Origin of the sequence: Agrobacterium fabrum str. C58 (assembly GCF_000092025.1) — a bacterium.
Taxonomy (GTDB): domain Bacteria; phylum Pseudomonadota; class Alphaproteobacteria; order Rhizobiales; family Rhizobiaceae; genus Agrobacterium; species Agrobacterium fabrum.
In genome coordinates this window covers 1,813,440-2,036,543 of record NC_003062.2, presented here as the reverse complement: position 1 = coordinate 2,036,543, position 223,104 = coordinate 1,813,440, and the positions used below count along the sequence as shown (strand labels likewise).

The 223,104-nt window shown below is 59.2% G+C and carries 231 protein-coding genes, 4 tRNA genes, 1 other RNA gene and 1 riboswitch (2 of these 237 running past the window's edge); of the genes, 137 read left to right on the top strand and 99 right to left on the bottom strand.

The annotated features are described in order from the left end of the window. On the top strand, positions 1 to 104 hold the end of the coding sequence (locus ATU_RS10140) for a 3'-5' exonuclease (protein ID WP_006310428.1). 505 nt of this gene lie to the left of the window's left edge; only the last 104 of its 609 coding nucleotides appear in the window; its start codon lies beyond the left edge, outside the window; it ends in the stop codon at positions 102 to 104. A gap of 47 nt (positions 105 to 151) precedes the next feature. After that, positions 152 to 643: a CreA family protein gene (locus ATU_RS10135; RefSeq protein WP_006310427.1), complete on the top strand. Its 492-nt coding sequence runs from the start codon at positions 152 to 154 to the stop codon at positions 641 to 643. A 207-nt stretch (positions 644 to 850) separates the two neighbouring features. On the opposite strand, the gene ATU_RS10130 is transcribed toward ATU_RS10135, so the two are convergent. Beyond that, complete coding sequence (locus tag ATU_RS10130) at positions 851 to 1,318, bottom strand: chemotaxis protein CheW (protein ID WP_004430791.1); 468 nt, start codon at positions 1,316 to 1,318, stop codon at positions 851 to 853. 68 nt (positions 1,319 to 1,386) lie between these two features. On the opposite strand from ATU_RS10130, the gene ATU_RS26660 reads away from it, so the two are divergent. From ATU_RS26660 to ATU_RS10115, 3 genes are all read left to right on the top strand, one after another. Beyond that, entirely contained in the window at positions 1,387 to 1,701 is a 315-nt protein-coding gene (locus tag ATU_RS26660) for a hypothetical protein (protein ID WP_010972038.1), read from the top strand. A gap of 141 nt (positions 1,702 to 1,842) precedes the next feature. After that, positions 1,843 to 2,451 (top strand): cytochrome oxidase assembly protein Sco, encoded by a 609-nt coding sequence (gene sco / locus ATU_RS10120; protein ID WP_006310425.1) that lies wholly within the window; start codon positions 1,843 to 1,845, stop codon positions 2,449 to 2,451. Between the two features lie 79 nt (positions 2,452 to 2,530). Continuing rightward, a complete protein-coding gene (locus ATU_RS10115; RefSeq protein ID WP_010972037.1) occupies positions 2,531 to 3,409 on the top strand; it encodes a 50S ribosomal protein L11 methyltransferase in 879 nt (292 codons plus the stop codon). Between the two features lie 147 nt (positions 3,410 to 3,556). Here ATU_RS10115 and ATU_RS26555 read toward each other — a convergent pair whose 3' ends face one another. Continuing rightward, on the bottom strand, positions 3,557 to 3,730 hold the full coding sequence (locus ATU_RS26555) for a hypothetical protein (protein WP_006310423.1): 174 nt from the start codon (positions 3,728 to 3,730) through the stop codon (positions 3,557 to 3,559). A 292-nt stretch (positions 3,731 to 4,022) separates the two neighbouring features. On the opposite strand from ATU_RS26555, the gene ATU_RS10110 reads away from it, so the two are divergent. Continuing rightward, on the top strand, positions 4,023 to 5,864 hold the full coding sequence (locus ATU_RS10110) for an aminopeptidase P family protein (protein ID WP_010972035.1): 1,842 nt from the start codon (positions 4,023 to 4,025) through the stop codon (positions 5,862 to 5,864). Here the strand turns inward: ATU_RS10110 and ATU_RS10105 are convergent. Together ATU_RS10105 and ATU_RS10100 are read right to left on the bottom strand one after the other, a co-directional pair. Further along, positions 5,861 to 6,175: an AzlD family protein gene (locus ATU_RS10105; protein WP_010972034.1), complete on the bottom strand. Its 315-nt coding sequence runs from the start codon at positions 6,173 to 6,175 to the stop codon at positions 5,861 to 5,863. The genes ATU_RS10110 and ATU_RS10105 overlap by 4 nt on opposite strands. Then, on the bottom strand, positions 6,172 to 6,894 hold the full coding sequence (locus tag ATU_RS10100; protein ID WP_006310420.1) for an AzlC family ABC transporter permease: 723 nt from the start codon (positions 6,892 to 6,894) through the stop codon (positions 6,172 to 6,174). Before ATU_RS10100 ends, ATU_RS10105 begins: the two co-directional genes overlap by 4 nt. 185 nt (positions 6,895 to 7,079) lie before the next feature. On the opposite strand from ATU_RS10100, the gene ATU_RS10095 reads away from it, so the two are divergent. After that, entirely contained in the window at positions 7,080 to 7,316 is a 237-nt protein-coding gene (locus ATU_RS10095) for a DUF2164 domain-containing protein (RefSeq protein ID WP_006310419.1), read from the top strand. Positions 7,317 to 7,326: 10 nt separating this feature from the next. On the opposite strand, the gene pncA is transcribed toward ATU_RS10095, so the two are convergent. After that, positions 7,327 to 7,953 carry a bifunctional nicotinamidase/pyrazinamidase gene (pncA, locus tag ATU_RS10090; RefSeq protein ID WP_010972033.1) on the bottom strand — a complete coding sequence of 209 codons (627 nt, stop codon included), beginning with the start codon at positions 7,951 to 7,953 and terminating at the stop codon, positions 7,327 to 7,329. Positions 7,954 to 8,410: 457 nt separating this feature from the next. On the opposite strand from pncA, the gene ATU_RS10085 reads away from it, so the two are divergent. Further along, the gene (locus ATU_RS10085; protein WP_010972032.1) at positions 8,411 to 9,697 is read left to right on the top strand and encodes a DUF2778 domain-containing protein; all 1,287 of its coding nucleotides are present in this window, start codon (positions 8,411 to 8,413) and stop codon (positions 9,695 to 9,697) included. A 26-nt stretch (positions 9,698 to 9,723) separates the two neighbouring features. Here the strand turns inward: ATU_RS10085 and ATU_RS10080 are convergent, their stop codons facing one another. The 4 genes from ATU_RS10080 to ATU_RS10065 form a co-directional block, all read right to left on the bottom strand. Continuing rightward, positions 9,724 to 10,149, bottom strand: coding sequence for a DMT family transporter (locus ATU_RS10080; protein ID WP_006310415.1), 426 nt, complete (start codon positions 10,147 to 10,149; stop codon positions 9,724 to 9,726). Then, on the bottom strand, positions 10,146 to 10,628 hold the full coding sequence (locus ATU_RS10075; protein ID WP_035258513.1) for a DMT family transporter: 483 nt from the start codon (positions 10,626 to 10,628) through the stop codon (positions 10,146 to 10,148). Before ATU_RS10075 ends, ATU_RS10080 begins: the two co-directional genes overlap by 4 nt. A 95-nt stretch (positions 10,629 to 10,723) precedes the next feature. Beyond that, positions 10,724 to 11,584, bottom strand: a complete 861-nt coding sequence (locus tag ATU_RS10070; protein ID WP_010972030.1) for an alpha/beta fold hydrolase — start codon at positions 11,582 to 11,584, stop codon at positions 10,724 to 10,726. Continuing rightward, on the bottom strand, positions 11,581 to 12,507 hold the full coding sequence (locus ATU_RS10065) for a choline ABC transporter substrate-binding protein (RefSeq protein ID WP_010972029.1): 927 nt from the start codon (positions 12,505 to 12,507) through the stop codon (positions 11,581 to 11,583). Before ATU_RS10065 ends, ATU_RS10070 begins: the two co-directional genes overlap by 4 nt. 110 nt (positions 12,508 to 12,617) lie before the next feature. Between ATU_RS10065 and betI the strand changes: the two genes are divergently transcribed. Beyond that, complete coding sequence (gene betI / locus ATU_RS10060; protein ID WP_010972028.1) at positions 12,618 to 13,211, top strand: choline-binding transcriptional repressor BetI; 594 nt, start codon at positions 12,618 to 12,620, stop codon at positions 13,209 to 13,211. 196 nt (positions 13,212 to 13,407) lie between these two features. Here betI and ATU_RS10055 read toward each other — a convergent pair whose 3' ends face one another. The 3 genes from ATU_RS10055 to ATU_RS10045 all read right to left on the bottom strand — a co-directional run bounded on the left by ATU_RS10055 (position 13,408) and on the right by ATU_RS10045 (position 17,312). After that, entirely contained in the window at positions 13,408 to 14,220 is an 813-nt protein-coding gene (locus tag ATU_RS10055) for a glycosyltransferase family 25 protein (RefSeq protein ID WP_006310409.1), read from the bottom strand. A gap of 104 nt (positions 14,221 to 14,324) precedes the next feature. After that, on the bottom strand, positions 14,325 to 16,799 hold the full coding sequence (locus tag ATU_RS10050) for an ATP-dependent helicase (protein ID WP_010972026.1): 2,475 nt from the start codon (positions 16,797 to 16,799) through the stop codon (positions 14,325 to 14,327). Between the two features lie 102 nt (positions 16,800 to 16,901). Further along, entirely contained in the window at positions 16,902 to 17,312 is a 411-nt protein-coding gene (locus tag ATU_RS10045; protein WP_010972025.1) for a carboxymuconolactone decarboxylase family protein, read from the bottom strand. Between the two features lie 224 nt (positions 17,313 to 17,536). On the opposite strand from ATU_RS10045, the gene ATU_RS10040 reads away from it, so the two are divergent. From ATU_RS10040 to ATU_RS10025, 4 genes are all read left to right on the top strand, one after another. Next, positions 17,537 to 18,688 carry an efflux RND transporter periplasmic adaptor subunit gene (locus ATU_RS10040; protein WP_010972024.1) on the top strand — a complete coding sequence of 384 codons (1,152 nt, stop codon included), beginning with the start codon at positions 17,537 to 17,539 and terminating at the stop codon, positions 18,686 to 18,688. Beyond that, positions 18,685 to 21,831 (top strand): efflux RND transporter permease subunit, encoded by a 3,147-nt coding sequence (locus ATU_RS10035; protein WP_010972023.1) that lies wholly within the window; start codon positions 18,685 to 18,687, stop codon positions 21,829 to 21,831. Before ATU_RS10040 ends, ATU_RS10035 begins: the two co-directional genes overlap by 4 nt. Positions 21,832 to 21,960: 129 nt before the next feature. Continuing rightward, positions 21,961 to 23,373, top strand: a complete 1,413-nt coding sequence (locus tag ATU_RS10030) for an FAD-binding oxidoreductase (protein WP_006310399.1) — start codon at positions 21,961 to 21,963, stop codon at positions 23,371 to 23,373. A 91-nt stretch (positions 23,374 to 23,464) separates the two neighbouring features. Then, positions 23,465 to 27,169 carry an AsmA family protein gene (locus ATU_RS10025; protein ID WP_010972022.1) on the top strand — a complete coding sequence of 1,235 codons (3,705 nt, stop codon included), beginning with the start codon at positions 23,465 to 23,467 and terminating at the stop codon, positions 27,167 to 27,169. 490 nt (positions 27,170 to 27,659) lie between these two features. On the opposite strand, the gene ATU_RS10020 is transcribed toward ATU_RS10025, so the two are convergent. From ATU_RS10020 to ssrA, 4 genes are all read right to left on the bottom strand, one after another. Further along, on the bottom strand, positions 27,660 to 27,869 hold the full coding sequence (locus ATU_RS10020) for a ribbon-helix-helix domain-containing protein (RefSeq protein WP_006311773.1): 210 nt from the start codon (positions 27,867 to 27,869) through the stop codon (positions 27,660 to 27,662). Between the two features lie 112 nt (positions 27,870 to 27,981). Continuing rightward, complete coding sequence (locus ATU_RS10015) at positions 27,982 to 28,185, bottom strand: DUF4169 family protein (RefSeq protein WP_035258521.1); 204 nt, start codon at positions 28,183 to 28,185, stop codon at positions 27,982 to 27,984. Between the two features lie 60 nt (positions 28,186 to 28,245). After that, entirely contained in the window at positions 28,246 to 28,752 is a 507-nt protein-coding gene (locus ATU_RS10010) for an SspB family protein (RefSeq protein WP_006311775.1), read from the bottom strand. Positions 28,753 to 28,981: 229 nt separating this feature from the next. Further along, positions 28,982 to 29,352, bottom strand: a transfer-messenger RNA (tmRNA) gene (gene ssrA / locus ATU_RS10005). A gap of 141 nt (positions 29,353 to 29,493) precedes the next feature. Here ssrA and ATU_RS10000 point away from each other — a divergent pair. From ATU_RS10000 to ATU_RS09970, 7 genes are all read left to right on the top strand, one after another. After that, positions 29,494 to 29,802, top strand: coding sequence for a DUF2853 family protein (locus ATU_RS10000; protein ID WP_006311776.1), 309 nt, complete (start codon positions 29,494 to 29,496; stop codon positions 29,800 to 29,802). A 92-nt stretch (positions 29,803 to 29,894) separates the two neighbouring features. After that, on the top strand, positions 29,895 to 30,689 hold the full coding sequence (locus tag ATU_RS09995) for a thymidylate synthase (protein ID WP_010972021.1): 795 nt from the start codon (positions 29,895 to 29,897) through the stop codon (positions 30,687 to 30,689). Then, on the top strand, positions 30,686 to 31,213 hold the full coding sequence (locus ATU_RS09990; protein WP_010972020.1) for a dihydrofolate reductase: 528 nt from the start codon (positions 30,686 to 30,688) through the stop codon (positions 31,211 to 31,213). The genes ATU_RS09995 and ATU_RS09990 overlap by 4 nt, the downstream gene beginning before the upstream one ends. Before the next feature lie 143 nt (positions 31,214 to 31,356). After that, entirely contained in the window at positions 31,357 to 32,475 is a 1,119-nt protein-coding gene (gene hflK, locus ATU_RS09985) for an FtsH protease activity modulator HflK (RefSeq protein ID WP_006311785.1), read from the top strand. Between the two features lies 1 nt (position 32,476). Continuing rightward, positions 32,477 to 33,400 (top strand): protease modulator HflC, encoded by a 924-nt coding sequence (hflC, locus tag ATU_RS09980; protein WP_006311787.1) that lies wholly within the window; start codon positions 32,477 to 32,479, stop codon positions 33,398 to 33,400. Positions 33,401 to 33,592: 192 nt separating this feature from the next. Then, positions 33,593 to 35,137 carry a Do family serine endopeptidase gene (locus ATU_RS09975; protein ID WP_010972019.1) on the top strand — a complete coding sequence of 515 codons (1,545 nt, stop codon included), beginning with the start codon at positions 33,593 to 33,595 and terminating at the stop codon, positions 35,135 to 35,137. Positions 35,138 to 35,226: 89 nt separating this feature from the next. After that, positions 35,227 to 35,976 carry an SDR family oxidoreductase gene (locus ATU_RS09970; protein ID WP_010972018.1) on the top strand — a complete coding sequence of 250 codons (750 nt, stop codon included), beginning with the start codon at positions 35,227 to 35,229 and terminating at the stop codon, positions 35,974 to 35,976. 25 nt (positions 35,977 to 36,001) lie between these two features. Here ATU_RS09970 and ATU_RS09965 read toward each other — a convergent pair whose 3' ends face one another. Together ATU_RS09965 and serB are read right to left on the bottom strand one after the other, a co-directional pair. Then, positions 36,002 to 36,565: a GNAT family N-acetyltransferase gene (locus ATU_RS09965; RefSeq protein ID WP_006311791.1), complete on the bottom strand. Its 564-nt coding sequence runs from the start codon at positions 36,563 to 36,565 to the stop codon at positions 36,002 to 36,004. Then, entirely contained in the window at positions 36,562 to 37,452 is an 891-nt protein-coding gene (serB, locus tag ATU_RS09960) for a phosphoserine phosphatase SerB (RefSeq protein ID WP_010972017.1), read from the bottom strand. Before serB ends, ATU_RS09965 begins: the two co-directional genes overlap by 4 nt. Here serB and miaA point away from each other — a divergent pair. Beyond that, the gene (gene miaA / locus ATU_RS09955) at positions 37,451 to 38,347 is read left to right on the top strand and encodes a tRNA (adenosine(37)-N6)-dimethylallyltransferase MiaA (RefSeq protein ID WP_010972016.1); all 897 of its coding nucleotides are present in this window, start codon (positions 37,451 to 37,453) and stop codon (positions 38,345 to 38,347) included. The two genes, serB and miaA, sit on opposite strands and share 2 nt — an antisense overlap. A gap of 7 nt (positions 38,348 to 38,354) precedes the next feature. Here the strand turns inward: miaA and ATU_RS09950 are convergent, their stop codons facing one another. Next, on the bottom strand, positions 38,355 to 40,361 hold the full coding sequence (locus ATU_RS09950) for an ATP-binding protein (RefSeq protein WP_010972015.1): 2,007 nt from the start codon (positions 40,359 to 40,361) through the stop codon (positions 38,355 to 38,357). Positions 40,362 to 40,743: 382 nt separating this feature from the next. Here ATU_RS09950 and ATU_RS09945 point away from each other — a divergent pair, with 382 nt between their 5' ends. The 4 genes from ATU_RS09945 to ATU_RS09930 all read left to right on the top strand — a co-directional run bounded on the left by ATU_RS09945 (position 40,744) and on the right by ATU_RS09930 (position 44,149). Then, entirely contained in the window at positions 40,744 to 42,537 is a 1,794-nt protein-coding gene (locus ATU_RS09945) for an acetolactate synthase 3 large subunit (RefSeq protein WP_010972014.1), read from the top strand. A 19-nt stretch (positions 42,538 to 42,556) separates the two neighbouring features. After that, positions 42,557 to 43,129 (top strand): acetolactate synthase small subunit, encoded by a 573-nt coding sequence (gene ilvN / locus ATU_RS09940; protein ID WP_003507555.1) that lies wholly within the window; start codon positions 42,557 to 42,559, stop codon positions 43,127 to 43,129. Between the two features lie 125 nt (positions 43,130 to 43,254). Then, positions 43,255 to 43,623, top strand: a complete 369-nt coding sequence (locus ATU_RS09935) for an ArsR/SmtB family transcription factor (RefSeq protein WP_010972013.1) — start codon at positions 43,255 to 43,257, stop codon at positions 43,621 to 43,623. Then, complete coding sequence (locus tag ATU_RS09930) at positions 43,616 to 44,149, top strand: SRPBCC family protein (RefSeq protein ID WP_010972012.1); 534 nt, start codon at positions 43,616 to 43,618, stop codon at positions 44,147 to 44,149. Before ATU_RS09935 ends, ATU_RS09930 begins: the two co-directional genes overlap by 8 nt. A gap of 139 nt (positions 44,150 to 44,288) precedes the next feature. On the opposite strand, the gene ATU_RS09925 is transcribed toward ATU_RS09930, so the two are convergent. From ATU_RS09925 to ATU_RS09910, 4 genes are all read right to left on the bottom strand, one after another. Further along, positions 44,289 to 45,134, bottom strand: coding sequence for an aldo/keto reductase (locus tag ATU_RS09925; RefSeq protein ID WP_010972011.1), 846 nt, complete (start codon positions 45,132 to 45,134; stop codon positions 44,289 to 44,291). A 179-nt stretch (positions 45,135 to 45,313) separates the two neighbouring features. After that, positions 45,314 to 46,102: an anti-sigma factor family protein gene (locus ATU_RS09920; RefSeq protein WP_010972010.1), complete on the bottom strand. Its 789-nt coding sequence runs from the start codon at positions 46,100 to 46,102 to the stop codon at positions 45,314 to 45,316. Continuing rightward, positions 46,099 to 46,656, bottom strand: a complete 558-nt coding sequence (locus ATU_RS09915; RefSeq protein WP_035258530.1) for an RNA polymerase sigma factor — start codon at positions 46,654 to 46,656, stop codon at positions 46,099 to 46,101. The genes ATU_RS09920 and ATU_RS09915 overlap by 4 nt, the downstream gene beginning before the upstream one ends. Beyond that, positions 46,640 to 47,020: a COG4315 family predicted lipoprotein gene (locus ATU_RS09910; RefSeq protein ID WP_006311809.1), complete on the bottom strand. Its 381-nt coding sequence runs from the start codon at positions 47,018 to 47,020 to the stop codon at positions 46,640 to 46,642. The genes ATU_RS09915 and ATU_RS09910 overlap by 17 nt, the downstream gene beginning before the upstream one ends. A 134-nt stretch (positions 47,021 to 47,154) precedes the next feature. Here ATU_RS09910 and ATU_RS09905 point away from each other — a divergent pair, with 134 nt between their 5' ends. From ATU_RS09905 to ATU_RS09895, 3 genes are all read left to right on the top strand, one after another. Continuing rightward, entirely contained in the window at positions 47,155 to 47,514 is a 360-nt protein-coding gene (locus tag ATU_RS09905) for an ArsR/SmtB family transcription factor (RefSeq protein WP_035258532.1), read from the top strand. Continuing rightward, positions 47,511 to 47,993, top strand: a complete 483-nt coding sequence (locus ATU_RS09900) for an SRPBCC family protein (protein WP_010972665.1) — start codon at positions 47,511 to 47,513, stop codon at positions 47,991 to 47,993. Before ATU_RS09905 ends, ATU_RS09900 begins: the two co-directional genes overlap by 4 nt. 79 nt (positions 47,994 to 48,072) lie before the next feature. After that, on the top strand, positions 48,073 to 49,200 hold the full coding sequence (locus ATU_RS09895; protein ID WP_006311823.1) for an ATP-dependent DNA helicase: 1,128 nt from the start codon (positions 48,073 to 48,075) through the stop codon (positions 49,198 to 49,200). On the opposite strand, the gene ATU_RS09890 is transcribed toward ATU_RS09895, so the two are convergent. Next, positions 49,201 to 49,896, bottom strand: a complete 696-nt coding sequence (locus ATU_RS09890) for a MerR family transcriptional regulator (protein WP_006311825.1) — start codon at positions 49,894 to 49,896, stop codon at positions 49,201 to 49,203. A gap of 234 nt (positions 49,897 to 50,130) precedes the next feature. Here ATU_RS09890 and ATU_RS09885 point away from each other — a divergent pair, with 234 nt between their 5' ends. Together ATU_RS09885 and ATU_RS09880 are read left to right on the top strand one after the other, a co-directional pair. Continuing rightward, on the top strand, positions 50,131 to 50,886 hold the full coding sequence (locus tag ATU_RS09885; RefSeq protein WP_010972007.1) for a pyridoxine 5'-phosphate synthase: 756 nt from the start codon (positions 50,131 to 50,133) through the stop codon (positions 50,884 to 50,886). 72 nt (positions 50,887 to 50,958) lie between these two features. Continuing rightward, on the top strand, positions 50,959 to 52,224 hold the full coding sequence (locus tag ATU_RS09880; RefSeq protein ID WP_010972006.1) for an NAD(P)/FAD-dependent oxidoreductase: 1,266 nt from the start codon (positions 50,959 to 50,961) through the stop codon (positions 52,222 to 52,224). 66 nt (positions 52,225 to 52,290) lie between these two features. Here the strand turns inward: ATU_RS09880 and ATU_RS09875 are convergent, their stop codons facing one another. After that, positions 52,291 to 53,337, bottom strand: coding sequence for an NAD(P)-dependent alcohol dehydrogenase (locus tag ATU_RS09875; protein WP_006311839.1), 1,047 nt, complete (start codon positions 53,335 to 53,337; stop codon positions 52,291 to 52,293). Between the two features lie 189 nt (positions 53,338 to 53,526). On the opposite strand from ATU_RS09875, the gene ATU_RS09870 reads away from it, so the two are divergent. The 5 genes from ATU_RS09870 (at position 53,527) to ATU_RS09850 (ending at position 57,211) form a co-directional block, all read left to right on the top strand. Continuing rightward, entirely contained in the window at positions 53,527 to 54,432 is a 906-nt protein-coding gene (locus ATU_RS09870; protein ID WP_010972005.1) for an AraC family transcriptional regulator, read from the top strand. A 399-nt stretch (positions 54,433 to 54,831) separates the two neighbouring features. Then, entirely contained in the window at positions 54,832 to 55,485 is a 654-nt protein-coding gene (locus ATU_RS09865) for a TetR/AcrR family transcriptional regulator (RefSeq protein ID WP_006311841.1), read from the top strand. Between the two features lie 47 nt (positions 55,486 to 55,532). Next, positions 55,533 to 56,552, top strand: coding sequence for a ketol-acid reductoisomerase (gene ilvC, locus ATU_RS09860; protein WP_010972004.1), 1,020 nt, complete (start codon positions 55,533 to 55,535; stop codon positions 56,550 to 56,552). A 138-nt stretch (positions 56,553 to 56,690) separates the two neighbouring features. Then, positions 56,691 to 56,945 carry a type II toxin-antitoxin system Phd/YefM family antitoxin gene (locus ATU_RS09855; protein WP_010972003.1) on the top strand — a complete coding sequence of 85 codons (255 nt, stop codon included), beginning with the start codon at positions 56,691 to 56,693 and terminating at the stop codon, positions 56,943 to 56,945. Next, on the top strand, positions 56,942 to 57,211 hold the full coding sequence (locus ATU_RS09850) for a Txe/YoeB family addiction module toxin (protein ID WP_010972002.1): 270 nt from the start codon (positions 56,942 to 56,944) through the stop codon (positions 57,209 to 57,211). Before ATU_RS09855 ends, ATU_RS09850 begins: the two co-directional genes overlap by 4 nt. Positions 57,212 to 57,215: 4 nt before the next feature. Here the strand turns inward: ATU_RS09850 and ATU_RS09845 are convergent, their stop codons facing one another. Continuing rightward, on the bottom strand, positions 57,216 to 57,665 hold the full coding sequence (locus tag ATU_RS09845) for an RbsD/FucU family protein (protein ID WP_010972001.1): 450 nt from the start codon (positions 57,663 to 57,665) through the stop codon (positions 57,216 to 57,218). Between the two features lie 274 nt (positions 57,666 to 57,939). On the opposite strand from ATU_RS09845, the gene ATU_RS09840 reads away from it, so the two are divergent. The 5 genes from ATU_RS09840 (at position 57,940) to ATU_RS09820 (ending at position 64,365) form a co-directional block, all read left to right on the top strand. Next, on the top strand, positions 57,940 to 59,184 hold the full coding sequence (locus ATU_RS09840) for an aminotransferase-like domain-containing protein (protein ID WP_010972000.1): 1,245 nt from the start codon (positions 57,940 to 57,942) through the stop codon (positions 59,182 to 59,184). Between the two features lie 308 nt (positions 59,185 to 59,492). Beyond that, on the top strand, positions 59,493 to 60,476 hold the full coding sequence (locus ATU_RS09835) for an ABC transporter substrate-binding protein (RefSeq protein WP_010971999.1): 984 nt from the start codon (positions 59,493 to 59,495) through the stop codon (positions 60,474 to 60,476). Between the two features lie 9 nt (positions 60,477 to 60,485). Beyond that, positions 60,486 to 62,180: an ABC transporter permease gene (locus ATU_RS09830; protein ID WP_010971998.1), complete on the top strand. Its 1,695-nt coding sequence runs from the start codon at positions 60,486 to 60,488 to the stop codon at positions 62,178 to 62,180. Further along, positions 62,168 to 63,196 carry an ABC transporter ATP-binding protein gene (locus ATU_RS09825; RefSeq protein WP_010971997.1) on the top strand — a complete coding sequence of 343 codons (1,029 nt, stop codon included), beginning with the start codon at positions 62,168 to 62,170 and terminating at the stop codon, positions 63,194 to 63,196. Before ATU_RS09830 ends, ATU_RS09825 begins: the two co-directional genes overlap by 13 nt. 59 nt (positions 63,197 to 63,255) lie before the next feature. After that, positions 63,256 to 64,365: an endonuclease/exonuclease/phosphatase family protein gene (locus tag ATU_RS09820; RefSeq protein ID WP_035258536.1), complete on the top strand. Its 1,110-nt coding sequence runs from the start codon at positions 63,256 to 63,258 to the stop codon at positions 64,363 to 64,365. Positions 64,366 to 64,396: 31 nt separating this feature from the next. On the opposite strand, the gene ATU_RS09815 is transcribed toward ATU_RS09820, so the two are convergent. Continuing rightward, complete coding sequence (locus tag ATU_RS09815) at positions 64,397 to 66,136, bottom strand: GGDEF domain-containing protein (protein ID WP_010971995.1); 1,740 nt, start codon at positions 66,134 to 66,136, stop codon at positions 64,397 to 64,399. 215 nt (positions 66,137 to 66,351) lie between these two features. Between ATU_RS09815 and ATU_RS09810 the strand changes: the two genes are divergently transcribed. Further along, a tRNA-Thr gene (locus tag ATU_RS09810) sits at positions 66,352 to 66,427 on the top strand. 57 nt (positions 66,428 to 66,484) lie between these two features. Here ATU_RS09810 and ATU_RS09805 read toward each other — a convergent pair. After that, complete coding sequence (locus tag ATU_RS09805; RefSeq protein WP_010972664.1) at positions 66,485 to 66,838, bottom strand: nuclear transport factor 2 family protein; 354 nt, start codon at positions 66,836 to 66,838, stop codon at positions 66,485 to 66,487. Between the two features lie 384 nt (positions 66,839 to 67,222). On the opposite strand from ATU_RS09805, the gene ATU_RS09800 reads away from it, so the two are divergent. Beyond that, the gene (locus ATU_RS09800; RefSeq protein WP_006310627.1) at positions 67,223 to 67,825 is read left to right on the top strand and encodes a J domain-containing protein; all 603 of its coding nucleotides are present in this window, start codon (positions 67,223 to 67,225) and stop codon (positions 67,823 to 67,825) included. A gap of 10 nt (positions 67,826 to 67,835) precedes the next feature. Here the strand turns inward: ATU_RS09800 and ATU_RS09795 are convergent, their stop codons facing one another. Further along, positions 67,836 to 68,444: a DUF922 domain-containing Zn-dependent protease gene (locus ATU_RS09795; protein ID WP_010971994.1), complete on the bottom strand. Its 609-nt coding sequence runs from the start codon at positions 68,442 to 68,444 to the stop codon at positions 67,836 to 67,838. Between the two features lie 188 nt (positions 68,445 to 68,632). Next, positions 68,633 to 69,088, bottom strand: coding sequence for a PRC-barrel domain-containing protein (locus ATU_RS09790; RefSeq protein WP_010971993.1), 456 nt, complete (start codon positions 69,086 to 69,088; stop codon positions 68,633 to 68,635). Between the two features lie 141 nt (positions 69,089 to 69,229). Here ATU_RS09790 and ATU_RS09785 point away from each other — a divergent pair, with 141 nt between their 5' ends. After that, entirely contained in the window at positions 69,230 to 69,655 is a 426-nt protein-coding gene (locus tag ATU_RS09785) for a DUF1801 domain-containing protein (protein ID WP_010971992.1), read from the top strand. Between the two features lie 33 nt (positions 69,656 to 69,688). Here ATU_RS09785 and ATU_RS09780 read toward each other — a convergent pair whose 3' ends face one another. The 3 genes from ATU_RS09780 to ATU_RS09770 form a co-directional block, all read right to left on the bottom strand. Further along, a complete protein-coding gene (locus ATU_RS09780; protein ID WP_010971991.1) occupies positions 69,689 to 70,657 on the bottom strand; it encodes an alpha/beta hydrolase in 969 nt (322 codons plus the stop codon). Between the two features lie 78 nt (positions 70,658 to 70,735). Continuing rightward, positions 70,736 to 73,702: an excinuclease ABC subunit UvrB gene (gene uvrB, locus ATU_RS09775; RefSeq protein WP_010971990.1), complete on the bottom strand. Its 2,967-nt coding sequence runs from the start codon at positions 73,700 to 73,702 to the stop codon at positions 70,736 to 70,738. A gap of 125 nt (positions 73,703 to 73,827) precedes the next feature. After that, on the bottom strand, positions 73,828 to 74,211 hold the full coding sequence (locus ATU_RS09770; RefSeq protein WP_006316392.1) for a winged helix-turn-helix transcriptional regulator: 384 nt from the start codon (positions 74,209 to 74,211) through the stop codon (positions 73,828 to 73,830). A 157-nt stretch (positions 74,212 to 74,368) separates the two neighbouring features. On the opposite strand from ATU_RS09770, the gene ATU_RS09765 reads away from it, so the two are divergent. Together ATU_RS09765 and ATU_RS09760 are read left to right on the top strand one after the other, a co-directional pair. Next, positions 74,369 to 74,980, top strand: coding sequence for an NAD(P)-dependent oxidoreductase (locus ATU_RS09765; protein WP_006316393.1), 612 nt, complete (start codon positions 74,369 to 74,371; stop codon positions 74,978 to 74,980). A gap of 11 nt (positions 74,981 to 74,991) precedes the next feature. Continuing rightward, on the top strand, positions 74,992 to 75,468 hold the full coding sequence (locus ATU_RS09760; protein WP_010971989.1) for a nuclear transport factor 2 family protein: 477 nt from the start codon (positions 74,992 to 74,994) through the stop codon (positions 75,466 to 75,468). A gap of 71 nt (positions 75,469 to 75,539) precedes the next feature. On the opposite strand, the gene ATU_RS09755 is transcribed toward ATU_RS09760, so the two are convergent. From ATU_RS09755 to rlmB, 5 genes are all read right to left on the bottom strand, one after another. Then, positions 75,540 to 76,904, bottom strand: coding sequence for a PepSY-associated TM helix domain-containing protein (locus tag ATU_RS09755; protein ID WP_010971988.1), 1,365 nt, complete (start codon positions 76,902 to 76,904; stop codon positions 75,540 to 75,542). Between the two features lie 44 nt (positions 76,905 to 76,948). Beyond that, a complete protein-coding gene (locus tag ATU_RS09750) occupies positions 76,949 to 77,353 on the bottom strand; it encodes a DUF2946 family protein (RefSeq protein ID WP_035258538.1) in 405 nt (134 codons plus the stop codon). Positions 77,354 to 77,422: 69 nt separating this feature from the next. Continuing rightward, positions 77,423 to 78,016: a hypothetical protein gene (locus ATU_RS09745; protein ID WP_010971986.1), complete on the bottom strand. Its 594-nt coding sequence runs from the start codon at positions 78,014 to 78,016 to the stop codon at positions 77,423 to 77,425. A 5-nt stretch (positions 78,017 to 78,021) separates the two neighbouring features. After that, positions 78,022 to 78,414: an acyl-CoA thioesterase gene (locus ATU_RS09740; RefSeq protein WP_006316399.1), complete on the bottom strand. Its 393-nt coding sequence runs from the start codon at positions 78,412 to 78,414 to the stop codon at positions 78,022 to 78,024. A 76-nt stretch (positions 78,415 to 78,490) separates the two neighbouring features. Further along, on the bottom strand, positions 78,491 to 79,378 hold the full coding sequence (gene rlmB / locus ATU_RS09735; RefSeq protein WP_010971985.1) for a 23S rRNA (guanosine(2251)-2'-O)-methyltransferase RlmB: 888 nt from the start codon (positions 79,376 to 79,378) through the stop codon (positions 78,491 to 78,493). A 209-nt stretch (positions 79,379 to 79,587) separates the two neighbouring features. Here rlmB and ATU_RS09730 point away from each other — a divergent pair. The 5 genes from ATU_RS09730 (at position 79,588) to ATU_RS09710 (ending at position 83,706) form a co-directional block, all read left to right on the top strand. Then, positions 79,588 to 79,672 (top strand) — tRNA-Tyr (locus ATU_RS09730). A 25-nt stretch (positions 79,673 to 79,697) separates the two neighbouring features. Further along, positions 79,698 to 79,771: transfer RNA gene (locus ATU_RS09725), tRNA-Gly, on the top strand. A gap of 270 nt (positions 79,772 to 80,041) precedes the next feature. Further along, positions 80,042 to 82,252, top strand: a complete 2,211-nt coding sequence (locus ATU_RS09720) for a sensor histidine kinase (protein WP_010971984.1) — start codon at positions 80,042 to 80,044, stop codon at positions 82,250 to 82,252. Further along, positions 82,245 to 82,700, top strand: a complete 456-nt coding sequence (locus tag ATU_RS09715) for a response regulator (RefSeq protein ID WP_006316403.1) — start codon at positions 82,245 to 82,247, stop codon at positions 82,698 to 82,700. Before ATU_RS09720 ends, ATU_RS09715 begins: the two co-directional genes overlap by 8 nt. Beyond that, entirely contained in the window at positions 82,690 to 83,706 is a 1,017-nt protein-coding gene (locus ATU_RS09710) for a sensor histidine kinase (protein ID WP_006316404.1), read from the top strand. Before ATU_RS09715 ends, ATU_RS09710 begins: the two co-directional genes overlap by 11 nt. Before the next feature lie 53 nt (positions 83,707 to 83,759). On the opposite strand, the gene ATU_RS09705 is transcribed toward ATU_RS09710, so the two are convergent. Beyond that, positions 83,760 to 84,134 carry a response regulator gene (locus ATU_RS09705; RefSeq protein ID WP_006316405.1) on the bottom strand — a complete coding sequence of 125 codons (375 nt, stop codon included), beginning with the start codon at positions 84,132 to 84,134 and terminating at the stop codon, positions 83,760 to 83,762. Positions 84,135 to 84,343: 209 nt separating this feature from the next. Between ATU_RS09705 and ATU_RS09700 the strand changes: the two genes are divergently transcribed. Genes ATU_RS09700 through ATU_RS09690 form a run of 3 tightly spaced genes read left to right on the top strand, consistent with a single transcriptional unit; the run spans position 84,344 to position 87,277 of the window. Next, positions 84,344 to 85,798 (top strand): sensor histidine kinase, encoded by a 1,455-nt coding sequence (locus tag ATU_RS09700; RefSeq protein ID WP_006316406.1) that lies wholly within the window; start codon positions 84,344 to 84,346, stop codon positions 85,796 to 85,798. Continuing rightward, positions 85,795 to 86,232 (top strand): response regulator, encoded by a 438-nt coding sequence (locus ATU_RS09695; RefSeq protein ID WP_006316407.1) that lies wholly within the window; start codon positions 85,795 to 85,797, stop codon positions 86,230 to 86,232. Before ATU_RS09700 ends, ATU_RS09695 begins: the two co-directional genes overlap by 4 nt. A 4-nt stretch (positions 86,233 to 86,236) precedes the next feature. Continuing rightward, the gene (locus ATU_RS09690) at positions 86,237 to 87,277 is read left to right on the top strand and encodes a sensor histidine kinase (protein WP_010971982.1); all 1,041 of its coding nucleotides are present in this window, start codon (positions 86,237 to 86,239) and stop codon (positions 87,275 to 87,277) included. Positions 87,278 to 87,361: 84 nt separating this feature from the next. On the opposite strand, the gene ATU_RS09685 is transcribed toward ATU_RS09690, so the two are convergent. The 7 genes from ATU_RS09685 to ATU_RS09655 all read right to left on the bottom strand — a co-directional run bounded on the left by ATU_RS09685 (position 87,362) and on the right by ATU_RS09655 (position 93,021). Beyond that, positions 87,362 to 88,072 carry an anti-sigma factor gene (locus ATU_RS09685; protein WP_010971981.1) on the bottom strand — a complete coding sequence of 237 codons (711 nt, stop codon included), beginning with the start codon at positions 88,070 to 88,072 and terminating at the stop codon, positions 87,362 to 87,364. Next, the gene (locus tag ATU_RS09680) at positions 88,069 to 88,611 is read right to left on the bottom strand and encodes a sigma-70 family RNA polymerase sigma factor (RefSeq protein WP_006316410.1); all 543 of its coding nucleotides are present in this window, start codon (positions 88,609 to 88,611) and stop codon (positions 88,069 to 88,071) included. Before ATU_RS09680 ends, ATU_RS09685 begins: the two co-directional genes overlap by 4 nt. A 125-nt stretch (positions 88,612 to 88,736) precedes the next feature. Then, complete coding sequence (locus ATU_RS09675; RefSeq protein ID WP_006316411.1) at positions 88,737 to 89,168, bottom strand: DUF2177 family protein; 432 nt, start codon at positions 89,166 to 89,168, stop codon at positions 88,737 to 88,739. A gap of 40 nt (positions 89,169 to 89,208) precedes the next feature. Then, on the bottom strand, positions 89,209 to 89,586 hold the full coding sequence (locus tag ATU_RS09670) for a DUF2147 domain-containing protein (protein WP_010971980.1): 378 nt from the start codon (positions 89,584 to 89,586) through the stop codon (positions 89,209 to 89,211). A gap of 27 nt (positions 89,587 to 89,613) precedes the next feature. Beyond that, positions 89,614 to 90,846 (bottom strand): SAM-dependent methyltransferase, encoded by a 1,233-nt coding sequence (locus ATU_RS09665; RefSeq protein WP_010971979.1) that lies wholly within the window; start codon positions 90,844 to 90,846, stop codon positions 89,614 to 89,616. Then, the gene (locus ATU_RS09660; RefSeq protein ID WP_010971978.1) at positions 90,833 to 91,651 is read right to left on the bottom strand and encodes a DUF1365 domain-containing protein; all 819 of its coding nucleotides are present in this window, start codon (positions 91,649 to 91,651) and stop codon (positions 90,833 to 90,835) included. The genes ATU_RS09665 and ATU_RS09660 overlap by 14 nt, the downstream gene beginning before the upstream one ends. Next, positions 91,648 to 93,021, bottom strand: coding sequence for an NAD(P)/FAD-dependent oxidoreductase (locus ATU_RS09655; RefSeq protein ID WP_010971977.1), 1,374 nt, complete (start codon positions 93,019 to 93,021; stop codon positions 91,648 to 91,650). The genes ATU_RS09660 and ATU_RS09655 overlap by 4 nt, the downstream gene beginning before the upstream one ends. A gap of 188 nt (positions 93,022 to 93,209) precedes the next feature. Here ATU_RS09655 and ATU_RS09650 point away from each other — a divergent pair, with 188 nt between their 5' ends. Further along, on the top strand, positions 93,210 to 93,998 hold the full coding sequence (locus ATU_RS09650) for a DUF1295 domain-containing protein (protein ID WP_010971976.1): 789 nt from the start codon (positions 93,210 to 93,212) through the stop codon (positions 93,996 to 93,998). Further along, the gene (locus tag ATU_RS09645) at positions 93,995 to 95,020 is read left to right on the top strand and encodes an SAM-dependent methyltransferase (RefSeq protein WP_010971975.1); all 1,026 of its coding nucleotides are present in this window, start codon (positions 93,995 to 93,997) and stop codon (positions 95,018 to 95,020) included. The genes ATU_RS09650 and ATU_RS09645 overlap by 4 nt, the downstream gene beginning before the upstream one ends. A 49-nt stretch (positions 95,021 to 95,069) precedes the next feature. Here ATU_RS09645 and ATU_RS09640 read toward each other — a convergent pair whose 3' ends face one another. Together ATU_RS09640 and ATU_RS09635 are read right to left on the bottom strand one after the other, a co-directional pair. Then, positions 95,070 to 95,264 carry a hypothetical protein gene (locus ATU_RS09640; RefSeq protein ID WP_035216845.1) on the bottom strand — a complete coding sequence of 65 codons (195 nt, stop codon included), beginning with the start codon at positions 95,262 to 95,264 and terminating at the stop codon, positions 95,070 to 95,072. A gap of 129 nt (positions 95,265 to 95,393) precedes the next feature. Further along, positions 95,394 to 95,720 carry a BA14K family protein gene (locus ATU_RS09635; RefSeq protein WP_010971973.1) on the bottom strand — a complete coding sequence of 109 codons (327 nt, stop codon included), beginning with the start codon at positions 95,718 to 95,720 and terminating at the stop codon, positions 95,394 to 95,396. 321 nt (positions 95,721 to 96,041) lie between these two features. Between ATU_RS09635 and ATU_RS09630 the strand changes: the two genes are divergently transcribed. Further along, positions 96,042 to 96,491, top strand: coding sequence for a hypothetical protein (locus ATU_RS09630; RefSeq protein ID WP_006316427.1), 450 nt, complete (start codon positions 96,042 to 96,044; stop codon positions 96,489 to 96,491). 622 nt (positions 96,492 to 97,113) lie between these two features. Then, positions 97,114 to 97,482, top strand: a complete 369-nt coding sequence (locus tag ATU_RS09625) for an MliC family protein (protein ID WP_010971971.1) — start codon at positions 97,114 to 97,116, stop codon at positions 97,480 to 97,482. Between the two features lie 468 nt (positions 97,483 to 97,950). On the opposite strand, the gene ATU_RS09615 is transcribed toward ATU_RS09625, so the two are convergent. Further along, positions 97,951 to 98,583, bottom strand: coding sequence for a TerC family protein (locus ATU_RS09615; RefSeq protein WP_010971969.1), 633 nt, complete (start codon positions 98,581 to 98,583; stop codon positions 97,951 to 97,953). A 403-nt stretch (positions 98,584 to 98,986) separates the two neighbouring features. Here ATU_RS09615 and tuf (ATU_RS09610) point away from each other — a divergent pair, with 403 nt between their 5' ends. From tuf (ATU_RS09610) to rpoC, 11 genes are all read left to right on the top strand, one after another. Continuing rightward, entirely contained in the window at positions 98,987 to 100,162 is a 1,176-nt protein-coding gene (gene tuf, locus ATU_RS09610; protein ID WP_010971964.1) for an elongation factor Tu, read from the top strand. 142 nt (positions 100,163 to 100,304) lie between these two features. Further along, a complete protein-coding gene (locus tag ATU_RS09605) occupies positions 100,305 to 101,198 on the top strand; it encodes an NAD-dependent epimerase/dehydratase family protein (RefSeq protein WP_010971968.1) in 894 nt (297 codons plus the stop codon). A gap of 127 nt (positions 101,199 to 101,325) precedes the next feature. Continuing rightward, a tRNA-Trp gene (locus tag ATU_RS09600) sits at positions 101,326 to 101,401 on the top strand. Positions 101,402 to 101,583: 182 nt separating this feature from the next. Next, entirely contained in the window at positions 101,584 to 101,784 is a 201-nt protein-coding gene (gene secE / locus ATU_RS09595) for a preprotein translocase subunit SecE (protein ID WP_003523719.1), read from the top strand. A gap of 44 nt (positions 101,785 to 101,828) precedes the next feature. Then, a complete protein-coding gene (nusG, locus tag ATU_RS09590) occupies positions 101,829 to 102,359 on the top strand; it encodes a transcription termination/antitermination protein NusG (RefSeq protein ID WP_006316434.1) in 531 nt (176 codons plus the stop codon). Between the two features lie 145 nt (positions 102,360 to 102,504). Continuing rightward, on the top strand, positions 102,505 to 102,936 hold the full coding sequence (rplK, locus tag ATU_RS09585; RefSeq protein WP_006316435.1) for a 50S ribosomal protein L11: 432 nt from the start codon (positions 102,505 to 102,507) through the stop codon (positions 102,934 to 102,936). 2 nt (positions 102,937 to 102,938) lie between these two features. Then, complete coding sequence (gene rplA, locus ATU_RS09580; RefSeq protein ID WP_010971967.1) at positions 102,939 to 103,634, top strand: 50S ribosomal protein L1; 696 nt, start codon at positions 102,939 to 102,941, stop codon at positions 103,632 to 103,634. Between the two features lie 356 nt (positions 103,635 to 103,990). Beyond that, on the top strand, positions 103,991 to 104,509 hold the full coding sequence (gene rplJ / locus ATU_RS09575; RefSeq protein WP_003507705.1) for a 50S ribosomal protein L10: 519 nt from the start codon (positions 103,991 to 103,993) through the stop codon (positions 104,507 to 104,509). A gap of 59 nt (positions 104,510 to 104,568) precedes the next feature. Further along, positions 104,569 to 104,946 (top strand): 50S ribosomal protein L7/L12, encoded by a 378-nt coding sequence (rplL, locus tag ATU_RS09570; protein WP_006316437.1) that lies wholly within the window; start codon positions 104,569 to 104,571, stop codon positions 104,944 to 104,946. Positions 104,947 to 105,209: 263 nt separating this feature from the next. Beyond that, positions 105,210 to 109,346: a DNA-directed RNA polymerase subunit beta gene (gene rpoB, locus ATU_RS09565; RefSeq protein ID WP_006316439.1), complete on the top strand. Its 4,137-nt coding sequence runs from the start codon at positions 105,210 to 105,212 to the stop codon at positions 109,344 to 109,346. Positions 109,347 to 109,527: 181 nt separating this feature from the next. Continuing rightward, the gene (gene rpoC / locus ATU_RS09560) at positions 109,528 to 113,736 is read left to right on the top strand and encodes a DNA-directed RNA polymerase subunit beta' (protein WP_006316440.1); all 4,209 of its coding nucleotides are present in this window, start codon (positions 109,528 to 109,530) and stop codon (positions 113,734 to 113,736) included. A gap of 116 nt (positions 113,737 to 113,852) precedes the next feature. Here rpoC and ATU_RS09555 read toward each other — a convergent pair whose 3' ends face one another. The 3 genes from ATU_RS09555 to ATU_RS09545 all read right to left on the bottom strand — a co-directional run bounded on the left by ATU_RS09555 (position 113,853) and on the right by ATU_RS09545 (position 115,692). Further along, complete coding sequence (locus tag ATU_RS09555) at positions 113,853 to 114,938, bottom strand: helix-turn-helix transcriptional regulator (RefSeq protein WP_010971966.1); 1,086 nt, start codon at positions 114,936 to 114,938, stop codon at positions 113,853 to 113,855. A 98-nt stretch (positions 114,939 to 115,036) separates the two neighbouring features. Beyond that, positions 115,037 to 115,387 (bottom strand): VOC family protein, encoded by a 351-nt coding sequence (locus ATU_RS09550; protein ID WP_010971965.1) that lies wholly within the window; start codon positions 115,385 to 115,387, stop codon positions 115,037 to 115,039. 11 nt (positions 115,388 to 115,398) lie between these two features. Further along, complete coding sequence (locus ATU_RS09545; protein WP_003523731.1) at positions 115,399 to 115,692, bottom strand: hypothetical protein; 294 nt, start codon at positions 115,690 to 115,692, stop codon at positions 115,399 to 115,401. 527 nt (positions 115,693 to 116,219) lie between these two features. On the opposite strand from ATU_RS09545, the gene rpsL reads away from it, so the two are divergent. The 31 genes from rpsL (at position 116,220) to rplQ (ending at position 135,864) form a co-directional block, all read left to right on the top strand. Next, positions 116,220 to 116,591, top strand: a complete 372-nt coding sequence (gene rpsL, locus ATU_RS09540) for a 30S ribosomal protein S12 (protein WP_003507760.1) — start codon at positions 116,220 to 116,222, stop codon at positions 116,589 to 116,591. A 77-nt stretch (positions 116,592 to 116,668) separates the two neighbouring features. Beyond that, complete coding sequence (rpsG, locus tag ATU_RS09535) at positions 116,669 to 117,139, top strand: 30S ribosomal protein S7 (RefSeq protein WP_003507761.1); 471 nt, start codon at positions 116,669 to 116,671, stop codon at positions 117,137 to 117,139. Positions 117,140 to 117,173: 34 nt separating this feature from the next. Further along, a complete protein-coding gene (gene fusA / locus ATU_RS09530; RefSeq protein ID WP_006316468.1) occupies positions 117,174 to 119,273 on the top strand; it encodes an elongation factor G in 2,100 nt (699 codons plus the stop codon). A gap of 66 nt (positions 119,274 to 119,339) precedes the next feature. Then, positions 119,340 to 120,515 carry an elongation factor Tu gene (gene tuf, locus ATU_RS09525; RefSeq protein ID WP_010971964.1) on the top strand — a complete coding sequence of 392 codons (1,176 nt, stop codon included), beginning with the start codon at positions 119,340 to 119,342 and terminating at the stop codon, positions 120,513 to 120,515. A gap of 310 nt (positions 120,516 to 120,825) precedes the next feature. Beyond that, complete coding sequence (rpsJ, locus tag ATU_RS09520; RefSeq protein WP_003495158.1) at positions 120,826 to 121,134, top strand: 30S ribosomal protein S10; 309 nt, start codon at positions 120,826 to 120,828, stop codon at positions 121,132 to 121,134. Between the two features lie 168 nt (positions 121,135 to 121,302). Beyond that, positions 121,303 to 121,944 carry a 50S ribosomal protein L3 gene (gene rplC, locus ATU_RS09515; protein ID WP_003507769.1) on the top strand — a complete coding sequence of 214 codons (642 nt, stop codon included), beginning with the start codon at positions 121,303 to 121,305 and terminating at the stop codon, positions 121,942 to 121,944. Between the two features lie 12 nt (positions 121,945 to 121,956). Then, on the top strand, positions 121,957 to 122,577 hold the full coding sequence (gene rplD / locus ATU_RS09510) for a 50S ribosomal protein L4 (RefSeq protein WP_010971963.1): 621 nt from the start codon (positions 121,957 to 121,959) through the stop codon (positions 122,575 to 122,577). After that, positions 122,574 to 122,867 carry a 50S ribosomal protein L23 gene (locus tag ATU_RS09505; protein ID WP_006313971.1) on the top strand — a complete coding sequence of 98 codons (294 nt, stop codon included), beginning with the start codon at positions 122,574 to 122,576 and terminating at the stop codon, positions 122,865 to 122,867. The genes rplD and ATU_RS09505 overlap by 4 nt, the downstream gene beginning before the upstream one ends. A gap of 43 nt (positions 122,868 to 122,910) precedes the next feature. After that, the gene (gene rplB / locus ATU_RS09500; RefSeq protein ID WP_003507771.1) at positions 122,911 to 123,747 is read left to right on the top strand and encodes a 50S ribosomal protein L2; all 837 of its coding nucleotides are present in this window, start codon (positions 122,911 to 122,913) and stop codon (positions 123,745 to 123,747) included. A gap of 15 nt (positions 123,748 to 123,762) precedes the next feature. Continuing rightward, entirely contained in the window at positions 123,763 to 124,041 is a 279-nt protein-coding gene (gene rpsS / locus ATU_RS09495) for a 30S ribosomal protein S19 (RefSeq protein ID WP_003507772.1), read from the top strand. A gap of 2 nt (positions 124,042 to 124,043) precedes the next feature. Next, positions 124,044 to 124,433: a 50S ribosomal protein L22 gene (gene rplV / locus ATU_RS09490; protein WP_006313972.1), complete on the top strand. Its 390-nt coding sequence runs from the start codon at positions 124,044 to 124,046 to the stop codon at positions 124,431 to 124,433. After that, on the top strand, positions 124,433 to 125,164 hold the full coding sequence (rpsC, locus tag ATU_RS09485; protein ID WP_003495188.1) for a 30S ribosomal protein S3: 732 nt from the start codon (positions 124,433 to 124,435) through the stop codon (positions 125,162 to 125,164). Before rplV ends, rpsC begins: the two co-directional genes overlap by 1 nt. A gap of 38 nt (positions 125,165 to 125,202) precedes the next feature. Then, positions 125,203 to 125,616, top strand: coding sequence for a 50S ribosomal protein L16 (gene rplP, locus ATU_RS09480; RefSeq protein WP_006313973.1), 414 nt, complete (start codon positions 125,203 to 125,205; stop codon positions 125,614 to 125,616). A gap of 12 nt (positions 125,617 to 125,628) precedes the next feature. Beyond that, positions 125,629 to 125,829, top strand: a complete 201-nt coding sequence (gene rpmC / locus ATU_RS09475; RefSeq protein WP_003495193.1) for a 50S ribosomal protein L29 — start codon at positions 125,629 to 125,631, stop codon at positions 125,827 to 125,829. An 11-nt stretch (positions 125,830 to 125,840) separates the two neighbouring features. Beyond that, positions 125,841 to 126,077 carry a 30S ribosomal protein S17 gene (gene rpsQ, locus ATU_RS09470; protein WP_006313974.1) on the top strand — a complete coding sequence of 79 codons (237 nt, stop codon included), beginning with the start codon at positions 125,841 to 125,843 and terminating at the stop codon, positions 126,075 to 126,077. Between the two features lie 234 nt (positions 126,078 to 126,311). After that, entirely contained in the window at positions 126,312 to 126,680 is a 369-nt protein-coding gene (gene rplN, locus ATU_RS09465) for a 50S ribosomal protein L14 (RefSeq protein WP_003495199.1), read from the top strand. Between the two features lie 12 nt (positions 126,681 to 126,692). Next, positions 126,693 to 127,001: a 50S ribosomal protein L24 gene (gene rplX, locus ATU_RS09460; protein WP_006313975.1), complete on the top strand. Its 309-nt coding sequence runs from the start codon at positions 126,693 to 126,695 to the stop codon at positions 126,999 to 127,001. Continuing rightward, on the top strand, positions 126,994 to 127,548 hold the full coding sequence (gene rplE / locus ATU_RS09455; RefSeq protein WP_006313976.1) for a 50S ribosomal protein L5: 555 nt from the start codon (positions 126,994 to 126,996) through the stop codon (positions 127,546 to 127,548). Before rplX ends, rplE begins: the two co-directional genes overlap by 8 nt. A gap of 33 nt (positions 127,549 to 127,581) precedes the next feature. Next, complete coding sequence (rpsN, locus tag ATU_RS09450) at positions 127,582 to 127,887, top strand: 30S ribosomal protein S14 (RefSeq protein WP_003495202.1); 306 nt, start codon at positions 127,582 to 127,584, stop codon at positions 127,885 to 127,887. Positions 127,888 to 127,899: 12 nt separating this feature from the next. Continuing rightward, entirely contained in the window at positions 127,900 to 128,298 is a 399-nt protein-coding gene (gene rpsH, locus ATU_RS09445; RefSeq protein WP_006313978.1) for a 30S ribosomal protein S8, read from the top strand. A 43-nt stretch (positions 128,299 to 128,341) separates the two neighbouring features. Next, positions 128,342 to 128,875, top strand: coding sequence for a 50S ribosomal protein L6 (gene rplF / locus ATU_RS09440; protein ID WP_006313979.1), 534 nt, complete (start codon positions 128,342 to 128,344; stop codon positions 128,873 to 128,875). A gap of 12 nt (positions 128,876 to 128,887) precedes the next feature. After that, entirely contained in the window at positions 128,888 to 129,250 is a 363-nt protein-coding gene (gene rplR / locus ATU_RS09435; protein WP_006313980.1) for a 50S ribosomal protein L18, read from the top strand. 119 nt (positions 129,251 to 129,369) lie between these two features. Next, a complete protein-coding gene (rpsE, locus tag ATU_RS09430; protein ID WP_003495208.1) occupies positions 129,370 to 129,939 on the top strand; it encodes a 30S ribosomal protein S5 in 570 nt (189 codons plus the stop codon). An 11-nt stretch (positions 129,940 to 129,950) separates the two neighbouring features. Then, entirely contained in the window at positions 129,951 to 130,157 is a 207-nt protein-coding gene (gene rpmD, locus ATU_RS09425; RefSeq protein WP_003495212.1) for a 50S ribosomal protein L30, read from the top strand. Between the two features lie 16 nt (positions 130,158 to 130,173). Beyond that, on the top strand, positions 130,174 to 130,653 hold the full coding sequence (rplO, locus tag ATU_RS09420) for a 50S ribosomal protein L15 (RefSeq protein ID WP_006313981.1): 480 nt from the start codon (positions 130,174 to 130,176) through the stop codon (positions 130,651 to 130,653). Between the two features lie 333 nt (positions 130,654 to 130,986). Further along, positions 130,987 to 132,327 (top strand): preprotein translocase subunit SecY, encoded by a 1,341-nt coding sequence (gene secY, locus ATU_RS09415; protein WP_006313982.1) that lies wholly within the window; start codon positions 130,987 to 130,989, stop codon positions 132,325 to 132,327. Then, a complete protein-coding gene (locus ATU_RS09410; protein ID WP_006313983.1) occupies positions 132,324 to 132,914 on the top strand; it encodes an adenylate kinase in 591 nt (196 codons plus the stop codon). The genes secY and ATU_RS09410 overlap by 4 nt, the downstream gene beginning before the upstream one ends. 303 nt (positions 132,915 to 133,217) lie before the next feature. Further along, complete coding sequence (gene rpsM, locus ATU_RS09405; RefSeq protein WP_006313984.1) at positions 133,218 to 133,586, top strand: 30S ribosomal protein S13; 369 nt, start codon at positions 133,218 to 133,220, stop codon at positions 133,584 to 133,586. 138 nt (positions 133,587 to 133,724) lie between these two features. Next, positions 133,725 to 134,114, top strand: a complete 390-nt coding sequence (gene rpsK, locus ATU_RS09400; protein ID WP_003495225.1) for a 30S ribosomal protein S11 — start codon at positions 133,725 to 133,727, stop codon at positions 134,112 to 134,114. A 195-nt stretch (positions 134,115 to 134,309) separates the two neighbouring features. Then, positions 134,310 to 135,320, top strand: coding sequence for a DNA-directed RNA polymerase subunit alpha (locus tag ATU_RS09395; protein WP_003516121.1), 1,011 nt, complete (start codon positions 134,310 to 134,312; stop codon positions 135,318 to 135,320). Positions 135,321 to 135,438: 118 nt separating this feature from the next. Then, positions 135,439 to 135,864 (top strand): 50S ribosomal protein L17, encoded by a 426-nt coding sequence (rplQ, locus tag ATU_RS09390; protein ID WP_006313985.1) that lies wholly within the window; start codon positions 135,439 to 135,441, stop codon positions 135,862 to 135,864. Between the two features lie 155 nt (positions 135,865 to 136,019). On the opposite strand, the gene ATU_RS09385 is transcribed toward rplQ, so the two are convergent. Further along, on the bottom strand, positions 136,020 to 136,892 hold the full coding sequence (locus ATU_RS09385) for a DUF817 domain-containing protein (RefSeq protein WP_010971962.1): 873 nt from the start codon (positions 136,890 to 136,892) through the stop codon (positions 136,020 to 136,022). 57 nt (positions 136,893 to 136,949) lie between these two features. Between ATU_RS09385 and ATU_RS09380 the strand changes: the two genes are divergently transcribed. Beyond that, entirely contained in the window at positions 136,950 to 137,378 is a 429-nt protein-coding gene (locus ATU_RS09380) for a ribosomal maturation YjgA family protein (protein WP_035258406.1), read from the top strand. On the opposite strand, the gene msrQ is transcribed toward ATU_RS09380, so the two are convergent. Both msrQ and msrP read right to left on the bottom strand, forming a co-directional pair. Then, complete coding sequence (msrQ, locus tag ATU_RS09375; RefSeq protein ID WP_010971961.1) at positions 137,332 to 137,979, bottom strand: protein-methionine-sulfoxide reductase heme-binding subunit MsrQ; 648 nt, start codon at positions 137,977 to 137,979, stop codon at positions 137,332 to 137,334. The genes ATU_RS09380 and msrQ overlap by 47 nt on opposite strands. A gap of 2 nt (positions 137,980 to 137,981) precedes the next feature. Then, positions 137,982 to 138,923: a protein-methionine-sulfoxide reductase catalytic subunit MsrP gene (gene msrP / locus ATU_RS09370; RefSeq protein WP_010971960.1), complete on the bottom strand. Its 942-nt coding sequence runs from the start codon at positions 138,921 to 138,923 to the stop codon at positions 137,982 to 137,984. A 308-nt stretch (positions 138,924 to 139,231) separates the two neighbouring features. Here msrP and ilvD point away from each other — a divergent pair, with 308 nt between their 5' ends. Continuing rightward, positions 139,232 to 141,067, top strand: coding sequence for a dihydroxy-acid dehydratase (gene ilvD / locus ATU_RS09365; RefSeq protein ID WP_010971959.1), 1,836 nt, complete (start codon positions 139,232 to 139,234; stop codon positions 141,065 to 141,067). A 430-nt stretch (positions 141,068 to 141,497) separates the two neighbouring features. Further along, a complete protein-coding gene (locus ATU_RS09360; protein WP_035258413.1) occupies positions 141,498 to 142,499 on the top strand; it encodes a serine hydrolase domain-containing protein in 1,002 nt (333 codons plus the stop codon). A 15-nt stretch (positions 142,500 to 142,514) separates the two neighbouring features. Here the strand turns inward: ATU_RS09360 and ATU_RS09355 are convergent, their stop codons facing one another. Further along, entirely contained in the window at positions 142,515 to 142,865 is a 351-nt protein-coding gene (locus ATU_RS09355; RefSeq protein ID WP_010971957.1) for a lysozyme inhibitor LprI family protein, read from the bottom strand. Positions 142,866 to 143,037: 172 nt separating this feature from the next. On the opposite strand from ATU_RS09355, the gene ATU_RS09350 reads away from it, so the two are divergent. Together ATU_RS09350 and ATU_RS09345 are read left to right on the top strand one after the other, a co-directional pair. Beyond that, positions 143,038 to 144,444: a DegQ family serine endoprotease gene (locus tag ATU_RS09350; protein WP_010971956.1), complete on the top strand. Its 1,407-nt coding sequence runs from the start codon at positions 143,038 to 143,040 to the stop codon at positions 144,442 to 144,444. Beyond that, the gene (locus ATU_RS09345) at positions 144,441 to 145,757 is read left to right on the top strand and encodes a replication-associated recombination protein A (protein ID WP_010971955.1); all 1,317 of its coding nucleotides are present in this window, start codon (positions 144,441 to 144,443) and stop codon (positions 145,755 to 145,757) included. Before ATU_RS09350 ends, ATU_RS09345 begins: the two co-directional genes overlap by 4 nt. A 106-nt stretch (positions 145,758 to 145,863) precedes the next feature. Here the strand turns inward: ATU_RS09345 and ATU_RS09340 are convergent, their stop codons facing one another. After that, on the bottom strand, positions 145,864 to 146,178 hold the full coding sequence (locus ATU_RS09340) for a DUF1883 domain-containing protein (RefSeq protein WP_006313995.1): 315 nt from the start codon (positions 146,176 to 146,178) through the stop codon (positions 145,864 to 145,866). Positions 146,179 to 146,420: 242 nt separating this feature from the next. Between ATU_RS09340 and ATU_RS09335 the strand changes: the two genes are divergently transcribed. The 5 genes from ATU_RS09335 to ATU_RS09315 all read left to right on the top strand — a co-directional run bounded on the left by ATU_RS09335 (position 146,421) and on the right by ATU_RS09315 (position 152,922). After that, positions 146,421 to 148,235, top strand: a complete 1,815-nt coding sequence (locus ATU_RS09335; RefSeq protein WP_010971954.1) for a methyl-accepting chemotaxis protein — start codon at positions 146,421 to 146,423, stop codon at positions 148,233 to 148,235. Positions 148,236 to 148,584: 349 nt separating this feature from the next. After that, a complete protein-coding gene (locus ATU_RS09330; RefSeq protein WP_035258402.1) occupies positions 148,585 to 149,913 on the top strand; it encodes an extensin-like domain-containing protein in 1,329 nt (442 codons plus the stop codon). Positions 149,914 to 150,311: 398 nt separating this feature from the next. Further along, complete coding sequence (locus tag ATU_RS09325; RefSeq protein WP_010971950.1) at positions 150,312 to 151,133, top strand: sulfite exporter TauE/SafE family protein; 822 nt, start codon at positions 150,312 to 150,314, stop codon at positions 151,131 to 151,133. Positions 151,134 to 151,237: 104 nt separating this feature from the next. Next, entirely contained in the window at positions 151,238 to 152,164 is a 927-nt protein-coding gene (locus ATU_RS09320; RefSeq protein ID WP_010971949.1) for an ABC transporter ATP-binding protein, read from the top strand. Beyond that, positions 152,161 to 152,922: an ABC transporter permease gene (locus ATU_RS09315; RefSeq protein ID WP_010971948.1), complete on the top strand. Its 762-nt coding sequence runs from the start codon at positions 152,161 to 152,163 to the stop codon at positions 152,920 to 152,922. The genes ATU_RS09320 and ATU_RS09315 overlap by 4 nt, the downstream gene beginning before the upstream one ends. A gap of 169 nt (positions 152,923 to 153,091) precedes the next feature. Here ATU_RS09315 and ATU_RS09310 read toward each other — a convergent pair whose 3' ends face one another. From ATU_RS09310 to ATU_RS09290, 5 genes are all read right to left on the bottom strand, one after another. After that, the gene (locus ATU_RS09310) at positions 153,092 to 153,877 is read right to left on the bottom strand and encodes an SDR family oxidoreductase (protein WP_010971947.1); all 786 of its coding nucleotides are present in this window, start codon (positions 153,875 to 153,877) and stop codon (positions 153,092 to 153,094) included. 24 nt (positions 153,878 to 153,901) lie between these two features. Further along, complete coding sequence (locus ATU_RS09305; protein ID WP_035258399.1) at positions 153,902 to 154,861, bottom strand: sugar-binding transcriptional regulator; 960 nt, start codon at positions 154,859 to 154,861, stop codon at positions 153,902 to 153,904. 20 nt (positions 154,862 to 154,881) lie between these two features. After that, on the bottom strand, positions 154,882 to 156,351 hold the full coding sequence (locus ATU_RS09300) for an FGGY family carbohydrate kinase (RefSeq protein WP_010971945.1): 1,470 nt from the start codon (positions 156,349 to 156,351) through the stop codon (positions 154,882 to 154,884). 121 nt (positions 156,352 to 156,472) lie between these two features. Continuing rightward, entirely contained in the window at positions 156,473 to 157,429 is a 957-nt protein-coding gene (locus ATU_RS09295; RefSeq protein WP_006314007.1) for a transketolase family protein, read from the bottom strand. Then, positions 157,429 to 158,238, bottom strand: a complete 810-nt coding sequence (locus tag ATU_RS09290) for a transketolase (RefSeq protein WP_010971943.1) — start codon at positions 158,236 to 158,238, stop codon at positions 157,429 to 157,431. Before ATU_RS09290 ends, ATU_RS09295 begins: the two co-directional genes overlap by 1 nt. 438 nt (positions 158,239 to 158,676) lie before the next feature. Here ATU_RS09290 and ATU_RS09285 point away from each other — a divergent pair, with 438 nt between their 5' ends. The 4 genes from ATU_RS09285 (at position 158,677) to ATU_RS09270 (ending at position 163,120) form a co-directional block, all read left to right on the top strand. Beyond that, a complete protein-coding gene (locus ATU_RS09285; protein ID WP_010971942.1) occupies positions 158,677 to 159,657 on the top strand; it encodes an ABC transporter permease in 981 nt (326 codons plus the stop codon). A 132-nt stretch (positions 159,658 to 159,789) separates the two neighbouring features. Continuing rightward, complete coding sequence (locus ATU_RS09280) at positions 159,790 to 160,719, top strand: sugar ABC transporter substrate-binding protein (protein ID WP_010971941.1); 930 nt, start codon at positions 159,790 to 159,792, stop codon at positions 160,717 to 160,719. Positions 160,720 to 160,838: 119 nt separating this feature from the next. Further along, positions 160,839 to 162,317 carry a sugar ABC transporter ATP-binding protein gene (locus ATU_RS09275; RefSeq protein ID WP_010971940.1) on the top strand — a complete coding sequence of 493 codons (1,479 nt, stop codon included), beginning with the start codon at positions 160,839 to 160,841 and terminating at the stop codon, positions 162,315 to 162,317. Between the two features lie 14 nt (positions 162,318 to 162,331). Continuing rightward, a complete protein-coding gene (locus ATU_RS09270) occupies positions 162,332 to 163,120 on the top strand; it encodes an SDR family oxidoreductase (RefSeq protein ID WP_006314013.1) in 789 nt (262 codons plus the stop codon). A 313-nt stretch (positions 163,121 to 163,433) separates the two neighbouring features. Here the strand turns inward: ATU_RS09270 and ribB are convergent, their stop codons facing one another. The 4 genes from ribB to ATU_RS09245 all read right to left on the bottom strand — a co-directional run bounded on the left by ribB (position 163,434) and on the right by ATU_RS09245 (position 166,208). Next, the gene (gene ribB, locus ATU_RS09260; protein ID WP_006314017.1) at positions 163,434 to 164,075 is read right to left on the bottom strand and encodes a 3,4-dihydroxy-2-butanone-4-phosphate synthase; all 642 of its coding nucleotides are present in this window, start codon (positions 164,073 to 164,075) and stop codon (positions 163,434 to 163,436) included. A 120-nt stretch (positions 164,076 to 164,195) separates the two neighbouring features. Further along, positions 164,196 to 164,346, bottom strand: a riboswitch (FMN riboswitch). 161 nt (positions 164,347 to 164,507) lie between these two features. Next, positions 164,508 to 165,215 (bottom strand): TIGR02281 family clan AA aspartic protease, encoded by a 708-nt coding sequence (locus tag ATU_RS09255; RefSeq protein ID WP_006314021.1) that lies wholly within the window; start codon positions 165,213 to 165,215, stop codon positions 164,508 to 164,510. Beyond that, positions 165,212 to 165,403, bottom strand: coding sequence for a DUF1289 domain-containing protein (locus ATU_RS09250; protein ID WP_006314023.1), 192 nt, complete (start codon positions 165,401 to 165,403; stop codon positions 165,212 to 165,214). Before ATU_RS09250 ends, ATU_RS09255 begins: the two co-directional genes overlap by 4 nt. A gap of 19 nt (positions 165,404 to 165,422) precedes the next feature. Continuing rightward, positions 165,423 to 166,208: an adenosylcobinamide-GDP ribazoletransferase gene (locus ATU_RS09245; RefSeq protein WP_010971939.1), complete on the bottom strand. Its 786-nt coding sequence runs from the start codon at positions 166,206 to 166,208 to the stop codon at positions 165,423 to 165,425. 152 nt (positions 166,209 to 166,360) lie between these two features. On the opposite strand from ATU_RS09245, the gene cobT reads away from it, so the two are divergent. After that, positions 166,361 to 167,395 carry a nicotinate-nucleotide--dimethylbenzimidazole phosphoribosyltransferase gene (gene cobT, locus ATU_RS09240; RefSeq protein ID WP_006314026.1) on the top strand — a complete coding sequence of 345 codons (1,035 nt, stop codon included), beginning with the start codon at positions 166,361 to 166,363 and terminating at the stop codon, positions 167,393 to 167,395. 8 nt (positions 167,396 to 167,403) lie between these two features. Continuing rightward, a complete protein-coding gene (locus tag ATU_RS09235; RefSeq protein ID WP_006314027.1) occupies positions 167,404 to 167,808 on the top strand; it encodes a diacylglycerol kinase in 405 nt (134 codons plus the stop codon). Between the two features lie 13 nt (positions 167,809 to 167,821). Here the strand turns inward: ATU_RS09235 and pdhS2 are convergent, their stop codons facing one another. Further along, on the bottom strand, positions 167,822 to 169,357 hold the full coding sequence (gene pdhS2, locus ATU_RS09230; protein ID WP_006314029.1) for a two-component system sensor histidine kinase PdhS2: 1,536 nt from the start codon (positions 169,355 to 169,357) through the stop codon (positions 167,822 to 167,824). Between the two features lie 107 nt (positions 169,358 to 169,464). Between pdhS2 and ATU_RS09225 the strand changes: the two genes are divergently transcribed. The 4 genes from ATU_RS09225 (at position 169,465) to ATU_RS09210 (ending at position 172,517) form a co-directional block, all read left to right on the top strand. Then, complete coding sequence (locus ATU_RS09225) at positions 169,465 to 170,058, top strand: thermonuclease family protein (RefSeq protein WP_035258395.1); 594 nt, start codon at positions 169,465 to 169,467, stop codon at positions 170,056 to 170,058. After that, positions 170,051 to 170,704, top strand: a complete 654-nt coding sequence (locus ATU_RS09220; RefSeq protein WP_162180360.1) for a uracil-DNA glycosylase family protein — start codon at positions 170,051 to 170,053, stop codon at positions 170,702 to 170,704. Before ATU_RS09225 ends, ATU_RS09220 begins: the two co-directional genes overlap by 8 nt. 70 nt (positions 170,705 to 170,774) lie before the next feature. After that, positions 170,775 to 171,263: an Lrp/AsnC family transcriptional regulator gene (locus tag ATU_RS09215; protein WP_003507846.1), complete on the top strand. Its 489-nt coding sequence runs from the start codon at positions 170,775 to 170,777 to the stop codon at positions 171,261 to 171,263. A gap of 288 nt (positions 171,264 to 171,551) precedes the next feature. Next, a complete protein-coding gene (locus tag ATU_RS09210; protein WP_010971936.1) occupies positions 171,552 to 172,517 on the top strand; it encodes an aliphatic sulfonate ABC transporter substrate-binding protein in 966 nt (321 codons plus the stop codon). Between the two features lie 139 nt (positions 172,518 to 172,656). Here the strand turns inward: ATU_RS09210 and ATU_RS09205 are convergent, their stop codons facing one another. The 5 genes from ATU_RS09205 to ATU_RS09185 all read right to left on the bottom strand — a co-directional run bounded on the left by ATU_RS09205 (position 172,657) and on the right by ATU_RS09185 (position 176,517). Continuing rightward, on the bottom strand, positions 172,657 to 173,481 hold the full coding sequence (locus tag ATU_RS09205; protein WP_010971935.1) for a class I SAM-dependent methyltransferase: 825 nt from the start codon (positions 173,479 to 173,481) through the stop codon (positions 172,657 to 172,659). 84 nt (positions 173,482 to 173,565) lie between these two features. Further along, a complete protein-coding gene (locus tag ATU_RS09200; protein WP_003516070.1) occupies positions 173,566 to 173,832 on the bottom strand; it encodes an usg protein in 267 nt (88 codons plus the stop codon). A gap of 168 nt (positions 173,833 to 174,000) precedes the next feature. Next, complete coding sequence (locus ATU_RS09195) at positions 174,001 to 174,831, bottom strand: ABC transporter permease (protein WP_010971934.1); 831 nt, start codon at positions 174,829 to 174,831, stop codon at positions 174,001 to 174,003. Beyond that, a complete protein-coding gene (locus tag ATU_RS09190; RefSeq protein ID WP_010971933.1) occupies positions 174,828 to 175,631 on the bottom strand; it encodes an ABC transporter permease in 804 nt (267 codons plus the stop codon). The genes ATU_RS09195 and ATU_RS09190 overlap by 4 nt, the downstream gene beginning before the upstream one ends. Positions 175,632 to 175,743: 112 nt before the next feature. After that, positions 175,744 to 176,517 carry an ABC transporter substrate-binding protein gene (locus ATU_RS09185; RefSeq protein ID WP_006314058.1) on the bottom strand — a complete coding sequence of 258 codons (774 nt, stop codon included), beginning with the start codon at positions 176,515 to 176,517 and terminating at the stop codon, positions 175,744 to 175,746. Positions 176,518 to 176,862: 345 nt separating this feature from the next. Between ATU_RS09185 and ATU_RS09180 the strand changes: the two genes are divergently transcribed. Further along, positions 176,863 to 179,103 carry an OmpA family protein gene (locus tag ATU_RS09180; RefSeq protein ID WP_010971931.1) on the top strand — a complete coding sequence of 747 codons (2,241 nt, stop codon included), beginning with the start codon at positions 176,863 to 176,865 and terminating at the stop codon, positions 179,101 to 179,103. Between the two features lie 283 nt (positions 179,104 to 179,386). Here ATU_RS09180 and ATU_RS09175 read toward each other — a convergent pair whose 3' ends face one another. Together ATU_RS09175 and ATU_RS09170 are read right to left on the bottom strand one after the other, a co-directional pair. Continuing rightward, complete coding sequence (locus ATU_RS09175; protein ID WP_006314061.1) at positions 179,387 to 180,310, bottom strand: pseudouridine-5'-phosphate glycosidase; 924 nt, start codon at positions 180,308 to 180,310, stop codon at positions 179,387 to 179,389. A 28-nt stretch (positions 180,311 to 180,338) separates the two neighbouring features. Beyond that, entirely contained in the window at positions 180,339 to 181,280 is a 942-nt protein-coding gene (locus ATU_RS09170; RefSeq protein WP_035258391.1) for a carbohydrate kinase family protein, read from the bottom strand. Positions 181,281 to 181,526: 246 nt separating this feature from the next. On the opposite strand from ATU_RS09170, the gene recA reads away from it, so the two are divergent. The 3 genes from recA (at position 181,527) to ATU_RS09155 (ending at position 186,008) form a co-directional block, all read left to right on the top strand. Beyond that, complete coding sequence (gene recA, locus ATU_RS09165; RefSeq protein WP_006314063.1) at positions 181,527 to 182,618, top strand: recombinase RecA; 1,092 nt, start codon at positions 181,527 to 181,529, stop codon at positions 182,616 to 182,618. 230 nt (positions 182,619 to 182,848) lie between these two features. Continuing rightward, positions 182,849 to 185,512: an alanine--tRNA ligase gene (alaS, locus tag ATU_RS09160; RefSeq protein ID WP_010971929.1), complete on the top strand. Its 2,664-nt coding sequence runs from the start codon at positions 182,849 to 182,851 to the stop codon at positions 185,510 to 185,512. A gap of 112 nt (positions 185,513 to 185,624) precedes the next feature. Then, the gene (locus ATU_RS09155) at positions 185,625 to 186,008 is read left to right on the top strand and encodes a VOC family protein (RefSeq protein ID WP_010971928.1); all 384 of its coding nucleotides are present in this window, start codon (positions 185,625 to 185,627) and stop codon (positions 186,006 to 186,008) included. Positions 186,009 to 186,083: 75 nt separating this feature from the next. Here ATU_RS09155 and ATU_RS09150 read toward each other — a convergent pair whose 3' ends face one another. Both ATU_RS09150 and ATU_RS09145 read right to left on the bottom strand, forming a co-directional pair. After that, on the bottom strand, positions 186,084 to 186,710 hold the full coding sequence (locus tag ATU_RS09150; RefSeq protein WP_006314066.1) for a glutathione S-transferase family protein: 627 nt from the start codon (positions 186,708 to 186,710) through the stop codon (positions 186,084 to 186,086). A gap of 335 nt (positions 186,711 to 187,045) precedes the next feature. Next, the gene (locus ATU_RS09145) at positions 187,046 to 188,260 is read right to left on the bottom strand and encodes an NADP-dependent isocitrate dehydrogenase (protein ID WP_010971927.1); all 1,215 of its coding nucleotides are present in this window, start codon (positions 188,258 to 188,260) and stop codon (positions 187,046 to 187,048) included. A gap of 215 nt (positions 188,261 to 188,475) precedes the next feature. Between ATU_RS09145 and ATU_RS09140 the strand changes: the two genes are divergently transcribed. The 7 genes from ATU_RS09140 to ATU_RS09110 all read left to right on the top strand — a co-directional run bounded on the left by ATU_RS09140 (position 188,476) and on the right by ATU_RS09110 (position 194,762). Further along, positions 188,476 to 189,006, top strand: coding sequence for a hypothetical protein (locus ATU_RS09140; protein WP_035215943.1), 531 nt, complete (start codon positions 188,476 to 188,478; stop codon positions 189,004 to 189,006). A gap of 114 nt (positions 189,007 to 189,120) precedes the next feature. Beyond that, the gene (locus ATU_RS09135; protein WP_010971925.1) at positions 189,121 to 189,954 is read left to right on the top strand and encodes an RNA methyltransferase; all 834 of its coding nucleotides are present in this window, start codon (positions 189,121 to 189,123) and stop codon (positions 189,952 to 189,954) included. Continuing rightward, entirely contained in the window at positions 189,938 to 190,759 is an 822-nt protein-coding gene (murI, locus tag ATU_RS09130) for a glutamate racemase (protein ID WP_006314071.1), read from the top strand. Before ATU_RS09135 ends, murI begins: the two co-directional genes overlap by 17 nt. A gap of 392 nt (positions 190,760 to 191,151) precedes the next feature. Beyond that, complete coding sequence (locus ATU_RS09125) at positions 191,152 to 191,388, top strand: hypothetical protein (RefSeq protein WP_010971923.1); 237 nt, start codon at positions 191,152 to 191,154, stop codon at positions 191,386 to 191,388. Between the two features lie 164 nt (positions 191,389 to 191,552). Beyond that, positions 191,553 to 192,191 (top strand): LysE family translocator, encoded by a 639-nt coding sequence (locus ATU_RS09120; protein WP_010971922.1) that lies wholly within the window; start codon positions 191,553 to 191,555, stop codon positions 192,189 to 192,191. 37 nt (positions 192,192 to 192,228) lie between these two features. Then, on the top strand, positions 192,229 to 193,122 hold the full coding sequence (locus ATU_RS09115; RefSeq protein WP_010971921.1) for an O-acetylserine/cysteine exporter: 894 nt from the start codon (positions 192,229 to 192,231) through the stop codon (positions 193,120 to 193,122). A gap of 122 nt (positions 193,123 to 193,244) precedes the next feature. Then, the gene (locus ATU_RS09110) at positions 193,245 to 194,762 is read left to right on the top strand and encodes a helicase HerA domain-containing protein (RefSeq protein ID WP_035258381.1); all 1,518 of its coding nucleotides are present in this window, start codon (positions 193,245 to 193,247) and stop codon (positions 194,760 to 194,762) included. Positions 194,763 to 194,801: 39 nt separating this feature from the next. Here ATU_RS09110 and ATU_RS09105 read toward each other — a convergent pair whose 3' ends face one another. Continuing rightward, on the bottom strand, positions 194,802 to 195,785 hold the full coding sequence (locus ATU_RS09105; protein ID WP_010971919.1) for a TerC family protein: 984 nt from the start codon (positions 195,783 to 195,785) through the stop codon (positions 194,802 to 194,804). 451 nt (positions 195,786 to 196,236) lie between these two features. Here ATU_RS09105 and rpsD point away from each other — a divergent pair, with 451 nt between their 5' ends. The 5 genes from rpsD (at position 196,237) to ATU_RS09080 (ending at position 200,555) form a co-directional block, all read left to right on the top strand. Next, positions 196,237 to 196,854 carry a 30S ribosomal protein S4 gene (rpsD, locus tag ATU_RS09100; protein WP_010971918.1) on the top strand — a complete coding sequence of 206 codons (618 nt, stop codon included), beginning with the start codon at positions 196,237 to 196,239 and terminating at the stop codon, positions 196,852 to 196,854. 69 nt (positions 196,855 to 196,923) lie between these two features. Next, positions 196,924 to 197,853, top strand: a complete 930-nt coding sequence (locus tag ATU_RS09095) for a glutaminase (protein ID WP_006314081.1) — start codon at positions 196,924 to 196,926, stop codon at positions 197,851 to 197,853. A 61-nt stretch (positions 197,854 to 197,914) separates the two neighbouring features. Continuing rightward, positions 197,915 to 198,853, top strand: coding sequence for a tRNA 2-thiocytidine(32) synthetase TtcA (gene ttcA / locus ATU_RS09090; protein ID WP_035258378.1), 939 nt, complete (start codon positions 197,915 to 197,917; stop codon positions 198,851 to 198,853). Between the two features lie 19 nt (positions 198,854 to 198,872). After that, positions 198,873 to 199,700 carry an inositol monophosphatase family protein gene (locus ATU_RS09085; RefSeq protein ID WP_010971916.1) on the top strand — a complete coding sequence of 276 codons (828 nt, stop codon included), beginning with the start codon at positions 198,873 to 198,875 and terminating at the stop codon, positions 199,698 to 199,700. 30 nt (positions 199,701 to 199,730) lie between these two features. Beyond that, positions 199,731 to 200,555, top strand: a complete 825-nt coding sequence (locus ATU_RS09080; RefSeq protein ID WP_006314084.1) for an inositol monophosphatase family protein — start codon at positions 199,731 to 199,733, stop codon at positions 200,553 to 200,555. A 73-nt stretch (positions 200,556 to 200,628) separates the two neighbouring features. Here ATU_RS09080 and ATU_RS09075 read toward each other — a convergent pair whose 3' ends face one another. From ATU_RS09075 to ATU_RS09065, 3 genes are all read right to left on the bottom strand, one after another. After that, the gene (locus ATU_RS09075; RefSeq protein ID WP_010971915.1) at positions 200,629 to 201,837 is read right to left on the bottom strand and encodes a multidrug effflux MFS transporter; all 1,209 of its coding nucleotides are present in this window, start codon (positions 201,835 to 201,837) and stop codon (positions 200,629 to 200,631) included. 137 nt (positions 201,838 to 201,974) lie between these two features. Continuing rightward, on the bottom strand, positions 201,975 to 202,310 hold the full coding sequence (grxD, locus tag ATU_RS09070; protein ID WP_010971914.1) for a Grx4 family monothiol glutaredoxin: 336 nt from the start codon (positions 202,308 to 202,310) through the stop codon (positions 201,975 to 201,977). 144 nt (positions 202,311 to 202,454) lie between these two features. Beyond that, a complete protein-coding gene (locus ATU_RS09065) occupies positions 202,455 to 202,703 on the bottom strand; it encodes a hypothetical protein (RefSeq protein WP_006314087.1) in 249 nt (82 codons plus the stop codon). 110 nt (positions 202,704 to 202,813) lie between these two features. Between ATU_RS09065 and ATU_RS09060 the strand changes: the two genes are divergently transcribed. Continuing rightward, a complete protein-coding gene (locus ATU_RS09060; RefSeq protein ID WP_010971913.1) occupies positions 202,814 to 203,962 on the top strand; it encodes a hypothetical protein in 1,149 nt (382 codons plus the stop codon). Between the two features lie 131 nt (positions 203,963 to 204,093). Here ATU_RS09060 and ATU_RS09055 read toward each other — a convergent pair whose 3' ends face one another. From ATU_RS09055 to ATU_RS09040, 4 genes are all read right to left on the bottom strand, one after another. Further along, complete coding sequence (locus tag ATU_RS09055) at positions 204,094 to 204,327, bottom strand: BolA/IbaG family iron-sulfur metabolism protein (protein WP_003507909.1); 234 nt, start codon at positions 204,325 to 204,327, stop codon at positions 204,094 to 204,096. A 16-nt stretch (positions 204,328 to 204,343) separates the two neighbouring features. Continuing rightward, positions 204,344 to 206,578 carry a phosphoribosylformylglycinamidine synthase subunit PurL gene (gene purL / locus ATU_RS09050; protein WP_010971912.1) on the bottom strand — a complete coding sequence of 745 codons (2,235 nt, stop codon included), beginning with the start codon at positions 206,576 to 206,578 and terminating at the stop codon, positions 204,344 to 204,346. Between the two features lie 114 nt (positions 206,579 to 206,692). Next, positions 206,693 to 207,283: an acyloxyacyl hydrolase gene (locus ATU_RS09045; RefSeq protein ID WP_010971911.1), complete on the bottom strand. Its 591-nt coding sequence runs from the start codon at positions 207,281 to 207,283 to the stop codon at positions 206,693 to 206,695. A gap of 112 nt (positions 207,284 to 207,395) precedes the next feature. Continuing rightward, positions 207,396 to 208,814, bottom strand: a complete 1,419-nt coding sequence (locus tag ATU_RS09040; protein ID WP_010971910.1) for an aminotransferase-like domain-containing protein — start codon at positions 208,812 to 208,814, stop codon at positions 207,396 to 207,398. Between the two features lie 93 nt (positions 208,815 to 208,907). Between ATU_RS09040 and ATU_RS09035 the strand changes: the two genes are divergently transcribed. Next, positions 208,908 to 209,213, top strand: coding sequence for a DUF1127 domain-containing protein (locus tag ATU_RS09035; RefSeq protein ID WP_010971909.1), 306 nt, complete (start codon positions 208,908 to 208,910; stop codon positions 209,211 to 209,213). A 232-nt stretch (positions 209,214 to 209,445) separates the two neighbouring features. Here the strand turns inward: ATU_RS09035 and ATU_RS09030 are convergent, their stop codons facing one another. The 15 genes from ATU_RS09030 to bcp all read right to left on the bottom strand — a co-directional run. After that, a complete protein-coding gene (locus ATU_RS09030; RefSeq protein ID WP_006314093.1) occupies positions 209,446 to 209,850 on the bottom strand; it encodes a hypothetical protein in 405 nt (134 codons plus the stop codon). Positions 209,851 to 209,929: 79 nt separating this feature from the next. Then, positions 209,930 to 210,601 (bottom strand): phosphoribosylformylglycinamidine synthase subunit PurQ, encoded by a 672-nt coding sequence (gene purQ, locus ATU_RS09025; RefSeq protein WP_035258376.1) that lies wholly within the window; start codon positions 210,599 to 210,601, stop codon positions 209,930 to 209,932. A gap of 19 nt (positions 210,602 to 210,620) precedes the next feature. Then, positions 210,621 to 210,863, bottom strand: coding sequence for a phosphoribosylformylglycinamidine synthase subunit PurS (purS, locus tag ATU_RS09020; RefSeq protein WP_006314096.1), 243 nt, complete (start codon positions 210,861 to 210,863; stop codon positions 210,621 to 210,623). A gap of 54 nt (positions 210,864 to 210,917) precedes the next feature. Beyond that, positions 210,918 to 211,682, bottom strand: a complete 765-nt coding sequence (purC, locus tag ATU_RS09015; protein WP_006314097.1) for a phosphoribosylaminoimidazolesuccinocarboxamide synthase — start codon at positions 211,680 to 211,682, stop codon at positions 210,918 to 210,920. Between the two features lie 194 nt (positions 211,683 to 211,876). Continuing rightward, positions 211,877 to 212,440 (bottom strand): alpha/beta hydrolase, encoded by a 564-nt coding sequence (locus ATU_RS09010; RefSeq protein ID WP_010971907.1) that lies wholly within the window; start codon positions 212,438 to 212,440, stop codon positions 211,877 to 211,879. Between the two features lie 70 nt (positions 212,441 to 212,510). Next, positions 212,511 to 213,818: an adenylosuccinate lyase gene (purB, locus tag ATU_RS09005; protein WP_010971906.1), complete on the bottom strand. Its 1,308-nt coding sequence runs from the start codon at positions 213,816 to 213,818 to the stop codon at positions 212,511 to 212,513. Between the two features lie 81 nt (positions 213,819 to 213,899). Next, the gene (locus ATU_RS09000) at positions 213,900 to 214,406 is read right to left on the bottom strand and encodes a hypothetical protein (RefSeq protein WP_010971905.1); all 507 of its coding nucleotides are present in this window, start codon (positions 214,404 to 214,406) and stop codon (positions 213,900 to 213,902) included. Positions 214,407 to 214,476: 70 nt separating this feature from the next. Then, a complete protein-coding gene (rpe, locus tag ATU_RS08995; RefSeq protein ID WP_010971904.1) occupies positions 214,477 to 215,154 on the bottom strand; it encodes a ribulose-phosphate 3-epimerase in 678 nt (225 codons plus the stop codon). Between the two features lie 131 nt (positions 215,155 to 215,285). Continuing rightward, the gene (locus ATU_RS08990; RefSeq protein ID WP_010971903.1) at positions 215,286 to 216,365 is read right to left on the bottom strand and encodes an ABC transporter substrate-binding protein; all 1,080 of its coding nucleotides are present in this window, start codon (positions 216,363 to 216,365) and stop codon (positions 215,286 to 215,288) included. A 136-nt stretch (positions 216,366 to 216,501) separates the two neighbouring features. Then, the gene (locus ATU_RS08985) at positions 216,502 to 217,032 is read right to left on the bottom strand and encodes a helix-turn-helix domain-containing protein (RefSeq protein ID WP_010971902.1); all 531 of its coding nucleotides are present in this window, start codon (positions 217,030 to 217,032) and stop codon (positions 216,502 to 216,504) included. A 1,484-nt stretch (positions 217,033 to 218,516) separates the two neighbouring features. Continuing rightward, positions 218,517 to 218,960: an NUDIX domain-containing protein gene (locus tag ATU_RS08980; protein ID WP_010971899.1), complete on the bottom strand. Its 444-nt coding sequence runs from the start codon at positions 218,958 to 218,960 to the stop codon at positions 218,517 to 218,519. An 8-nt stretch (positions 218,961 to 218,968) separates the two neighbouring features. Continuing rightward, a complete protein-coding gene (locus ATU_RS08975) occupies positions 218,969 to 220,480 on the bottom strand; it encodes a DEAD/DEAH box helicase (protein WP_006314108.1) in 1,512 nt (503 codons plus the stop codon). 219 nt (positions 220,481 to 220,699) lie between these two features. Continuing rightward, entirely contained in the window at positions 220,700 to 221,998 is a 1,299-nt protein-coding gene (locus tag ATU_RS08970; RefSeq protein WP_010971898.1) for a M23 family metallopeptidase, read from the bottom strand. Between the two features lie 89 nt (positions 221,999 to 222,087). Beyond that, positions 222,088 to 222,912: a ferritin-like domain-containing protein gene (locus ATU_RS08965; protein WP_010971897.1), complete on the bottom strand. Its 825-nt coding sequence runs from the start codon at positions 222,910 to 222,912 to the stop codon at positions 222,088 to 222,090. A 17-nt stretch (positions 222,913 to 222,929) separates the two neighbouring features. After that, on the bottom strand, positions 222,930 to 223,104 hold the end of the coding sequence (gene bcp / locus ATU_RS08960) for a thioredoxin-dependent thiol peroxidase (RefSeq protein ID WP_010971896.1). It continues 293 nt past the right edge of the window; the window shows 175 of its 468 coding nt (coding positions 294-468); the start codon falls outside the window, past its right edge; its stop codon occupies positions 222,930 to 222,932.

Genomic DNA, 223,104 nt, shown 5'->3' with positions numbered 1-223,104 from the left:
TTCGCGATCTGCCGGAAAAGATCGGTATGGTCGCTGGCCGTCTGACGTCCACGGGTTATCAGCCCTGCAGCATGAAAAAACGGACCGTCGCACGGGTTGCCTGAGCGGGTTTTCCACCTATGTCTTATGCAAGCGTAACGGAGAAGATGCGATGAGGATGAAAACTCTGTCGGGTTTGTTTGCGGGCCTTCTGGCATTGCTGCCGGTAACAGCGGCGCATTCCGAGGTCGTTGGCAAGGTTGGCGTCGACTGGATCGGCAATGACATCGTCATCGAGGCGATCGCCGATCCGAAGATCAAGGGTGTGACCTGCCACGTTACCTATTTCGACCGCGGCGTGATCGACCGGCTGAAGAACGGCAACTGGTTCGAAGACCCTTCCAATAACGCCATTTCCTGCAGCCAGACGGGGCCGGTGGAGATCGGCGATATCGATCTCTCCAAGGGCGGGGAAGAGGTGTTCCGGCAGGGCATGTCGCTGATCTGGAAAAAGCTCGTCGTCAGCCGCGTCTATGACAAGGCGAATGATACGCTGATCTACCTCGTGCACGCGCGCGAGCTGAAGGACGGATCGGCCAAGATGGCGATTTCGACGGTGCCGCTTTATAACCAGCAGGTAACGTGGGAAAAGGGCAAGCCGTGAGGTTTGCCATCGGCGCTGCTGCGCATAATCCACCCGCGACGTCATCCTCGGGCTTGTCCCGAGGATCCAATCACGTATCGTAAATCGTTAGGTTGCAGATGCTCGGGACAGGCCCGAGCATGACGGAGGAGGGGTTTGCGACGTTGGCGCGTCCCTCAGGTCGAGCCGCAGAACCTGCCCGTTAATTTTGAAAACTCGGTGACATGATCAGGCCGCTTCGCGCGCCAACTCGTCCGCAATGACGGTGTCGAGGTTGAGGAAGCAGACCATGCTCTTTTCCAGCGCCACGATGCCGCGGCAGAAGCTACGCTGCTCTTCCGGAATGATATCGGGCGCGGGCTGCAGGTCTTCCGAGCGGATGGTCATCATGTCGGAGACCTGTTCCACCAGAAGTCCGACCAGCTTGCCGCCGATATCGGTGACGATGATGGCGGAGCGTTCGGACGGTTCGGTCATTTTCATGCCGAGGCGGCCGGCCATGTCGATGACGGGAATAACGGCGCCGCGCAGGTTGATGAGGCCGAGAACATAAGGCGGCGTGTGCGGCATCGGGGTAACCGGCGCCCAACCGCGAATTTCGCGGATCGCCATGATGTCGATGCAGAATTCCTGATCGCTCAGATGGAAGGAAACGATTTCGAGATATGCGCCGGATTGCTTGATGGCGTTGGACATGACGGCAGGTTTCCTCTGATGGCTCTCTAACAGGCCCACGCAGGATTGAGCTTTATGCGGTGGCCGGAATGGACCGGGAGACATCATGTCGAGGATTGAAAAACCGCTGCGGGCATCATGCGCAGCAAGATTTTAAACTTTCCCTAACAATTACTGGTTCCACAGCGCGGGCCCCCGGTATTTTGGCGGTTTTCGCGTCTGCGCAAACAGGTTATAACAGGGATATGAAGGCACTGACGTCCCATCCGCTGAAGTTTATTCTGGCAAGTCTTGCCGCGGCGGCTTCGCTTGCCATTGTGCTTCTTGCCTTTGACGGCTGGGTGCGGCACAGCACGGATATTTTCCTTTCTACTGTGCAGAGCGGCATTGCCTGGTGCCTGTGATCCCAATGCCAATTGCGGCTTTGTGACAAATCAGCGCGGTCAGCCCAAATACGGCCAGTTGATTTGCCGTTGCCGCTGCCCTTCGCTATCAGTCGGGCAGGGCCTGCGATATGCCGCCGGCTTTCGGGGTAGGATTGGACAATGAGAAATATTCGCATCGTATTGTGGGCCGTGGTGGTCGTTCTTGCCGGTGTCGTCAGCTGGCTGACGATCGAGATGACGAAAACCCGCGAGGAGATGGTGGAAACGGCCTATGGCGTGCCTTTCGCGCTGACCGCGCAAAATGGCCAGCCGATCACCGAAAAGGCGTTTCAGGGCAAACCGACGGCGCTGTTCTTCGGCTTCACCCATTGCCCGGAAGTCTGCCCGACCACGCTGTTCGAGCTGAACGGCTGGATGGAGAAGGTCGATCCGGCCGGTGACAAGCTGCAAGCCTATTTCGTATCCGTCGATCCCGAGCGCGATACGCCTGAGATCATGCAGCAATATGTCTCCAACGTCTCGAAGCGGATCACCGGCATCACCGGCCCGGCCGACAAGATTGCCGAAACGCTGAAAGGCTATCGCATCTATGCCAAGAAGGTGCCGGTGGATGAAAAGGATCCGAATGGCGATTACACCATGGATCATACGGCGTCCGTGATCCTGCTTGATGCCAACGGCCGCTTTGCGGGAACGATCGCTTATGGCGAAAACCCTGATGTCGCCGAGCAGAAGCTCCAGAATCTTCTTAAAGGCGCGAAGGCATAATTACGCCGGGCTTATTGGACTGATGAAGGTTTTGTGGCAAAGGCAGACTGAGTAGCCCTAGCCAGAGAAAGCAGCCGCCGTGAGCGAAATCCGCCTCTATGTCACCACGACCGAAATCAAGGCCGGTGAAATCCTCGATCTCATGTCGGACTATTTCGGCGAGGAGGATGTCGCGATCGCCACGACCGAGGTGGATGAGAAGCGCGACATCTGGGAAGCCTCCGTCTATCTGATGGCGGAGCAGGAGGAGGAGTTCCGCGAGCGCGTCAGCACTTTGCTTGCCCCCGCCTTTCCCGGTCTCGTCATTGAGAAGGAAATCATTCCCGATGTCGACTGGATCGCCAAATCGCTCGAGGGGCTGAAGCCGGTGCGGGCAGGGCGGTTCATCGTCCATGGCGCGCATGATCGCGACAAGGTGCAGCCGCACGATCTGGCGATCGAGATCGAGGCGGGGCAGGCTTTCGGCACCGGCCATCACGGCACCACGGCCGGCTGCCTTGAAATGATTGAGGACGTGCTCCGTGCACGGAAGGTGCGCAACGCGCTCGATCTCGGCACCGGCAGCGGTGTGCTGGCGATTGCGGTGCGCAAGATGCGTCCCATTCCCGTGCTGGCAACGGACATCGATCCCATTGCCGTCAAGGTGGCCAAGGAAAATGTACGGCTGAACGGCATTGTTTCCGGGATGGCGCTGGAAACCGCACCGGGTTTCCACTCAGATGCTTTCCGCAAGCATGGTCCGTTCGATCTCATCATCGCCAATATTCTGGCGCGGCCGCTCATCAAGATGGCGCCGCAGCTCGTCACGCATCTGGCGCCCGGCGGCACCGTCATCCTGTCGGGCATTCTTGCATCGCAGCGCTGGAAGGTGCTTTCCGCGTATAATGGCGCCAAGCTTTCCCATATCCGCACCATCTGGCGCAATGACTGGGTAACGCTGCATCTGCGCAAGGACTGACGTTCTCGCAACAGCTATTTCGGACAAAAGAAAAGGCGGCGCTTTCGCGCCGCCTGGAAACCCGCGAGCATGGGAGGAGCTTGCTCAAGCGGGTCGACGTATTCCTGATCAGACGCGGTGGAGGGAGGATCGCCGCGCCTGATGTCATCAGAATACGTAGCTGGACTTTGCCTTGTGGCGCAGATCGGCGCGGTTCATGCCGAGCGCTTCGAGCGACTTGTCGTCGAGGTTCAGAAGGGCGGCGTTAACATGACGGCTGACCTGACGCTCGCGTGCTTCAATGACGCGATCGAAGGCGGTGCGGAGGAAAGATTTTGCCATTGCTTCAAATCCTTTTTTGCCAGGAGAGTGTCTCTCTCGCTGTGTTGACCTTGATATAAGCGATGTGTTTTTGTTTGGTTAGGTGGGAAAGCTCACGGTAGGCATGCTTAAAACGCATATCAATCCGCCTTGAGTACGACTTATTCCGCAAAAAATGCACAATTTATCACCGCAATTCGCTCTGTCATATATGGCTTGAAACCGGATTGATCGGCATGGCATGGTCCTATCCGGTCGCTGATCCTATCGCGCGGTTGGCGGCTTTTCTTATGACAGTTTCTGAAAGACACACATGTTCCAGACCTTCGACAACAAATCCGCACCGCAATTCGGCAAGGCCCGTGTCGAGGCGCTGCGCGCCGGTTTCGATGCACTCGGTATCGACGGATTTCTCGTGCCGCGCGCCGATGAATATCAGGGAGAATATGTGCCTGAGTGCGCCGAGCGCCTGTCATGGCTGACCGGCTTTACTGGTTCGGCCGGCATTGCTCTGGTGACGCGCGCGCAAGCGGTGGTGTTTGTCGATGGCCGATATACGACGCAGCTCAAGTCTCAGGTCGATCAGTCGGTCTTTACCGGCGGTGATCTGGTCGGCGCGCCGCCTTCCGTCTGGCTGTCCGAACATGCGGCACAGGGTTTCCGGCTCGGCATCGATCCATGGCTGCATACCGGCGCCGAGTTGAAGCGGCTGGAAAAGGCGCTGGCCGGCAAGGGCGGCTCGGTCGTGCTTCTGGAAAAGAACCCGCTCGATGCTCTCTGGCAGGACCGTCCCGCCGAGCCGCTGGAACCCGTTGTCATCCAGCCGGAAGCCTTTACCGGGATACTGGCGAAGGAAAAGATCGCCTCGCTCGCGGAAACCGTCTCGGCCAAGGGTGCGGATGCCCTGCTGGTCACCGACCCGTCATCCATCGCCTGGATTTTCAATATTCGCGGCAATGACGTGCCGCACACGCCGCATCCGCTCGCCCGCGGTATCATTTATGCCGACGGCAAGGCGGATATTTTTCTCGACAAGCGCAAGACCGGCATCGAGGCCGAGGCCTATCTCGCGCAACTGGCGACGCAGCTGCCGCCATCGAAGATTGCCGACCGTCTGCACGCCATTGCCAGCGCCAAAGGCCGGGTGATGGTCGATGCCGATCTGACGCCTGTCGCGCTGACCGGCGCGATCACTGCGGCGGGTGGCTCTCTGATTGAAGAGGCCGATCCGGTCCGCCTGCCGCGGGCGCGCAAGAACAAGGCGGAGCTTGCCGGCTCGGCTGCCGCGCATGTGCAGGATGGTGCGGCGATGGTTGAATATCTCTGCTGGCTGGATCGCCAGCAGCCGGGCAGCGTCACCGAGATTGCCGCAGTAAAGGCGCTGGAGGCGGCACGCGCCAAGGTGGGGCAGGCGATGCAGAACCCGCTGAAGGATGTGTCGTTCGACACGATTTCCGGCGCTGGCGACCATGCCGCCATCATCCATTACCGCGTCACGACGGACACGGACCGCATACTTGCCGATGGCGAGATGTTTCTCGTTGATTCCGGTGCGCAATATGTCAACGGCACCACTGATATCACCCGCACCGTTGCCATCGGCACGGTGCCGGAAGAGCAGAGGCGTTTCTTCACGCTGGTGCTGAAGGGCGTGATTGCCATTAGTGCGGCACGGTTTCCGAAGGGAACGCGTGGCTGCGACCTCGATCCGTTGGCGCGCATCGCGCTCTGGAAGGCGGGGGCAGATTATGCCCATGGCACCGGCCACGGCGTCGGCTCCTATCTCTCCGTGCACGAGGGGCCGCAACGTATTGCAAGGCTTTCGACGCAGGAGCTTCTCCCCGGCATGATCCTGTCGAACGAGCCGGGTTATTATCGTCCCGGCGCTTTCGGCATCCGGATCGAGAACCTGATCTATGTGCGCGAGGCGGAGGAGGTGGCCGGCGGTGACCAGCCGATGTTCTCCTTCGAGACGCTGACCTGGTGCCCGATCGACCGCCGGCTGGTCGTCGTGTCCCTGCTGACTGACGAGGAACTCGACTGGCTGAACGCCTACCACGCCGACGTTCTGGAGAAGCTCTCTCCGCTCATCACCGATGAAGAGGTGAAGGCGTGGCTCGTTGCCGCGACGAAGCCGTTGGAGCGGGCCGCCTAAAACAGCGAGACGTGCCTGATGGCTATGACGATGGCCCAGCCGATGGCGAGCATCGTCAGGCCGGGAAAGCGCAGGCAGACCAGAAGGGCTGCCACCATGCCGATCTTCACCTCGTATCCGCCTTCGAAAAAGGCGGGTGCGACGAGCGTGGTCAGAACCGCAACCGGCACGGCGTTCAGCCCGGCCTCCATGCGCGGCGGAATGGATTTCATCCGCGTCATCAACACATAACCGCCGATGCGGGTGAGATAGGTGGCGATGGCGGCGAGTGCGATCAGGATCAGCGTATCGGCGTGCAGCATGTCGCTCATGGTGTTTCCGCCTTGCTTTCGGGATTGGCCGCTTCCGCACTCTGTTTCGGCGGATAGAGGACCGCGACGACAATTCCGGCAACCGCGCCGAGGCTGACATGCCACGGCGAACCGACGAAGTGATAGGCGACCGTCGCGCCGGCAGCGCTTGCCAGCATGACAGGGTAGAAATTCTCCCGTTGGCGGAAGCTTAAGACCATGCCCATGAAATAGATCGGCAAAAGCACATCAAGCCCGATGGCTTTCGGATCGCCGACGAGATTACCGAGCGAGGCGCCGAGAATGGTCATGGCGAGCCACAGCACATAAACCGGTGTGGCAAAGCCCATGTACCAGGAAAAACCGACCGTACCGGTGTTCTCGTATTTCCTGACCGATTCGGCGAATTGCGGATCGACCAGCACGAAGAAGCCCGCAGCCTTCTGCAGAAGCGACCAGTTCGAGATCATCCGGGCAATGGCGGCCGAATAGAGGATGTGGCGGAAATTGACCGCGAAGACGGAAAGAACGATCAGCCAGGGCGCAACCTTCTGGCCGAACAACTCGATACCGACGAGCTGGCTCGCGCCAGCATAGACGGTGCCGCTCATGATCGTGGCTTCGGTGATACTGAGGCCATTATCGACCGCGACCGCGCCGAACAGCGCACCGAAGGGGGCGGCGGAGAGGGCGATCGGGAAACCGCTCTTCAATCCCTCGCGAAAATCTGCATTGAACATGTCTGGAAACTCCTTGCCGCCGCTCTATCGCCGTCCCGCCCGGCTGGCAAACGAATTGCATGAATGGATCGATTGATTAACTTGAAGCTTCCGTTACGGTAACGCCTCACGCGGCCCGCGCCGCGGAGGGCTGCGTCGCCATTTTCTTCGCGCGTGCGCTTATGTGGTCAGATGGTGGAGGATCGATGCTGGAAAAGCAGGAAAAGGCGGCTCTGGCCACACGCATCCGGGACTATCTTACCCGCGAGACGGAAACTGAAATCGGTCTTCTTCAGGCGGAAATCTTCGTGGATTTTCTGGCCGACGAAATGGGGTATGTGTTTTACAATCAGGGCCTTAGGGATGCCCATGCGGCGATCCTGCGGCGTCTTGACGATGCGGCTGCTGATATCGATGTGCTGGAGAAACCGAAGCTGCGCTAAGGGCGCGGCGCTAGTTCCGCAATATGTCGCGGCTCTTGAGAATGACCGCGCCTTTTTCCCGCATGGCTGCCACCGCGGCTTTGATGCCCTGCGGGTCGATGCCGCGACTGGCATCCTCGATGAAGCGCACCTTGACGCCGGGCAACATGTCGAGGGCATCCTGCACTGAAAAACTGACGCAATAATCGGTGGCAAGGCCGCAGACGTCGAGTTGCGTCACGCCCTGGCGGGCCAGATAGTCGGACAGTCCTGTGGTGGCCACCTGGTCATTGTCGCGAAAGGCGGAATAGCTGTCGATGGCGGGGTTCTCGCCCTTCTGCTGGATGTAATCGAAGGCTTCCATATTCAGGTCGGGGTGAAATTCCGCATCCGGCGTACCCTGCACGCAATGGTCCGGCCACATCATCTGCGGCTTGCCGGAAAGTTCGCCCATGTCGAAGGGTTGCTTGCCGGGATGCTGCGAGGCGAAGCTGCCGTGATTTTCCGGGTGCCAGTCCTGCGAGGCGACGATGAGATCATAGCCGCCATTGTCGATCAGGGCATTGGCGATGGGTACGACCGCGTCTCCATCGGTAACGGCCAGATTGCCACCCGGGCAAAACCCGTTCTGAATATCGATGAGCAGCAGCGCCTTCATGATGTGCCTCCCTTTTTTTCGCAGGATGCCAAGCCGGCTTTGGCGGATCAAGCCCCTTTCGCCCTATCCGGCAGGCAGGGGTGTTTCCGGCATGAGCCGGACCCTGTCGCAGTCCTGCCGCATTTGCAGCAAATTTCCGGCAAAGTCAGAATTTACCTGACAATGCGGCGACGGAAATTTTTAGGCCGATGACGCTCCTTTGAGGGGCATTTCCCGGGACGATGCAGTGCGGATGCACGCAGTGCCCGCGCAAGTCATTGTTTTGCCTTCGCCTTACAATGCGCAGACCTTAACGAAATATTTTTGCAGGGACTCGTAAACACTTTGGTTACCATAATTCGTCATGCTTCGAGCCAGTCAGTTCCGAAACCGGCGTGGTGTCCGCCCGCCCTTCGGATGTCCCAAAGTCCCTCCGGCGTTGGCCGGGTATGCGTGAACGGTTCGAGTAACGAGTATCATGGCGTTTTCTGCTGCGGCCTATAATGGTGCCGGCTTTGCCGGTTCGTCTTCCGCCAAGAGAGGCAAATCCTCTTCGCTTGGACGGATGTCCGCGATTCTCGGCGGCGGCGCTTTTGCCGGTCTTTTCGCCTTTGCCGCCTTTGCCTCGCTGCACAGCATGGCGGCGGCATCGCATGGCGTCGGGCAATTTGAGAAGACATTGGTGGCACGGCTCGATTCCGCCGAGACGGCGATCGGTCACACGGCCGTGCGTGACATTCACGTTCGCAAATTTTCCCGACTGAGCGATCACAGCCACGGCCAGCAGAAGGCCGTTCGCCTTGCCGGCATCATGCCCGAAATCGGCGCGAAGGAATTTCGCGAGCGCTTCGGTGCGGCCGCCAATGCCAAAGGGCAGGCGACGGTGAAGGAGCTTGCCGCGTTGAAGCCGTCGGCAATCGTCGATTCGGCGCTGGGTCGCACCTCCGAGGTTGCCTATCAGAGCGCGGTTTCGCAGCATCCGGCATTTGAAGTGGCGCTGGCGCGGCCGCAGATCGAAGAAGAGGCAAGCAGCCTGCTTCCCGATGACGTGCCGCTGCCGAGTTTCAGGCCTGAAGTAGCAAGCGCCGAGGCAGTCGAGCCGTCACCGCGCCCCGCTGCGCCGTCCAAGGCCGAGGACCATGTTCCCGCTGTCGCCTCCGCGCCCGCTTTCGATGCACCGGTTCCCCTGCGCGCACCTGCGGCGCCGAAGCAGAGCACCGGCGCCATGCTTGCCTTTGCGAAGCCTGACAATCCCATGCGTGAGCCGAGCAAGATGGATGCGGTTCCGTGGCCGGATCGCGGCAATGGCACGGCGATCTACGATATTTCCTCCGGCGTGGTGCATATGCCGAATGGTGAAAAGCTCGAAGCGCATTCCGGCATCGGCAAGATGCGCGACAATCCTGATTACGTGCATGTGAGGATGCGCGGCTCGACACCGCCTTCCAGCTACCGCCTGACGATGCGCGAGGCCCGGTTCCATGGCGTCGAAGCCATTCGCCTGACACCGGAAAGCGGCGTCAATCCGCATGGCCGCGACGGCCTTCTCGCCCATACCTACATGCTGGCGAAACGCGGCGAATCGAATGGCTGCGTCGTGTTCCGCGACTATCCACGCTTCCTCGCGGCCTTCAAGCGCGGAGAGATCAAGCGCATGGTGGTGGTGCCGAAGCTGAATGGAAACCGCCCGACGCTTGCGAGCAGTGGCGGCAAGAGCGGCGGCAAGACGCTGCTCGGCATGTTCTCGCGCGGCAACGATTCCTGATCGCCTTTTGATCTTAGCGGAACGCCCTAGCGGCGGCGTCGCTGTGTCAGCACCATGCCGGCAAGGATGAGCAGGATGCCAAGCGCGCTTGCCCAGATTTTCGGCGGGTGATCGCTGAAGAGATCAAGCACGACGCCCGATACCATTTGGCCGCTGATGACGAGAAGGGCGGTATTGACCGCGCCGATGCGAGGAATGAGCCAGCTTCCCGAAGCGATGAAAACGACGCCGATCGGGCCGCCGATAAAGGCAAGCCAGGGCGCGTCGGCAGCACCCGGCGGAATGAGGCCGCCGACGATGAGGCCGATGACGGTCAACACCGTGAAACCGACGATGTGGTTCCAGAAAGAAGCGATCAGCGGTGAGTTGGACAGGCTGAGGCGGCCGTTGATCTGCCGGCTTAGCGACACGAACACGCCGCCGGCAAAGGCCATGGCGATCCAGACGATCATGCCGCTCTCCCGACAAGGATGATCAGTGCACTGCCGCAGAGAATGAGGCAGACCGCCACCATGTCCTGCACATCCGGTCGCCGTTTTGGCAGGCCGAAGAGGCCGAAAAGGTCGGCGAGAAGACTGAAGATCACCTGCCCGCCAAGCCCGAGCGCAATGGTGCCCGAGAGCGCCAGCGGCGAATTGACGGCGGTGGAGGTGAGGATGACGATGGCAGCACCCACGACCCCGCCGCAATAGGCCCAGAGCGGTGCGTTCGGTTTTGCCGGTGCCGCGGCGTCTTTCTTCGGGCGCATGATGGCGAGATAGATCAGGGCTGCAACCGTGCCGGTTCCATGCGCTGTCCAGGAGGAAAACAGCGCATTGCCATAATGGGCAAGCTGACCGTTGAAATGCACCATCAACGTCAAAAGGCAGCCGCTCGCAAAGGCGGCGGCGAGATGCAGCGGGTTCAGGCGGAGATGCGTCGTGTCTGTCATGGCAAGCCGGATTTCGTTTACGCTGCGAAGCGTTATCGCATCGGTGCCGGAATCGAAATCGAATTCTCCGCGTTTGCCGAATTCATGCGGATATGTCAGCGCTTGTCGGCGGCTGTCTCGACACGGACAGGGCTCGCATCCGTCATCACTTCGGCAAAGAATTCGGTGACCAAGGTGGAAACACCTTGCGGATTTTCCCAGTGCGGATTGTGGCCATGGCCCGGCATCGTTACGGTTTGCGCCAGGGGGAAAGCCTCGAAGAGTTGCTGGCGATGGGAATCATCGAACAGAGGGTCTTCAGAACCGGCTAGGCAAAGCACGGGCACATTTATTTTCGACGCGCTGTAATGCAGATCAGTTTCTGCAAAAGCTTTAAGAACGCCATGCCAGGTTGTGGCCGCCATATTTGCCGCGTCGCGTTTCATTCGGAACAGGAATTCCTCGTTGACCGGTCGACTGCAGGAATACCAGTCGTGCAGGAAACCGCCTGCCGGTTTGATCGGATCGCGTAACGCCAGGATATCCCTGGCAAGTTTGCTTTCGGTGCCGAAATCGGGCTCCAGCGTCCCTGAGATGAGCGCAAGCCCTCGAACGGAAGAGGACCGCCGGGCGGCCAGTTCGATTGCCGTCATGGCGCCCATGGAGTGGCCAAGCACAAAGAACCGCGAGACGCCCATAAGCGTCAGAAAGCGGTCAATCGTTTCAGCGAAGTCTGCGACATGAAAACCGTGTCCTACGGACGATGCGCCGTGACCAGGCAGGTCAGGAGCAATCAGCCGATATTCCTGGAAATAAGGTTCGATAATGGAAAAGCTGCGGCTGGTGTCGGAAAACCCGTGAAGCATCAATAGCACCGGCCCGGGACCGCCAGTGTCTATAAAAGCCATTTGGCGCTTGCGCGGCAATTCGACAAAACGCTTGCGCTTTTCCCAATTGTCCAAAGATGGAGCTGTCATAGGCCGAGCGCCGCCTTGACAGTCGCCAGACCATTCTGGCCGTCGAGTGCGAAGACGTCTTTCAACCATGTTTCAAGCCGGTGCGGCTCGGCCTTGATCGCCTGCGCTGCGGCATCTTCCGGCGACAGGCCGCCGTTCATGATGAGATCCATGCCCTTGTTTTCGAATTCAACATCGAATTCAAGGTTCTGGAGCAGTTTTGCAACGTTCGGGCACTCCTGCAGGTAGCCTCGACGGACCTGGGTATCGACAGTGGCCGCGCCGAAATCGGGTCCATAAAATTTATCGCCGCCCGTCAGATATTTGATGTCGAATTTGGCGTTCATGGGATGCGGCGCCCATCCCTGGAAGACGATGAACGTCTTGTTGCGGTTAAAGCGCGCGACCTGGGAAAGCATGCCTTGTTCGCTGGATTCGACGACTTCCCAGTCCTTCAGCCCAAGCGCCGGATCTTTGACGGCATCCAGCATCAACTGGTTCGAGCCGGGCTCGATGCCGTAGAGTTTTCTGTCGAACTTGTCGGCGAATTTCTGAAGGTCGGAAAAGTCCTTCACGCCGGCCTCCCAGACGTAGGTCGGCACGGCAAAGGTGTATTTGGCGCCCACGAGGTTGGTCCGGACCTTTTCGACCGATCCATCCTCTTTATAGGGCTTGTAATAGTTCACCATCGCCGGGTCCCAATAGCCCATGAAGACGTCCAGGTCCTTGCTCTTCAGGCTGGTGTAGATGACATCGATCCCGAGCAACTGGCTCTGTGGTTGATAGTGCAGCGATTTCAGAAGGGTCATGGCGATGCCGGTCGTGAATGCGAGATCGTTCCAGCCGGGTTCCGCCATTCTGACCATCTTGCACGCATCGGCATCGGCAGCAAAAGCGGGGCTTTCCCCTGCCAGCACCAACGCCGCTGCTGAAACAACTTTCATCCACTTTCCCATGAGGCAGCCTTTTGTCTTAGTGGTTACTAAATTGACCAATGGGACAATAATTGATCTTTTGGGGAAATTTGTCAATGTGTCTCTGCAAGGAGACTGAAATGCGACTCACTAAAATAAGCGATATTCGTCGGGCCGAGCTGAGACGTGCAGCATTCGAAGTGTTGCAGAGAGAGGGCATGGCCGGGGCAACGCTCGAAAGGGTGGCTGCACAGGCGGGCGCCTCCAAAGGCATCGTGCTGCATTATTTTGCAAGCAAGCAGGAACTGTTCGAACATGCGATGCGTGAAGCCAATGTGAAACTGGCGGAGGTCGTTGTGGCGAGGCTTAATCGCGCCACAAGCCCGCGGGAGAGACTGGAGGCAATTATCGAGGCCAACTTCGACGAGAGCTTCTTTCAGCCATCGATCTGTCATGCCTGGCTTTCGCTATGCGCGGAGGTTCCGCGTGAGCCGCAGCTTGGGCGAATTCAGAAGGTCATCCATGCGCGCATGCGCTCCAATCTGCTCTCTGCCTTGCGGCATCTCGTGCCGAAAGGGGACTGTGAACCCATTGCACTGGGCATTACCACATTGATCGACGGGCTATGGCTGCGGTCGGGGCTGCAATCGGGAGGTCTGTCGAGGGAAGAGGCGTTGGCGCAAATGCGCGACTACCTGTTACACCGATTGCCAAGTCCGGAGGCCGCCGCTTGATGGCTTGGGCCAGTGACGACGAGGGCTGAACCATGGAACCAGGTTCTTCCTGCCGCATTATTCCACCATGAAGAAAACGACCCGCAAACCATTGAACAGGATGACGATTTTCGTCATCTCTATTTTCATTCTCGCAGCCGTGATCGCGGCCGTCTATCTCGTCGGCTTCACGCCCGGCGAGGTATGAGCCGGACGTTCATCTGCCGGCCTGAACAGCTTTGGGTTTGCCGCGTTCCATGGCCACTTTCGCCTTTGCCACCAGGAAGCGCAGGCCGCGCAGCAGAAACCGGCTGGTTTCCAGATAGGCGCGATAGGGCAGAACGGTGAAGTACCGCCAGCGCGGCAGGCGGTAGATGCGCAGATTGTTCTGGATCTGGCTTTCGCCGTCTGCATCCTGTGTGGCGCAGAGTGGATAGATGAAGGCCGCCTTTAGGCCGGAGAGATATTCCAGATCGAAGGCGATGTCGTAGGCGAGCCGCATGGGGATAAGTTTCGATATCCATTTTCCGGCGCGGCGGTTGACGAGATAGGCGCCCGATCCTTTTTCGCGGGTGAGCGCCACTGCGAGCGATCGGCCATTGGACAGGGCGCGGAATGCAAATTTGCGGCCGTTGCTGACCGTCGTCAGCCGCAGAATATCCCAGTCGTTACCGTTTAGAACCGCTTCATCAATGGCATCAAGAAAATCGTCCTCGAAGACCACGTCGTCCTCAAGGATGAGCGCGATATCGGCATCACCAGTCATGAATTTATTGGCGCAGGCGACATGGCTGAGATAGCAGCCGATTTCCGGCGGCGAGGTGCGGCGGCCATGCATAAGCATATAGGAAATTTCGCTGAATTCCGGGATCGGGTATTGCAGCTCCCTGCCATTGACGCCGGCAACGCGCTCCGCCTTTAGCCCCATCGCATCGAGGCGGGCGTTCATGTCGGTCAGGCGCTTTGTAGCGCTATCCATGTTGATCAGGAAAATGGCAAGCTTTCGCTGGCTCTTCGGCAATATGTGCAAAGCAGTCCCGTCCCGGTTTTCAGTTCGCCTTTGCAACTCCTTTATTGCAATGGCGTGACATCGGCTATGGGAAAAGCGCTCTCCAGGCACTCATGGTTGTCGGATCAAACCTTTTCCACAAATCCATCCAGCACGCGCTTTTCGCCGGCACGGTCGAAGTTGATGGTCAATTTATTGCCTTCGATCGCGGAAATATTGCCATTGCCGAATTTGAGGTGGAAAACACGGTCGCCGACGAAGAATTTCGAGGGCTTGTCAGCCACGGATTTCGCCACCAGTTCGCCGTCGATGGTGCGGGTGCGCGGGCCGCTTTCGCCGTAACCGATGCGCTCCACCGCATGGCCGGAGCGTGTGCCCCAATTGTCGCGGGTGGCGTCGCTGCGGTTCTGCTGGGCGCGTTTCCAGCCGGGGGTGGAGTAATTGTTGGTGAAGGGATCGGCCTTGTCGAAACGGGACTGGCCGTAACCGCCGCGTCCGCCATAACCGCCATAATTGCTGTCGGAAGCCGCGACATCCACATGGGCGGGCGGCAGTTCGTCGAGGAAACGCGAGGGCAGGGTGGATTGCCACAGCCCGTGAATGCGCCGGTTCGAGACGAACCAGATATGGCAGAGCTTCTTGGCGCGGGTGATGCCGACATAAGCCAGACGACGTTCTTCCTCCAGACCGGAGCGACCGCCTTCGTCCAGCGCCCGCTGGTGGGGAAACAGGCCTTCTTCCCAACCGGGCAGGAAGACGGTGTCGAATTCCAGACCCTTGGCGGAATGCAGCGTCATGATGGAGACGGCATCCAGCTCGGCATTCTGTTCCGCATCCATAACCAGGGCGACGTGTTCCAGAAATCCACGCATGCTTTCGAAGGATTCCATCGAGCGGATGAGTTCCTTCAGGTTCTCAAGCCGTCCCGGTGCTTCGGCCGTCTTGTCGGCCTGCCACATGGCGGTATAGCCGCTTTCGTCGAGAATCTGTTCGGCAAGCGTGGTGTGTTCGGTGTTTTCCAGCAGGCCCTGCCAGCGGCGGAAATCCTGCACCACATCGAACAGCGCCTTGCGCGCTTTCGGCTTCAACTCGTCGGTCTCGATGATGTCGGCGGCGGCTGCCAGCATCGGGATATCGCGGGCGCGGGCATAGTCGTGCAGGTTACGGATCGTCGTATCGCCAAGGCCACGCTTTGGCGTATTGACGATCCGCTCGAAGGCGAGATCGTCGGCCGGTTGGCAGACCAGCCGGAAATAGGCCATGGCATCGCGGATTTCGAGGCGCTCATAAAAGCGCGGGCCGCCGATGACGCGGTAATTGAGGCCAAGCGTCACGAAGCGGTCTTCGAATTCGCGCATCTGGAAGGAAGCGCGAACGAGGATGGCCATGTCGTTCAGCTTGTAGTTCTTACGCTGGAGTTGCTCGATTTCCTCTCCGACCGCGCGGGCCTCTTCTTCCGAATCCCAGGCGGCGTGCACCACGACCTTTTCATCGTCCGGACTGCTGCGCTCGGTAAACAACGTCTTGCCGAGACGGCCCTCGTTGTGGGCGATCAGATGGCCGGCAGCGCCGAGAATATGTTCGGTGGAACGGTAGTTACGCTCAAGCTTGATGACCTTGGCACCGGGAAAATCCTTGTCGAAGCGCAGGATATTGTCCACTTCCGCGCCGCGCCAGCCATAGATCGACTGGTCGTCGTCACCGACGCAGCAGACATTCTGCGGCTCGTCCTTGGCGCGCTGGGCAAGCAGCCGCAGCCACATATATTGCGCCGTGTTGGTGTCCTGATATTCGTCCACCAGAATATAACGGAACTTCTGGTGATACTCTTTCAGAATATCCGTATGGCGGCGGAAGATGCTGATCGGGTGCAGCAAGAGATCACCGAAATCGCAGGCGTTCAACGTTTTCAGCCGGGCCTGATAGGCGGCGTAAAGTTCGCGGCCCTTGCCGTTGGCAAAGGCGCGGCTGTCACCCTCGGGAATATCCGGTGGCGTCAGCCCCTTGTTCTTCCAGCCGTCGATCATGCCGGCGAACTGTTTTGCCGGCCAGCGCTTGTCATCAAGACCTTCGGCCTGAATGAGCTGCTTGATCAGCCGCACCACATCATCCGTGTCGAGAATGGTGAAATCCGATTTCAGGCCGATGAGCTCGGCATGGCGGCGCAGAAGCTTGACGCCGATGGAGTGGAAGGTGCCAAGCCACGGCATGCCCTCGACAGCGCCGCCGACGAGGACGCCGATACGTTCCTTCATCTCGCGGGCCGCCTTGTTGGTGAAGGTCACGGCAAGGATCTGGCTTGGATAGGCGCGGCCGGTGGCGAGAATATGGGCGATGCGGGTCGTCAGAACGCGGGTCTTGCCGGTGCCGGCGCCGGCGAGAACGAGAACCGGTCCGTCAAGCGTTTCCACGGCCTCGCGCTGTTCCGGGTTGAGGCCGGAAAGATAATCGTGTGCCGGCCGCACCTGGTCGCGCGCCGCCATGGCGCGGGCGGCAATGCCAAGCCCGCCGCCGTTTTCCGAAGGGGCATTGTTGGTCGCCCTGCGCGGTGCCACGGGTTCTTCATCGAAGAACGGCATATCGTCGAAACTGTTGCTCATGCGGCCCAATGTAGTGATTCGGGATATAAAGGCCAGAACCGTGTTCTGCTTTTATTCCGGTATCGTCAGTCAAAACGCCTATTCCAAGGCATTTTTTCGGGTTCATGCCTGCCTGTCGGCATCAAAAGCGGTATCCACCGGCACTTGCAGCGCCACTGCGAGCTGGTTGGTCTTGGCGGCGAGCGCGATCACCCGCATCAGATCGGCATGCTGTTCATTCGTCATGCCCTTGGCTTTTGCGGCCGCAGTATGGGAATGGGCGCAATAGGAGCAGCCATTGGTCACCGACACCGCAATGTAGAGCATCTCCTTCACCAGTGGATCGAGCGCCGAGGGTGTCGCCATCACCGCCTTCACCTCCGCCCAGGTCTTTTCCAGGAGATCGGGATCGAAGGCGAGGTAAAGCCACATATTGTTGATAAAATCCGATTTGCGGGTTGCGCGGATGTCATCGAACACCGCTTTTACGCGCGGATCGGCTTCGGGATTTTGTGTTTTCGTGACGGTGCTCATGGTTTCCTCCGGCTCATTTCCTGCCGGCAGATTACCGCGCTTCGGAATATTTGCGATAAAAATGGCCTTCTTGGTGCGTCCGACGAGAATTCATCACAAATTACAATTACGTAAGAAACGGATTTGTGCGTTGCCTCGTTTCAGACGAGCGGGAATACTGCTCATGTCCCGAAGTCGGCGCTTCAGGGGCTGTTTTATGCTGCGATGATTAACCGGAGAACTATATGCGGGTCTGGAAACAGGTGGGTGTCAGTCTGGCCGTGGTGGGGGCAGGGCTCTGTCTCTGGGGTTTTTATTCGCCTGACGCCCGTAATGTGCTTGCCAGCATCGGGATAGGCAAGGTGCCGTCGCCGGCTGTCGAAGTCGCTGCGGCTGGTCCGTCGGCGGGTCAGAACGCCGGTGGCAGCCGCCGCAATGGCAACGCTACCCTTGTTGTGACGGCTCCGGCGAAAAAAGGCATTGTCAATGACCGGCTGAACGCCATCGGCAATGGTCAGGCGATCCAGTCGGTCGTGGTCATGCCGCAGGTCTCCGGCACGCTTTCGGAAATCCGCGCGGCTGCCGGCGCGCGTGTCGTGAAGGGACAGGTACTCGCCCGGCTCGATGATGAAGAGCAAGTGATCGAGCGCGACAAGGCGCAGGTCGCGTTGCGCAGCGCCATTGAAAAATCCAGTTCCTACAAGAACCTGAAATCTTTCTCCCGCCTTGACGTGATGGATGCGCAGATCGCCGAAGAGGCCGCCAAGCTGGCGCTCAGCACGGCCGAACTGAATTTGAAGCGGCGCGATATCGTCGCCCCCATCGAAGGCGTGGCCGGTATCGTCGCCGCCAATGTCGGCGACAACGTCACCACGCAATCGACCATCGTCAGCATCGACGATCGTTCTGAAATTCTCGTCAATTTCTGGGCGCCTGAGCGTTTCGCAACCGCAATTAAAGTCGGTATGCCGGTGGAGGCGACATCCATTTCCCGCCCCGGCGAGACATTTACCGGCGAGATCGAGGCTGTCGACAACCGCGTCGACGAGGCCAGCCGCACCATCCGCATCCGGGCGAAGTTCGGCAACGAGAAGGACGAGCTGAGGGCCGGAATGTCTTTCGGCGTCACCATGCGTTTTGCCGGCGAGACCTATGCCTCTGTCGATCCGCTCGCCGTGCAATGGGATGCGGAAGGCTCCTATGTCTGGCGTGTCACCGACAATAAATCCAACAAGGTGCGGGTGCAGATCGTGCAGCGCAACCCGGATGCCGTTCTCGTGAAGGCCGAGCTGGCCGAGGGTGAGCCTGTCGTGATCGAGGGTCTGCAGCGCGTCAGAGAAGGTGGCGCTGTCCGTGTCGGCAATCAGACGAAGCCCGAGGAGGTCGCCAGCCAATGACGCAACCGTCTTCCGGTCAGGATTCCAAACTCGCCTTTACCGCGCTCTTCGTGCGCAGGCCTATTCTGGCGGCGGTTCTCAACACGCTGCTGGTCGTTGCCGGTCTTGCAGCGCTGGTTGGCGTCGAAGTGCGCGAATTGCCCGATGTCGACCGTCCGTCGATCAGCGTCAGGACCACCTATGAGGGGGCGGCACCGGAAACGATTGACCAGGAAGTAACGCAGACCATCGAAGGCGCCGTGGCGCGTGTCAGCGGCATCAAATCCATCGCTTCGAGCTCGCAATTCGGAACCAGCCGCGTGACGATGGAGTTCAGCGACAATGTCGACATGGCCGTTGCCGCCAATGACGTGCGCGACGCCATCGGCCGCGTCACCAACCAGCTGCCTGACGATGCCGACGAACCCCAGATCATCAAGGCGGATTCCGACAGCCAGCCGATCATGCGCCTTGCCGTCACATCCTCCACGCTCAGCATGGAAGATCTGACCAAGCTGGTGGATGACGAGATCATCGACCGCCTGGCCGCTGTCGATGGTGTGGCGGATGTCGAGCTTTACGGCGATCAGGAAAAGGTTTTTCGCGTCGATCTCAATCAGGCTGCTCTTGCCAGCCGTGGTCTGACCGTCACCGATGTTTCCAATGCGCTTGCCAGCGCCGCACTCGACGTGCCGGCGGGATCGCTGAAAAGCACGACGCAGGACATTGTCGTGCGCGCCACGGCCAGTCTGACGAAGCCGGAGGATTTTTCCAACCTTCTCATCAAGGACAATATCCGCCTGCGGGATGTGGCGACCGTCATGCTCGGCGCTGACGATCAATCCACCTCGTTGCGCTCCAATGGGGTGCAGGGTGTCGGTCTCGGCGTCATCCGTCAGGCGCAGTCCAACACGCTCAATATTTCAACGGGTGTGAAGGCCGCCGTCGATGCCATGTCCGCCAATCTGCCTGAGGGCACGCGTATTGTCGTCACCAGCGATGACGCCGTCTTCATCGAAGGCGCGCTGCATGAGGTCGAACTGGCGCTGGGGCTCTCCGCGCTCATCGTGGTCGTTGTGCTCTATCTCTTTTTCCGCGACTGGCGGGCGACCCTCATTCCGGCGATCACCATGCCGGTGGCGCTGATCGGCACCATCGTCGCCATCTATATGGTCGGCTTCTCGGTCAATATCCTGACGCTGCTTGCCATCGTTCTGGCGACGGGTCTGGTTGTCGATGACGCCATCGTGGTGCTGGAAAACATCGTGCGCCGCCGGGCGGAAGGCATGGGACCGCGCGCCGCCGCCGTTCTCGGCACGCAGGAAGTGTTCTTCGCCGTCATCGCAACGACGGCGACGCTTGCCGCCGTGTTCATTCCGCTGTCGTTCCTGCCGGGCCAGCTTGGCGGCCTGTTCCGTGAATTCGGCTTCGTGCTCGCCTTCGCCGTCGGCCTGTCGTCAATAACGGCGCTGACGCTGTGCCCGATGCTGGCCTCGCGCATGCTGAAACAGGGGCTGAAGGAACCGACGGGGCCGCTCATGTGGTTCGGCAATGTCTTTGCCTCCACCTACAAGACGACGCTTGCCGCCTGCCTCAACAATCCGCTGATCGTCATCGTTGTTGCGCTGATCTTCTCGGGCCTGTCCTGGATCGCCTTCGGCATGATCCAGAACGAGCTGACGCCGCGCGAGGACCGCGCCTCGGTCATGATGCGGGTCACCGCGCCGCAGGGCGTCAGCCTTGAATATACGCGTGACCAGTTGCAACGGATCGAGGAAAATCTGCAGCCGCTGCGCGATAGTGGCGAAATCCGCAATGTCTATTCCATCACCGGCATGAACGGTTCTTCCAATACCGGCTTCATGGTGCTGACGCTCGCCCCTTGGGCGGATCGCGAACGCACCCAGAACCAGATCGCGGCTGACGTCACCTCCGCTGCCAACAAGGTTCCGGCTTTGCGCGGTAATGCCATGCAGCCGAACAGTCTGCGCATTCGCGGCGCCGGCAACGGCCTGCAGATGGCGATGGTCGGCAGCAACTATCCGGCGCTGACAGAGGCGACGCAGAAACTGCTGCTTTCCATGGAGGAAGGCGGCCTGTTCGATACGCCGCGTTTGGACAACGAGCCAAATCAGGCCCAGCTTTCCGTCTCCATCGACCGCGAGCGCGCCTCCGATCTCGGTATCGACATCACCGGCCTCTCGCGTTCGATGCAGTCGCTGCTGGAAGGTCGCTCGATCGTTGATGTCTTCGTGGATGGCGATGCTATCCCGGTCAGGCTCCTGTCTTCTACCCGGCCGATCAACGATCCGACCGATCTGGAAAATGTCTTCCTGAAAACGGGTGACGGTAAGATCGTGCCGATGTCGGTCATCGCCACGCTCAAGGAAAATGCGGTTGCGCCGCAGTTGAACCGCGAGCAGCAGCTTCCTTCCGTCGGTTTCACCGCCAACCTCAAAGACGGTGTGTCGCTCGGTCAGGCCATGGAGAAGGTGAACGAACTGGCGCAATCCGTGATGCCATCAGGCGCGCGTCTGCTGCCGCTGGGTGAAGCGGCGACGCTGGAAGAAAATTCGAGCGGCATGTTGCTGACCTTCGGTTTCGCCATCGCCATCATCTTCCTTGTGCTGGCCGCGCAGTTTGAAAGCGTGCTGAGTTCGGTCATCATCATGTCGACGGTGCCGCTCGGTCTCGCCTGCGCCGTCATCGCGCTGCTGGTCACGGGCTCGAGCCTCAACGTCTATAGCCAGATCGGGCTTGTGCTGCTTGTCGGCGTCATGGCCAAGAATGGTATTTTGATTGTCGAGTTCGCCAATCATCTGCGCGATCAGGGTGCGACCGTGCGTGAGGCGATCGAAAAGGCCACCAGCATCCGCCTGCGCCCTGTCATGATGACGATGATCGCCACCATTCTCGGCGGCGTGCCGCTGGTGCTGGCGCAGGGGGCGGGTGCGGAAGCGCGCATCGCACTCGGCTGGGTCATCGTCGGCGGTCTCGGTTTTGCGACGCTGGTGACGCTTTACATCACCCCGGTGTCTTACCTGCTGATCGCCCGCTTCGCCAAACCGCAGGCAGATGAAGAAATTCGCCTTCACCGCGAACTCGAACTTGCCGCCCGCCGCAAAGCGCTGGAGGAAGACAAGCCGTTGCTCGCAGCGGAATAGGGTGGGCGCCAAACCGCATCAGGTGCAATCGCGATGCTGGACAAAGCGTTAACCTTATCCCATACCACCTGACGAAATTTCGTAACGGATCGAATCCGTTACGGGCAGATGTTGTGGTGGAGATTGACGATGGCACTGAAGGATGTGGTGGCGGGCAAGCGGAACGAAGAGGGTATCGCGTCTGCGCTCGCGGTGCTGAAGCAGCAGCTGGGCGATAAGCTCCAGACGGGCCAGGCGTTTCGCGAGCAGCATGGCCATACCACCACCTACCTGACCCTGCAGGCGCCCGACGGTGTCGTTTTTGCCGAAAGCGCCGATGATGTGAAGGCCGTGGTAAAGGCCTGCGCGCAATACAAGGTGCCGGTCATTCCCTTCGGAACGGGATCTTCGCTCGAAGGGCAGGTCAACGCGCCCAATGGCGGAATATGCATCGATTTCAGCCGGATGAATCGCATCATTGAGGTGAATGCCGAAGATCTTGACGTGACGGTGGAGCCCGGCGTGACGCGCGAGGATCTGAATGTCTATCTGCGCGATACCGGCCTGTTCTTTCCGATCGATCCCGGCGCCAATGCTTCGATTGGCGGCATGGCCTCGACGCGCGCTTCCGGCACCAATGCCGTGCGTTACGGCACGATGAAGGACAATGTTCTGGCCGTCACCGCCGTTGTCGCCAATGGTGAGGAAATCCGCACTGCGCGGCGCGCCCGCAAGTCGTCCGCCGGTTACGACCTGACGCGGCTTTTCGTGGGGGCCGAAGGCACGCTCGGTGTCATCACCTCGGTGACGCTGCGGCTGCAGGGCATTCCGGAAAAGATTACCGGCGGTGTCTGCACCTTCGACAGTATCAAGGCGGCCTGCGATGCCGTCATCATGACGATCCAGATGGGCGTTCCGGTCGCCCGCATCGAATTGCTTGACGAGGTGCAGGTGCGCGCCTGCAATGCCTATTCCGGTCTGAACTATGCGGAAAAGCCGACACTCTTCGTGGAGTTCCATGGCACCGAGGAGACGGCGGCGCTGCAATCGCAGCAGTTCGCCGAGATTGCAGCCGAATGCGGCAGCGTCGATTTCCGCTGGACGGGCGATGCGGCGGAGCGCAACAAGCTGTGGAAGGCGCGCCACGACGCCTATTGGGCGTCGCGGGCGCTGGCACCACATCTCGACGGGCTTTCCACCGATGTCTGCGTGCCGATTTCACGGCTGGCCGATTGCGTCGTGGAAACGCAGCGGGATATTGCCGAGAACGGCTTTCTGGCGCCGATCGTCGGCCATGCGGGTGATGGGAACTTCCATGTGCTTATTCTGTTTGATGGCAAGGACGCCGAAAGCGTTGCGAAAACAGAGGCCTTTGTTGCCCGTCTCAACCGCCGCGCCATTGCCATGGACGGCACATGCACCGGCGAACATGGCATTGGCCAGGGCAAGATGAGTTTTCTTGCCGAAGAGGCAGGAAATGCACTGGATCTCATGCGCGCCATCAAAACGTCGCTCGACCCCGATAACATCTTCAATCCGGGCAAATTGTTTCGGCTTGTCTGATCGTTCTCATATTTGATTGGTACAAAAGGCTGCTTGCCGTTAAGGCAGAAAAGAATAGGTTTGCAGCGTTCGCGAAGGGAGATGCAGGTCAGTGCTCGGGCGTATTCTGGTTTTTCTGGGCGGACTGCTGGCCTTGGTGCTGTTTTCAGCGCTGCTCATTCCCTATTTCGTCGACTGGACGGATTTCCGCCGCGACTTTGAGGATCAGGCAAGCCGCATTCTCGGCAAGAAGGTGGTGGTGCACGGCCGCGTCGAAGCCCGGCTGCTGCCTTTCCCTTCGGTAACTCTGCATGATGTGCGCGCCGGAACCGATGCGGACGGATCACCGCTCATCCAGGTCGCGCGGTTTTCCATGGATGCCGAGTTGGCGCCTTTCCTTTCGGGCGAGGCGCGCATCTTCGACATGCGCATCGAGGAACCCAAGGCGAAGATCCGGCTGTTGAAGGACGGCACGCTGGACTGGATGCGCGGCAGCCGGGCGGAAATTCCCGCCCGCACCGTGGTTCTGGAAAGCGTGCAGATTGAAGGCGGGCAGATCGAATTCATCGACGAGCAGTCCGGCCGTAACCGTGTCGTGACCGGCCTCAATGCCGACATGTCCGCCAATTCGCTGGCCGGACCCTGGAAAGCCGAAGGACGCGCCGCTGTCGATGGTCATCCTGGCTCCTTCTCGCTTTCGAGCAGCGAGCCGGACTACGCCAATGGCCGCATGGGGCTGAGGCTCCGTCTCGTGCCCGATGAACATCCTGTCGAAGTTGATCTTGACGGCGCGATTGCGGCGACGGCGGGGAAACCCGCCTATAGCGGCTCCTTCTCCTTCAGTTTCCGGGAAGATGAAAAGCAGAAGCAGCAGGCGGGGCAATCCCTCTTTTCCTCGCCGCGCACGCGCGGCAGTTTCGAACTGACCAATGAAAGCGTTCGTATCCCGAGCTACCGCATGGAGCTTGGCGCTAGTGAAAACCCCTATATCGTGACCGGTGAAGCGACGCTGGATACCGGCGCCAAGCCGGAATTCCTGCTCACCGCAGATGGCCAGCAGATCGATGTCGCCCGCTTTGCCCCCCCCGTGGTGCAGACGGGCAAGACTTCACGCCAGCCAACCGTCTCGGTGCGGCAGCGCGTCGAAGCCTTTGCCGCCATGGTGGCCCGCATTCCGGTGCCGCCGGTGCCGGGCAAGGCGAGCATTAGCCTTCCCGCGCTCGTTTCCGACGATACGACGATCCGCGACATCAGGCTGGATGTGCGCCCGGATGGCAGCGGCTGGCAGGTGGTGAATGCCGTGGCGACGCTGCCGGGCCGGACACAGCTCGAAGCCAAGGGATCGCTGACGCTGCTCGGCGGCCCCGCCTTTAACGGCAATCTGCTGCTCGCCTCCAACCAGCCCTCTGGGCTGGCGAACTGGCTTTCCGGCTCGGTCGATCCGGCGATCCGGCAACTCAATGCCGCCGGTTTTTCCGCCGATGTCTCGCTGACGACGCTCAACCAGCGTTTCAATAATCTGGAACTGGCGATTGGCGATGCCTCACTGAAAGGTGAGCTGGAGCGGCGCTCGGACGGCAAGACCTCCAATCTTTCCATCGATCTCGCCGGCAATGAAATCGATCTTGATGCCCTGCGGGCGCTTGGCAGTCTCGCGCTTGGCGATCAGGTCGGAAGCTCGGTTCTCGACCATCGCATCACCGCAAAATTCAAGGCCGACCGGTTCAACATGGCCGGGGTGACGGCCAATCATGTCGAGACTGCCTTCACCATGGCGGGCGGGGTTCTCTCGCTTGAAAACATGACGGCCGGCGATATTGCCGGCGCGGAGGTGAAGGCAAAGGGACAGTTGCAGGGGTCGTTGCTGAAATATGCCGGCAAAGGCACGGTGAACCTGCATGCAGCCGATATGCAGCCGTTCTTCACCATGCTGCAGCAGAAGCTGCCGGACCATCCCTTCCTCAGCCGCCTGGCGGCGAGCGCGCCGTGGTACGCCAATTCCGATCTTGCCATGGACGTCTCCGTCAACAGTGACAATGGCGGCGCCAATGTCGCCGTTTCCGGAACCGTTAATGGCAGCCGTCTGTCGGCTGTCGCCAAGATGCCGGATTTCCTGTCGATCACGGACGATACGGCCATGTCGCTGGAAGCGGTGCTGAAAAACCAGTCGACGGCGATCCTGTTCGGGCAGGCGGGGCTTGATCCGCTGCCCTTCGATGCGGACGGGGAGGGGCTCCTTTCCGTCAAGCTCAATGGCACGCTCGGCTCACCCGCCCAGACCGAGCTGCGTTTTTCGACGGAACGCACGCATTTTTCGATGAATGGTTCCTTTGCCGTTGCGGCCGCCAACTTCGGTGAGGGCAGCGCGGATGTGGCGCTCGAAAGCGCCGACATCGAACCCTATCTGATCATGAACGCTGTCGGCCTGCCGCAGCTCGGTGGCGGCATGGCGGTGAAGGCCAATGCCAAGGTAGCAGTGGATGGGCAGAAGATCGCCTTTTCCTCGATCGGCGGGCAGGCGGGTGGCAATCCCTTCTCGGGTAATGTCACGGTCCAGCGTGCCGCGCCTCATCCCGTCACGGGCGAACTTTCGGTCAGAACGGCCGATCTCGCCTGGCTGGGAGACGTGATCTACGGGCCGGTGATCGACCCGGAAACCGGCGCGCTGAATGCAAAGCCTCTTGCCATGCCTGCATTCCCGCAGCTCAAGGCGTCGCTTGCCCTGAAAGCGGAAAGCTTCGAGGCTGGCCCCTTCGGCACGGTCACGGGCGTTTCGGCCAAGCTCACGCATGATGCGGGCAGTCTCTCGCTTGACGATGTTGCCGGCACCTTCATGGGCGGCAAGCTCGCCGGACGGCTTGCCATGTCCACGGGCGAGGGTGCGGGCATTTTCCGCAGCAAGATCGCGGTGACCGACGCCAATCCGGAACCGATCCTATGGGCCAATGCCAACGGGCCTGTGGCGACAGGCCGGGTCGCGATTGATCTCACGGCCGAATCGACCGGCAAAAGTGTCGGCGAAATGCTGAAATCGGCTGGTGGTTCGGGTGAAGTCCGGGCGAGCGGGCTTGTGCTGAAGGGACTTAATCCCGGTGCCCTGCCACCGATCCTGCAAGCGGCCGATGGTTTGCAGCAGCCGATCGATGCGCCAAAGGTGCGGCCGCTGGTGGATCAGAGCCTGTGGCAGGGTGAAATTGCGCTCGGTGATGTGGCACTGCCATTTTCGCTGAATGGTGGTGCGCTTCATTTCAAGAATTTGCGAGCGGGCATCGATCCGGTGACCCTGACCGCCGATGCGACTGTCGACATTGCCGCTTCGACCGTAAATGGCGACCTCAATCTCCTGTTCAATCCCGGCACCGAAACGGTCGCGGGTGCTGAACCTTCCGTGCGTCTCAACTATAACGGCCCGCTTGCCGCGCCTGCCTTGACGACAGATGTCTCCGCGCTCAGCAATTACCTGTCTCTTCGGGCTTTCGAAAAGGAGCGGCGGCGGGTGGAGGCGATGCAGGCCAGCGTTCTTGAAAAGCAGCGCCTGCGCCGCGAAGTGGCGCTCTACCGCTCCCAGGCGGCAGAACGGCAGGCCGAGAAGGAACGGGCTGAGGCGGAAGCCAAGGCCAAGGCCGAAGAAGAGGCACGTTTGAAAGCCGCGGCCGAAGAGCGCCTGCGCCAGGAAAAGGAACAGCAGGAGCGGTTGCAGCAACAACAGCAACAACAGCCGGCGCCCGAGCGGAAGTCTGCACCGGCTCTGGTGGTGCCGCCGACGGAAGACGCCATCCGGCAGCTGGCGCCGGAAAATGCGCCCGCCACGCCGTAAGCTCAGGGACAGGAAAGCCGGTCGTTCTTCAATTTCGTGAAGATCGCGCCAAACTCTCCAACGTCATCCTCGGGCTTGCCCCTGTTATCTGCAGCCGATTAATTTTATTCGACGTGATTAGATCCTCGGCACAGGGCCGAGGATGACGCCCAGGGGATGGTTATCCTTCCCAACGGGCTTCAGGCCTCACTCAAAATTTAAACCTGATAGCAGTGGCTTTGCCTACGGATAGATGGCAATCCTCGTTTCCGGAGACGGCAGAAGCCGTCTGTCGCCTCGGGGGAGAGGCGGGGAATGGACAGTCTGAGAACACTAGTCGGAGGCAAGGCTACGCAATACGGGAATGCCTTGCAGCGCAGACTAGGCCGCCAATGTTTAATGAATGCTTTCACGGCGTTATGAGTTTTCGGCGGGAATTTTTGTAGTCGGATGAGGGCGCACCGTATCGCGGTCTGCGATCGATGTCACATGACGGCCGCGCCTGCCTGAATCAGCGGGTCTTCAGCCAGTTCAGTACGTAGACCCGCAGCGATGACGACAGATTGCTGTCGGCCGGGCGGCTATCGTCTATTTCGGCAAGCAGGGCGGCGAAACTGACCTTGCGTCTTTCGGCGATGATTTTCAGCTCGTCCCAGAAGGCATCCTCAAGCGAGATGCTGGTGCGGTGGCCATGCAAGGTCGCGGAGTGTTTGCGGATCATCAGATCGGTCTCCGGCGGGTCCGGTTGGAAATCTCGATCATGTCTCCCCGGCAAGTCCCTGTTTTGCGATTCTTTTTTCGAATCCCGAAATCCGCTGCGGTGGGTTGGTCCGTCAGTCTTTTCCGGCCCCGTCATCGCCTCTTTCGAGCCGCCCCTGATCGAGCGCCTTTTCGGCTTTGTCGTTCAGGGCCGAGGTGAGGTTCTTTTCCGTCTTGGTACGGCCGTGAGACAGGCGGTTCTGCTCCGCCTGTTTTTCTTTTTCGCTACGCGCCTTTTGTTTGCGAAACTGACGCAGATTGACGATATCGGCCGCCATGGGGATATGTCTCCTTGAGTTTCACGAGGCTGGGTTTCAAAAGGCTTGGGGCAGAAGCCGTTATTGCTTCTTGCGGAAAGCATCCAGCGAAACGACGGAGCCTTCCTTCTTTTCCTCACCCGATTTGGGTGTTTCGGAAGCGGGCTTCGCCTCGTGGGAAACGGGGTAAGCGGTGATTTCCGCTTCTTCCATTTCTTCCTCTTCGGCCAGAGGCACATCGAACTCAAGCTCGAAATTGACGGAAGGATCGTAGAAGCCTCTGATGGCATTGTAGGGAATAACAAGCTTTTCCGGCGTATCGGAGAAGGAGAGGCCGATTTCGAATCCGGTTTCCGTCACCTTCATATCCCAGAACTGGTGCTGGATGACGATGGTCATCTGTTCGGCGTATTTCGACTTGAGGTGCTGGGAAATCCGCACGCCCGGCGCGCCGGTCAGGAAGGTGATGAAGAAGTGATGGTCGCCGGGCAGGCGGCCGGTAGCGGCCACTTCACCCAAAACCTTACGAATAACGCCGCGAAGGGCATCCTGTGCGAGAATGTCGTAACGGATATGATCCTGCCCCATGCGGTCCTGTCTTTCCCTTATTCGAACGTCTTTTCATGCGTGGCGCGGCTTGCGCGCCCGGGACGCTGTAACACTTTGAATCTTCGCGCAATCCTTGAGCCGGGATCATTTTCGATCCTGACGGCTACGCGTTGTCCAAGTATACGCAATGTCCCGAACGGCAGCAACGGAAAAGCCGATGCCGTTTGCAAGTCAGCTATCATATAATCAATTCAGGCAAAATGGAGAAGGTGGAGGTTTCTGTTGCCAGGTACCTCCGAACCCCGCCTTACGGGGCTAACCGTAAGGACTTAGAGCGGAATTCCCGCACCGCCATTAGGCAGCGAGAGCGTATTCCTTAGCGTTGTTGTCATTTGCAACTACACTTGTGACCCGATAACGGCGGTATCATGCCGAGCAAAAGTTCGATCTTTACGCCCTTGTCGATCCTATTTCGCCCCCATCAAAAGCCGGCCTCATCTTGAGATCCCGCCGGTTTTTGGTGGAGGCGCCGGGTACCGCCCCCGGGTCCAATAGGTTTATTACACCGACCGTTTATCGCCATAGCCGGGTTGCCCCGGCAAGGCTCATATAGGCGTTTCGCCGGCCTTAGAAAAGGGGGGTGATGACAATTCCATGAAAAGGTTTCGTCATTGTGGTCCGTAATTTAGACTATTCTTGACGACGGGAGATTGCTGTCCCATTCTCCTGCAACCGGTCACCAGAAGTAACGTTGCGCCGGGGACACACGAAGGAGTTGATATGACCGACTATCTCGCAGATGTGAAGAAATACGACGCAGCAGCCGACGAAGCCGTGGTCGGCAAGATCGTCAAACATCTCGGCATTGCCCTGCGCAACCGGGATTCGTCTCTGGTGTCCGCTTCCGATCCAGAAGAGCTTGCGCGCGTGAAGGCTAGCTGGTGCGGCAAGAAGCTCGGGGTCACCGACGACAGCGCGGACAAGGCAATCGCCACTGTCGCAAAAGCCATGGCTGCGGATCGCTCCAAGTCTCGCGTGACCTTCTATTATCTGGTGGCCAAGGAACTGGGCAAGCTTCAGTCGCTTTGATCTGAGCCGGGGATAAACCCGCATTAGGTGATTGGTTCTGCCGCCCTGTGCTATTATATTCCCTTGATATCAGGGAATCGGCGGCAGAACGCATGAAACAATATCTCGATCTTCTCCGGCATGTGATGGAAACCGGCTCCGACCGCGGAGACCGCACCGGCACCGGCACGCGTTCGGTATTCGGTTACCAGATGCGTTTCGACCTTTCCGAAGGTTTTCCGGTTCTCACCACAAAGAAACTGCATCTGCGCTCCATCATCCATGAGCTGCTGTGGTTCCTAAACGGCGATACCAATATTGCCTATCTCAAGGAAAATGGTGTTTCCATCTGGGATGAATGGGCCGATGAGAACGGCGATCTCGGTCCGGTCTATGGCGCGCAATGGCGGTCCTGGCCAGCGCCTGATGGCCGCCATATCGACCAGATCGCGCTTCTGATCGAGGCGCTTAAAACCAATCCCAATTCCCGCCGCCACATCGTTTCGGCCTGGAACCCGGCGCTGGTGGACGAAATGGCGCTGCCGCCCTGCCATTGCCTGTTCCAGTTCTATGTGTCCGATGGAAAGCTGTCCTGCCAGCTTTACCAGCGCTCGGCCGATATTTTCCTCGGCGTGCCCTTCAATATCGCATCCTACGCGCTGCTGACGCTGATGGTGGCGCAGGTCGTGGGCCTCAAGCCCGGCGATTTCGTTCATACCCTTGGTGATGCGCATATCTACGCCAACCATTTCGAACAGGCGCAGCTGCAGATGACGCGTACGCCGAAGGCCTTGCCGACCATGCGCCTCAACCCTGATGTGAAGAACCTTTTCGGCTTTAAGTTCGAGGACTTTACGCTGGAGAATTACGAGGCCGATTCAAGCATCAAGGCACCGATCGCGGTATGAGTGAGCCGCGCGTCACCATCATCGTTGCGGTCTCCGAGAACGGCGTCATCGGCCGCGATCTCGACATGCCATGGAAGCTGTCGACCGATCTGAAGCGCTTCAAGGCGATGACGATGGGCAAGCCGCTCATCATGGGCCGCAAGACGTTTCTGTCTGTCGGCGAACGTCCCCTCCCGGGCCGTCCGCATATCATCGTCAGCCGAAATGCCGATTACCGGCCTGAAGGCGTCGACGTCGTTTCGTCGCTGGACGAGGCCGTGAAGCTTGCAAAAACGAAGGCTGTGGAACTGGGCGTGGACGAGGTTTTTGTCGCCGGCGGTGGCGAGATTTACCGTCAGGCCATGCCCTTTGCCGATCAACTTTCCGTCACCCATGTGGCGGTAAAACTCGATGGCGACACTTTTTTTCCGGAAATTGATCCCGCCGTTTTTGAGAAAACCGAAGAAAAGGCCGCGTCCGCAGGGGAAAAGGACAATTATCCGGTTCTGTTTACCACTTATGTGCGACGAGCCGCGGCAAAGTGAACTATTTACCTCGATTGGGTATTTAGTTACCACCTCTGCGTTGAAACAGGCGCTTCTCCTTCCTATAACGGGTCGATATTCCCGCCGCACGCGAGCAATCGCTTACGAACGGAACCGGGAGAGGCTTTTATAAAGAGGTATTGATGCCCTGGAGCAATCAGAATGGCGGCGGCGGCCCATGGGGCGGCGGCGGTGGAGGAAACAACCAGGGCGGCGGTGGCGGCCCATGGGGGCAGGGGCCTAACCGGCCTCGCGGCGGTGGCGGCGGCAATGGCGGCCCACCCGATCTGGAAGAGATCATCCGGCGCAGCCAGGACCGTTTCAAGAATGTGCTGCCCGGCGGCTTCAATGGCGGCGTGGTCGCCATCGTGGTTCTCGTCGTTCTGGTTTTCCTCGGCATCCAGTCCATCTACACCGTCCAGCCGGATGAGCGCGGCGTCGAGCTGCGTTTCGGCCGTCCGAAGGACGAAATCTCGATGCCTGGCCTGCATTTCCATCTGTGGCCGATCGAGACGGTGGAAATCGTCAAGGTGACCGAGCAGCAGCAGAATATCGGCTCGCGCGCCTCGTCGTCTTCGTCGAGCGGCGTGATGCTGACCGGCGACCAGAACATCGTCAACGTTCAGTTCTCGGTGCTTTATACGGTCTCCGATCCGAAATCCTATCTCTTCAACGTCGACGCCCCGGCGGAAACGCTGCAGCAGGTTTCCGAAAGCGCCATGCGCGAAGTCGTTGGCCGTCGTCCGGCGCAGGATATCTTCCGCGATAACCGACAGGCGATTGCGGCGGATGTGCGCAGCATCATCCAGTCCACCATGGACGGTTATGGCGCGGGCATCTCCATCAATGCAGTGGCCATCGAAGATGCGGCTCCGCCGCGCGAAGTGGCCGATGCCTTCGACGAAGTGCAGCGTGCCGAACAGGATGAAGACCGCTTCGTTCAGGAAGCCAATCAATACGCCAACCAGAAGCTCGGTGCCGCACGCGGTCAGGCCGCGCAGATCGTCGAAGAGGCGAACGCCTACAAGTCGCGTGTCGTCAACGAGGCGGAAGGTGAGGCGCAGCGCTTCATTTCCATCTATGACCAGTATCGCACGGCGCCTGAGGTAACCCGTCAGCGCATGTTCCTGGAAACGATGGAGCAGGTCCTGAAGGGTTCCAACAAGATCATCATCGACGAGAAACAGGGCGTGGTGCCTTATCTGCCTCTGAACGAGATCATGCGCAACAATCCGGGCGCAGCACAGCAGGGAGGCAACTGATATGGGTAACCGTCTTACGGCCGTTCTTGTCGGTCTCGCCGTCCTGCTTTTCCTCGGTTATTCGTCGATCTTCGTCGTCAACGAGCGCCAGCAGGCCATCGTCGTCCGCTTCGGTCAGATCCAGGATGTGAAAACGGCGCCGGGCCTCTATTTCAAGCTGCCCTTCGCCTTCATGGATGCCGACCGCGTGCAATATGTCGAGAACCGCGCGCTGCGCTTCGATCACGACAATATCCGTGTTCAGGTCTCCGGCGGCAAGTTCTATGAGGTCGATGCCTTCGTGGTCTATCGCATCACGGATGCGCGCCGCTTCCGGCAGACGGTCTCAGGTGACCAGATGTCGGCGGAATCGCGCCTGCGCACCCGTCTCGACGCATCGTTGCGCCGGGTCTACGGTCTGCGCGGCTTTGAATCCGCACTTTCGGATGCGCGTGCATCGATGATGCAGGAAGTGCGTGACGATCTGCGTCCCGATGCGGAATCGCTCGGCATCAGCATCGTGGATGTCCGCATCCGTCGTACCGATCTGACGCAGGAAGTGTCGCAGCAGACCTTCGAGCGCATGAAGTCGGAACGTCTTGCCGAAGCCGAACTTATCCGCGCACGCGGTAACGAGGCGGCGCAGCGTCGCCGGGCCGTTGCCGACCGTGAGGTTGTGGAACTCGAGTCCACGGCCCAGCGGCAGTCCGAAGTGCTGCGCGGTGAAGGCGATGCCGAACGCAACAAGGTCTTCGGTGTGGCTTTCCAGCGCGATCCTGATTTCTTCGAGTTCTATCGCTCCATGTCTGCTTACGCCAATGCGTTGAACGGTAACGGCACGACGCTGGTCCTGTCCCCGGATTCGACCTTCTTCCGTTATTTCAACAATATCAACGGTGCGCCACCTGCGGCTCCCGCCGCACCTGCGCCAGCGCCGGCGAACTGATAGCGGATCGAATGATTTTGGAGGGGCCGGTTTTTACCGGCCCTTTCTTTTTACTCCGCTTTCGTGCCAATGCTGTGGCTACGGGCAGGACATCCCCGCCTGTTCACGAAAAGGTATTTTTACACTTCATCATTCCGCCTTATGCTTTGACGATATAAGCAGGGCATGACGATTTGAAACGCGAGGACGCTTATGGCCGTGACCCTTCTTTCGCCTTTTCGCAGCAGCATTGCCGCAGTTGCGGGCATCGCGCTTGTGGCGGGCAGCCTTTCGGCGCCGGTTGCGGCAAGAGCGCAGAGCCATGGGCCGGAATCGGTGGCTGATCTTGCCGAGCCGCTGCTCGATGCGGTGGTGAATATTTCCACGTCCCAGAACGTCAAGACCGAGGGCAAGGGTCCAGTTCCGCCGAAGCTGCCGGAAGGTTCGCCCTTCCAGGAGTTCTTCAAGGATTATTTCGACAGCCAGAAGCCGGAAGGCGGCGAAAAGGTCAATTCGCTGGGGTCGGGTTTCGTGATCGATCCGGCTGGCTATGTCGTGACCAACAACCACGTCATCGAGGGTGCTGATGCCATCGAGGTGATTTTCCCGAATGGCTCGAAGCTCAAGGCGACGCTGGTCGGTACCGATACCAAGACCGACCTTTCGGTCCTGAAGGTGGAGCCGAAAACACCGCTGAAGGCCGTGAAGTTCGGCGATTCGCGCAGCATGCGCATCGGCGACTGGGTGATGGCTGTCGGCAATCCGTTCGGGCTTGGCGGATCGCTGACCGTGGGCGTCATTTCCGCGCGCGGCCGCAATATCAATGCCGGCCCCTATGACAATTTCATCCAGACGGATGCGGCCATCAACAAGGGTAACTCCGGTGGCCCGCTCTTCAACATGAAGGGTGAGGTGATCGGCATCAATACGGCGATCATTTCGCCGAGCGGCGGTTCGATCGGTATTGGTTTCGCCGTACCGACGGAGCTTGCCCAGAATATCGTGCAGCAGCTCATCGAATTCGGCGAGACCCGCCGCGGCTGGCTCGGCGTTCGCGTTCAGCCTGTTACTGATGATGTGGCTGCGAGCCTCGGCATGGACAGCGCCAAGGGCGCGCTGATATCAGGCGTGGCCAAGGGCGGCCCGGTGGAGAACGGCCCGATCCAGGCGGGTGATGTCGTGCTGAAGTTCGACGGCAAGGATATCAATGAAATGCGCGACCTCTTGCGTATCGTGGCGGAAAGCCCTGTCGGCAAGGAAGTCGATGTTGTCGTTTATCGCGACGGCAAGGAAGAGACCGTCAAGGTCAAGCTCGGGCAATTGCAGGATACGACCGACGAGAAGGCCTCGACCGACGACCCGCAGGGTGAAGACGGTGATGGCAGCATGGTCGCCCCCGACGATAAAGACGGTGGCGACGATCAGGCGCAGGACCAGACACCTGAAGTGCGCGAAGCACCGCAGACCGTGCTCGGCATGAATCTCGTGGTGCTGAGCAATGAGCTGCGCACGGAAAAGGGCATTGCCGAAAGCGTGGAAGGCGTGCTTGTCGCAAGCGTCGATCCCGGTTCTCCCGCCGAACAGAAGGGCATGAAGGCCGGCGACGTCATCGTCGAGGTCGGGCAGGATTTCATGGAAGTTCCTGGCGACGTGCTGGTACGTGTGAACGGCCTGAAGTCCGAAGGCCGCAAGAACGCGCATATGATGGTGGCGGATGCTCAGGGCAATCTGCGCGTGGTGGCGTTGCCGCTGGAATAAACGCTTTTCGCCCGATCCGTCAGGAATCGGGTGGTTGCGGCACTGTCGGGTCCCTATCCCTTGGTCTCCATCAAACGGAGGCCAAGGATATGAAATTACTCGAAAACAAGGTTGCTATCATCACCGGCGCGTCATCCGGCATCGGCCGGGCGACGGCGATGCTGTTTGTCACGCAAGGCGCGGCAGTCGTCATCAATGCGCGCGGTGAAAAGGCGCTGCAGGAGGTTGCAGCCGACATTCGTGATGCCGGCGGCCGTGTCCATGCGGTTGCGGGCGACGCCGGTGTTGCGGAAACCCATTCCCGGTTGGCGGATGCGGCCGTGGGCGTTTTCGGTGGCCTCGATATCGCCATCAATAATGCCGGGGCGGTGGGGGCTATGAAGCCGCTGGCGGAGATTTCGCCCGAGGAGTGGGATCATGTCCTCAACGTCAATCTCACCTCCGCCTTTCTGGGGGCGCGTTACCAGATTCCGCCGATGCTGAAGCGGGGCGGCGGTTCCATCGTCTTTACGTCGAGCTTCGTCGGCACCAGCGCCGGCATTCCTGGCATGTCGGCTTATGGAACTGCGAAGGCAGCGTTAATGGGGCTGGTGAAGGGCATTACCGCCGATTATGCGATCAATGGCATTCGCGCCAATGCCCTGCTCCCCGGCGGGGTCGATACACCGGCCGCAGGAGACCCGGCGCAGAAGGAATGGGCCGCCGGCCTGCATGCGATGAAGCGCATTGCCCAGCCCGAGGAAATTGCGCAGGCCGCTCTTTTCCTCGCAAGCCCAATGGCAAGCTTCGTCGCCGGGGCCGCATTGTTTGCCGATGGCGGCAATGCCGCGGTGAAATGACTTTCGGAACTGACGGGCAGGCGTTTTATCGCGCCCGCCATTCCTCCAGCGTCAGCGCATAGGTGACGTGGGGCCGCAGATGCGGGTGCGTCTCTTCCGGCACGCGCGGGTGGTCGAAATCGCGGGAAGGATCACGCCTCAAGCCGATGCGTTCCATGACCGCCGTCGAACGATGGTTGTCGTGGACGGCAAAGGAGACGATTTCCGGCGTCTCCTTTTCATCGAAAGCCATGACGAGCAGCGATTGCGCAGCTTCGGTGACATAACCGTGCCCCCAGAAGCGAGTGGCGAGCCGCCAGCCGATTTCCATGGTGCCGATCGGGAAGGGCGGATCGAGGTTCATGACAGGCGATATGCCGCAGAACCCCATCACTTCACCGGTTTCTCGCAGCTCCATGGCATAAAAGCCATAGCCGCTGCCGCGGATCATGCCATTGATGGTTTCCAGCACCGCGTCCGCTTCCGCATGGCTGCGGCGGAAGGGGAAAAATTCCATGACCTTCTCATCCGCGTTGATTTCGCGGAACAGGTCGCGGTCGCTCTCCTTCCATTCGCGCAGAATGAGTCTTTCTGTCTCACGAATGATCATGGAATGACAAAATCCGTCTTGCGATAGCCCTGGATGTAGAGAAGCGCGGTCAGGTCGCCATGGTCGATGCGCATCTGCGCTTCGGCGGCCACGGCGGGCTTGGCGTGCAGGGCAACGCCTGCACCGGCCACATGCAGCATGCCGAGATCATTGGCGCCATCGCCGACCGCCATCGCCTCTTCAGACGAAATGCCGAGCCTTGCGGCAATATCGTTCAGTGCATCCACTTTGGCCTGTTTGCCGAGGATGGGTTCGGCAACGGTGCCATCAAGCTCGCCATTGGCTTCGCCGAGCAGATTGGCGCGGTTCTCATCAAAACCAAGCATCGCAGCGACGCGGTTGGTGAAGACGGTGAAGCCGCCGGAAACGAGGGCGGTGTAATAACCCTTCGCTTTCATGGTGGCGATCAGCTCCTTGCCGCCTGATGTCAGCGTGATGCGCTTTTCGATGACGTCATCGATGACAGAGACCGGCAGGCCCTTCAGCAGTGCGACGCGCTCACGCAGCGCCGGCTCAAAAGCGATCTCGCCATTCATCGCACGGGCGGTGATGGCGGAGACCTTGTCCTTCAGCCCGACTTCGGCGGCCAGCTCGTCGATGCACTCCTGGCCGATCATGGTTGAATCCATGTCGGCGATCAGCAGCTTCTTGCGCCGCTGGTCCTGCTCCTGGATGACGATATCGATGGGTTTTCCGATAAGCGCGGCTGCAATCGCGCTGCGCGCCTGTTCGGCTGCGGTGCCCAGGGGCAGGGCTATATCGCAGGCGATGCCGTCGGCCAGCCAATAAAGGCCCGATGCATTGACCGCCTTTGCGGCGGCTTCGCCGAGGGCTGCTGTCAGAACAGGATTTGACGGATTGGCGATAAGCGTGGCAACCAGAGCCATGATGAAAAACCTTGATCAGAATTTTGATGCGATCCTGATAACCGGCCCGACGGCAAGCGGCAAGTCCGCGCTTGCGCTTCGTCTGGCGCGGGAGCGGAACGGCGTCGTCATCAATGCCGACAGCATGCAGGTTTACGACACGCTGCGGGTGCTGACCGCCCGGCCTTCCGACCACGAAATGGAGGGGGTGCCACACCGTCTCTACGGCCATGTGCCCGCTGGCAGCGCCTATTCGACCGGCGAATGGCTGCGGGATATTTCCGGACTGCTTTCGGATCTGCGCGGTGAGGGGCGTTTTCCTGTCATTGTCGGCGGTACGGGGCTTTATTTCAAGGCGCTGACCGGCGGCCTTTCCGATATGCCCGCCATTCCCGATGACCTCCGCGAGGGGCTGCGCGCCCGGTTGATCGAAGAGGGAGCGGCAAAGCTTCACGCCGAATTGGTGAGCCGCGATCCGTCCATGGCGCAGATGCTGCAGCCGGGAGATGGCCAGCGCATCGTCCGGGCACTGGAGGTGCTCGAGGCGACGGGGAAATCGATCCGCGATTTCCAGCGCGCCAGCGGCCCGATGATCATCGATCCCGAGCGGGCGCAGAAATTCATCGTCCTGCCGGAGAGGCCGGTGCTGCATGACCGTATCAACCGCCGTTTTGAGGCGATGATGGACAGTGGTGCGGTGGAGGAGGTCCAGGCGCTTCTTGCGCTCAATCTAGCGCCCGATGCAACGGCGATGAAGGCGATTGGCGTTGCTCAGATCGCCGATATGCTGACTGGGCGCATGGGTGCGGCGGAGGTGATAGAAAAATCGGCGGCTGCGACCCGCCAATATGCCAAACGGCAGATGACCTGGTTCCGCAACCAGATGGGGGATGACTGGACGCGCATCCAGCCGTGAAAGGGGCCTAATCCTTGCGGTAGAGGCTGCCGAGCGGTTTTTTCAACAGGCTTTCGCGCAACGAGGGGCGCGTCTCACCGGGCGGCGGGCCATTCTGCGCCTGCATCTGGAAACCCGCCTTGCGCAGATCGTTGACGGCGCCGGCGGTGGGGTCCGTTGACGCCGCATTGGATGGCACAGGCGGTGTGCGTCCGGGCAGCATATCCGGGCGGTAGGGTTCGTATCCCCCCGTTGCGGGCGTTCCCAATTCTCGCTTCCAGCGATCGATGTCGTCTGCCGTCTGGAATACGGACGGTTCTGGCTGGTCGGAAAAAGCCGCTTCCACGCTTTGCTGGAAGCCGGTGATAACGGGTTTGGCCGTGGCGCGCATGCGGGTGACTATGCTGTTCAGGTCGACCGTGTCAGGGGTTTCATGGTTCATATGGCTGGACGTGCCGCTCGCCTTCGGCAGCTTGGCCGTGGCTACACGGTCGAAGCGCATGCGCATCGGCACGTTCACGGCCTCACCGAAGGCGATGGCTTCGCCATTGCCGATGGAGGAGAGAAAGCTCGTAGTCGAGGTCGAAGCGTTCGGCACGGCGGAGAGAATGATCTTCTGGTCGATCTCGTTCGACAGCCGCATGGCGAACACGGTCGAGCATTGCGACAGGATGGTCTGGTCCAGCTCGCTTGGCCGTTGGCTGATGACGCCGAGTGAAATGCCGTATTTGCGGCCTTCCTTGGCGATCTGGGCGATGGATTGCCGGGTGGGGAAAAAGCCACGCTCGGGATCAGCCGGAACATAACGGTGCGCTTCTTCGCAGACGATAAGCATATGCAGCGAACCGCGCGCCAGAACCGCCAGCTCGAAGGACATGCGGCAGAGCACCGAGACCACCGAATTCACCACTTCGGAGGGGATGCCTGACAATTGGAAAACCGAAATCGGCTTGCCTTCCCCGGGGATGCGGAAGATATGCGCGACCGTCTCGAGAATGTTGTCGTTGATCGTATTGCTCGAGAACATGAAATTATAGCGCGTATCGTTGACGGCCGAGAGGATGCGGCCCTTCAGCGTGCGCAAGGCGGGTTTTTCGCCGCGGCCTTCCAGCCTTCCGATGCGCTCATCGATGAGGGCGAGAAGATCGGCGATGCGGTATGGCACCGGCGTATCCGGCGTGATCGCGCTCTTGTCGGATGTACGGCGGACGGCGGAACCTTCGGTGCCGCGAAATGCCTTTTTTGCTTCGGGAATGAGGTCCCGGAGGAAATCCATCTCTTCCGGCACGGGCTTGCGGCCGCGGAAAATCACCTCGGCAAATTCCTCGAGCCGCATCAGCCAGAAGGGAAGGTCCAGCGTATCGGTATCGATGACGACGGAATGATCGGGAAAAGCAGCCGCGAATTCATTATGCGGATCGAGAATGAGGACGCGCAGTTTCGGGTCGGTCTCGATCGCCTTGTTCAGAAGCAGCGAAACGGCGGTGGTCTTGCCCACGCCCGTCGATCCGACGACGGCGAAATGTTTGGCAAGCATCTGAGGAATGCTGATCGCCGCGTTGATCGTGTCGTCCTGCGTCAGCTTGCCGATGACACAGGCATCGCGTTTGCCGCTGTCGTAAATCTTTGCAAGGTCGCTGGTGCGGATGCGGTGCGCCACCGCGCCGAGATAAGGGTAACGGGAGATGCCGGTGGAAAAACGTTCGCTGCCGTCTTCGGTGCGATACACTTCACCCACGAGTTCCACGTCGATCAGCAGCCTGTTTGGCTTGTCCGCTGCCCAGTGGTCGTCGCCGGTGCGCATGGAAAAGACCAGCGCGGTGACACGGCTCGTGCCCATTTCGATGGAGATCAGGCGTCCGACGGACCAGAGCTGCGACACATCGGTGGAGCCGGGTTCCGTTTCTGCGGCAATGGTGGCGTGCGCGCCGTTACACGCGATGACGCGGCCGAGCATGCGGTTTGCCGGTTGCTCGCCGGATCGCCGTTCGTTTTCGTCCATGCGGGACGCGTTATGAGACGTGTCGTTATTCACATTTTTTCCCGGTACATGCGGATGATCGCGGTGGTTCGGGCAGCATCTGCGCTTTCGAGACTAAAAGATTATGCTTAACAACAGGTGTATTGGTCGCGTTCGAAAATTTCGCCAAAGCCCCCGCCGGGGTAATAAAAGAAGGCGGCGGTGATTTTTTCCCGCAATATGCGTTGACGGCTGGGGCTTTTCTGGCTAACACTCCGGCCCATGAAAAATCTTAACGTACTTATCGTGGTGGGACGGCGCATGGGCAGGATGGTATAACCATCCGGCGAAAGCACCCATGCGCTGAACGAGGCTCCTCTAGGGGCCTTTTTTTATGTCTTCAAACAGGCCCTCGGGCTCCTCGATATCCAAAGCCAAAGCGGGATGGAAACAGGCAATGACGGATAAGGACAATACGGAAAACAGCAATCGCATGACAGGTGCGGAGATCGTTCTGCAGGCGCTGAAGGACAACGGCGTCGAGCACATCTTCGGTTATCCCGGCGGTGCCGTTCTTCCGATTTATGACGAGATTTTCCAGCAGGAAGACATTCAGCACATCCTCGTGCGTCATGAGCAGGGTGCCGGCCACGCGGCCGAAGGGTATGCCCGTTCCACCGGCAAGGTCGGCGTCATGCTCGTTACCTCCGGTCCCGGCGCCACCAATGCGGTGACGCCGCTGCAGGATGCGCTGATGGATTCCATTCCGCTCGTCTGCCTGTCCGGCCAGGTTCCGACATCGCTGATCGGTTCCGACGCATTTCAGGAATGCGATACCGTCGGCATCACGCGCCCCTGCACCAAGCACAACTGGCTGGTCAAGGACGTCAACGAACTGGCTGGCATCATCCATGAAGCCTTCCGCATCGCGCAGACTGGCCGTCCGGGTCCCGTCGTTGTCGATATTCCGAAGGATATTCAGTTCGCCACCGGCACCTATACGCCGCCTTCCGCCGCCATCCAGCAGAAGAGCTACAAGCCGAAGGTTCAGGGCGACCTCAACGCCATTCATGCTGCCATCGAACTGATGTCGAAAGCGAAGAAGCCGGTTTTTTACACCGGCGGCGGCGTCATCAATTCTGGTCCGGAGGCAACCCGTCTGCTGCGTGAACTGGTCGAGCTCACCAATTTCCCGATCACCTCGACGCTGATGGGTCTCGGCGCCTATCCGGCTTCCGGCAAGAACTGGCTCGGCATGCTGGGCATGCACGGTTCCTACGAAGCCAATATGACGATGCATGATTGCGATGTCATGGTCTGCATCGGCGCGCGTTTCGATGACCGTATTACCGGTCGCATCAATGCGTTTTCGCCGAATTCCAAGAAGATCCATATCGATATCGATCCGTCCTCGATCAACAAGACCGTGCGTGTCGACGTGCCTGTTATCGGCGATGTCGGGCATGTTCTGGAAGACATGGTTCGCCTGTGGCGCGCTTTGCCGAAGAAACCGGAAAAAGCGCAGACGGCCGACTGGTGGTCGCAGATTGAGCGCTGGCGCGCCCGCAATTCCTTCGCCTACAAGAACTCCAAAGATGTCATCATGCCGCAATATGCATTGCAGCGGCTTTATGAGGCGTCGAAGGGACGCGACACTTACATCACGACAGAAGTCGGCCAGCACCAGATGTGGGCGGCGCAGTTCTTCGGTTTCGAGGAGCCGAACCACTGGATGACCTCGGGCGGTCTCGGCACCATGGGTTATGGCCTGCCGGCGGCTATCGGCGTGCAGGTCGCGCATCCCGAAGCGCTTGTCATCGACATTGCCGGTGACGCATCGATCCAGATGTGTATCCAGGAAATGTCCTGCGCCATCCAGTACGGCCTGCCGGTGAAGATTTTCATCCTCAACAACCAGTATATGGGCATGGTGCGGCAATGGCAGCAGTTGCTGCACGGCAACCGTCTGTCCAACTCCTATACCGAAGCCATGCCTGATTTCGTCAAGCTGGCGGAGGCCTATGGCGCTGTCGGCATGTATTGCGACGACCCGAAGGAACTGGACGACAAGATCGCCGAGATGATTGCGGTCAACAAGCCGGTCATCTTCGATTGCCGCGTTGCCAATCTCGCCAATTGCTTCCCGATGATCCCATCTGGTAAAGCCCATAACGAGATGCTGTTGCCGGATGAGGCGACGGATGAAGCTGTTGCCAACGCCATCGATGCCAAGGGCCGTCAGCTAGTCTGAGCCGGGAGAGGAAAAGGACATGAACGCACACCTACAACCCACCGGCTCCGCCTATTTCATCCAGAAGGAAACGGCTGCCGTTGAAAATCACACGCTGTCGGTTCTCGTCAGCAACGAGCCGGGCGTTCTCGCCCGGGTCATCGGCCTGTTTTCCGGCCGTGGCTACAACATCGAAAGCCTGACGGTTTCGGAAACGGAACATGAGGCGCATCTGTCGCGCATCACCATCGTCACACGGGGTACGCCCATCGTGCTGGAGCAGATCAAGGCGCAGCTGGAACGCATCGTGCCGGTGCACCGGGTTCTGGACCTTACCGTCCGTGCCCGTGAACTGGGACAGGAACGGCCGATCGAGCGCGAAGTGGCGCTCATCAAGGTTGCCGGCACGGGCGAAGTCCGTGCCGAGGCGCTGCGGCTTGCCGATGCGTTTCAGGCCAAGGTGGTAGATGCCACGGTGGAGCATTTCATCTTCGAGATCACCGGCAAGTCATCCAAGATCGACCAGTTCGTGGCGATCATCAAGCCGCTCGGCCTGATCGAAATCTGCCGCACGGGCATTGCCGCCATGAACCGCGGTTCGCAGGGCATGTAATTCGTCTCTAAGCGAAATCTTCCATAAAGCCCGCGGTTCGCCGCGGGTTTTTTTATGGAATCCGCTTGGGATCGATATTCAACCATGTGGTTGACATTCCGCGGCGACCGGCTATATTCAACAACATGGTTGAATTATCCGCTTCACATCTAGACACTGTCTTTCATGCCCTTGGCGACGCAACGCGACGCACGATGCTGCGTGATCTTTCCCGTGGCGAGCGAACGGTGAGCCAGTTGGCTCAACCCTTCGACATATCGCTCGCGGCAGCCTCGAAGCATATCAAGGCGCTGGAAAATGCGGGGCTTATCCGCCGCGAGGTGAGGGGGCGCATCCATGTCTGCCGCCTTGCGCCGGAACCCCTAGCGGAAGCGCATGAATGGCTGGATTTCTACCGGCAGTTCTGGGGCAATCGCCTCGATGTTCTTGAGCAGATGCTCAGGGAGGAAGATCAGGGAAAATCCCCTGCAGATGGAGGAAATGACAATGGCTGATATCGCAATGCCTGAAACCTATGGCCGTCTCGTCGAGCCAACGACCCTGAAGATCGAGCGGCTGTTGCCCGGACCGATCGAGCGGGTCTGGGCTTATCTGACCCAAAGTGACCTTCGCCGCCGCTGGCTCGCCTCCGGCGAAATGCGGCTTGCGCCCGATGCGCCCTTCGAACTGGTGTGGCGCAACGACGAGCTTTCCGATCCGCCGGGCCACCGCCCGGAAGGCTTTTCCGAAGAGGAAAAGATGGCGTCCCGCATCATTACCGTCGTTCCGCCGCATCACCTTGTCTTTAGTTGGGGTGAAAGCGGAGAGGTGTCGATCGAGCTTCAGGCTCTGGGCAAGGATGTGCTTCTGACGCTGATTCATCGCCGGTTGGTTGGCAGGAAGACCAAGCTCGATGTCAGCGCCGGCTGGCATGTGCATCTCGATATTCTCGCTGCCCGTCTTCAGGAAAAGGAACCGGCCCCTTTCTGGGATACGTGGCTGGCGCTGAAAGAGGAATACGAGCCCCGCATACCGTCATAAAGCCCCGGGGCTATCTGACCGACGGCGCGGCTTGCCGCGCCGTTATTGCAATCTTTATTGCGGGCAGTTCCCGGTTCTCACATTCCGATTCAACCGCTTCAGCAGCTGATTCCGAAATGTCCGCTAACGCCCTGTTATGTCAGAGCATTTCCAAGGACGTCTTGCGCGTCGGCGGCGGGAAGGCGGCGTCGAGGGCGGTCCAGTCTTCCTCGGTTATTTCAAGATCGGTGGCGCCGCGATTTTCCACGATACGGGACACGCTGGCGGATTTTGGAATGGCGATGACGCCGTCCCTATCCAAAAGAAAGGCCAAGGCCAGCTGCGCCGGGGTTGCCTGATAAGCCTTGGCGATGCGAATGAGTTCGTGGTTCTTCAGGATACGGCCCTGCTCGATGGGGGAATAGGCCATCAGCGGCACGCCGTGCTCCTGGCACCAGGGCAGAAGGGAAAATTCAGGTCCGCGCCGGGAGAGGTTATAGAGCACCTGATTGGCGGCGCAGTTTTTGCCCTCTGGAACGGTGAAAAGCTCCTCCATATCGTCGGTATCGAAATTGGAGACGCCCCAGTTGCCGATCTTGCCGTCGCTCTTCAGCCTTTCGAACGCGGCCACGGTTTCGCCAAGCGGGTGCTCGCCGCGCCAGTGCAGCAGATAGAGGTCGATGTGGTCGGTGCCGAGCCTTGCGAGGCTGCGCTCGCACGCTTCCGCAGTGCCTCTCGCGCTGGCATTCCAGGGATAGACCTTGCTGACCAGAAACACCTCGTCGCGGCGGCCGGCGATTGCCGTGCCGACCACTTCTTCCGACCGGCCGTCGGCATACATTTCCGCGGTGTCGACCAACGTCATGCCGAGATCGATCGCCTTGCGGATGCTTTCAATCTCGTCGTCTGCCGATGATCTCGTCTCGCCCATATTCCAGGTGCCAAGTCCGAGGGCTGGAACCTCATTTCCAGAGGGCAGGGTGACGGCAGGAATATCCTCATGCATGGTTTTGCTCCAGCGGTTGTCGATTGGACAATAGTCTTTTGTGTCGACTTCTCAAACCCATGGCGGAGACGATCGATCCATCAAAAAATTTGACCTCGTCCTTCGGTGCGTTGCTGCTGTTTGCCTTCCATCACGCAGATGCTGACGTCGTCACTCGCATTCCGCGGCCCCTGCTGGCCTCACGTCGGAAACTGCCGGTAACATTCCTCGGCGATTGCCTGCACCTCGTCGCGCGACAGTTCGGCGGAAACGGCATAACCCAGCTCGTTGTCGATCCAGTAGAAGGTTTCGACACCGTCGGCGCTGGCCATGCGGAAGCTGGTGGTGCGGTTTTCCTCGTTGTGGCCGACCAGCACCGTCACCCGGCGGCCGGTCTTGTCCTGATACATCAGCATCGCGCCCGGCTTGCCGCTGACGGGGATGAGACGCCCGCCGACGAGGTCATATCCGATCTTCGACAGATCGGGGATGGCGAAGGGATAACCGAGCCGCTTGCCAAGCCAAGTCGCAAGATGCTGCTGCTCGCCGGCGCCGACCTCGACGGGGTGACGCACCTCGCTTGCATAGATGAGATAGGCGGATTTCGCCTGTGCCGGAATATCCGTCGTCAGCGATGCCAGGGTCACGTCCTGCGGCGTCGAAAAGGAGGAGGGCAGCAGCCTGCCGGCTGCGGCGCCCGCTACGAAGATCAGCAGGGCCGCCGCCGTCCGCAGGAGGGCCGGTTTCAGCCGCCATGTGCGATCCCTCTTTTGCGGGCCGAGCATCGAGGCGTCATGCGGATGTGCGGCGGCATAGGAGGCGAAGGCATTGCGCAGAATGTCGGCCTGTTTTTTCCATGCCTGCACGCGGCTCTGGTCTTCCGGTCTTTCAGCCAGCCAGCTCTCGACAGCCGCGCGGTCGTCGTCGGAAAGAAGTCCGTCGACATAGGCGTGCAGATCGTCTTCGGTTATGGCATCGGGCCGTTTCATCGTGGTCTCCGCAGGGGTATGATATTATCCTCCGCCAGATGCTGGCGAAGTGTTTCGCGGGCGCGAGACAGCCTGGACATGACGGTGCCGAGCGGGATCGCCAAGGTCTCGGCCGCCTCCTGATAGCTGTAGCCTTCCACCGTCACCAGCATCAGCACTGCCCGCATATCCGGTGAAAGAAGTGCTAGCGCGCGATGCAGCCGGTCGTTCTCCAGCGTGTCGGAAAGCGTGTCCGGGATGGCAATGGTCTCATGGCCGTCGAGGCTTTCGGACGGATGACGTTTCTCGGCGCGGTGGCGGTTGCGATAAAGATTCGTCATTATCGTGTAAGCCCATGTTTTCAAACCCGTTCCGCGCCATTGCCTTTTGTTGGCAAGTGCCTTTTCCACGCAGTCCTGCAACAGGTCCTCGCCATCGGCATCGGAACGGGAAAGGCTGCGGGAATAACGGCGCAGCATGGGTATCAACGCCAGCATCTCCGTTTCGAAGCTGCCGGTTGCGGGGGAGTGGCTCCCCCGCTTTTCACCATTCATGCCATCAGGGTTTTGCGGCATCCCATACACCGTTCATACCGTCGCCGGTGGCGTCGCCCTTTTTCGTGTCCTTGACCCAGTAATAAAGCGGCATGCCGTCCTTTGCCCACTGCATCTTGCCGTCCTTGCGCTTCAAGAGGGAATAGGCGCCCTCGGCCTTGTCACTGGCGGCTGCAAAAAACGGCGGCCAGTTCACCGCGCATTTGTCGTAACAATTGGATACGCCCTTCTTGTCGTTCTTGAAAGTGTAGAGCGTCATGCCTTTTTCGCCGGCAAGCACATTGCCTTTGTCGGTTTTGACCGTTTCGACCGCCGGCGCTGCATAGGCCGTTCCGGCAAAAGCCAGAACGAGGGCGGGAACGATAAAGCGGATTTTCATGGACATATCCTCCTTGGTTCGGGCGGGCTCAAGCCGCCAGCGCATCAAGAGACACCGTCGCGCGCCGGTTTATTCCCCGTTGCGAAATATTTTTTAAACTTATCCATTGAGCTAAGTGTTTTCCCATGATAGTTAGCTTTATGGAAAACTATTCAGACGCGCTCAACGATATCTTCCAGTCTCTCGCCGATCCGACCCGCAGGGCCGTGATCCTGCGGCTGGGCGGCGGGGAGGCGAGCATTGGAACGCTGGCCGAACCCTTCGCTATGGCCCTGCCATCCTTCATGAAACATATCCGCCAGCTGGAGGAGGCGGGGCTGATCGTGACACGCAAGCAGGGGCGTGTCCGGTTCTGCTCGCTGGAGAAACAGAGGTTTTCCATGCTCGATGGCTGGCTTTCGCAACAGCGTGCCGTCTGGGAGGGCCGCACCGACCGGCTCGAGCAATTCGTCATGGCGCAACAGGACAGGATGTCCAGCAAAGGGGAGAATGACCAATGACCGAGACTTTCAATCCCGATCTCGACCTGAAGATTTCACGCATCATCAAGGCGCCGCGCCGGCTGGTCTGGAATGCCTGGACGGACAAGACCAGCCTGGAACAATGGTGGGTGCCGCATCCCGGCCAGTGCCGGGTGGACAAAATGGAGCTTCACCCCGGCGGTGCTTTCGAGACGCGCTACAGCGAAGACGGCAGGGAATTTGGCCAGCATGTCAGCGGCTGTTTCCTGGCGGTGGATCATGAGCAGCGCCTCATCTTCACCGATGCGCTGACGGCGGGTTTCCGGCCCTCCGCCCAGCCGTTCCTCACCGCCGTGATGACGTTTCGCGATCATCCTGATGGCATGGAATATGAGGCCTATGCCATGCACAACAACCTTGCCGACCGCGACAGGCACGCGGAGATGGGGTTCTTCGACGGCTGGAACACGGTTGCGGAGCAGCTGGCGCAGCTTGTCGAGAAGCAGGCGGCGCATTGAGGTCATCATTCTCATTGCGCGATTCATCTTTCGTTCTTTTTCTGTTGCGCATCAGGCTCGAATCCTGCGATGAGGACGCATGTTATTTTCACCGCAACAGGACGAAGCGCTCAAGGCTGTTTCCCGCTGGCTGAAAGAAGGCCGGACGCCGGTTTTCCGGCTGTTCGGTTATGCCGGAACGGGCAAGACGACGCTTGCCAAGCATTTTGCGGAAAATGTCGATGGTGAGGTGCTGTTTGCTGCCTTCACCGGCAAGGCGGCGCAGGTGCTGCGTTCGCGCGGGGCGACCAATGCCCGCACCATTCATTCGCTGATCTACCGCCCACGCGGTGAAGAAACGGTCGAAGACGAGGAAACCGGCAAAACCTCTGTTGCGCCGATGTTTTCCATCAACCGCCAGAGCCCGCTCGCCAAGGCAGCGCTGATCATCATCGATGAATGCTCGATGGTGGACGAGCAGCTCGGCAAGGATCTGATGAGTTTCGGCACACCGATCCTCGTGCTTGGTGATCCCGGCCAGCTGCCGCCGGTTTCGGGCGGCGGCTTTTTTACCGAGCAGGAGCCGGATTTTCTGCTGTCGGAAATCCACCGCCAGGCCAAGGATAACCCCATCATCCATCTTGCCATGGATGTGCGCGAAGGCCGCGAGATCATGCGCGGCGATTATGGCTCCGCGCAGGTGATTTCCAAGTCCGAAGTGACGCAGTCGCTGGTGCTCGAGGCCGATCAGGTTCTGGTCGGCACCAATCGCACCCGCCGCCGCTACAATCAGCGGCTTCGTGAGCTGAAGGGTTTTTCCGCCGATTATCCACAGTCCGGCGACAAGCTGGTCTGCCTTCGCAACGATCCGGCCAAGGGCCTGCTCAACGGCTCGCTGTGGCAGGTGATGAGTTCATCGCGCGAGACGGTGAAACCCGGCATCAACCTGATGATCCGGCCGGAAGATGACGATATGGATCGCGGTGCGGCCAAGATCAAATTGCTGAAGGCGGCCTTCGAGGATGTGGAGACCGAAATTCCCTGGTCGACCCGCAAGAGGTACGACGAGTTCGATTTCGGTTACGCGCTGACCGTGCACAAGGCACAGGGTTCGCAATGGAACAATGTGGTTCTCTTCGACGAGAGCTATGCTTTCCGTGATTCTCGCGAAAGATGGCTTTACACTGCCATCACCCGCGCGGCCGAAACCCTGACGATCGTTCGTTGATCAGGCACGGATGACGCCGAGCAGAACCGCCTTGGCGACCGCCTGAAAGCGGTTGCTGGCACTGAACTTGCCGATGATCTTTGCCTCCAGCGTGTTGAGATCGCTGCCTGAAAGGCCAAGGGCGCGGGCAAGCCGCACTGGCGCATAACCCTCCGCCATCAGTTCCAGGCATTTACGTTCGGTGTCGGTGAGGGCGATGTCCTTTGCCGGTGCCCGCTCAGTGCCATCCATGCCGTCCGCATCCGTCTCCGTCACCAGCAATTCCTCGATCTGCTGGGCCTGACGCTGGAGGGTGGAAAGCTCGGAGGTCAATTCTCTCTTCCGCTGCCGCAATGCGGCGTGGAATATGTCGTCCGCCTCTTCCTGCGAGAGCGACCGGACGAGTTTTTCCATGATTTCGGTAATCGCGGCAACGGAGATGCCCACTTCGCGACAGACGTTGATGACGGCCATGCGCTGAACGTTGCGGTGGGTATAAACGCGCATCTGGCCGATGCGCTTCGAGGTCAGCAGTGCCTTTTCCTCGTAAAAATGCAGTGTCCGGTGGGTCACTCCGAAAATATTGGCCATGTCGGCGATGGGAACCGGTTCGGCGGGCAGGGAGGAAGGCAGGCTCACATCCGGTAGAAAGCTGCTGATCCTGAGATTGGGTTTGTCCTCGTCGCCGTGTTCAAACGGCATCCTGCCATCCTGCATCGTCTCCCCCTTCACGCTTTTTGACAGTGTGCCTGCTTTTTATGGCATCCGTTATTCGTTCCCCCGTCGCGGGCCCGTCTTCTGATCAAGACATCATGCCAAACGCAGCAAAAAAACCATAACGTGTATTGCCTGCTTTCGTTCCCGCAGCTTTAAAAAATTTTATCGGCCTCCTTGCGGTCGGCGTCAACCTGCGTGAAACAAGGTATCAATTCCGAACCGGAGCCCGATGCCATGCCTGCAAAACTTTCCGTCAATCTGAACGCAATTGCCATGTTACGCAACCGCCGCGATCTTCCCTGGCCTGATGTCGCGCATTTCGGGCAGATTGCGCTCTCGGCGGGTGCAAGCGGGTTGACTGTACACCCGCGGCCCGACCAGCGCCATATCCGCTTTTCGGATCTGCCGGTGCTGCGGGCGCTGATCGATGATCGTTTCCCCGGCGCGGAATTCAACATCGAAGGGTATCCCACCGAGGATTTTCTCGTTCTCTGCGAAAAGACCCAGCCGGAACAGGTGACGCTGGTGCCTGACGACCCGTCGCAGGCGACGTCAGACCACGGCTGGGATTTCCGCAAACATGCTGTTTTTCTGAAAGATGTCGTCGGGCGCCTGAAGGCCGGTGGCATGCGCGTTTCACTGTTTGCCGATGGCGACGGGGAACGCGAGCCGGTGGAGCTGGCGGCCGAGACGGGGGCCGCCCGCATCGAGCTTTACACCGGCCCTTATGGCGGCTGTTTTGACGATACGCAAAAGGCTGACCTGCTTGTCGAGAAGCTTGGGCAGACGGCGGATCATGCCGCAGCACTCGGGCTTGCTGTCAATGCCGGCCATGATCTGACGGTTGCGAACCTGCCCAAGCTGATGAAACGTATCCCCAATCTCGCTGAGGTATCGATCGGCCACGGGCTGACGGCAGATGCCATGGAATATGGCATGGCTGAAACAGTCCGGCGTTTTTGTCAGGCCTGCGGTCAGCGTAATTCATAACCAAAGTCAATTTTTTCGCCTATGCTTTGGCTTGCGCATGCTCCGTGCGCGAGCTTTGGAAGGCAAAGACATATGCAAGAACATCATGTTGTCGTCGTGGGTGGAGGCTTCGGCGGTTTACAACTGGTGCATGGGCTGGAGGGGGCCCCTGTCCGCATTACATTAATCGACCGTCGCAATCACCACCTGTTTCAGCCCCTGCTGTATCAGGTTGCGACGACGGCGCTGGCGACATCCGAGATCGCCTGGCCGATCCGCCATCTTTACCGCGACCGCAAGGAAGTGACGACCCTGCTTGCGGAGGTGACCGGCGTGGACCGGGCGGCGCGGACCGTGCAGCTGAATTCGGGCCAGGTGATCGGCTTCGATACGCTGGTGCTGGCCACCGGCGCGCGTCACGCCTATTTCGGTCACGACGAATGGGAGCGTTCCGCCCCCGGCCTCAAGACGCTGGAAGATGCAACGACAATCCGCCGCCGCCTGCTTCTGGCCTTCGAAAGGGCCGAACTTGCCACCAGTGAAGAGGAGCGGCAGGCGCTGCTGACCTTCGTCATCATCGGGGCCGGCCCGACCGGCGTGGAAATGGCGGGCATGATCGCCGAGCTCGCCCACAGGGCGCTGCCGGCGGAATTCCGCAATGTCGATACCAGAAAGACCCGCGTATTGCTTGTGGAGGCCGGCCCTCGCGTCCTGCCGGTCTTCACGGAGGATCTTTCGACCTATGCGAAGGAAGCGCTTGAGAAGCTCGGCGTCGAGGTTCTGCTCGGAACGCCGGTGACGGCCTGCACGGATGAGGGCGTGACGGTGGGCGAGACCTATTATCCCTGCCGCACCGTCGTCTGGGCCGCCGGTGTGCAGGCCTCTCCGGCAGCGAAGTGGCTGAATGCGGCCGGCGACAGGGCAGGGCGTGTCATCGTCGGGCCGCAGCTTCATCTCGAAGACGATGCTGATATCTTCGTCATCGGCGATACCGCCGCGGTCAATCAGGAAAACGGCAAGCCGGTGCCGGGCATCGCGCCCGCGGCAAAGCAGCAGGGCGCTTATGTGGCAAAGGTCATCAAGGCGCGACTGGAGGGCAAGCCGATACCGGCACCCTTCCGCTACAGCCATCAGGGCAATCTCGCCACCATCGGCAAACGCGCGGCGGTGATCGATTTCGGCCGGTTCAAGCTGAAGGGCGTGCTGGCATGGTGGATATGGGGGCTTGCCCATATCTACTTCCTGATCGGAACGCGGTCGCGGCTGGCCGTGGCGTGGAGCTGGCTGTGGATTTATCTGAGCGGCCAGCACAGTGCGCGCCTGATTACCCAGAAAGAGACGCTGAAGGACGAGGCCTGAAGTAACAAAGGAAAGGGCGGGAAGCATGGCTTCCCGCCCTTGTTTATTTGGTCGTCTCTACGCGTATCAAGCGTCGAGCGAGGCCATGTCGATGACGAAGCGGTAACGCACGTCGCTCTTCAGCACGCGCTCATAGGCTTCGTTGACGTCCTTGATGCCGATCGTTTCGATTTCCGAAACGATGTCGTGCTTGCCGCAGAAATCCAGCATTTCCTGGGTTTCCTTGATCGAGCCGATCATCGAACCGGCGAGCGAACGGCGGGCGGGAATGACCGAGAATGCGTGCACCGGGATCGCATGTTCCGGCACGCCGAGCAGAACCATCGTGCCGTTGACCTTGAGCAGGTTGAGGTAGGCGTTCCAGTCGATTTCGGCCGAGACTGTGCACAGGATCAGGTCGAAGGTGCCGGCGAGTTTCTCAAAGGTCGAGGCGTCGCTGGTGGCGTAATATTCCTTCGCGCCGAGCTTGAGGCCGTCTTCCTTCTTCGACAGCGTCTGCGAGAGAACGGTGATATCAGCGCCCATGGCCGAGCCGATCTTCACGCCCATGTGGCCAAGGCCACCCATGCCGACGATAGCCACTTTCTTGCCGGGGCCTGCATTCCAGTGCTGCAGCGGCGAATAGAGCGTGATGCCGGCGCAGAGAAGCGGCGCGGAGGCATCGAGCGGCAGGTTGTCCGGGATGGACAGGACGTAGTCTTCCCTGACCACGATATGGTCGGAATAACCGCCCTGGGTCGCGCTCTTGCCGTCCCGTTCAACGGAATTGTAGGTCTGCACGAGACCCGGCATATACTGCTCATTGTCGACATCGCGGGTGGCGCAGCCAACGCAGGAATCGACAAAGCAGCCGACGCCGACATGGTCGCCGACCTTGAACCGCGTGACCTTGGAACCAACGGCCCGCACGACACCGGCGATTTCGTGGCCCGGAACGATCGGGTAAACGGCATTGTGCCATTCGTTGCGGACGGTGTGGATGTCCGAGTGGCAGATGCCGGCATATTTGATATCGATGACGACGTCGTCATCATTCGGCTCGCGGCGTTCGAAGGTGAACGGGGTAAGCGGCTTCGACGCGTCGGTCGCAGCATAACCTCTTGCAATAGCCATCTGAATATCCTTTCGGGAGTTGGGGACGGCGGAATATGCGATGGAAGTGCAAAGAGGCGTTAGAGCGATCCTCCGAGCTTTTTGCACGATCCTGCAAAAAATACACATCGTGCTCTTTGCGGATGGCGGGCGGCTTTCTAGATAAGCAACATCCAATACATCTCTTCTTTCAGTTAAGGGATTTCCCCCATGTCCTTCCCGTTCAATGTCTATCAGGAGATCGCCGCCATCGCCGCGCGGCACGCCACCCATGACGGTGAGGTGCGGACGGCGATCGAATCCCTCGGCATCAGTCGGCGCACGATCCCCAGCGCACCATGCCACGGCAATTACCGCCCCTGTCTCGCTATGGTAATCCAGGGGTCGAAAAGCGTGCAATTGGGCACGGACACCATAAATTACGGCGCGGGTGATTATCTTCTGACATCGCTCGATCTGCCTGTTGCATGGCGGGTGGTGGAGGCGAGCCGGGAGGTGCCGCATTTCTGTATTGCCCTTGCCATCGATAGTGAAAAGCTGCTCGATCTCATGCGCCGCATACCGATCGATCCATCTTCGGAGCCGGCGAATGCGCAGCGCGGCATCGTCGTCAACAGGGCAACACCGGAACTTCTCGATGCGGCCATACGGCTCCTGCGCTTGCTTGATCGTCCAGCCGACATCGCCGCCATGGCGCCGCTGATCGAGCAGGAGATCCTCTATCGCATCCTGACCGGACCGGCCGGCGGGCAATTGATGAACGTCATCGCGGCCGGCAGCCACGGCAACCGCATCGCCCGCGCCATCGCCTGGCTGCGCGAGAATTTCGCGCGCCAGCTCCGGATCGAAGAGCTGGCCGAACAGATCGGCATGAGCGTTTCGTCCTTCCACCATCATTTCAAGACGATCACGGCCATGACGCCGGTGCAGTATCAGAAGCAGCTTCGCCTGCACGAGGCGCGCCGGCTGATGCTGCTGGAGCGGCTGGATGCCGGCACCGCCGGTCATCGCGTCGGTTACCAGAGCCCGTCGCAGTTCAGCCGCGAATATAGCCGGTTTTATGGATTGTCGCCGTCGCGGGATGTTGACGCCTCGCGTGAGATAGCGGCGGGGTAGATGGGGTGTCCATTCACGGCAGATCTGTGGTGCGTGGGGCTTTACCCCCCTCTGCCCTGCCGGGCATCTCCCCCTCAAGGGGGGAGATCGATATGCGGCAAGGTCTCGGCCATCTCGAAGTCCGGGAATGAAGCGGCAAGTGGGCCGATTGCTGATCTCCCCCCTTGAGGGGGAGATGCCCGGCAGGGCAGAGGGGGGTAAAGCCACACCCACCTTTGGTTAGCTGACAAACGCCCAACCTCCTTAAGGCTCCCCCAGGGCTTCCCTTCATACTACAGGGCAAAGCGCCAATTCTCGTCTCCCTCTAAAGAATCCGCTTGACCGCAACGCTGCCTCCGCTTAAATGGCGCTCGAACCGTACCGTACGGTACATCAATCTAGCCCCTGGAGTGGAAAGACTTGGCTTCCGACCCGATCACAACGCAGGAATTTTCGCCGCGCCAGAACGCCGTTCTGGACCAGGCATTGCGTCTATTGGTCGAGGGCGGCGAGAAAGCGCTCACCACATCCGGGCTGGCGCGTGCCGCCAACTGTTCGAAGGAAAGCCTCTACAAATGGTTCGGCGATCGCGACGGCCTGCTGGCGGCGATGATCACCTTCCAGCAGAGCAAGGTTCGCACCTTCGAGAAAGCGGGCGACCGCGTCTCCGCGCCGCAGCTTGCCGATCATCTCGAGGTTTTCGCACATGATCTGCTGGACGTGCTGGCGGGCGATGTATCGCTGGCGCTCAATCGTCTTGCCATCGGGCAGGCGAGCCGCGACGGTTCGAAGCTTGGCGATCTGCTGCTGGAACGCGGCCGTCGCCAGATCGACCGCCGCGCCCGTGGACTGATCGAGGCGGGTCGCCGTTCCGGCTACCTGCGTTTCGATGACGCCGAAGAGGCGTATCGCAGTTTTTACGGCCTCATCGTTTCGGATTTGCATGTGCGCATGCTGCTGGGCGAGGCGCCGGACAAGGATTTTTCCGCCCGGGCCAAGAAGGCGGTCGTCGCCTTTTTGACGCTCTATGGAACGGAAAAGGTGCATTCGGAACTGGGCGGCAAGGTCGCTTAAGGTTCCGGTTAAGACAATAGAGACAAGCATTAGGGAAGGACCATAAAATGCGCGTTTATTATGATCGTGATGCGGATCTCAATCTCATCAAGTCCAAGAATGTCGTCATCGTCGGTTACGGCTCCCAGGGCCGCGCCCATGCGCTGAACCTCAAGGATTCCGGCGCCAAGAACGTCGTCATCGCCCTGAAGGCCGGTTCGCCGACCGTCAAGAAGGCGGAAGCCGACGGCTTCAAGGTGATGACCGTTGCCGAAGCCGCCAAGTGGGGCGACCTCCTGATGATGGCAACGCCTGACGAATTGCAGGCCGACATCTACAAGGCCGATATTGCCGGTAACATCCGCGACGGCGCAGCGATCGCTTTCGCACACGGCCTCAACGTTCACTTCGGCCTCATCGAGCCGAAGGCATCGCTCGACGTTGTCATGATCGCACCGAAGGGCCCCGGCCACACGGTTCGCGGCGAATACCAGAAGGGCGGCGGCGTGCCCTGCCTCGTTGCCGTTCACCACAACGCTTCCGGCAATGCGCTTGAACTCGCTCTCTCCTACGCCTGCGGCGTTGGCGGCGGCCGTTCGGGCATCATCGAAACCAACTTCAAGGAAGAGTGCGAAACCGACCTCTTCGGCGAACAGGTCGTTCTGTGCGGCGGTCTCGTCGAACTGATCCGCGCCGGTTTTGAAACGCTGACCGAAGCCGGTTACGCACCCGAAATGGCATATTTCGAGTGCCTGCACGAAGTGAAGCTGATCGTCGACCTGATCTATGAAGGCGGCATCGCCAACATGAACTACTCGATCTCCAACACGGCCGAGTGGGGCGAATACGTCACCGGTCCGCGCATCATCACCGCCGAAACCAAGGCTGAAATGAAGCGCGTCCTGCACGACATCCAGACCGGCAAGTTCACCTCGGACTGGATGCAGGAATACCGTTCGGGTGCTGCCCGCTTCAAGGGCATCCGTCGCATGAACGACACCCACCAGATCGAAGAAGTCGGTGCAAAGCTGCGCGGCATGATGCCGTGGATCGGCAAGAACAAGCTGGTCGACAAGGCCGTCAACTAAGCTTCATTGCTTGGTGGAAGACATGGAGGCCGGGGCGAAAGCTCCGGCCTTTCTTGTTATCGGTCGCACCGATGTATCTTGACTTTCGGCGTTTGGAGCGTACATAAATCTGTACATATTTGCGGAAGGGCAATTCTCATGGCGAATGTGCGATTTACCGAGTTCAGGCAGAACTTCGCGACCCATTTCGACCGGGTTCTGGAAACCCGCGCGCCATTGCTCGTCACGCGGCAAGGCAAAGAGGCGGTCGTGGTGCTTGCCGAAGGAGAATATGAGAGCATGCAGGAAACGCTGCATCTCCTGTCCAACCCGGCAAATGCCTCAAGGCTTCGCGCGTCCATGGGCGAACTTGAGCGCGGTGACACCATCGAGCGGGATCCGACCGAAGAATGAAGCTCGTCTGGACGCTGAGTTCATGGGACGACTATGAGTTCTGGCAAAGAACCGATGCTCGCATGGTCGAGAAAATAAACGATCTTATCCGAAATGCCAAACGCACGCCCTTTGCAGGGCTTGGGAAACCGGAGCCTCTGAAGGGCGATATGGCAGGATATTGGTCTCGGCGGATTACCGCCGAGCATCGGTTTGTCTACCGTGTATCCGGGTCCGGAAGCGAGCAACGGCTGGAAGTCATTCAGTGCCGCTTCCATTACCAATAACCGCTCACTTTGGCGGGATGACACCCTTGGTCAGCAGAAAGCATCCATAAAACCGCGTCTCGCCTGTGGTGATGACGCAATAGGCCTGCTTGGCCTTTTCGTAGAAAGCAAAACGCTCGATGCCATACATGGGAGCGGACTTTCCCTCGGCCGCGTCGATTTCCTGCTGCACTTCGACCTGGACCGGTTCCAGCTGATCGGGTGCGCCCATCACTTCCATGCGGCCGACCGAAGGCTGCAACGGCGTGTCGAGCGGCAGCACGGACAGGATTGCTTTCATGGCGCGGGCGGCCGAGACATTGTCAATATGCAGCACCTTGCCGACCGTCGTTTGCCGGGCAACCGAATCGGACGGGAAGTTGGTGTCCGATATCACCAGCGTATCGCCGTGACCCATGGCGCGCAGCGCGTGCAGAACATCGGCATTCAGCGCCGGGTCGATATTTTTCAACATGTCTTCGAACTCCCTTCATGGTCATGCCGTCTGCGGCACCGGCGCGCAATCCAGCCGGAAAAGCGTGCGGCGTCAATCGCAAACGGAAGATTGTTAAGCCCTCTCAGAGGGTGTATCTGGCTTTGTCCGGAAAAACGGCCGCGAATGCGGGGCTGTGGCGGACACCGTGCAGGGAGGCAGAAATAATTCGAAAAACTGATAAGTCAGTATTGCTGACATATCGACATTTCTGTAAAGATGCGCGCATAAAAACGACACAAGAGGAAACGTACCCATGCTTGATTGGGAACAAATTTTCGCCACGCGCTCTTCGCGCATGAAAGCGTCTGAAATCCGCGAGCTGCTGAAGCTGCTCGAACAGCCCGATATCATCTCCTTTGCCGGCGGCATTCCGGATCCGGCTCTCTTCCCCGCAGAGGAGTTCCAGCAGGCTTATGCGGAAATTTTTTCCGGCGCGCAGGTCAACGCCGCCCTGCAATATTCTGTCAGCGAGGGTTACAAGCCGCTGCGCGAATGGCTGGCGGGCGAAATGGACAAGATCGGCATCGACTGCACCGCCGATAACGTCTTCATCGTTTCCGGTTCGCAGCAGGGTCTCGATTATCTCGGCAAGCTGTTCCTGTCGCCGAAGGATACGGCGCTGGTGACATGGCCGACCTATCTCGGCGCGCTTTCCGCTTTCAACGCCTATGAGCCGAATTACGACCAGCTTAATCCGGGTGGCAACCGCACGCCTGAAGCTTACCGCGAAACAGCGGCCAAGCTCGGGGGCGCGGTGAAGTTCGCCTATCTTTCGGCTGATTTCTCCAATCCGACCGGCGAAACCGTCGATCTTGCCGGCCGCGAAAAGGTTCTGGCGCTGGCCGACGAGCTTGACATCGCCGTCATCGAAGACGCTGCCTATCAGTCGCTGCGTTACGACGGCGAAGCGGTTCCGCCCATCATGGCGCTCGACATTGCCCGTTCGGGCGGCATCGAGAACACCCGCACCATCTACTGCGGCAGCTTTTCGAAGACGCTCGCCCCCGGCCTCCGCGTCGGGTACATCGTCGCCTCCGCGCCTGTCATCCGCAAGCTGGTGCTGATGAAGCAGGCCGCCGACTTGCATTCCTCCACCATCAACCAGATCGCCATCGAACGCGTCGCCGCGCGCGGTTTCGATAAGCAGGTGGCCAAGATCAAGGCGGCCTACAGCGCACGGCGGGATGCGATGCTCTCCGCGCTCGAGAAGTACATGCCGAAGACCACCAGCTGGACCAAGCCGGAAGGTGGCATGTTCATCTGGGTGACATTGCCTGAGGGCATGGATGGTGCCGCGCTGCTGGCAAAATCCATCGCTACGGAAAAGGTGGCCTTTGTTCCCGGCCGCGCGTTCTTTGCGGATGGTTCGGGTACGAACACGCTGCGCATCAGCTTCTCCTGCGCCAACGAGGCGATGATCGAGGAAGGCATGAAGCGGCTTGGCCGGTTGATTACGACGGCGCAGGCGGAGACGACTGAGGTGCTTGCGGCGATTTGATGTCGGGGGCTTACGGCAGCGACGGAGGTTGCGGCTTACCCCCCTCTGCCCTGCCGGGCATCTCCCCCACAAGGGGGGAGATCGACTCGAGGTGATGTTTTCGTCCATCTCGACGTTTGAAAATGAAGCGGCGGTAGCGCCTCTTGCTGATCTCCCCCCTTGAGGGGGAGATGCCCGGCAGGGCAGAGGGGGGTGGCAACGGTCTCAACCCTCGCCGATAGAAGATAACGTCATCAAAATCCTGCCTGTCACATACATGTTATGCAAGCATGTTTTAGCGGTCCCACCGAACAACAGGGACTGGACCCATGAAAACGCTGCTTTCCGCTTTCACCGCCATCGTATCGCTCGGCTTTATCGCCACCGCCGCCAATGCCGCCGATCTGGTGCTTTATACCAGCCAGCCGAATGAGGACGCGCAGGCGACCGTTGATGGCTTCAAGGCTGCCAATCCCGGTATCGAAGTCGAATGGGTGCGTGACGGAACGCCGAAGATCATGGCCAAGCTGATGGCCGAGATCAATGCCGGCAATCCGGTGGCCGACGTGCTTCTGATCGCTGACACGGTTACCTTGGAGCGCATGAAGCAGGCTGGCCAGCTTCTGGCCCATAAGTCTGCCGAAGCCAAGAATATCGATGCTTCGCTTTATGATGCGGACGGCTTCTATTATTCCACCAAGCTCATCACGACCGGCATCATGTACAACACCGCCGCTGCGATGAAACCGACGAGCTGGAAGGATCTTGCCAAGGCCGAAGCCAAGGGTCTCGTGACCATGCCGAGCCCGCTCACCTCGGGTGCGGCGCTGATCCACGCGCAGACGCTTGCCGCTGCCAACGGACTCGGCTGGGATTATTACAGGCAGTTGAAGGCCAATGAAGCCATTGCCGGCGGCGGCAACGGAGCGGTTCTGAAGTCCGTTGCCTCAGGCGAGAAGGCCTATGGCGTCGTCGTTGATTACATGCCGATCCGCGAAAAGGCCAAGGGCGCTCCGGTCGAATTCGTCTTCCCGGAAGAAGGCGTTTCAGCCGTCACCGAGCCGGTCGCGATCATCAAGGGCACCAAGCACGAGGAAGCGGCCAAGAAGTTCGTTGACTACGTGCTTTCGGAAAAGGGCCAGCAGGGCTTCGTCAAGCTTGGCTATATCCCCGTGCGCGCTGATGCCGGCATGCCGGAAGGTTTCCCTGCCCGCGACAAGATCAAGGTTCTGCCGCTCAGTGCCGCTGACGCGCTGAAGAACTCCGAACAGGACCTCAAGACCTTCTCCGATATCTTCGGCTCCAAGGGCTGATATAGGGGAATGACCCGTTCCAAAGCTTATGGAAGCAGCCAGCCGCGCTGGCTGTTTCCTTTTGTGGTGAGTGTCGTTTTTGCGCTGAGCGCCCTGCCGCTCGGGCGGCTGGCCTATACCGGCATCGTCTCGTCACTGAATGGTGACATATGGCGGCTTCTGGCCGATCCCGCTCTCTGGGATGCGGCGCAGAACACGCTCTCCACCTCGTTTTTCGGCATGCTGATCTCGCTGGCGATTGGCGGCGCCTTCGCGCTTTCGCTGACGCTCTGTGACATTCGTGGCAAGTCGATTTTAAGCTTCCTGTTCATGCTGCCGATGATGATCCCGCCGCAGGTGACAGCGCTGTCGTGGATCGGCATGACCGGCCCGTCGAGCACACTGTTGAAGGCGATCGGTCTTGCGCCGGCGATGGGATCGCCGCAGCCGCTTTATTCCATTGCCGGCATCGCGTTGTTGCTCGGCGTGCAGCACGCGCCGCTCGTTTATCTGTCGCTGCGCGCCGGTCTGCTCGCCTTGCCGCAGGATGGTATCGAGGCTGCCAAGCTTTCAGGCGCTTCGCCGCGGCGCGTGCTGTTCGATATCATCCTGCCGCTTTCCACGCCGGGCCTGATCGCGGGTGCGGCGATTTCTTTCGTGTCCAATGTCGGCAATTTCGGCATTCCGGCAATCCTCGGCATACCTGGCTCGATCTTTACGCTGCCGACGCTGATTTACAGCCGTTTCGCCAGTTTCGGCACCAGCACCTTCGGCGATATCGCCATTCTCTCGACCATGATTGCCATCATCTCGGTCGCCGGGCTTGCGCTGCAGGAACGGGCGATGAAGGGCAGGGACTATCGCATCATCGGGCTTTCCGGCAAGGCGGCAACTTTCGGGCTGGGGCGGTGGCGTGTGCCGGCGGAGCTTGCCCTGTGGCTCGTGCTGCTGTTCATGCTGGTCGCGCCGCTGACGGCACTGGTGGCAAGCTCGCTCGCTCCCGCATACGGCGTGCCGCTCAGCCTCAAGACCGCGACGCTGCATGCCTATGAGGAACTGCTTTACCGGCAGAGCGTCACCCGCACGGCCTTCCGCAATTCACTGTTTCTGGCAACCGCCACGTCGCTTTGCCTGCTGGCGGTGACGGTGCTGACGGCTTACTTTCTGGTGCGCGGCAAGAGCCGTTTCATGTTTCTGCTCTCGGCGCTGGTGGATATTCCCTATGCGCTGCCGGGCGTGGTGATCTCAGTTTCCTTCGTGCTGCTGTTTGCGGCGCCTATTCCGCTGCTGGGCGTGACGCTCTACGGCACGATCTGGATCATTCTGCTCGCCTATTTCTCCTCCTTCTTCGCCGTCAGCCTGAAACCCATGGTCAGTGCCTTCCTGCAATTTGATCCATCGCTGGAAGAAGCGGCGCGGCTCTCCGGTGCCGGTTTCTGGCGGCGGCTGAAGGATATCATTCTGCCGCTGGTCGGGCCGGCGGCTGGCGCTTCCGTCATTCTCGTTTTCCTGATCGCCTGCAACGAGCTGACGGTCTCGGCGCTCCTGTGGTCCGCCGGCACGCAGACGCTCGGCGTCCTCATCTACAATCTCGATGACAGCGGCAGCTTCGATCTTGCCTCCGCACTCTCTGTGCTCGTTGTTATCATGGTCATTATCCTCATGCTGCTGCTCGAAATTCTGGGGCGCTATCTGCCGAAAGGAGTCGTCCCTTGGCGAAACTGATCCTCAATCGCCTGTCAAAAAACTTTGGTGCCGGTTCCAAGCCTGCCGTGGACGACGTGTCGCTGATGGTGCGTGACGGCGGTTTCCTGGCGCTGCTCGGGCCTTCCGGCTGCGGCAAGACGACGGTGCTGCGCATGATCGCCGGTTTCGAACAGCCGAGCGATGGTTCCATCCTGCTCGGCGAGCGGGTGCTGGCCGATGCCGGCAGCATGGTGCCGCCGGAGCGGCGCAACATGGCGATGGTCTTCCAGTCCTATGCGCTGTGGCCACACATGTCGGTGGCCGACAATGCTGGATATCCTCTCAAAGTGCGCGGCATCTCAGGCGAGAAATATCGCGAGAAGGTCCGTCAGGCGCTTGCCGCCGTTCGCCTCGAGAGCTTTGCAGATCGCCGTCCCGCCGAACTCTCCGGTGGCCAGCGACAGCGCGTGGCGCTCGCCCGCTGCCTTGTCACCGAGCCTGACGTGGTGCTGCTCGACGAGCCGCTCGCCAATCTCGACCGGCATCTGCGCCAGGAGATGGAGGAGACGTTTCGCGATTTCCACGCCCGTTCTGGCGCCACGATGATCTATGTCACCCACGATCAGGCCGAGGCCATGGCGCTGGCAACCGATGTCGCCGTCATGTCGCAGGGTAGGCTGTTGCAGGTCGCGGCGCCGGCGGAGCTTTATGCGCGGCCGGAGGGCAGGCTGGTCGGTTCACTGGTGAGGCAGGGTGCTATCCTCCGCCTGCCGGTGCCGGATGGGGCGCCGCGCGATCTCGACTGGGCCGGGCTTCGGGCCGTGATGGAGAGCGGCGCGCCATTACCGCTGGCGGATATTCTCGTGCGACCGCAGGATGTGTTGCGGGATGCGGAGGGTATCGATTGCACCGTTACCTCTGTTCTTTACGAGGGGGAGCGGTATGCCCTTCGTCTCGATCTGCCGGATGGGCAGGCGCTCCGGGCCTATTCACGGGAAGCCGTGGCCATAGGCGACCGGTTGCCGGTTGCAATTCGTGCGGCATGGCGGCTTTAGGCTATTGGCGAGGCAGGGTTTGAGCGGCTAAGCTTTCCGTCCAGCAACAGGAATGAAACATGTCGCTTCGGCTCGCCACCTTCAATATCGAAAACCTTCTCACCCGTTTCGATTTCACCGGCTTCCGCAACCAGACGCGGCGCGACAGGGCGATCCAGCTTTTCGATATCAGGGACGAGGCCACCTATCAGGCGTTGGAAAGCGCGCGCATGGTGTCTTCCACCGATGATACCCGCCAGCTTTCAGCGCTCGCCATTGCGGATGCGGATGCCGATATCCTTTGCCTGCAGGAAGTCGACAACATGGCGGCGTTGCAGGCCTTTGAATATGGTTATCTCTATCGCATGGTCGGCAATGGCTATCTGCAGAAATATCTGGTCGAGGGCAATGACAGCCGCGGCATCGATGTCGCCGTTGTCATGCGCGAAGAGACGCGCGACGGTGACAAGATCGAGGTGGTCGACATCAAGAGCCATGCGGCGCTGACCTATCGCAACCTCGATCTCTTCAATCCCGCACTCGCCGCGACCAACCAGATCGATGACAAGATTTTCAAACGGGATTGCCTGGAAATTGACCTCCGGATCGGCGGCAAGCCGCTGACCCTTTACGTCACGCATTTCAAATCCATGACCAATGCCCGCGATGCGGTGGATGCGCGGATCGCGACCATGCCGATCCGCGAGGCTGAAGCCATGGCGGTTCGCCGCATCATCGAAAACCGCTGGGGGGTGGGCAATACCCGCAACAAGAATTTCGCGATCTGCGGCGATATGAACGACTATCAGGAGCGCGTTGCGATTTCCGGCGACAGGCGCAGCGGCTACAGCTTCACGCCCGTCGAGGAGGAGCGCAGTGCGCTCGATATCTTCACGGCCGATGGCTTCGTGGTCAATCCGATGACGCGCCGCGACGTCATGGATCGCTGGACGCTCTACCATTCGCGCGGGCCGCAGGAGCAGCATCTGTGCCAGCTCGATTATGTCTGGCTTTCCCCGCGCCTGGCGGAAACGAGCGCTACGCACGTTCCTGAAATCATCCGCAACGGGCAGCCTTTCCGCACGGTTTTCCCGCCGGGGCAGGAGGTGGAGCGTTACCCCCGCACCGGCTGGGATCGCCCGAAGGCGTCCGACCATTGCCCTGTCGTGATGACGCTGGACCTGATCTAGGCGCGGCGGAATTTGTGACCGGCGGTGCCGTCTAGCCGTTCGCGACCTTCGGAAAATAGGTTGCCCACACCCGGTTGCGGCCCGCGCGCTTGGCTTCGTAAAGCCGGTCGTCGGCGATGGCGATCAACTCGTCCCAGCTGTTGATTGCGCGCGCCTCCTGCCAGACGACGCCGAAACTTGCCGTCAGTGACAAACCTGTTTGTTCATCGAAGGTCTGAACTTCTATCAGGCGGCGAAGGCGGTCGGCGGTGGCGGTCGCCGTGGCGTGGCTGACATCCTGCAATACGACGACGAATTCCTCGCCGCCGTAGCGGGCCAGAATATCGGTCTTGCGCAAGGCGCCCTTTAAAAGGCTTGCCGTCTTTTGCAGCGCAAGGTCGCCCATGGCGTGGCCATAACGGTCATTGATCGACTTGAAGTGATCGATATCGATGATCATGACGCCGAGGGATTGATAGTCCTCATCGCCGCTCAGAATGGCTCGAACGGACTTTTCCAGCGCGCGGCGATTGAAGACGCCGGTCAGCGCATCGGTTTCGGACAGCGTGCGGAGCTGTTCTGACAGTGCGCGCTGCTGTTCCTCCATTTCTCCCTTCTGCCGAAGCTGCTCGCGCAGGAAATCCAATTCCTGAAACATCTTCGTCACTTCCGGGGCAACGCCGGTCTGGCGCTGAGCCTCGGAAAGATCGCCAGCCGCTATCGCGGAGATTTGCGCCAGAACAGACTGCATGGGCTGGAACAGCGCCGTTTTATAGACTGACGTGAGGCGCAGCAGGACCATAACGGCGATCAAGGCGAGAAAGAGCGAGGCCAGGCCATAGATAAGCGCCTGTTGCTTGTTCTTTTCGATTCTCGCGCGGGTTTCGGCGAGGATAAGGTCACGCAGCTGATCTGACGATCGCATGCCCTGAATGTAGTTTTCGGAAAAATCGCGGATGCTTGGAAGTGCCGAGGGTACGACGATGGCAATCGTATTCTGCGCGTAGCGAAGCGACTGGCCGAAATAATAGGTGTCGAAATCGCGAAACGCGGCGTCAAGACGCGGTGTCGACAGATAGGCGGCGGTGTAGTTCCACAGCGAGGATTTCACCAGCATGACGCTCTGCATCTCGGTGTCGAACTTCGCGCGATAACTTAATCTGTCCTGCCTGTTCGCCTGCAGGCTCATCACCACGTAGGAGCCGAGGCGACCGATCCTGTCGCGCATGACACCGGCGGTGCCGGTCATTGCGATATCGATCGCGACATCTGGTGTTTTCGTGATGATGGCGCGGGCGGCCTTGCCGCGGAGCAGGTTGACGCTATCGGCTGCCGTGAACATCGATTGAATGGCGTTGGCCATGGCGCTGTAACTGCGCGCTTCCGCGGGAAGAGCGGCAACCGCGTCTACGGCCTCTCGCGATTGCGCGAGTTTCTGGCGGGTTTCGGCAAGTGACTTCGCCAGGCGGGGCTGCGCTTTGATTTCTTCGGCGAAGGAGGTCTCCACCTGAGACAACTTGTCGTCTGTCGCCTTGCGCGCGACGGCCAGACGCTCGACCAGGCTTGCATCGGCAGAAGTGGCCGCCATCAGGTTATTGGCCGGGCCGCGCTCGGCCGAGACCAGCCATGCGGATTGCAGCGCGGTTTCAAAGCGGTTCAGTTGCTGTGCGTTCGTTCGATAACGAAGATAGTTGGAAACGCTGGGCAGCGCGGCAAGTGTAGCCAGCAGGATGGCGCTTACGGCAATAACGATTGTGCCTGTCAGCTGGATTTTCTGTATGCTCGCGCGCATCGGGTGCGTTATTCTCGCTGGAATGGTTATGGTCTGTCACCATGTTAGCTTCGCCGCGTAAACACTTCGCTTATTTTATGGGCCTTTTGCTCTAATAGCGATCGGATGGATACGTCGGCGAGATTACGGTGTGGAAAAGAAAGCCGACTGATGAGCCGCAGACAGTTTTTGCTTTACACCAAGTCAGAATCTGATAGTTGGCAAGGCACTGGCTTGCCCTTGTAGCTCAGTTGGTAGAGCACCTGATTTGTAATCAGGGGGTCACGAGTTCGAACCTTGTCGGGGGCACCAGTATTTTCAAAGGCTTAGCCTTTTCTCTTCCCCATTTTCATCTCTGTTTTGATGATCCTATGGCTTTATGTGATAAAGCTTGTGCACGATCGACCAGCTGCCGTCGCGTTCCAGCAGGGACAGATATTCGTAAAAATCCATGCCGTCGAAGCGGGTTGTGAGCTTTACCGAGGCACTGTCACCCTCCTTGTCGATGCCCATGATTTCGAAGGCGGGATCGTGGTCGGGCAGCCCGCGTTCGCTCTTGCGCATCTGGTCGACGAAATCTTCCAGCGACAGCCATTCGATTTCACCTTCGAAGGTGCCGACGATGCTGGCGCGAGGATCGAATACGTCCCGCATCAGGCCCTCATCCGCATAGGCCATGGCATGGACGTAGTCCGTGACGGTCTGGGTAATCGTTTGCGGCATCGGATCGTCCTCCCTTCGGATCCAAAAGCCGAGCTTACACCCGTTGGCGACTTTCCACCATAAGGCCCTGAAAATGCGCCTATATGCTCTTTTGAAAGGTATTCTCACAGGGCAGCGACAAGCAGGGTGCCGGATGGGGTGGCATGTTTTGCCATCGCTTTCCACAATTTTGTCCCGCCCATCATTATAGTCGCCTTCTGTCCGACAAATTTGGGCATCAAGGGCTTTTCCGTCCGGTGCACCCAGAGGCTTTGTGTGGGATTTGCCGGTTTAAAAGCCGGAGCGGGGTGCCGCACGGGGCGGAATTGGCCTATGATCCGGCGGCAGGCCTCAGGAGCGCGGCATCGGGCATGCGGGTAACAGTTTGCGTTTGAAGGTGTTTTTGTGATCGATCCCTATGTTTTGCTTGGCGTGGAGCGCGATGCCGACGAGGCGGCGATCAAGACGGCCTACCGCAAGGTGGCCAAGGCCGCGCATCCCGACAGCGGCGGTGATGGCGAGCAATTTGCGCGCCTGCAAACGGCTTATGAGCTTCTGAAGGATCCGGTGCGCCGCAGGGTGTTCGACGATACGGGTTACGATCCGCAGCTTGCCGACGCCAAGGATCTCAAGGGCCTGCTGATGCTGGAAACGCTGGTCAATGAATTCATCCTGGATGAGCGCGAGCCCGGCAGTTTCGATCCCGTGGCGGCCATGCGCCGCAAGCTGACGGACGATATTCTGAAAAGCCGTTTCCATATTCTCGAGCTGGAACGGCACCGCACGCGCGTGCGCAAACACATGGACCGCCTGGGCCGCAAGCCGGAGACTGATGTGCTGAGTTCCATGCTGCGTGCCCGCAGCCAGTCCATCGCCGAAGCTATTCGCAACGCCGAAACCCAGATCGAGGCGATCGAGCAGGCCTATACGATGCTGGAGGGTTATTCCTACGAGCTGGAGACCGTGACGCTAGCCGAACCTCTCTTGAAAGGCGAAGCGGCGGAATAAGTCCGGCCGCTCAGGGGCCGTTTGCCAGCGTGAGGATGAGCTGGTGCACCCGCCCGCCCGGCGAGAGCTCGTCACGGTCGAAATCGCGGCCGCGCTGGCGCTGCTCATTGGAAAGCTCACCCAGACGCTGCTGCAGAACCACACGCACCTTCTGGCATTTGGGATCGTTCTCCGCCCTCAGCCCGGTGCTGAAGGCTTCGATCTTCTTCACCATATCGAGAATATGCTCGCCATGGACGCGCTCATGGGTTTCCACGCCGGAGATGAAGGTCTTCCAGCTGGCGGCGACGGCGGGCGGCAGATTGGACGGCGCTTTTGGCCAGGTGTAGATGATGGTGAGATTGGGCCTCGCCGTGACCAGCACGCAGGCACCATCCGGCTGCGGACGATAGTCCCGCCGCCATGTCAGCTTGAAGGTGGTGTGGGCAATTGCCTGCACACCTGCCGTCGGGCCGCGTTCACCGATGGACTGGTAAAGCCCGCCGCCGGTATTGCCGCTGATGGCATAGGTTTTGATCTGTTCGGCGGGTTTCCAGCCAGCGGACTGGGCTGGCAGCGGAACGGCGCTCAGCAACAGGGCGGCGCTGACGGAAAGGGAAAAGAGACTATGGGCGGGCACGCATCGATCCTTGGTGATTTGCGCGCCGAAGATAGGCGAGGGCCGGGCTCCTAGGCAAGTGTCTGTCAGGCAAGGGTCTATCAGGCAAGGGTCTGCCGGGCGAGGATAGCCGGTTGCTGCGCGGAATGATCATACGAAAACCCCCGCGCCTCGGCGCGGGGGAAACAAGTGAACAACCGCAGGGGTAATCAGTCGTCCAGCTTGTCGTAGTCGAGCTTGGGGGCGTTCTGCAGAGCGTCCTTGGTGGTGTCGACATAGGCCTTCCAGGTGCCGTTGTCGTTGTGAACCGCGACGGATGCCGGGTCGAGCACCACATAGCTCTTGTCGATGCCGAGGAAGCCGCCAACGCTGGCGACGAGGCCGATCACCGACTTGCCGTCGCCAATCACCACATCCTCGATCTCGCCGATGTTTTCATTCTGGGCGTTATAGATGTCCATGCCGTCAAGCTGGGAGGCGGTGAGATCGGTCTTCTGGACGTTGACGAATTTCAGCGGGCCGCTGGCCTTGGTGCCCATGGTGATGCCGGGGCCGGACAATGTGGCATCCGCGCCGGCAGCAGGGGCCGTGGTTGCCGTCTGGGCAAAGGCCACGGAAGAGGTAAGCGCTGCTGCGGCAGCGAGAGCGATGACATTGATTTTCATGATGTTTCTTCCCTTTGTATGCTGAACATTGCGTTCGGGGAGAAAACGGGGGGAGGCGGATTTGGTTCCGCATGGGAGGGGAGGAAAATTTGGTCTATATTGAAAGTTGAGACAGAGCCACGGCGAAATCGGGAGGACATCATGGCAAAAACGGTTACGGAAAAAGATGCGGAGGAGACCGCAGCATCTGAGGTCATCGACCGTAAAATCGCGGAGCTGGACGATTGGCGCGGTGATATGCTCGCACGCATCCGCGCGGTGATCCTGAAAGCCGATCCCGAGGTGATTGAAGAGGTGAAATGGCGCGGCGTGCCGGTCTGGTCGCATGCCGGTATCCTCTGCACGGGTGAAACCTATAAGAGCGCTGTGAAGATGACATTTGCGAAGGGCGCTTCGCTTGATGACCCGGTGGGCCTGTTCAATTCCAGCCTGGAAGGCAATACGCGGCGGGCGATTGATTTTCACGAGGGGGATGTCGTGAATGAGGAGGCGCTGGCGGTGCTGATACGGGCTGCGGCGGCGTTGAACCTTGCGGGAAAGAGCGGAAAGAAGCGAATCGGAAAATGACGGTGTGTCGGGTTTGAGAGGGCGGGTCGCGCCTCAATCACCGGCGGCGTCCGCTGCCCTGTCCCATTCCCCATCGATGAACTTCAACGCATCGATGATCGACACCTTCCATACCGACCAGACATGATCACCATCGGTCACCCGCAACTCGGATTTGCGCTTGTCGGCCTGCAACGTCTCATGCAAGGCGATGGCGCCGCGCCAGAGGAAGAAGCCGTCATCGTCGCCGACGGTCAGGTAAGTGGCAGGCAAATCCTCGCTTTCGGCAACGTGCTGGGCGACGAGGGTAAAGACGTTCTTTTCATTAAAGAGCCTGGCATCGAATGGCGTGCCGAAAGCGCCGGAAAAATGATCGCCGGTTGAAGGCAGCACGATACCGCTGGTGACGGTGGTGCGGTCGACCCGGTGGAAAAAGGCGCTGTCTTGGATGAGCTTGAGTTCGGCGGGCGTCCTGTCGAGATCGGAGGCGGGAACGTTCTGCCAGATGGCACCGGACAGGCTGGCCACGGCGCCATAGAGATCCTCATGGCCATAGGCCAGATGCAATGCGCCGAAACCGCCCATGGAGAGGCCGGCGATGGCACGGCCTTGACGATCCTTGCGCACCGGCAGGGTTTTTTCGATCTGGTGGCGCAGGTCGCCGGTCAAGGCGGTTTCGTAATCGCCGGGGCCGCCGACAGCGGCGGAATCCACGTACCAACTGTTCTTGACACCGGGCATGACGACAACCAGCGGCCGGATGGCGCCGGCTGCGATGAGCGTATCGAGCGTCTTTTCGATATTGCCGAGATCGCGCCAGCTGTTCTGGTCTCCATCATGGCCGTGCAGGAGATAAAGCACCGGCCAGCCGTTTTCGGGCGGTGCGCCATCCGGGCGGTAGATGTTGACGGGAAGCGGCGCGTTCAGGGCTGGGCTGTGGAAGGTAGTGTCTTCGATCTGCCCGGCAAGCGCTGCGTTGCAGGATAGGAAGAGGCACAGGGCCGCCAGATTTTTTCGAACCATGCCGTGTTTCCCTGTTGGCCATTTTATAAATGCAAGCGACGGTCGCAGCGATGGTGAGTTGGGGCCGGAGCCAGTGGCTTATCGCCCCGGCCGCCCGGTCTTGCCCTTCGTCCGGCTTTTGCGCTTCTGCTCCCCGGCATCCTCGTAGGAACCCGCACCGATCTTGCCGCGGACCAGCGGTCTCGGATCATCGGCGGCACGCTCGGGCTGGCCTTCCAGTAGCGGTGAGAACCGTTTGCCGGCTTCTGTTCCGGGCTTGTCGGGCACCGCGCCGCGCACGGGCTTTTCGGTTCTTCCCACCGTCATTTCGTCCAGCGAGTTTCTGCGGAACAGCGGCTTTCCGGCGTCCGAGCCGGGGCCCATTTCGTCCAGAGAGGGTTTGGCGAAGAGGGAGTTGCTGCTTTCGTTCGGGGCGTTACCCCCCTCTGTCCTGCCGGACATCTCCCCCTCAAGGGGGGAGACCGACTCGTTGCGGCGTTTGCTGCTTTTTCCACTGCCTTCAATAGCGCGAGCTTCTTCCTTGGCCATGGGGTCGTCCATGGTGGCGAGTTCGGCGGCCTTGAGGCGTTTGATCTCGTCGCGGAGGCGGGCGGCTTTTTCGAAGTCGAGGTCGGCGGCGGCGTCGCGCATGGATTTTTCCAGCGCGTTGAGATGAGCCTGTAGATTGTTGCCGACCAGATGGCCGCCATCGGCGAAGCCCTTGCCGGAAACGCCAGAAATATCGGCCCTTACATGGTCGCGCTCATAAACAGAATCAAGAATATCGGAAATCTTCGCCTTGACCGATTCCGGCGTGATGCCGTGTTCGGCGTTGTAGGCCATCTGCTTCTCGCGGCGACGGGAGGTTTCCTCCATCGCCCGCTTCATCGAGCCGGTGATATTGTCGGCATAAAGGATGACCTTGCCGTCGACATTACGGGCGGCGCGGCCGATCGTCTGGATCAGCGAAGTTTCCGAACGCAAGAAGCCTTCCTTGTCGGCATCGAGGATGGCGACGAAACCGCATTCGGGTATATCGAGGCCTTCGCGCAGAAGGTTGATGCCGACAAGCACGTCGAAGGCGCCAAGGCGCAGATCGCGGATGATCTCGATGCGTTCCAGCGTGTCGATATCCGAGTGCATATAACGGACGCGAACGCCCTGTTCATGCAGATATTCAGTCAGGTCCTCTGCCATGCGCTTGGTCAGCACGGTGCAGAGCGTGCGATAACCCTTGGCGGCGGTTTCGCGGATTTCGCCGAGAACATCGTCCACCTGGCTGCGGGCGGAGCGTACCTCCACCGGCGGATCGATGAGGCCGGTCGGACGGATGACCTGTTCGGCGAAGACACCGCCGGATTGTTCCATTTCCCACGATCCGGGGGTGGCCGAAACCGCGACGGTCAGCGGCCGCATCGCATCCCATTCCTCGAAGCGCAGCGGACGGTTGTCCATGCAGGAAGGCAGGCGGAAGCCGTATTCGGCCAGCGTCGCCTTGCGCCTGAAGTCGCCGCGATACATGCCGCCGATCTGGCTGACCGAAACGTGGCTTTCGTCGATGAAGAGGAGGGCGTTGTCAGGGATATATTCGAACAATGTCGGCGGCGGTTCGCCGGGATTGCGGCCGGTGAGATAACGCGAATAGTTCTCAATGCCGGCGCAGGAGCCGGTGGCCTCCAGCATCTCGATATCGTAGCGGGTGCGCTGCTCCAGCCTTTGAGCTTCCAGCAGGCGTCCGGCCTTTTCCAGCTCGGCGAGACGAACTTTCAGCTCTTCCTTGATCGACTTGATCGCACCGTTCAATGTCGGGCGCGGCGTGACATAGTGCGAATTGGCGTAGATCTTGACGGATTGCAGGTCGCCGGTCTTCTGGCCGGTCAGCGGGTCGAATTCGGTTATCGAATCGATCTCGTCGCCGAACATCGAGATGCGCCAGGCGGCATCCTCAAGGTGGGCGGGGAAGATTTCGATGGTATCGCCGCGCACGCGGAACGAACCGCGCTGGAAATCCATGTCGCGGCGTTTGTATTGCTGGGCCACGAGGTCGGCGAGAAGCTGGCGCTGGTCCAGCCGGTCGCCCACCTGCATCTGGAAGGTCATGGCGGTGTAGGTTTCTACCGAGCCGATACCATAGATGCACGAGACCGAGGCGACGATGATGCAGTCGTCGCGTTCCAGCAGCGAGCGGGTGGCGGAGTGGCGCATCCGGTCGATCTGCTCGTTGATCGAGGATTCCTTTTCGATGAAGGTGTCGGAGCGCGGCACATAGGCTTCCGGCTGGTAATAATCGTAATAGGAGACGAAATATTCCACCGCATTGTCGGGGAAGAAGTTTTTGAATTCGGAATAAAGCTGCGCCGCCAGCGTCTTATTCGGCGCAAGGATGACGGCCGGGCGCTGCGTCGCCTCGATCACCTTGGCCATGGTGAAGGTCTTGCCCGAACCGGTGACGCCGAGCAGCACCTGGCTGCGCTCGCCGGAATTGATGCCTTCCACGAGATCGGCAATCGCCGTCGGCTGGTCGCCGGCTGGCTGGTACTCCGAGTCCATGCGGATGGTAACGCCGCCTTCGGATTTCGGCGGACGGGCCGGCCGGTGCGGCGTCCACATCTTGCCGTCCTTGAACAGCGGATTGCCGCTCTCGATCAGTGCCGATAGCGCCTCGACGGTGGCGGTGACGGCACCCGGTGCGAGGTTGGCCGCCTCCTCCAGAGAGACGTCCATGCCAGCTACCGGATTGAGACCGGCGGCGGCGCGGGTTTTCGGATCGCTCGACGCGCCTATGGAAACGCCCCGCGCTGTCTTGGAAGCCGTAGTGTTTTTAGCCGTCTTGTTGGCCGCTTTTTCCGCTTCCTTGCGGGCCTCGATCTCGATCTTCTTGCGGTGCTTGCCGGCTTTCGAGGCGATTTCGCGCTGGGTTTCCACCGAGCCCGCCTCGGCTTCTGCCTCGAGCTGCTTCACCCAGTCGGCAACGCTGCCGCCCAGCGGCGCGCCTTCGAATGACGATTGCGGGGCTTCCTCGAAGCCCTGACGCGAGGAGGGGGGATTTTTCGGTGATCTGGCCATGCGCGAAATATGGAGGGAGTCACGCGCAAAGAAAAGGGGAGGCGGTGAAAAAATGAGTACAAAAAGGAAACGAAGCGGCGGAACGAAATTCGGATGGATGCGTTGCGGGCGGCTGGAGACGTGCCTCAGCCGCGATTGTCGTTTTCCGAATATTTCACGCGCGCCTTGCAGATGCGGACATGGTTCTCATCGGCCCATTGCACCAGCAATTGCATCGGCACCAGAAAAGAACGACCGAGATTGGTCAGCTCATATTCCACGCGAGGCGGCACCTCGGCATAAAGCGTGCGACGAATGAAGCCGTCCTCTTCCAGCCGTTTCAGCGTGCGCGACAGCATCTGCTTGGAAATATCGTCGATCCTGCGGTTCAGCTCGTTGAAGCGCAGAACTCCGCCCTGAAGGGCTTCGAGAACCAGCAGGCTCCATTGATCGCCGATGCGGTCCAGCACGTCGCGGATGGGGCAGGGCTGCTCGAAAGTGAAGATTTCCTTGGTCTGTATATCCGGCATTGTCCTTACCCCTTGCCCGATTTTAGCGCCTTCAAGGTCATCGCCATGTGACCAGATCACCGGCGGCTGACTTCTTGCGGCCAGCCTCGCGATACCATAGCTTTGCTTTACGGTCTATTATTTAGACTAATGACGATAACAGCAGAGGAAACAAGCCATGGCTAAAATCGCACTCATCGGCGCTTCCGGCAATGCCGGATCCCGTATCCTGAAGGAACTTTCCGATCGCGGACACCAGGTCACGGCGATCGCCCGCAACCCCGAAAAGATCGCCGCACTGCCAAATGTGGTAGCAAAGAAGGGCGATGTTTTCGATCAGGCGGCGCTTTCGGAGCTGCTGAAGGGTCACGATGCCGTGATCAGTTCGGTACACTTTACCGCTAGCGATCCTGCAACGCTGATTGAGGCTGTGCGCGCTTCCGGCGTTCAGCGTTATCTCGTGGTCGGCGGCGCCGGCAGCCTTGAAATCGCACCTGGCCAGCGGGTGGTCGACCTGCCGGATTTCCCCGCCGCCTACAAGGCCGAAGCAACGAAGGGTGCGGAATTCCTCGACAAGCTGAAACAGGAAAAGCAGCTCGACTGGACCTTCTTGTCGCCCTCAGCCGAATTCGTGCCTGGCGAAAGAACCGGGAAATTCCGGATCGGCAAGGACAATCTTCTCAGCAACGAGCAGGGCAGCCGTATTTCTTTCGAGGATTACGCCATCGCGCTTGCCGATGAAATCGAGAAGCCGCAACATTCCCGCCAGCGTTTCACCGTCGGTTATTGAGAGGTATCCCCATGAATTTCGTGACACGCCGTCTCGCCATTGCTGCTCTTGCCCTCGCGCCCGCGCTGTTGGCCGCCCCCGTTCTGGCGGAAACCGCCAAGCGCGATCTGGCCCAGGAAGAAACCAACCGCAAGCTGGTGATCGATTTTTACGACACCGTCTTCAACAAGCACGAGGTGGCGAAGGGCGCAGCCGTCATCGTCGACAGCTACAAGCAGCACAATCCGATGGTGCCTGACGGCAAGAAGCCGTTCGTCGATTATTTCACCGGCTTCTTCAAGGAAAACCCGCAGGCAAAATCCCGGATCGTGCGCAGCGCTACGGATGGCGATCTGGTTTACCTGCATATCCATTCCACGGATAAAGAGGGTGCTCGCGGAGCCGCCATCGTCGATATCTTCAGGGTGACCGACGGCAAGATCACCGAACATTGGGACGTCATCCAGCCGGTGCCGGAAAAGGCTGCAAACAACAATACGATGTTCTAAGGCAGGCTTCTGCTAAAATGTCAGGAATTCAGAAGCACACGGCCGGGATATACTCTCCCGGCCGTATTTTTTCAGGCTGCGCGTTGCTTCTGGCGGGACTGTACGATCTGATCCAGAACAAGCATGATCAGTAGGCTTGCGCCAACCAGGGGGAACAGGATGCCGCCGATGGCAAGCATGGCGAGCAGGCCGCGCAGGACGCGTTTATCCTGCGGCAAGGGTGGCACGCCGAGCGAACCTCTGGGGCGTCGTTTCCACCACATGATGCCGGCGGAAACGGCAAGCAGGACGATGCCGAAACACGCTGCCAGCAGTACGATCTGGTTGGCGAGGCCGAATTGCTGGCCCATATGGACATTTATCCCCCATTCCAGCGCCTTTCCAAGCGGACCGTAATCGGCATAGCGCATGTCGATCAGCGGCTCGCCGCTATATTGATCGAGATGGACGACACGCTGCTTTGAAAGGTCGTCGGGATAGACCGAGCCGCTATAGACGCCGGTGGGTTTGGTCGGCAGCGCGACGGCATAACCAGCAGCAAGACCAAGTCCGTCGAAACGTGCTATGGCCGCATTTATTCCGATTGGTTGCCCGGTGGCGGATGCGGTGGATTCCGGGACCTTCGCCTGTTCCAGCGACCAGCTGTTCTTGGCTATGTGATCGAGATGTTCGCCGGACATGGGAACATCCGTACGCACGCCGGCCGGATATCCGAAATTGCTGCCATTTGCCCATTCATTGACCTTCGCGCCCCAGACGCCCGACCAGGGCATGCCGGTGACCGCAAGGAAGACGATGAAAAAGCCGACGAAAATGCCGGTGACGGCATGGGTATCGCGCCAGAACACGCGCTTCTTCGGCGTGCCGCGCACGGTGACGACACCGCCCGTCTGCTTGCGCGGCCACCAGAGATAGATGCCGGTCGCAACGAGAAGGATTGACCAGCCCGCGGCGATCTCGATCAGATAACGGGCATAGGTGCCGAAATATTTCAGGCTGTGGAGATAACGGATCGTCCACATGATAGTGCCGCGATCGGGCAGCGAACCGGCAACCTCAGCCGTATAGGGATTGACGTAAACCGCCCGCTTGCCGTCCTCCGTATCGACGGTGATTTCCGTGGATGCACCCGGATCGGCTGATGTCGTATATTTGACGGCGGTACCGGGCACGGCTGCCAGCGCCGCGGCGATGATTTCGGAAGGAAGCGCTTTCGGTGCGTTCTGCACCACCTCCACCCGCTTCAGATCGGAATGGATGAGATTGTCGAATTCATCCCGGAAGAGATAAAGCGCGCCGGTGACGGCGAGCGATATCATGAAGGGCAGGACGAGCAGACCGGCGTAAAAATGCCAGCGCCACACGGCGCGGTAAAGATTGATGGATGACGACTGCGCAGGTGCGCGCTCGCCCTCGAAAGAGGTCGTGACGGACATGAATGTCTCCGCAAAAGATTGGATTCCGGCGGGCCGGGGAGGTCTCAAGCGTGCGGAGAGGTGGGTGGTGCGCGTGGACGCGATTCCAGATTGGGTGGCGAAGGCGGCAATGCGGCGTCGAAGTTCACAAAGGCGACTTCGCCGATCGCAATGATCCGGTCCGCGCGTTCGACGGGTGTGACCGGAAGAGTAGCGATCGTGGCCGATGCCAGTCGGCAGAGCGTGCCGCAGCAGTCGCCGGCGATCTTGCCGGCCGGATTCTGCTTGCCCGCGCTGCCATCAGGCATGTGGCTGGAGCAGATGATTTCATCCGCCGCCAGCGCGGCCATTGCCATGTTGCCGGTGGTCAGGCCATTGGCGAGACCCTGCAACAGGAAAAGCAGAATCGCCAGCGTGGCGATGGCGCCCGCCGAACTCCTGTCCTGCATGATCCTGCGAATGAATCCCATGCAATCGCAATGTCATATTCGCGGCGAAATGTCACCGCGACACAATGACGATACATGGTGGGTCGTTCTTCAGGCCAGCAGGTCGTAGGTGCGGAAAATCCACGCGATCTGGTAGACCAGCGCGAAAATCACGAGAAACCGGTGAAAGCGGCGATTGTCGATGAAGGCGGCCGCTGTGAACAGGACAACGTAAATAGCAGTGCGGATGAGATATTCTGGCCCGAGCGAGGCGAGGTAGTCATGTCCCTTCAGCAGTGTGTCGCCGACGTCAGTGACGAAAAGTGCGGCGAGAAACGCAAAGAACCAGCTTTTGCGGGAAAAGAAATAGTCCTCGTATCCCTTGTATTCCTTCATGTCAGTGGGAAACAGCAGCACGCAGAGGAAATAGAACAGCGAGCAGAATAGGATGAGGAAAAGGAAGGCGCCGAAATCCAGCACATGACCGGTGGCGGAAAGCCGGTGCTCCCACCACCAGAAATGCACCAGCATCAGAAACAAGAACGCCACCCAGCCGATATGCAGAAGATAGATGCGCTCCTTCTTCGGATGCTGCACGAAACCGGCAAGGCCGGTCAGCAGGCGCGCAAGGCTGAGGCCGACCACCATGCCCATGACCGCACGGATATGCGAATAGGCTTCTGCGGCATTGACGGCGGCCTCCATCGTGTTCACTCCGCCGCAGGAATGGGCGTAGGCTGCCCGTTTTCGTCCATCGCCACCATGATGAAGGTACCGGCGGTGACCTTTTCCAGCTTGTCGTAACGCGACCGCTGCGCCCAGGCTTCGACCGTCAGCGTGATCGAGGTGCGGCCGAGACGGGCGATATCTGTATAGATCGACAGCGTGTCGCCGATCTTCACCGGCAGTTCGAAGGCCATTTCCTTGACCGCCGCCGTGACGACGCGACAGCGTGAGCGTTCCGCAGCGCGGATGCCGCTTGCCAAGTCCATCTGGGACATGACCCAGCCACCGAAAATATCACCGGCCGGATTGGCGTCGGCCGGCATGGCGAGTGTCCTGAGCGTCAGCTCGCCGGTCGGTTTGATGGGCAGGTCGGTCATGTCGGGATTTGCTCCTTGCGAACGTTAAAGACGCAGCATGCGTTGCGCTTTGTTATTTCGCAAGGAAGGGCAAGCGTCAGGACGACGCTTTGCCCAGAAATTGCTGCGTTGCATAAAGGGCGATGGCCGCCGCATTCGATACGTTGAGCGATTTGATCTCGCCCGGCATGTCGAGACGGGCGAGCGCCGAAACGGTTTCGCGGGTCTTCTGGCGCAGGCCCTTGCCTTCCGCGCCTAGCACCAGGGCAATCTTTGCACCGGTGAAGGTTTGCTCGATGGGAGCGGGGCCTTCCGAATCCAGACCGACCGAGAAGAAGCCGAGCTTGTGCAGCTCGCCCAATGTGTCGGCGAGGTTGGTAATCTGGATATAGGGAATGAGTTCCAGTGCACCGGACGCGGATTTCGCCAGCACGCCTGACTCCGTCGGGCTATGGCGGATGGTGGTGATGACGGCGCCGGCGTTGAACGCGACCGCCGAGCGCATGATGGCGCCGACATTGTGCGGATCGGTCACCTGATCGAGCACGAGGATCAGCGGGCTTTTCTTCAAGGCGTCGAGCTTCTTGACCGGAAGCGGCCTGGTCTCCAGCATCACGCCCTGATGGATCGCCTCGGGGCCGAGCACCTTGTCGATCTCCTGCGGCGAGACGATTTCGACAGGGAACGGCTGTGCATCCGCCTCGCCGATATCCAGACGCGCAAAGGCATTGAGTGTCACCGACAGCTTGATGAGCTGCCGTTGGGGATTGGAAAGCGCCGCGCGCACGGTATGCAGGCCGTAAAGATGGACCTGATCCGGCGCAAGCTGCGGCGGCTTCCAGTCGTCCGCGCCACGATTTCGGCGCTTCGGCTGCTGCGGGGTCGGAATTTCGCCGCGCTCGCGTTTGGCATCGCGTACGGCACGGCGCAGTGTGGCGTAGTGCGTATCGCGGGTGGATTTGTCGTTTGGATCGTCTTTGCTCATGGCGCCTTATATCTCTGCGACGCGACGCACACCAGCCCCCGCGATAATCCACAGGGCTGCAAAGCGGATTGAATTTTTTCCCGAAAATTCGTGAAACGGCGTGTTGACAGAAACGAACGAGGCCGTCATATACGCGCCACAGACGACGCAACGGCGCTTCGCCGCAGCGAAATCTGTAGAGCTTGGTCGCTCGATCCTAGCAGAAAGCTGGAGGGATGCCCGAGTGGTTAAAGGGGACGGACTGTAAATCCGTTGGCTACGCCTACGTTGGTTCAAATCCAACTCCCTCCACCATTCTGCACGGATCGAAATCACCACCGCGGGTATAGCTCAATGGTAGAGCAGCAGCCTTCCAAGCTGAATACGCGGGTTCGATTCCCGCTACCCGCTCCAGCGATCTTTTCAAAAAAATCAATCATGTTCGTCAAACGCTGGTTTTCTGGTGTTTTGCCTTTGCGCGCAGTTCGCTTGTCGCCGCCTCGTCAGAGGGGAAAGACTGAACAGCTGTGGCTTTGCTCAGACCAGAAATCATAATCTCGCCTTGACGGGTGCCATTTGGCTTTTTGCCGAAACGAGCGTTTACATCCCTGCAATAATAAATAGGTTAGCCGCATCTTTTGAGCAGGTCGAACGTTCTTGCAAAGAGAGCGGCTGGAGAAAGTTATGAGTTCACATACGCCGAAACTGGATAGTTGCGGCGCAGAGCCCATCCACATTCCCGGTGCTATTCAGGAACATGGAGCCCTTCTGGTTCTGTCCGCGCGGGAATTTTCCGTGGTGCAGGCGAGCGATAATCTCGCCAACTATATTGGTGTGGACCTGCCAATCGGGGCCGTTGCCACCGAAGCAAACTTGCCGTTCATCTCCGTACTGTCCGCCTGGTATTCCGGCGAGGAGAGCAATTTCCGATATGCCTGGGCCGAAAAGAAACTCGATGTTTCGGCGCATCGATCCGGGACCTTGGTTATTCTTGAGGTGGAAAAGGCAGGAGTGGGCGAATCCGCTGAAAAGCTGATGGGCGAACTCACCAGTCTGGCGAAATATCTGAACAGCGCGCCGTCGCTGGAGGACGCGCTTTTTCGGACGGCGCAACTGGTGTCCTCGATCAGCGGTCATGACCGTACCCTGATCTATGATTTCGGACTGGACTGGAGCGGCCATGTCGTGGCGGAAGCGGGAAGCGGGGCTTTGCCGTCTTATCTCGGCCTTCGCTTTCCGGCGGGCGACATCCCGCCGCAGGCGCGGCAGCTCTATACCATCAATCGCCTGCGGATGATTCCCGATGTCGATTATAAGCCCGTGCCGATCAGACCGGAGGTGAATGCGGAAACGGGAGCGGTGCTCGATATGAGCTTTTCACAGCTTCGCAGCGTATCGCCGGTTCATCTCGAATATATGCGCAATATGGGCACTGCCGCTTCGATGTCGGTGTCCATCGTCGTCAATGGCGCTCTCTGGGGCTTGATTGCCTGCCACCACGCGACACCGCATTCGGTATCCCTTGCCGTACGTGAAGCCTGTGATTTTGCAGCGCAGCTCCTGTCGATGCGGATCGCGATGGAGCAGAGTTCCCAGGATGCATCCCGCCGGGTGGAGCTTGGCCACATTCAGGCGCGGCTCTTGAAAGGCATGGCCGCCGCCGAAAAATGGGTTGATGGCCTGCTGGGAGGCGAAGGTGAAAGAGAAGACCTGCTGAAACAGGTGGGCGCGGATGGCGCAGCACTTGTCCTGGGCGACGACTATGAGCTGGTCGGCAACACGCCCTCACGCGAGCAGGTTGAAGAATTGATTCTGTGGCTTGGCGAGCGGGAGATCGCCGATGTCTTCGCGACCGACAATCTTGCCGGCAACTACCCCACCGCCGCGGCTTATGCTTCCGTTGCGAGCGGCATTATCGCGATGCGGGTTTCGGAGTTGCACGGCAGCTGGCTCATCTGGTTTCGGCCGGAAGTCATAAAAACGGTGCGCTGGGGCGGCGATCCGCACAAGACGGTGCAGGAGAGCGGGCGCATTCATCCGCGCAAGTCCTTTGAAATCTGGAAGGAACAATTGCGCAACACCTCCTTTCCCTGGTCAGAGCCCGAACTTGCGGCAGCGAGGGAGCTTCGCGGCGCGATCATCGGCATTGTCCTGCGCAAGACCGAGGAAATGGCGGATCTGACACGGGAGTTGCAGCGCACCAATAAGGAGCTGGAGGCTTTTTCCTATTCCGTTTCGCATGACCTGCGCGCGCCGTTCCGTCATATTGTCGGGTTTGCGCAGTTGTTGCGGGAGCGCAGCGATGCCCTGGACGAGAAGTCCCTGCATTATCTGCAGATGATATCAGAGGCGGCGCTGGGTGCCGGCAGGTTGGTGGATGATCTCCTGAATTTTTCACAGCTTGGCCGAACGCAACTCACCCTGAAACCGGTGGATATGCAGAAGGTGGTGAGCGAAGTTCGCCGCTCTCTTTCACACGCGGTTTCCGATCGCCAGATCGAGTGGCGCATCGGAGCGTTGCCGGTGATATTCGGGGATCCGACCCTGCTGCGGCAGGTCTGGTACAATCTCATTGAAAACGCCATCAAATATTCGTCCCGGGAGCCGGTGTCGATCATCACCATTTCTGCGGTTGAAACCGAGGATGACGTCACTTATTCGGTCGAAGACAATGGTGTCGGCTTTGACATGGCCTATTACAACAAACTTTTTGGCGTGTTTCAGAGGCTGCAGCGGGTGGAGGATTTCGAGGGAACTGGCATTGGACTTGCGCTGGTGCGACGAATTGTCGAACGCCATCACGGTTTGGTTGGTGCCGAGGGAACTGTCGGTGAGGGAGCCACGTTCTCCTTCACATTGCCGGTTACGAAAGTTGAAGAGGAAAAAATTGCCTGAACTCAGACCCATTCTGCTTGTGGAAGATAATCCACGCGATCTGGAACTAACGCTGACCGCTCTTGAGAAATGCCAGCTGGCGAATGAGGTGGTCGTGGCGCGTGACGGCACCGAGGCACTCGACTATCTGAATGTCACCGGCAGCCATCACAACCGGCCAGGTGGTGATCCGGCCGTGGTCCTTCTCGATCTCAAACTCCCGAAAGTGGATGGGCTTGAGGTTTTGCAGACGGTCAAGGGCAGTGATCACTTACGGCACATTCCCGTCGTCATGCTGACGTCGTCCCGAGAAGAACAGGATCTCGTCAAAAGCTACGAACTCGGCGTGAACGCATTTGTCGTCAAGCCTGTGGAATTTAACCAGTTCTTCAAGGCAATACAGGATCTTGGCGTCTTCTGGGCCCTCCTGAACGAACCGCCGCCGGGTGCATATCGCAATGGCGGATGAGACGGTGCTGCGAATGGAGGCAAGCAGGCTTCTTCTCCTCGAAGACAGCTCTGTGGATGCGGAACTGATCGAGGACCAGCTTTCACGACTGTCGCCGCCGCCTGCGGTGACGAGGGCGGTCGGCAAGGCATCGTTCATCGAGGCGCTGGAAAAACAGCAGTTCGATATCATTCTTGCGGATTTCTCCTTGCCCGATTTCGATGGAATGTCAGCGCTCGATCTGGTTATGCGGACCAGACCCGATACACCGTTCATTTTCGTGTCCGGTATTTTGGGTGAGGATGCGGCGATCGATGCATTTCGGCGCGGCGCGACGGACTACGTCCTAAAGCAACGACTTGTGAGATTGCCATCCGCTGTTGAGCGCGCGCTGGCGGAAGCCCGGGAGAAACAGGAGCGAAAACGGGCGGAGCTGCACAAGGAGCTGCTCGTCCGCGAGCTTAGCCATCGTGTCAAGAATACGATGGCAATGGTCGTTTCCATCATTCGCAGAACGGCAAAAGGCAGCACCTCCATCAAGGATTACCAGGAACGGCTGGTGGCGCGCGTGAGTGCTCTTGCGGAGAGCCACGCCCTGCTTTTTCAGAGTAACTGGGGCGAGACAAATCTGAGGGATGTCGTGAAGCGCGCGATCGAGCCGCATAATACCTTTGCGAGCCGGGTCGAGCTCGAGGGTCCGGACGGCGTGCACGTGTCGCCAAAATCGGCGCTGGCGCTCGGAATGATCCTGCATGAGCTGGCAACGAACGCCCAGAAATACGGTTCTCTTTCCGGTGCAAACGGAAAGGTCGAGGTTTTCTGGAAAAAGATTCTGAACGGAGACGGCAACGACTGCATCGACCTGCGGTGGCAGGAGAGCGGCGGCCCCCCTGTTTCCGTGCCGCAGGATACCGGGTTTGGAACAACCCTGATAACAAGGGGTGTGCAATACGAATTGCAGGCGGAAAGCGAAATTCGCTATGATCCCGACGGCCTGCAATATCGGGTTATCTTTCCTCTGGACTAAGTCGCGAGACGAAAAAAAGCCGGTTGGAGCACAAGGCCGAGATTGGCCCCGCCCTAGTTGGTCAGTGAAAACTCATTCGCCAGAACACGCGACAGATTGTCGAAATCGCAGGGTTTGGAGACGACCGTCAGCCCGTCGAGTTTCGCGCGGACCCCAGGTATCTCCGCATATCCGCTGCAGATCACGAAGGGTATGTTTGCCGCCTTGAGCTCCTCAATGACGGGTAAGGACAATTCGCCTCGCAAATTCAGATCGATGACGGCGCCATCCAGATCGGTGGCGTTTATTTTCTCCAGGGCGGCACCAATGTGCGAAACCGGCCCCACGACGTTAACCCCCAGATCGGAAAGAAAATCCTCCATATCCATCGCCAGAAGCGCATCGTCCTCCAGGACGAGAATTTGTTTTCCCTGAAAATTATAGCTCATCGTTACCGCATTCTCGTCATTTTGGCTCAGTCCGGATACGTCCAGTCAACCTTGCACAACCCTTAAGTCTCCTGCTGGTTCCCTCCATAAACAAAAAGAAAACAGTCGCCTCCGGTGTCGTCCTACTCTAGTTTGCACAATTAATTCGTGCCTACCGGGAATGTAGTTCTGTGACTGGTTTTTCACCGTTTGCCCAACGAAGCCTTTTGATGCTTGCCGTGGGTGTCGCTATTTTGATTGGCATGGTCTCCATGTCGTTGTGGCTGGTGCAGGTGAATAACCGCTATTCCCAGGAAACAGCGGAACTCCGCCGTTTTCGTGCCGCTGTTTTGGATGTGCTGACGACGATGCAGGACATCGAGACCGGCCAGAGGGGATATCTGCTCACGAATAATCGCGATTATCTGGGGCCTTATGAAGAAGCCCTGCGTGATTTGCCCCAACGCCAGTCAAGACTTTTCGATCTTCTGAAGGAAGAGGAGCAATACAAGCAGTCTCTTTCGGGCCTGAGGCAGGCGATCGATGCGAAGCTGGCTGAGACCCGCGAGACCATCGATCTGCAGCGTTCGGGCCGAATAACGGAGGCGGTTGAGGTCGTCCGCAATAATGACGGCAAACGCTTCATGAACGAGATCAGGATTATTCTGTCGGACTTGCAATCGGATACGGATGATCGGCTGCGGATCATCGTTGCGGATCAACTCGGGGCTGCCAATACGCTGCGCTGGGTAACGGTCGGCGGTGCGTTCGCGATCCTCATTGTGGTCGGTGGTTCGATCTTCCTCGTCTTTACCTATGTCCGTGCCCTGAACAGGTCGCGGGAGGATGTTGGTGAGCTCAATCGTCATCTTGAAGAACGTGTCGAGGAAAGAACGCGGGATCTTCGCCGCGCCAATCAGGAAATCCAGCGCTTCGCCTATATCGTGACGCATGACCTGCGCGCGCCGCTCGTCAATATCATGGGCTTCCTCTCTGAATTCGATACGTCGCTGAAGCCGGTGACACGTTATGTTCTCGCAGATGGCGAGTCGCTGCCGGAGGATGTCATCCGTGAGGCGCGGCTGGCGGTTGAAGAGGATATTCCTGAGGCCATCGGCTTTATCCGCTCGTCCACGCGCAAAATGGATCAGCTGATCAACGCCATCCTGAAAATATCCCGTGACGGCCAGCGAAAGCTGCAGCCGGAAAAGGTCGATATCGAAACGTTGCTTTCGTCGCTGTCCGAGACGGTGCGCCACCAGATCAACGCCAATGGCGGCGAGATCGAGGTCGATACGCCGAAGCTGACGATCGTGACCGACCGGATATCTCTCGATCAGATACTCGGAAATCTCTTCGATAACGCGGTGAAATACCAGATGCCTGGTCGTCCACTGAGACTGACGGCCCGGGCCTATCCGGCCGGACGGGGTGCGATTTGCATAGAGGTCGCAGACAATGGGCGCGGTATCGGCGAACAGGATCTCGAACGGGTTTTCGAGCTCTTTCGCCGGGCGGGTAGTCAGGATCAGCCGGGTGAGGGCATTGGTCTCGCGCATGTTCGTTCGCTAATCAGAAATTTAGGAGGTGACATTAAAGTCGAGTCTAAACTTGGTGAGGGCAGCACGTTTGTCCTGCTGATGCCGAGTGACCTCAGACGCGTGACGAAGGAAAGCGAAAAATGAAAGCGACCGGTCAGGAAGTAACGATCGTGATGATCGAAGATGACGAAGGCCATGCCCGGCTGATCGAGAAAAACGTGCGGCGCGCCGGCGTGAACAACGAGATCGTGCCATTTACGCTCGGCGCCAAGGCGCTGGACTTTATATTAGGCGAAAGTCGGGATGGGCTTGTCAGCAAGGACCGTTATCTTCTCGTCCTGCTCGATCTCAATCTCCCCGATATGTCGGGCCTCAATATTCTCGAGCAGATCAAGAGCAATGAATATACCCGCCGTTTGCCCGTGGTTGTTCTCACAACCACCGATGACGAGACTGAAATTCAGAAATGCTATGATCTCGGCGCGAATGTTTATATAACCAAGCCGGTCGATTACGAGGGCTTTGCCAATGCCATCAAAAATCTCGGCCTGTTCTTTTCCGTAATTCAGATACCTTGAAGGCATGATGGCTTTGCGCGTTTTGTATGTCGACGACGACCCGGCTCTGGCGCGGCTTTCCAGCCGCGTTCTTGGTCGTCACGGTATGGAGGTGGTTCACGCCACCTCCGTTGCTTCCGGCCTCGAGCTTTTTCAAAACGGGCAGTTCGATGTGGTCGTTCTCGACCACTATTTCCAGACTGCGACGGGCATGGAATTTCTCGCCGCAATCCAGACGATACCGGCAAGGGCGCCGGTTCTCTATGTGACGGGATCCAACGAGGCCCAGATCGCCATAGACGCACTCAAGGCGGGTGCTGCCGATTACGTCATCAAGAATGTCGGGGACGATTTCTTTCCGCTTCTGCTCACGGCTATCGAGCAGGCACTGGAAAACCATCGCCTGCGCCAGACGAAGGAAGAGGCCGACCGTTTGCTGGTAAAGGCCAAAGAGCACGCGGAAATGATGGTGAAAGAGATGAACCATCGTGTCGCCAACAGCCTCTCGCTGGTGTCGGCCATGATCCGCCTGCAAATAAACACCGTGAAATCGCAGGAAGCGGAAACCGCTTTGTTGGAAACGCAAAGCAGGATTTCAGCCATCGCCGGCGTGCATCGCAGCCTCTATAATACCGCCAATGTCGGATTGGTCTCTCTGAGTTCCTATCTGACTTCCATTATCAGCGACCTGTTTCAGGCGGTGCCCGGCTCTTCTTCCGTCACGGTCGAGACGTCGCTTTGCGAAATCGATCTCAAGGCTGATCATGCCGTTGCGCTTGGTGTCATCATTACCGAGCTTCTGACCAACGCGCTGAAATATGCCTATCCCGACCAGACCGGCGTGGTTCGCGTCAATCTCTCTGAAGAAAACGGGCAGTTTGTCCTCGTCGTCGAGGATGACGGCGTGGGTGTGCAGCCGGAGTCGGCGCCCCGCGGCACCGGCCTTGGTACCAAGTTGATCATGGCGATGGCGCAGAATATCGGTGCCCGTGTCGAGCAGACCCATACGCATCCCGAGCTGAGGCAGGGAACGCGTTTTGCGATGATATGGCATGAGAAGCGGTAAGGATTGATTTTCCCGCCTTTACCAGCACCAATGATGAGCAGCGCATAAGCTTCTCTCAAGTGATACTAAAACCGGTTTGAAACCTCACAAATGCCGTGCGGTGCCGACAGCGATGACCGGGCCGGTTGCCTGACCCGTCGGCGAGCCTCCAAAGGGTTCCACGCTGATCGCGAAGGTCGTACCATCCGTTATGTTGCCGCGCATGTCGGCGGGAATGATGAGGTCGCCGTTCGTGCCGGGCTGGAAAACGCCAAGCGAGCGTGTCTTGCCGCCATCCATGACCAGCCACAATTCCAATGATTTTTCGTCCGTCTTGCCGGTTGCTACGGGCACGATGTGCATTCTTCCCGATTCCGAATCATAGGAAGCGAGAAGATTGACCTGGCTGTCGGTTGTCGCGAGTTCGGCCACAAGCGGCGTGGTGCCCTGCCATTGGTCGGGGAAGGCAGCATAAACGACGGCAGCCACGGCGGTTGCGCTGGTGGCCACTGATATCCAGCGCCAGAAGGACGCGGAGTTCCAGAGACTGCCATTGGTATTGACAGCCCTGCTGCCAAACAGGCGCTCTTCGATGCGGGCGAGGACGGTCGGGCTCGGCGTCTGTTCCTGATATTCGGCGTTGAAGTCGGAGAATTCCGCTTCCCAGCGCCGCACGAGTTGCGCGAAGGCTTCCTCGTCCTGAATGCGCCTTTCCACCTCGCGACGCTTTTCGAGCGACAGAACGCCCAGCACATATTCGCCGGCGAGGATTTCATCGCGCGCGTGCATTCCGCCGCTCTGGTCGCCCGTTGTCATCGCTGCATGCACTCTCTGAGTTTGAGAAGACTGCGCCGCAGCCAGGTTCTGACCGTGTTCAGCGGTACGCGCAATTCATCGGAGAGTTCAAGATAGCTCAAACCTTCGACATAGGCACGACGTACTGCCTGTGCATGTACAGTCTCAAGTTCCCGCATGCAGTCATCAATCCTGCGGCCTTCATCCACCAGAACGACCTGCTGCTCCGGATCACGGATGCTCTCGTCGACAAGATCATAGGCCTCGTCGATGTCATCGCTTGCGGGCTTACGCGCACGGATGGTGTCTATCGCGTGGTTGCGGGCGATGGTGGCAAGCCATGTCGCCGGTTTGCCGGCACTCACGGCAAATGTTCGGGCGCGCTGCCAGACCTTGATATAGATTTCCTGCAGCGCCTCTTCGGCCTCCGTTCTGTCCCGCAGGATTTTCAGGCAGATCGCAAAAAGCTTCGGACTTGTAGCCTGGTAAAGCGAGACGAATGCCGAACGATCACCCATGCCGACGCGGTTGATAAGCGTTGCGATCTCTGTGCCCTGCATTCGAACCTTCCTTGCTATCCTTTCTTTATAGGGTCGTCTTTCGGAGGAAGACAAGAGATGCTTGGGGTCTTCGCTATAGACGCGCCCTTTTAGCGTCGAGTGCAAGCCGCAGCTTATGACAAGTGTCATGACAGGCCCGCCGAGTTTTCAAGCGGGCCGACCAGGCGCACCGTGACGAGATAACCGATGACGGCTGCTGCCGCGGACACGAAGGTTCCCCACAGTAGATCGGCAACAGTCAGGGTGGTGGACCAGTTCTTCAACGTCGCCTGATTGGTGAGGTCATAGGTGGCATAGGCCATGAAGCCGACCGCAGCGCCATAAAGCAGAGCCGTGGTCCATTCGCCCGAAATCAGAGCCGGGCGCACGGCGAGAAAAGTGAGGCCTGCGGCGTAGATCAGATAAAAGACGATCGCCGGGGCAAGGCGGAAATTATCCGCCAGAAGATCGCCGATGGCCGGCCGATAAAGTCGCGACGCCATGGTGCTCAGCCAGATGAAATCGATCACCAGAAAGGCAACGAGAGTGAAGAAATAGGCGACAAGATAGGTCTTCATCAGTGTTTTCCTTTACGAGGCATTGAGAAAGCGGCGAGCGCTAGTCGATCCTGGTCCAGCTTATGCCCTTGCATAGCAGGCCGGCGACGATGCAGCCTTTCGTGGTCATGTTATTGCCCGCGACCGTTACTGTTATCTTGTAGGATTTGTCCCGTTGCGGGTCGAAGGCGGTGCCGGAATAGCTGCCCGCCTCGCTCTGCTTGATGTCCATGATCAGGCGGTCACCGGTCTTTTCTTTTGGGGTGCCGGGTTTGATCCATGTGTTCGTGGCACATATTTTTTCGCCGCAGGGCGCGATCACCACTTTCGCCTTGCCGTCGCCGCGCGCCCAGTTGCCGTCGATTTCGCCTGCTGCCGCACTGAGGCCCGCCAGCGTCGGGAGGAGGGCGGATACAATTGCCAATCTGCTGATTTTCATCGTCTTTCTCCGCTTGTTCGCCCCGCCTCATCCGTGTTCTATCGTGTACAGGCCGACATTTATGGTTCCCTCGGCAAAACCCGCTTCGCAGTAGCAGAGGTAATAATCCCAGAGCCGCCGAAAGCGCTCATCGAAGCCGAGCAGGGAAATCGTTTGCCACCGGGCATGGAAGCGCTGGCGCCATTCTGCCAGTGTGAGCGCATAGGACTGTCCGAAAAGCTCCGTCTCCGTGAGTTTCAGGCCGGCTTGTCCGACGGATTTTTCAAGCGCTGAATCGGATGGCAGGAAACCGCCCGGGAAGACGTATTTCTGAATGAAGTCAGCCTTGCGCCGATAGGTATCGAAGCGGCTTTCGTCAATGGAGATGATTTGCAGCACCGCACGGCCGCCGGGTTTAAGGCAGCGTTTCAGCATTTCGAAATAGCTTGGCCAATAGGATTCGCCGACGGCCTCAAACATCTCCACCGAGACGATATTGTCGAATTGACCCTGCACGTCGCGGTAATCCTGCAGCCGAAGATCGATCCGGCCAGCCTTACTTTCTTTCTCTGCTGCATTTTCTGCCCAGCGCAACTGGGAGGGGGAAAGGGTGATGCCGGTCACATCGGCATTCTGTTGCGTGGCGAGGTGGATGGCGAGTGCACCCCAGCCGCAGCCGATTTCGAGTACGCTGTTATTTCCGGTTAGCTGCAGCTTCTCGGCAATACGCTCGAGTTTCTTCCGTTGCGCGGCTTCGAGGGTGGGCGTGGTGTCGTCGAAAATCGCCGAGGAATAGAGCATCGAGGGATCCAGCCATTGCCGGTAGAACTCGTTGCCGAGATCGTAATGTGCTTCGATATTACGGCGGCTGCCGCGTCTGGTATTGGCGTTCAGAGCATGTGCCATGCGGTTGATGAGACGCATTGGCAGGCTGCCGCGCGTCGACCTTGCGAATGCATCTTGATTCTGAGCGGCGAAACGGATGAGTGCCGTCAGATCAGGCGTAGACCAGTCATTTTCGATGAAGCCTTCCGCGAAGCCGATATCGCCATTGACGAGCACCCTGCGGATGGCCCGCCAGTTGTGCAGCATGAGAATGGCCTCGCTACCTTCCTGATGCCCCGATTTTTCGATGGTTCCACCGCCGGGAAGGGTTACACGCAGGCGTCCGCGCTCGATATTGTTCAGCAGCCGGTTGACGAGCCATGTGCCCATGCCAGCACGACCGTTGAAGCGCGTGTTCTGTGCAGGTAGTTCCGAGAGATTTTCAAACGGGGTCATGAATTCTGGCCTCGATTTGCGACGATGAAGGATGAACGAAAGAGACAGGCTCGGCGGGCGGTAGCGGACGTTTTTTGAGCCGCACGCCCTTCAGCCAGATTTTAAGGGCTTCCCAGTGAATGCCGAGAACGACTTTCAGCGTCAGGAAGGGGATCGTCGCGAAGGCTTTCAAAAGCGCGCCATCGGTGAGTTCGACACGCCGGCCAAGGTGCCGGGCGGTGAGGACGATGCCGTCATCGTCGAAAGTTTCGATGACAATCTTAAGCCTGTCACCTGGCGGGACGACGCGAAAAACATAACGGAGGTCCATGTCCATGAAGGGCGAGACATAAAAAGCCTTGTCGCATCGCTGGACGATCTCGGTCTCTTTGCCGATTTCCACCGGGATCAGATAGGAATGCCGTTGCCCGAAAGTGTTATCCACCTCCCAGAGGATGGCTTTCAACGACATGTCGCGTCCGTAACAGAAGAATACGCTGAGAGGGTTGAAAGCCCAGCCGAGCAGGCGCGGCATGGTGAGAAGGCGAATAGGCCCTCCATCCACGGCGATACCCGCCGCCGTCATCGCCGTCTCTATCTGTCGGCGCAAGCCAATCGCGCTGCCGTCGCCACGGTCCCTGCGATGAAATGAAAACAGGTTGAACCGGTCCACGGAGAAAAAACGCAGGTTCCGGTCGAGCATCTCCAGTTCATCGAGATCGAGAAGCAGCGAATAGATCCGGTAGGCCAGTTTGTGGGTTTTCGGCTTGAAGCGTGCATGGGTCACATGGCCCGGAAAAAGCGCTGACGTGAGGGGAGGCGTCATGCTGTCGCCTCCATGAGTTCCGTGTCCGTCGCAATTGTTTTCAAATTCAGGCGAATGATCCGGCTGCTATCGTCGGCAACCTTCCAGGGCCGTGTCACCCCGCCTAAATCTTCGGCGACCGCAAGGCCGGCCTGAAGCCCGTCCTCGTGAAAACCCGATCCGAAATAAGCGCCGCAGAACCAGCTGTTTCGCAGGCCCTGCAGAGCCCAAAGTTCCTGACGCATCCGTTCGGTGCCGGCGTCAAAAACGGGATGGTGATAGGTTTCTTCGGCGATGATCTTTCCTTGATCCGGTTCCCGGACCGGGTTCAGCGTTACGAAAGTATCCGGGATTTCACCCAACGGCTGAAGCCTGTTCATCCAGTAGGTGATGCTTGGCTGGCCCGCTTCAATGTGCGTATCGGCTACATAGTTCCAGCTTGACCAGGCGGCGCGGCGACGTGGCATGAAACTGCTGTCCGTGTGAAGCACGGCGCGGTTTTTCGTATAGCCAAAGGCTCCGAGGATGCGCTGTTCCGCGGGTGAAGCGTCCACGAGCATGTCCAGCGCCTGATCTGCATGGGTTGCGATCACCACGTCATCGAAGCGGGCAGTTTTTCCGTCAGCCATGGTGAGTTCGACGCCGTGCGGCAGGCGGCGAATGCGCATCACCGGTGTCGAGAGGCGAATTCGTTCCGCAAACGGTGCCGTAATGCGTTTTACATATTCGCGTGAGCCACCGACAACGGTACGCCAGACCGGCCGATTGCGCAGCAAGAGCAGGCCGTGATTGCGGCAGAATTTGATGAAATGCGCTGCGGGATAACGGCCGACCTCCATCGCAGGCGTGGACCATATGGCTGCCGCCATGGGGTAAAGATGATCGTCGCGGAACGCCGATCCGTACCGGTTGTGTGTGAGATATTCGTCGAGGGATATATTGCCCATCAAATGGAGGTCGCGGGGGGCATTGCGGTAAAACCGGAGGAGATCCGCCAGCATCGCCCAGAAACGTGGTCTGAGCACATTTCTCTTCTGCGCCAGCAGGCCAAGCCCGGTTCCGCCGGAATATTCAAAGTCGCCATTGTCCAAGGAGATGGCGAAAGACATGTTCGAGGCCGCGGTCGGTACGTCCAGCGTTTTGAAAAGCGCGGTGAGATTGGGGTAGGTCCACTCATTATAGACGATAAACCCGGTATCGACATGAACCGGTCCATTATCCGTATCGAATCGCACCGTGTTGCTGTGGCCCCCGACGCGATCGGCCGCTTCGAATACCGTGACATCGTGCCGTTTCGACAAAAGCCAGGCTGCCGACAGACCGGAAATACCCGTTCCGACAATTGCGATGCGGCGCCGGCTATCTTTTTGTCTCGCTTCCGTGTCGGTCATCTATCCTCGCTATCGCATTACAGAAATTTGTCGTGGGACAGCGCAGATACGAGGCAGGGGTCGGATAAGTTTCAGGGGTCCGGTGTTTTTTGGAATCTTTTCCGAAACCTGAAACTCTTTTGCCGGTTCGGTCGTATTTGCCATCACGAAACCTGTCTCCATCTGTTCAAACGGTGAGCGAAGTAGTGATGTTGTCTGTGATACTGACGCTTGCCATTCTCATATCGCTTCTTATGGCAGGCGCGTGGGCGTTGCAGAGAGCAACCGGTTCGAGCGGCTGGATCGACACCGTCTGGTCGGCGAGTGTCGGGCTTGGCGGCGTTCTGGCTGTTTTATTCGCGGAAGGAGATGGCTGGCGGCGTGCGGTCGTATTTTTCCTAGTCGTGGTCTGGTCGTTGCGGCTTGCCGGTCACATCGGCATGCGCACGCGAGGCGGCGGAGAAGATCCCCGTTATGCCAAGCTGATCGAGGAGTGGGGGAGCGCCGCCTCTCTCAGACTTTTCATCTTCCTCCAGATACAGGCCATCGCCGCCTTCATTCTCGTTCTCGCGGTTTATCTAGCTACCGGCAACGGCCAGGTTTTCCCGCGTGTCATCGATGTTTTCGCCACGGTGGTCGCTTTGACCGCACTGGCCGGTGAAGCGCTCTCGGATGCCCAGCTTTCAAAATTCCGGAGAACGCCGGAAGCGAAGACGGGTGTCTGCGAAACCGGCCTCTGGCGTTATTCCCGCCACCCCAATTATTTCTTCGAATGGCTTTTCTGGTGCAGTTTCCCGCTGCTTGCCATTCAGGAACAGGTCTTGTCCTGGGCGTCGCTCGCCGCACCCGTCATGATGTACTGGCTGCTCGTCCACGTCTCCGGCATTCCGCCGCTTGAAGAGCACATGCTGAAATCGCGCGGAGAGAAATTCCGCGCCCTGCAACGCCGCGTCAACGCCTTCTTTCCGGGGCCGCGCAAGAACGAGGAAACGCCATGAACATGCTTGCCTTCGCCATCAATGCCGCAGAACGCGCACCGCTCAACGACGGCGTCACGCTGGCTGGTATAGATATGCTCTGCGCACGAACGAAACGGCGGCTTGCAATTATCCCTGCTGATGCGGAATTGGCCTTTGTGAAGGATATGGCGATGTTTCCCATCGCCAGCCATACCGACGAGGCGAACAGACAACATTACGAGGTCCCCGCGGAATTTTTTTCGCTGGTTCTCGGAGCGCAGCGCAAATATTCCAGCTGTTATTATCCCGATGACACGACGACGCTCGATGAAGCCGAGACTACGGCGCTCTCCGAGACTGTGGCCCATGCGGGGCTGCTCGATGGCATGGATATCCTCGAACTCGGCTGTGGGTGGGGCTCGCTCTCGCTCTATATGGCAGGCTGTTTTCCCAACGCCCGGATCACGTCGGTTTCGAATTCCGCATCGCAGCGCGACTACATCATCGGCTGCGCCCGGGAGCGGGGCTTTTCCAACCTTTCGGTGGTGACCGTCGACATGAATGATTTCACGACCGCCAATCGTTTCGATCGTGTCGTCTCGGTGGAAATGTTCGAGCACATGTCGAACTGGCAGAGCCTGTTTGAGCGCGTCCGCTCCTGGCTGCAGCCGGAAGGCAGGTTCTTCCTTCACGTCTTCAATCACCGTGACCGATCCTACCGCTTTGACCACAATAATCCGGCCGACTGGATCGCGCAGCATTTCTTTACCGGCGGCATCATGCCCGCTTTCGATCTGCCTCATCGTTTTGGGGAGATTTTCACCGTGGAACAGGATTGGCGATGGTCCGGTCTACATTACCGACGGACAGCTCTTGATTGGCTGGCGAATTTTGACCGGGAGATCGACCGTATCCGGCCGATCTTGAAGCGCGTTTATGGGAACGACGCGCGACTGTGGGAACGTCGCTGGCGACTCTTCTTCCTCGCAACAGCCGGACTGTTCGGGCATCAGGGTGGCGAGGTCTGGGGTGTAGGGCACTACCTTCTGGCGCCGACCTGAACCGTGAAGGGAACGGACGGCTCGCGAACGGGCCGGGTTCCAACCCGCTTCAACCAACCTCGAGAACTGAGTGTATTCGTTGCTTTTCCGCGTCGAGTTCACTCAGACGCACCATATGCGCCGTGATCTTCTCAAAGATCGAGGAGCGATCCTCTGTGGCAACACGTTCCAGGTGACGCAGGGCTGCGATGACCTCGATCAGATCGATGCGCTCCTGTTCAAGTTTTTCAATATTCCACAGCATGTTTGCATGTCCCATTGGCATGCTTTTCAACGGCCTCCGCGGACAAAGGTTCAAATCAGTAGAATTTAAGGTAAATTTATCCTATCGGCTGCGGCACCGCATGCCGCGGCCGGTTTATTGGCAAATCGATCAATGGGGAGAGCGACACTGCTCCCGCGCCCCTGCCGCTGCCATAAAACTATTATCTGTCGGATGGTATGAGGCGTATCGCGCTGCACACCATTTAACGTGGTTGATTTCGGTCTGTGACAGGGCATAACCGTTGGCGGTGGCTTCTTCACCCTTACCCGCAGCAAAGGCGGATGCGGTGTTACCGCTGCCATTTGTGCCGTCTGCCTGTTCCTGCTGCTGATAGGCCGGTTGTATAAGGCTCAGCGCATGGGCAGGCACGGTGGCGGCGGTAGATATCGCGACGCCAAGAGCGAGCGCGGAGATGGTCTTCGGCATCCTCAACATCGATAAATCCTCGTTATTCGTTCGAGATGCTAACGAAAACTTAGGAAATTCGTTCCGAAGAAGGGTTGACCGCATACGAATACGTGATTCTCGAGGCGAGCGCCTATCGCACTCGAGACGATAGAACCCGTGTTGTCAAGGGTGGCTGACAGAGGGCGCTGATGGCGACGGCGTGAGGGCGTCGTCTGGATAAATATGACGCGCCAGGTGAGCGTATGTCGTTTGCCGTCAATCGGACTTTTTTCCTTACCGCACTGCTCGTTGACAAGTCGAAAATCCGGTCGGATAGTCGGCCGGCAATCATGCAACCGGGAGTCTTCAATGTTTAACAGGGTTGTCATTCTCTCATCATTTGCGCTGCTGGCATCGGCGGCGTTTGTCTCCCCCGCAGCCGCACTCACCATGAAGGAGTGCAGCGTGAAATATCAGGCCGCGAAAGCCGACGGGTCCGCCAAGGATGTCAAGTGGAACGACTATCGCGCAAAGTTCTGTGGCAGTGACGCAGCCGCTGAAGATGCCGCCGATGACAAGCAGGTCGCGGCCACCACCGAAAAAGAACCCGCAAAAGCGACTATAAAGGCCCCAAAGGGTGTCGCTTTTCCGAGTGCTGTCGATAAGAAATATTCAAGCGAGACGCCCGGAAAGGCCCGCCTGAAGACCTGCGTCGACTCCTATCACAAGAACAAGAATGACGGCACGCTCGGTGATCTGAAATGGATCCAGAAGGGCGGCGGCTACTGGAGCCTCTGCAATACCGCTCTCAAGAGCTGAGACGGGCAGGAGCGGCGGCCAATGGTCGTTGCTCCGGCATCGCTGCGTTTCCGAAACGGCCTTGGCTAACGCATGTGCCGAATCGGCTGCGATTATTCGCGCATGAGGTTTTGCCGGCATAGCTTGAACATGAGGATATCTTGCTCATCCGTAATCAGGAGCTGATCGCGGATGAGCGGGTTTCTCGTGGGCCGGAAACCACGGCATGGGCAACCCCGTTTTCGGGCGGGTAAAATCTGCGAATGGCTTAGGATTCAGTCTCTTGATAGAAAGAGTTGATCCTGCGGCTCGATCCGCATCCAGCAATTTAAACGACAGCGGCTGTCCGATGCGGCTGGTCGGCAATGTGGGCGGATGACCAGACGATTTCGAAATTATCTCACCGTGCTGGCCATATCGCTGCTGATGTGGACGGTGATACTCGGCGTTGTCTATTGGCTGTTTCGATAATTGCGCCGCAGCTTGCGGGCCGCGGTGAGAATGCTGCGATACGGATGCTGTAACCAACTCTGACGATACTTCCGCCGCGTATCCGCAAAAATCTGACCTGTGACGGGTGGCCGCCTCATTTCGGCTTTGCCGCCGTGTCCCTATGGTTCGGTGCAATCAGGAAAGGGCCGTCATGAAAATAACAGTTGCCGCACCATGTGCCGCCGCCTTTGCTTTATCGATTGCTACCGGCGCTGTGGCGGAAGATCTGGTGATTCCGCTTCCGAAAGACACGGCGGTCGAGAAGGTGGAGACCACCTACCAATGTGCTGCCGACCGGGTGGAGGCTGTCTATTTTAATGCCGGCGATGTCAGCCTCGTACGGCTGGGGCTGAAGGATGGTGTCACCGTTGCCGCAAATGTCATTTCCGGGTCGGGCGCCAAATATCAGGGCGGCGTTTATGTTTGGTGGTCGAAGGGTGACGAAGCCGATCTCTATGATCTGATGGCCGATCCGGACATGAAGAGGCCGGTTCACTGCGTGGACGTCAAGAAGTCCTGATCGCCGGAGACATTCCCCTTGAAGGAGCGGCGGCAGGGCGGTTTCTGAAAACCTTGCCATGCCGCCGGTCAGCGTGGGAGTGGGGCACGTTCAGCCAAGAACGAGCGACGCAAGAAGCGCCAGCAGGATGAGAGAGCTGGCGACGACGCCAAGCTTCATCCGGCGAAGGCGGCGGGTACGCCCGCCGCTCCAGTCATAAGCCATTGGCAGCTCTACCTTTCTTTTTATTATTATGACTTATTGCCTAGCTCCCTAGGCTTGCCTGTGGCTGACCTCAATTGGCAGAATCCATCGGCGAAAAATCACGATTTCCCTGTTTGATCATGATGTTGCAGCAAGTGCTGCGATTGATTCCCGCCCTTTGTGAGTGCGGCGGCAGGAGGTGCTGATCCGACGGGCGCGCATCATGAAAAAGGCCCGGAAACTGGTGTTTCCGGGCCTTTTCGGGAAGCATTGCTGCCGGCGGTCTCAGCCGAGATAGGACTGGATATAGGGCAGAACCTCGAGCGTGCCGTGATAAAGCATGTTGAGCGCCACATAGATGATGACGATGAGGCCGAGATAGGAAATCCAGCGATAACGGTGCAGCAGCTTGGCGACGAAGTTGGCGGCGAGACCCATCAGCGCGATCGAAACGATGAGGCCGATGATCAGCACCGTCACATGTTCCTGCGCGGCGCCGGCGACGGCAAGCACATTGTCCAGCGACATCGACACGTCGGCGATGACGATCTGGGTCGCGGCCTGGAAGAAGGTCTTGTGGCCCTTGGTCAGGTCGGCCTCTTCGTCCGTCACCTCGTCTTCGATGGAGCCTGCCGCCTCGCGCAGTTCCGTCCACATCTTCCAGCACACCCAGGCGAGCATCAGGCCGCCGAACAATTGCAGGCCGCCGATGGCGAGGAGCTGCACGGTGACTGCGGCAAAACCGATGCGCAGAACCGTGGCGGCAATGATGCCGACCAGAATGGCCTTGCGGCGAAGATGGGCGGGAAGGCCCGCGGCGGCAAGGCCGATGACGATGGCGTTGTCGCCGGCCAGAACGAGATCGATCGCAATGACCTGTAAGAATGCCGTGAAGCCGGCGGCTGTGAAGATTTCCATGGAATGGTCCTGAAACGGATAATAAGGACACGAGGAAAAGCGAAGGATCGATACGGAGCTCGGCCGGCGTGCCCTGCGTTTCGTTCCAATCGACCGTCTCCCCCGGCGATGGAATGTCCTTAAGCCATCATGCTGGTGCCGGTAAAGAAGTTGTGATGCAAATATCTCAATTAGTGATCGGCAATGCTTGGGGAGAGGGGTCGTCGGGCCTACCCCGGCACACCCTCTCCAGGGGTTTAAATGTCGCAAAACATATACCATATACGCGGCTCGGGGCACGCTTGGAGCGCGCGTCAGGACGCTTTCACAATTAAGTCTTGCGCATTCGCTTACAAAGCCTTAAACGGCGACACCAAACCGGTTCGCCGGGAAATCGACTTCACGTTCACAGGAAGCAATTCACATGGCAAAGAGCAAGTTTGAGCGCAATAAGCCGCACGTCAACATTGGCACGATCGGTCACGTCGACCACGGCAAGACGTCGTTGACTGCTGCGATCACGAAGTATTTCGGCGAGTTCAAGGCGTATGACCAAATCGACGCCGCTCCTGAAGAAAAGGCTCGTGGTATCACGATTTCGACGGCGCACGTTGAGTATGAGACGCCTGCGCGTCACTACGCCCACGTTGACTGCCCCGGCCACGCCGACTATGTGAAGAACATGATCACCGGTGCTGCCCAGATGGACGGCGCGATCCTGGTTTGCTCGGCTGCCGACGGCCCGATGCCACAGACCCGCGAGCACATCCTGCTTGCCCGTCAGGTTGGCGTTCCGGCCATCGTCGTGTTCCTCAACAAGGTCGACCAGGTTGACGACGCCGAGCTTCTCGAGCTCGTCGAGCTTGAAGTTCGCGAACTTCTGTCGTCCTACGACTTCCCGGGCGACGATATCCCGATCATCAAGGGTTCGGCACTTGCTGCTCTTGAAGATTCTGACAAGAAGATCGGTGAAGACGCGATCCGCGAGCTGATGGCTGCTGTCGACGCCTACATCCCGACGCCCGAGCGTCCGATCGACCAGCCGTTCCTGATGCCGATCGAAGACGTGTTCTCGATCTCGGGTCGTGGTACGGTTGTGACGGGTCGCGTTGAGCGCGGTATCGTCAAGGTTGGTGAAGAAGTCGAAATCGTCGGCATCCGTCCGACCTCGAAGACGACTGTTACCGGCGTTGAAATGTTCCGCAAGCTGCTCGACCAGGGCCAGGCCGGCGACAACATCGGTGCACTCGTTCGCGGCGTTACCCGTGACGGCGTCGAGCGTGGTCAGATCCTGTGCAAGCCGGGTTCGGTCAAGCCGCACAAGAAGTTCATGGCAGAAGCCTACATCCTGACGAAGGAAGAAGGCGGTCGTCATACGCCGTTCTTCACGAACTACCGTCCGCAGTTCTACTTCCGTACGACTGACGTTACCGGTATCGTTTCGCTTCCTGAAGGCACGGAAATGGTTATGCCTGGCGACAACGTCACTGTTGAAGTCGAGCTGATCGTTCCGATCGCGATGGAAGAAAAGCTGCGCTTCGCTATCCGCGAAGGCGGCCGTACCGTCGGCGCCGGCATCGTTGCTTCGATCGTCGAGTAATTTTCAGGCCTGAAAAGGCTTGAAGGAAACCCCGCTGGAAACAGCGGGGTTTTTTGTTTTGTATTGGGGCTTGGAAGAGGGGTGGCTTTCGCTCTTCGGCCCGGGCTGCTACTTCATTGCTGGGGAGATGATGAGGAGTATCATGAAAAAGCGCATTCTATTTACCGGCGGTTCCGGCAAGGCTGGCAGGCATGTGATCCCGTGGCTCATCGACAGGGGTTACGAGGTCCACAACATCGATCTTGTCCCGCTCGACAAGCAGGGTGTTACCAATCTCATCGTCGATATCACCGATAGCGGGCAGGTCTTTAACGCTCTTTCCATGCATCGCGATTTTTCGGAGCTTGAAAGCGGGACGGGTGTGTTGCCTTACGATGCGGTGATCCATTTTGCCGCGGTTCCGCGCATCCTGATCAAGCCGGACAACGAGACGTTCCGCATCAATACGATGGGCACCTATAACGTCATCGAGGCAGCGGTGAAGCTTGGCATCCGCAAGATCGTGATTGCATCGAGCGAGACCACCTACGGCGTCTGTTTTGCCGAGGGTGAGAAGGATTTCCATCATTTCCCGCTTGAGGAGGATTATGACGTCGATCCGATGGATTCCTACGGCCTCTCCAAGGTGGTGAATGAAAAGACGGCACGGGCGTTTGCCGAACGAAGCGGATACGACATTTACGCGCTTCGGATCGGCAATGTTATCGAACCCCATGAATATGAGAAATTTCCGGGCTTTTTCGCCCGTCCCGAGACGCGCAAACGCAACGCCTGGGGGTACATCGACGCACGCGACCTCGGCCAGATCTGCCATCTGTGCATCGAAAAGAATGGCCTGGGTTATCAGGTCTTCAACGCGGTCAATGATACGGCGACGGCGACTGTTCCCACACGCGTGCTTGCTCAGACCTATTTCCCCAATGTGGTTTTCCGGCGCGAGATCGGAGACCATGAGGGATTGATTTCGAACCGCAAGATCCGCGACGTGCTGGGTTTCAGGGAAGAGCACGACTGGCGCAAATACGTCAAACCCTGAGAGGTGAGGGCTTTTTGGGAACCAGAGTGGAAAAAACAAAAAACACACTTGCCATTCTTTTCCCGGCGTCTTAAAGGAGCGCATACCGAATTGGCCAAGCGATTTTCGCGGCCGGTTCCGGTGTTTAAGGGGTATAGCTCAGTTGGTAGAGCGGCGGTCTCCAAAACCGCAGGTCGTAAGTTCGAGCCTTACTGCCCCTGCCACTTTCCATTCGCAAGCGCGGTTTTCGCTGCATGGCAGATGGGGCCGGATTTCCGGCGAATTTCGCCGAATGTCGATTTCCTCTTGTTAAAAGTGGAATCGGTGTTTATGTAGGTCAAAACAGACACGCGGTGCGTGGGGCTGATTAGTTCGGCTTTACGTGCCGTAATTGCGTGGGCAGTCAATGGCATCCAAAACTAATCCGTTTACGTTTCTGCAGCAGGTTCGCGCCGAAGCGTCAAAGATCACTTGGCCGTCGCGCCGCGAGACCATGATTTCGACGGCTATGGTGCTGGTGATGGTCATTTTTGCGGCTCTGTTCTTCTTTGCTGCGGACCAGCTCATTGGCTGGCTGCTTAGCCTGGTGTTGAACGTCGGCCGGTAACGGCACGGTCAAAGGCCCGGTAGAAGGATCGAACGGAGAATAAAATGGCAGCGCGCTGGTACATCGTTCACGCATATTCGAATTTCGAAAAGAAGGTCGCTGAGTCGATCGAGGAAAAGGCCCGTCAGAAGGGCCTGAGTCATCTTTTTGAGAAAATCCTCGTGCCGACCGAAAAGGTGGTCGAGGTGCGTCGCGGCCGCAAGGTCGATAGCGAGCGCAAGTTCTTTCCGGGTTACGTGCTGGTGCGCGCCAACCTGACGGATGAGGCCTATCACCTCATCAAGAACACGCCGAAGGTCACCGGTTTCCTCGGTTCGGACAGCAAGCCTGTTCCGATCCCGGATTATGAAGCCGACCGCATCCTCGGCCAGGTTCAGGAAGGTGTCGAGCGTCCGAAGTCTTCGGTATCGTTCGAAATCGGCGAGCAGGTTCGCGTCTCCGACGGTCCGTTCGCGTCGTTCAACGGCGTGGTGCAGGATGTCGATGAAGAGCGTTCGCGCCTGAAGGTGGAAGTTTCGATTTTCGGCCGCGCTACGCCGGTCGAGCTGGAATACAATCAGGTCGAGAAGGTCTGATTGGAGGGGCGAAGCCCCAAACGCGTGGAAGGCTAACTGGCTCTTTAAGCCGGGGCAGGGCGCCGCACCACGCAACCGCAGCCGCCGGAGCGATCCGGCTCGAAGAGAAGCCGGGTAACCGGTTTGAATTGAAAGGCAGAGAGATATGGCTAAGAAAGTTGCAGGCCAGCTCAAGTTGCAGGTAAAGGCTGGGTCGGCCAATCCGTCCCCGCCGATCGGTCCGGCACTTGGTCAGCGTGGCATTAACATCATGGAATTCTGCAAGGCGTTCAATGCCGCCACGCAGGAAATGGAAAAGGGTATGCCGATCCCGGTCGTCATCACCTATTACCAGGACAAGTCCTTCACCTTCGCGATGAAGCAGCCGCCGATGACCTATTGGCTGAAGAAGGAAGCGAAGATCACCTCCGGTTCCAAGACGCCTGGCAAGGGCGCCAAGGTCGGCTCCATCACCAAGGCTCAGGTCAAGACGATCGCTGAAGCCAAGATGAAGGATCTGAACGCAGCCGACATCGAAGGCGCAATGGCAATGGTTGAGGGCTCCGCCCGCGCCATGGGCCTGGAAGTGGTAGGTTGATCATGGCCAAGGTAGCAAAGCGCATTCAGAAGATCCGCGAAGGCGTGGATCCCAACAAGCTTTACGTTCTCACCGACGCCATTTCGATGGTCAAGGAACGTGCTGTCGCCAAGTTCGACGAAACCGTTGAAGTTTCGATGAACCTCGGCGTTGACCCGCGCCATGCGGACCAGATGGTTCGTGGCGTTGTCAACCTGCCGAACGGCACCGGCCGTGACGTTCGCGTCGCCGTTTTCGCCCGTGGCGTCAAGGCTGATGAAGCCACGGCTGCCGGCGCTGACGTTGTTGGCGCGGAAGAGCTGGTTGAAATCGTTCAGGGCGGCAAGATCGACTTCGATCGTTGCATCGCGACCCCGGACATGATGCCGCTCGTCGGCCGTCTCGGCAAGGTACTCGGCCCGCGTGGCATGATGCCGAACCCGAAGGTCGGTACGGTGACGATGGACGTTGCCGGCGCCGTCAAGGCTTCCAAGGGCGGCGCTGTCGAGTTCCGCGTCGAAAAGGCCGGTATCGTACACGCTGGTATTGGCAAGGCTTCGTTCGACGCCAAGGCTCTTGAAGAAAACATCAAGGCTTTCGCCGACGCCGTCATCAAGGCAAAGCCGACCGGTGCCAAGGGCAACTACGTCAAGCGCGTCGCGATTTCCTCGACCATGGGTCCGGGCGTCAAGATCGAACCTTCGTCGGTTACGGCTTAATCAATTCTCGCGCTTCCTTATCGGGAGCGTGACTAAAAGAATTTCCGGCTCTCAGGGAGCCGGAAATTTCCGGGGAAACCCGGAACTCCTGTCCGAGATTGTGGGTGGCCTTGTCTTTCGGGATTTGGCCTTAATCATTCAACCTGCATGAGACGGGTGAGGCTGGATTTGAGGCATCTTTGGATGCCTGACTGTCCGGTTCGAACCTGGTGTGCCTGTGCCTGAAGCCGTTTGCGGCGACAGAGCGGGGGACAGGATCCTCGAGCGTCGCTCGGGATCTTTGTAAAAAGGTCCCTTGGGGCAAAGGCAAACCCGACGGGTTCACATAATGTGGTCCCGTCTACTGGAGACAGACAGTGGAAAGAGCGGAAAAACGCGAATTCGTCACGGAGCTGAACGAAGTCTTCAAGGCTTCCGGTTCGGTTGTCGTGGCCCACTATGCTGGTGTCACCGTTGCGCAGATGAACGACTTCCGTTCGAAGATGCGCGCTGCCGGAGGCACCGTCAAGGTCGCGAAGAACCGCCTGGCCAAGATCGCTCTTCAGGGCACGGAGTCGGAAGGGATGACAAATCTCTTCAAGGGCCAGACGCTGATTGCATACAGCGTCGACCCGATGATCGCTCCGAAAGTCGTCATGGACTTCGCAAAGACCAACGATAAAGTCGTTGTTCTCGGCGGTTCCATGGGCGCAACCACGCTCAACGCCGAAGCAGTCAAGTCGCTTGCGACCCTGCCTTCGCTGGACGAGCTGCGCGCAAAGCTGCTGGGCCTTCTCAATGCCCCGGCAACTCGCGTCGCTACGGTTGTCGCAGCACCTGCAAGCCAGCTTGCACGCGTGTTCTCGGCTTACGCCAAGAAGGACGAAGCCGCTTAAGGCGGTTTTTCGCTGTAATTATTCAAACTGGTTCGAACTGAACAAAAGGAACTATCAAAATGGCTGATCTCGCAAAGATCGTAGAAGACCTCTCCACCCTGACCGTTCTGGAAGCTGCAGAACTGTCGAAGCTTCTTGAAGAAAAGTGGGGCGTTTCCGCTGCTGCTCCGGTAGCTGTTGCTGCTGCTGGCGGTGCTGGCGCTGCTGCTGCTGTTGAAGAAGAAAAGACCGAATTCGACGTCGTTCTGGTTGACGCTGGCGCCAACAAGATCAACGTCATCAAGGAAGTCCGCGCTATCACGGGTCTCGGCCTGAAGGAAGCTAAGGACCTCGTTGAAGGCGCTCCGAAGGCTGTCAAGGAAGCTGTTTCCAAGGCTGAAGCTGCTGACCTCAAGAAGAAGCTTGAAGACGCTGGCGCCAAGGTCGACGTTAAGTAATCTTGCGATTGCTGGCGGGAAGGGGCTTAACGCCCCTTTCCGTCGTTATCGTTTTTAAAACTCATTACCCAAAAGCCGCGTGAAAATGGCTTTTGGGTAATGGGTTCTTCAAGAGAATGGTTCCGAACCGGCTCATCTAGGCAATCCGGCCTGATCGATCCGGGATGTGGAACGAGATTGATGACACCCATTGCTTGACGGGATCGACTGGCCATCGGTTCCCGTCCGTTGCAGGCCCGGATGCAATTTTTAAAGGAGCGACGATGGCTCAGACCCTTTCGTTTAACGGTCGCAGGCGCGTACGCAAGTTTTTCGGCAAAATTCCAGAAGTAGCGGAAATGCCGAACCTCATCGAGGTTCAGAAGGCTTCGTATGACCAGTTTCTCATGGTTGACGAGCCCAAGGGTGGCCGTCCCGACGAGGGATTGAATGCCGTATTCAAATCCGTATTCCCGATCACCGATTTTTCCGGCGCCTCCATGCTCGAATTCGTGTCTTACGAATTCGAAGCGCCGAAGTTCGACGTCGAGGAATGCCGTCAGCGCGATCTGACCTATGCAGCGCCGCTGAAGGTGACGCTGCGCCTCATCGTGTTCGATATCGACGAAGATACCGGCGCGAAGTCCATCAAGGACATCAAGGAACAGTCCGTCTACATGGGCGACATGCCGCTCATGACCAATAACGGCACGTTCATCGTCAACGGCACCGAGCGCGTCATCGTTTCGCAGATGCACCGTTCCCCGGGCGTGTTCTTCGACCACGACAAGGGCAAAAGCCATTCTTCCGGCAAGCTGCTTTTTGCTGCCCGCGTGATCCCGTATCGCGGTTCTTGGCTCGACATCGAGTTCGACGCCAAGGACATCGTCTATGCGCGTATCGACCGTCGCCGCAAGCTGCCCGTGACCTCGCTGCTGATGGCGCTCGGCATGGATGGCGAAGAAATCCTGTCGACCTTCTACACCAAGGCGACCTATGAGCGCTCCGGCGATGGCTGGCGCATTCCGTTCCAGCCTGAAGCGCTGAAGAATGCCAAGGTCATCACCGACATGATCGACGCCGACACCGGCGAAGTCGTTGTCGAAGGTGGCAAGAAGCTGACCCCGCGCCTCATCCGCCAGCTCGTCGACAAGGGCCTGAAGGCGCTGAAGGCGACCGACGAAGATCTCTACGGCAACTACCTGGCCGAAGACATCGTCAATTACTCGACGGGTGAGATCTATCTCGAAGCCGGCGACGAAATCGACGAGAAGACGCTCGGCCTCATTCTGCAGTCCGGCTTTGACGAGATTCCGGTACTCAACATCGACCACGTCAATGTTGGCGCCTATATCCGCAACACGCTGTCTGCGGACAAGAACCAGAACCGCCAGGAAGCGCTGTTCGACATCTACCGCGTCATGCGTCCCGGCGAGCCGCCGACCATGGATTCGGCGGAGGCGATGTTCAACTCGCTGTTCTTCGATGCCGAACGTTACGATCTCTCGGCTGTTGGCCGCGTGAAGATGAACATGCGTCTCGACCTCGACGCGGAAGACACCGTGCGCACGCTGCGCAAGGAAGACATCCTCGCGGTCGTGAAGATGCTGGTCGAACTGCGTGACGGCAAGGGCGAAATCGACGACATCGACAACCTCGGCAACCGCCGTGTCCGTTCTGTCGGCGAGCTGATGGAAAACCAGTATCGTCTGGGGCTTCTGCGCATGGAACGTGCGATCAAGGAACGTATGTCCTCGATCGAAATCGACACCGTGATGCCGCAGGACCTGATCAACGCGAAGCCGGCAGCCGCCGCCGTTCGCGAATTCTTCGGTTCCTCGCAGCTGTCGCAGTTCATGGACCAGGTGAACCCGCTTTCGGAAATCACCCACAAGCGCCGTCTTTCGGCTCTTGGACCGGGTGGTCTGACCCGTGAGCGCGCCGGCTTCGAAGTCCGCGACGTTCACCCGACCCATTACGGCCGTATTTGCCCGATCGAAACGCCTGAAGGCCCGAACATCGGTCTGATCAACTCGCTTGCAACCTTTGCCCGTGTGAACAAGTACGGCTTTATCGAAAGCCCGTACCGCAAGATCATCGACGGCAAGGTGACAACCGACGTGATCTACCTCTCCGCCATGGAAGAGGCCAAGTACTACGTCGCACAGGCCAATGCCGAACTCGATGGCGAAGGCGCCTTCACGGAAGAGTTCGTTGTTTGCCGTCATTCGGGCGAAGTCATGCTCGCACCGCGCGACAACATCAACCTGATGGACGTTTCGCCGAAGCAGCTCGTTTCGGTCGCAGCGGCTCTCATTCCGTTCCTGGAAAACGACGACGCCAACCGCGCTCTCATGGGCTCGAACATGCAGCGTCAGGCCGTTCCGCTTCTGCGCGCCGAGGCACCGTTCGTCGGTACCGGCATGGAGCCGATCGTTGCCCGTGACTCCGGCGCTGCCATTGCAGCCCGTCGTGGCGGTGTTGTCGATCAGGTGGATGCGACCCGTATCGTTATCCGGGCTACGGAAGATCTCGATGCCGGCAAATCCGGTGTTGATATCTACCGTCTGCAGAAGTTCCAGCGTTCGAACCAGAACACCTGCGTCAACCAGCGTCCGCTGGTTTCCGTCGGTGACGCCATCTCCAAGGGTGACATCATCGCGGACGGTCCGTCGACCGACCTCGGCGATCTGGCACTCGGCCGTAACGCGCTCGTCGCGTTCATGCCCTGGAATGGCTACAACTACGAAGACTCGATTCTGATGTCGGAGCGTATCGTTTCCGACGACGTGTTCACCTCCATCCACATCGAAGAATTCGAAGTGATGGCGCGTGACACGAAGCTTGGTCCGGAAGAAATCACGCGCGACATTCCGAACGTTTCGGAAGAAGCGCTGAAGAACCTCGACGAAGCCGGTATCGTCTACATCGGTGCGGAAGTTCAGCCGGGCGACATCCTCGTCGGCAAGATCACGCCGAAGGGCGAAAGCCCGATGACGCCGGAAGAAAAGCTTCTGCGCGCCATCTTCGGTGAAAAGGCTTCCGACGTTCGCGACACGTCCATGCGCATGCCTCCGGGCACGTTCGGTACGATCGTGGAAGTCCGCGTCTTCAACCGTCACGGTGTGGAGAAGGACGAGCGCGCGATGGCTATCGAGCGCGAAGAGATCGAGCGTCTGGCGAAGGACCGCGACGACGAGCAGGCAATTCTCGACCGTAACGTCTACGGCCGCCTGATCGACATGCTGCGTGGCCACGTTTCCATCGCTGGTCCGAAGGGCTTCAAGAAGGGCGTCGAGCTTTCCAACGCCGTCGTCTCCGAATATCCCCGCTCGCAGTGGTGGATGTTCGCGGTCGAGGACGAGAAGGCCCAGTCCGAACTGGAAGCACTTCGCGGCCAGTACGACGAATCCAAGTCGCGCCTTGAACAGCGCTTCATGGACAAGGTCGAAAAGGTCCAGCGCGGCGATGAAATGCCTCCGGGTGTCATGAAGATGGTCAAGGTCTTCGTCGCTGTGAAGCGCAAGATCCAGCCGGGCGACAAGATGGCCGGCCGTCACGGTAACAAGGGCGTCGTCTCGCGTATCGTTCCGGTCGAGGACATGCCGTTCCTCGAAGACGGCACGCATGTCGACATCTGCTTGAACCCGCTTGGCGTGCCTTCGCGCATGAACGTCGGCCAGATCCTCGAAACCCACCTCGCATGGGCATGCGCAGGCATGGGCAAGAAGATCGGCGAGATGCTCGAAGAGTATCGCAAGACGATGGACATCAGCGAGCTTCGTAGCGAGCTGACGGAAATCTACGCGTCCGAGGCTAATGATGAGGTTCAGCGTTTCGATGACGACTCGCTGGTGAAGCTTGCCGAAGAAGCCAAGCGCGGTGTTTCCATCGCGACCCCGGTTTTCGACGGTGCGCATGAGCCTGACGTCGCCGCGATGCTGAAGAAGGCAGGTCTGCATGAATCCGGTCAGTCCGTCCTTTATGACGGTCGTACCGGTGAGCCGTTCGACCGCAAGGTCACCGTCGGCTACATGTACATGATCAAGCTGAACCACCTTGTCGACGACAAGATCCACGCTCGCTCGATCGGTCCTTACTCGCTCGTTACCCAGCAGCCGCTGGGCGGCAAGGCGCAGTTCGGCGGACAGCGCTTCGGGGAAATGGAAGTCTGGGCTCTGGAAGCATACGGCGCGGCTTACACGCTGCAGGAAATGCTCACCGTCAAGTCGGACGACGTTGCCGGCCGCACCAAGGTCTACGAAGCGATCGTCCGTGGCGACGACACCTTCGAGGCCGGTATCCCTGAGAGCTTCAACGTTCTCGTCAAGGAAATGCGGTCGCTCGGTCTGTCGGTCGAACTGGAGAACTCGAAGATCGAGAACCAGTCCGAGGACCAGCTGCCCGACGCGGCGGAATAAACACGATAGAGGCGGGCGCCTTCCAGGGCGCCTGCCGGTTTCCCCGTCAGCCCGGCTGGCGTGGGACACTTTCGCCGCATTGTGCGGTTAAATCCGTATTTAAAGCTCTGGACGGTGACCCGGGAAGAAGCCGGTCCAGATGCAAACAGGGGCAGCAGCTAGCCTCTCAAGGAGACAAGGCATGAACCAAGAGGTCATGAATCTTTTCAATCCTCAGGTGCCTGCGCAGCATTTCGATTCCATCCGGATTTCGATCGCTTCGCCGGAAAAAATCCTGTCGTGGTCCTACGGCGAGATCAAGAAGCCGGAAACCATCAACTACCGTACGTTCAAGCCTGAGCGTGACGGTCTTTTCTGCGCGCGCATCTTTGGGCCGATCAAGGACTATGAGTGCCTGTGCGGCAAGTACAAGCGCATGAAGTACAAGGGCATCATCTGCGAAAAGTGCGGCGTCGAAGTGACGCTGTCGCGCGTTCGCCGTGAGCGCATGGGCCACATTGAGCTCGCAGCGCCGGTTGCCCATATCTGGTTCCTGAAGTCGCTTCCTTCGCGTATCTCGACCTTGCTCGACATGACGCTGAAGGATGTCGAACGCGTTCTCTATTTCGAGAACTACATCGTCACCGAGCCTGGCCTCACTTCGCTGAAGCAGAACCAGCTTCTGTCTGAAGAAGAGTACATGATCGCCGTTGACGAGTTCGGCGAAGACCAGTTCACCGCCATGATCGGCGCTGAAGCCATCTATGAGATGCTGGCTTCGATGAACCTCGAAAAGATCGCCGGCGACCTGCGCGCCGAGCTTGCTGAAACGACTTCTGACCTCAAGCAGAAGAAGTTCATGAAGCGCCTGAAGATCGTCGAGAACTTCATGGAGAGCGGCAATCGTCCGGAATGGATGATCATGAAGGTCGTTCCGGTCATTCCGCCGGACCTGCGTCCGCTGGTTCCGCTGGATGGCGGTCGTTTTGCGACGTCCGACCTCAACGATCTCTATCGCCGCGTCATCAACCGTAACAACCGTCTGAAGCGCCTGATCGAGCTTCGTGCGCCTGGCATCATCATCCGCAATGAAAAGCGTATGTTGCAGGAATCCGTCGATGCGCTGTTCGACAACGGCCGTCGCGGCCGCGTCATCACGGGTGCCAACAAGCGTCCGCTGAAGTCGCTCTCCGACATGCTCAAGGGCAAGCAGGGCCGTTTCCGCCAGAACCTTCTCGGCAAGCGCGTCGACTATTCCGGCCGTTCGGTTATCGTGACCGGTCCGGAACTGAAGCTGCACCAGTGCGGCCTGCCGAAGAAGATGGCGCTCGAACTGTTCAAGCCGTTCATCTATGCCCGTCTCGACGCTAAGGGTTACTCCTCGACCGTCAAGCAGGCCAAGAAGCTGGTTGAAAAGGAAAAGCCGGAGGTCTGGGATATCCTCGACGAGGTCATCCGCGAACATCCGGTTCTTCTGAACCGCGCACCGACGCTGCACCGTCTGGGTATCCAGGCTTTCGAACCCATGCTGGTCGAAGGCAAGGCCATCCAGCTGCATCCGCTCGTCTGCACGGCCTTCAACGCCGACTTCGACGGTGACCAGATGGCTGTTCACGTTCCGCTTTCGCTGGAAGCCCAGCTGGAAGCGCGCGTGCTGATGATGTCGACCAACAACATCCTGCATCCGGCAAACGGCCACCCGATCATCGTTCCGTCGCAGGACATGGTTCTCGGCCTGTATTACCTGTCGATCATGAACCAGAACGAGCCCGGCGAAGGCATGGCTTTCTCGGATATCGGCGAATTGCATCACGCGCTTGAAAACAAGGTCGTGACGCTGCATGCCAAGATCCGTGGCCGCTTCAAGACCGTGGATGCCGACGGCAAGCCGGTTTCCAAGATCCATGAAACGACGCCTGGCCGTATGCTCATCGGCGAACTTCTGCCGAAGAACGTCAACGTGCCTTTCGACACCTGCAACCAGGAAATGACCAAGAAGAACATCTCCAAGATGATCGACACGGTCTACCGTCATTGCGGCCAGAAAGACACGGTCATCTTCTGCGACCGGATCATGCAGCTCGGCTTCAGCCACGCCTGCCGCGCCGGCATTTCGTTCGGCAAGGACGACATGGTCATTCCGGACAGCAAGGTGAAGATCGTCGGCGACACCGAAGCTCTCGTGAAGGAATACGAACAGCAGTATAATGATGGTCTCATCACCCAGGGCGAAAAGTACAACAAGGTTGTCGACGCGTGGGGCAAGGCTACCGAAAAGGTCGCCGAAGAAATGATGGCGCGCATCAAGGCTGTCGAGTTCGATCCGGAAACGGGCCGCCAGAAGCCGATGAACTCTATCTACATGATGTCCCACTCGGGTGCTCGTGGTTCTCCGAACCAGATGCGTCAGCTGGGCGGCATGCGCGGCCTGATGGCCAAGCCCTCGGGCGAAATCATCGAGACGCCGATCATCTCGAACTTCAAGGAAGGCCTGACCGTTAACGAGTACTTCAACTCGACCCACGGTGCCCGTAAGGGTCTTGCAGACACCGCCTTGAAGACCGCAAACTCGGGTTACCTGACCCGTCGTCTCGTCGACGTGGCGCAGGATTGCATCGTCAACTCCGTGGATTGCGGCACCGACAAGGGCCTCACCATGACCGCCATCGTCGATGCCGGTCAGATCGTGGCCTCGATTGGCGCCCGTATCCTCGGCCGCACGGCTCTCGACGACATCGACAACCCGGTCACTGGCGAGAACATCGTCAAGGCCGGCACGCTGATCGACGAAGCCGACGTTGCCATCATCGAGAAGGCTGGCATCCAGTCCGTCCGCATCCGTTCGGCTCTGACCTGCGAAGTGCAGATCGGCGTCTGCGGCGTCTGCTATGGTCGTGACCTTGCACGCGGTACGCCTGTCAACATGGGCGAGGCCGTTGGCGTCATCGCCGCACAGTCGATCGGTGAACCGGGCACGCAGCTCACCATGCGTACCTTCCACCTTGGCGGTACGGCTAACGTGGTCGACCAGTCGTTCCTGGAAGCATCGTATGAAGGTACGATCCAGATCAAGAACCGCAACATCCTGCGGAACTCCGAAGGCGTTCTCATCGCCATGGGCCGTAACATGTCCGTTACGATCCTTGATGAGCGCGGCGTCGAACGTTCCTCGCAGCGTGTCGCTTACGGTTCGAAGATCTTCGTGGACGATGGCGACAAGGTTAAACGCGGTCAGCGTCTTGCAGAGTGGGACCCCTACACCCGTCCGATGATGACGGAAGTGGAAGGTACCGTTCACTTCGAGGACCTCGTCGACGGTCTCTCCGTTCTGGAAGCCACCGACGAATCCACCGGCATCACCAAGCGTCAGGTTATCGACTGGCGTTCGACGCCGCGTGGTTCGGACCTCAAGCCCGCTATCATCATCAAGGATGCTTCCGGCGCGGTTGCCAAGCTTAGCCGCGGTGGCGAAGCTCGCTTCCACCTGTCCGTGGATGCGATCCTCTCGGTCGAACCTGGTTCGAAGGTCTCCCAGGGTGACGTGCTTGCACGTTCGCCGCTGGAAAGCGCCAAGACGAAGGACATCACCGGTGGTCTGCCGCGCGTTGCCGAACTGTTCGAAGCCCGTCGTCCGAAGGACCACGCCATCATCGCAGAGATTGATGGTACGATCCGCCTCGGCCGCGACTACAAGAACAAGCGTCGCGTGATGATCGAGCCTGCGGAAGACGGCGTCGAGCCGGTCGAATACCTGATCCCGAAGGGCAAGCCCTTCCATCTTCAGGAAGGCGACTACATCGAGAAGGGCGAATACATTCTCGACGGCAACCCGGCACCGCACGACATTCTGGCGATCAAGGGTGTAGAGGCTCTGGCTTCCTACCTCGTGAACGAAATCCAGGAAGTCTACCGACTGCAGGGCGTTGTGATCAACGACAAGCACATCGAGGTGATCGTTCGCCAGATGCTGCAGAAGGTCGAGATCACCGATGCTGGTGACAGCCAGTACATCGTTGGCGACAATGTCGACCGTATCGAGATGGAAGACATGAACGACCGTCTCATCGAAGAGGGCAAGAAGCCTGCTTATGGCGAGCCGGTTCTGCTCGGCATCACCAAGGCTTCGTTGCAGACGCCGTCCTTCATCTCGGCCGCATCCTTCCAGGAAACCACCAAGGTTCTCACGGAAGCTGCGATCGCCGGCAAGACGGACACGCTGCAGGGCCTTAAGGAAAACGTCATCGTCGGCCGTCTCATCCCGGCCGGCACCGGCGGCACCATGACGCAGATCCGCCGCATCGCCACCTCGCGCGACGACCTCATTCTGGAGGAACGCCGCAAGGGTACGGGTGCAGGCTCTGCGAACCAGATGCTGCAGGACATGACGGACCAGGTTCCAGCCGCCGAATAAGGTCAGGCAAGGGCAGGGGCTTTACGAAGCCCCGCCATGGTTCAGTAAAAACGCCCGGAGCAATCCGGGCGTTTTTGTTTGTGCGGACCGGCCGGTGCCTTTTGGTGGACTGCGGGTCAACCCTGTTCGCGGATGTTGTAGCGCGTCAGAACGGAAAGCCGTCGAACGAGATCGGCCTGGCCGGTGCTGCCGGTTTTCGCATAGATCGACTTGGCGTTGCTGCGAACCGTTTCGTGGGAGATTTGCAATTGCCTGGCCACGGCGGGGAGTGAAAGCCCCTTCATGATTTCCAGAGCGACGCGGGCTTCGCCCTTAGTGAGGTCGTAGAGGCCTTTCAGCAGCGTGCCTGCGTCGGCGATGGTGCCCATGGGCTGCGATATCAGCACGATGGCGCTGCCATTGGGTGACAGGTCCAGCGCATTCCTGCGCAGGGGTATGACGTGGAGGATGCAGGCTCCGTCCTCACCGCTGGGGAGGGGGAAAGACCCGACAGCGTGCCAGGCGAGCGCCTTATAGAGCAGCCGGTTTGTTCTTTCGTCGGATATGACGATCCTGTCACGGGCGCGGGTGGAAATGGATTTCTGAAGCGACAGAAACAGGTCGTTGGCGGAGAGAATGCGGCCACTTGCCTGTAGCACCGCGGCCGGTGCACCGATGACGTTGAGGCCGAGTGTCATGGCATCGGCCTTCTGCCGTTGCAGCCGGGTTGCGAGCGCGAGGCTGCGGGCGATGTGCGGCCTCAACCCGGCGAGCGCCGCCATGGTTTCCGGCCCGATGACGCCGCTCTCCAGTTTGCGTTCAAAAAGCACCGTCATTTCCGGATGGTCGGGCGGCGCGATCTGCGTGGCTACACCATATCCCAATCCGCGCGGCATCAGGAAATCACGCACGATCGGCAATCCGGCCCATTCATCATGGGTGAAAACGTCGAAATCCTGCACGAAGGAAAATTGTCCCTCACGGATCGCCCGGGTGAGGCGCTCATTGCGGCGGTTCCAGCCGCCTTCCATGAAGGCCTGCATCAGCTCCTGAAAATTGGGCGTATAAAGCCAGGATTCCTCCTCACCCTTGCCCCAGGTGAGGGCGCCACCCCAGAAATCCAGCCGGTGGCCGATGGTGGCAATCACCTTCGCCCAACGATCAGGGAAAAGCGCCGCCTCGTAAATGTCATCGATAATGTCTGCCGACGATATAGTATTCAACCCGTCACCGGAATATTGTGCCGGGATTATCTAAAGCTCATCCTGCGGTATTGTTCAATGGATAAAGCAATAATACTACTGTATTCAAAGTATATAATCTATGCGTGACTTAATATATTAATCAGCTTGCCGAAGGGGTCGCGCAGAAACAACCGTTGCACCCCCCACGCTTCAGTCACGGGTCCGTATTCGATCGGCAGCCCCGCTTTCAGGATCCTGGCATGGACCTCATCGAAGTTGTCGACCTCGATGGAGAGATCCGGCACATCAGTGCCGGACCCACCTTCGCGTGCGAAACTGACCTGAGCGTGTGCTTCGAGCGGGCTGGCATGGGTAACGATCCAGCCGTGATCCATGGCGACGGGCATGCCGAGAATATCGCCGTAGAAGGCCTGCGCCCGCGCGGGCTCGGGCGTTGCGATATTGGCGACGACACGTCTGACCGCCATGGGGCTGTACCTCAGGCGAAGCGGATGATGGCGACTTCGCCTTCGAGCGCGCCCTGATAGGCGGACGCGTGCGGTTCTTCGTCCGGAATCTCGGTCAGCATGCCGATCTGGTCGAGATCGGCTTCGATGAAGCCTTCCTCGGAAAGCGCGTTCAGCGTCTCGCGCACGGCGGTATCGTCATCCGGCGCCCGCAGGATGACGTGGATGTCGATGCCCTCGGAATTGTCGGTCTCGTAAGCCTTGCCGATGACGATGAAGACCATCGGCTCGTCGCGTCCATTATCGTTGTCGGGGAGGGTGCTCATGGCGCGGTTCCTTGATCTTTTGTTGCTGTCTTGCGGGCCGATGGAATCGGTCCCGCGGGCGGCGAAACCGATCCGGCCCGCCCTGAGGGAATCAATAGACGGATTTTATGAAAAGCCAAAGCGCGGAGGTCAAAATCGCTGCCTTCTGCGCTGACTTATGTTAAAGCGCGTTGGAAATGGCCCGGACGTGGGCTTAGCGGCCAAGGGTGGCTGCGCAAAATGTGGATTCACCCTTGACGAAAGCTGGCTAAAACAGTAGTACGCCCGCCATCGGAGCCTCTATCTGTGCTGGCCGTTCGGAAACGTTTTTCCCGAACATCATCTCAAATGAAGCTTCATTGCACGTAGAAGACACGAATGTTGCACGCAAGACGCCTCATCCGGCGTCCTCTGCTCTTGGTGGTCCATCCGTGAAAACGGATCGGGCCACGTTTTGCGCATGAGGATATATGCGTGCATCGTCGCCGGAAACGGCATAGCCGCCACCCGTGAGGGTGGCTAAAGTAGTTTTTGCAAGGGATGGTTATATGCCTACCGTAAACCAGCTGATCCGCAAGCCTCGCCAGGCACAGGTAAAGCGCAACAAGGTTCCTGCTCTTCAGGAAAACCCGCAGAAGCGTGGCGTTTGCACCCGCGTTTACACGACGACCCCGAAGAAGCCGAACTCGGCTCTGCGTAAGGTTGCCAAGATCCGCCTCACCAACGGCTTCGAAGTCATCGGCTACATTCCGGGCGAAGGTCATAACCTTCAGGAACACTCCGTGGTCATGATCCGCGGCGGCCGCGTAAAGGACTTGCCGGGCGTGCGTTACCACATCATCCGTGGTGTTCTCGATACCCAGGGCGTCAAGAACCGCAAGCAGCGCCGCTCCAAGTACGGTGCGAAGCGTCCGAAGTAATTCGGGTTTAACAAATTCCGGCGCTGCGCGAGGTTCTCCGCGTGGTAAAGCGTCAATAACATTGAGAGACAAAGAATATGTCCCGTCGCCATAGTGCAGAAAAGCGTGAGATCAACCCGGACCCGAAGTTCGGCGATCTGGTCGTCACCAAGTTCATGAATGCCATCATGCTTCACGGCAAGAAGTCGGTCGCAGAAAGCATCGTTTACGGCGCGTTCGACGTCGTTCAGGGCAAGACGAAGCAGGAGCCGCTCGGCGTGTTCCACTCCGCCCTCGACAACGTTGCTCCGCACGTTGAAGTGCGTTCGCGCCGCGTTGGTGGTGCTACGTATCAGGTTCCGGTCGATGTTCGTCCCGAGCGCCGTCAGGCTCTCGCCATCCGCTGGCTGATCACTGCTGCTCGCAAGCGTAACGAAACGACCATGGTCGATCGCCTTTCCGGCGAACTCATGGACGCTGCGAACAACCGCGGTTCTGCTGTCAAGAAGCGTGAAGACACGCACAAGATGGCCGACGCTAACCGCGCATTCTCGCATTACCGCTGGTAATCTTAAACGGTCGCATATCGAAAGGCAGTCCATTATGGCTCGCGAATATAAAATCGAAGACTACCGCAATTTCGGTATCATGGCGCATATCGACGCCGGCAAGACCACGACCACCGAGCGTATTCTTTATTACACCGGTAAGTCGCACAAGATCGGCGAAGTCCATGATGGCGCTGCCACGATGGACTGGATGGAGCAGGAGCAGGAGCGTGGTATCACCATCACCTCCGCAGCCACCACGACCTTCTGGAAGGGTCGCGACGGCAAGATGCGCCGCTTCAACATCATCGACACCCCCGGCCACGTTGACTTCACGATTGAAGTCGAGCGTTCGCTGCGTGTTCTCGACGGTGCCATTGCTCTTCTCGATGCCAACGCCGGTGTAGAGCCGCAGACGGAAACCGTCTGGCGTCAGGCTGAGAAGTACAACGTTCCGCGTATGATCTTCTGCAACAAGATGGACAAGACCGGTGCTGACTTCTACCGCTCGGTAGAAATGATCAAGACCCGTCTCGGCGCAACGGCCGTTGTCATGCAGCTGCCGATCGGCGCTGAGACAGAGTTCAAGGGCGTTATCGACCTGATCGAGATGAACGCACTCATCTGGCGCGACGAATCGCTCGGCGCTCAGTGGGACGTCGTCGAAATCCCCGATGACCTGAAGGCCAAGGCTGACGAATATCGCGAAAAGCTGATCGAGACCGTTGTCGAGATCGACGAAGAAGCGATGGAAGACTACCTGAACGGCATCATGCCTGACAACGACAAGATCCGTGCGCTCGTTCGCCGCGGCACCATCGACGTGAAGTTCCACCCGATGTTCTGCGGTACCGCGTTCAAGAACAAGGGCGTTCAGCCGCTTCTCGACGCTGTTGTCGACTACCTGCCTTCTCCGCTGGACATCCCGGCGATCAAGGGCATCGACTTCAAGACCGAAGCCGAAATCGAACGTCATGCCGACGACAGCGAGCCGCTTTCCATGCTCGCGTTCAAGATCATGAACGACCCCTTCGTTGGTTCGCTGACCTTTGCTCGTATCTACTCGGGCAAGCTCGAAAAGGGTACGTCTGTCATCAACACGGTCAAGGACAAGCGCGAGCGCGTCGGCCGTATGCTGCAGATGCATTCCAACAGCCGTGAAGACATCGAAGAAGCCTTTGCCGGCGACATCGTTGCTCTGGCTGGCCTCAAGGAAACCACCACTGGCGATACGCTCTGTGATCCGCTGAAGCCGGTTATCCTCGAGCGCATGGAATTCCCCGAGCCGGTCATCCAGATCGCGATCGAGCCGAAGACCAAGGGCGACCAGGAAAAGATGGGCCTCGCGCTCAACCGTCTGGCTGCCGAAGATCCTTCGTTCCGCGTCAAGACCGACGAAGAGTCCGGTCAGACGATCATCGCAGGCATGGGCGAACTTCACCTCGACATTCTCGTTGACCGTATGCGTCGCGAGTTCAAGGTTGAAGCAACCGTCGGTGCTCCGCAGGTTGCCTACCGCGAAACCATCACGCGTCAGCACGAAGAAGACTACACGCACAAGAAGCAGTCCGGTGGTACCGGTCAGTTCGCTCGCGTGAAGATCATCTTCGAACCGAACCCTGAAGGCGAAGACTTCAAGTTCGAATCCAAGATCGTCGGTGGTGCTGTTCCGAAGGAATACATCCCGGGCGTTCAGAAGGGTATCGAAAGCGTTCTGTCTTCCGGTCCGCTCGCTGGCTTCCCGATGCTGGGCGTCAAGGCAACCCTGATCGACGGCGCATACCACGACGTCGACTCCTCGGTTCTCGCGTTCGAAATCGCATCGCGTGCCTGCTTCCGTGAAGCAGCAAAGAAGGCTGGTGCACAGCTTCTTGAGCCGATGATGAAGGTCGAAGTCGTCACCCCTGAAGATTACGTCGGTGACGTGATCGGCGATCTGAACTCGCGTCGCGGTCAGATCCAGGGTCAGGAATCGCGTGGCATCACCATCGTGATCAGCGCACACGTTCCGCTCGCGAACATGTTCAAGTACGTCGACAACCTGCGCTCCATGTCGCAGGGCCGCGCACAGTACTCGATGACGTTCGATCACTATTCGCCGGTTCCGTCGAACGTGGCGCAGGAAATCCAGGCAAAGTACTCCGGTCAGAAGTGATCGGGGTACGCCCCACCAGAGATTTGAAGATTATTCCCGTCAAGGGACAAGAATGGAGAGCCACTAATGGCAAAGAGCAAGTTTGAGCGCAATAAGCCGCACGTCAACATTGGCACGATCGGTCACGTCGACCACGGCAAGACGTCGTTGACTGCTGCGATCACGAAGTATTTCGGCGAGTTCAAGGCGTATGACCAAATCGACGCCGCTCCTGAGGAAAAGGCCCGTGGTATCACGATTTCGACGGCGCACGTTGAGTATGAGACGCCTGCGCGTCACTACGCCCACGTTGACTGCCCCGGCCACGCCGACTATGTGAAGAACATGATCACCGGTGCTGCCCAGATGGACGGCGCGATCCTGGTTTGCTCGGCTGCCGACGGCCCGATGCCACAGACCCGCGAGCACATCCTGCTTGCCCGTCAGGTTGGCGTTCCGGCCATCGTCGTGTTCCTCAACAAGGTCGACCAGGTTGACGACGCCGAGCTTCTCGAGCTCGTCGAGCTTGAAGTTCGCGAACTTCTGTCGTCCTACGACTTCCCGGGCGACGATATCCCGATCATCAAGGGTTCGGCACTTGCTGCTCTTGAAGATTCTGACAAGAAGATCGGTGAAGACGCGATCCGCGAGCTGATGGCTGCTGTCGACGCCTACATCCCGACGCCTGAGCGTCCGATCGACCAGCCGTTCCTGATGCCGATCGAAGACGTGTTCTCGATCTCGGGTCGTGGTACGGTTGTGACGGGTCGCGTTGAGCGCGGTATCGTCAAGGTTGGTGAAGAAGTCGAAATCGTCGGCATCCGTCCGACCTCGAAGACGACTGTTACCGGCGTTGAAATGTTCCGCAAGCTGCTCGACCAGGGCCAGGCCGGCGACAACATCGGTGCACTCGTTCGCGGCGTTACCCGTGACGGCGTCGAGCGTGGTCAGATCCTGTGCAAGCCGGGTTCGGTCAAGCCGCACAAGAAGTTCATGGCAGAAGCCTACATCCTGACGAAGGAAGAAGGCGGCCGTCATACGCCGTTCTTCACGAACTACCGTCCGCAGTTCTACTTCCGTACGACTGACGTTACCGGTATCGTTTCGCTTCCTGAAGGCACGGAAATGGTTATGCCTGGCGACAACGTCACTGTTGAAGTCGAGCTGATCGTTCCGATCGCGATGGAAGAAAAGCTGCGCTTCGCTATCCGCGAAGGCGGCCGTACCGTCGGCGCCGGCATCGTTGCTTCGATCGTCGAGTAATTTGGACTTTCAAAATTCAGCCCGGCGGCGGTGTCAAGAACACCGTCGCCGGACTTTTAATAAAAAGCCTGGCGGCGTTGCATTTTTAGTGCTTGAAAAATTCGGTGAAAGCGCGTAAACGCGCACTCACACTCACCCGCTGGATTCGCAAGCAATTGCGGAGCGCGGTGTTTTAGCAATACAGACTACTGAAATGATTGGGGTGCAGGGGCATTCCTCTCGATTTTTGAAAATCTGCGGCGCCACGATCAATAGAAGTTCATGTGTTTCCGCGTGCGGAAACGAATAACAAAGAACAAGGACAAGACGAATGACCGGCCAGAATATCCGTATCCGCCTCAAGGCGTTCGATCACCGGATCCTCGATGCCTCTACCCGTGAGATCGTGTCGACCGCAAAGCGCACCGGCGCCAGCGTTCGCGGCCCGGTTCCTCTCCCCACTCGCATCGAAAAGTTTACTGTCAACCGCTCTCCTCACGTTGACAAGAAAAGCCGTGAACAGTTCGAAATGCGGACGCACAAGCGTCTTCTCGATATCGTTGACCCCACCCCGCAGACTGTCGATGCTCTTATGAAGCTCGACCTCGCTGCTGGCGTTGACGTGGAAATCAAGCTCTAAGACCCGGCCCGATCCATCCAAGGTGAGGGCTGAAATAACAAGGAAGGTACGTGGAGCAATCCAACGTCTTCCAAACCGGAGACCGGAAACATCGTGAGATGTCGAAGGGCACTCCTTAACAAAGGCCAGAGAGGGTTTTCCCTTCAAGGCTCGCAAGAGGATGAACCAATGCGTTCAGGTGTGATTGCACAGAAAGTGGGTATGACACGCGTCTATAACGACGCAGGTGAACATATCCCTGTAACAGTATTGCGACTGGATAACGTACAAGTCGTTGCCCAGCGCACGGAAGACAAGAATGGCTACACCGCAGTTCAGCTCGGTGCCGGCCAGTCCAAGGTCAAGAACACGACGAAGGCGCTTCGCGGCCATTTTGCCGCTGCCAATGTCGAACCGAAAGCCAAGCTCGTCGAGTTCCGGGTTTCCCCCGAGAACCTGATCGACATCGGTGCAACACTGACCGCAAATCATTTTCAGTCCGGCCAGCTGGTCGACGTCACTGGAACCACAATCGGTAAAGGTTTTGCCGGTGCTATGAAGCGTCACAACTTCGGTGGTGGCCGCGCTTCGCACGGTAACTCCGTATCGCACCGTGCACACGGTTCGACCGGTAACAACCAGGATCCGGGCCGCGTCTGGAAGGGCAAGCGCATGGCTGGTCATATGGGCCAGACGCGCGTTACGACCCAGAACCTCGAAGTCGTTTCGACTGATGAAGACCGTGGCCTCATCCTGGTAAAGGGTGCAGTTCCCGGTTCGAAGGGTTCCTGGATCATCGTCCGCGACGCCGTCAAGTCGGCTGCGAAGTAAGGGAGCCTTATCATGGAATTGAACGTCAAAACCCTCGAGGGAAAAGACGCCGGCAAGGTTTCTCTGTCGGATGAGATCTTCGGCCTCGACCCCCGCCAGGACATCCTGGCCCGTATGGTTCGCTGGCAGCTTGCAAAGAAGCAGCAGGGAACCCACAAAACCAAGAACCGGTCGGAAGTTTCCCGCACCGGTGCGAAGATGTACAAGCAGAAGGGTACGGGCCGCGCTCGTCACCATTCGGCTCGCGCACCGCAGTTCCGCGGCGGCGGCAAGGCCCACGGCCCGGTCGTTCGCAGCCACGCCCATGACCTTCCCAAGAAGGTTCGTGCGCTCGCTCTGCGTCACGCTTTGTCTGCAAAGCTGAAGGCTGAAGAACTGATCATCGTCGATCAGCTCGTTGCATCCGAAGCAAAGACCAAGGCTCTGCTGGGCAGCTTCGCTTCGCTTGGCCTGACCAACGCTCTCGTTATCGGTGGCGCTGAACTTGATGGCAACTTCAAGCTCGCAGCCCAGAACATCCCGAATGTGGACGTTCTGCCGGTACAGGGCATCAATGTTTACGACATCCTGCGTCGTGGCAAGCTCGTGCTTTCCAAGGCTGCTGTAGAGGCTCTGGAGGAGCGGTTCAAATGACGGATCTTCGCCACTACGATGTGATCGTATCTCCTTCGATCACGGAAAAGTCGACGCTGGTATCCGAACAGAACCAGGTCGTATTCAACGTCGCCAAGACTGCTTCCAAGCCTGAAATCAAGGCTGCTGTGGAAGCTCTCTTCGGTGTCAAAGTCACGGCTGTGAACACGCTTATCCGCAAGGGTAAGACCCGTCGTTTCCGTGGGTTCGCCGGTAAGCTTAAGGACGTCAAGAAAGCCGTCGTTACGCTCGCCGAAGGTCAATCCATCGACGTGTCCACCGGACTCTAAAGGTTAGGCCCAAGCGGGCAAAGACCCAAAAGGGAACAAGAATATGGCATTGAAAAGTTTCAATCCGACCACGCCGAGCCAGCGTCAGCTGGTTATCGTGGACCGCGCTTCGCTCTACAAGGGCAAGCCGGTAAAGGCTCTCACCCAGGGCCTCAGCTCCAAGGGTGGCCGCAACAACCAGGGCCGGATCACCGTCCGTTTCCAGGGTGGCGGTCACAAGCGGACCTATCGTCTGGTAGACTTCAAGCGTCGCAAGTTTGACGTTGAAGGTACCGTTGAACGTCTGGAATACGACCCCAACCGCACCGCGTTCATCGCGCTGGTTACGTATACCGACGGCGAACAGGCTTACATTCTCGCGCCACAGCGTCTCGCTGCTGGTGACAAGGTGATCGCCTCCGACAAGGCAGTGGACGTGAAGCCCGGCAACACCATGCCGCTTCAGTACATTCCGGTCGGTTCGATCATCCACAACGTCGAGATGAAGCCTGGTAAAGGCGGTCAGATTGCCCGCTCCGCCGGTACGTATGTCCAGCTCGTCGGCCGCGATGCCGGTATGGCCATCCTGCGTCTCAACTCGGGCGAACAGCGTCTGGTACACGGCTCGTGCCTTGCATCGATCGGCGCTGTTTCTAACTCGGACCACGGCAACATCAACGACGGCAAGGCCGGTCGTTCCCGTTGGCGCGGCAAGCGTCCGCACGTTCGCGGCGTCGTCATGAACCCGGTCGACCACCCGCACGGTGGTGGTGAAGGTCGCACGTCGGGTGGTCGCCACCCGGTTACTCCGTGGGGCAAGCCCACGAAGGGCAAGCGCACCCGTTCGAACAAGTCGACCGACAAGTTCATCATGCGCTCGCGCCATCAGCGTAAGAAGTAAGAGAGGTAGTCACTAATGGCTCGTTCAGTATGGAAAGGTCCGTTTGTTGACGGCTATCTTCTCACCAAGGCTGAGAAGGTGCGCGAGAGCGGACGTAACGAAGTAATCAAGATCTGGAGCCGTCGCTCCACGATCCTGCCGCAGTTCGTTGGTCTGACGTTTGGCGTCTACAACGGCAGCAAGCATGTGCCCGTCTCGGTCAACGAAGACATGGTCGGACACAAGTTCGGTGAATTCTCTCCGACCCGTACCTATTACGGTCACGGCGCGGACAAGAAGGCAAAGAGGAAGTAATCATGGCGAAGGCTAAGACCGAACGCCGGCTGAAGGACAATGAGGCTCAGGCCATTGCCCGTACGCTCCGCGTCAGCCCCCAGAAACTGAACCTGGTTGCCGCTCTTATCCGTGGCAAGAAGGTTGATCGCGCTCTCGCCGAGCTCGAATTCTCCCGCAAGCGCATTGCAGGCACCGTCAAGAAGACGCTCGAATCTGCAATTGCCAATGCGGAAAACAACCATGATCTCGACGTCGACGCTCTCGTCGTCGCCGAGGCCTATGTTGGCAAGTCCATCACCATGAAGCGTTTCCACGCTCGTGGCCGTGGTCGTGCTTCCCGCATTGAAAAGCCGTTCGCTCACCTCACGATCGTTGTTCGTGAAGTTGAGGAAAAAGGGGAGGCCGCATAATGGGTCAGAAAATCAATCCAATCGGCTTCCGCCTCGGCATCAACCGTACCTGGGATAGCCGCTGGTACGCTGACACCGCTGAATACGGCAAGCTTCTGCATGAAGACCTGAAGATCCGGGCTTACCTGATCAAGGAACTCAAGCAGGCTGGCATCGCCAAGGTCGTCATTGAGCGTCCGCACAAGAAGTGCCGCGTCACGATCCACTCGGCTCGTCCGGGTCTGATCATCGGCAAGAAGGGTGCAGACATCGAGAAGCTTCGCAAGAAGCTTTCCGAGATGACCAACTCCGAAACGCACCTCAACATCGTTGAAGTGCGCAAGCCGGAAATCGACGCTACTCTGGTAGCTCAGTCGATCGCCCAGCAGCTCGAGCGCCGCGTTGCTTTCCGCCGTGCGATGAAGCGCGCTGTTCAGTCCGCAATGCGTCTTGGCGCCGAAGGCATCAAGATCACCTGCGGCGGTCGTCTTGGTGGTGCTGAAATCGCTCGTACCGAATGGTACCGCGAAGGTCGCGTTCCGCTGCACACGCTGCGTGCGGACATCGACTACGGCACGGCCGAAGCTGAAACCGCATTCGGCATCTGCGGCATCAAGGTCTGGATCTTCAAGGGCGAAATCCTTGAGCACGATCCGATGGCTTCTGAGCGTCGCGGTCTCGAAGGCGACGCACAGGGCCCTGCAAGCCGTGAGCGTGGCGATCGTCCCGATCGTCGTCGCGAAAACGCTTGATTGACGCTGGCGAAAGATAAGCTCGGAGAAGTAAGAAAATGTTGCAGCCAAAGCGTACTAAGTACCGTAAGCAGTTCAAGGGACGCATCAAGGGCGTCGCCAAGGGCGGCTTTGACCTGGCATTCGGTGAATTCGGCTTGAAGTCGCAGGAACCGAACCGCGTGAATGCACGCGAGATCGAAGCGGCCCGCCGCGCGATCACGCGTTACATGAAGCGCGCAGGTCGTGTGTGGATCCGCGTATTCCCTGACGTTCCGGTGACGGCAAAGCCGACCGAAGTTCGTATGGGTAAGGGCAAGGGTTCGGTCGAATACTGGGCATGCAAGGTCAAGCCCGGTCGTATGATGTTCGAGATCGACGGTGTTACCGAGGAGATCGCCCGTGAGGCGCTTCGTCTCGGCGCTGCCAAGCTCTCGGTCAAGACGCGCTTCGTACAGCGCATCGCAGAGTAAGGAGCAAGGCACATGAAAGCCGATGAAGTTCGCGGCCTCAGCGCCGACCAGCTCAAGGACAAGCTCGCCGATCTGAAGAAGGAGCAGTTCAACCTGCGCTTCCAGAAGGCGACTGGCCAGCTGGAGAAGTCCTCGCGCATCAACGAAGTCCGCAAGGACATCGCCCGCGTTAAAACCATTGCCCGCCAGAAGGCGGCAGAAGCCAAGGCCTAAGGAAAAATAATATGCCGAAACGCATTCTGCAGGGCGTCGTAGTGTCCGACAAGAACGAGAAGACTGTCGTGGTCCGGGTTGAGCGTCGATTCGCTCACCCGCTCATGCAAAAGACCGTTCGTCGTTCGAAGAAGTACAAGGCACACGACGAGAACAATCAGTATAAGGTCGGCGACGTCGTTTCCATCGAGGAATGCGCACCGATTTCCAAGGACAAGCGCTGGACGGTCGTTGCCGCCCAGGCTTAATTTCATCAGAATCGCGCCAGGTCTCTTGTACTTGGCGCGGAATCCTGTATGAAGCAGCGCAAGGACGCTCGTGACCCGAGCGTCTTTTGCTTTATGCGCACGGAAGGTCCTTTTAGGAAACCACCCTGTCACGACATTTCCGCGCAAAAAAAGATATATTCATAAGCTGGGGCAGGGGGCTCTCTCGAGAGAGTTTGCCCAACCGTTCCAGTAACAACAAGAAGGCGACCTGACATGATTCAGATGCAAACAAACCTCGACGTGGCGGATAATTCCGGCGCACGTCGTGTCATGTGCATCAAGGTGCTGGGCGGCTCGAAGCGCAAATATGCTTCTGTTGGCGACATTATTGTCGTTTCCATCAAGGAAGCTATTCCGCGCGGCCGCGTCAAGAAGGGCGATGTGATGAAGGCGGTTGTCGTGCGCACCGCCAAGGACATCCGCCGCGCTGACGGCAGCGTCATCCGTTTCGATAACAACGCAGCCGTTCTTATCGACAACAAGAAAGAGCCCATCGGCACCCGTATCTTCGGACCGGTTCCGCGCGAACTTCGCGCCAAGAACCACATGAAGATCATCTCGCTGGCTCCGGAAGTACTGTAAGGAGCGTATGCGATGCAGAAAATTCGTAAAGGCGACAATGTTGTCGTATTGACCGGTAAGGACAAGGGCCGTACCGGCGAAGTAATCCAGGTGATGCCGAAAGAAGACCGTGCCGTTGTGCGTGGCGTAAACATGGTGAAGCGTCACCAGCGCCAGACCCAGGCCCAGGAAGCCGGCATCATCAACAAGGAAGCATCCTTGCACATCTCCAACATCGCCATCGTCGACAAGGATGGCAAGCCGACCCGCGTTGGCTTCTCTGTTGTGGATGGCAAGAAGGTCCGCGTGGCCAAGCGTTCGGGAGAAGTGATCGATGGCTGATAAGTACGAGCCGCGTCTCAAGACGGAATACGTTTCCCGTATCCGCGGCGCCATGCAGGAGAAGTTCTCCTACGCGAACGTCATGATGATCCCGAAGCTGGACAAGATCGTCATCAATATGGGCGTTGGCGAAGCAACCGCGGATTCGAAGAAGCCAACGATTGCTGCTGGCGATCTGGCGGCAATTGCCGGCCAGAAGCCTGTCATCACCAAGGCTCGCAATTCGATCGCCGGCTTCAAGGTTCGTGAACACATGCCAATCGGCGCGAAGGTTACCCTTCGTGGCGAGCGCATGTACGAATTTCTTGATCGTCTGATCAACATCGCGCTGCCGCGCGTTCGCGACTTCCGGGGCCTGAACCCCAAGAGCTTTGACGGCCGTGGCAACTTCGCCATGGGCATCAAGGAACACATTGTGTTCCCTGAGATCAACTACGATAAGGTTGATCAGATGTGGGGCATGGACATCATCGTTTGCACGACGGCGACGTCGGACGACGAAGCTCGGGCTCTGCTTACAGAGTTCAACTTCCCGTTCCGTCACTAACCGTAACGACGAGCGTAGAAAAGGAACTCCGATATGGCGAAAACAAGCGCAGTTGAAAAGAACAAGCGCCGCCGCAAGTCGGTCGCCCAGCAGGCTACCAAGCGTGCTGCACTCAAGGCGATCGTGATGAACCAGTCCCTTCCGATCGAAGACCGGTTCAAGGCCACTCTGAAGCTCGCTTCGCTGCCGCGTGACGGCTCGAAGACGCGTATCCGCAACCGCTGCGAAGTAACGGGCCGTCCGCGCGCGTTCTATCGCAAGCTCAAGATGTCGCGTATCGCGCTTCGTGAGCTGGGCAATTCCGGCAAGGTGCCGGGCATTGTCAAGTCGAGCTGGTAAGGAGACGGGCACATGACCATGACTGATCCTTTGGGTGATATGCTCACCCGCATCCGCAATGGTGCTGCTCGCCGCAAGTCGTCGGTAAGCACGCCTGCTTCCAGCCTGCGCGCACGCGTTCTCGACGTGCTGCAGTCTGAAGGCTACATCCGCGGTTATTCCAAGGTCGATTTCGAAAACGGCAAGGCCGAATTCACGATCGAGCTGAAGTACTACGAAGGCGCGTCGGTGATCCGTGAGATCGGCCGCGTGTCCAAGCCGGGCCGCCGGGTTTATGTCTCGGTAAAGTCCATTCCGCAGGTCGCGAACGGCCTCGGCATCACCATCCTTTCGACTCCGAAGGGTGTGATGGCCGATCACCAGGCTCGCGAACAGAACGTTGGTGGCGAGGTTCTTTGCTCGGTCTTCTAAGACCCGAGCAAGGATCTCCATAACGAACAGACAGGATTGAATAATGTCTCGTATCGGTAAAAAGCCCGTTCCGGTTCCAGCAGGTGTGACGGCCAATGTCGACGGCCAGAAGGTTACTGCTAAGGGCCCGAAGGGTGAACTGTTTTTCGTCGCCAATGACGACATTCAGCTGAAGCTCGAAGATAACGGCGTTTCCGTAACGCCGGCTAATGGCACCAAGGAAGCTCGTTCGAAGTGGGGCATGTCCCGCACGATGATCGAGAACATCTTCAAGGGTGTTAAGGACGGCTATGAGCGCAAGCTCGAAATCAACGGCGTTGGTTACCGTGCCGCCCTGCAGGGCAAGAACCTGCAGCTGGCTCTCGGTTTCAGCCATGACGTTGTTTACGAGCCTCCGGTCGGCATCACCATTGCCGTGCCGAAGCCGACGGAAATCATCGTTTCCGGCATCAACAAGCAGCAGGTAGGCCAGGTAGCCGCGGAAATCCGCGAATACCGCGGTCCCGAGCCCTACAAGGGTAAGGGCGTGAAGTACGCTGAAGAGCGTATTGTCCGCAAAGAAGGCAAGAAGAAGTAAGGATCACGCGAAATGGCTAGCAGGAAAGAAGCACTTGCACGTCGCGCGAGCCGTGTGCGCCGCCAGATCAAGGCGGTTGCCAACGGCCGTCCGCGCCTGTCGGTTCATCGCTCGTCGAAGAACATCTACGCCCAGATCATCGATGACGTTGCTGGCAAGACGCTTGCGTCTGCCTCCACGCTCGAAGCCGATCTGCGCAGCTCGCTCAAGACCGGCGCCGACGTTGCAGCAGCAGCTGTCGTAGGCAAGCTGGTTGCCGAGCGTGGCGTCAAGGCTGGCGTCAAGGATGTCGTTTTCGACCGTGGCGCGTTCATCTATCATGGCCGTATCAAGGCCGTGGCTGAAGCTGCCCGCGAAGGCGGTCTGAACTTCTGATCTTTTTCCGCCCGGACAATGATCCGGGCGGAATTTCACCGGACCATGCGGATCTCGTCATCGAGGCCGCTGGTCTTTTCGTTTGCCGTTCCACCCGTAAAAGAAAAAGGACAAGGACAATGGCACAGGAAAAAAGAGGTTCTCGCGACGATCGCCAGAACCGTGAAGAGCGCGATAGCGAATTCGTCGACAAGCTGGTCGCGATCAACCGCGTTGCAAAGGTTGTTAAGGGTGGCCGTCGCTTCGGCTTCGCCGCTCTCGTCGTCGTTGGCGACCAGAAGGGCCGCGTTGGCTTCGGTCACGGCAAGGCTCGTGAAGTTCCGGAAGCTATCCGCAAGGCAACGGAAAGCGCAAAGCGCGATCTGATCTTCGTTCCGCTGCGCGATGGCCGCACTCTGCATCACGACGTCAATGGCCGTCACGGCGCAGGCAAGGTTCTGCTGCGTTCGGCCAAGGCCGGTACCGGTATCATCGCCGGTGGTCCGATGCGCGCCGTTTTCGAAACGCTCGGCGTTCATGACGTTGTTGCGAAGTCGACCGGTTCGTCGAACCCGTACAACATGGTTCGCGCCACGTTCGACGCTCTGAAGCATCAGGTTCATCCGAAGGACATCGCTGCACAGCGTGGCCTGAAGTATGCGACCCTTCAGGCTCGCCGTGCCGCTTCCGGCAACGCTTCTGAAGAATAAGGAGCTGGATCATGGCCAAGAAAACTACTGAAGCCAAGAAGACTGTCACGGTCGAACAGATCGGCAGCCCTATTCGCCGCCCGGCAATCCAGCGTCAGACGCTGGTCGGTCTGGGTCTCAACAAGATGCATCGTCAGCGCACCCTGGAAGATACTCCGGCGGTTCGCGGCATGATCCGTGCGGTCCAGCATCTCGTTCGCGTCGTTGACGAGAAGTGAGACGGAGTAACCTATCATGAAACTCAATGAAATCAGAGACAACGAAGGCTCCTCCAAGGACCGTATCCGCGTAGGTCGCGGTATCGGTTCCGGCAAGGGCAAGACCGGTGGTCGCGGTGTGAAGGGTCAGAAGGCTCGTTCGGGCGTCGCCATCAACGGTTTTGAAGGCGGCCAGATGCCTATCTACCGTCGCCTGCCGAAGCGTGGCTTTAACAACATTTTCGGTTCCGAATTTGCTGTTGTGTCGCTCGGCCGCATTCAGACCGCCATCGACGCCAAGAAGCTTGATGCTTCCGCAACGATCGATGCTGCTGCTCTCAAGGCTGCCGGCGTCATCCGTCGCGTCAAGGACGGCGTACGCATTCTCGCTGACGGCGAACTGACGAGCAAGGTTGCTTTTGAAGTTGCCGGCGCTTCCAAGCCTGCACTCGAAAAGATTGAGAAGGCTGGCAGCTCTATCAAGCTTCTCGCAGTTGCAGTTGAAGCTTCCGAGTAATATATAGACTTCAGACGCCCGGGGCATAGTCGCCCCGGGCGTTTGCGCTCCCTGGCCTATGGTGCTGTCGATTTAAATCGATTTATGGTGGCATCGTGGCAAACTCTTCGCGGTGCAGCTGTTATGCGCGCCACATGCGGCATAAAGTGCCGCAGGGAGAGCCTCACAGTTCTTGAACTTCCCTAGGGGAGGGGATAGGACATAAAAAAACAGGGTGAGGCATGATGGCGGCGCAAAGCCGTGTTCGTCCGAAGCCCGTTTTTGAACCGGTATTTTTAGACCTTTCCGCATTGGCCGGTTTCGCTGGCCGGCAAGGGTCATTCGGAGAAATTTATGGCTTCAGCAGCGGAACAACTGGCTTCGAACCTGAATTTTTCGACCTTCGCTAAGGCGGAGGATCTGAAAAAGCGTCTCTGGTTTACTCTTGCCGCACTTCTCGTCTACCGTCTCGGCACCCACATTCCGCTTCCGGGTCTGAACCCAGAAGCCTATGCGCAGGCCTTCCGTGGCCAGGCCAACGGTATTCTCGGTCTTTTCAACATGTTTGCGGGTGGCGCCGTCGAGCGCATGGCGATCTTCGCCCTCGGCATCATGCCTTACATCTCCGCTTCGATCATCGTGCAGCTCATGACCTCGGTCGTGCCCTCGCTCGAAGCGTTGAAGAAGGAAGGCGAAGCCGGCCGCAAGATCATCAACCAGTACACCCGCTACGGCACGGTGCTGCTCGGCACGCTGCAGGCCTATGGCATTGCGGTCGGCCTTGAAAGCGGCAACGGTCTCGTGGTCGATCCGGGCATGTTCTTCCGCGTTTCCACCGTCATCACGCTGCTCGGCGGTACGATGTTCCTGATGTGGCTCGGCGAGCAGATCACCTCGCGCGGTATCGGCAACGGTATTTCGCTGATCATCTTCGCGGGCATCGCCGCAGGCCTGCCCAAGGCTCTGGCTGGCACGCTGGAACTTGGCCGCACCGGCGCGCTGTCGACCCCGCTCATCCTGATGGTTGTCATTGTGGCGATCGGCGTCATTGCCCTCATCGTCTTCGTGGAGCGCGCCCAGCGCCGTCTCCTCATACAATATCCGAAGCGACAGGTCGGCAACCGGATGTTCCAGGGCGATACCTCGCACCTGCCGCTGAAGCTCAACACGGCCGGCGTCATTCCCGCGATCTTCGCATCGTCGCTGCTGCTCCTGCCGGCAACGGCTGCAGGTTTTGCCGGTAACACCAACCTGCCGACCTGGGCGACCTCGATCATCGCGTCGCTGCAGCATGGCCAGCCGTTGTTCATGGCGCTCTACGGCCTGCTGATCGCGTTCTTCGCGTTCTTCTACACGGCAATCGTGTTCAATCCGAAGGATACGGCCGATAATCTCAAGAAGCATGGTGGCTTCATTCCGGGTATCCGTCCGGGCGAGCGCACCGCGGAGTACATCGATTACGTCCTGACCCGCATTACCGTGGTCGGCGCGATTTATCTGGTCTTCGTGTGTATCCTTCCTGAGACACTTATCGCACGTACGGGCATTCCGTTAGCCCTTGGTGGTACTTCGCTTTTGATCGTTGTCAGTGTAACTCTGGATACGGTTGCGCAGATTCAGGGTCACCTGATCGCCCAGCAATATGAAGGTCTGATCAAGAAGTCGAAGTTGCGTGGAGGAAAGAGGGGACGATGAGACTGATATTTTTGGGTCCGCCGGGTGCGGGCAAGGGAACCCAGGCCAAGCGGCTGACTGACAAGTACGGGATCCCGCAGCTTTCCACCGGTGACATGCTTCGCGCTGCGGTCAGCGCGGGCACCGAAATCGGCAAGCGCGCCAAAGCCGTCATGGACGCCGGCGGGCTCGTTTCCGACGATATCGTCAATCAGATCGTTTCCGAACGCATCGAAGCACCGGACTGTGCCAAGGGCTTTATTCTCGACGGCTATCCGCGCACCGTTCCGCAGGCCAAGGCGCTTGCGGACAATATGCGCAAGAAGAATCAGGTCCTGGATGCCGTCATCGAACTGAAGGTGGATGAAGAGGCGTTGATTCGCCGAATCGAAAACCGCGTAGCTGAAACCATTGCCGCTGGCGGCACGGTTCGCTCGGATGACAATCCGGAAGCTTTCCGCAAGCGTCTGACAGAATATCGCGAAAAGACCGCGCCGCTGTCTGCCTATTACAGCGAACAGGGCGAGCTGGTGACGCTTGATGGCATGGCTGATGTCGATGCCGTCACTGAGGCCATTGAGCGCGTTCTCGAGAAAGCCTCTGCCTGATCGACGGAGCGGATGGGCAGGCGCTGTTGCGTTCTTGCCCATATCGCGCTTCCGCATGACGGCTGATCCTCTGGATCGCAAAAGAATCTTGGCGGAGCCGGTTGCTTTTTTGCGCTGATTCCGTTAAACACCGCGCCAACTCGCGACATCCCAAGCGACTGGCGCGGATTTCCCTCAGGGAAGGGAGATCCGGGTTCGGTCGTTTTGACTTGTCACGGACATCAATTTGAACTGGCGGTCTTGTTGGCCGCTCGAATGGAATCACCACTTGCCGGATGGCAACTGGAACCAAGGAGAAAAGACGTGGCACGTATCGCTGGCGTCAACATCCCGACTGCAAAGCGCGTTGTTATTGCGCTGACCTACATTCACGGGATTGGTCCGAAATTCGCGCAGGAAATCATGGACAAGGTCGGTATTCCGGCTGAAAAGCGCGTTCATCAGCTGACGGATGCTGAAGTTCTTCAGATCCGCGAAGCCATCGACCGCGACTACCAGGTCGAAGGTGACCTGCGTCGTGAGACCTCGATGAACATCAAGCGTCTGATGGACCTAGGTTGCTACCGTGGCCTGCGTCACCGTCGTGGCCTTCCGGTCCGCGGTCAGCGCACGCACACCAACGCCCGCACCCGCAAGGGTCCGGCGAAGGCTATCGCTGGGAAGAAGAAGTAATTTTCCGGTTCTCCGGAAAGGGGAGGCTGGTGCAGTCCGCGCCAGCCTTTCTGAGTTTGGCGAAAAGCTCGGCTACGAGCTGATTGCCGGTGTAGCCGCTGGTGTTACGGCGGTGAAGAGATCAATGAAAGGTATAAAATGGCCAAGGAAGCCGCACGCGTCCGTCGTCGCGAACGCAAAAATATCACGTCTGGCGTCGCGCACGTCAATTCGACCTTCAACAACACGATGATCACCATCACCGACGCACAGGGCAATGCTATTGCCTGGTCGTCCGCTGGTGCCAAGGGCTTCAAGGGTTCGCGCAAGTCGACTCCGTTCGCTGCCCAGATCGCTGCTGAAGATTGCGCGAAGAAGGCTCAGGAACACGGCATGAAGTCGCTTGAAGTCGAAGTTTGCGGTCCGGGTTCCGGTCGTGAATCGGCACTTCGCGCTCTGCAGGCTGCCGGTTTCATGATCACTTCCATTCGCGACGTGACGCCGATCCCGCACAACGGTTGCCGTCCGCGCAAGAAGCGCCGCGTCTGACGCGACCGTGGTTCGGAAATTCCGCCTTTCCTTCGGTCTGGCGGAATTTTCGTGTATCTGGCGTGTGCGCGTCGATTTCGATCGACGGACTTGCGCTCAAGAACCCACTGATGAACCACTGAATTAGGTTCCTCTCGGTGTTTTCATGCTCGGTCCGTCACGATTGGATGGTGGCGGCGAACGGAAGGTTTAAAGATGATTCAGAAGAACTGGCAGGAACTTATCAAGCCGAACAAGGTCGAGTTCACCTCGTCCAGCCGCACCAAGGCAACTCTGGTTGCCGAGCCGCTGGAGCGTGGTTTCGGTCTTACCCTCGGCAACGCGCTGCGCCGCGTTCTGTTGTCTTCTCTGCGTGGTGCCGCTGTAACGGCCGTGCAGATCGACGGTGTCCTGCACGAATTCTCCTCCATCCCCGGCGTTCGGGAAGATGTGACGGATATCGTGCTCAACATCAAGGAAATCGCCATCAAGATGGATGGTGACGATTCCAAGCGCATGGTCGTGCGCAAGCAGGGTCCGGGTTCGGTAACCGCTGGTGACATCCAGACGGTTGGCGACATCGAGATCCTGAACCCCGACCACGTGATCTGCACGCTCGATGAAGGCGCTGAAATCCGCATGGAATTCACCGTCAACAACGGCAAGGGTTACGTACCGGCTGAGCGCAACCGCGCGGAAGATGCCCCTATCGGCCTCATTCCGGTGGACAGCCTCTATTCTCCGGTCAAGAAAGTGTCCTACAAGGTGGAAAACACCCGTGAAGGTCAGGTTCTCGACTATGACAAGCTGATCATGACGATCGAGACCAACGGTTCGGTTTCCGGCGAAGACGCCGTTGCCTTCGCCGCTCGCATTCTTCAGGACCAGCTGGGCGTCTTCGTCAACTTCGACGAGCCGCAGAAGGAAGCAGAAGAAGAATCGGTTACTGAACTCGCGTTCAACCCGGCGCTTCTCAAGAAGGTCGACGAGCTCGAACTGTCAGTTCGTTCGGCAAACTGCCTGAAGAACGACAACATCGTTTATATCGGCGACCTGATCCAGAAGACCGAAGCCGAAATGCTCCGCACGCCGAACTTTGGTCGCAAGTCGCTGAACGAAATCAAGGAAGTTCTCGCTTCCATGGGTCTGCACCTCGGCATGGAAGTGCCGGCATGGCCGCCTGAGAACATCGAAGATCTCGCAAAGCGTTACGAAGACCAATACTAACAAACAAGAAGGCAGACCTTAAAGACTGCCTTTCCCCGTCAAACAGCAGATAAGTCATCTGCATGTGCCAGGAAACGGCAGGCCTTAAAGAAGGCACCTGCGTAGAAGGAGAATAGCAATGCGCCACGGTAATTCAGGCCGCAAGCTCAATAGAACCGCCAGCCACCGCAAGGCAATGTTTGCCAACATGGCTGCTTCGCTCATCACCCATGAGCAGATCGTCACCACCCTTCCGAAGGCGAAGGAAATCCGTCCGATCGTCGAGCGTCTCGTGACGCTGGGCAAGCGCGGCGACCTGCACGCTCGTCGTCAGGCGATCTCGCAGATCAAGGATCAGGACGCCGTTCGCAAGCTGTTCGACGCGATCGCTTCGCGTTACGCAACCCGCAATGGCGGCTACCTGCGTATCATGAAGGCCGGCTACCGCCAGGGCGACAACGCGGCTCTCGCCGTCGTTGAATTCGTCGAGCGCGACGTTGACGCCAAGGGCGCAGCCGACAAGGCTCGCGTTGCCGCTGAAGCTGCTGCTGCCGAAGCCGCATAAGGTCTGACGCCTTCAGGCGTCATAAGTTAAAAAGCCGGGTGAGAGATCGCCCGGCTTTTTTTGCGTTTGGGTATTGGGAAATTGAGCAGGCGAGGTGCTACCTCTGCAAATCCTTTGGCGTGCCTGCCAGACGCTCGGCTGAAGTTCTACTTCTCTCACTCCGGAACGTGAATACGGGCCTTGATGTGCTTAAGCTGCGCGACGATCGTAAACGTCATGATGACCAGCAGCGACCAGGAACTCCACTTGCCGATATGCACCACGGACCAGGCGCCGATCTGATCGGGATATTTCCAGATACCGAAGAATGTCGAGATGTTTTCTGCCAGCCAGACGAAAAACCCTATCAGGACGAATGAGAGAAGCAGCGGCATCTTTCGGTCGCGGTCATAGGGGCGATAGACCACCGTTGCGCGGGAATAGAGGCCGATGGCGCAGGCGGCGATGTACCAGCGGTAGTCACCGATGAAGTGGTGGGTGAAGAAGTTGGCGTAGATGGCGATGCCGATCAGCGTTGCCATCCAATAGGTGGGATAATGGCGAATGCGCACATCCAGCAGGCGCCACGCCTGGATGATGTAGCTGCCGACGGCGGCGTACATGAAACCGGAAAAGAGCGGCACGCCGAGGACCTTGCTATAGGCAAAATCGGGGTAGGACCAGGACTGGATGGCGCTTGACGTCTTGAACACCTCAAGCGCGAAACCGACGATATGGAACAGCAGGATGGCCTTGGCCTCGTCAAGCGTTTCCAGCCTGCTCCAGATCATGAAGAACTGGATGCCGAGCGCGATGATCAGCAGCACGTCATACCGCGGAATGCCAAATAGCCCACCATGCGGCACCACGAAGATGGAAATGAAGAACAATCCCGCAAACAGGCAGGCACGGGCTTCCTTGATGCCGAAATAGAGAAATTCGACGATGAAGCGCCTGATGCCCTTGAGTTCGCCCCAGGGATAGGTATCGCACAGAAGATTGTCCAAAACCGAGAGGCGGGTTGCGGCTGGACCTGTTGCTGTGCTCATGTTCGCGCCTCGATTTACATCCATTAAATTTTCATACGAAAACCGGAAGGAACTCGCATGGGTCCGTCACGCCTTTCCCCGCCTTATTTTGCCCGCATCCGGCTTTTGGCGGCGGCCGTGATGGTGATCATTGGCGGTCTTTGCTTGCGGGCGTTCGGCTACGAGGTGGGATTGCCGTTCGTGGCGGTAAAATACGGCGGATCCGTGCTCTGGGGGGCGATGGTCTATCTGCTGCTGGCGGCGATCCTTCCGTCCCGCTGGCACGGTTACGAGGTTCACATCGCCGTCGTCGTCGTTGTCGTCGTGGAACTGATCCGGCTCGTTCATTTCCCGGCGCTGGACGCGTTTCGCGCAACGGCGGCCGGAGCTTTGCTGCTCGGCCGCGTTTTCTCCGTGTGGAATATCGTCTGTTATATCGGCGGGATCGCGGTGGCGTCCTTTACGTCCGGACGGGCCTTGCGCGCTTATTCCTCTTCATCGTCATGATCGAGGGCCGCACCAGCCGATAGCCCAGCAAGACAACCATGGTGCTGATATAAAATACCGGCTCCAGCGTGATCGATTTCCGGGCCAGCACGAAATGCAGCACGCCGACGATGAGGACGAGATATACGAGCTTGTGCAGTGTGTTCCAGCGGCTGCCGAGACGGCGGATCGACCAGCGGTTGGAGGTGAGCGCCAGCGGAATGAGTATGATGAGCCCCGCCATGCCGAGCATGATGTAGGGGCGTTTGAGAATGTCGCCGGCAATGGAGCCGAGTATCAGCCCGCGATCCAGCACCAGATAGACGGTGAAATGGGCGAGCACATAATAAAAGGCGATCAGACCCAGCGCCCGGCGATAGGCAATAAGATTGACGTTGAAGAGATCGCGCAGCGGCGTCACCAACAGGCCGAGGCACAAAAACCGCAGCGCCCAGATGCCGAGCAGGTGCTCGAAATCCTTGACCGGGTTGAAGCCGAGGCCGCCGGTTGCGGCGAGGTAAAAATACCAGAGGCCGGGACAGAGGCCGATGACATACAGCGACCAGATGGCCGCCGGCTGGTAACGCTTGGGCAGCGACGGAAGCGACAGGGCAAAGGCCATGATCAGTAATTCGCTTTCAGATCCAGCCCGGTATAGAGGCTCGCGACGTCGTCATAACCGTTGAACATCAGGGTAGGGCGGTTTTGCGTGCCGAAAAAGCCTCCTTCGCCGATGCGCTGTTCCGTCGCCTGGCTCCAGCGTGGATGGTCCACATGCGGATTGACGTTGGAATAGAAGCCATATTCGCGGGCGTTGGAGTTCTTCCACGTCGTTTCCGGCTGTTTTTCCACAAGCGAAATCCGCATGATGGATTTGATGCCTTTGAAACCGTATTTCCACGGCACGACAAGCCGGATCGGTGCGCCGTTCTGGTTCGGCAGGGTTTCTCCGTAAAGCCCGACGGCGAGGATGGTCAGCGGATGACGGGCTTCATCGAGGCGCAGGCCTTCGACATAGGGCCAGGACAGAGGCTGGAACAGGCCGCTCTGACCGGGCATTTCCTCCGGGCGGACGACCGTCTCGAAGGACACGTATTTCGCGCTGCCAAGCGGCTCCACCTTGTCGAGCAGGGCAGACAGCGGAAAACCGATCCAGGGAATGACCATTGACCAGCCTTCAACGCAGCGCATGCGATAGGTGCGCTCCTCAAGCGGATATTTCATCAGCTCTTCGATACCGAATTCCTGCGGCTTGGAAACGAGGCCATCCACCTTCACAGTCCAAGGCGTTGGCTTGAACTTGCCTGAATTTTCCTTCGGGTCGGACTTGCCGACACCGAATTCGTAGAAATTATTGTAGCTGGTGACGGCGTCGAGCGGGGTGAGTTTCTCATCCAGCTTGTATGCACCGGGCTTGGCGGAGAGTGGTGCGGCAATGGCTTCGCGTCCGGCCAGCCCTATGGCAGCAAGGCCAGCCGCCGTTCCGAGGAAGTTGCGTCGGGACAGGTAGAAGGATTTGGGCGTTATCTCTGAAGACGCGATATGGGGCGGACGATAAGCGGGCATAAAAACCTCCACAAAAGCCGGGTGCATCGGCGATAAATCGATTATGATAGCCAATACGGTCGCTGCACAGATATGTTTCAGCACTCTGCGGAAAAACAACGATGAACCGCTGATAATCGCGCATTTGTGATGGCGTGTCCTTTAAAGATGGCGCTGAATAGAAAGCGTACCGTACCGAACCGTACTGTTTTGCCTGAAGGTGACAGTGACAGCGTGTGCGGTTTGCGCTAGAAAAACTGCAAAATGGGGAAAGGCGGTTTGTCTGTGTTGTGGACAAACGCCTTCGCCGAGAGATCGAGGAAAACACCATGCCAGCCTATCGCTCCAGAACGACAACCCACGGCCGCAACATGGCGGGCGCGCGCGGCCTTTGGCGCGCCACCGGCATGAAGGACAGCGATTTCGGCAAGCCGATCATCGCGGTGGTCAATTCCTTCACGCAGTTCGTACCGGGCCATGTGCATCTAAAGGATCTCGGCCAGCTCGTTGCCCGCGAAATCGAGGCGGCCGGCGGCGTTGCCAAGGAATTCAACACGATTGCGGTCGATGATGGTATCGCCATGGGCCATGACGGCATGCTCTATTCGCTGCCGTCGCGCGAGATCATCGCTGACTCGGTCGAATATATGGTCAATGCCCATTGCGCCGATGCGATGGTCTGCATTTCCAACTGCGACAAGATCACGCCCGGCATGCTGAATGCCGCGATGCGCCTCAACATTCCCGCCGTTTTCGTGTCCGGTGGTCCAATGGAAGCGGGCAAGGTGGTTCTGCACGGCAAGACCGTTGCGCTCGATCTGGTCGACGCGATGGTGGCTGCTGCCGACGACAAGATTTCCGATGAGGACGTCAAGATCATCGAGCGCTCCGCCTGCCCGACCTGCGGTTCCTGTTCCGGCATGTTCACGGCCAATTCCATGAACTGTCTGACCGAGGCGCTCGGCCTGTCATTGCCCGGCAACGGCTCGACGCTTGCCACCCACTCCGATCGCAAGCGCCTGTTCGTTGAAGCCGGTCACCTGATCGTCGATCTGGCCCGCCGTTATTACGAGCAGGACGACGAAACCGTTCTGCCGCGCACCATCGCCAACAAGGCGGCGTTCGAAAACGCCATGTCGCTGGATATTGCCATGGGCGGCTCCACCAACACGGTTCTGCATATTCTGGCGGCAGCCCACGAGGGCGGCGTCGATTTCGGTATGGAGGACATCGACCGGCTTTCCCGCAAGGTTCCCTGCCTTTCCAAGGTTGCGCCTGCGAAGCAGGATGTGCACATGGAAGACGTGCATCGCGCCGGCGGCATCATGCGTATTCTCGGTGAGCTGGAGCGTGGCGGTCTCATCAACCGCGATACCTATACCGTACACGAAGCGACGCTTGGCGATGCCATCGACCGCTGGGACATCACGCGCACCAACAGCGAAATGGTGCGGCAGTTCTTCAAGGCCGCTCCGGGCGGCGTACCGACACAGGTGGCCTTCAGCCAGTCCTCGCGCTGGGATGATCTGGACACCGACAGCGACAACGGCGTCATTCGTTCGGTCGAGAAGCCTTTCTCCAAGGATGGCGGTCTGGCCGTTCTTTACGGCAACATCGCGCTCGATGGCTGCATCGTGAAGACGGCGGGTGTTGATGAATCCATCCTGAAATTCAACGGATCGGCAGTCGTTTACGAAAGCCAGGACGCGGCCGTGAAGGGCATTCTCGGCAACGAGGTCAAGGCGGGCGACGTCGTCGTCATCCGCTATGAAGGACCGAAGGGCGGCCCGGGCATGCAGGAAATGCTCTATCCGACCAGCTACCTCAAGTCCAAGGGCCTCGGTAAAGCCTGCGCGCTCATCACCGATGGTCGCTTCTCCGGTGGCACGTCAGGCCTTTCCATCGGTCATGCCTCGCCGGAAGCGGCGCAGGGCGGTGCCATCGGCCTCGTGCGTCAGGGCGACCTGATTGAGATCGATATTCCGAACCGCACGATCAATCTCAAGGTTTCGGATGCGGAACTGGCCGCGCGCCGGGCCGAGCAGGAAGAAAAGGGCTGGAAGCCGGAAGCACCGCGCAAGCGTAATGTCACGACGGCGCTCAAGGCCTATGCGGCCTTTGCGTCGAGCGCGGACAAGGGTGCTGTGCGGATTCTGCCGGAGTAAGCTGTCGCAGAGTGGGGTGGGGAGTTAATTAACCGTCCCGTCGCGCGGTGGCTGCAGCTTACTGATCAAGGTCGGAAAACGCTCACCCGTCATGCTCGGGCTTGTCCCGAGCATCTGCAACCAATCGATGTTATGCGACGTGGATGCCCGGGACAGGCCCGAGCATGACGTCGAACGTGATGTGCGATTTACAGTCGTTCGATCAGCCGCTCTCTGGGCGGCTTTTTGCTGTCCGAACCAGATGACGCACCTTGGTTCACAAACAGATTCAAGTGCCTCGCAGGCTGATTCTCTAACTCCCTTCAACATTCTGTTTTCCCATAATAAATGCGAAATTGCCGGCTCGCCGTCTGCCACGCAGCAGTCACATTGGAGTGATGTTCGTCCAGCGACCCTTTTCCAGAACGCGGCGATGCCTAACTTCATCACCATGAAAAGACGAACCGCACTTACCCTCATCGCCTCGCTGCCTTTTGCTCCGCTGGCCCGCGCGCAAAGCGCCGGCAACAACATCCGTTTCGATCCGTTGCTGACGCAGGCGGATGCACTTTCCAGCCTCAAGGCGGTGATTGTCAGCATCGATGGCGAGGAAGTCGCCAGCCGCGCTTATCATGGTGCCAGCCTCAACGGTTCCACCAATATCAAGTCGGCGTCGAAGTCGGTCATTTCGGCGCTGGTGGGCATGGCGATCGATCGCAAGATCATTGAGGGCGCAGATCAGCCGATCGCGACCATCCTGCGCGGTGATTTTCCGCCTAACCCCGATCCGCGGCTGGAGCGGATTACCGTGGGCAATCTTCTTTCCATGCAATCCGGTCTGGAGCGCATGTCCGGCCCGAATTATGGCCGCTGGGTTGCCAGCCGCAACTGGGTAAGAATGGCGCTGGGGTCCGGTTTCGCGGGCGAGCCTGGTGGCGGCATGCTTTATTCCACGGCCTCCACACATCTGCTCTCGGCGATATTAACGAAGGCATCCGGCCGCTCGACGCTTTCTCTTGCCCGAGACTGGTTCCGCCCGCTGGAAGGGTTCTCCATTGGCGGCTGGGAGCGTGATCCGCAGGGCATCTATCTCGGTGGCAACCAGATGGCGATGACGGCGCGTTCCCTGCTGGCCTTTGGCGAGCTTTATCGTCTTGGCGGCGTGACGCCTGATGGTGAGCGGCTTATTTCTCAGGAATGGATCAGCCAGTCCTGGCAGCAGCGCACCAATTCCGTCTTCAACGGCGATGGTTACGGCTATTGCTGGTTCATCAAGGAAATGGCGGGGGAGACGGTCTATTACGCCTGGGGTTACGGCGGGCAGATGCTCTATATCGTGCCCGCCAGACGGCTTTCAGTGGTCATGACCTCGCGCGAGGATGCGCCTTCGGCCAGAACCGGTTATCGCGACCAGCTGCATGGTCTCATGGAAGACATCATCCGTGCGGTGTGAGGCAGGCGATGACGCTCAGAGCGGACGGTTGATGCTCTGGAACGCTTCGCCGAGGCGCTTCATGCGTTCCTCATAGGCCCCCGTCAGGCAGGCGACATCGGCTGCGCATTCCTGACGTTTCTTCAGCCATTTGCTCTGTTCGTCGCGCAAGGTATCGCGCGCGCCCATCGCCATCAGCTGGGTTAGGATGTCGAAGGTGGTGGCCATCTTCACGTCCTGGTCGTTCAGCGCGCGGTTGTCGCAGATCGCTTTTTCATCGGCCGCCAGATCGCTCTTGGTGCAATCGAAGCTTGCCGCGCTGGCCGGTGAAAGGAGGGAGGTGGCGAAAAGGATGCCAGAGGCGAGGAGGGTGGGTTTCAGATGCATGGATCGTCTCTTCTAAGGACAGTCTTGTCGGCTGAAACCAAAAATGGATGCTGTTGGTTCCAATTGCGCCGGCCGATCTCTGCCGGGATAAGTGTGGCCATCATCTTGCCGCTCTTTGCTTTACAGGCTTTGGCGTTATAACTCCATCATACTGATGACGATGAGGAATCACATGCGAGGCGTGTTGAAGTATCTGTCCACCGGCTTTCTTGCTGCGCTCGTTCTCCTGCCCGTGGGCGCAAGAGCGCAGGACAACAAGACCGTGCCGGCAAGCCACACGGAAATGCAGCTCTCCTTCGCGCCGCTGGTGAAGCGCACCGCAGGTGCTGTGGTGAATGTCTATGCCGAGCGCGTCGTGCAGCGGCGTGTTTCCCCTTTTGCCGGTGATCCCTTCTTCGAGCAGTTTTTCGGCCAGCAAATGCCGAACCGTACGGAAAAGCAGTCATCGCTCGGTTCGGGCGTGATCGTAACGGCGGGCGGCCTCGTGGTGACGAACAATCACGTCATCGACGGCGCTGATGACATCAAGGTGGCGCTGGCGGATGGTCGCGAGTTTTCCTCCAAGGTGCTGATGAAGGACGATCGGGTTGATCTCGCCGTGTTGCAGATTGACGCCAAGGAGCAATTCCCCGTGCTGTCGCTCGGCGATTCCGACAAGATCGAGGTTGGTGATCTGGTGCTCGCCATCGGCAACCCCTTCGGGGTCGGCCAGACGGTGACGAGCGGCATCGTCTCCGGTCTAGCGCGCAACCAGGTGACGCAGGGTGATTTCGGCTTCTTCATCCAGACCGACGCCTCCATCAACCCCGGCAATTCCGGCGGTGCGCTGATGAACATGGCGGGCGAGCTGGTCGGCATCAATACCGCGATCTTTTCCAAGGGCGGCGGGTCGAACGGCATCGGTTTTGCCATTCCCGCCAATCTGGTTCGGGTTTTCGTAGCGGCCGCGGAGCGCGGCGACGCTAACTTCCAGAGGCCCTATATCGGTGCAACGTTCGATCCGGTGACGTCAGATGTCGCGGAAGCGCTCGGCTTGCATCGCGCGCGCGGCGCGCTCGTCGTCGGCGTCACCAAGGGTGGTCCGGCGGAGAAGGCTGGTATCGAGCCCGGACAGGTGGTGACTGCGGTCAATGGCCTGGAAGTGGAGCATCCCGATGCGCTGGGTTATCGCCTGACGACGGCCGGCATCGGCAAATCGGCCGAATTGACGGTGGTGGAAAAGGGCAAAGAAAAGAAGCTGACCATCGCTCTCAATACGGCACCCGAAACCGCGCCGCGTGACGAGCGGCTGCTCGAAGGCCGCAATCCCTTCGCAGGTGCTACCGTCGCCAACCTCTCGCCGAAGCTTGCGGATGAATTGCGCATGCCTTCGCAGGTGACGGGCGTCGTCATCACCGATGTGAAGCGTGGCTCACCGGCCTATCGCGTCGGTTTCCAGCCGAAGGATGTCATCCTGTCGCTGAATGGTGCGGATATCGGCTCCACCGCTGCGGTTGAAAAGGCGCTGGACGACAATCCCGGCTTCTGGCGGGTGGAAATCCTGCGCGACGGGCAGCGTATCCGGCAGTTCCTGCGATGAGCGACGATCTCTTTGCCCCGCAAGTGCCTGTGGAGGTCGCCAACCGGCGGCCTCTGGCCGATCGTCTGCGTCCGAAAACGCTGTCGGAGGTGAGTGGGCAGCCACATCTGACGGGTGAAGAGGGCGTTCTGCGCCGCATGATCGACAGCGGCTCACTGGGATCGATGATCTTCTGGGGGCCGCCCGGTACGGGCAAGACCACGGTTGCCCGCCTGCTGTCCGGCGAGGCGGGGCTGGCCTTCGAGCAGATATCGGCGATCTTTTCCGGTGTGGCCGATCTAAAGAAGGTGTTCGAGGCAGCGCGCACGCGCCGGATGAATGGCCGGCAGACGCTGCTTTTTGTCGACGAAATCCATCGTTTCAACCGCGCCCAGCAGGATAGTTTCCTGCCGGTCATGGAAGACGGCACCATCATTCTCGTGGGTGCCACCACCGAAAACCCGTCCTTCGAGCTAAACGCCGCTCTTTTGTCGCGCGCGCGTGTCCTTACATTCGGTTCGCACGACGAGGATAGCCTGAGCGAACTTCTGAAGCGCGCCGAAGAGGCCGAGGGTAAACCACTGCCGCTGACGGAAGAGGCGCGGGCAAGCCTCCTCCGCATGGCCGATGGCGATGGCCGCGCCGTGCTGACGCTTGCCGAAGAGGTCTGGCGGGCGGCGCGCAAGGATGAGACCTTCGATACCGAAGGGCTGACCCGCATCGTGCAGCGCCGCGCCCCGGTTTACGACAAGAGCCAGGACGGCCACTACAATCTCATTTCCGCGCTGCATAAATCCGTGCGCGGTTCCGACCCGGATGCGGCACTTTATTATCTCGCCCGCATGTTCGATGCCGGTGAAGACCCGCTTTATCTCGGGCGGCGGCTGGTGCGCATGGCGGTGGAGGATATCGGCCTTGCCGATCCGCAGGCGTTGGCGGTCTGTAATGCCGCCAAGGATGCCTATGATTATCTAGGCTCGCCGGAAGGGGAACTCGCACTGGCGCAGGCTTGCGTTTATCTCGCCACCGCGCCGAAATCCAACGCCGTTTATACCGCCTTCAAGGCGGCGATGCGGGCGGCCAAGGAGAACGGCTCGCTGGTGCCGCCGAAACATATTCTCAACGCACCGACCAAGCTCATGAAGGGCGAGGGTTATGGGGATGGTTACCGTTATGACCATGACGAACCCGACGCCTTTTCCGGGCAGGATTATTTCCCGGAGAAAATGGGACGTACGACCTTTTACGATCCGCCGGACAGGGGTTTCGAGCGGGAAATACGCAAACGTCTCGACTGGTGGGCGAAGCTGCGCCGCGAGCGCGGGTCGCGCTAGTCTCTATGCGGCCGGGGGTACATGCTTCGGTGATCTTGAGAAAAAGAATCAAGCCTCTGGCAAAGTGAATCGCGAAATCGCGGCAACACACTGTTTTTAAAAGAAATCAGGATGCCTTGCGAGTGAGTGTTGCCTGCGGCTGCGCCGGTAGCATCTTGACCGAGGATTCTGCCAGGCCGCTATGACCCTCTGCATCGATGATCAGGTGCCAGTGCATGGTTTCCGGAACGGCGATGCGGATCGGTGATTTTTTGGCGACGCCGCCGAGGTATTTGAAGTCGAGCAATTCAGTGAAACGCTGGAAATTTGCACCCGTCATCAGCCGGACATTGTTGACGGACGACAACGATATTTCAAGCGTGGTGCCAGCCCGCAATTCCTTCAGGTCATAATGCGTATAGCGGAAATTCGGCCGGGCCATCGCGCGCCTCCCTGTAGAGTCATTTCGGACAGGAAGGATAGGGGCGGCACGGTTAACGCTGTCTTTAAATGACGGTGGAGGGTCTGAAATTTCACGCCTGATGTCGTAATTCGGAACGGTGGAACGATGTTTTCATCGAGCCATGGAATAAGACCATCGTATAATATTCGTATTTAATAATAATAAATTTCTTGCCTTTAACATCGGCTGGTCGAAGTGCATTCGGCGATGTTGGGGGGAACATGAAAAACGTAACAATCTCTATGCGCCTTTATGCGCTCGTCGCATTGTTTCTGGCAATACTGGCCGCGGCTCTCACATTCAGCTTGTTTGAAAGTTATCGTGAGATGGAGCGCGAGCGCAAAGCCGGGCTGGCAGCGATGAACGAGACGGCCGTCGCCATTATCAAGCAATATTACCAGCTGGAGCAGGGCGGAAGCCTGACGCGGGAGGCGGCGCAGCAGCAGGCGAAAACAACGATCGCGGCGATGCGTTATGGCAACGGCAGCGGTTATTTCTGGATTAATGACATGCATCCCACCATGGTGATGCACCCGATCAAGCCTGAAATGAATGGCACGGACCTCACCGCTAACAAGGATCCGAACGGCAAGGCGCTGTTCGTGGAATTCGTGAATACGGTGAAGGCGGGCGGTCAGGGTTTTGTCGATTATTACTGGCCGAAGCCCGGTGCACCGGATCCGGTCGAGAAATTTTCCCACGTCGCTGGCTTCGCCCCCTGGGGCTGGATTGTCGGCACCGGCGTTTATGTCGATGACCTCGAGGCTGTATTCTGGCGTGACGCGTATTTTAACGGCGGCCTTTGTGTCGTGGTGGGCCTTCTGGTCGTTGGCGTCGCCGCCTTCGTGGTGCGCAGCGTGACGCGGCCGATCGATCTTATCCGCCAGAGCATGAAGCGGATCGCCGACGGTGACGGCGCGGCCGAAATCCAGTTTGCCGACCGCGGCGATGAAATCGGTGCGATTGCCAAAACACTTCTGGTATTGCGTGACAGCGTCAATGAACGCAGCGCGCTGCAGGCCCGCGAGGCCGATCAGCAGCGGGCGCTGGAGGAGGCGCGACACGGCAACGAGATGGTTCTGCGTTCCGCATCCGAGCGCCAGGCCCATGCCATGGAGCGGCTTGGCCATGCGCTCGAGGCGCTGGCCAATGGCGATCTGACGGTCGAGCTTGCCGATATAGGCTCGGACTATGAAAAACTGCGTGTGGATTTCAATCGTGCCGTCGGCGCGCTGCATGGCGCGATCGAGGCGATTGCGAGAACCGGCCAAGTCGTCAATGACAGCGCCTCCGACATCAGCGGCGCGACCGGCAATCTTTCCCGCCGCACCGAACAGCAGGCGGCGGCGCTGGAAGAGACGGCGGCCGCTCTCGATGAGATCACCGCGACGGTACGCACCGCCTCCGAGCGTGCCAATGAAGCCCGGCAGATGGTGCAGGACACAAAAACCAGTGCCGGCCGTTCGGGTGAGATCGTCCGCAATGCCGTCGATGCCATGGGACGTATCGAGGATTCGTCGAAACGTATCGGTCAGATCATCTCGGTCATCGACGAAATCGCTTTCCAGACCAACCTGCTGGCGCTGAATGCCGGTGTCGAGGCGGCGCGTGCCGGCGAGGCGGGGCGCGGTTTTGCGGTGGTGGCGCAGGAGGTGCGTGAACTGGCGCAACGCTCTGCCAATGCCGCCAAGGAGATCAAGACCCTTATCAACCGCTCGGCCGAGGAAGTGGGCGGTGGCGTCGCGCTGGTGCGTTCCACCGGCGATGCGCTGGACGAGATCGTGGCGCTGGTCAACCGCGTCGATGGCCATGTCAATTCCATCGCCACGGCGGCGCGGGAACAGGCGACCGGCCTGCAGGAGATCAACACCTCCGTCAACCACATGGATCAGATGACCCAGCAGAATGCCGCCATGGTGGAAGAAACGACGGCGGCGAGCCAGACGCTCGCCGAAGAAAGCCAGCAGCTGCGGGCGCTGCTTTCACGCTTCGAACTGGGGCAGGGCGCAGGACGCGCGGTTTCGCGGGCGGCTTGATTTGATCCGTTTTTCAATAAGTGGAGGGCGTGGCTTTGGTTGCGCCCTTTGCGTGTTGACGGACCTTCACCCACACTCGACGTCATCCTCGGGCTGGTCCCGAGGCTCCAACCATGCCTCGTAAAATCAATCGGTTGCAGATGCTCGGGACAGGCCCGAGCATGACGGCGGGGAGGTCTTCAAACTTTCTCCTCTCCACGGATGCGGCTGGGCCGGGCTTTTGCATCAGATGGACCGCAAAACTTGCCATTCGTTATTTCCCGCAACCAATAAGGTTTCATTTACCTCATTTCTTTAAAATTTGTCCTGTATTGCCGCGATTGCGGCCGCTGAAGGTACAGGTTCTCGTATGGCGTATGTTTCCCTTCCGCGTCGTCTTGTGACGTTGCTGATGATTTCCACGGTCATGGTGTCATGTTCGGCGGAAGGCCTCGTGCCTCCGGCCGAGGTGGACGGCACCACGCGCGTCAGTGCCATTCGCTCGTCGCGGCAGCAGGGCTACAGCGCTCCATCAGGCGCGGTCAATCAGGTCGAACGGGCCGGGCAGGGCGCCGATTATCCCTCCACCATGTCGCAGCCGATGCCGGAACCTTACGCCTCGCAGGATCCGCTGCTGCAATCGCCGCAGGCCGGGCAGGGGTATTCCACGCTCGATTCTCAGCATCAGGCGCGCATGGCGGCCAGCGGTCATACCAATATGCCGGCGCAACCCATGCAAAGCCAGACAATGCAGAGCCAGACCATGCAAGCCCAGACCATGCAAGCCCAGACCATGCCCGGGCAGCAGTTGGCCAGCAACCAGAACGCCGAAGGCGAGGGCGGCGTGAACATGGATTCCATGCTGGGCGTGGAGCCGGTTCGTGGACTTGCCGAAGAACAGGATGCGGATATTGCCGAAGGCGCTTCGGCACAGCCTGTGGTCGATGGCATCGGCACCGATAATCCAGTTGCCGTCTCTCCTCCTCGCCGGCAACAGGGCGCCAGTCAATCGCGGCTGATACCGCCGCCGCCAGTTGGCTCCTCTTCCCGCCGCCAGCCGGTGGAGGAAGTCGCAATGCTCATGCCAAACGATCCGATGGCGGGTGGCCCGATGCAGAGCAACCGGTCGATGCCGCCAGGCGTCATGCCATCATCCGAAGTTGCCTGCCGCAGCGAATTGCGCCGCCTCGGCGTCGCCTTCCGCGACGTCGCACGTATTGCCGATGGCCCGACCTGCGGCATCGATTATCCGATTGAACTCAGCGGTCTTGCCAGCGGCGTTGCCATTCGTCCGGCGGTGAAGCTCAATTGCCAGGTCACGCTTGCCTTCGCCAAATGGGTGAAGTTCGAACTCGTGCCGTCCTCGCGCTTCCGTTATCTCTCCGGCGTTGGCCGTATCACGCCGATGGGCGGTTATTCCTGTCGCAAGATGAATTCGCGTTCCAGCAATCCGTGGTCCGAACATGCGCGCGGCAATGCCATCGATATCGGCACGATCACGCTGAAGAACGGCAAGGAGATCGACGTCCGCAGCAAGAGCTTCTTCGCCTTCCGCGAAAAGGCACTGCTGAAGGCGGTGAGGTCCGACAGCTGCAAATATTTCTCCACCGTTCTCGGGCCGGGCAGCGATCCCAATCACTGGAACCATTTCCACTTCGACCTGCGCACCCGCAAGTCCGGTTACAGGCATTGTGACTAAGTCGCGTCGGTCTCGGCACAAGGCCGAGGAAGACGTCGAGCACGGAGAGCGGCTTGTTATCAACTTGCTGCCGATGGCTGTGGATCCCGGGATAAGGCAGGAATGACGAAAGTTGGGGATGTTTCTCTATCTGCGCGCCAGCGATAGCCGCTCGTACCACGCCCACAAAAAAAGACCGGCCCGAAGGCCGGTGAAGAAGACGGCCTTATCGGGGGGATATCGGCGTCTTTGCAAGGGCATGCAATGGGAAAACGATCCCACGGAGTGGTCCATCCGGCGCGGATATGCGGCAAAAGACATCGCGCCGTACTGACCTGCGGCCAACATGGCTTGCCGCGCTTTTCTGATACGCTATGAGCGTCACATGTTTGTGACAACGGCCCCCGGAGACCGCTCTCATGCCCCCTGTTTCAGAGATATTGGTCTTTGCCGCCGCACTTGCGGCCGCGGGTGTCGTGGCCGGACTTCTGGCAGGGCTGTTCGGCATTGGCGGCGGCGCGGTGCTGGTGCCGGTCTTCTATCATGTCTTCGGGCTTCTGGACGTGCCGGAGGCGGTGCGCATGCATCTTTCGCTTGGCACTTCGCTTGCCATCATCGTGCCGACCTCCGTCCGTTCGTTCCTGACGCATCGCCAGAAGGGCGCGGTCGATATCGATCTGCTGAAGGGATGGATTGTCGCCGTGCCGCTCGGCACCATCCTCGCATCCGTTGTGGCGGCATATGCTTCCAGCGTGGCGTTACGGCTGATCTTCGCCTTCATCGCACTCGCGCTCGCCTTCCGGATGATCGTCAACCGGGCGAGCTGGCAACTCGGCTCCGACCTGCCGAAAAACCCGGCCCGGTTTCTGGTCGGCACGGGCATCGGCCTTCTGTCCGGCCTGATGGGCGTGGGTGGCGGGGTGATGAACAATACCTTCATGACGCTTTACGGCCGAACGATCCATCAGGCCGTCGCCACCTCCTCCGGCGTCGGGGTGCTGATCTCGCTGCCGGGCCTTCTCGGTTACATCTGGGCCGGCTGGGGCAATGCAGGCCTGCCGCCGTTTTCGACCGGTTTCATCAACTGGATCGCCGTGGTGCTGCTCATCCCCATCACGCTTCTCGTCGCTCCCTATGGCGTGCGGCTTGCCCATGCGCTCAGCAAAAAGCAGCTGGAACGGGCCTTCGGCGTGTTCCTGGTCTTCGTCGCCGCGCAGTTTTTCTATAGCGTTTACGGCTGATTTTCCGTCTGTGCCGAACGCAGTGTTCAGTTCACCGGGCTGGCTTTTGCAACCTCTGCGGCCTATATGGCGTTCATCTCACTCGATTTCCAAAAGAGTTCGTCATGAATGCCATTGTTTCCATACGGAATCTGACAAAATCCTACGCAAATGGCTTTCAGGCGCTCAAAGGCGTCAGCCTCGATATTAAAGAGGGGGAAATCCTTGCCCTTCTCGGCCCGAACGGTGCCGGCAAGACGACGCTGATTTCCATCGTCTGCGGCCTCGTCAATCCGGGGGAAGGTTCGGTGCTTGTCGGCGGCCACAATGTGGTGAAGGATTTTCGGCAGACCCGCGCGCTTATCGGCCTCGTGCCCCAGGAACTGACGACGGACATGTTCGAGACTGTGTGGAACACGGTCAGCTTCTCGCGCGGCCTGCACGGGCAGAAGAAGAACCCGGCGCTGATCGAAAGCATTCTGAAGTCCCTGTCGTTGTGGGACAAGAAAGACAACATGCTGCGGGAACTTTCCGGCGGCATGAAGCGTCGTGTGTTGATCGCCAAGGCGCTTGCGCACGAGCCTAAGGTGCTTTTCCTGGATGAGCCGACCGCCGGCGTGGATGTGACCTTGCGCCGCGACATGTGGAATGTCGTTTCCGAGCTGCGCGCCAAGGGCGTCACCATCATTCTGACGACGCATTACATTGAGGAGGCGGAAGAAATCGCCGACCGGGTGGGTGTCATCAACGGCGGCGAATTGCTCCTCGTGGAAGAAAAGACCGCGCTGATGAAGAAGCTCGGCCGCAAACAGCTCTTTCTTGAACTGACGCAACCGGTGGAACGGTTGCCTGACAGTCTCGCCCCCTTTGCCCTGACGCTTTCGGACGACCGCAGCACGATCACCTACGAAATCGAGGGAAATGGCGAGCAGGGACGCATCGCCGATCTCCTGGGCGCTCTTTCTGCCGCCAACATCCATTTCAAGGATATTTCGACGCGGCAAAGCTCGCTCGAGGATATCTTCGTTTCGCTGGTCGGAGGCCAGAAATGAATTTCGAAGCCATCAAGTCCATCTACCTGTTCGAAATGGCACGCACCCGCCGCACCCTGCTGCAGAGCGTGGTGTCGCCCGTCATTTCCACGTCGCTTTATTTCATCGTGTTCGGAACGGCGATCGGTTCGCGGATTCAGGAAGTTGGCGGCGTTTCCTACGGTGCGTTCATAACGCCCGGCCTCATCATGCTGACGCTTCTGACGCAATGTATCAGCAACGGCTCCTTCGGCATTTATTTCCCGAAGTTCACCGGCACGGTCTACGAGATATTGTCGGCGCCGGTGTCGATGACGGAAATCGTCGCGGGTTATGTCGGCGCTGCGGCGACCAAGGGGCTGATGATCGGCACGATCATCCTGATAACCGCGTCATTCTTCGTGGATATCACCATTGCCCATCCGTTCATGATGGTGCTGTTCTTCGTGCTGACGGCTGTCAGTTTCAGCCTGTTCGGCTTCATCATAGGCATCTGGGCGACGAATTTCGAGCAGCTGAACCTCATTCCCATGCTGGTGGTACCGCCGCTGACCTTCCTTGGCGGCAGCTTCTATTCCATCGACATGCTGCCGCCCTTCTGGCAGACGGTCAGCCATTTCAATCCGGTGCTTTATCTCATCAGTGGTTTCCGCTGGAGTTTTTATGAGATCGCCGACGTCAATCCGGTGATCAGCCTTGCGATGATCACGCTGTTTCTGGCGGTTTGCCTCGGTGTTGTCGCCTGGATGTTTAAGACGGGTTATCGGCTTCGCAACTGACAGTACGGCCTACCTCCCTCATTCCTGTGCTCGTCACAGGAATCCAGCCGACGCGCGTCTGCGCGACGGGAAGACTCCTTTCAGCCCAAGGACTTGGGCTGGCTGGATCCCTGTGACAGGCATAGGGATGAGGGAGATTGGGGCGTGCTGCTCAGTTCCCAAACAGGCCTCAAGACATGATCAACCCGCCATCGACGTTGATCGTCTGGGCCGTGATATAGGCCGCATCCTCTGATGCCAGAAATGCCACCAGCGCCGCCACTTCGGCGGGCGTTCCGGCGCGACGCATGGGGATGTTGCGCACCCATTCGGCCATCAACTCGCCGGGCTTGTATTCGCCCAGCATCTGGCCCCAGACGCGGTCGTTGTAATCCCACATTTCGGTGTGGATGATGCCGGGGCAGATGGCGTTGACGGTGATGCCCTCAGGTGCAAGTTCCTTGGCGAGGCTTTGCGTCAGGCCGATAACGCCGAATTTGGACGCAGCATAATGCGGCGTGTAGATGAAGCCCTGACGCGCTTGGCCGGAGGCGGTGTTGACGAGGCGGCCCTTGGTGCCGCTTGCGCGGAAGCGACGGATTGCCTCCTGGCAGCAGAGGAACGCGCCCTTGGTGTTGACGTCGAGGTTCAAATCCCACTGTTCTTGCGTCAGATCCTCGATCTTTGAGATAGTGATGACGCCGGCGTTCTGGACGGAGATGGAAAGCGCGCCGATCGCGTCTTCCGCAGCGCCATAGGCGTCACGCACCGCCGCCGCATCCCTAACGTCGAGGATGACGCCATGGGTGACGGTGCCGGTTTCGTCCGCCAGTTTTTTAGCGGCGTCATGTGTGTCTTTGTCGACAGAGGCGATGGCGACTTTCGCGCCTTCTTCGGCAAAACGGCGGGCGATGCCGTAACCGATGCCCTTGTTGCCCCCGGTCACGAATACGGATTGACCTTCAAAGCGCCTCATGTCTCCTCCTTTATGGGATTTTGGCTATGTTTCCTGGCCGACCAGTCGTTCGGCGGTGAATTTATCGGTGACGAGCACGTCGATGACGCCGGTGCGGAGCGCGCCGGCAATCGCCTCGGTCTTCTTCAAGCCGCCGGCGAGCGCAATGACGCGATCGACATTCGAAAGGTTTTCCAGCGGCAGGCCGATGACCCGATCATCGAGCGGCGTCTTGACCGGCTTGCCATCCTTGTCGAAGAACCGCAGCGATATGTCGCCCACCGCACCCGCCTGTGCGAGATCGGCAAGCTCCTTGGTAGAGAAGATGTTGCCGGACCGGGCGAGAAGCTCCGACGGTTCGACTGCGCCGACGCCGACGATGGCGAGCGTGATGGAGCCGAAGAGATCGATGGTTTCGCGCACGAAGGGATCGGCCAGCATCAGAAGCTTGGCTTCCCGCGATGTGGCGACGCCCGGCACCGGCAGCAGCTTCGGTTCGGCCTCGGTGAGCCGCGCCAGCCGGGTGGTGATCTGGGTCGCATGCGTCTGCACGGAAGGATCGCCCATGCCGCCCAGTGTCTGGACGATATAGCGCGCCTTGGCTCCCTTCAGCGGATGGATGTTTTCCACCATCTTGAAGATCGTCTGGCTCCAGCTGGATACGCCGATAATCTCGTTCTGCGACAGGGTCACCTCGAGAAAATGTGCGGCAGCCTCACCGATGCGGGCCATGATCGCGCCGTCGCGATCCTCGCTGCAATCAACGACGATGGCTTCCGGCAGGTCGAAACGCTCGCGCAGCTGCGCTTCCAGATCGCTATAGGTGCCGGGTGGGGGGATGATGCTGGTGCGGACGATGCCTTCCGCCTCCGCACGTTTCAGCATGCGCGAGACGGTGGCCTGCGACAGGTTGAGATGCTGCGCAATTTCCGCCTGCCGTTTGTGCTCGCTGAAATACATCTGCGCCACGCGGGATATCATCCGAAGTTCGTTGATCCTGCCCATAAGCCCTCCATGGTGAATTTTTATTCACCATTACCCGAGGTTACGGGCAAGGTCGAGCGAGCAATCGCATCGCGCCAGATGCCGAGCCGCTGACGGCTTTCACCGGTTGAAGTCGCGATGGTGTTCCCGTTGCTATTCAACGCTGCGATGGCATTAAGATCACTCCAGACACCGAGGGCCAGGCCGGCGAGATAGGCAGCGCCGAGGGCGGAGGCTTCCGGCGCATCGCGCTGAATGACGGGGTGTTCCAGCATATCGGCGACGCATTGCATCAGGAAACGGTTCTGGCTCGGCCCGCCATCCACGAAGAGGCGCCCGAAACCGGAAGGCGACTGCGCGCGCATGGCGGCGAAGACGTCGTGGACCTGAAAGGCGATGGAATCGGTGACCGCCCGGGCCATCTGGGCGCGGGTGGTGCTGAAATTGATTTGCGAAAACAGCGCGCGCGCGTTGGTATCCCAATAGGGCGCGCCAAGGCCGACAAAGGCCGGCACAAACCCCGGCCCCTCCGGTTCGGCCGTGGCGGCGAGTTCCACCAGCGCGGCGACATCCGGCAGGCCGAGAATGTCCGTCATCCATGGCAGGGAGGCTGCCGAAACGAGAATATTGCCTTCAAAGGCGAAGGTCGGTTTGCCGCCGAGCCGCCATGCAACCGTTGTGGTGATGCCGCGCTCAGGCGCGATGAAATGCGGCAGCGTCGTCATGACCGACGAGCCGGTGCCGAAGGTCACTTTACCGTCTCCGGGGTTGAAAGCGCCATGGCCGAAGAGGGCGGCGTGGCTGTCGCCGATGGCCGCGAGGATCGGCGTGCCATCCTTGATGCCGGGAACGCCTGATGTCACGCCGAAGTCGCCGCTGCTGTCGCGCAGGTCCGGCAGGGCATTGATATCGATGCCGAAGAGGTCACAGAGCTCGTCGCTCCAGACCTGCCGGTTGAGATCGAGCACCTGGCTGCGGGCTGCGTTTGAGGCGTCGCAGGCATGAACCTTGCCGCCGGTGAAGCAATGGATGAGCCAGCTATCTATGGTGCCGAGGCGAAGCTTGCGGCCTTTCGGCGCCCGTTCCAGCAGCCAGCGCATCTTAGCGCCGGGAAACATCGGGTCGATCGGCAGGCCGGTCAGGGCCATGACGCGTTCTGATTGTCCCTTTGCGATCAGGTCTGCGCAGTCCTGTGCGGTGCGGCGGCATTGCCAGCTTAGCACCGGGCCAAGCGGCTCGCCGGTTTCACCGTCCCAGATTGTGACCGATTCGCGCTGGTTTGAGATGGCGATGGCTTCGACGCTGACGTCGGAGGGTGCGGCTGCGAGGCAGGCGGAGATCGCTTCACGGACCGAGGCCCAGATACGGTTCGGGTCCTGTTCCACCCAGCCGGGCTGCGGATAGGTAATGCCGACCGGCGATGAGCCGCGCGCGAGCAACTCTCCGCTTTCCGAGACGAGTATGGCCTTGGAATTGGTGGTGCCCTGATCGATGGACAGAATAGCGCGCATCTCTGTGTTCTCTCATCTGCGGCGGTCATTTTCACACGGTGTTCTTTGTTTAAGAAGCTGCGTGCGTACTAAAAGAAATCGCCGCGCATCCGAAGACGCGCGACGACCCTGGGAGGAGACCTTATTTTCTCTTGATCAGCGCCTGCGCTGCGTCGGCAATGGCTGTGGGTGCCATGCCGAACTCATCGAGCAGCCATTCGGCGGAGCCGGTATGGGCGAAGACACCGGGAACGCCGAGGCGTTTCATTGGCACGGGCGAATGGTCGACCACGACTTCCGCGATGGCCGAACCCAGGCCGCCGAAGATCGAATGTTCTTCGGCCGTCAGGATTGCGCCGGTTTCCTTCGCCGCAGCGATAATGGCCGCTTCATCGATGGGGCGAACGGTCGCCATGTTCAGAACGCGCGCCTTGATGCCGCGGCTCAACAGAATATCGGCGGCCTTGACGATGCGGTGGGTCAGCGTGCCGTTGGCGATCAGCGTCAGGTCGGAACCTTCACGCAGCAGATTGGCGCGGCCGAGTTCGAAGACGTGGCCTTCCGGCAGAAGGTCCGGCACGCCGACGCGTGACAGACGCAGGAAGCAGGGGCCGGCATAGTCCGCTGCCCATTTGACGGCAGCAGCGGTTTCGATGCGGTCGCAGGGGGCGATGACCGGCAGGTTCGGCAGGACGCGGGTCCAGGCGAAATCCTCGATGGAATGGTGCGTCGGACCGAGTTCGCCATAGGCCATGCCTGAGGATATGCCGATCAGCTTCACATTGGCGTTGGAATAGGCAAGGTCAGCCTTGATCTGCTCCAGCGCGCGGCCGGTGAGGAAGCAGGACGCGCCGCAGACGAAGGGCAATTGCCCGCCATTGGCGAGACCGGCGCCGACGCCGACCATGTTCTGTTCGGCGATACCGACATTGACGAGGCGCTCGGGGAATTTCGATTTGAAGCCGCCGAGCTTCGAGGAGCCGACCGAATCGTTGCAGACGGCGACGACCTTGTCATTGGCGGCGGCCAGCGCTTCCAGCGTTTCGGCGAAGGCGTCGCGGCAATCATACAGTTTGGCGGCGGTTACGGGCGCGTTCATTACAATGCCTCCGAAAGTTCTTTGACGGCAATCTCGTATTGTTCCTTGCTCGGAACCTTGTGATGCCAGTCGACGCGGTCCTGCATGAAGGAAATGCCGTGACCCTTGTTGGTGTGGGCGACGATGCAATGCGGGCGGTTGCCGCGATGCTCCAGCGCCGGAACGACTTCCGCCATGGCGTTGCCGTTGATTTCAGTCACTTCCCAGCCGAAAGCCTCAAGCTTGGGGCGAAGCGGCGCGACATCGTTGGTGTCGGCAATGGCGGCGCCCTGCTGGAAACGGTTATGGTCGATGACCAGCGTCAGATTGTTCAGCTTGAATTGCGCCGCCGACATGATGGCTTCCCAGTTGGAGCCTTCCTGCATCTCGCCGTCGCCGGTCATCACGTAGGTGTGGTAATCCTCGCCGGACAGCTTGGCCGCCGTGGCCATGCCGACGGCGACGGGAAGCCCGTGGCCGAGCGGGCCGGTATTGGTTTCGACGCCCGGCACCTTGTTGCAGTTGGGATGGCCGTTGAGGCGCGAATTCGGCTGCAGGAAGGTCGAGATTTCCTCTTCCGGAATGAAACCGCGCTTGGCCAGCGTCACGTAAAGCGCGCAGGCTGTGTGGCCCTTGGAAAGTACGAAACGGTCGCGGGCAGGGTTCTTCGGATCATTCGGCCAGATGCGCAGGACGCGGAAATAAAGGGCCGTCATGATGTCGATGGCCGACATTTCGCCGCCGACATGGCCCGCACCCGCTTCAAAAACAGCCTGTACGTCGCGAAGGCGAATCTGGCGCGCAATGCGCTCTAGCTCCTGGGACTGCATGGAATCCTCTTCAAAACATGCGTGTGAATATTTATACAGCTATTTATATAATTGCAGAGATGGCGTTTCTGTCAAGCCGGAATCGTGAATTGTTCTGTCTGGGGCCGCACGAGTGCGCATAGAGATGGTGTAAGATCTCAAGCGGTAATTGCCCGCGCAGCCCTCATTCCTTTGCTTGTCAAAAGATTCCAGTCAGCCCAGGTCCTTGGGCTGGAAGAGCTTTTTTTACCGCTCAGACGCGCGTTGACTGGATTCCTGTGCCGAACACAGGAATGAGGGAGAGGCAAATATCAAGAGCCTCCAGTCTTCGTTCCCTCACGGCCTTGCGGTTAACGCCCTATTGACAAGCTTCTCAAAACTGGCTTATGCATGTTTCACCGATGATGAATAATTATTCTAATCGGTTTAAAAAATGCAAGACAGTCATCGGGAGGAGCCATGTCCGCGCTTGAACGCAATGAGGGGGTCACGCACACCAGGAGCCCGCTTGCCTGGCTGAGCGGTGCCACCGGACCACTTTTGGGCCTGCTGATGCTCTGTGTGTTCCTGACTTTCGCCAGCGAGAATTTCCTGTCGCTGCGAAACGGCCTGAACATCCTCGACCAGATCACCGTTCTCGGCATCATGGCCGTTGGCATGACCTTCGTCATCCTGCTTGGCGGCATCGATCTGTCTGTCGGCTCGGTGTTGGCACTGTCGATGATGATCATGGGCTGGACAGCCAATGTCGCGGGCATGCCGATGGGCATGGCGATCGTGCTCGCGCTTGTCGCGTCCGCAGCCTGCGGCCTTGTGGTCGGTATTCTGGTAACGGCCTTCCGTGTGCCCGCCTTCATTGCCACACTTGCAATGATGTCGGTTGCGCGCGGCCTTGCAAACATGATCACCGATGGCCAGCAGATCGTCGGCTTTCCTGACTGGTTCATGATGCTGGCGATTGAGCGCCATTTCGGCGTGCTGACCGCGACCGTGCTGCTAATGCTGGTCGTGGTGCTGGTGTCCTGGGCTTTCCTGCGCTTCCGCTCGGAAGGCCGCACCGTCTATGCGGTGGGCGGCAATCCTGAGGTGGCGCGTCTTGCCGGCATCAACGTGCCGCTGGTGACGATCTGCGTTTATGTCGTCTGCGCGGTTCTGGCCGGTCTGGCGGGCATCGTTCTTGCCGCACGTCTCGACTCAGTACAGCCCTCCAGCGGTTTCGGCTACGAGCTGGATACGATTGCGGCCGTTGTGATCGGCGGAACCTCGCTTTCGGGCGGTGCTGGCGGCATCGGCGGAACGCTGATCGGCGTGCTGATCATCGGCGTGCTGCGCAACGGCCTCAACCTGCTCAACGTCTCTCCCTTTCTTCAGCAGGTCATCATCGGTGTCGTCATCGTGCTGGCTGTGGGTGCTGAAACGCTGCGCCGTCGCAGAAGCTGAATTTGCCTGCGGACGGGGATGAGCCGTCCGCGCAATAAACGACCCTCCCGATACGGGAGGCGTGAAAAACGACCGGAGGGGAGGAGGTTCGATCTGCCCGAAGGTCAAAAATCAACAAATGGAGGAATAATCATGAAATTTTCACGCATTCTGCTGACGTCCGCTGCCCTTCTTGCCCTGTCGCTCGGTTCGGCCAACGCCGCCGAAGTCAAGAAGATCGGCCTTGCCGTCGCCAATCTGCAGGCGAACTTCTTCAACCAGATCAAGCAGGCCGTCGAAGCCGAAGCCAAGACGCGCGGCATTGCCGTCGTTACCGTCGATGCCAAGGGCGATGGCCCGACGCAGGTCAACCAGATCCAGGATCTGCTGACCCAGAATATCGACGCGCTGATCTATATCCCAGCCGGTGCCGCTGCCGCCACCGTTCCGGTGAAGCTTGCGAAAGCTGCCGGCGTTCCGGTCATCAACATCGACCGCAATGCCGATGGCGCGCCGGGTGATACCTTCCTTGCCACCGATTCCGTCGCTTCCGCCAAGTCGGTTTGCGATTACATCATCAAACAGGCCGGTGGTGCCGGCAAGATGGTCATCATCCACGGCCAGAAGGGCACTACACCTGAAGTCGACCGCACGAAGGGCTGCATGGAATCGGTCAAGGCCAATTCCGGCGTGAAGATCGTTGCCGAGCAATGGTCCAACATGTGGAGCCAGGATGAAGGCTTCCAGATCATGCAGAACATGCTGCAGGCCAATCCCGACGTCTCCATCGTCTTTGCACAGGCAGACGGTCTGGCGCTCGGCGCGGCGCAGGCAATCAAGGTTGCCAATCCGTCGCAGAAGATCGTCGTTGGCGGCTTCGATGGCGATACGGCAGCGCTTGAGGCACTGAAGAATGGCGTCTTCGACGTGACCGCGACGCAGCAGACCCAGAAGATGGGCCGCATGGCTGTCGAGATGGCCGTCAAGATCGTCGGCGGCGAGAAGGTTCCGGCCGTCCAGCTCTCCGACGCGACGCTGACGACCAAGGAAAATGTCGCAGGCTTCATCGCCAACCATCCCTGATCCTTCTGCCCCGCGCGTCCAACCGGATGCGCGGGGCATTCATTGGTTTGTCTTTAGGCAATTTTGGACACAAAGCCGTGGTGTATCGCCACTGCGATTACGTCCCTGGAGGTCCCGTCATGCGCGAGCCGGTTCTTTCGCTCCGTGGCATCAGCAAACGCTATGGTCCGCTCGAGGTTCTGAAGTCCGTCGATCTCGAGGTCTATCCGGGCGAAGTGGTAGCGTTGCTGGGTGAAAATGGCGCGGGCAAGTCCACGCTGTCAGGCATCATCGCCGGTTCCCGCGAACCTTCAGAGGGTAAGATGACCTGGCTTGGGCAGCCGTATCAGCCGGCATCGCCGCGCGAGGCGATCGACAAGGGCATCGTCCTCATCCATCAGGAACTGAAGCTTCTGCCGGAGCTTTCCATCGCTGAGAATGTCTTCATCGGCCGCTGGCCCATGAAAAACGGCATTGTCGACCGCGCCGAGATGGTGCGGAGAGCCCAGCAGCAACTGGCGCGCCTTAACCTGCATATTCCCGCAACGCGCAAGGTGGCAGGCCTTTCCACCGCCAACCAGCAGCTGATTGAGATCGCCAAGGCGCTCGCGCTCGACGCCAAACTCCTCATCCTCGACGAGCCGACGGCCGCACTTGGCGGCGCCGAAACGCAGGCGCTGTTCGAGCAGGTGCGCAAGCTGCGTGCCGAAGGCGTGGGCATCATCTACATCTCCCACCGCATGGAAGAGATCAGACAGATCACCGACCGTATCGTCGTGTTGCGCGACGGCGAGCGGGTGCATGAATTTGCCGACAGTGCGACGCCGGTGCGCACCATTGTCGAAAGCATGGTCGGCCGCTCGCTGGAGCGCCTGTTCCCGGCGCTGCCTGAACCGCAGGAGAAGGTGGTACTCGAGGTCAAGGGGCTGACGGGCGCGACCAATGCCTTTCGCGACATCAGCTTCGGCGTCCGCGCCGGTGAAATTCTCGGCATTGCCGGCCTGATCGGCGCGGGACGAACGGAATTGGTGCGCGCCATCTCCGGTGCCGATCCGACGAGCGCGGGTGAAGTACGACTGGATGGCGAGGTGCTTTCGCTGAAAAGCCCGGCGGATGCCATCGCCAAGGGCATCGTCATGGTGCCGGAAGACCGCAAATTGCAGGGGCTGGTGGTGGAACACGAGATCGGTGAAAACCTGATCTATGCCAATCTCGACCGCGTGGGCACGGGCTGGATCACGCCGGCTATCAAGCGCGCTTTCACCCGGGACGCCATCGCCAAATTCGGGGTGAAGGGCCGTAGCGAACAGCCGGCCTCCGATCTCTCCGGCGGCAACCAGCAGAAAGTGGTCATCGCCAAATGGCTTGCCCGCAATCCGCGTGTGGTGGTGCTGGATGAACCGACGCGCGGCATCGATGTCGGTGCGCGGGCAGGCATTTACGATATCATTGTTGGCCTGGCGAAGGACGGCGTGGCCGTCATCGTCGTCAGTTCCGATCTGGAAGAGGTGCTGGGCGTTTCGAACCGTATCCTCGTGCTCGCGCAGGGAAAACAGGCTGGCATCCTTAACCGCGACGAGGCAAACGACGTCTCGGTCATGGAACTGGCAACCATCTGAAGAAGGAAATAGCGATGTCCACCATCACCCTTAACGCCCCGAAACTGTTCGATCTTTCCGGTCAGGTGGCGCTCGTCACCGGTGCTGGATCCGGCATCGGCCAGCGGATCGCCATGGGGCTTGCCCAGTCCGGCGCCAATGTCGCGCTGCTCGACCGCCGCACCGATGACGGTCTGGCGCAGACGGCCGATTTCATCGCCAGGGCCGGCCGCAAGTCGATCCAGATCGCCGCCGACGTTACCAGCAAGCAGGCGCTGACGGATGCGGTTGCCCGCACGCAAGCCGAACTCGGCGCACTTTCGCTCGCCGTCAATGCGGCCGGCATCGCCAATGCCAATCCGGCCGAGGAGATGGAAGAAAGCCAGTTCCAGACGATGATGGACATCAACCTGAAGGGCGTGTTCCTGTCCTGCCAGGCCGAAGCCAACGCCATGCTGAAAAATGGCCGAGGTGCCATCGTCAACATCGCGTCGATGTCCGGCGTCATCGTCAATCGAGGCCTGATGCAGTGCCATTACAACGCCTCGAAGGCGGGTGTCATCCACATGTCGAAATCCATGGCGATGGAATGGGTGGGTCGCGGCATCCGCGTCAACACCATCTCGCCGGGCTACACGGCGACACCGATGAACACGCGGCCTGAAATGGTGCACCAGACCAAGCTGTTCGAAGAGCAGACGCCGATGCAGCGCATGGCAGGCGTCGATGAAATGGTGGGACCGGCGATCTTCCTGCTGTCCGACGCCGCGAGTTTTGTGACGGGTGTGGATCTCTTGGTGGATGGCGGGTTCTGCTGCTGGTAAGGCTTGGCATGGTCGCCCAGCTTCAACGACTGATGAAGTCTGAAAAGTTCACGGCCGTCATCCTCGGGCTTGTCCCGAGGATCTGCAACGTATTGATTTCATTCGACGTCATCCTCGGCACAGGGCCGAGGATGACGTCGAGGGGATGTGCGTCCTTTGCCACTTACTTCGAGGTGACAGCAAATTCCATGAAAATCCAAACGAGGCAGCGGTAGAGTCTGAGGACGATGTCGCATAAAAGTAATGTCTGCCTCCAAATTCACGCCCGGCCTACGCCGGGCGTTTTGGTATTCGCACCACAGGTTTGCGCAGCTCAAGCCACCTGCTTCTGCACCATTTCCTCCACAACCTCACCCTTGAGATAGGAAACGAGGTCCTTGATCGTCACGACGAGCAGGCCGTGGCGTTCGGCGAAGATTTCGAGCTGGGGCAGGCGGGCCATGGTGCCGTCATCGTTGGCGACTTCGCAGATGGTGCCGGACGGGAATTTCCCGGCAAGACGGCAGAGGTCTACGGCTGCTTCCGTGTGGCCGGTGCGGCCGAGAACGCCTTCCGGATTAGCGCGGAGCGGGAAGATATGGCCGGGACGGGCGAAATCTTCCGGGCGTGAGCCTTCCGACACCAGCGCACGCACCGTCTTTGCCCGGTCGGCGGCGGAGATGCCTGTCGTGGTGCCCGGAATATAGTCCACCGAGACGGTGAAGGCCGTCTTGAGGGATTCGGTGTTGCGCGACACCATCAGCGGAATGTCGAGCGCATCCAGACGCTCGCCCGGCATGGCAACGCACACCAGCCCGCGCGCATGGTTCATCATGAAAGCGATCTGCTGCGGCGTGATGCTGTCGGAGGCGGCGATGATATCGCCTTCATTTTCGCGGTCTTCGTCGTCAACCACAATCACCATTTCACCACGGGAAATGGCTTCGATGGCGTCTTCAATTTTAGCAATGGTCATTTTATTTCAAGCCTTTCAAGGGTTATGCCGGTTTGCGGCATTTTCGCGCTTCAAGAAGCGCCAAATATCCCTTGGGCGAACAATGCAATGCGAAGCCCACAGAGTGCGGGCGTCTTTATGCCTTGTCCTCTTCCATCCGGACTATACCGTCGGCTCCGGCCTCTCACCGGATCTGCTGACCTTCCGGCTTTGGAGACCGGAAGCGCTCGCGGGCTCCGGGACAAATCCCGATACCGCCGGTGGGGAATTGCACCCCGCCCTGAGAACAACCACAACATAAATTATCAAATGGGAAGGAATCAAGGGGCAATGCTCTGCGACGACCGGTCAGTGCGAAAAGAACATTCTGATTGTGCCCGAAACCGGGTATTTCCTTTCCGCGGCCGATGACGAATGCGGAGTGCCGGGACGTAGCCCCCTGATGCCTGCGTTTTATCGATCCCGCAACCGCAATTCATCCGTCTGCATCTGCAGCGAACCGAGCGTCGACAGGAAGCTCATGCCGAGCAGGCTCTGGCCCAATTGGCCATCCTGGGCGACGAGGGCGGGGATGTTGCGGCGCATGATCGGGCCGATGCCGATTTCCGACAGGGTTACGGGGGCGGCTGCCGTGCGGCCGTTTGCGGTCATGACAGGAACGGTATAGCGCAGACTGCCCGTGTCGATACCGATTTCGGCGGCATCGGCATTGGCGAGTACCACGGAGCTTGCGCCGGTATCGACGAGCATATGGATGGTCTTGCCATTGACGCCGACATTCGCCTCGAAATGGCCGCTCATCGATTTGTGCAGGACGATTTCCTGTTCGCCGCCAGCCGTCGTCACCACCACGGCGCGGCCGGGCATCAGGCCGCTCAGCAGCCGGTCGCCGAAGGATTGCAGATCGTAGCGGTAGAGATAGAGCGAGACGAGGCCGAGGATGATGACCAGCCAGACGGCGAGCTGGCGGATGACGGTGCCGAAGCCGCCACGTCTTCCGGCGAGGATGCCGACCGACAGGAGGCCGGCTATGGGTACCAGATAGAGAGCCTGTGCGAATTGATCATTATCGATGCCGAGCGTGCGGCCACCATCGTGATTGATGAGAAGCAGGCCGAGGCCCACGGCAAGGATAAGGAGCACGATGGTCAGCCTGTTCATGCGGTATGCGTCTCCTTGGCGGTCTCGCTCAAATTTGCCAGTCTCTGCGGCAGCGCCCGCATGATCCTGCGGCGCTTTTCGTCGCTATAACCTGCCCAGCCGCCGATTTCATCCAGCGTGCGTCCGCAGCCGATGCAGAGGCTATGGGTCACATCGAGGCGACAGATATGGATGCAGGGTGTTTCCATGATGATCTATATCAGGCCGTCATGCCGCAAGAGCAAGTGCGACGAGAGTAACGATCTCCGTGATCTGCTGGCAGGCGCCGATGGTATCGCCGGTGTGGCCGCCGATCTTCCTGTCGCAGAGCCGGCCGAACAGCACCGTCGCCAAAATGGCTGCCGCCATCACAAGTGCAATCGACAGGATGGGCAAAGCGTGCAGCGTGAAGAGGATGAAGACCAGTAAACCCGTCACCAGTGCGATGTTGCGGTCGCTTTCTCCGGGCTGGCCCGCGCCGGCGGCGATGCCTGATGTCTTGGCAGCGGGCAGGGCCTGCCAGTGCCACACCATCAGGGCGCGGCTCATGACAAGCGTGGCAATCAGGCAGGCGGCGGCAGTTTTTCCGGGCAGGGTCTCGATCAGCGATGCGAGCGCCGTAGCGCGCAGCGCGAAGGAAAGAACCATGGCGATGGTGCCATAGCTGCCGATGCGGCTGTCCTTCATGATCTCAAGCATGCGGGCCTTGTCCTTGCCGCTGCCGAAACCGTCGGCCATGTCGGCCAGCCCGTCCTCATGCAATGCGCCCGTGATGAGCGCCGTCAGGCCGATGGCGAGCCAGCCCGTGAGCTGCGGCGATGCATCGAAGGTGGCGAAAATCACCACCAGAAAAGCGGCGGGTAGGGCGATCAGCAGGCCGGCGGCGGGAAAGGCGCGGGCGGTGCGGCGCATCGAGGCGCCGTCACCTTCACCGAAAAACCGCGAGGGAACCGGCAGGCGGCTGAGAAAGGCTACGGAATGCATGACATCTGTTATAAAATCCCCGGCCTTCATGCTCTCTCCGCTGCAGTCAATGCATTTCCGGTTGTTCCGCGGCGTTTCCGCGATTATGAGAGGCGCAACAAAGACCGATTTGCCGGAAAACACAAGTTCCGGACGCATGAGCCGATGCGACAGCCAACCCGGCTACGAAAGAGACCGACACCATGAGCATGAGCGGATTGCCCTTCGACGATTTTCGCGCGCTGTTGCGTGAGCTTCCCGGCCCGGATACGCATGCGCTTGTGGCGGCCAAGGAGCGCAACGCGCAGCTGACCAAGCCTGCGGGCTCGCTCGGCCGTCTGGAAGAGATCGCCATGTGGCTGGCCGCGTGGTCCGGCCGTTCGCCCGCCGTCACCCGTCCGCTGGTGGCGATTTTCGCTGGCAATCACGGCGTCACCCGGCATGGCGTTACCCCTTATCCGACATCGGTTACCCAGCAGATGGTGGAGAATTTTGCCGCCGGCGGTGCTGCCATCAACCAGATTTGCGTTGCCAATGATCTCGGCCTGAAAATCTTCGATCTGGCGCTGGACTATCCGACCGGCGACATCACCTGCGAGCCGGCGCTTTCGGAGCGTGACTGCGCCGCCACCATGGCCTTCGGCATGGAGGCGATTGCCGGTGGTACCGATCTTCTCTGCGTCGGCGAAATGGGCATCGGCAATACCACGATTGCCGCCGCCATCAATCTGGCGCTCTACGGCGGCACGGCGGAAGAATGGACCGGTCCCGGCACCGGCTCGGAAGGCGAAGTCATGGCCCGCAAGATCGCGGCGGTGAAGGCTGCGGTGGAGTTCCACAAGGACCATCTGTCCGATCCGCTGGAAATCATGCGCCGCCTCGGCGGACGTGAGATTGCGGCGATTGCCGGCGCGATCCTCGCTGCCCGCGTGCAGCGCATTCCCGTGCTGATCGACGGTTATGTGGCAACGGCCGCTGCCGCTCTGTTGAAGGCGGCCAATTCTTCGGCGCTCGACCATTGCCTGATCGGCCACGTCTCGGGTGAACCTGGCCATCTCGCCGCCGTCGAGAAGCTTGGCAAGACGCCGCTTCTGGCGCTCGGCATGCGGCTTGGTGAAGGCACAGGTGCAGCGCTTGCCGCCGGCATCGTCAAGGCCGCTGCCGCTTGCCATTCCGGCATGGCAACGTTCGAGGCGGCGGGTGTGGACACCCGCATCAGCCCGCGCACCGAGCATTGAGGTCAAAGATGGACGCGACGCCGCAGAAGCCGCAACCGGAACCCGCCTTTCGCAAGGAAAAAGGCTGGCGGCATCTTTTCGCCGCCGCGCGTTATTCCGTTCAGGGGCTTGGCCGGCTGTGGCTGGAAGCGGCGTTCCGCCACGAGGTTCTGGCTTTTGGCGTGGGACTCGCCCTGCTTCTGGTGGTCGGCGCGCCATTCGCGCATCTTCTCGTCTTCACGGTGTTGATGCTGCTCCTGTTTTCGGTTGAGGCGCTGAATACGGCGATCGAGGAGCTGGTGGACCGCATTTCGCCAGAAATTTCATCGGTCGGGCGGCATGCCAAGGATCTCGGCTCCTTTGCCGTCTTCTGTCTGTTGCTGGCGAACGGATTTTTCGTGCTGTATTCGCTGGTGACGACGCTGTTCTTCTGAGCTTTGGTGCGCTCTAGGCGAAAGACCGCCGGCGCGGCTGGATGGCGTGAGTTTCTTCCACCGCCGGCAGGCTTTGCAGAACGCGTTTTGCCGGCAGGATGGCGATGCCTTCGGTGCCTTCGCGCAACTTCGATTTCAGGATGAACTGGCCGTCGTGCTTGGCGAGAATGGCCTGAACGATGGGCAGGCCAAGGCCCGTTCCCTGTTCCGCGCTCTTGATCGCGATCGATCCCTGGCCGAAGGCCGAGAGCACCACGGGGATTTCATCTTCCGGAATGCCGGGGCCGTTATCCCTGATCGACACATATTGCCCACCGCCCGCCGTCCAGCCCGCCTTCACGAGAATCTCGCCGCCCTGCGGGGTGAATTTCACGGCATTGGAGAGCAGGTTGAGTATGACCTGGCGGATGGATTTCTCATCGGCCCAGACTTGCGGCAGACTGGCTTCGAACTGCTGGGAAATCCTGATGTTCTTGGCGCGGGCGCGCAGCTGGATCATGCCGATGCAATCCTCGGCGATTTCCAGCATGGAGATGGATTCCTCGTTGAGATCGTAGCGGCCGGCCTCGATGCGTGAGAGGTCGAGGATTTCGTTGATGAGATCGAGCAGATGCTGGCCGGAGCGGTGGATATCGCCGGAATATTCCTTGTAGAGCGGGTTGTTGAGCGGACCGAGCACCTCTGACGACATGACCTCGGAAAAGCCGAGAATGGCGTTGAGCGGCGTGCGCAGCTCGTGCGACATGGAAGCGAGAAAACGCGATTTCGCCAGATTGGCCTCTTCAGCACGTCGCCGCGCTTCGTCGGACACGGAATTGGCGACCTCGAGTTCGGCGATCAGGTCGTCCTTTTCCGTCTGAGAGGACAGGAGCTTGATGCTGGTCTGGTAAAGCCGGCTGGTGATGCGATGACAGAAGAGGATCGCCATGCCGAACATCAGCGCCAGACCGACATCGAAGGGATCGCGCGAAATCGCCGAGGTTATGCACAGCGCCGCCAGCACCGGCAGGAAGGTCATGAAGGTTGCCCGCCGCAGCATGAAGTTGGCCATGGCGGTCAGCGAAAGGGCGATCAGCAGCGTCGATCCCTTGAAGAAAAGAACGAGCGTCGGGTCGTTGCGCACCGGTTCGGCCAGTGCGAACATGGCCCAGGCGCAGCCGATGAGGATCTGCATGCCGAGAAAGAGGTTTTTCCAATGCTGGAGATTGTCGTCGGTGATCGCCTGTTTGGCGGCCCGTTTCGCCAGCACCAGCGACATGGCGTGAAAACTCAGCGCAATCAGCGACCAGATGATCAGGCTGATATCGCCGGTGATGTAAAGGCCGATGATGGAGGCAAGCACGATGAAAAGCGGCATGATCATCGCGCCCTGCAGGGCTTCGGCGATGTGCATGGTCAGCATTTCGCGTTCATAGGCTTCGTTTCCGCCGGCACCCTGCTGCAGGCGTTCACGCGTCGTCTTCACCGTGTCGAAAACCGCCTTGTTGCGGTGTTTCTTCGATCGGTCGACGATGATCTTGTCGGTGGACGTGCTGACGCTTTTACTCATTGTTACAACGCAGGTGACATGAACCCTTGCAGGCTACGCCCAAAATCTTAAGAAGATGCTGCCGTGAAAGGATTTGTTTGCCATTTCTGACAAGGGTTTGTTGTGACATGAGACGAAATGGAGGCAGGCGCGGGCGTTTTTCGGCAATGCGCGATGGCGGGCTTTTTCTCGCCACGGTTTTTCTCGGTATTCTCATTGCCGCCAAGCTCGACCAGATAAACAGCGAGACCCATGTCGGCCGTTTTTTCGTGATCGATGGCGATACCCTTTCCAAGGGCGACGAACGCTTCCGGCTGCTCGGGATCGATGCGCCGGAGCTTGCGCAGACATGTCTGCGCGGCGGCGGGAGCTGGCCGTGCGGGGTAGAGGCGCGCGGAGCGCTGCAGCGGCTGGTGACGGCGCGGGAGTTTTCCTGTTCCGGCAGCTCGAGGGACCGATACGGGCGACAGCTCGTCTATTGCACGGCGGATGGCAAGGATGTGTCCTCGGAAATGGTCTCGGCGGGGTTTGCCGTCGCATCAGGTTATTTCCAGTTTTCCGCCGAGCAGGCGAGGGCACGGCGGGAGGAGCGGGGTATCTGGGCGGGAGAATTCGAAAAGCCCTCCGAATGGCGTCGTGAGCACCGGGCAGCGGATCTGGAAACGCCAGCGGCGGGCTTTTTGACCGTCATCCGTCATATTCTCGGGTGGGATCATGGCTGAGGCGGAGCGATCCCCGTGGTTGCGGGATGACGGGCTGGATTGCCTGCGCGGCGAGATCGCCCGCTGTCGTCTCTGCCGTGATGCGCCGCTGAAGGGAGTGACCGATCGCCTGCCGCATGAACCGCGGCCGGTGGTTGTGATCTCGACCAAGGCTAGGATTCTGATCGCCGGGCAGGCACCGGGGCTGCGTGTGCATGAAACCGGCATCCCCTTCAACGATGCCTCGGGCGAAAGGCTGCGGCAATGGCTCGATGTCGACCGGGAGACGTTTTACGACCCTGAGCGTTTCGCCATCGTACCCATGGGGTTCTGTTTTCCCGGTTATGACGACAAGGGCAGCGATCTGCCGCCACGGCGGGAATGCGCGCCTTTATGGCGTGAGCGGGTGATGGCGGCGATGCCGCAGGTGGAGCTGATCCTCGCGGTCGGTCAATATGCGCAGGCTTTTCACCTCGGTGAGAGGCGCCACAAAACCATGACCGAAACGGTAGAGAACTGGCGCAGCTACCTCCATGCCAATTCCGGCCCCGGCATTTTGCCCCTGCCGCATCCAAGCTGGCGCAACACGGGGTGGCTGAAAAAGAACCCGTGGTTCACGGAGGAGCTGCTTCCGGTTCTGCGACAACATGTGGAAATGCGGATTTAGTGAAACAATTTTCTGTTTTTCTGCGAAAATTAGTGTATTGAAAGGAAATTAATTCAGGAGGGTAGACGCATTGGATCGCCTAGACCGTAAGATTTTGCGCATTCTGCAAGAGGATTCCACGCTGGCTGTTGCCGATCTGGCGAAAAAGGTCGGCCTTTCCACGACGCCCTGTTGGCGGCGTATCCAGAAGATGGAGGAAGACGGCGTTATCCGCCGGCGTGTGGCGTTGCTCGATCCGGTCAAGGTCAACACCAAGGTCACGGTTTTCGTTTCCATCCGCACCGCCTCCCATTCCATTGAATGGCTGAAGCGTTTCTCCGAGGTGGTTTCCGAGTTCCCGGAAGTTGTCGAATTCTACCGCATGAGCGGTGATGTCGATTATCTGCTGCGCGTCGTCGTGCCTGATATCGCGGCCTATGACGCCTTCTACAAGCGGATGATCGCCAAGATCGAAATTCGCGACGTATCCTCCGCCTTCGCGATGGAACAGATCAAATATACGACGGAACTGCCGCTCGATTATATGCTGCTGGATAATCCCAAATCCGGCGAAGAGTGATCCGCCGTCCATCCTGTCTTTGAACGATGCCCTTTCCCGCCGCCGGGGAGGGCATTTTTATTTGTGGGATTGCCTCTCCCCATCGATCTAGCCCGTTAGGGGATGACTCTGCCGGAAGGTCAATCCGGTATACACGGCCAAGGCACGACAATCTTATTCCGCCCTATCAGGCAAATTCGCACATTCAATTCTCTCTGCGCCGTCTCCGCGCAACATGGGAATTTGATAAAATCTCTCGAATATCTACGCTTTAAATATCTGATGATGGCAACAGCGAGGGATATCGATATGATCACACGACGCGGGACATTGGGACTGCTTGCAGGTTCGACGGGGGCGGTGTTCCTGCCGCATATCCGCCGGGCTGGGGCTGCAACGACCACATTGCGGATCGGCTGGCAGAAGAATGGCGTGATCGCGCTGGCAAAAAGCCAGGGGGCGCTGGAAGCGCTGTTGAAGGATCGCGGCATCGAGGTCAAATGGTCGGAGTTTTCCTCGGGGCCACCTCTTCTCGAAGCGCTGGGCGCAGGTGCGCTGGATATCGGGCCGACCGGCGATGTGCCACCGCTTTTCGCGCAGGCCGCCGGTGGCAATCTGCGCTACGTCGGCACCTACAAGGCAGCGGCCGGCGGATCGGCCATCCTCGTGCAGAAGGACTCGCCGCTGAAGACGCTGGAAGACCTGAAAGGCAAGAAGGTCGCGTTCAAGCGCGGCTCCAGCGCCCATAATGTCACCGTCAAGGCGCTGCGAAAGGCGGGGTTGACGTTGAGCGACATCACGCCGGTTGATCTTGCGCCTCCGGATGCCGCCGCCGCCTTCCGCAGCGGCAGCATTGATGCCTGGTCGATCTGGGATCCCTATTTTGCCGTGGCGGAAAAAGAGCCGACGACGCGGGTTCTTTCCACCGCCGAGGGCATCGTCGATCCCTGGAGCTATTTTCTCGCCAATGGCGATTTCGTCGAGGCCAATCCCGATCTCGTGCCGCTGATCCTGAAGGAACTCGCAAATGTTGGCGCCAAGGCGCAGGCCAATATCGATGCGACCGCAAAGTCTCTGGCGGCGATCACCGGTGTTCCGGAGGACGTCACCAAGGTTTCGCTGACACGGCCGGGCGCCGATCTCGGGCGGGTGTCGCTGGTTCCGGATGAAGCCATCGCTTACCAGCAGGCGCTGGCCGACGAATTCTACGATCTGAAGATCGTGCCGAAGAAACTCAAGGTGACGGATATCGTCTGGCGGCCGAAGGCCAGCTGATGGTGCCGGAAATCTGAATCTCTTCAGCTGGCTGGCGGATGTTGTTGAGAGGTTGATTCGGGCCGTTGGTGTTAAATGTGAGGCGATTGGATGCCGCTTGTTTCTTCTCCCCGGCGGGGAGAAGAAAGACGCAGTTGCCTCAGCCCTTGAGCTTCGCAATCACCAGATGGCCGGGCGTTGGATTGCCGTCCTGCATGCGCACGTTGATGTCGGTGACTTCGACGACCTCGAAACCGGTGGCGGCCAGCCGGTCCCGCACGTAGGTTTCGGCATGGGCGAAACGCTGGTGCGGGCCGACCATATAGGGGCGTCCGGCCATGATGTCTGCGGGCAGGGTTTCCGAGGAGAAGATCAGCAGGCCGCCGGCATTGAGGTTTTCGGCGGCGCCGAAAAACAGCGGTTCCAGCGCGCCGAGATAGGGCAGCACATCGGTGGCGGTGATGATGTCAAAGGGCTCGTCGTCATTGTCCTCGAGAAAATCCTCGGCTTCGGCGACGTAGAGCGTCTCGTAGAGGTCCTTCTCATGGGCGATCTCGACCATGTTTTCGGAAATGTCGATGCCGGTGATATCGTCGGCCATATCGCGAAGCGCCTCACCGGTGAGGCCGGTGCCGCAGCCGAGATCGAGCAGGCGCTTGAAAGGACCAAGGTTCAGTGTCTGCAGCCGCTGGCGCACCATCATCGGCACGGCGTAACCCAGCTGCTCGACAAGAATATCCTCGAAGGCTTCAGCATGTTGGTCGAACAGGGTTTCGACGTAAGCGTCGGGCGCTTTCGACGGCTGTTCGCCACGCCCCATGGCGGCAATGCGCACGGCCGCGCCGCCGTGATCGTCAGGATCGATGGCGAGAACTTCCTCATAGGCCTTCACCGCTGCATCCACATCTCCGGCCTTTTCGAGCGCCAGCGCACGGTTATAGGCCTCGGCAAGCGCCTCTTCGTCAATCTTCTGGTTTTTCGTCATCGTGCGGTATCCGTCAGCGTCATCAGTTGACGTTTGCTGTAAGCCGCAACGGTGGCGGGCGCAATGTTTATGTGGCGAGACGCATCAGTGGAGGATGAACTCTCCCTTCAGCGCGCGCCATTCCTGCGCGGAGATCACCTGTCGGTGCACGTAGCGGACGGAATGCAGGGGACCGTCGAGCTTTTCCTGCCAGAATTTGAGGAAACCATGCATTTCGGGGAAGTCCGGGGCGAGATCATAGTCCTGCCAGACATAGGTCTGGAGAACCAGTGGATGGTCCGGCATGCGATAGAATATTTGCGCGGTGGTGAGGCCGTAGCCTCTCAGCATCATTTCCATTTCCTTGTTCATGACGGCGGTTCCCGTATCCATGATTGCGATCACAGCATTGCCGCTGTATCTGACATGGGAACACGACAGGGTTAATCCAAGCTTGCCAAGGGCACCGACCGTCACAAATTTGTTATATTTTTCAAAATGTTGGCAGCCTCCGTTGATGAGTGCTGCCAACGTTGCCGTTCAGCGCTTGAGGTGTCGCGTCAGGCGGGCTTCCAGCCACGCCCAGATATGCCGCAGCGTTTCGACGATCGTCAGGTAGAAGATCGCGGCCCAGAGATAGGCCTGATAATCGAAGGTGCGGGAAAAGGCGTAACGGGTCTGTCCCATCAGGTCGAAGACCGTGACGATGGAAACGACTGCCGAGCCCTTGATCATCAGGATGATCTCGTTGCCATAGGGGCGCAATGCGACGATCAGCGCCTGCGGCAGGATGACCTTGCGGAAGGTAATGAATTTCGAAATGCCGAGGGAGGCGGCCCCCTCATGCTGGCCGCGCGGCACGCTCCGGATGGCGCCGCGCAGGATCTCGGCCTGATAGGCGGCGGTGTTGAGCGTTAGCGACAGGAGGCCGCAATACCAGGCTTCGCGGAAGAACCACCACAGATCGACGGCTTCCAGCGCCGGGCGGAAGCTGCCAAGGCCGTAATAGATCAGGAAGAGCTGTGCGAGCAACGGCGTGCTGCGGAACACATAGACATAGGCATAAGCGAACGCGCCGATGATGCGGTTTTCCGACATGCGGGCAAAGGCGATCGGCACGGACAGGATTGCGCCGAGAATGATCGAGCTGCCGACCAGCGTGATGGTGGTGATGAGGCCATCGATGTAACGAGGGCCATAACGTTGGAATTTATCCCAGTCCCAGCCTTCGATCATGGCGAAGATCAGCCCGGCGGCGAGCAGCAGCCAAAGCGTGATGACGGCAATGCCGACGACGCGGGAAAGATTGAGCGGCTTGTCGGCGACAACGGGGGCGGGCCGCGGCGGAATGAGTTCCTGGATATGGCTCATCGTCTGGCCTCCGATTTGCGAGACCAGCGGTCGATGAAACCGATGCCGACCGACGAGATGAGCGCGAGAATGAGATAAAGCAGGCAGGCGATGCCGTAGAAGAAGAAGGCTTCCTTGCTGACGCGGGCGGCAATGCCGGTCTGGCGGATGATATCTGCAAGGCCGATGATCGAGACGTAAGAAGTGTCCTTCAGGAGGATCACCCAGAGATTGGTCATGCCGGGCAGGGCGATCCGCACAAGCTGCGGAATGATGATGAGCACCATGGTGCGGCTGCGGGAAAGACCAAGCGCGTCACCCGCCTCATATTGCCCCTTCGGTATGGCCTTGAAGGCGGACAGCAGCACTTCCGACGCATAGGACGAAAACACCACCGAAAGCGCCAGCATGCCGGCCACGAAGGCATTGATTTCGACGGGGCCGCTGAAACCGACATAACCGGCCACCGATTGCAGCAGCATCTGGACGCCGTAATAGACGATGAAGAGCGTCAGCAGTTCCGGCAGGCCGCGGAAGATGGTGGTGTAGATTCCGGCGGCCAGCCGCAGCGACTTTTCCTCCGATTGCGCGGCAAGCGCGATGAGGAAGCCGATCAGCAGACCGACGGGCAGGGTGGCGAGCGCCAGCGAGATCGTGACCTTGACGCCAAAGGCGATTTCATCGCCCCAGCCCGCATCGCCGCAGGCGACCAGAGTGCCGTTTCCGAAAAGCGAGAAGAGACCGACCGGTCCGCAGAAGGGATCGAGAAGTGTCGAGACATAGGTCCAGAACGCACCTATGGCGGAAAATGCTCCGCTCATGCCAGTTTTCCCCTGCGGTCTTAAGCCGCCGTGATTGTTATAGTGACGTTTTCAAACAAAAATGGCGGAAGGGCAAGCCTTCCGCCACGAGATTTCAACAGATCGAACCGGCTTAATCGCCGTAAACGTCGAAATCGAAGTATTTTTTGTTGATCTCCTGATACTTGCCGCTGGCGCGGATACCGGCGATTGCGGCCGTGAACTTGTCGGCCAGCGCCGTGTCGCCCTTGCGCACGGCAATGCCTGCGCCATTGCCGTTGATCTCGGGATCGACCTTGAGCGGCGTCAGGATCTTGCAGCACTTGCCGGCGTCGGTCTTCAGCCACTCCGACAGCACGACGATATCGTCGATGACGGCGTCGATGCGGCCATTGGCGATGTCGAGCTTATATTCGTCGGCGGTCGGATACATCTTCACGTCGGCATCCGGGAAATGCTTTTCGGCATAGTTGGAGTGTGTGGTGGAACCCTGCGCGCCGAGCGACTTGCCCTTGAGATCGTCGATGGACTTGATCGGCGAATCCTTCGGCACGGCGATTGCCGGCGGGGTGTTGTAATATTTCTTGGAGAAATCGACCTTCTGGAGGCGTTCCGGCGTGATCGACATGGACGCGATGATGGCGTCGAACTTCTTGGCCTGCAGGGCGGGAATGATGCCGTCCCAGTCATTGGTGACGAAGGTGCATTCGGCCTTCATTTGTTCGCACAGCGCCTTGGCGATGTCGATGTCGAAGCCGGTCAGCGTGCCGTCGGCTTCGAGATTGTTGAAGGGCGGGTAGGCGCCTTCGGTGCCGATGACGATCTTGTCCTGCGCAAGGGCTGCGCCTGACAACAGCGAGATGGCGGCAATCGATACGGCTGCGAGCAGACGGGTGGAAATAGGCATTTCGATCCTCTCTGTTGGTCGTTCATCCGCAGTCTGTTGTTATTTTCAGTGCGGATGCCATGGGCGCTGGGCGCGGCAGAACGGAGGATACCGCCTGTGGCCTTCAGCGCGGATCAGATTATTCATCCGGTTGGTCAAAAAATGCAACTGCAATATTAGGGGTCGCGTTTGTGCCGCAGAGCTTCCACGAAAAGGCCTTGATCTGTTCATTTCCGGTACAGAAGGCTTTGGTCATCATGGGAACCGGAGCGTGTGTAAGGCGTTGAACAGCGCCTGCGTGCCAAGCCGGGCCCACGATGTCGCATAATTTGCGACCCATAAATGACGGCAGATGAGGAAGCACTGATGCTGAAGAAGAAAAACACATTGCTGACCGGGGTGGTTTTTCCGCTCATGTCTCTCGCGATTGCGGTTGAGCCAGCAGCCGCGGGCTTTGCCGGCGCAGCCCGCGCACAGGCGCCGATCTCCCAGACACTTCCCGGCCAGGTGATCCTGGCGCAGGCGGAACCGGCACAGGAAAGCCCCGAAGAAGAGCTGCGCAAGAAGCGCAAGCAGGCAGAAGAGGCACAGCCGCAGGCCGAGCCGAAACGTGAGGAACGCGCGCCTGAGCCGCAGCGCGAACCGGAGCCCAAGCGTGAGGCGGCTCCTGCCGAGCCTCGCCCTGAACCCAAGCGCGAAGCGCCGCCGGAGCCGCAGCAGCGCGAGGCCCGCCCGGAACCTGCGCCGGCACCTGCCGAACAGCCGCAAGAGCGTCCGCGCAAACCCGAACGGGCACAGGAGCCTCAGGGCGAGGGCGAACAGCGCCCGGCACGCCAGCGGGAAGCAGCGCCTGAAGCCGCTCCTGCCGAACAGCAGCCGCAGGAACGCCCGCGCAAGCCTCAAAAAGCGGAACAGCCGGCCGGCGAAGGCGAGCAGCGCCCGGAGCGTCCCCGCAAGGAGAAGGAGCCTGCGAAGGAACCCGCTGCCGAACAGCAGCCCGCCGCGCGTCCGGAAAATGCCGAGCAGCCCGCCAAGCCCCGTGAACCTGCACCCGGGAAAAAGCCGCAGGTAGAGGAAAAGGCCCCGGAACAGAAAGCCGAACCGGCTGAAAAACCCGTTCCGGAGAAAAAGCCGGCAGCTCCCGAGCCCGCCGCAAAGGAAGCACCGGTTCCGACCGAAGCACCGACGCCCGCGCGTCCGCCGGCTCCCGAAGCACAGCCCAACCCTGCACCCGGCCGGCAGCCTTCCGAACAGCCGCCGGTGAAGTCCGAACCCGCAGCGCCGCTTCCCGGCGCCCCCACGCCGCCGCCGAGCGGTGCGACAACCGGACAGGCTCCGGCTGGCGAAGCCGTGCCCAGTCAGGTCGCCGTTCCGCAGACGGAAGCGCCGCCGACGACGAAGGAAGAACTTGATAAGGCCAAGGCAATCGCCAAGGACCCTTCCAAGACCGCCGACACCGTCATCCTGCCGGTCGACAAGGGTGCTGCCGTTCTCGACAGCGACAAGGAAGTGGAACGCTCCGGCAACCGCCAGACCCGCGAGGAACGTCGTCGCGAGCGCGAGCAGGCCGGTGACGTCAAGGTCCCGACCTCCGACGCCGAGGCGCAGCGCGCCGGTGCCGCCGAAGGCAAGGCTCCGCCGCCGCCCGTCAAGCTGGAGGCGATCACCTCCCAGCAGGGCGAGCGCATCGACCGTCGTCCGCAATATGAGCGGCCGGATGGCGTGCGCGAATGGCAGCCGCGCGAAGGCCGCCCGCGCGACCGGGATATGGATGCACCGATCATCCTGCAATTCGGCGACCGTGTCGTGGTGCGTGGCGATGACAATCAGCGCTTCATCCGCGATGGTGGCGAGCCCTATTATGAGCGCTTGCCGGGCGGTCGCGTGCGCGAAACCGTGGAACGTCGCGACGGCACGCAGGTGGTGACGATCCGCAACCGTTACGGCGATGTGATGCAGCGCTCGCGCATCGACGATCGCGGCCGTGAATACGTACTGTTCTACGCACCGGAACTGATGGATGATCCCGATCGTGATTACGTCTATCGCGATCCGGGTCTCGACCTGCCGCCGATGCGCCTGCGCATCCCCGTGACGGACTACATCATCGACACGTCGAGCGATCCGGACCGCGATTATTATCGCTTCCTGGAGCAGCCGCCGGTCGAGCCGGTGGAGCGTGTCTACTCGCTGGATGAAGTGCGTTATTCGGCCCGTATCCGTGACAAGGTGCGCCGTATCGACCTCGATACGATCACTTTCGCCACTGGCAGCGCCGACATCCCGATGGCGCAGGCCCGTTCGCTGCGCAAGGTCGCCGACGCGATCAACAAGGCGCTGCAAAAGAACCCGGCGGAAACCTTCCTGATCGAAGGTCACACCGACGCGGTCGGTTCGGATGAAAGTAACCTCGTGCTTTCCGATGAGCGCGCCGCCTCCGTCGCCAACGTGCTGACCGATGTTTACGGCATCCCGCCGGAAAACCTCGCGACGCAGGGCTATGGTGAGCGTTACCTGAAGGTTCAGACGCTTGGGCCGGAGCAGCAGAACCGCCGCGTGACCATCCGTCGTGTGACGCCGCTGGTGAAGCCGATCGCACAGAACTGATCGGGTTCTGGAAGAAAAACGAAGGCCCGGAAGCGCAAGCTGTCCGGGCCTTTTTGTTGTCGGTGACGGGTCTTTCCTGCAACTCGAGGTCATCCTCGGGCTCGTCCCGAGGATCCAATCACGTCTCACCGGGCGAGGCGTCGCAGATGCTCGGGACAGGCCCGAGCATGACGGAGGGGAAGTTTGCGACCTCTCACGTCCGGGAAGTCAAAAGCTCGCGGCTCTTCTTTATTTTGACGAAGCCGCTCTGCTGTCGAACGGAACGAAGAGGGCAGGCATGGCCTCAGCTCAACGCCACGGCGATTTCCGCAGCCAGCTGCGCATTGTTGCGTACCAGTGCGATGTTGGTCTCGAGGCTCCTGCCATCCGTCAGGCGGAAAATATCGCCGAGCAGGTAAGGCGTGACCGCCTTGCCGGTGACTTCGTCGCGTTCTGCATGGGAGATGGCGCGGTTGATGTAGATCTCCATCTCCTCGCGCGGAATTTCGTCTTCTTCCGGCACGGGGTTGGCCACCAGCATGCCGCCATCGATCCCGAGCTGTTCGCGGGTCGCCTGGAAATTGGCGATTGCCGCCGGGCTGTTGAGCGAGAGTGGGCTGGCCAGGCCGGAGGAGCGCGACCAGAAAGCCGGGAATTCTTCGGAGCCGAAGGTAACGACAGGCACGCCGTTGGTTTCGAGAACCTCGAGTGTCTTTGGAATGTCGAGGATCGCCTTGGCGCCGGCGCAGACGACGATCACGCCGGTCTTGGCAAGCTCGGTCAGGTCGGCGGAGATGTCGAAGGTTTCTTCCGCGCCCTTGTGCACGCCGCCGATGCCACCAGTGGCGAAAACGCGGATGCCGGCGCGGGCGGCGGCGATCATCGTGGCGGCGACCGTGGTGGCACCCGTGCGGCGCTCGGCGATCGCGAAGGCGATATCGGCGCGCGACACCTTCATGGCGTCGGTGGTCTGGGCGAGCGCCTCGAGCTGGTCTTTCTCAAGGCCGATATGCAGCGTGCCGTGAATGACGGCGATGGTGGCCGGAACCGCACCCTGATCACGGATGATCTGCTCGACGCTTTCCGCCATCTCGATATTGCCTGGATAGGGCATGCCGTGGGTGATGATGGTCGATTCGAGCGCGACGATCGGCGCACCGCGCTGCTTGGCGGCGGCGACTTCCTGAGAATAGACGATGGGCAGGAGCGGGGAGATGGGGCGGGTCATTTCATCTGTTCCAGTTTTTAAAAGCGCTTCATGCCAGCATTTCGGCCTGGGGAACAAGCCCCAACATGGCTTCGACACTGTCTTTTGATAGGTCCTGGGAGGTGGCGAAGGATGACTGCACGGTAATGGCCGCCGCCGCCGCCCCCTGTCTCAGGGCCTCCCTGATTGTTTTTCCCTCGGCAATGGCGGCGAGATAACCGGAGGCCATGGCATCGCCGGCGCCGGTGACATCCTTCACCTCGCGGATGAGGGGCGGGTGGAGGATGGCTTTTTCCGTCCCGTTGAAGGCCACGACTTCGCTTGCGCCGCGGGTGACGACGCCGCCGGAAAGCCCAGCCTTGCGCAGGATATTTGGCCAGTCACGGACATTTTCCGCCGTTTCGCCGGTGAGCGCGCGGGCTTCCGCCTCGTTCATGAAGAGGATGTCGATATCGCCGAGCGCCGCTTTCAGCTTCACCGCCTTGGCCGGCGAAATGGCGATGGCGGCGAGCGGCTTTTCGCAGGCGCGGGCAATGAGGCCAAGCGCCGTCAGCGTATCCTCGGGCAGATTGGCATCGCAGAGTAGAAAGTCGCTTGCGATAATCGCCTCGCGCACCGCGCGTACCTTCAGGCGGCGCGGGGTAAAGAGCTTGTAGAGGTCCATGTCGGCCAGTGCGATCACCAGATTGCCGTCACGCTCCAGAATGGCAGTGTAGCTCGGCGTGCGGCGGTCGAGGAAGGTAAACGGCGTGTCTTCCACCCCCGCCTGCCTTGCTGCTTCCGCCACCACTTCGCCGGTGACGTCGCCGCCGCGCGGGGCGATGATGCGGACTTCAAAACCGAGGCGGGAAAGATTGCGCGCGGCGTTGAAACCACCGCCGCCGGCCTCTTCCATCCACGAGCCCGGATTGCTGGCGCCGGGCGCCGTCTCGGTCTCGATCATGCCGCGCCTGTCGATATGCGCGCCGCCCAGAACGAGTATTTTCTTCACGCTTGCGTTTCCCTCTCTGGCGCATGGAAAAGTCGGACGATTCGGCCTAAACTGACGTCATCCTGACCTCGCATCCGGTTTGCGGCGATGGGCCGGGCACGGAAAAACGAAAGCAGAACAAACTACTTATCGTTATTTGTTTTCAATATGCTGGCTCAGCCTTGCGAAATGAGAACAAATAGAGTACATACCGTTTCCATACTGCTTCGTTGCCTGTGCGGCTTCAATAACCTAAAGGTGGTTCGGATGGCACAAAATTCTTTGCGTCTCGTAGAGGATAAATCGGTGGATAAAAGCAAGGCACTGGAAGCGGCGCTCTCCCAGATCGAACGGTCGTTCGGCAAGGGATCGATCATGAAGCTCGGTTCCAATGAAAATGTGGTTGAAGTGGAAACCGTTTCGACGGGCTCGCTCAGCCTGGATATCGCGCTCGGCATCGGCGGCTTGCCGAAGGGGCGTATCATTGAGATTTACGGCCCGGAAAGCTCCGGTAAAACGACGCTGGCGCTGCAGACGATCGCGGAAGCCCAGAAGAAGGGCGGCATCTGCGCCTTCGTGGACGCCGAACACGCGCTCGATCCGGTTTATGCCCGCAAGCTCGGTGTGGATTTGCAGAGCCTTCTGATCTCGCAGCCCGATACCGGCGAGCAGGCGCTTGAGATCACCGATACGCTGGTGCGTTCGGGCGCTGTGGACGTTCTTGTCATCGATTCGGTTGCGGCCTTGACGCCGCGGGCGGAAATCGAAGGTGAAATGGGCGATAGCCTGCCGGGTCTTCAGGCCCGTCTGATGAGCCAGGCGCTGCGCAAGCTGACCGCCTCGATCTCCAAGTCGAAGTGCATGGTGATCTTCATCAACCAGATTCGCATGAAGATCGGCGTCATGTTTGGTTCGCCGGAAACGACGACGGGCGGTAACGCTCTCAAGTTCTATGCGTCCGTCCGCCTCGACATCCGCCGTATCGGCGCCGTCAAGGAGCGCGAAGAGGTTGTCGGCAACCAGACGCGCGTCAAGGTCGTCAAGAACAAGATGGCGCCGCCCTTCAAACAGGTTGAATTCGACATCATGTATGGCGAAGGTGTTTCCAAGACCGGTGAGCTGGTCGATCTCGGCGTGAAGGCCGGTATCGTCGAGAAGTCCGGCGCATGGTTCTCCTATAACAGCCAGCGTCTGGGGCAGGGGCGTGAAAACGCCAAGACCTTTCTGCGCGACAATCCGGATACGGCCAATGAGATCGAACTGGCGTTGCGCCAGAATGCCGGTCTGATTGCCGACCGCTTCCTGCAGAATGGTGGCCCGGACGCCGGTGAAGGCGACGACGGCAGCGACGAGGGCTGATAGATTCCGCGAAGGTCCGGGCATCAATGCCCGCAGGCTTTGCCGAACCGATAAGAATCAAAAGGGTCGTGCGATTTTTCTTCGCGCGGCCCTTTTTCCTTGCCTATATGTCTTGCTTCGCCTCCATGGCTGGACAGGGCCGGATGCGGACGATAAAAGCCATTGATTTTGCAATATAGCCATCATTTCCGGTGGCGGTGATGGACTCCAGCTGTGAGCGGTGTGTGGGCATGAGCGGTGTGAATGAAATTCGGTCGACCTTTCTCGACTACTTCAAGAAGAACGGACACGAGATAGTGCCCTCCAGCCCGCTGGTGCCGCGCAACGATCCGACACTGATGTTCACCAATGCCGGCATGGTGCAGTTCAAAAACGTCTTCACCGGTCTTGAAAGCCGTCCCTATTCCACGGCGGCATCTGCGCAGAAATGCGTGCGCGCCGGCGGCAAGCATAACGATCTCGACAATGTCGGTTATACCGCCCGTCACCATACCTTCTTCGAAATGCTCGGTAACTTCTCCTTCGGCGATTATTTCAAGGAAGAAGCGATCACCCATGCCTGGAACCTGATCACCAAGGAATTCGGCATCGACCGCAACCGCCTGCTGGTCACGGTTTATCATACCGACGATGAGGCCTTTAATCTCTGGAAGAAGATCGCCGGTTTTTCCGATGACCGCATCATCCGCATTCCGACCAGCGACAATTTCTGGGCGATGGGCGATACCGGTCCCTGCGGTCCCTGTTCGGAAATCTTCTACGACCATGGCGATCATATCTGGGGTGGACCGCCCGGTTCGCCGGAAGAGGATGGCGACCGTTTCATCGAAATCTGGAACCTCGTCTTCATGCAATATGAGCAGCTGACGAAGGAAGAGCGTATCGACCTGCCGCGTCCGTCGATCGATACCGGCATGGGTCTGGAGCGCATTTCGGCGCTGCTGCAGGGCAAGCACGACAATTATGATACGGACCTGTTCCGGGCGCTGATTGCCGCCTCCGTCGAGGCGACCGGCGTTCCGGCTGAGGGCGAGCATCGCGCCAGCCACCGGGTCATCGCCGATCATCTGCGTTCATCCGCCTTCCTGATTGCCGATGGCGTTCTGCCGTCGAGCGAGGGTCGCGGTTATGTTCTGCGCCGCATCATGCGTCGCGCCATGCGCCATGCGGAGCTTCTGGGTTCGCGTGATCCGCTGATCTACAGGCTGCTGCCGGCGCTTATCCAGCAGATGGGCCGCGCCTATCCTGAACTGGTTCGCGCCGAAGCGCTGATCTCGGAAACGCTGAAACTCGAGGAAACCCGTTTCCGCAAGACGCTGGAACGCGGCCTGTCGCTGCTGTCTGATGCTACTTCGACGCTGCACAAGGGTGACATGCTGGATGGCGAAACCGCCTTCAAGCTTTACGACACCTACGGCTTCCCGCTCGATCTGACGCAGGACGCGCTGCGCGCCCGCGAAATCGGTGTCGATATTTCCGGCTTCACCGATGCCATGCAGCGCCAGAAGGCGGAAGCCCGCTCGCACTGGGCCGGCTCCGGCGACAAGGCGACCGAAACCGTGTGGTTCGAGCTGAAGGAAAAATTCGGCGCGACCGAATTCCTGGGATACGACACCGAAAGCGCCGAGGGCGTCATTCAGGCAATCGTCAGGGATGGCAAAGAGGTGGACAGCGCTGCCGAGGGCGAGACGGTGCATATCGTCGTCAACCAGACACCTTTTTATGGCGAGTCCGGCGGCCAGATGGGCGATACCGGCGTGATCGTCGGCGATGCCGGCACCTTTGACGTTTCCGGCACCCAGAAAAAAGGCGAAGGCCTGTTCGTGCATTCCGGCACCGTCTCCAAGGGCGGGTTGAAGGTCAACGAGGCCGTGCAGCTGACGGTCGATCATGATCGCCGTTCGCGCCTGCGCGCCAACCACTCCGCCACCCACCTGCTGCACGAGGCGCTGCGCGAAGTGCTCGGCACCCATGTTGCACAGAAGGGTTCGCTGGTCGCGCCCGAGCGCCTGCGCTTCGACGTGTCGCATCCAAAGCCGATGTCGGCCGAGGAACTGAAGGTCGTTGAGGATATGGCCAACGAAATCGTGCTGCAGAATTCGCCTGTTGTCACCCGCCTGATGAGCGTTGACGACGCCATTGCCGAGGGTGCGATGGCTCTGTTTGGCGAGAAATATGGCGATGAGGTCCGCGTTGTCTCCATGGGCACCGGCCTTCATGGCGCAAAAGCCAACCGTCCTTATTCCGTCGAGCTTTGCGGCGGCACCCATGTGGCCGCCACCGGCCAGATCGGCCTTATCCGCATTCTCGGGGAAAGCGCCGTCGGTTCAGGTGTGCGCCGTCTTGAAGCCGTCACCGGTCAGGGTGCGCTTGCCTATCTCGCGGAGCAGGACGAGCGGGTGAAGGCGCTGGCGTCGTCGCTGAAGGTTCAGCCGGGTGACGTGCTGTCGCGTGTCGAAGGGTTGCTTGATGAGCGCAAGAAGCTGGAGCGTGAGCTTGCGGATGCCCGCAAGAAGCTCGCCATGGGCGGCGGTTCGTCGGATGCCGGTGCAAATGATGTCCAGCAGGTTGCGGGCGTCAATTTCCTCGCAAAATCGCTGTCCGGCATCGATGCCAAGGACCTGAAGGGTCTTGCCGATGAGGCCAAGGCCAATCTCGGCTCCGGCGTTGTGTTGCTGATTGCGGTTTCTGACGATGGCAAGGCAAGCGCCGTCGCTGCCGTGACCGAAGATCTGACTGGCCGTTTCAGCGCCGTCGATATCGTCCGCACCGCATCGGCAGCACTTGGCGGCAAGGGTGGCGGCGGTCGCCCGGATATGGCGCAGGCCGGCGGCCCTGACGGCACCAAGGCGAAAGAAGCCATCGAAGCGGTGGCCGCGGCGCTGGCGGCTTGATCCAGAACAATTCATGAAGGCGGGGTTTTGCCCCGCCTTTTTTCTTGGCCCTTTAGGGCAACGAACGGAAGGCGCGGATTGCCGAGTGCCGGAAACATGAACGGGGAGTGCGATGCGCTTTGTAAATCCCATCCCTTTCGTGCGCGATATCAACCGGTCCAAGTCGTTTTATCGTGACAGGCTCGGCTTGAAGATATTGGAGGATTTCGGCAGCTTCGTCCTCTTTGAAACCGGCTTTGCGATCCATGAGGGCAGGTCACTTGAGGAGACGATCTGGCGGACGTCGTCGGATGCGCAAGAGGCTTATGGCAGACGGAACATGCTGCTTTATTTCGAACATGCGGATGTAGATGCGGCTTTTCAGGATATCGCGCCGCATGTGGAGCTTATCCACCCGCTGGAGCGGCAGGCCTGGGGACAAAGAGTATTTCGTTTTTACGATCCGGACGGGCATGCGATAGAGGTCGGAGAGTCGCTCAGCCAGTCCGGTGAATGACCCGTCACAAAAATCTATCCAATTGGCGATTTCCAGACCGGCTATGTTTCGTAAGTCTGGAAACGGGCGGGCCGATTATCCAGCCGCCTGCAACTCCTTGGCCGCCTCTTCATCGAGCTGGGCGGCCCGTTTGAAGGCCGGCCGGTCGGTCAGATGCGCCATATAATCGGTAAAGGCCGGCCTCTTTTCGATGGTGCCGAAGTGTAGCCCCCAGCCGACATGGGCGCCGACATAGACATCCGCGGCGGTAAAGAGATCACCGGCGATAAAGCGGTTTTCGCTGACGGCGCGCTCCAGCGTGTTCATCACATCGGCATAGCTGCCGCAACCGGCCATGCGCAGTTTCTCCTTGGGCACTTCAAAACCCATCGCCTTCATGCTTGCCGCCATTTCCAGGGGGCCTGCTGCGAAAAACATCCAGCGATAATAAAGCCCGCGCGCCTTCGGTGTGGGCGCAAGATTTGCGCCGGGAAAAGCATCGGCCAGATAGGCGCAGATCGCTGCCGCCTCGGTGACGATGGTGTCGCCGTGCTTGATTGCCGGCACCTTCGCCATCGGGTTAATCAGCCGGTAGGCTGGCGATTTCATCGAGGTTTCGAAACCCAGTATTTCCGTTTTATAGGGAATGCCCACTTCCTCGAGCATCCATCGCGCGATGCGCCCGCGCGACATGGGATTGGTATAAAAGATCAATTCACTCATGCTTTTGCCTCCCCAAGCAAAATCGCCGAAGCATTATGGGAAAACCGCAACGGATTTCGCGCCTGCGCTTCGATTTCTTCATCATCCGCAGCATCATCAGCGTCTTACTGAAGATCGCGGTGATGCTGCGATAAATGTTTGACTGTGCCGGGCAAGTTATACGCAATTAGATGCTGTTTTGGTTTTGTCTTATTGTTGCACTGGCCATGGCACGCAGAACCGAATTCTGCGCCTAGTACAACGGCTAATCAAGATACTGTGAACAAAAAAGAAACCCGGCGTTGCCGCCGGGTTTTCCTGTTTCACCATTTCGGACGGGCATTGCCCTCCTGATTTCAGGCCGCCATCGCCGTCTTGAGGTTTTCGTCGATCTTGTCGAGGAAGGCGGTGGTGGAGAGCCAGGGCTGGTCCGGTCCGATGAGGAGGGCCAGATCCTTGGTCATGAAGCCGCTTTCGACGGTGTCGACGCAGACGGTTTCGAGCGTCGTCGCGAACTTTGCCAGTTCCGCATTGTCATCCAGCTTGGCGCGGTGGGCGAGGCCACGGGTCCAGGCGAAGATCGAGGCGATCGAGTTGGTCGAGGTTTCCTGACCCTTCTGGTGCTGGCGGTAGTGACGCGTCACCGTGCCGTGCGCCGCTTCGGCTTCGACGGTGCGGCCATCCGGCGACAGCAGAACCGAGGTCATCAGGCCGAGCGAGCCGAAGCCCTGGGCAACCGTGTCGGACTGCACGTCGCCATCGTAGTTCTTGCAGGCCCAGACGTAGCCGCCGGACCACTTCAGCGCCGAGGCAACCATGTCGTCGATCAGGCGGTGTTCGTAGGTGATGCCGACTTCGTCGAACTTTGCCTTGAACTCGGTCTGGTAGACTTCTTCGAAGATATCCTTGAAGCGGCCGTCATAGGCCTTGAGGATGGTGTTCTTGGTGGAGAGGTAAACCGGCCACTTGCGCATCAGGCCATACATCATCGAGGCGCGGGCGAATTCGCGGATGGATTCGTCGAGGTTGTACATGGCGAGTGCCACGCCGGCGCTCGGGGCGTCGAAGACGTCCTTTTCGATGACCGTGCCGTCTTCACCGACGAACTTGATCGTCAGCTTGCCCTTGCCGGGGAACTTGAAATCGGTTGCCTTGTACTGGTCGCCAAAGGCGTGACGGCCGACGACGATCGGCTTGGTCCAGCCGGGAACGAGGCGCGGAACGTTCTTGCAGATGATCGGCTCGCGGAAGATGACGCCGCCGAGAATGTTGCGGATCGTGCCGTTCGGGCTCTTCCACATCTGCTTCAGGCCGAATTCCTCGACGCGCTGCTCGTCCGGCGTGATCGTCGCGCACTTGATGCCGACGCCATGCTTCTTGATGGCGTGTGCCGCATCGACGGTGACCTGGTCGTTGGTGGCATCGCGGTTTTCAACCGAGAGGTCGTAATATTCGATGTCGAGATCGAGGTATGGCAGGATCAGCTTGTCCTTGATGAGCTGCCAGATGATACGGGTCATTTCGTCGCCGTCGAGATCGACGACTGGATTGGCTACCTTGATCTTTGCCATGAATTCCTCACCTTCGAAGCTGTGGCGCCTGTTGACGCCAATAGTCGGAAAAATATCCGGTCGGGCTATAGCATCGCGAGCGTCTGAGGCAAAGCCATGGGGGGCGCTTTTTTGGCGCAGCGCAATAACGCTTTGCGCATTGCCAAACCACAATGCCGGAATACAGTCAGGCGAATCGCTTCGCCCGCGTGTCGGGCCTATCCCGGGATCACATCATGCGGAAAATTCTGCTTCTGACTGCCGCCGTCCTCTTTTCCCACAGCGCCCTAGCGGCAGGGCCTGCCGATCCCGTCCAGAAGGTGATGGACATCACCGTCAAGAACTGGTCAGGCGATGCGGAAAACTGGAAGTATATTTTCGATGAGGACATGCTGACGAGCCTGTTCAGCAAGGACTTCGTCGCCCAATATCGCGAAGCATCCAAAAAGCCGGCTTACGAAGCGGAAAGCGGGGAAAAGGGCGATCCTTTCGGTTATGACGTCGTGACCAACTCCCAGGATGGTTGTCCGCTGCAGGAAGTTTCGGTGACCCCGGGTGCGGTGAAGGACGGCGTGACCGATGTGACGGCGAAATTCAAACTCTGGGCCTGCATGGACGAGGCGGAGATAAAGGCGACTGTCGACGAGGTGCATTTCGACGTGATCGAGGAAGATGGCCGGCCTGTCATCAGCGATATTCACCGTGTGGGCGACGAGGGCAGGGATTCGCTGCGCGAAGAGATGGCGAATATCATCAAGGGGGAGTGAGGGCAGCCTTTATACCCCTCCGGCTTTGATTTTCGCGCTGATCTGTGCCAGTGAGGCGCGCTTTAGGGCATCGTTGAAAAATCGATGCCGCGCTTCAAACACGGACAAATGACGATGGCAGGCACTAACAGCGAGCTTGAACTTGTGGCGGAAGGCCCGGCGATCATTCTGGTCGAACCGCAGCTCGGCGAAAATATCGGCATGGTGGCGCGGGCCATGGCCAATTTCGGCCTTTCCGAATTGCGTCTGGTCAATCCGCGTGATGGCTGGCCCAGCGAGAAGGCGCGCGCCGCCGCTTCCAAGGCCGACCACGTCATTGACGGCACCAGGGTGTTCGAGACGCTGGAAGAGGCGATCAAGGATCTCAATTTCGTCTATGCCACGACCGCGCGCGAGCGTTACGGGTTCAAGCCGGTGCGGGCGCCCGTCACCGCCGCCGATACGCTCAGGACAAAATTCAAGGCTGGCGAAAAGACCGGTATCCTGTTCGGGCGTGAGCGCTGGGGGCTGACGAACGAGGAGGTGGCGCTGGCCGACGAGATCGTGACCTTCCCGGTCAATCCTGCCTTTGCCTCGCTCAACATCGCGCAGGCCGTGCTTTTGATGTCCTATGAATGGATGAAGTCTGGCATGGACGATCTGGGTGAGACGCTGTTCCAGCCCATCGAGCAACGGCCCTCGACCAAGGAGCAGGTTTTTGGCCTGTTCGAACATATCGAGGAAGCGCTGGATGCGCGCGGTTATTTCCACCCTGCTGAAAAAAAGCCGAAAATGGTCGACAATCTGCGGGCGGTGCTGTCGAGACGCGGCTTTTCCGAGCAGGAAATCAGTGTTTTCCGCGGCGTGATCAGGTCGCTCGATCGTTTTCCCCGGCAGTGGCCAAAGAAGACGGGCAGGGCAGCGGGGCCGTTGGCCGAGGGAGCAGGGGAGAATGCTGAAGACGAGTGAGGCGGCGGCCGATGTGCTGAAACCGGTGCTGGTGTTCGATTCCGGCATTGGTGGGCTGACGGTTCTGCGCGAGGCGCGGGTGCTGATGCCCGAGCGCGGTTTCATCTATGTGGCTGACGATGCGGGTTTTCCCTATGGCGGCTGGGAAGAGGAGGCGCTGAAGACGCGCATTCTCTCGCTATTCGAAACGCTGCTGCAGGATTACAGCCCGGAGGTCTGCATCATCGCGTGCAACACCGCCTTCACGCTGGCCGGAGCCGATCTTCGCGCCCGGTTTCCGGACATGACTTTCGTCGGCACCGTTCCCGCCATCAAGCCAGCCGCCGAGCGTACCCGTTCGGGTCTCGTCTCTGTTCTCGCAACGCCCGGCACCGTCAAGCGGGCTTATACGCGCGATCTCATCCAGTCCTTTGCCACACAGTGTCATGTCCGCCTCGTAGGTTCGGAAAATCTGGCGCGTATGGCCGAAAGCTGGATCAGGGGCGAGCCGGTTTCGGACGAGGCGGTGCTGGCCGAAATCGAACCCTGCTTCATCGACAGCGACGGCAAGCGCACCGATATCGTCGTGCTTGCCTGCACCCATTATCCCTTCATGGCCAATGTGTTTCGCCGGCTGGCGCCATGGCCGGTGGACTGGCTTGATCCCGCCGAGGCGATTGCGAGGCGGGCCCGCCATCTCGTGCCGCTGCCGCAGGATGCGGAACATCCCGATGGTTTCGACTTTGCCGTCTTCACCTCGGGCAAACCGGATTTCGCCACGCGGCGGCTGATGCAGGGTTTCGGTCTCAGCGTCTCTTCGAACTGACTGCCGCCATTCGAATGTTTGTTGCATTTTTGCATCTATTTTGCTGGTCTTTTGCAATTCGAGATTGCGACCACTTGTCGCGCCGAATTTCCTGTGTAAGATGCGTCTTGTCTATAACTGCACTAAATGGAGGCGTGGAATGAGCAATAACATGAATATGCGCCTTAATGGCATGTCAGGCCTGTTTGGCGTGATTGTGGGCGGTTATGTGATGCGAGGCATCTCCCTCCGATAAGGCTTATGGCCTGATTCCCCAGCCGTTTGGCATTTTTACTTCGTCCGACATGTGACTTGCGCGTCCGCGTGGCATGCATGCTGCGCCCGTCGTTTCGGCATGTCGTTTTCCATCGATAAAGGACCTGGCCGCTTTGCCGCGCCGGGATGGATTTCCCATGCAAAATGATCAACCATTGGTAGCATATGCGCTGCCGGATGCGGTGGACCGTCTGTTCGTCACATTCGGCGTCTGGAAAACTCTGAAAGCAGTGGTCGTTGCGGCCATGGTGCCACGCGCGCCGCCGACCGATCTTGCCGATCTGCCGGACCGTCTGCTGGTCGATATCGGTTTTGTGCCGTCGCAAGTGAAGCGGCGACGGGACTGGTCGGTACCGTGGGCGCCGCGGTTTTGAGCAGTGGCGGCCTCTTCGACAAAGTATGTCGAGGAGGTCGCACCGCTACGAGCAGCCACCCGTTCGTCCGCTGGATGACAGGGCGGCTTGATCTTCGAAGATTGAGCTTGATACCTCCTGATTTTGGTGGCTTGCTCGACACATTAGACAAGGGAGACTCAATCATGCCGCTGGAGAACTGGCTGGCCTTCGTGGCCGCATCCGCCATCATGCTCGCCATTCCGGGACCGACGATCCTGCTGGTGATTTCTTATGCGCTTGGCCATGGTCGCAAGGCGAGCACGGCGACGGTGACGGGCGTGGCGCTCGGTGATTTCACCGCCATGACGGCCTCGATGCTGGGGCTTGGCGCGCTGCTTGCCACGTCGGCTGCACTTTTCACCGGCCTGAAATGGATCGGTGCTGCTTACCTCATCTATCTCGGCATCAAGCTGTGGCGTTCGCCGGTTGGTGGCGAAGGCGCGGATGGCCAAGGCGTGACGGGCCGTGAAAGGCCGCTCAAAATCTTCCTGCATGCCTATATCGTCACGGCGCTGAACCCCAAGAGCATCGTGTTCTTCGTGGCCTTCCTGCCGCAGTTTCTGGTGCCGACATTGCCGTTTTGGCCGCAGGTGCTGATTTTCGAAGCGACGTTCCTGGTGCTTGCCACCGTGAATGCGGCGCTTTATGGACTTCTGGCAAGTGCCGCCCGTAACACGATCCGCAAGCCGAAGGTTCAGCGCATCGTCAACCGCACGGGCGGCGGTCTCCTGATTGGCGCCGGTCTCATTGCCTTTGGCTGGAAGAGGGCGGTTTCGGCGTGAAACGCCCGTCGATCGCCTGAAATTCGGACATAACAAAATGGCATTGCCGCATATTTTTCTTGCCCTGATCACCGTGTTTTTGTGGGGCTTCAACTTCGTTGCCATCAAGGTCGGCGTTGCAGACATGCCGCCATTGTTTCTGACGGGGGTGCGTTATCTCTTTGCGGCGGTGCCTCTCGTCTTCTTCCTGCCGAAACCGAATGTGCCGTGGCGGCATATGATCGTTTACGGCATGGCGATGGGCTTTTTTCAGTTCGGCCTGCTTTATCCGGCCATCAAGCTCGGCTTGCCCGCCGGGCTTGCTTCGCTCGTCATGCAGTCGCAGGCCTTCTTCACGCTGGCGCTCGCCGTGGTGTTTCTCGGCGAGCGGCCATTGCCCTCACAAATCGCCGGCGCGATCGTTGCCTTTGGCGGGCTGGCGGTCATCGGCATGGAGCGCATGACGGCTGCAGCGCTTATACCGCTCCTGATGGGAGTCGGCTCGGCCATTGCCTGGGCCTGCGGCAACATCGTCAATCGCCGCATCGGCCAAGTAAATGTGGTCTCCTTTATTGCATGGACGAGCCTTGTACCCGTTCTGCCGTTGGTCTTGCTTTCGCTGGTGGTGGAAGGCCCAGATGCGATTGTGGAAGGGCTGCAAAATGCGACGCCGACGATGGCTCTCGTGGTGATCTATATGGCCTATGGCGCAACAATAGTCGGTGCGGGCATCTGGAGTTATCTGCTTTTGCGTTATCCCGCCGGAACGGTGGCGCCGTTTTCCCTGCTGGTGCCGATCGTCGGTTTCATCAGCGCTTATCTGGCGTTTGCGGAGCATATTACCATCTTCGAAATCATCGGTGCGGCGCTGGTCATTCTCGGGCTGGCGCTTAACGTCTTCGGTCGGCGCATTGGCGTTTCACGCTTCTGGGTCAGGTCTCCGCAGGGCTGAGCGTGAATTGCCTGTGCATTATCGGCACGGATGAGACGCAAGGGCCGATTTTTTGGTAAAGAGCATGTCCGGCCGCGCCTAAGGGAATCGGCCGGATGAAATGCAGCACAGGGAATGGAACATTGCAGGTCGGTATCGACATGGGGACCCTATCGGGCGGGCAGCAGGCCAAGCTCGATATCGAGGAATTGCTTGCGACGCGTTTGCTGGTGCAGGGCAATTCCGGTTCCGGCAAGTCGCATCTGCTGCGCCGGCTGCTTGAACAATCGGCGCAATGGGTGCAGCAGGTCATCATCGATCCCGAGGGTGATTTCGTTACGCTATCCGACAAATTCGGCCATGTGGTGGTGGATGGCGAGCGGACGGAGGCAGAGCTTGCCGGCATCGCCAACCGCATTCGCCAGCACCGCGTTTCCTGCGTGCTGACGCTGGAAGGGCTTGATGTCGAACAGCAGATGCGGGCCGCCGCCGCCTTCCTCAACGGCCTGTTCGATGCCGATCGTGAATTCTGGTATCCCGTGCTTGTCGTTGTGGACGAGGCGCAGATGTTTGCGCCCTCCGTCGCCGGCGAGGTGACGGAAGATGCGCGCAAGGCGTCGCTCGGCGCCATGACCAACCTGATGTGCCGTGGCCGTAAACGCGGGCTTGCCGGCGTCATCGCCACGCAGCGGCTGGCCAAGCTTGCCAAGAACGTGGCGGCGGAAGCCTCGAACTTCCTGATGGGCCGTACCTTCCTCGATATCGACATGGCGCGCGCGGCCGATCTGCTCGGCATGGACCGGCGGCAGGCGGAAATGTTTCGCGATCTGCAGCGCGGCAATTTCGTGGCACTCGGCCCGGCGCTCTCGCGTCGCCCGTTGCCGATCGTCATCGGCGCGGTGGAAACCTCGGCGCGCTCGTCTTCGCCGAAGCTGATGCCGTTGCCGGACGCACCGCAGGATGTGGAAGACCTGATCTTCACGCCGGATCCGGAAGAGTTCACGCGCGCCGCCGTGCGCCGCACGCCACCCGCACCGCGCCCGACCACCGATATTCTGGCCGAACTCTCCCGTTCCACGCCCGCCGCCGTTGGCCCTTCATCGGAGCAGTCGCCGCGTGCAGGCCAGCCGGAACTGACGCCGGAGGAGCGTGAGGAAAAGATTGGTGCGGTGCTCGTGGAAATTCTCGACGATCCGCAATCGGCCTATCGCACGGATGCCGTACTCTATCAGGATTTTCTGGTGCGCGCCCGCATGCGCCGCATTCCTGGCACGCCGATGACGCTTGCCGATTTCCGGCGACAGGTGGCGATTGCCCGTTCCGGCGTGGATGCGGCGATGGCGGCCAGCGAAGGCTGGGAGAAGGCGCTGGAATTGTCCATGTCGGTTTCCGATGACCTGCAGGGAGTCTTCCTGCTGCTGGTCAAGGCCGCTCTTGGCGAGGAGCCTTGCCCGTCGGATGCCCGCATTGCCCGCGCCTATGGCACCCATTCCGCCCGCCGCGCCCGGCGGCTTCTCGGTTATTTCGAGGAAAAGGAACTTGTGGTGGTGCATGCCGATTTCTCCGGCAAGCGCATCGTGGCGTTCCCCGATCTCGATGCAAAAACCGCACCCGGCGATGCGGATGCGGCTGAGGATGATGCGAAACTGGCGGCGGAGTGAGGTTGCGGCAGGTTTCCCTGCCGCTTACCGTTATAGGCCTTACTCGATAGCCTTTGCTTCCTTTCGCGTCGCGACTAGCGAACCGATGATGCCGGTGGCGAGGATGGCGACGGTGACGCCGAGCGAGACGGCCGGCGGGATCTTGGCGATGCCCAGCATGTCTGCCACGAAAATCTTCGAACCGACAAAGACCAGAACCGCAGCCAGCGCATATTTCAGATAAGCGAAGCGGTGGATCAGGGCGGCGAGTGCGAAGTAGAGGGCGCGCAGGCCGAGGATCGCGAAGATGTTCGAGGTGTAGACGATAAACGGATCGGTGGTGATCGCAAAGATCGCCGGGATCGAATCTACCGCGAAGATCAGGTCGGCGATTTCGACCATGATGAGCGCCAGGAAGAGCGGCGTCACGAAGGTCTTCAGCTTGCCGGTGGTCGCGTCGGTTTCCTTGACGAAGAATTTCTCGCCATGCGGCTTTTCCGTCACCGGCAGGCGGCTGCGCAGGAATTTCAGGATGCGGTTGTTGCCGATATCGTTCTCGTCATGGTCGGACGAAAACAGCATCTTGAGGCCGGTGAAGACGAGGAAGGCCGCAAAGAGATAAAGCACCCAGTGGAAGTTTTCGACGATGGCCGCACCGCCGGCAATCATGATGCCGCGCAGGACGATGACGCCGAGGATACCCCAGAGCAGCACGCGGTGCTGATATTGGCGGGGAATGGCGAAATAGGAGAAGATCATCGCGATGATGAAGATATTGTCCATCGCCAGGCTTTTTTCGACCACGAAGCCGGTGACATATTCCATCGCCGATTGCTGGCCGGACTGGTACCAGATCCAGCCGCCGAAGGCCAAACCAATGGCGATGTAGAAGCCTGACATCAGCAGGCTCTCACGAATGCCGATTTCCTTGGAATTCTTGTGCAGTACGCCAAGATCGAGCGCCAAGAGACCAAGGACGAGAGAAATGAAGACCGCCCACATCCATGTGGGGGTACCGAGAAAATCGTTGAGGAGGAACTCCATCAGTCAACCTTTAGCCGGACGAGGTTGGCTTTGCGGATGGGGAACGCGTGTCAAAAATATACGTGGGCCCCAACCTAAAGAAACTCGACATCACGTGTTGTCCGGTAACACGTCAGAGGGGCCCGAGTTCTGATCACGATGGAAAGATGGGAGGGACTGCAGGCTTTTCAAGGGCACTCGCAAGAAAAAAGCGGCGGGCGTTGTTTGACAAATTTGTAAAACGTGTTTAGAAGCCGCCCCAACGCCGGGCAGTAATGTCCGGTGTGTTTTGTTGGTTGCCTTGCAGTTTAAGTGCTGACGTTTGGCAGTCAATATCACCGACATGTCCCGTGGTTTCTCCATTTGCATGTGAGAAGCCTGTCAGAGGCCCTGAAACGGGCCTCAGAGGAGGGCGTGTTTCCTTAAACCGGTTTGGCAACAGACCGGCATAACCTTTTGAGAAGGAAATACGATGAGCAAGCGCGAATCGGCCAAGTACAAAATCGACCGCCGCATGGGCGAAAACATCTGGGGTCGTCCGAAGTCCCCGGTTAACCGCCGCGAATACGGCCCGGGCCAGCACGGCCAGCGCCGCAAGGGCAAGATGAGCGACTTCGGCACGCAGCTGCGCGCCAAGCAGAAGCTCAAGGGCTACTACGGCGAACTGCGCGAAAAGCAGTTCCGCGCCACCTTCGACGAAGCAAACCGTCGCAAGGGTGATACTTCCGAGAACCTGATCAGCCTGCTCGAGTCGCGTCTGGACGCCATCGTCTACCGCGCCAAGTTCGTTCCGACCGTTTTCGCATCGCGCCAGTTCATCAACCATGGCCACGTCACGGTTAACGGCGTTCGCGTCAACATCGGTTCTTACCGTTGCAAGGCTGGCGACGTTATCGAAGTTCGTCAGAAGTCCAAGCAGCTGGTGACGGTTCTCGAAGCCGTTCAGCTCGCAGAGCGTGACGTTCCTGACTACATCGAAGTTGATCACAACAAGATGGTTGCCACCTACGCCCGCGTTCCGTCGCTTTCCGACGTTCCGTACCCGGTCGTCATGGAACCGCATCTGGTCGTCGAATTCTACTCGCGTTAATCGACGCGTTTCAGTATTGAGAAAGCCGCCCCTCGGGGCGGCTTTTTTGTTTGCTGGGGAAGGCTTTGCATGCAGGACATTCAGGGTATCGTCGATTCCATCTACGACAGCATGCTGCCGCGGCTGGGTGAGGGGAAGGTTGCGGATTACATTCCCGAACTCGCCAAGGTCGATCCCAACCAGTTTGGCATCGCCATCACCACCGTCGATGGGACGACCTATACGGCCGGCAATGCGCTTGTGCCGTTTTCGATCCAGAGTATCTCCAAGGTTTTCATGCTGACGCTGGCGCTCGGCAAGGCGGGCGAAACGGTGTGGAACCGGGTGGGGCGCGAACCATCGGGATCGTCTTTCAATTCCATCGTTCAGCTGGAACATGAGCACGGCATCCCGCGCAATCCCTTCGTGAATGCCGGCGCCATCGTGGTGACCGATATCGTTCTTTCCGGCCATCAGCCGCGTGAGGCGATCGGCGAGCTTCTGCGGTTCGTGCGTTACCTCGCTGACGATGACACGATCAGCATTGACGACACGGTGGCGAAATCCGAGCAGGCGACGGGTTTCCGCAATTTCGCGCTTGCTAATTTCATGCGGTCCTTCGGCAATCTGCACCATCCCGTGGAACATACGCTCGGCGTTTATTTCCATCAGTGTGCACTTTCCATGACCTGCGCGCAGCTGTCGCGGGCTGGCCTCTTCCTTGCCAATCGCGGCCGTAATCCGCTCTCCGGCCATACCGTCGTGTCGGACCGTCGGGCGCGGCGTATTAATGCGCTGATGCTGACCTGCGGCCATTATGACGGATCCGGCGATTTCGCCTATCATGTCGGCCTGCCGGGCAAGAGCGGCGTCGGTGGCGGCATCATGGCGGTGGCGCCGGGCAACGCGTCGATTGCGGTCTGGTCGCCGGGTCTCAACAAGGTCGGCAATTCGGCGCTCGGGTCACAGGCGCTGGAATTGCTGGCGACCAAAACCGGCTGGTCGGTATTCGGGGCTTGATATTGCCGGCGGATGGGGGCATTGCCTGCATTAAGAACGGCAGTCGTGCCGGAGCGAGTTGATGATGAACATTCTCACCAAGATCGATGACTTTGTAGATCAGGCAGGGGCGGACAAGGTCGGGGCAGATCACGGCCCGTCCGAAGAAAATGGCAGTTCGCATCCCCTGTTCGACAATGCTCCGCGTTCGGTTTCCTTCAACAAGCTGCGCAAGCGACTGTTGCGCAATGTGCGGCAGGCGTTTGAAGATTTCGGCATGCTGAACGGCCAGAAGCGCTGGCTGGTAGGCCTTTCCGGCGGCAAGGACAGCTATGGGCTGCTGGCGCTGCTGCTCGATCTGAAATGGCGCGGCCTCTTGCCGGTGGAGCTGGTGGCCTGCAATCTGGATCAGGGCCAGCCGAATTTTCCCAAACACGTATTGCCGGAGTATCTGGCGAAGATCGGTGTCGCCCATCGCATCGAATATCGCGACACCTATTCAATCGTGAAGGAAAAGGTGCCTTCCGGCGGCACCTATTGTTCGCTCTGTTCGCGGCTTCGTCGCGGCAATCTCTACCGCATCGCGCGGGAGGAGGGCTGCGACGCGCTGCTGCTCGGCCATCACCGCGAGGATATTCTCGAGACCTTCTTCATGAATTTCTTCCATGGTGGCCGGCTGGCCGGCATGCCGGCGAAGCTGTTGAATGACGAAGGCGACCTGATGGTCATGCGCCCGCTTGCCTATTGCGCCGAAGAGGATATGGCAAAATTTGCAGCCGCTATGGAATTCCCGATCATTCCCTGCGACCTCTGCGGCTCGCAGGACGGGCTTCAGCGCAATGCCATGAAGGATATGCTGGCCGATATCGAACGGCGCATGCCGGGCCGCAAGGACGTGATGCTGCGGGCGCTTGCGCATGTGAACCCGTCGCATCTGCTCGACCCGAAGCTTTTTGATTTTTCCGCGCTTGCTGTCACCGGCGCGTCACCTGAAGAGCGTAGGGAGGCCAGCCCTCCCTGATGAAGAAGTGCCCCGCGCCATGAGCCTTTCCGATAAAGATATCGAATTCCTCGTTTCCACCGTCGCCGCTGCCGGCGCACAGGAAATCCTGCCCCGCTTCCGAAACCTGAGCGCCGGCGCCATCTCCGAAAAGACCTCCGCCATCGATCTCGTCACCGAGGCAGATGTTCTGGCGGAAAAGGCGATCACCGCCGCGCTACTCGAACGGTTTCCGAAGGCTCATATCGTCGGTGAAGAGACCTATGAGGCGGACCCTTCCGTCATTCCAGCCCTTGCCGATGCGCCGCTTGCCTTCGTGATCGATCCGATCGACGGTACTTTCAATTATGCTTCCGGCTTTCCCGCTTTCGGCACGCTGCTTGCTGTCACGGTCAAGGGTGAGACGGTGGCGGGCATCATCCACGATCCTGTCATGGGCGACACCATAGTTGCGCTCAAAGGTGAGGGGGCTTACCTCCACCGCAAGAACGGCTCGCAGGCGAAGCTCAAGGTCACGGATCCCGCGCCACTGTCCGAGATGGTCGGCATCTTTTCCTGGCGTCACAGCCATGAGGATCGCCGTCCTGTCATTGCCGCCAATCTGGCGAAGATAAAAATGTCGCTTTCGATCAATTGTTCGGCGCATGAATATTGGCTCGTCTCGGCAGGCAAGCTGCATTTCATAGGCCATGAAAATCTGGCGCCGTGGGATCATCTTGCCGGCGTGCTGGTTCATCAGGAGGCGGGTGGCTATACGGCCCGTTTCGACAATACGCCTTACCGGCCCGGCCAGACGGCAGGCGGTATCCTGTCAGCGCCGGACAAGGAAAGCTGGAAGATGCTGCGGCGGGAAATCGTCGCCTTATAAGATTGATACTCAGATAGAAGGATATCGCCCATGGCTCTCGAACTCGACATCGCCTCTCTCGCCAATGCGCTTCAGGAAGCGGCGGCAGTGGAAATCCTGCCGCGGTTTCGTAATCTGGGCGAGGGTGATGTGCGGATCAAGAGCGAGGCGATAGACCTCGTGACCGAAGCCGACGAGGCTGCCGAGCGGCTGATCCGCGCCCGTGTCGAGGAAATCATGCCGCAGGCGCTGTTCATCGGGGAAGAGGCTGTGGCGGCGGATGCATCGCTGCTGAGCAAGCTTGCCGATGCCGATCTGGCTGTCGTGGTCGATCCCATCGACGGCACCTATAATTTCGCCTCCGGCCTGCCGCTCTTCGGCGTGATGATGAGTGTCATCTCCAAGGGCGAGACCGTTGCCGGCCTGATCTTCGATCCGATGGGTAATGACTGGGCGATTGCTGAAAAAGGCTCCGGCGCATGGCTTTGCGCCGCCGATGGATCGCAGACGCAGATGTCGGTCGTGACAGCGCCGCACCTGTCGCAGATGGTGGGTATCGCCAATACAGGCTATTTCGACGTGGAGACCCGGCGCAAGATTTTGATGAACCTCGCGGATGTGCGGCTGTTCACCAGCTATCGTTGTGCTGCGCATGAATACCGCCTGTTCTGCGGCGGCCACATGCATTTCCTGATGTATAACAAGCTGATGCCCTGGGACCATCTGGCCGGCACGTTGATCTCGCAGGAATCGGGCGCCTATGCCGCCCGTCTTGATGGTTCGCCCTATCTGCCGCGCCATGTGGATGGCGGGCTGCTGCTGGCGCCGGATCAGGAGACCTGGGAACTGCTGCGCGAGAAGATTTTTACGGTTTGAACGAACAACAGCTGTTTTCAATAAAAAGGGCGCGGAACAGAATTCCGCGCCCTTTCTTTTTGTCTGTCCGAACTTACCGTGTCGGCTTGTTGTGGGCCTGAAACAACACGCCCTTTTCGCCGATCAGCACGAAGATAAGGCCGATGATGGAGACGGCAAAGAAGCCGGCCACCATCGGCAGCGCCGTGCCGTCGAAAGCCTGACCAATGCCGGCGCCGATCAGCGAACCGCCGACGGTTCCCATGAAGCCTATGACGGAGGAGGCCGTGCCGGCGACATGGCCGAGCGGCTCCATGGCGAGCGAGTTGAAGTTCGAGCCGATCCAGCCGAACTGGAACATGGCGAGCGCAAAGAACACGATGAAGATGGCGAAGGGCATCGGCTCCGGCCCGAGTATCTGCACCAGCAACCACACGAAGGTGATGGCGATGAAGCCGAGCAGCGATCCGTGCGACAGCTTGCGCATGCCGAACCGGCCGACCAGCCTTGCATTGATGAAGGACGAGAAGGCCATGAACAGCGCCACGCCGGCAAAGGCCGCCGCAAACCATGCGCCAAGGCCGTAGATGCCCTTGTAAACCTGTTCAGCCGAGTTGATGAAGCCGAACAGCGCCCCGAAAATGAAGGTGCTGGAAAGCGTGTAGCAGAGCGCGATACGGTTGGTGAGCACGATCTTGAACCCGCCGAGGATCGAACGAGCCGTGAAAGGCCTGACGTCATCGGGATGCAGGGTTTCCGGCAGGCGGAAATACATCCAGGCCGTCACGACGGCGGCGATGCCGGCCATGAAGGCGAAGATCAGGTGCCAGTCGCCGAAGAAGAGCACGATCTGGCCCGTGCCTGGCGCGATGACCGGAACGACCATGAAGACCATCATGATCAGCGACATCACTTCCGCCATCTGACGGCCGCCATAGATGTCACGGACGATCGAGATGGTGATGACACGCGTTGCCGCCGAACCGATGCCCTGAATGAAGCGCAGGACCAGGAGGCCGGTGAATGACGGCACGAAGACCACTGCAATGGCGGAGATGATGTAGATGGCCAGACCGACGAGCATCGGCTTGCGCCGACCGAAACGGTCAGAAATCGGCCCGTAGAGAAGCTGGGCGATACCGAAACCGAGGAGATAGGTCGAAATCACGTATTGGCGGTGGTTTTCATTGACGACGCCCAGTGATGCGCCGATTTCCTGAAGACCCGGCAGCATGATGTCGATGGCCAGCGCATTCAGCGCCATCAGCATTGCTGCCAGCCCAATGAATTCCGTGCGCCCCATCGAGCCTGCGCGCGAAGCGGTGGATTGTGAAAGTTCTGTCACAGGATTGCCCCAAAAAGAACGGCAAAGGCGTTGCATGAAGCAACGCCTGGCATAAATTTCTGACAATCAGGGTGGGCCGGATGAACCGGCCGAAATCAGGCCGCGCCGCGGACGCTGATACCCTGTTCTTGGAAGTGGCTTTGCAGCTCGCCGGACTGGAACATCTCTTTTACGATGTCACAGCCGCCGACGAATTCGCCCTTGATATAGAGCTGCGGAATGGTCGGCCAGTTGGAATAGTCCTTGATACCCTGACGGATATCGGCATCGGCAAGCACGTTGACGCCCTTGTATTCGACGCCGAGGTAGTCGAGAATCTGTACGACCTGACCGGAAAAACCGCACTGCGGAAATTGCGGGGTTCCCTTCAAGAAAAGAACGATGTCGTTGCTCTTCACTTCGCTGTCGATGATGTCGTGAATGCCGCTCATGGCCATATCCTTTCACATGCGGTTCAAGGCCGCTGCTTTCTGTTAGCCTCTAAATAACATGTCGCGGCGCGATTTCCACCCGGAAAGCGTAAAAAATACGTCTGCGTGGCATGGCATGACAGACTAAATCCGGCCTGCTGCTTTTTATTTATACCGCTGCCTGCTGCGGGAAGCGGCGGTGCGCCTTTTGCTTACCTGCTTCCTGGCCGGCTTGGGCTTGACGGCGGCGTTGAGTGCGGCCTCAAGAACAGAACCAACGATACCACCGGTTAGGGAGCCGGTGTTTTTCGTCCGGCGCGCGCGGCGCGTCTTGCGAATACCGGTCTTGGTGAGAACTTCAGCCAGAGCGCCCTTGACGACGCCATTGAGCAACTGATCGACGATGCCAGACAAAATTCCCCCACCACCAAATAAATCATATTTCCGTCGCGATTTTTACTATACGTGCATCGCCCACTGTATCAAGCGATCCTTTCGGGTGTCTCCAGCCTGAAGGTTTATGCATGCCGACCGTCAAGTCACGACTTGTTCTTTATTTCCCCGGTTTCGATCCGCTCGATGCGGCTGCCCATCATCTGCGCTACCAGCGCGCCGCAGCGCTGGCGGGAAAGACGTGGGACGTCAATTATGCCGTGGGGCCGCGGGAGAGCAGGCCGGCTGGCGAAGCCTTCACGGTGGAGGCTTCGGCGGGAAATTGGAGCACGCGTTCGGATATCGTCGTCTATGACCATAACGATGTCATCTCGCAGCTGCGGGATGCGTCCGTGTGGCGGCAGATCTGGTTGGGTTTCAAGGCCGGGGCGGGCATCGTCAGTGAGGGCGGTGCGGCGCGTTATCTGCGCCATGCCTGGCGTTTTGGGCTGTTCTTCATCTTCCCGTTCCTGCTGATGCTTGCCGGCGGCGCGCTTGCTGCCGGCATTGCGCTCTCGCCATGGCTTTTCAGCCTGCCGCTCTGGCTTCTGGTGGTCAGCATTCCCGCTGCGGCCCTGTTTTTCGTGAAGGCGTTCCTGCCTTTCGCGGAGCGATTTCACACTTTGCATCTTTATGCGGATTGGCGTTTCGCGCTCGCGGTCGGCCGCAATGAACCTATTGCCCGTGACTGGATCGAGGAGAGGGCGGCACTTGTGGTGACGGCGCTTGAAGAGCCCTCGGATGAGGTTCTGGTGGTGTCGCACAGCATGGGTGCCAGCCTCGCGCTCGCGGTCATCGGCCGTGTGCTGGAGCTGAAACCCGACGCGCTGGATGGCCGCAAGCTGTCTTTCGCGACGTTGGGCGGTGCCGCGCTGCAATGTGCGTTCCTGTCGAGTGCGGAGAGGCTTCGCGAGAGCATCGGCGCAATCGCGCGTCATCCTGATGTGACATGGTTCGACATCCAGTGCCTGACCGATCCCATCCACCTCTACCGGTGCAACACCGTCGCTTTGACCGGCCACAAAGACGCGCCGCAGCCGAAGATCGTGCCGATCCGTTTCAAGCATTCGCTCTCACCGGAGCGCTACAAAAAGAACAAGCGCAATTTTCTGCGCATGCACCGGCAATATGTTCTCGGGCCGGATCGCAGATCCGGTTACGATTTCACCCTTTTGACGGCGGGGCCCCTGCCGGCCGCATCCTTTGCCGATCTGGAATCGCAGAGCCCGCCTGCTTTGTAAGCGGCGTTATCCCTTCTGCCTGACATGAAAAGGCCCGCGTGAGAGCATCACGCGGGCCTTTGATTTAGTCCGGGGCCTTTATGCGTCGGCGGGACAGTGAAGCTGTTTTGCCGGCACGTTCACGGCCACAATCATTCGGGAGCAGAGGTCTGCAGGGCAAGGGCGTGCAGAACGCCGCCCATATTGCCCTTCAGCGCATCATAGACCATCTGGTGCTGCTGCACGCGGGTCTTGCCCTTGAATGCTTCCGCAACGACCTCCGCCGCGTAATGGTCGCCATCACCGGCCAGATCGCGGATCGTGACCTTTGCCCCGGGAATTCCCGCCTTAATCATGTCTTCAATGTCGCCGGGTTTCATGGGCATGGTGTTTCTCCTTAATTCATTCTGCGGCAATCAAAGTTTCGCCGTCCATGAACTGAGGGAACCACGATTCATAGGCCAAGTGCAATTCTTTAATCTCGACAGCGCGCGCCGTGCCCAGCTTTACGGTGGAACCACCGGTAGTGCCAATAAGAGGGCAGGAAACACCGGCCGCCTTGGCCGCCGCCCGCACCTTGTCGAGATCGGACTTCTTGACGGTCAGGACGTAACGGGCCTGATCTTCGCCATAGAAGGTGAGGATCGGATTATGGCCTTCGACCGCATCGATCGTTGCGCCGATGCCGGATGAAATCGCCATTTCGGCAACAGCGAGTGCCAGACCGCCAGAGGAGCAATCGTGAACGGCGGTGGTGAGACCTTCAGTGATGAGACCACGGACGAAATCGCCGTTCTTCTTCTCGGCGATGAGATCGACATGCGGCGCCGGGCCATCGGTGCGGCCGTGAACATCACGCATATAGACCGACTGGGCAATGTGGGTGCCGAGGCCAGCAGGTGCGCCAACCAAGAGTACCACCTCGTCGGCAGCCGCGAAACGGATGCGCGCCATGCGGCCCCAGTCCTTCAGCAGGCCAACGCCGCCGATGGTGGGGGTGGGCAGGATCGCCTGACCATTGGTCTCGTTGTAGAGCGAGACGTTGCCGGAAACGATCGGGAATTCCAGCACGCGGCAGGCCTCGCCGATGCCCTTGATGGCATGGACCAGCTGGCTCATGATTTCGGGCTTTTCCGGATTGCCGAAATTGAGGTTGTCGGTGGCCGCCAGCGGCAGAGCACCAGTTGCGGTAATGTTGCGCCAGCATTCGGCGACCGCCTGCTTGCCGCCTTCGAAGGCATCGGCCTCGACATAACGCGGGGTCACGTCGGAGGAGAAAGCGAGCGCCTTCTTGTCATGGCCTTCGACGCGCACCACGCCGGCATCACCGCCCGGCAGCTGCAGGGAATTGCCCTGGATCAGCGTGTCATACTGTTCGTAAACCCAGCGGCGCGAGGAGTTGTTGGCCGAACCAACGAGCGACACCAGCGCATCGGCAATGTCGGCTTCGGGGATGTCGGTTTCCGAAAGCGCTGCGGGCACCTTGGCTGGCGTCCACGGGCGGTCGTATTCGGGGGCCTCGTCGCCGAGTTCCTTGATCGGCAGGTTGGCGACTTCTTCGCCATTGTGCAGCACGCGGAAGCGCAGGTCGTCGGTGGTCTTGCCGACGATGGCGAAGTCCAGACCCCATTTGACGAAGATCGCCTTGGCGACTTCTTCCTTGGAGGGCTCGAGAACCATGAGCATGCGCTCCTGGCTTTCCGACAGCATCATTTCGTAAGCCGTCATGCGCTCTTCGCGCACCGGCACGGCGTTCAGGTCCAGTTCGATGCCGAGATCACCCTTGGCGCCCATTTCGACGGCGGAGCAGGTGAGGCCGGCGGCACCCATGTCCTGAATGGCGATGACCGCACCGGTCTTCATCAGCTCAAGGCAGGCTTCCAGCAGGCACTTTTCGGTGAAGGGGTCGCCGACTTGAACCGTCGGGCGCTTTTCTTCGATGGACTCGTCGAATTCGGCAGAGGCCATGGTCGCGCCGCCAACGCCGTCGCGGCCGGTCTTTGCACCGAGATAAACGACCGGCAGGCCGACGCCCTTGGCTTCCGAGAGGAAGATCGCATTGGACTTGGCAAGACCGGCGGCAAAGGCGTTGACGAGGATATTGCCGTTATAACGCGGGTCGAATTCCACTTCGCCGCCAACTGTCGGCACACCGAAGGAGTTGCCGTAACCGCCGACACCGGCGACGACGCCGGCGACGAGGTGGCGGGTCTTCGGATGATCCGGCGCACCGAAACGCAGGGCGTTCATGGCGGCGATCGGGCGTGCGCCCATGGTGAAGACGTCACGCAGGATGCCGCCGACGCCGGTTGCCGCACCCTGATAGGGCTCGATATAGGACGGGTGGTTGTGGCTCTCCATCTTGAAGACGACGCAGTCGCCATCGTCAATATCCACCACGCCGGCATTTTCACCGGGGCCCTGAATGACGCGCGGACCCGTTGTCGGCAGGGTCTTCAGCCACTTCTTCGAAGACTTGTAGGAGCAGTGCTCGTTCCACATGGCCGAGAAAATGCCAAGCTCGGTAAAGCTGGGCTCCCGTCCGATCAGGTCGAGGATACGCTGGTATTCGTCGGGCTTCAGCCCGTGGGATGCAACGAGTTCCGGGGTGATCTTGATGGAGTTTGAAATCGACATAGGTCTCACGCGGTTCGAGCCGAGGAAAGTTTCCGGTTCTTTAGCGCAAGAGGCCTCTCCGTGCGACAGGAAAATGCGCAGTTTTACCGGCAAAACGCTGCTTTCTTGGCTTATTCAGAACTTGTAGCCGACCATAAGTCCGACACGCGTCAGCCCGTCATTGGGGCCGTCGCACAGATTGGCATGGGAGGCGTGTTCGATCTGGGTCGAAATATTCCAGTTGCTGTTGAAGCGATATCCGATAGCGGCATATTCATGAAAAAGCAGGTGGCAACCGAATTCCGCGCCCGTTTCGCCAGGGCCGTTTTTCAGTCTGCCGTCATGCCATAGGCCACCAAAGCCAAGGTCGACGAAAATCTTCGGATTGAGGTCAAAGGTCCAGTTGACGCCGCCGTAAATGGTATCCGCCTCTCCCTCGGTGCCGATTTCGCCGCCCAGATGCAGACGCGGGCGGGCGAGTTTTTCGCCGAGGGTGACAGCTGAGGCGCTCGCAAAGGGATCAAAATAGGCGGTAAAGGCCGGGAATGCGCCATCTTCACCGCCGCTATCGCGGCTGGTGACAGAGGTTGTGACCCCGAACCGCAGTTCGTCGAATACCGTACCGTCGGCGGCGATGGCCGATGTGACATCCGCAAGCACAAATGCTGCAAAGACCATTGCAAGAGCGAACAGTACCCTGATGGATGTGGAACCGAATGCTGCCATCGAATCATTCCCCGCTCCGAAGTAGGGAAAGGATGGCAGATTTGTTGGTGCGGTAAATAATGAGTTACTGATTTAGGAATCGTGTTGCAGGAATGACTCGGCCAGGCACCGCTTACGCCTCGCTTTCATAGCCGGATGAACCGTTGTCGAGCAGATTGCGCAGGATGCCAAAGGCATGCGTCAGTTCCTCGCGCGAGGAGGGGCCGGAAAAGCTGATGCGGACGCGGTGGAATACCTTTTCCGAGCGGCCGGCCTTGAACTCGTCCTCGTCGTCGATCAGTACGCCTTCCTTCATGGCGGCATTGCGGAAGGTGCCCGACAGCCAGGGTTCAGGCAGCCGCAGCCACATGAAGGCGATATCGGGCAGGGAGTTGAATTCCAGCCCGGCAAAGATGCGTCTGGCGATTGCCTCGCGCTCGTTGATCTCGGCGATGCAATCCTTGCGGATATCATCTGCGTCGCCGCTATTGACGAGACGCGCATTCAGTTCGGCCAGCATGAAGGGCAATCCGCCGGTCAACATCGAATGCGAAATTCGTATTCTCGATGAAAATTGCGCCGGGCAGGCAACCCAGCCGCCCCTGACACCGGCGGCGACGGATTTCGACAGGCCACCGACAACGAAGGTGATATCGGGTGCGAATTCCGCAATGAGCGGGATCGCCTCGCGGGTCATGGCACCGTAGAGATTGTCCTCCACGATCCATACGCCGTATCTGCGGGCAATATCGGCGATTGCCCGCCGCCGATCCTCGGGCAGGGTGGCGCAGGTGGGGTTCTGGCCGGCTGACATCAGGAAGATCATCTTGGGATGTTGCTGGGCGCAGACACGCTCGAAATCATCGGGGACGATACCCTTTTCGTCCACCTCCACCAGCGTCACGCGGCGCCCGGCAAGGGTGGCGCTGCGGCTGATGTGGGAATAGGTGACGGGCTCGAAGACGATGCGGTCACCCGGCGCCGTCATTGCGGTCACCACGCTCATCACCCCCGCATGGGCGCCGAGCGTGGAGACGATGTTTTCCGGTTTCGGCGACCAGCCGTTCTGGGAAAGCCAGCGGGCGCCCGCCATACACCAGTTGTCTGGAAAGGTGCGGGTGTAGTTGGAAATTTCGAACGGATGTTCTCTGGCAAGGGCCTCGACGTGTTTACCGACCAGAACGCTCTGGCCGACATCCGGCGCTGCGGTGGTGTTCAGGCGGAATTCGGCGCTGGTGTCGAGGGCGTAGCGCGTGCCACCGAATGCCGACACGGACGGTTCCTCGGGCGATAAGGGCGCTGGGGTCTTGCGTTCATTGACATAGGTGCCGCGGCCGACTTCGCCGCTGACGAGGCCACGTTCGTGAATAAGGCCATAGGCCCGGCTGATTGTGCCGATTGTTACGCCGAGATCGTAAGCGAGATTGCGCTGCGGTGGCAGTTTCGAGCCTGCCTGGAGGATTCCGTCGGAAATCGCGCCTTCGATACTATCGGCAAGGCGAAGGTAAATCGGGCCGTCGCCCTCGGTGATGTCAGGGAGCCAATTTGTCATGGTGACAATTTATGCATTGTATCTGTTCTCAAGTCAATTGTATTTATTGTCTGCATTGAATGACATCAAACACACGGAGACAATAGGTGCAATATGCGCAAGATGGATCAATACCTTTCGACAGCGGATACACTCTATCCTGATGGCTACGAACGGGAACGCGTGTTCCGCGATGCCGGCGACATGGTCGCACCGGCGCCGTTTCCGGCCAAGATCGCCCGCACGCTTATTGGTCGCATGATTGCCTGCGTGTTTCACTGGCACCTGAAACGGCGCGGACGGTTCGCCTTGCGGGAGCTGTCTGACGATCTTCTGGAGGATATCGGGGTAACGCGCGATGAGGCCATGAAGGAGGCTGCGAAATCTCAGCTTTTCTCCTGGCCGACGCGGTCCCTCTGATTTTTTGTCGGAGAGCGGTGCCTTCTTTCCCCGGCACCATCAAGCCATTCGGCAGCCCGCCACGCCACTCCCAACCGGCGTCGGCGGGTTTTTTTATGCCGGTCGCTTGGAGGAACGTCACCGCCTATTCCCTCATTCCTGTGACAAGCACAGGGATGAGGAAGGATAGGGCATCATCAAGGCTGGCATCTCACCTATGCGCCCGCCGAGAGCCCGTTTCCGTGTTCGTTAATCAGCAGCCCTTGCCGCCATTCGCCCAGCGCTTAACGTCGGTGGCGATGCGGCCGGAGATGGCTTCGCTCATCACTGGTCCGAAAGCATCGAGCTTTGCCGGGTTGCCTTCTGCCTGGATCACCAGCATGGGGCGCGATTCCGGGCTGTTACGCGGCACGAGGAGGATGCGCGGGCGGCCCGAGAAAGAATTGAGTTCCGGCGCGAGGCGATAGGCCTTGAACGCCGCATCACCCGATTTGAACCAGCAGGCATTGGCACCAAGCGCGATCCGCTCCATCGTTGGCAAAGCAGCGCGGGAGACGGAGGCGACCGGCTGCGGTTTCGGCTGGCAGGCGGCAAGTGCGGCGGCTGCGAGGATCAGTCCGGTGGCTTTGTAGGCATTCAGTCGAAAAGCAAGAGACATCAGGTCATCCAGAAGAGAGGCCGAAGCGGCAGCCGCGAACGGGCATCAAAAAAGGCGGGCTTGAAGCCCGCCCGGTCCATCAGGCTGCGATGACGCCGAGTGCCGAAGCGAAGAGGCCGCGGCCGTCATTGCCGCCATGGGCGGCTTCGATGAGGTTTTCCGGATGCGGCATCATGCCGAGAACATTGCCCTTGGCGTTGATGACGCCGGCAATATCGTTCAGCGAGCCGTTGGGGTTGGTGCCTTCAGCATAACGGAACACGACCTGACGGTTGTCTTCCACGGACTTCAGCTCATCCGTATCGAGGAAATAGTTGCCGTCGTGATGGGCGACAGGGCAGCGCAGGATCTGGCCCCTGTCATAAGCGCGGGTGAATTCAGTGTCGTTATTGGCGACTTCGAGCTTCACTTCACGGCAGACGAATTTCAGCGAGGCATTGCGCATCAGCGCACCCGGCAGCATGCCGGCTTCGACCAGAATCTGGAAGCCGTTGCAGACGCCGAGGACCTTGACGCCCTGTTCGGCCTTTTCGCGGATGGCCTGCATGACCGGCATGCGGGCGGCGATTGCGCCGCAACGCAGATAGTCACCATAGGAGAAGCCGCCCGGAATGACGATCAGGTCGACATCGGGAATATCCGTTTCCGTCTGCCAGATGGTGACGGGCGCCTGACCGGAAATTTTCGTCAGCGCCGCGATCATGTCGCGGTCGCGGTTGAGGCCGGGAAGTTGGACGACAGCGGATTTCATGGGCAGCGGCTCCTGGAGCTTAAAGAATGCTGATGGCGTAGTTTTCGATGACCGTATTGGCCAGCAGCTTTTCGCACATTGCCTTCAGATCGGTTTCGGCCTTGGCCTTGTCGGCGCCTTCCAGTTCCAGATCGAAGACCTTGCCCTGGCGGACGTGGCCGACGCCATCAAAACCGAGGCTGCCGAGCGCGCCTTCGATTGCCTTGCCCTGCGGATCGAGAACGCCGTTCTTCAGCGTAACAGTCACCCGTGCCTTGATCACCTGATCTTCTCCTGATTTACCCTACGAAGCCAATATTACTTTACGAGGCCGATATCACTTTACGAGGACTGGGCCGGTGCCGCGGATCGGTTCGTTTTCATTGATGATGCCGAGACGGCGCGCCACTTCGGAATAGGCTTCCACAAGCCCGCCCAGATCGCGGCGGAACAGGTCCTTGTCCATCTTTTTCTGGGTCTCGATGTCCCACAGGCGGCAGCTATCGGGCGAAATCTCGTCGGCGAGGATGATGCGCATCATGTCGCCTTCGAACAGCCGGCCGCATTCGATCTTGAAATCGACGAGCTGGATGCCGACGCCGAGGAAGAGGCCGGACAGGAAGTCGTTGACGCGGATGGCAAGCGCCATGATGTCGTCAAGCTCGGCGGGGTTGGCCCAGCCGAAAGCCGTGATGTGCTCTTCGGAGACCATCGGGTCTTCCAGCTCATCCGACTTGTAATAGAACTCGATGATGGAGCGCGGCAGCACCACGCCTTCCTCGATGCCGAGGCGCTTGGACAGCGAGCCGGCGGCGACATTGCGCACGACGATCTCGAGCGGGATCATCTCCACTTCCTTGATCAACTGCTCGCGCATGTTGAGGCGGCGGATGAAGTGGGTCGGAATACCGATCTTGTTCAGATGCGTGAAGACATATTCGCAGATGCGGTTGTTCAGCACACCCTTGCCGTCGATGACTTCGTGCTTCTTCTTGTTGAAGGCGGTCGCATCGTCCTTGAAGAACTGGATAAGCGTGCCTGGCTCCGGACCTTCGTAGAGGATCTTGGCCTTGCCTTCGTAAATACGGCGGCGACGGTTCATAATGGCAGGTCTCTTGGTTGACGCCGATTCGGGTGGCGTTAAGTTTGGTCTTTGAAGCGGTCCCTTAAAGGAAAAGACTGCATTCTACAATGAGGCGCGCTGATCTTCCCTTCAATTCTTGTGTCGGGCCATGAAGCAACAACACCCGGTATGGTAGGGCCAAGGCATGACATGGTGCGCCTTTGCCCGGATCGTCAGGTCTCGGGCGTCTTCAGGCGGCTGAGGAACTGGGCAAACACCATGCCGCCTTCGGGCCACGGGCCATGGCCGGACTCGGCGTTGATGTGGCCGGACATGCCGGCATCCACCAGCATGGAACCCCAGGCGCTGGCGATGTCGTCGGCATGTTCGTAAGTGCCGAAAGGATCGTTGCGGCTGGCGATGGTGATGGACGGAAACGGCAGTGGATCGCGCGGGTAGGGGCCGAAGGTCATCAGGTGTTTCGGCCGGATATCCGGATTGGCGACATCGGGCGGGGCAACAAAAACGGCGCCTACGACCTTATGGGCGATCTCAGGCAAGGCATGGATCACGGTCGGCACACCGAGCGAATGGGCAACCAGCACGACGGGCTTGGTAGCGGCGTTCACCTCTTCAACCAGCCGCGCCACCCAGTCTGCCTTCACGGGCTTGGTCCACTCCGCCTGCTCGACCCGGCGCGCGGTGGATAGCTTGCGCTCCCAGCGGGTCTGCCAGTGGTCGGGGCCGGAATTGGTGTAACCGGGTACGATGAGGATATCTACGTCTGAAACTTTCATGCGCCCATATCTGTGCTTTGATGCCGTCGCGATCAAGACCGCGACAGCATTAACTTATCCGCGTTCTGGATCAGGCCTTGCCGAAGACACGGGTGAAGATCGTGTCGACGTGCTTGGTATGATAACCGAGGTCGAACTTTTCACGGATCACGTCTTCAGGCAGCGCTGCGCGCACTTCCTCGTCGCCCAGCAGTTCTTCCAGGAAATCGGCACCCTGTTCCCAGACCCGCATGGCGTTGCGCTGTACCAGACGGTAAGCGTCTTCACGCGAAACACCGGCCTGTGTCAGCGCCAGCAGAACGCGCTGCGAATGTACGAGGCCGCGGAACTTGTTCATGTTCTTCAACATGTTGTCGGGATAGATCACCAGCTTCTCGATGACGCCGGCCAGGCGGTTCAGCGCGAAATCCAGCGTAACCGTGGTGTCGGGGCCGATGGCGCGCTCCACGGAGGAGTGGCTGATATCGCGCTCGTGCCAGAGCGCCACGTTCTCCATGGCCGGCACGACGGACATGCGCACCAGACGCGCAAGACCGGTGAGGTTTTCGGTCAGGACCGGGTTGCGTTTGTGCGGCATGGCGGACGAGCCCTTCTGGCCGGGAGAGAAGAACTCTTCCGCTTCCAGAACCTCGGTGCGCTGCATGTGGCGGATTTCGATGGCGACGTTTTCGATCGACGAGGCGATGACGCCGAGAACGGCGAAGAACATGGCGTGGCGATCGCGCGGAATGACCTGCGTGGAGACCGGCTCGGGGATGAGACCAAGCTTTTCGCAGACATGTTCCTCGACGCGCGGGTCGATATTGGCGAAGGTGCCGACGGCGCCGGAGATCGCGCCGGTGGCGATTTCCGCACGGGCATTAACGAGGCGCTCGCGGTTACGGTGCATCTCGGCATAGAAGCGGGCAAAGGTCAGGCCCATCGTGGTCGGCTCGGCATGGATGCCGTGGCTGCGGCCGATGCGCACCGTGTTCTTGTGTTCGAAGGCGCGGGTCTTGAGAGCCGCGAGCACCCGGTCGATGTCGGCGAGCAGCAGATCGGCGGCGCGCACGAGCTGGATGTTGAGGGTGGTGTCGAGAACGTCGGAAGAGGTCATGCCCTGATGCACAAAACGGCTGTCGGGGCCGACAAATTCGGCGAGATGGGTGAGGAAGGCGATGACGTCGTGCTTGGTCACGGCCTCGATCTCATCGATGCGGGCGACGTCAAACGTGGCGCTGCCGCCCTTTTCCCAGATGGTCTGGGCTGCTGACTTCGGGATGACACCAAGCTCGGCCAGCGCGTCACAGGCATGGGCCTCGATCTCGAACCAGATGCGGAATTTTGTTTCCGGCGACCAGATGGCGACCATTTCCGGCCGGGAGTAACGAGGGATCATGGCAATGACTTTCTTAGTGGAGGAATTTTGCTGCCCGTTTAGCAAAGTGTTCCGGTAATCTCAATCTATCAAGCTGCATGGCTATGTCGCTTGCCGCGCACGCCGGCAGAGGATTGCGCCGGCGGGCAGGAGCGGAAGAGCCGCAAAGGGAAAATACAGTCCGAGACCGAGAATTGCGAATTGATAGACCGCGCCGAGCGAGGTGAAGAGCTGCTGGAAAAACCAGATGCGGGAAAAGGCCGGTGCGTGCCATTGCGCATAAAAGATGCGGTACTGGAACGCGAAAAATGCCGCCGCAACGGCGAGGGTGAAGAATGCGATGGCGAGGCAGGCCGCCGCGAAACGCAGCGGCAGGGAAGTGGAGGCGGGAAGGAAGCGCAAAGCCACTATCGCCAGCAGCCAGCCCAAAAGGCCGCCGCAGAAGAAAAGCGTGATGATATCGGCGGCATGGTCGGTTTCCAGCCGGTTTCGGATATAGAGTCCGATGGTGGCGACAGCGGCCGAGCAGAGGGCCCAGGCAAGGGCGCCGAGAGCCAGGAACAGCGCTGCAGAAGCCGTCTCACGGAAACCCTTTCTGTCGCTTTCCATGACTATCCCCCAACGCCTGCCCCAACGCTCGCAATGCCGCCCCGGCCTTTCCGCATTCTGCGACGGCGGGTTATGTCCGTCCGGCTTCCGCGGCCATGCGCAATTGTGCGACGGTCTTGCGGTAGTCGGCAACGCCGTCGCCCTTGAAGACGGCCGAGCCCGCCACCAGCGCGTTGGCGCCGGCGGCAATGATTGCGCCTGCGGTTTCCGCCGTCACGCCGCCATCCACTTCCAGATCGATCGGCCGGTCGCCGATCATTGCCTTTGCCGCCCGGATCTTGTCGAGCATGGCGGGAATGAATTTCTGACCGCCGAAACCGGGGTTGACGCTCATGATGAGGATAAGATCGACGTCATCAAGCACGTTCTCGATGACGGAAAGCGGTGTGGCGGGGTTAAGCGTCACGCCGGCCTTGCGGCCAAGCCCACGGATCGTCTGCAACGAGCGGTGCAGGTGCGGTCCCGCTTCCGCATGCACGGTGATGCTGTCGCAGCCGGCCTTGGCGAAGGCTTCGAGATAGGGATCGACGGGTTCGATCATCAGGTGGCAATCGAAGAAGGCCATGCTGTGGGGCCGCAGCGCCTTGATGACATCAGGCCCGAAGGAGATGTTGGGGACGAAGTGGCCGTCCATGACATCGAGATGGATCCAGTCCGCGCCCGCTTCCGTGACATCGGCGACTTCCTGTCCCAGCTTGGCGAAATTGGCAGCCAGAATGGACGGGGCTATGCGGATGGGCAGGGACATGGGGCAAACTCCTCTCGACGCGTTGCGTAAGCTGCCTTTAACATCAAGTATCGGGGTTTGAAACGGCTTGCGGTGCGCTTGCCCGCCGTTTTCAGCTACGTTTCAACGAAATCCCGCGCGTGGCGCGTGGCCTATTGCTTTTCGGCCTTGTCCACCGGCTCGAAGCGCTGGCCGTTCCAGCGCTGCAGTCGATAGGGGTTGTCGGAAAGGTCGTGTGACGGTGTGAAGCCGAGATCGCCGATGACGGTTTTGAAGACGGTGCCGCCAGCCAATATTTCCGGTGCGGGTTTCGATTGAGCCTGTGTCGCCTCCGCAAGGGCGGCAGTCAGTTCCGTCGCCGCATAGGCCGGCAGGACGTAACCCTCGGGTTCGATGCCGGCTGCGCGCAACTCTCCGTTGGCGGCCTGGGCCGAGGGCAGGGTGTCATAGGCCGGGCGCGTGACGGCCAGCACATTGGCGGTGAGGGGAACCGGGTTGTTTGCCGCATTCATGGCGTCGCCACCCATGATGGTCAAAGCGAGGTTTTCGGATGCAGCGTCTCTGGCGATGATGGCGACGTCGTTGCGCTCCGCGCCCACGAAGACATGGGAAATGCCGGTTCGCGCCAGCCGGCGCACCAGCGCCACCTGCTGTTCTTGGTTGGGACGCATCGTATCGGAAAACGTCGGCTTGAGGCCGTTTTCCTCCAGCGACGCGCGGATGCGGTCGACGAGTTCGCGGCTATAGATCGTGCCGTCATCCACTAGCCCAATGGAATGTCCCTTCCAGTCGCGCAGGATGATTTCGGCGATCCTGTCCGATTCGGCCCTGTCGGAAGGGGAGAGGCGGAAAAGCGGCCAGCCATATTTCAGGGAATCTTCCATCAGAATAGGCGCGCGGCTGGAAAGCGTGATCGCCGGAATGGCGGCCGCCTTTAGTGGCGGCAGGACACCCTGAAGCGTTTCCGTGCATAAAAAACCGATTGCGGCGCTGACCTTGGCGGCCACCAGGCCATCGGCAATCGCGCCACCGCTGCCATCTTCGCAGCTCTCGTGGATTTCGACGACATCCAGCCCAAGCTTGGCCGCCGCCGCCTTGGCACCTTGCCGCACCTGCTGCCCCAGAAGCTCGTAAGGACCGTTCTGTGGAGCAACAATGCCAATCGATGCAGCACTTGCTGAGCCCGCAAAGGCAAAACCGGCGATGATCGTTAGCAGGCGAACTGAAAGCATGACGTGATCGAAATCCTGTTGTCCCGGCTTGATGTTTATCGGCAACAACCGGTTTTCCAAAGGAAAAATACGTGCGCTTCACAGACATTCCCGCAAAACCACCACATTGCTGATGTGCGGGCCTCGCTGTCGAGGATCAGCTTGCCGATCTTTTGTTACTTTCAGCGCTTGCCCGTTTCGAGCGCAACTCCTCGCCAAGGCTTTGCTCCACCCAGGGTAACTGGGCCATAAGATCGTTCCATGCCAAGGACGGGCCGGCGCGACTGGTCACATTGTTGTGCCATCTGGTCAACTCCGCGTAGCGCTGATCATCGGTTATCCTGACGTCGTGGTCGCGATAAACCTTATTTATCAGTCTTCCGAGCGGATTGATCAGATCGACCAGAAGCTGATGGGAGCCATGGTCTGTGCTGCTGGATTGCCCACCCTCGAACATATCTCCTTGCCCCGTGACGAGCCAGGATATGTTCACGCCGAACTCCCGGTGATAGGCGGAAAGCAGCTCTGCATCGGGCACGCGTTCGCCCCGCTCGTAATGCGCCAGACCACTTTTGCTGATCACCAGCCGGCTGGCGAAGACATCCCGGTCATCGATATCGAACGCTGCCCTCACGGCTCGGAGGCGTCTTCCTAGGTCTGTCTTGGGCTCGACTTCTTTCCTAGCCAAATTCTTTCAAGTTAAATCACAAATGGAGTTTACAAAAATCCAAATGTGATTTAATCCTCTCTGTGTTCGATATCATCAATAAGAAAGGCGTCTGGCAGGACGCCGTTGTTTTAATAGGCTATTTAGCACTGTGTTAAAGGTATCAGCAAGATAGGGCACACGCTTCGTGCCCCTGCATAAAATCAAATATCGCACGGTTGGGTGCTTGATGACTCGTTAGTGGTCTTCAAGGCGATTCGATTTCGACGCGAACATGACAATATTTGAATGTATTGATCCCCCGAAAAGGCGGCCATGATGCATGTTGAAAGGCCAGGGTTGCTACGTAAGGCGCTCAGTTTGACTATTAAGGGCCTTGCGATGCTCGTTTTGTATCCATTTATTTTGTTATTCGCGATCGTAGTAATGGCGATGGTGATGATTTCCCCTGAGATAAAGCCACGAGAAGAAGGGCATGATTGATCATAATTTCTTTCGCGACCAAAGGGGTGCATGGCAGCACAGCGATGTGCCGCCATGGAAGGAACACGGCAACAATTGCATAAAATATCATGCTTCACTTAGGCGCAGGTCTTTATTGCTGGTTTTAGTCTTCTCTATTTTTATGTGGTGGATTATCATTTTTTGCGCCCGATACATTGTGTCGACATTGTAGGCGCATTGGATCATGCATTAATATTGCAATAGGACATTGCGTCCGTGCAGGCTCGCCTGCGTATCGGAGAATTGCCTAAAGGTCAGCGTTCCAATCAAGTTTACGACGTCTGCGTTGCTTGATTGATCGCTTTTATAAGTATCAATTATAAGTTGTTCCCGCCCGTCGTCGGTGGAAGGAACCATTCTCGTTAATTTTCTGCAGAGTTTCATCTGCCTGTCTCTCATGTTGCGGGGGAGAAAACTCCGTGCGGCTGAATGACTGTATTGCTTTATAAAACTATTATATTTGTGGAGTAGAGATGCAATTTGGAAGGTGTGCGTTATTCATTGTGCCTCACAGAGTGCAGCAAACAAAAATGCACAATTTATCCCCATTTCCATAACTAACTGATATATATTCGAAATACATAAAGCTTCATGTCGTGGGCAGGTTTCTGTCCGCGGTTTTTTCGCATTTGCGAGAAGAATTGCTTGACGGAAACTAAATGTTTAGCTTAGATAACATTGTTTCAGGGGACGACTGAAATTGGCCATATTAGGCCTCGGAAGTGTTCCGATTATAAGCACTGCCAGACTATATTGCATTCCATATTCTATCTTTTTCATTACGTACAAACCGCTTCGGGAAACTGGAGCGGTTTTTTACATAGTGCTAATTTAAGCAATTTAAAATTGAATTTGAGATGCCTCACACAAAGGCGTTCTTTCATTCCTGTTTTTATAGAAAAGATATAGCGCGGAGAGGGGGAAGCCGGCTCCGGCACATAATCCACGCAGCTGTTTGAAAACGCGTTTTGACTGCGCCCGTCGCCCGCAGGCGGGTCGGTTCAGTTTCCCGTGCGGCCTTGGTTCAAGGCGGCCAGGGCGTCTTTTGCAAAGGCAGAGAGGGGCTCGGGAAGCTTATCCGGATCGAACCAGCCAATGGCGGAAAGCTTGTCCGGTTCGGTCAGTGCTGGTTCACCCTGCGTATCGCGGGTGACGAAGATCAGCGAGACCCAGTGGTGGCGGTCTTGCGGATCGATAAATTCGCTGTGGCAGAGAAATTCAACAGCGCCGATCTGAAGGCCGGTTTCTTCTTCGGCCTCCCGCCGCGCTGCGGCGAGGCAAGTCTCGAGGTGATCCACCTTGCCCCCCGGAATGCTCCAGTATCCGGCTTCCGGCGCTTTCATGCGCCGGCACAAAAGCAGGCGGCCTTCGCGCAATATGACAAGGCCCACGCCAACGCCCGGGAAATCGAGGCCGGGCTTGATGGTCGATGTCATATTGTCCATCGCGATGGTCAGGCCTTGGCGTTAGCCACGATCAGCATGAAGGCGGGAATGTCGTCGCCGAAACCAACCGGTGTCGGGCCATCGTCGTGGTCACGATAATGACGGCGACGGTCGCGGTTGTCGTCATTGGCGTGCAGCGAGTTCAGGTTGCGGCTGTTGCGCTCGGAATTGCGCGGGGTCTTTTCCGGTCTGCGTTCTGCCTTCACCTTGTCTTCTCCGTGAGCCGCGATGTCCGTATCCACTACGGATTGTGCGTCCTGATTGATGTTTTCCACCGGCGATGCAGGTGCATCGCGACGGTTTCTGTCGCGGCCTCTGCCGCTACGTTCCTTGGTGCCCCGGCGGCCGGAATTGCTTTCAAAGCTTTCCATGGGCGCGGGGAGGGAGGACAGATCGCCGCTCAGCCATTCGATCTTTTCGGCAATCAGCTTTTCAATCGCGTCGAGATATTTCGCGTCGCTCTTGGTGACGAGAGTGAAGGCCTTGCCCGAACGGCCGGCACGACCGGTGCGGCCGATGCGGTGGACATAGTCTTCGGCATGGATGGGAACATCGAAGTTGAAGACGTGGCTGACATCAGGGATATCAAGCCCGCGGGCTGCAACGTCGGAAGCGACCAGCAGCGTCAGCTGTCCATCCCGGAAGTTCTGCAGCATCGTCGTGCGCGAGCGCTGATCCATGTCACCATGCAGTGCGCCAACGGAAAAGCCGTGACGATCCAGCGAACGGAACAGATCGGCGACATCCTTCTTGCGATTGCAGAAGATGATGGCGTTCTTGAGTTCCGCTTCTTCGGCACGGACCAGATCGCGCAGCACGGCGCGCTTTTCATAGTCCTTATTATGCGCGGCGACGATACGCTGCGTTACCGTCTTTGCGGTAGAGGATGGCTTGGCGACCTCGATCCGCGTCGGGTTCTGCAGGAACCGGTCAGCCAGCTTCTGGATTTCCGGCGGCATGGTGGCCGAGAAGAACAGCGTCTGCCGGGTGAAGGGGATCATTTTGGCGATACGCTCGATATCGGGGATGAAGCCCATGTCGAGCATGCGGTCGGCTTCGTCGATGACGAGAATTTCCACGCCGGTCATCAGCAGCTTGCCACGCTCGCAATGGTCGAGAAGGCGGCCGGGGGTGCAGATCAGCACATCGGCGCCACGCTCGAGCTTGCGATCCTGGTCTTCGAAGGAAACACCACCGATGAGCAGGGCAACGTTCAGCTTGTGATTCTTGCCGTATTTTTCGAAGTTCTCCGCCACCTGCGCTGCAAGCTCGCGGGTCGGCTCCAGGATCAGCGTGCGCGGCATTCTGGCGCGTGCGCGGCCCTTTTCGAGCAGCGTCAGCATCGGCAGAACGAAGGACGCGGTTTTGCCGGTGCCGGTCTGTGCGATACCGCAGATATCACGCTTTTCCAGCGCGGGCGGAATGGCGCCGGCCTGAATGGGTGTCGGCGTCGTGTAGCCGGCATCTGCAATAGCGGAAAGAACTTTTTGGCTCAGGCCAAGATCAGAGAATGTTGTCAAAGGAAGAACTTTTTCCGTTCTGGTTCGGTAAGAATACCTGCGTGCCGCTGCGGCACTTGCAAAGACTTGGCGCGGGGATAGGCCCAAATTGCCGGAAAGTCAAGGAAACAACGGGAAAAGCGCGCGAAACGTGATGCTCCGGGCGGGGCTTTTGAGCCCTCACCGTGAATTTGTGTGATTTATCGTTAAAAGAGCAAAAGAAGGGTTAAAATCAGCCTGCTATTTTAGATAGGTTTTCAGCTCCGCTCCGGCGATCAGGTATCGCATGGGATCGACCGGTGTATCGTTGCGCCGCACTTCGTAATGCACATGCGGGCCGGTGGAGCGGCCGGTGCTGCCGGCGCGGCCGATGACGTCGCCGGCTTCCACCCGGTCGCCAGCCCGGACGAGGATGGCGGAGAGGTGGCCGAATCGGGTGGAGACGCCCTGGCCGTGATCGATCTCGACCATATTGCCGTAACCGCCGGAGTTTTCCGCCACCGTCACCTTGCCGGCGCCCGTGGATTTGACGTCCGCGCCGGTTTCAGCACGAAAATCGATGCCGGTATGCAAAGCGGGACGTCCGAGAAACGGATCCATCCGGTTGCCGAATCGGCTGGTGATCGCCCGGCCGGGGGCAGGGTTGCCGAAGGGCAGGGCAGTCGCACTTTCCTTGACGACATCAAGCCGGTTCAGCGCATTGTCGAGACTGGTGAGCGACAGGTTGAACGGGTCGGTCTCACCGCCCAAAGGCGCGGCATAGGGACCGCCGACATCGTCGGTGCCGTTTTCTTCGATCTTCAGGCCCGCCTGCCGGATGATGTCCTGCATGGCGCTTGCCTTGTCCTCGGCGTCGCTGGTCAGCCGGGCGATGCGCGATATCTGCTGGCGTTCGATATCCTTCAGCGACAGCGTGACCTTGGAGAAGACCCGGTCCGCACGGTCGGAAGGTGTTTCGCCGGATTCAGGCACATAGGCGGCCCGTCTGTCGGCTGCGGCGGCTTTTTCCGCCTGCGGCTTCGGCGCCATCAGCTTTTCGATGGCGGAAAGGCCGCCGGAGAGGTCGGCGCGTTTTTCCGGAACCATGGCATTCGAGAGGGAAGAGGGCGCGGCCGGGGTGGTGGCTGCGATGCCGGAATTTTCGGCGCGCTCAAGAAGCTCGCTCATGCGACCGTGGCGCGAGGTCAGCGCAGCCTGCTGTTCCAGCAGTTTCTCCACTTTTTTTTCAACGACCTGCTGATCGAGCAATTGCCGGGAGGTGACGCGGTCCACCTGGGCTCTCAGCGCCGCGATGCGGTCTTCATAGTCGTTCTGCATGCGCGTCTGGCGCGCCATGGTCGCGCCGATCAGGTCGTCGCGCAAGATGAGGTAGCCGGTAGCACCGAGATAACCGAGCGAAAACAGGCCGATCGTGCAGCCGGCGAGCGCCGCCATCCACGGCCGGATGGTCATGTGCCGCACGTTTTCGCCGCGCGCGAGAATGAGCACATGTGGCTCGCGTTTCTTGCCGAATACCCGATTTTCCGCCGTATCAGTCACAATCTCTCTCCGGACTGGCCGATGTCTTAACGGAAATCATAATTCGTTAAGGTTAACGAAGTTTTGCCGGAGATGCGTATCGTTGGGCGTCAGCTATGGCTGACGGATGTGAGTGACCGGTAAAAGGAGGGTGTCAGGCCGGCTTCGGCGCGGGCGAGATCGTTGAAGGGTGGTTTCAGCGGGCCGCGGAAATTGGAGCGTACCAGTTGCCTGAAGGTTGCAGCGGGGTCCTTCTTTTCACGCGCGCAGAGGAACCGGAACCATTTGGCGCCGATGGCGACGTGGCCCTTTTCGTCATTATAGATGACATCGAGAACAGCTGCGCTTTCGAGATCGCCGGTCTCGCGCATCTTGGCCTGCAGGGAAGGAGTAACGTCCAGCCCGCGCGCCTCCAGGATAAGCGGGACGACGGCGAGCCGTGCGGTCAGATCGTTGCGGGTGGAATGCGCAGCCTGCCACAGCCCGTCATGGGCGGGCAGGTCGCCATAGTCAGCCCCAAGGCTTACCAGCCGGTCCCGAACCAGCCGGAAGTGCTTTGCTTCCTCGAAGGCGACCTGCATCCAGCCATCGAAAAAGGAATGCGGCACCGGCTCGCTGGCATAACGGGCGACGATATCGAGCGCGAGATCGACGGCGTTGAGTTCGATATGGGCGATGGCGTGCAGCAGGGCGATGCGGCCCTTGACGCTGTGTAGCGAACGCCGTTCCACCGCGGTCGGCGGAACGAGCTCCGGTTTCTCCGGCCTGCCCGGCCGCTCTGGCAGGGGCGGATCGAGCGGCGAGCGCAATGACAAGCGGCGTTCGAACCAGCGTGTTGCGGTTTCCTGCGCGAGTTCGGTCTTTCGGTCGAGATCGGCGCTGACGATCGCTTCCGTGGCGCCGCCGCGCAGGGATATGATTTTGGCGGGGAACATCACGGCTGGATGGCCCCTCAGAGCTTTTTGGCGGCCTCGAGAACGGCCTGTGCGTGACCCGCGACTTTCACCTTGTTCCAGATTTCGGCGATCTTGCCATCCGGGGCGATGAGAACCGTCGTGCGTTCGACGCCCATGTATTTTTTCCCATACATGCTTTTTTCCTTCCAGACGCCATAGGCCTCCAGAACC

Coding starts and splice junctions, on each gene's coding strand:
- rpsE (WP_003495208.1), top strand. CDS start 129,370: ATGGCACAGGAAAAAAGAGGTTCTCGCGACGATCGCCAGAACCGTGAA.
- ATU_RS10085 (WP_010972032.1), top strand. CDS start 8,411: ATGGCGTTTTCTGCTGCGGCCTATAATGGTGCCGGCTTTGCCGGTTCG.
- ATU_RS09325 (WP_010971950.1), top strand. CDS start 150,312: ATGCCCCCTGTTTCAGAGATATTGGTCTTTGCCGCCGCACTTGCGGCC.
- ATU_RS09835 (WP_010971999.1), top strand. CDS start 59,493: ATGAAAACGCTGCTTTCCGCTTTCACCGCCATCGTATCGCTCGGCTTT.
- rpsH (WP_006313978.1), top strand. CDS start 127,900: ATGACCATGACTGATCCTTTGGGTGATATGCTCACCCGCATCCGCAAT.
- ATU_RS09060 (WP_010971913.1), top strand. CDS start 202,814: ATGCCGACCGTCAAGTCACGACTTGTTCTTTATTTCCCCGGTTTCGAT.
- ATU_RS09080 (WP_006314084.1), top strand. CDS start 199,731: ATGGCTCTCGAACTCGACATCGCCTCTCTCGCCAATGCGCTTCAGGAA.
- ATU_RS10030 (WP_006310399.1), top strand. CDS start 21,961: ATGGCACTGAAGGATGTGGTGGCGGGCAAGCGGAACGAAGAGGGTATC.
- ATU_RS09355 (WP_010971957.1), bottom strand. CDS start 142,865: ATGCATCTGAAACCCACCCTCCTCGCCTCTGGCATCCTTTTCGCCACC.
- ATU_RS09805 (WP_010972664.1), bottom strand. CDS start 66,838: ATGCCGCAAACGATTACCCAGACCGTCACGGACTACGTCCATGCCATG.
- ATU_RS09830 (WP_010971998.1), top strand. CDS start 60,486: ATGACCCGTTCCAAAGCTTATGGAAGCAGCCAGCCGCGCTGGCTGTTT.
- rpe (WP_010971904.1), bottom strand. CDS start 215,154: ATGTCCCTGCCCATCCGCATAGCCCCGTCCATTCTGGCTGCCAATTTC.
- ATU_RS09385 (WP_010971962.1), bottom strand. CDS start 136,892: ATGAGCACAGCAACAGGTCCAGCCGCAACCCGCCTCTCGGTTTTGGAC.
- ATU_RS09680 (WP_006316410.1), bottom strand. CDS start 88,611: ATGCAGGGCACAGAGATCGCAACGCTTATCAACCGCGTCGGCATGGGT.
- ATU_RS10080 (WP_006310415.1), bottom strand. CDS start 10,149: ATGATCGTCTGGATCGCCATGGCCTTTGCCGGCGGCGTGTTCGTGTCG.
- secY (WP_006313982.1), top strand. CDS start 130,987: ATGGCTTCAGCAGCGGAACAACTGGCTTCGAACCTGAATTTTTCGACC.
- pdhS2 (WP_006314029.1), bottom strand. CDS start 169,357: ATGAGTAAAAGCGTCAGCACGTCCACCGACAAGATCATCGTCGACCGA.
- rpoB (WP_006316439.1), top strand. CDS start 105,210: ATGGCTCAGACCCTTTCGTTTAACGGTCGCAGGCGCGTACGCAAGTTT.
- ATU_RS09410 (WP_006313983.1), top strand. CDS start 132,324: ATGAGACTGATATTTTTGGGTCCGCCGGGTGCGGGCAAGGGAACCCAG.
- rpsG (WP_003507761.1), top strand. CDS start 116,669: ATGTCCCGTCGCCATAGTGCAGAAAAGCGTGAGATCAACCCGGACCCG.
- ATU_RS09890 (WP_006311825.1), bottom strand. CDS start 49,896: ATGCAGGATGGCAGGATGCCGTTTGAACACGGCGACGAGGACAAACCC.
- tuf (WP_010971964.1), top strand. CDS start 98,987: ATGGCAAAGAGCAAGTTTGAGCGCAATAAGCCGCACGTCAACATTGGC.
- ATU_RS09695 (WP_006316407.1), top strand. CDS start 85,795: ATGAAAGCGACCGGTCAGGAAGTAACGATCGTGATGATCGAAGATGAC.
- ATU_RS09785 (WP_010971992.1), top strand. CDS start 69,230: ATGGCAAAAACGGTTACGGAAAAAGATGCGGAGGAGACCGCAGCATCT.
- ATU_RS09880 (WP_010972006.1), top strand. CDS start 50,959: ATGCAAGAACATCATGTTGTCGTCGTGGGTGGAGGCTTCGGCGGTTTA.
- ATU_RS09125 (WP_010971923.1), top strand. CDS start 191,152: ATGCAAAATGATCAACCATTGGTAGCATATGCGCTGCCGGATGCGGTG.
- rplQ (WP_006313985.1), top strand. CDS start 135,439: ATGCGCCACGGTAATTCAGGCCGCAAGCTCAATAGAACCGCCAGCCAC.
- ATU_RS09645 (WP_010971975.1), top strand. CDS start 93,995: ATGAACATGCTTGCCTTCGCCATCAATGCCGCAGAACGCGCACCGCTC.
- ATU_RS09300 (WP_010971945.1), bottom strand. CDS start 156,351: ATGCGCGCTATTCTGTCCATCGATCAGGGCACCACCAATTCCAAGGCC.
- betI (WP_010972028.1), top strand. CDS start 12,618: ATGCGACTCACTAAAATAAGCGATATTCGTCGGGCCGAGCTGAGACGT.
- ATU_RS09840 (WP_010972000.1), top strand. CDS start 57,940: ATGCTTGATTGGGAACAAATTTTCGCCACGCGCTCTTCGCGCATGAAA.
- ATU_RS09770 (WP_006316392.1), bottom strand. CDS start 74,211: ATGCCGGATATACAGACCAAGGAAATCTTCACTTTCGAGCAGCCCTGC.
- rplK (WP_006316435.1), top strand. CDS start 102,505: ATGGCTAAGAAAGTTGCAGGCCAGCTCAAGTTGCAGGTAAAGGCTGGG.
- ATU_RS09190 (WP_010971933.1), bottom strand. CDS start 175,631: ATGAGCGGAGCATTTTCCGCCATAGGTGCGTTCTGGACCTATGTCTCG.
- ATU_RS09250 (WP_006314023.1), bottom strand. CDS start 165,403: ATGGAAACACCCTGCATCCATATCTGTCGCCTCGATGTGACCCATAGC.
- ATU_RS09995 (WP_010972021.1), top strand. CDS start 29,895: ATGAAACAATATCTCGATCTTCTCCGGCATGTGATGGAAACCGGCTCC.
- ATU_RS09135 (WP_010971925.1), top strand. CDS start 189,121: ATGGCAGGCACTAACAGCGAGCTTGAACTTGTGGCGGAAGGCCCGGCG.
- ATU_RS09885 (WP_010972007.1), top strand. CDS start 50,131: ATGCCTGCAAAACTTTCCGTCAATCTGAACGCAATTGCCATGTTACGC.
- ATU_RS09320 (WP_010971949.1), top strand. CDS start 151,238: ATGAATGCCATTGTTTCCATACGGAATCTGACAAAATCCTACGCAAAT.
- ATU_RS10075 (WP_035258513.1), bottom strand. CDS start 10,628: ATGACAGACACGACGCATCTCCGCCTGAACCCGCTGCATCTCGCCGCC.
- ATU_RS09505 (WP_006313971.1), top strand. CDS start 122,574: ATGACGGATCTTCGCCACTACGATGTGATCGTATCTCCTTCGATCACG.
- ATU_RS09905 (WP_035258532.1), top strand. CDS start 47,155: ATGGAAAACTATTCAGACGCGCTCAACGATATCTTCCAGTCTCTCGCC.
- ATU_RS09235 (WP_006314027.1), top strand. CDS start 167,404: ATGGACGCGACGCCGCAGAAGCCGCAACCGGAACCCGCCTTTCGCAAG.
- ATU_RS09975 (WP_010972019.1), top strand. CDS start 33,593: ATGGCCGTGACCCTTCTTTCGCCTTTTCGCAGCAGCATTGCCGCAGTT.
- ATU_RS09820 (WP_035258536.1), top strand. CDS start 63,256: ATGTCGCTTCGGCTCGCCACCTTCAATATCGAAAACCTTCTCACCCGT.
- ATU_RS09395 (WP_003516121.1), top strand. CDS start 134,310: ATGATTCAGAAGAACTGGCAGGAACTTATCAAGCCGAACAAGGTCGAG.
- ATU_RS09140 (WP_035215943.1), top strand. CDS start 188,476: ATGCGGAAAATTCTGCTTCTGACTGCCGCCGTCCTCTTTTCCCACAGC.
- sco (WP_006310425.1), top strand. CDS start 1,843: ATGAGAAATATTCGCATCGTATTGTGGGCCGTGGTGGTCGTTCTTGCC.
- ATU_RS09150 (WP_006314066.1), bottom strand. CDS start 186,710: ATGAGTGAATTGATCTTTTATACCAATCCCATGTCGCGCGGGCGCATC.
- ATU_RS09285 (WP_010971942.1), top strand. CDS start 158,677: ATGTCCGCGCTTGAACGCAATGAGGGGGTCACGCACACCAGGAGCCCG.
- cobT (WP_006314026.1), top strand. CDS start 166,361: ATGAGCATGAGCGGATTGCCCTTCGACGATTTTCGCGCGCTGTTGCGT.
- ATU_RS10035 (WP_010972023.1), top strand. CDS start 18,685: ATGACGCAACCGTCTTCCGGTCAGGATTCCAAACTCGCCTTTACCGCG.
- ATU_RS09780 (WP_010971991.1), bottom strand. CDS start 70,657: ATGGTTCGAAAAAATCTGGCGGCCCTGTGCCTCTTCCTATCCTGCAAC.
- ATU_RS09245 (WP_010971939.1), bottom strand. CDS start 166,208: ATGAAGGCCGGGGATTTTATAACAGATGTCATGCATTCCGTAGCCTTT.
- ATU_RS09010 (WP_010971907.1), bottom strand. CDS start 212,440: ATGAAAGTTTCAGACGTAGATATCCTCATCGTACCCGGTTACACCAAT.
- ATU_RS09330 (WP_035258402.1), top strand. CDS start 148,585: ATGGCGTATGTTTCCCTTCCGCGTCGTCTTGTGACGTTGCTGATGATT.
- ATU_RS09675 (WP_006316411.1), bottom strand. CDS start 89,168: ATGAAGACCTATCTTGTCGCCTATTTCTTCACTCTCGTTGCCTTTCTG.
- ATU_RS09915 (WP_035258530.1), bottom strand. CDS start 46,656: ATGCCGCAAAACCCTGATGGCATGAATGGTGAAAAGCGGGGGAGCCAC.
- secE (WP_003523719.1), top strand. CDS start 101,584: ATGGCATCCAAAACTAATCCGTTTACGTTTCTGCAGCAGGTTCGCGCC.
- ATU_RS09900 (WP_010972665.1), top strand. CDS start 47,511: ATGACCGAGACTTTCAATCCCGATCTCGACCTGAAGATTTCACGCATC.
- ATU_RS09930 (WP_010972012.1), top strand. CDS start 43,616: ATGGCTGATATCGCAATGCCTGAAACCTATGGCCGTCTCGTCGAGCCA.
- rpsS (WP_003507772.1), top strand. CDS start 123,763: ATGGCTCGTTCAGTATGGAAAGGTCCGTTTGTTGACGGCTATCTTCTC.
- rplD (WP_010971963.1), top strand. CDS start 121,957: ATGGAATTGAACGTCAAAACCCTCGAGGGAAAAGACGCCGGCAAGGTT.
- rplR (WP_006313980.1), top strand. CDS start 128,888: ATGGCTAGCAGGAAAGAAGCACTTGCACGTCGCGCGAGCCGTGTGCGC.
- ATU_RS09155 (WP_010971928.1), top strand. CDS start 185,625: ATGCGCTTTGTAAATCCCATCCCTTTCGTGCGCGATATCAACCGGTCC.
- ATU_RS09350 (WP_010971956.1), top strand. CDS start 143,038: ATGCGAGGCGTGTTGAAGTATCTGTCCACCGGCTTTCTTGCTGCGCTC.
- ATU_RS09790 (WP_010971993.1), bottom strand. CDS start 69,088: ATGAAAATCAATGTCATCGCTCTCGCTGCCGCAGCAGCGCTTACCTCT.
- fusA (WP_006316468.1), top strand. CDS start 117,174: ATGGCTCGCGAATATAAAATCGAAGACTACCGCAATTTCGGTATCATG.
- ATU_RS09145 (WP_010971927.1), bottom strand. CDS start 188,260: ATGGCAAAGATCAAGGTAGCCAATCCAGTCGTCGATCTCGACGGCGAC.
- rplP (WP_006313973.1), top strand. CDS start 125,203: ATGTTGCAGCCAAAGCGTACTAAGTACCGTAAGCAGTTCAAGGGACGC.
- ATU_RS09850 (WP_010972002.1), top strand. CDS start 56,942: ATGAAGCTCGTCTGGACGCTGAGTTCATGGGACGACTATGAGTTCTGG.
- ATU_RS10065 (WP_010972029.1), bottom strand. CDS start 12,507: ATGAAAGTTGTTTCAGCAGCGGCGTTGGTGCTGGCAGGGGAAAGCCCC.
- ATU_RS09105 (WP_010971919.1), bottom strand. CDS start 195,785: ATGGAGTTCCTCCTCAACGATTTTCTCGGTACCCCCACATGGATGTGG.
- ATU_RS09965 (WP_006311791.1), bottom strand. CDS start 36,565: ATGATCATTCGTGAGACAGAAAGACTCATTCTGCGCGAATGGAAGGAG.
- ATU_RS09120 (WP_010971922.1), top strand. CDS start 191,553: ATGCCGCTGGAGAACTGGCTGGCCTTCGTGGCCGCATCCGCCATCATG.
- ATU_RS09075 (WP_010971915.1), bottom strand. CDS start 201,837: ATGGGGCGCACGGAATTCATTGGGCTGGCAGCAATGCTGATGGCGCTG.
- ATU_RS09205 (WP_010971935.1), bottom strand. CDS start 173,481: ATGACGAAAAACCAGAAGATTGACGAAGAGGCGCTTGCCGAGGCCTAT.
- ATU_RS10100 (WP_006310420.1), bottom strand. CDS start 6,894: ATGTTCAATGCAGATTTTCGCGAGGGATTGAAGAGCGGTTTCCCGATC.
- ATU_RS09875 (WP_006311839.1), bottom strand. CDS start 53,337: ATGGCTATTGCAAGAGGTTATGCTGCGACCGACGCGTCGAAGCCGCTT.
- ATU_RS09345 (WP_010971955.1), top strand. CDS start 144,441: ATGAGCGACGATCTCTTTGCCCCGCAAGTGCCTGTGGAGGTCGCCAAC.
- ATU_RS09740 (WP_006316399.1), bottom strand. CDS start 78,414: ATGACCGACCTGCCCATCAAACCGACCGGCGAGCTGACGCTCAGGACA.
- ATU_RS09340 (WP_006313995.1), bottom strand. CDS start 146,178: ATGGCCCGGCCGAATTTCCGCTATACGCATTATGACCTGAAGGAATTG.
- rplC (WP_003507769.1), top strand. CDS start 121,303: ATGCGTTCAGGTGTGATTGCACAGAAAGTGGGTATGACACGCGTCTAT.
- ATU_RS10135 (WP_006310427.1), top strand. CDS start 152: ATGAGGATGAAAACTCTGTCGGGTTTGTTTGCGGGCCTTCTGGCATTG.
- ATU_RS09640 (WP_035216845.1), bottom strand. CDS start 95,264: ATGCTGTGGAATATTGAAAAACTTGAACAGGAGCGCATCGATCTGATC.
- tuf (WP_010971964.1), top strand. CDS start 119,340: ATGGCAAAGAGCAAGTTTGAGCGCAATAAGCCGCACGTCAACATTGGC.
- recA (WP_006314063.1), top strand. CDS start 181,527: ATGGCACAAAATTCTTTGCGTCTCGTAGAGGATAAATCGGTGGATAAA.
- rplN (WP_003495199.1), top strand. CDS start 126,312: ATGATTCAGATGCAAACAAACCTCGACGTGGCGGATAATTCCGGCGCA.
- rplF (WP_006313979.1), top strand. CDS start 128,342: ATGTCTCGTATCGGTAAAAAGCCCGTTCCGGTTCCAGCAGGTGTGACG.
- ATU_RS09310 (WP_010971947.1), bottom strand. CDS start 153,877: ATGAGGCGCTTTGAAGGTCAATCCGTATTCGTGACCGGGGGCAACAAG.
- purQ (WP_035258376.1), bottom strand. CDS start 210,601: ATGAAATCCGCTGTCGTCCAACTTCCCGGCCTCAACCGCGACCGCGAC.
- ATU_RS09670 (WP_010971980.1), bottom strand. CDS start 89,586: ATGAAAATCAGCAGATTGGCAATTGTATCCGCCCTCCTCCCGACGCTG.
- miaA (WP_010972016.1), top strand. CDS start 37,451: ATGATGAAAAACCTTGATCAGAATTTTGATGCGATCCTGATAACCGGC.
- serB (WP_010972017.1), bottom strand. CDS start 37,452: ATGGCTCTGGTTGCCACGCTTATCGCCAATCCGTCAAATCCTGTTCTG.
- ATU_RS09665 (WP_010971979.1), bottom strand. CDS start 90,846: ATGACCCCGTTTGAAAATCTCTCGGAACTACCTGCACAGAACACGCGC.
- rpsQ (WP_006313974.1), top strand. CDS start 125,841: ATGCCGAAACGCATTCTGCAGGGCGTCGTAGTGTCCGACAAGAACGAG.
- purL (WP_010971912.1), bottom strand. CDS start 206,578: ATGTCGATTTCAAACTCCATCAAGATCACCCCGGAACTCGTTGCATCC.
- ATU_RS09970 (WP_010972018.1), top strand. CDS start 35,227: ATGAAATTACTCGAAAACAAGGTTGCTATCATCACCGGCGCGTCATCC.
- purB (WP_010971906.1), bottom strand. CDS start 213,818: ATGATCCCTCGTTACTCCCGGCCGGAAATGGTCGCCATCTGGTCGCCG.
- ATU_RS09360 (WP_035258413.1), top strand. CDS start 141,498: ATGAAAAGACGAACCGCACTTACCCTCATCGCCTCGCTGCCTTTTGCT.
- ATU_RS09175 (WP_006314061.1), bottom strand. CDS start 180,310: ATGACCCGCCCCATCTCCCCGCTCCTGCCCATCGTCTATTCTCAGGAA.
- ATU_RS09855 (WP_010972003.1), top strand. CDS start 56,691: ATGGCGAATGTGCGATTTACCGAGTTCAGGCAGAACTTCGCGACCCAT.
- rplE (WP_006313976.1), top strand. CDS start 126,994: ATGGCTGATAAGTACGAGCCGCGTCTCAAGACGGAATACGTTTCCCGT.
- ATU_RS09920 (WP_010972010.1), bottom strand. CDS start 46,102: ATGAAACGGCCCGATGCCATAACCGAAGACGATCTGCACGCCTATGTC.
- ATU_RS10040 (WP_010972024.1), top strand. CDS start 17,537: ATGCGGGTCTGGAAACAGGTGGGTGTCAGTCTGGCCGTGGTGGGGGCA.
- ATU_RS09705 (WP_006316405.1), bottom strand. CDS start 84,134: ATGAGCTATAATTTTCAGGGAAAACAAATTCTCGTCCTGGAGGACGAT.
- ATU_RS09055 (WP_003507909.1), bottom strand. CDS start 204,327: ATGCCCATGAAACCCGGCGACATTGAAGACATGATTAAGGCGGGAATT.
- ATU_RS10130 (WP_004430791.1), bottom strand. CDS start 1,318: ATGTCCAACGCCATCAAGCAATCCGGCGCATATCTCGAAATCGTTTCC.
- uvrB (WP_010971990.1), bottom strand. CDS start 73,702: ATGGCCAGATCACCGAAAAATCCCCCCTCCTCGCGTCAGGGCTTCGAG.
- ATU_RS09255 (WP_006314021.1), bottom strand. CDS start 165,215: ATGAACAGGCTGACCATCGTGCTCCTTATCCTTGCCGTGGGCCTCGGC.
- rpmC (WP_003495193.1), top strand. CDS start 125,629: ATGAAAGCCGATGAAGTTCGCGGCCTCAGCGCCGACCAGCTCAAGGAC.
- ATU_RS09630 (WP_006316427.1), top strand. CDS start 96,042: ATGTTTAACAGGGTTGTCATTCTCTCATCATTTGCGCTGCTGGCATCG.
- ATU_RS09650 (WP_010971976.1), top strand. CDS start 93,210: ATGTTGTCTGTGATACTGACGCTTGCCATTCTCATATCGCTTCTTATG.
- msrQ (WP_010971961.1), bottom strand. CDS start 137,979: ATGGCCTTTGCCCTGTCGCTTCCGTCGCTGCCCAAGCGTTACCAGCCG.
- rplB (WP_003507771.1), top strand. CDS start 122,911: ATGGCATTGAAAAGTTTCAATCCGACCACGCCGAGCCAGCGTCAGCTG.
- ilvC (WP_010972004.1), top strand. CDS start 55,533: ATGCGCGTTTATTATGATCGTGATGCGGATCTCAATCTCATCAAGTCC.
- ATU_RS09035 (WP_010971909.1), top strand. CDS start 208,908: ATGCGCAAGATGGATCAATACCTTTCGACAGCGGATACACTCTATCCT.
- ATU_RS10000 (WP_006311776.1), top strand. CDS start 29,494: ATGACCGACTATCTCGCAGATGTGAAGAAATACGACGCAGCAGCCGAC.
- ATU_RS09290 (WP_010971943.1), bottom strand. CDS start 158,238: ATGCAGTCCCAGGAGCTAGAGCGCATTGCGCGCCAGATTCGCCTTCGC.
- murI (WP_006314071.1), top strand. CDS start 189,938: ATGCTGAAGACGAGTGAGGCGGCGGCCGATGTGCTGAAACCGGTGCTG.
- ATU_RS09625 (WP_010971971.1), top strand. CDS start 97,114: ATGAAAATAACAGTTGCCGCACCATGTGCCGCCGCCTTTGCTTTATCG.
- ATU_RS09655 (WP_010971977.1), bottom strand. CDS start 93,021: ATGACCGACACGGAAGCGAGACAAAAAGATAGCCGGCGCCGCATCGCA.
- ATU_RS09945 (WP_010972014.1), top strand. CDS start 40,744: ATGACGGATAAGGACAATACGGAAAACAGCAATCGCATGACAGGTGCG.
- ATU_RS09690 (WP_010971982.1), top strand. CDS start 86,237: ATGATGGCTTTGCGCGTTTTGTATGTCGACGACGACCCGGCTCTGGCG.
- ATU_RS09220 (WP_162180360.1), top strand. CDS start 170,051: ATGGCTGAGGCGGAGCGATCCCCGTGGTTGCGGGATGACGGGCTGGAT.
- ATU_RS09870 (WP_010972005.1), top strand. CDS start 53,527: ATGTCCTTCCCGTTCAATGTCTATCAGGAGATCGCCGCCATCGCCGCG.
- ATU_RS10070 (WP_010972030.1), bottom strand. CDS start 11,584: ATGACAGCTCCATCTTTGGACAATTGGGAAAAGCGCAAGCGTTTTGTC.
- ATU_RS09755 (WP_010971988.1), bottom strand. CDS start 76,904: ATGTCCGTCACGACCTCTTTCGAGGGCGAGCGCGCACCTGCGCAGTCG.
- ATU_RS09720 (WP_010971984.1), top strand. CDS start 80,042: ATGAGTTCACATACGCCGAAACTGGATAGTTGCGGCGCAGAGCCCATC.
- ilvN (WP_003507555.1), top strand. CDS start 42,557: ATGAACGCACACCTACAACCCACCGGCTCCGCCTATTTCATCCAGAAG.
- ATU_RS09180 (WP_010971931.1), top strand. CDS start 176,863: ATGCTGAAGAAGAAAAACACATTGCTGACCGGGGTGGTTTTTCCGCTC.
- ATU_RS09315 (WP_010971948.1), top strand. CDS start 152,161: ATGAATTTCGAAGCCATCAAGTCCATCTACCTGTTCGAAATGGCACGC.
- ATU_RS09895 (WP_006311823.1), top strand. CDS start 48,073: ATGTTATTTTCACCGCAACAGGACGAAGCGCTCAAGGCTGTTTCCCGC.
- msrP (WP_010971960.1), bottom strand. CDS start 138,923: ATGCCCGCTTATCGTCCGCCCCATATCGCGTCTTCAGAGATAACGCCC.
- ATU_RS09845 (WP_010972001.1), bottom strand. CDS start 57,665: ATGTTGAAAAATATCGACCCGGCGCTGAATGCCGATGTTCTGCACGCG.
- ATU_RS09335 (WP_010971954.1), top strand. CDS start 146,421: ATGAAAAACGTAACAATCTCTATGCGCCTTTATGCGCTCGTCGCATTG.
- ATU_RS10020 (WP_006311773.1), bottom strand. CDS start 27,869: ATGATCCGCAAACACTCCGCGACCTTGCATGGCCACCGCACCAGCATC.
- ATU_RS10050 (WP_010972026.1), bottom strand. CDS start 16,799: ATGAGCAACAGTTTCGACGATATGCCGTTCTTCGATGAAGAACCCGTG.
- ATU_RS09745 (WP_010971986.1), bottom strand. CDS start 78,016: ATGGAGGCCGCCGTCAATGCCGCAGAAGCCTATTCGCATATCCGTGCG.
- ATU_RS09380 (WP_035258406.1), top strand. CDS start 136,950: ATGGGTCCGTCACGCCTTTCCCCGCCTTATTTTGCCCGCATCCGGCTT.
- ATU_RS09545 (WP_003523731.1), bottom strand. CDS start 115,692: ATGAGCACCCTCCCCGACAACGATAATGGACGCGACGAGCCGATGGTC.
- ATU_RS09760 (WP_010971989.1), top strand. CDS start 74,992: ATGAATTTCGTGACACGCCGTCTCGCCATTGCTGCTCTTGCCCTCGCG.
- ATU_RS08990 (WP_010971903.1), bottom strand. CDS start 216,365: ATGCTTTCAGTTCGCCTGCTAACGATCATCGCCGGTTTTGCCTTTGCG.
- ATU_RS09030 (WP_006314093.1), bottom strand. CDS start 209,850: ATGTCTCTTGCTTTTCGACTGAATGCCTACAAAGCCACCGGACTGATC.
- ATU_RS10045 (WP_010972025.1), bottom strand. CDS start 17,312: ATGAGCACCGTCACGAAAACACAAAATCCCGAAGCCGATCCGCGCGTA.
- hflK (WP_006311785.1), top strand. CDS start 31,357: ATGCCCTGGAGCAATCAGAATGGCGGCGGCGGCCCATGGGGCGGCGGC.
- pncA (WP_010972033.1), bottom strand. CDS start 7,953: ATGAAGGCGCTGCTGCTCATCGATATTCAGAACGGGTTTTGCCCGGGT.
- ATU_RS09185 (WP_006314058.1), bottom strand. CDS start 176,517: ATGCCTATTTCCACCCGTCTGCTCGCAGCCGTATCGATTGCCGCCATC.
- ATU_RS09115 (WP_010971921.1), top strand. CDS start 192,229: ATGGCATTGCCGCATATTTTTCTTGCCCTGATCACCGTGTTTTTGTGG.
- rpmD (WP_003495212.1), top strand. CDS start 129,951: ATGGCCAAGAAAACTACTGAAGCCAAGAAGACTGTCACGGTCGAACAG.
- ATU_RS09295 (WP_006314007.1), bottom strand. CDS start 157,429: ATGAACGCGCCCGTAACCGCCGCCAAACTGTATGATTGCCGCGACGCC.
- ATU_RS09305 (WP_035258399.1), bottom strand. CDS start 154,861: ATGGGCAGGATCAACGAACTTCGGATGATATCCCGCGTGGCGCAGATG.
- ATU_RS09660 (WP_010971978.1), bottom strand. CDS start 91,651: ATGACGCCTCCCCTCACGTCAGCGCTTTTTCCGGGCCATGTGACCCAT.
- rplV (WP_006313972.1), top strand. CDS start 124,044: ATGGCGAAGGCTAAGACCGAACGCCGGCTGAAGGACAATGAGGCTCAG.
- ATU_RS09200 (WP_003516070.1), bottom strand. CDS start 173,832: ATGAACAAGGAAATGGAAATGATGCTGAGAGGCTACGGCCTCACCACC.
- ATU_RS09685 (WP_010971981.1), bottom strand. CDS start 88,072: ATGACAACGGGCGACCAGAGCGGCGGAATGCACGCGCGCGATGAAATC.
- ATU_RS09095 (WP_006314081.1), top strand. CDS start 196,924: ATGCAGGACATTCAGGGTATCGTCGATTCCATCTACGACAGCATGCTG.
- ATU_RS09275 (WP_010971940.1), top strand. CDS start 160,839: ATGCGCGAGCCGGTTCTTTCGCTCCGTGGCATCAGCAAACGCTATGGT.
- ATU_RS10095 (WP_006310419.1), top strand. CDS start 7,080: ATGCTGGAAAAGCAGGAAAAGGCGGCTCTGGCCACACGCATCCGGGAC.
- nusG (WP_006316434.1), top strand. CDS start 101,829: ATGGCAGCGCGCTGGTACATCGTTCACGCATATTCGAATTTCGAAAAG.
- ATU_RS09280 (WP_010971941.1), top strand. CDS start 159,790: ATGAAATTTTCACGCATTCTGCTGACGTCCGCTGCCCTTCTTGCCCTG.
- ATU_RS09000 (WP_010971905.1), bottom strand. CDS start 214,406: ATGGAAAGCGACAGAAAGGGTTTCCGTGAGACGGCTTCTGCAGCGCTG.
- ATU_RS09910 (WP_006311809.1), bottom strand. CDS start 47,020: ATGTCCATGAAAATCCGCTTTATCGTTCCCGCCCTCGTTCTGGCTTTT.
- rpoC (WP_006316440.1), top strand. CDS start 109,528: ATGAACCAAGAGGTCATGAATCTTTTCAATCCTCAGGTGCCTGCGCAG.
- rpsD (WP_010971918.1), top strand. CDS start 196,237: ATGAGCAAGCGCGAATCGGCCAAGTACAAAATCGACCGCCGCATGGGC.
- ilvD (WP_010971959.1), top strand. CDS start 139,232: ATGCCAGCCTATCGCTCCAGAACGACAACCCACGGCCGCAACATGGCG.
- ATU_RS09045 (WP_010971911.1), bottom strand. CDS start 207,283: ATGGCAGCATTCGGTTCCACATCCATCAGGGTACTGTTCGCTCTTGCA.
- ATU_RS09605 (WP_010971968.1), top strand. CDS start 100,305: ATGAAAAAGCGCATTCTATTTACCGGCGGTTCCGGCAAGGCTGGCAGG.
- purC (WP_006314097.1), bottom strand. CDS start 211,682: ATGAACCGTCGCCGCCGTATTTACGAAGGCAAGGCCAAGATCCTCTAC.
- ribB (WP_006314017.1), bottom strand. CDS start 164,075: ATGACCATTGCTAAAATTGAAGACGCCATCGAAGCCATTTCCCGTGGT.
- rpsC (WP_003495188.1), top strand. CDS start 124,433: ATGGGTCAGAAAATCAATCCAATCGGCTTCCGCCTCGGCATCAACCGT.
- ATU_RS10110 (WP_010972035.1), top strand. CDS start 4,023: ATGTTCCAGACCTTCGACAACAAATCCGCACCGCAATTCGGCAAGGCC.
- ATU_RS09225 (WP_035258395.1), top strand. CDS start 169,465: ATGAGACGAAATGGAGGCAGGCGCGGGCGTTTTTCGGCAATGCGCGAT.
- rplO (WP_006313981.1), top strand. CDS start 130,174: ATGAAACTCAATGAAATCAGAGACAACGAAGGCTCCTCCAAGGACCGT.
- rplX (WP_006313975.1), top strand. CDS start 126,693: ATGCAGAAAATTCGTAAAGGCGACAATGTTGTCGTATTGACCGGTAAG.
- grxD (WP_010971914.1), bottom strand. CDS start 202,310: ATGAGCGGCATTCACGACATCATCGACAGCGAAGTGAAGAGCAACGAC.
- ATU_RS08965 (WP_010971897.1), bottom strand. CDS start 222,912: ATGTTCCCCGCCAAAATCATATCCCTGCGCGGCGGCGCCACGGAAGCG.
- ATU_RS09635 (WP_010971973.1), bottom strand. CDS start 95,720: ATGTTGAGGATGCCGAAGACCATCTCCGCGCTCGCTCTTGGCGTCGCG.
- ATU_RS09270 (WP_006314013.1), top strand. CDS start 162,332: ATGTCCACCATCACCCTTAACGCCCCGAAACTGTTCGATCTTTCCGGT.
- ATU_RS09815 (WP_010971995.1), bottom strand. CDS start 66,136: ATGCGCGCGAGCATACAGAAAATCCAGCTGACAGGCACAATCGTTATT.
- ATU_RS09990 (WP_010972020.1), top strand. CDS start 30,686: ATGAGTGAGCCGCGCGTCACCATCATCGTTGCGGTCTCCGAGAACGGC.
- rpsL (WP_003507760.1), top strand. CDS start 116,220: ATGCCTACCGTAAACCAGCTGATCCGCAAGCCTCGCCAGGCACAGGTA.
- rlmB (WP_010971985.1), bottom strand. CDS start 79,378: ATGAGCAAAGACGATCCAAACGACAAATCCACCCGCGATACGCACTAC.
- ATU_RS09765 (WP_006316393.1), top strand. CDS start 74,369: ATGGCTAAAATCGCACTCATCGGCGCTTCCGGCAATGCCGGATCCCGT.
- ATU_RS09750 (WP_035258538.1), bottom strand. CDS start 77,353: ATGGGATTCATTCGCAGGATCATGCAGGACAGGAGTTCGGCGGGCGCC.
- ttcA (WP_035258378.1), top strand. CDS start 197,915: ATGATGAACATTCTCACCAAGATCGATGACTTTGTAGATCAGGCAGGG.
- ATU_RS10010 (WP_006311775.1), bottom strand. CDS start 28,752: ATGGGGCAGGATCATATCCGTTACGACATTCTCGCACAGGATGCCCTT.
- ATU_RS09210 (WP_010971936.1), top strand. CDS start 171,552: ATGATCACACGACGCGGGACATTGGGACTGCTTGCAGGTTCGACGGGG.
- ATU_RS09085 (WP_010971916.1), top strand. CDS start 198,873: ATGAGCCTTTCCGATAAAGATATCGAATTCCTCGTTTCCACCGTCGCC.
- ATU_RS09195 (WP_010971934.1), bottom strand. CDS start 174,831: ATGAGCCATATCCAGGAACTCATTCCGCCGCGGCCCGCCCCCGTTGTC.
- alaS (WP_010971929.1), top strand. CDS start 182,849: ATGAGCGGTGTGAATGAAATTCGGTCGACCTTTCTCGACTACTTCAAG.
- ATU_RS09615 (WP_010971969.1), bottom strand. CDS start 98,583: ATGGAAATCTTCACAGCCGCCGGCTTCACGGCATTCTTACAGGTCATT.
- ATU_RS26660 (WP_010972038.1), top strand. CDS start 1,387: ATGGACCGGGAGACATCATGTCGAGGATTGAAAAACCGCTGCGGGCAT.
- ATU_RS09710 (WP_006316404.1), top strand. CDS start 82,690: ATGGCGGATGAGACGGTGCTGCGAATGGAGGCAAGCAGGCTTCTTCTC.
- rpsK (WP_003495225.1), top strand. CDS start 133,725: ATGGCCAAGGAAGCCGCACGCGTCCGTCGTCGCGAACGCAAAAATATC.
- rplL (WP_006316437.1), top strand. CDS start 104,569: ATGGCTGATCTCGCAAAGATCGTAGAAGACCTCTCCACCCTGACCGTT.
- rplA (WP_010971967.1), top strand. CDS start 102,939: ATGGCCAAGGTAGCAAAGCGCATTCAGAAGATCCGCGAAGGCGTGGAT.
- ATU_RS10105 (WP_010972034.1), bottom strand. CDS start 6,175: ATGAGCGACATGCTGCACGCCGATACGCTGATCCTGATCGCACTCGCC.
- ATU_RS09925 (WP_010972011.1), bottom strand. CDS start 45,134: ATGCATGAGGATATTCCTGCCGTCACCCTGCCCTCTGGAAATGAGGTT.
- ATU_RS09040 (WP_010971910.1), bottom strand. CDS start 208,814: ATGACAAATTGGCTCCCTGACATCACCGAGGGCGACGGCCCGATTTAC.
- ATU_RS10015 (WP_035258521.1), bottom strand. CDS start 28,185: ATGGCGGCCGATATCGTCAATCTGCGTCAGTTTCGCAAACAAAAGGCG.
- hflC (WP_006311787.1), top strand. CDS start 32,477: ATGGGTAACCGTCTTACGGCCGTTCTTGTCGGTCTCGCCGTCCTGCTT.
- ATU_RS09935 (WP_010972013.1), top strand. CDS start 43,255: ATGGTTGAATTATCCGCTTCACATCTAGACACTGTCTTTCATGCCCTT.
- ATU_RS26555 (WP_006310423.1), bottom strand. CDS start 3,730: ATGGCAAAATCTTTCCTCCGCACCGCCTTCGATCGCGTCATTGAAGCA.
- rpsN (WP_003495202.1), top strand. CDS start 127,582: ATGGCGAAAACAAGCGCAGTTGAAAAGAACAAGCGCCGCCGCAAGTCG.
- ATU_RS09550 (WP_010971965.1), bottom strand. CDS start 115,387: ATGGCGGTCAGACGTGTCGTCGCCAATATCGCAACGCCCGAGCCCGCG.
- rpsJ (WP_003495158.1), top strand. CDS start 120,826: ATGACCGGCCAGAATATCCGTATCCGCCTCAAGGCGTTCGATCACCGG.
- ATU_RS09700 (WP_006316406.1), top strand. CDS start 84,344: ATGCTTGCCGTGGGTGTCGCTATTTTGATTGGCATGGTCTCCATGTCG.
- ATU_RS08980 (WP_010971899.1), bottom strand. CDS start 218,960: ATGGACAATATGACATCGACCATCAAGCCCGGCCTCGATTTCCCGGGC.